Genomic DNA, 227168 nt, shown 5'->3' on the forward strand with positions numbered 1-227168 from the left:
TTTGACCGGTTATCGCCGTCGGCTGTCCCAGAGGCCTCTTGCGTCCCTAGAATCCGCGCTCATGTCCAGCGCAGGCCAGTACGACAGCGGAGCGCACGACGCGCCACAGGGAGCACCGCCGAACGTGTACGTCCCGGCGCCGCCCCCTGCCCCGGCATACGAACACTACGCCGACCCCGCGGCCGCCCACGGCTGGCAGAACGCCTACGACGAGACCCGGCCGCTCCCCGCGGTCGGGGCCGAGCCGCCCCACCCGCCCCTGGACGCCGCCGCGGCCGTCGACCCCTACGGCCCGCCGGTCGCCCCGGCAGGCGTGGATCTTCCGTACGCCCCGGAAGCCGCCGCTCCCGCCGTGGCGGCCGGTGGTGTCCCGGCCGGGCCGCCCGCGGGAGTCGGCTCCCGCAGTGCCCGGCGGGCCGCGGAGCGCAAACGGGGCGGCCGGCGCCGTGTGGTGATGGCGGGCGGCGCGCTGGCCGTCGCGTCCGCCGCGGCGCTGCTGGGCGCCTTCTCCTTCTCCGGCTCACCCTCCGACGGCACGCAGGGCCGCCAGGACCAGGACCCCGTCCCGTCCGCGCCGGACACCACCGCGGACGACACGGCCTCGCCGGCCTCGTCGGAGCCGCCCACCTCGGCCTCCCAGCCCCCGGACCCCGCTTCCACCGCCCCGGTCACCTCCCCGACGCCGAGCACCCGCCCCACCACGCAGACCCCCCGGGCGACGACACCCCCACCGCAGTCCGCCACCCCGACACCCACGTCCTCCGAGTCCACGCCCCCGACCCCGACCCCGACGTCCACCTGGCCCACCAAACCCGGCCACGGCCCGGGCGGCCCCAAACACCCCCGATAACAACGAACATGCGGTTCCCCAGCACCCCGGGGAACCGCACCCCCCTCAGGGGCGCGGGGAACTGCGCGCCCAGCCCCCGCGGCCTCGCACCCGGCACGACCACAGCCGTCCCGGGCTGCCCCACCAAGCCCGCCGGGCCGCGCAACGGCAACTGCACCTTCCCCAGGGGCGCGGGGAACTGCGCGCCCAGCCCCCCACCGTCCCGCACCCGGCACAACACAGAACCCACCCCCTCCCCACCCGCCCCCCGCCCAGCCCCGCAGGGAGCCGCACAGGGAAACCCCTACGCCTCGCCCCCGCACCTTGTTCCCCCCACACCCCGACGATGACAATGCGCATGACAATTGAGCGGGCGGCCGGAGCAACTCCGGTCGCCCCCGTCGTAAGAGGGGACCCCACATGCGCAAGCCTCTCGTCGCCGCGGCGTTCGCGCTGGCCGTCACCGGCGCCGGCGTCGCACCCGCGGTCGCCGCTCCCGAGCGGAGCGCGCCCACGACCACGCCCACCCTGAAGGCCGTCGACTTCGCCGGCACCGTCGCGCTCAGCAACTGCTCCGGGTCCGTCGTCCGCTTCCCCGCCTCCACGGACAGCGACCCCGCCCTCGTGCTCACCAACGGCCACTGCCTGGAGACCGGTTTCCCGGCGCCCGGCGAGGTCGTCGTCGACCAGCCCTCCTCGCGCTCCTTCACGCTGCTGAACTCCTCCGGCCGGGGCGTCGGCACCCTGCGGGCCGGCAAGGTCGCGTACTCCACGATGACCGACACGGACGTGACGATCTATCAGCTCACGCGCACCTACGCGCAGATCAAGAGCACCTACGGCATCAACGCGCTCACCGTCCAGGACACCCACCCGGTCGCCGGCACCGCCATCAAGGTCGTCTCCGGCTACTGGAAGCGCATCTACTCCTGCAACATCGACGGCTTCGTGTACCGGCTCAAGGAGGGCGACTGGACCTGGAAGGACTCGGTCCGGTACACCTCCGCCTGCAACACCATCGGCGGCACCTCCGGTTCGCCCGTGATCGACAACGCCACCGGCAAGGTCGTCGCCGTCAACAACACCGGCAACGAGGACGGCCAGCGCTGCACGGAGAACAACCCGTGCGAGGTCGACCAGAACGGCAACGTCACCGTCCGCCAGGGCATCAACTACGCCCAGGAGACCTACCAGATCCCCGCCTGCTTCGGCATCGGCAACAAGCTGGACCTCGGCCGCAGCGGCTGCGTCCTGCCCAAGCCGTAGCCGCCGGGGGCGGGCGGTGCGCGCTCAGCGGCCCGGGCCGCGCACCGCCCGCCCCGCCAGCACGTCCGTGCGCCGCCCGTCCTCGATCACGAACCGCCCGTCGACCAGCACGTACGGGATGCCCGTCGGCAGCCGGCGCGGCTCCTCGTACGTCGAGCCCGCCGCCACCGTGGCCGGGTCGAACAGGACCAGGTCGGCCCGGTAGCCCTCGCGGACCAGGCCCCGGTCCGGCAGGCGCAGCCGGGCCGCCGGCCGGCCGGTGAGGTGCGCGACGCACTCCTCCAGCGACAGCACCCCCAACTCACGTACGTAGTGGCCGAGGTAGTGCGGGAAGGTGCCGTACGCCCGCGGATGCGGCTTGGCGCCCTGGAGGATGCCGTCCGAGCCGCCGGTGTGCACGCGGTGCCGCATGATCGCCCGCACGTTCTCCTCGTGCCCGACGTGCTGCAGGATCGTCGTCCCGAGCCGGTCGCCCGTCAGCAGCCGCCGCGCCACCGTCCACGGCTCCTCGCCGCGCCGCGCGGCCGACGCGAGGACGGTGTGGCCGACGTACTCCGTGAGCGAGGGATCGCTCACGCCCGAGATCTCGACGGTCTCCCACTCCACCGGCACGCCGTGGCAGCCGTCGGAGCCCTCCACCTCCAGATGGCGGCGGATGCGCTCGGCGGTGTCGTCGTCCGCGAGCCGCTTCAGCAGGGCCTGCGGGCCGCCCTCGCCCGCCCAGCTCGGCAGCAGGGCGGCCAGCGTGGTCGAGCCGGGCGTGTACGGATAGGTGTCCAGCGTGATGTCCGCGCCCGCGGCCAGCGCGTCGTCCAGCAGCGCCAGCAGCTCGGCCGCGCGCCCCTTGTTCACGGCGAAGTTCATGGTGGCGTGCGCCAGATGCAGGGCGCAGCCCGCCTCACGGGTGAGCTCCACCATCTCCGCGTACGCCTGGAGGGCGCCCGCGCCGTAGGAGCGGTGGTGCGGGCAGTAGTAGCCGCCGTAGCGCGCCACCACCCGGCACAGCTCGGTCAGTTCGGCGTCCGGCGCGTACATGCCGGGCGTGTACGTCAGCCCCGAGGACAGGCCGACCGCGCCCTGCTCCATGCCCTCGGCGACCAGCTGCCGCATCCGTTCCAGCTCCGCGGGCGTGGCCTCCCGGTCCTCCCAGCCGACGGCCAGCGCCCGCACGGTCCCCTGCGGGATCAGGTAGGCCGCGTTGACGGCGATGCCGCGGTCGAGGCGGTCCAGGTACTCGCCGACCGAGCGCCAGTCGAAGTCGATGTCGTCGCCGGGGCCGTTCCAGCCGGCGATGGCCCGGCGGACCTCGTCCAGGGTGCGGTCGTCGACCGGCGCGTACGACAGCCCGTCCTGGCCCAGCACCTCCAGCGTCACGCCCTGCGCGGCCTTGGCGCTGTGGTCGGGGTCGCGCAGCAGGGCCAGGTCGCTGTGGGCGTGCATGTCGATGAACCCGGGGGACAGGACCAGGCCCTCGGCGTCCAGCTCGCGCATGGCCTGCGGGCGCTGGCAGCCGGCCGCGGCCGCCTCCTTGACGACGGACACGATCCGTCCGTCGTCGATCACCACGTCGGCGCGGTAGGAGTCGGCGCCGGAGCCGTCGACGACGTCCGCGTCCCGGATGACGAGGTCTTCCACGCCGGCCTCCTAGAAGAACGTACGGATGTAGTCGACGACCGTGCCGTCCGCCTCGGCCACCGGGATCAGCGGCCACTTGTCGAACGACGTGCACGGGTGCGACAGGCCCAGGCCCACCCAGTCGCCCACCTCCAGCTCCGCCCCGGGGGCGGTGCGCAGCCAGGCGTGCTGGTCGGACAGTCCGGTCACCTCGATCCCGGCCGCCTCACGTTCGGCGCCGTCCCGGCGTACCACCTGCGCCACCGGCAGGTCCAGGTCGTAGGCCGCGTCCCGCTTGCCCGCGTTGAGGAACGCCTGCCCGTCCGTGGGCCGCGAGACGACCTGCGCCCACAGCCGGAACGCCGGCTCCAGCGCGCCCTCCTCGGGTACCCGGTTGAACGGGGTGAGACGGCGGTAGTGGCCGTCGTCGTGGCTGACGTACGCCCCGGAGCGCAGCAGCTTCAGCACTGGCGCGGACAGGCCGGGGATCTCCGCGAAGACCTCGGCGACCGCGTCGAACCAGGCGCTGCCGCCCGCGCTGACGACGATCTCGTCCAGCCCGGCGAACCGTCCCGCCTCGTCGAAGCCGGCGGCCAGCGCCACCAGTCGCCGCAGCCACGCCGTCACCCGCTCGTGGGTCGCCTGCGGCACCTCGCCCTCGTACCCGGCGACGCCGACCAGCCGCAGGCTCGCGGCGGCCGCCACCGCGTCGGCGACGGCGGCGCACTCGGCCTCTGTGCGCACGCCGGTGCGCGCCCCGTCCCCGGCGGCCAGTTCCACGACGACGTCCAGGGGGCGCGCGGCGCCCGCGAGCGCCGCGTCCATCAGCTCGACGCCGCGCACCGAGTCGACGTAGCAGATCACCCGGAAGCCGGGGTCGGCGTCCTGCTCGGCGGCGATCCAGCGCAGGGCGGCCGGGTCGACGAGCTCGTTGGCGAGGAACACCTGCTGGACGCCGAAGGCCCGGGCGACCCTCACCTGGTGCGGCACGGCGAGCGTGATGCCCCACGCGCCGTGCTCGATCTGCCGCTGGAAGAGCTGCGGGGCCATGGAGGTCTTGCCGTGCGGCGCGAAGGCGAGGCCGTGCCGGGCGGCGTACGTCTCCATCAGCCGCAGGTTGTGCTCCAGGCGCTCGGCGGACAGCGCGAGCACGGGCGTGGCGAAGCCGCCGTCGAAGAGGTTGCGGCGCTGGGCGGCGAGCTCCGCGACGGTGAGGCCGTCCGCGTCCGGCGGGAGGCCCTTGAAGCGGTGGTCGACGCGTTCGTCGGCCAGGCGGGCGAGGGCGTCACTGCCCATGGAAGCCTCCCTGATCAGGTGCGTTGCACTTATTGCAACGCTCGTTGCGTATGTCGCTTACCGCTGTCTAACATCTCGGCCAACGCGGGGTCAACGACGGCCGACCCCCTCACCGAGGAGCTACGACGATCGTGACCGCCACCGGACCCGGCCATGCCCCCGACGCCGAGGTCGTCGACGTCGCCACGCTCGGCGAGTCCATGGTCACGTTCCTTCCCACCCGGCCCGGCCGCCTCGCCGACGTCCCGTCCTTCGACCGGGCGATCGGCGGCGCCGAGTCCAACGTCGCCTGCATGCTCGCCGCCGCGGGGCACTCCGTGCGGTGGATCAGCCGGGTGGGCGCGGACGGCTTCGGCGACCACCTGGTCGAGGCCGTCGGCGCGTACGGCGTCGACGTCACCTCCGTGCGCCGCGACCCGGCCCGCCCGACCGGCGTGTACTTCCGCACCGCCGGGGAGCGCGGCACGGACGCGCACGAGGTGGCGTACTACCGCGCCGGGTCGGCGGCCTCCGCGATGTCCGCCGCCACGGTCGACCTGGCGGCGGCCCGCGCGTGCCGCGTCCTGCACCTGTCGGGGATCACGGCGGCCCTGTCGGACGACTGCCGGGACCTCCTGCGCGAGCTGACGCAGCCCGGTGCCGAGCGGCCCCTGATCTCCTTCGACGTCAACCACCGGCCGGGGCTGTGGTCCGCGTCCACCGGCCCCTCCGTGCTGCTGGAGCTGGCCCGCAGGGCGGACATCGTGTTCGTGGGGGAGGACGAGGCGGAAGCGGCCTGGGGCGTCACGGGCGGCCCGGAGGCGATCCGCTCGCTGCTGCCGCAGCCGCCGACGCTGGTGGTGAAGCAGGGGGAGCGGGGCGCGACGGCCTTCTCGGCCCGCACCCCGGTCGCCTTCGTGCCGGCCCTGCGCGTGCACGCCATGGCCACCACCGGCGCCGGCGACGCCTTCGCCGCCGGCTTCCTGCACGCCACCCTCCGGAACCTGCCGGTGCGCGACCGCCTGCGCCACGGCCACCTCTGGGCCGCCGCCGCCCTCACCACCCCCGGCGACCTCACGGCGCCCCCCGCCCGCGCACACGCCGACCGGCTCGTCGCCGTCGACGAGCGGACATGGGGGACACTTCGACTCGGCCCCGGCTGGACACAGGCCGGAGCGGCCGAAGAGGAGGTACCCACCCCATGAGCCAGACCGTCGACCGCGCGCTGAGCATCCTGCCGCTGCTCGCCGAGGGCCCCGCCGACCTCGGCCAGGTCGCCGACCGCCTCGGCGTCCACAAGTCCACGGCCCTGCGCCTGCTGCGCACCCTGCACGAGCACGGCCTGGTCTACCGCCAGAACGACCAGCGCTACCGGCTCGGCGCCCGCCTCTTCGCCCTCGCCCAGGAGGCGATGGAGAACCTCGACATCCGCGAGATCGCCCATCCCCACCTGACGCGCCTCAACGAGGCGTGCGGCCACACCGTCCACCTCGCCGTGTACGAGGAGGGCGAGGTCCTCTACATCGACAAGGTGGACAGCCGCTACCCGGTGCGCATGTACTCGCGGATCGGCAAGCCCGTCGCCATCACGGTCGCCGCCGTCGCCAAGCTGCTCCTCGCCGACCTGCCCGAACACGAGCGCCGCGCGGTCGCGGAGAAGCTCGAATACCCCCTGTACACGGCCCGTTCGACGCCGAACGCCGACGCCTTCCTCAAGGAACTGGCCAAGGTGCGCGAACAGGGCTGGGCCACCGACCTCGGTGGCCACGAGGAGTCCATCAACTGCGTCGCCGCACCCGTCCGCGGCGCCGACGGCCGGGTGGTCGCCGCGATGTCGGTGTCCGCGCCGAACGTCGTCGTCACCGCCGAGGAACTCCTCACCCTGCTCCCGCTGGTCCGCCGTACCGCGGACGCGATCAGCGGCGAGTACTCCGGCAGAACCCCCGTGTCCCACCCCGACAAGGACCCCGCATGACCGACAAGATCGCGCTGACCCCCAAGACCCACACCACCCCGCCCGCGAAGTTCTCGCACGGCGTGAAGAAGGGCAACATCCTCCAGGTCGCCGGGCAGGTCGGCTTCCTCCCCGCCGAGGAGGGCAAGGCCCCCACGCCGGCCGGCCCCACCCTGCGCGAGCAGACCCTGCAGACCCTCGCCAACGTCAAGGCGATCCTCGAAGAGGGCGGCGCGACCTGGGACGACGTGATGATGATCCGCGTCTACCTCACCGACGTCGACCACTTCGCCGAGATGAACGAGATCTACAACGCCTACTTCGAGGAGCAGGGCCTCACCCAGCCGCCCGCCGCGCGCACCACGGTGTACGTCGGCCTGCCCGCCGGGCTGCTCATCGAGATCGACGCGCTGGCCGTCCTCGGCTGATCCGCTGACGCCCCCTCACCTTCCGTACGCACGCTCACGGTCCGGCGCCCCGACGGGCGCCGCGCCGCGATGCCCCCTGCCCGAAAACAGCATGCCCTTACCCCGCCCCCCGCCCCGTTCCCGCAGAGGACCCCCGTATGTCCCTCTCTCTCGCCGCCTCCGCCCCCGCCGACGCGCCACCCCACACCGGCGGCCTGCTCCTCCTCGTCGGCGGCACGACCGGACTGCTCACGGTCGCCGCCCTCGGCATCGTCCTGCTGCTCTTCCTGATCATCAAGGTCCGACTGCAGCCGTTCGTCGCGCTGCTCGCCGTCTCCATAGCCGTCGGCCTGCTGGCCGGACTGTCCGTCACCGAACTCTTCGGCACCGTCCAGCGCTCCGACGCGGTCTCCACCATCGAGACCGGCATGGGCGGCATCCTCGGCCACGTCGCGATCATCATCGGCCTGGGCACCATGCTCGGCGCGGTGCTGGAGGTCAGCGGCGGCGCCGAAGTGCTCGCCTCCCGCCTGCTGGGCCTGTTCGGCGAACGCCGCGCCCCGCTCGCCATGGGACTGACCGGCCTGATCTTCGGCATCCCCGTCTTCTTCGACGTCGGCATCTTCGTCCTCGCGCCGCTCGTCTACGCCGCCGCCAAACTCCCCCAAGAACCTCCGACAAACTCCGGTTCAGGGGGCACCCCCACCGGCAAGTCGATCCTGCTCTACTGCCTGCCGCTGCTGGCCGGCCTGTCGATGACGCACGCCTTCCTGCCGCCGCATCCCGGACCGGTGGCCGCCGCCGGCCTGCTCCACGTCGACCTCGGCTGGGTCATCCTCATGGGCATCGTCTGCGGCATCCCCGCCGTCCTCGCCGCGTGGGCGTACGCCGCCTGGATCGGCCACCGCCTCTTCGTCCCCGTGCCGCAGGACATGGCCGAGGCGGCCGACGAGGCCAAGGCGGCCGTGCTCGCCGACCAGCGCCGGCAGGGCGTCGCACCGCGCGAGGAACCCGTCCCGCTCGGCACGGTCCTCGGCATCATCGGTACGCCGCTGGTGCTGATCCTCGCCGCCACGTTCTCCTCGATCGCCCTCGACCCCTCCACCGGCCGCTCGGTGATCGAGTTCTTCGGCCACCCCTTCGTCGCCCTGACGATCGCCCTGCTCCTCGCGTACTACCTGCTCGGCGTGCGCCGCGGCTGGTCCCGCAAGTCCCTGGAGACCGTCTCCACGGCGTCCCTGAAGCCGGTCGGCAACATCCTGCTCGTCGTCGGCGCCGGCGGTGTCTTCGGTGCCGTCCTCAAGGCCAGCGGGGTCGCCCAGGCCCTGTCGGACACCTTCCACGACCTGGGCCTGCCGGTGCTCGTCCTGTCGTACCTGATCTCGCTGGTGCTGCGCGTCGCCCAGGGCTCGGCGACCGTCGCGATCGTCACCACCGCGGGCATCGTCGCCCCGCTGCTGTCCGCCGGCCACCACAGCCAGGCGTTCGTCGCCCTCGTCATCATGGCGATCTCCGCCGGCTCCATCTTCGCCTCGCACGTCAACGACGGCGGCTTCTGGATGGTCGCCAAGTACTTCGGCATCAGCGAACGGGACACCCTGAAGTCCTGGACGGTCCTGGAGTCGGTGCTGTCCCTGGCCGGCTTCGCGGTGGCGGCGGTGTTGAGCATCTTCGTGTAACGATGCAGGGGCTGGCTGTGTGCGCCACAGGAACGTCGACCATACTGCCCGCTGTGGAGCAGCGCATGAGTTCGAGCAGCCAGCCCCTGAAGGCAGAGCCCGTGACGGGCGCCGGGTTCGACCCGGCCCACGTCCCCGGGATCACCCCTCCTGTCTCCGGCCCGGCGCCCGCCGCCGAGCCGGACCCCACGGAGGAGGAGACGCGGGCCGAGGAGACCTCCGACACCGCCGAGACGGCCGAGGCCTCCGAGGCCTTGGACGCGGAGGAGGCGGCCCCCGCCGAGGCGGCCGAACCGCCCGCCGACGGGCCGGTGTTCGAGGCCGCCGACCGGCGCGCGCGGATCGTCGCCGACCACGCGGGCGTACGGCTCTCCCTCGACGACCAGGCCTGCGAGTTCCGCTGGGACGAGATCGGCGCGGTGGAGACGGAGACGGCCCGCTTCGGCAAGCGGTTCACGATCACCGTGCACACGCCGGACCGCCGCTGGTACCCGATCGAGATCGACGCCCCCTCCCGCTCCGACTTCGCCCGGTGGGAAGCGGAACTCGACGCGGTGCTCGACGCGTACTTCGAGGACGGCGACGAGAGCAAGGACAGCGCGCAGGCCGGCGAAGAAGCGGAGTGATCCCGGGCGCGGTTGAGCACATCGGGTGGAGATCGCCGCAGGCCCTCTTGTCCCGGTGTGCTCTTTGCGCTTTCTTGACTCCATGGCGGACACCACGGGACACACCACCGACGCACAGGCACCGGACCCCCCGCTCCGCAAGGCGAGTTGGCGCCACATCGGCCCCGGCATCGTGGTCGCCGCCACCGGTGTCGGGGCCGGCGACCTGGTGGCCACGCTGATCGCGGGCAGCAACTTCGGCTACACCCTGCTGTGGGCGGCGGTCGTCGGCTGCCTGGTCAAGATCTCCCTCGCCGAGGCGGCCGGCCGCTGGCACCTGGCCACCGGCCGCACCCTCTTCGACGGCTGGGCCGGCCTCGGCAGCTGGACCAGCTGGTTCTTCGGCGTCTACGCCGTCGTCTGGGGCTTCGTGTACGGCGCCGCGGCGATGTCGTCCAGCGGGCTGCCGCTGCAGGCGCTGTTCCCCCATGTGATGGACCTCAAGTGGTGGGGCGTGGCCTGCGGCCTGGCCGGCCTCGTCTTCGTCTGGTTCAACAAGTACGCCGTCTTCGAGAAGGTCATGACGGTGCTGGTCGGCGTCATGTTCGTGGTGACGGTGTACCTGGCGATCCGGGTCACCCCCCACCTGGGGGACGCGCTCGCCGGACTCGTCCCGGTCCTGCCCGACGAGAAGGACTCCGTCCTCAACACCCTCGGCCTGATCGGCGGCGTGGGCGGCACCATCACCCTGTCCGCGTACGGCTACTGGGTCAACGCCAAGGGCTGGACCGACACCGGCTGGATGAAGGTGATGCGGCTGGACAACCGCGTCGCCTACGCCACCACCGGCATCTTCGTCGTCGCGATGCTCTTCGTCGGCGCCGAGCTGCTGCACTCGGCGAACGTGGCCATCGCCAGCGGCGACAAGGGCCTGGTCCAGCTCGGCGGCATCCTGGAGGAGGAGTACGGCACGGCCACCGCCAAGTTCTTCCTGATCGGCTTCTTCGCCACCTCCTTCACCTCCCTCATCGGCGTCTGGCACGGCGTCAGCCTGATGTTCGCCGACTTCGTGGCCCGGCTGCGCGGCGGCCGGACCCGGGCGACGGGCGAGGAGGTCGCCTCCGGTGCGCGCGAACGCTCGTGGCCCTTCCGCGCCTACCTGCTGTGGCTGACGTTCCCGCCCGTCGTCCTGCTCTTCCAGGGCCAGCCCTTCCGCCTGATCATCCTCTACGGCGTGCTGGGCGCGGCGTTCATGCCGTTCCTGGCGCTGACGCTGATCTGGCTGCTGAACTCCTCCCGCACGCCCCGCCACTGGCGCAACGGCCTGCTGAGCAACGCGATGCTCGTGGTGGCGGGGCTGCTGTTCCTCGTCCTGTGCGTGAAGCAGGTCTGGGACCAGCCGTGGTCGGAATTCTTCTAGGGGTGTCTCGTCGATCACGCCGCGAGGTGCGGTGCCAGGCGTCGCGAGCCCGGCGTGATCGACGAGGCACCCCCTGGTCCCGTCCCGGCTTTCGGGTCAGCCGCGCCAGCGGGGGCTGAGGGCGATCTGGCGGAGCTGCGCGACGGACAGGGCCGGGGTGGCGCGGGTGGCGGCGTCGTGCTGCGTGGCGGAGTTGAAGGCGCTGATCACGACGCGGAAACCGTCGGGACGCATCGTGTCGACGGTCCACATGACGACGCCCTCGCCGCCCTTCTCCCCGGGCCCCTGGCGCACGGCCACCCGCGTGCCGTCGGGCAGCGTCTCGTCGTCGTCGCCGAAGAGGTCGCCGCGGATGTCGTCGGAGCCGGGCTGCACGTTGACCTGCACCAGACTGCGGCCCTTGCCGTCGTCGACGACGGCGTAGGCGAAGTCGGAGTCGTCCCCGCTCTTGTCGACGACCTTCAGCTGCCTGGGCAGCAGCGCGAGCAGATTGCTGCGGGCGTGCAGGTCCGCGCCGGGCGGCTCGGGGTCGGGGGAGTCCGCGCGCGGATCGCGCGGCATGGCGTCGATCAGCGTGCGCCACTCCTTCGCCGAGGCGAGCCGCGTCAGCCCGGCCGGGTCGAGCGGCGGCCGGGACCGGCTGACGGGGGCGTCCTTCTCGCTCGCGGCGTTCCACTCGCTCACCGAGACGTGGTGCCCGGTGGGGGAGACCAGCTCGGCGGTCCAGCGCTTGGTGTCCACGCGCCGGTCCGGATACTCGTACCCCTGCAGGATCGTGAGCACCGACCCGTCGGCGAGCCGGCTGTTCGTGCAGGCGTCGTAGGGGATGTACACCCGGTCCGGGCACTGCACGGCCTGCCGCGCGTCCAGCCCGCCGGGCTGCACACGGTTGATGCTGACGGAGACCGCGGCGGCGCCCTTGCCGTCGTCGTACACGACGGTGGCGTACGGGTGGACCGGCCGGTCCCCCTCCGTGCCGCGCCCCTGCTGCCCGCTGAACTTCCCCTCCGGCATGAGCCGTTGCAGGGTGTCGATCATCTGCTGCCCGGTCACGCCGGGGGCGGCGGTGCTGCGGCCCGGGTGCGGCTGCGCGGCGACGGAGGACTGCTGCGGCGCGGCCGGCGAGGAGCCGTGCCCCCACGGCACCAGCAGGGCCCCGCCCACCCCGGCGAGCGCGACGCCGGTGATGCCGCCGGCGACGGCCGCGCGGCGCCGCAGCCGCAACCGGCGGCCCCGCAGCGCACCGGCGGCGGCGAGCGCGCCCCGGTCGGTCTCGAAGGTGCCGCCGGCCTGGTGCAGGGCGGTGGACAGCCGGTCCTCGAAGGGGTCGCCGTGCGGATCGCTGTGAGGATCGCTGTGCGGGTCGATAGGCATGGCGGAACCACCGTTTCGGTCAGGTCGAAAAAGGTCGGGTCGGCCCGTCGGGGTCAGGGCCGGGCGTAGGCGGCGAGGTCCTCGCCGAGCAGCTCCCGCAGCCGGGCCAGCGCCCGCGTGCAGCGGGTCCGCACGGCCGCCGAACTGGCGTTGAGCACGTCGGCGGTCTCCTGGACGGACCGGTCCTCCCAGTAGCGCAGGACGACGACGGCCCGGTCCTTGGCGGGCAGCCGCGCGAGCGCGTCGAGCAGCGTCAGCCGCAGCGGCGTGTCCCCGGCGGCGTACGGCACCTCGGGCAGCTCGGCCGTCGCCCGCTCCCCGCTGCTGCGGCGCCGCTGATGGGCGAGGAAAGCGCGGGTCAGCACGGTCTGCGCGTACGCGGCCGGGTTGTCGGCGCGGCTGACGCGCCCCCACCGCACGTAGATCCGCCCGAGCGCCTCCTGCACCAGGTCCTCCGCGAGGTGCGTGTCCCCGGCGGTGAGCAGACACGCCGCCCGGTACAGATGCCCGGCCCGCACCGCCGCGAACTCCGCGTACTCCTCAGCGCGGGCCTGTCTCATCTGCTCCCCCTGCGACGTGCCGTACGGTGCCTACACCTCACCGATGCGCTGACCCCCGGGAAATGTTTCACACGAATCCCCAAGTCTCCTCCAAGCTGGGCACCGCTGTGCCGTCCGTACACTTGCGGCCCGTGATCGCGAACACGAGGATGAATGCGAGGATGTCCGCCCACCTCGGTGCGGGCGGAATCCGTGTCCGCGAGGAGGATGTGCCGGAACCGTTTCGGCTCATCGTGCACGAGGGATGGACCGTCGACGGCGATGCTCACCTCCTCACCGCACTGCGCTCGGGTTATCACGGGACCGTTCGGTCGGAATGGCGTGATGTGATCCCTTACGAGGCCGCCGTGAACGGTCGCGGCATGATGGACTACGACCTCCCCGAGGCGGGGCGGGAGCGGCTCGACGCCCTGCTGTGACGCTCACTCGGCTATGCGTGCATCGCCTTGCGGGCCGTCTCGGAAGAACAGAAATGGCCGGTGCTCGGGTACGTGTCCTTGTCCGAGGGAGGGCTCGAGGGCGGTCTGCTCACGGCGCACGTCACCTTCTGCTCCGAGCGGCCGGATCTCCCCCGGTACGTGGATGATGTGAACGCATACAGCCAAGAAGCGCTGTGGGAGATCTCCCAGCAGGACGTGGAGCTTCTGCTCGAGGCGTGAATGCGCCGTCGCCTGGGCTCATGGCTCTGTGCGTCGCTGTACTGCCGGGGAGTGAGCCGGGGGCACCCCGCTCGGATCCAGTGGGTCCGGCAGGGGCACCCCCGGGCAGTGTTCACCGCTTACGGCAGGGCGTGGACGTGGGCTCCCACCGACGTCGACCACGCGTTGCCCGCCGTCGCGTCCCAGTTCGTGGACCAGGTCATCGCGCCGCGCAGGTCGGGGTAGGTCTTCGACGGCTTGAACGTGCCGCAGTCGGTGAGTTTCGTCAGGCAGTCCAGGGCGGCGTTGACGACGCTCGGGGCGACGTAGCCGCCGCCGGCCGCGCGGGTGGACGCCGGGAGGCCGAGGCCGACCTGGGAGGGGGCGAGGCCGTTCTGCAGCTGGATGCAGGCGAGGGCGGTGAGGAAGTCGACCGTGCCCTGGCTGTAGACCTTGCCGTCGCAGCCCAGCATGGAACCGCTGTTGTAGTACTGCATGTTGACGACCGTGAGGATGTCCTTCACGTTCAGCGCCGTCTGGAAGTAGCCGGCGGACGGCGACTGCATGTCGATCGTCTGCGGGGCCATCGTCAGGATCAGGGAGGGGCCCGCCTTCGCCGCGAGGGCCCGCAGCGCCTGCGTCATGTACGTCGCGTTCAGGCCGTTCTCCAGGTCGATGTCGACGCCGTCGAAGCCGTACGTCTGCATCAGGGCGTAGACCGAGTTGGCGAAGTTCGTCGCGGAGGCCGAGTCGTTGATCGAGACGGTGCCGTTCTGGCCGCCCACCGAGACGATGACCTTCTTGCCGGCCGCCTGCTTGGCCCGGATGTCCGCCTTGAACTGGTCCACGGTGTAGCCGCCGAGGCCCGCCGAGTCCAGCGTGAAGCTCACCGCGCCGGGCGTGGTCGTCGCGTCCGCGAAGGCGACCGCGATGATGTCGTACGCCGACGGCACGTCCGACAGCTTCTGGACCGTCGCGCCGTTGTTGAAGTTCTGCCAGTAGCCGGTCACCGCGTGCTTGGGCAGGCCGATTCCGCCGCCCCCGCCGCCCGTCGCGGCCGTCGTCGCGGTGACCGCCGCCGAACGGGCCGACTCGCCCGCCGCGTTGGACGCCGTCACCTGGAAGGAGTACGCCGTCGACGCGGCCAGCCCGCTCACGGTGGCCGACGTGCCCGTCACCGTCGCGGCCTTCGCGCCGTCCCGGTAGACCGTGTACGCCGTCGCGCCCGACACCCCGTTCCAGGACAGGGAGACGGAGGAGGACGTCGTGCCCGTCACCGCGAGGCCCGCCGGGGCGGCCGGGACGGTCGGGGCCGGGTCGGTGCCTCCGCCGCCGTCGGGGCCGTACACCTGCACGTCGTCGGCGTAGTACGCGGCCTGGCCGTACCAGCCGTTGAGGTAGAGCGTCACGGACGTGGTGGCCGAGCCCGTGGTGAAGCTCGTCGTGAGCTGCTTCCACGTCGGGCTGTCCGGCGTCCAGGTGGAGACGTCGGTCGTGCCGGTGCCGGTGACGCCCAGGTAGGCGTAGCCGCCCTGCACCCACGCGCTCAGGCTGTAGGTGGAGTTGGGCTTGACGGCGACGGTCTGGGCGCACCGGGCGTTGTCCTGCCCGGCGGGCGTCGCCTTCAGCGCGGCCGCGCCGCCGTGCACGGGGGAGCCCACCGTCGTCCCGCTGTTCGCGGAGCAGGTCCAGTTGGCCAGGCCGGACTCGAAGCCGGCGTTCCTGACGTTGTTGACGTCCGCTGCGGACGCCTGGCCCGTGCCCACGAAGGTGAGGGCGAGGGCGGCGGTGACGGCGGCGGACCAGAGCCGCGCCGATCGGATGTGTGGGGACATGACAACAAGTTGGTCCAGACCAATTGAGGTGTCAAGGGTCCGGGCGTGAAGAGGTCCAGACCAAATCGGGGGTGAGTGCGGCTTCACCCCCTCGCCGCCCGAACGAACGCGCAACCTGCCCCGGTTTGGCGTGACTTGTGCGACAGCAGTTCCCTTCCGGCTGCACAAACGCTGTTCTCCGGCCACAGACGCGTGGATACAGTGCTCACGTAGTCACGCAGTGAAGTCACGCCGGTGCACTCACGTGACCGGTGGGACCGGCCGGTGTGAAGCGGGGACGTGAGGGGGGAGCTGCACGTGCCAACTGCCGTCGCCGTGACCAGTGCCGACCTGGCGCTGCCGGCGCAGGACGAGCGGACCCTGCCCGCCGTCGTCCTGCCGGACCTCGACCGGCAGCCGCTGGAGCAGGCCGTGCTCAGCCTGCACACCCTGGTCGAGCAGCACGGCCATGTCGTCGTCGTGTACTCGCGGGGCGCGCCCGCCGCCGTCGAGCGCCGGCTGCACACCGTGCGCTCCCTGCTGGAGAGCGACCGCATCGCCCTGTTCCGCCCCGACCTGCCGCCGCTCGCCGTCGCCGTCCTCGCCCGCCAGCTGCGCCAGCTCGCCTCCTGCGACCTCGGCCCCGGCGTCCTCGCCTCGGCCGGCCGGCTGCTCACCCACTACCTGCACGCCGGCGCCCTGCTCGGCTCCGTCGCCCGCCTCGACCGCGTCCCCGTCGACCTCAAGGCGCACGCCCGCTCCTGGCTGCCGGGCAGCCAGTTCGCCGTTCTCGCGCACCCCGAACCGCAGCTGGTGCGGCTCGGACCCGGCGCCGCCCTGAAGGGGCCGGAGTTCGCGACCCGGCTGGTGCACGCCAGGGGCCAGCTCACCTCCGACTGGGTCACCGCCGGCCTCGCCCCCGCCTGGAACGTCCAGGGCGTGCACGAGGCCCCGCTGCCCGCCGAGTCCGCCACCTGGTGGGGCACCGGCAAGGTCGTCGAGTTCTGCTCCCACCTCTCCGACCTCTCGGTGCTGTACCAGCTCGTCGCCTCCGTCCGGCAAAGCCCCTGCCACTGGTGCGGCATCCAGGTCATCGGCGACCGCTGCGTCTTCTGCTCCGCCGCCCCGCCGCCCGCCCACGACCTCCCGGTTCCCGCGGGCTGAGCCCGTGCGACCGCCCCGCCGACCCCCCTCGCCCACCATCCGATGAGGTTGCACGGTTCATGAACTCCCGTCAGCGCCGCGGCGTCATCCTCCTGCTCCTGTCGGTCCTGTGCGCGCTCGGCGCGTTCGCCGGCGTGCTGTCCGTCGTCGACGACGTGAAGTCGAAGGTCGGACCGGAGGTCACCGCGTACGAGGTCAAGAGCGACGTGGCGCCCTACACCGCGCTCAGTCCCGGCCAGTTCACACAGGTGCGGATGCCTAAACGGTGGCTGTCGGACACCGCGGTCACCGACCTGTCCGCCCTGCGCGGCAAGATCGCCGTGACCACGCTGCGGGCGGGCTCCCTGCTGCAGCGCGACATGATCGTCGACCAGCCGGCCCTGCGCCCCGGACAGCAGGAGGTCGCCATCATGATCGACGCGGCCACCGGGGTCGCCGGCCAGATCACCCCCGGCGCGTCCGTCAACGTCTACGCCACCTTCGAGGGACAGAAGGCCGGCGACCCCGACCAGTCCCGGGTCATCGTCACCGGCGCCCGGGTCCTCAACGTCGGCAAGCTCACCCCGCTGGAGCCCGACGACGACCGGCGCACCCGTACCACCGAGGCCGTCCCCATCACCTTCGCGCTCTCCGCGCTCGACGCCCAGCGCATCACGTACGCCGAGTCGTTCGCCAAGCGGGTCCGCCTCGCCCTCGTCGCACCCGGCGGCGACGGCGGCGTGCCGGCGCAGGAGAGGACCTACGAACTCGCCAAGGACAAGTGAGAGGCCCGCATGCCCACGAGGATCCTTGCCGCGGTCGGCGACGCCGACGCCGTCCGGTCCCTGACGACCCTGCTCAGCCAGCTGCCCGACGCCGAACCCGCCGCCCCGGTCGTCGACTCCACCCAGCTCGTGGACACCCTCGCCCGCCTCGCCGCCGAGTCCGTCGACGAACTGCCCGAAGTCGTCGTCGTCCACGAACGCATCGGGCCCGTGCCCGCGCTGGAGCTGATCCGCGAGGTCGCCCTGCGCTTCCCGTCGGTCGGCGTCATCCTCGTCACCACCGACGCGAGCCCCGTCCTCTTCTCCGCCGCCATGGACGCCGGCGCCCGCGGCCTGCTCGCCCTCCCGCTGTCGTACGAGGAACTCGCCCACCGCGTCCAGGCCGTCGCCCAGTGGTCCACCGGCGTACGGCGCCACCTCGGGCACGGCGGCGACGTGTTCACCGGCTCCGGCGGCACCGTCGTCACCGTCAGCGGCGCCAAGGGCGGCGTCGGCACCACCGTCACCGCGGTCCACCTCGCCCTCGCCGCGCAGGCCGCCGGGCGCGCCACCGCCCTCGTCGACCTCGACCTGCAGACCGGCGACATCGCCTCCTACCTCGACGTGCAGTTCCGCCGCTCGGTCGTCGACCTCGCCGCCATCACCGACATCACCCCGCGCGTCCTCGCCGACGCCGTCTTCACCCACGACACCGGACTCGCCCTGCTGCTCGCCCCCGCCGAGGGCGAACGCGCCGAGGACGTCACCGACCGCGCCGCCCGCCACCTCGTCAGCGCCCTGCGCTCCCGCTACGACGTGGTCGTCGTCGACTGCGGCGCCCAGCTCTCCGGCGCCGGCGCGACCGCCGTGGAGATGGCCGACACCGCCCTGCTCGTCACCACCCCGGACGTGGTCGCCGTACGCGGCGCCAAACGGGCCGTCCGCCTGTGGGACCGGCTGCAGATCCGCAAGGCCGAGGAGACCACCGTCGTCGTCAACCGGCACACGCGCGGTACGGAGATCCAGCCCTCCCTCATCCAGAGGATCACCGGCACCGCCCTCGCGAACACCGCGATCCCCGCGCACTTCAAGGAACTCCAGGCCGTCGTCGACGCGGGCCGGCTGCACGAGCTGGACCACAAGTCGGCCGTCAAACAGGCCCTGTGGACCCTCGCCGGCGAGCTCGGCCTGGCGCGCACCTCCGAGGGCGGCCACCGGGCGAGCGGACGCGGCACCCTCGTGCTGCGGCGCAGGAGGGAGGGCGGGTGAGGCGGCGCACGACGGACGGGGGCCAGGTCACCGTCGAGTTCCTCGGCATGACCCCGTTGATCCTCGTCACGCTGGTGGTGCTGTGGCAGTGCGTCCTCGTCGGCTACACCTTCAGCCTCGCCGGGAACGCCGCCGACGAGGCGGTGCGGGCGGGAACCGCCGCCGACCCGGGCGCCCGCGGCGCGGCCTGCCGACAGGCGGGCACCGCCCGGCTGTCCGGTGCCTGGCAGGGCGACGCGACCGTCACCTGCACGACCGCCGGCGGCTATGTGACGGCCAAGGTCGCCCTCAAGGTCCCCGTCCTCTTCCCCGGCGCGATCGGCTTCCCGTTCACGGTCCACGGCTCGGCGGGCGCGGTGGAGGAGGCGAGGGACTGATGCGGTACGACGCAGACGGCGGCGCCGGGAACGCGGTGGCGGGCGGTGCCCGGGACCACGGCGCCCGGCAGACCCCGGGGTTCCGGGACCACCGGCCCCGGCGGGCCCCGGGTGTCCGGGGCCCCCGGCCTTCGCGGGTCCCGGGTGTCCGGGGCCCCCGGTTCCGAAGTGGCCCCGGCATCCACGGTCATTGGACCCGAAGTGCCCCGGGTGTACGGGGTCATTGGCCCCGACGGGCCCCGGGTGTACGGGGTCATTGGCCCCGACGGGCCCCGGGTGTACGGGGTCATTGGCCCCGACGGGCCCTGGCCGCCCTCGCCGAGGCCGTCGCCGGCCGGCTCACGCCCGCCGTCCACCGCTTCCCGCCGGCCGACCGGCGTCATCGGCCCTCGCGGGCCCCGGGTGTCCGGGGGCCCCAGTCCCGAAGCGGCCCCCGGACCGGCCGCCGCCTCGGCCGCGACCGCGGCCAGGTGGCCCTCGAATACCTCGGCTTCCTGCCGGTGCTCCTCCTCGTCGCGCTCGCGGGGATCCAGCTCGGCCTGGTCGCCTACACCGCCCAGCAGGCCGGCACCGCCGCGCGGGCCGGAGCGCGCAGCGCCTCCCTGGACGACGACTACCAGGCCGCCTGCGTCGGCGCCGTCAGCGGCGGCCTCGCCGGCGGCACGACGTGCAGCAGCGCCGACCTGGGCGAGCAGGTCCAGGTCACCGCCACCGTGCACATCCCCTCCCTGGTCCCCGGCTGGGACTTCGGCGAGGCCACCCGCACCGCGACCATGCCGCTCGACCACCGACCGAGGAGCACCTGAGATGAGCCTGCGGGCACGCATCGGCTCCCCCGAGGAGCACCGCAGCCGCGGAGAGGACGGCCACCTGGTCGCCTCCTACCGCGCCAAGCTGCTGGAGGAGATCGACCTCGCGGAGATGGGCGCACTGGCCGCCGCCGAACGCCGGGCCCGCCTGGAGCGCGTCCTCGGCCACATCATCAGCCGTGAGGGTCCCGTGCTGTCCACGGTCGAACGCTCCCAGCTGATCCGCCGCGTGGTCGACGAAGCCCTCGGCCTCGGCATCCTCGAACCCCTCCTCGAAGACGCCTCCATCACCGAGATCATGGTCAACGGCCCCGACGCGATCTTCGTCGAACGGGCCGGCCGCGTCGAACAGCTCCCGCTGCGCTTCGCCAGCGCCGAGCAGCTGATGCAGACCATCGAACGGATCGTCTCGACCGTCAACCGCCGCGTCGACGAGTCCAACCCGATGGTCGACGCCCGCCTCCCCTCCGGCGAACGCGTCAACGTCATCATCCCGCCGCTCGCCCTGACCGGCCCCACGCTCACCATCCGCCGCTTCCCGCGCTCCTTCACCCTGCACGAGCTGGTCGGCTTCGGCTCCCTCGACGACCACATGGTGTTCCTGCTGGCCGGCCTGGTGCAGGCCCGCTTCAACATCATCGTCTCCGGCGCCACCGGCACCGGGAAGACCACCCTCCTCAACGCGCTGTCCGGGCTGATCCCGGAGCACGAACGCATCATCACCATCGAGGACTCCGCCGAACTCCAGCTCCAGCAGTCCCACGTCATCCGGCTGGAGTCCCGCCCGCCCAACGTCGAGGGCAAGGGCCGCATCACCATCCGCGACCTGGTCCGCAACTCGCTGCGCATGCGGCCCGACCGCATCGTCGTCGGCGAGGTCCGCGGCGGCGAGTCCCTCGACATGCTCCAGGCGATGTCCACCGGCCACGACGGCTCCCTGGCCACCGTGCACGCCAACAGCGCCGAGGACGCCCTCACCCGGCTGCAGACCCTCGCCTCCATGTCCGACGTGGAGATCCCCTTCGTCGCCCTGCACGACCAGATCAACAGCGCCGTCGACGTCATCGTCCAGCTCACCCGCTTCCCCGACGGCGCCCGCCGCATCACCGAGATCGCCCTGCTCGACAGCCACGGCGGCGAGCCGTACCGCCTGGCCACGGTCGCCCGCTTCCAGGCGCAGCCGATGACCGGGGACGGCCGCGTGTACGGCACCTTCCAGTACTTCCCGCTGCCCCGCCGCACCGCCGACCGCCTCTACATGGCCGGCCAGCCCATCCCGCAGGCGTACGGCGTCGCGCACAGCGACGACCAACTGGCCACCCGAGAGGCGAGGTAGGACGCCATGACCCTGCACACGTTGATCACCCTCACCACCGGCGTCACCCTGCTGACCTGCGTCCTCGCCGTCACTGGCGTCCACCTCTACGCCCGCGGCCGGGCCCAGCGCGCCGCGCTCGTCGACCGCCTGACCCTCACCGGGCCCGCCCCCGCCGGCGGCCGCACCCGCCACTTCCGCGGCCTGGACCGCCGCCTGCGCCGCACGAGGCTCGGCCGCAGGCTGGAACTGCGTCTGGCGGCCACCGGCCTGGACGTGACCCCGGGCGAGTTCTTCGCGGCGATGCTGGCGACCGTCGCCGGGCTGTGGCTGCTCGGCCAGGCGACGCTCGCGCCCTTCTTCGGGCCGATCGCCGGGCTGCTCGGCGTGTGGGCGGCCCTGCAGTTCCTCACCTGGCAACGCCAGAAACGCATCGAGCGGTTCATCAACCAGCTCCCCGAGCTCGCCCGCATCCTGGCCAACGCCACCCAGGCCGGCCTCGCCCTGCGCACCGCGATCGGCATGGCGGCCGAGGAACTGGAGGCGCCCGCCGGTGAGGAACTGGGCAAGGTCGCCGACCAGTTGGCGGTGGGCGTGTCCCTGGACGACGCCCTGGAGGAACTCGCGGCCCGCCTGCCCTCCCGCGAACTCGTCGTGCTCGTCACCACCCTCGTCCTGTCCAACCGGGCGGGCGGCCAAGTGGTCGGCGCGCTGCGCAACCTCACCGAGACGCTGGAGGAACGCAAGGAGACCCGGCGCGAGATCCGCACCCAGCTCTCCCAGGTCAACATGACGTCGTACGCCGTCCCGGTGATGGGCATCGGCTCCCTCTTCCTGATGAACGGCGTCAAGGACGGCGCCCTGGACCGCATGACCGGCTCACCGGTCGGGCAGGCCTGCGTGATCATCGCGTTCGCGCTGTACGCGATCGGCTTCGTCCTCATCCGCCGTATGTCCCGGATCGACGTCTGAGAAGGAGGCGACGGCATGGCACTCGCACTGGCCCTGCTGACGGCGCTGAGCGTGGCGGGTGTCTTCACCGGCATCCGCATGTACCGCTCGGAGGCGAAACTCCCCGGCGACCTCGCCCTCGCCCTCGAGGTCGGCTCGACCCGCACCGGCGCGGTCGACTCCCTCATCGACCGCATGGGCATGCGGTACGCCCCCGCCGTCCTGCGCCTGATGGGCCCCCGGCTGGTCGCCCGCTACCGCCGCAAGATCGACCTCGCCGGCAACCCCGGCGGCCTCACCCTCGACCGCTACGCCGCCCGCAGAGCGGTCTACGGCGCGCTGGGCGCCACCGGCTTCCTGGTCTTCCTGCTGCGCGGCCAGTACCTGATCGCCCTCCTCCTGCTCGCCTTCGGCGCCTTCTGGACCGAGGTCGGCATCTGGGCGGCGATCCGCGTCCGCAAGGACGTCATCGAGCGCACGCTGCCCGACTTCCTCGACGTCCTCGCCGTCGTCGTCAGCGCCGGCCTCGGCTTCCGCCAGGCCCTGGACCGCGTCGCCTCCCGCTACGAGGGTCCCTGGGCCGACGAGATCCGCATCACCCTGCGCCAGATGGACCTCGGCATGAGCCGCCGCGAGGCCTTCGCGGAGCTGCGGCGCCGCAACGACTCCGAGCAGGTCGCCATGTTCGTCACGGCCCTGCAGCAGGGCGAGGAACTCGGCGCGCCGATCGTCGACACGCTGGTCTCCCTCGCGAAGGACATGCGCCGCACGGACGCCCAGAACGCCCGCCGCAAGGCGGCCCGCGCGGTGCCCCGCGCCACGCTCATGATCACGACGTTCATGGTCCCGGCGACGATGCTGCTGCTCGGAGCGGGCCTGCTGCTGGGCTCGGGCACGGACTTCGGCTCGATCACGGGGGAGTAGAGGGGAGGGGTGAACGGATGGCACTGACGGAGCGGACGGGTGTGCGCGGCGGGAGAGCCGTGGTGAACGGCGGTGAAGCCGCCGACGGCGAGAAGGCCCCACCGGGGCCACCCGCACCCGACGACGAAAGCCGCACGAGTGGTGCCGGTGGGAACCCGGACGCGGCCGAAGGCCGCGCACCCACGACGAAACCCGCACCCACGACGAAACCCGCACCCGCACCGGAGCCCACCCCCGTCCCCGCCCCCGCCCCGGAACGCAACGCCCTGCAGGCCCTGTGCCGCCAGGTCTTCGGCTTCCGCCTGGCCATGATCGCTCTCGCCGCCCCCGCCGCCCTCCTCAACGCCGCCCCCGGCTGGGGCACCCGCCTGGTCGGCGCGGCCGTCGTGGTCACCTTCATGGCGTCCTACGCCCTCTTCCGCGACTGGGAGCGCTTCGGCCCCCTCCTGCTGCGCCACCCCACCCTCCTCGCCGTGGACACCCTCTTCGGCTCGCTCCTGCTGATCTCCGCCGGCCCCGACACCACGCTCGCGTACGTCAGCGTGTGCACCCCCCTGCTCGCCGGGATCGTCTACAGCTGGCGGGGAGCGGCCTGCTTCGCCAGCCTCCAGTCCCTGATCCTGCTCCTGGTCCACGCGACGGCCCGCGACCTGCACGCCAATCCGGCCGAGGCGCTGCTCCTGCCGGGCCTGTGCGTGGTGACGGGCGCCCTCGGCTCCACCCTGCGCAACCTCCTGCTCCGTTTCGGCGCCGCGACGCAGGCCCTCGCGGAGGCCCGGTCCCGGCTGGCGGCACGCGAGGCGGCCGACGCGGAACGCGCCCACCTGGCCCGGGAGATGCACGACTCGGTGGCCAAGACCCTGCACGGCGTGGCGCTCGCGGCGGACGGCCTCGCGGTCTCGGCCAGCCGCCCGCGCACGGACCCGGCGGTCGTCGGACGCCAGGCGGAACTGATCGCCCGAGCCGCCCGCCGCGCCGCGACGGAGGCCCGCGCCCTCCTGACGGACCTGCGCCGGGAACAAGCGGGTGACCTGGACTTCCTCGGAGAACTGGCGTCCAGGACGCAGGACTTCACCACCCGCACCGGCATCCCCGCCGACTACAGCGCCCCTCCCGCGGCCGTCCCCCTCGACCCCGCAGCCACTCACCAGCTCCTGAAGATCGCCGAAGAAGCCCTGGAGAACGCCCACCGCCACGCGGACCCCACCCGGATCGAGGTCCGGGCGGCCCTGCACGACGACCACCTGCGCATGACGATCCAGGACGACGGCCGCGGCCTGCCCCCCGGCACGGCCCTGGAGCACCTCCGCACCGGCGGCCACTTCGGCCTTCTGGGCATGGCCGAACGCGCCACGTCCATCGGCGCGCGCTTCCACATCGGCCACGGCGACCGGGCGCGCGGCACGCTGATCAGCGTCGAACTCCCCGTGGACCGGCCCCGGGAGGCTGCCCGATGACCCTCCGCGTCCTGATCGCGGACGACAATCCGGTGGTCCGCGCCGGCCTCGCGGCACTGCTGTCCGGCCACGACGACATCACGGTCGTCGCGGAGGCCTCCGACGGCCGCGCAGCCCAGGAGGCGGCCGAACGGGACCGCCCCGACGTCGTCCTCCTGGACGTCCACATGCCCGGCGTCGACGGCCTGGCGGCCCTGCCCCACCTGACCCCGCTCGCACCGGTCCTCATGCTCACCTACAGCGGCGAACCCGAGACCACGCTGGAGGCGCTGCGCAGGGGGGCGGCCGGCTACCTGGTCCACGGCGAGTTCACGGTGGACCAACTCCTGGCCGCGGTGAGGGACGCGAGCCGGGGCCGCCCGCATGTGTCTCCGACGGCGACGGAGGCATTGCTGGGCCACCTGAGGGGCACCGGCGAAAGTGCGACTGCACACGACAGCGAGCCCAACATGACGCAAAATGAAGGGCCTTCTCCTCGTGCTGCTTCACAACTGCAACGCAATGTGGGACAGTCGACCCCGTTGGGTGCTCACCTCAGCGCGAGGGAAGCGGAGATCATGGACCTCATCGCCACCGGCCTGACGAACCAGCAGATCGCCGCGGCCTGCTTCATCAGCGAGAAGACGGTCAAGAACCACATCAACCGCATCTTCGCCAAGCTGCACAGCACCAGCCGCGCGGAGGCGACGGCCAAGTGGCTGGGCACGGCCCCCCGGGAGCGGCGATGAACGCCTGGGCCCGCATTTGGGCCCACGGACCCTCGCAGAACCACAGCGCGGCGCCTTACCGTTCCCGCGCCGACAGAGGGGAGCACCATGAGCAACTGGATCACCCGCATCGCCCACGACGACAAGGGGCAGACAGCGGTGGAGTATCTGGGCATCATCGCGGTCGTGGTCGCCATCGTGTTGGCGATCACGGGCACGGACATCGGCAACACCATCTACACCGCCATCACGGACAAGATCAACGAGGTCATCGGCGGCTGATGCCCCGCCGTGAGTACGGCGACGCAGGGCAGGCCTTTCCTGTCTACCTCACGGTGATAGGGGGCCTGCTCCTGCTTGCGTTCGCTTACTTCGCGGTCGGACAGGCGGGGGCCAACAGGAACGGCGCCCAGACCGCGGCCGACGCGGCGGCGCTCGCCGCGGCCCAGGACACACGCGACCAACTGGCCGGCCAGTGGGTGAAGGACGTGCTGGATCCGGCCAAGTGGCAGGACGTCTTCGACGGAGTGGTGCCGGTCGACGCGTCGTGCCCGAAGGCGGACCAACTCGCCGCCGCGAACGACGCCCACGTCGAGCAGTGCGCGCCGACCGGACCCCTGGGCTACGAAGTGAAGGTGAAGTCCGACAAGCCGGTCGGCGACTCCATCGTCCCGGGCACGGAGAACCAGTACGCGACGGCGTCCGCCAAGGCGGTGATCGAACCGCTCTGCACGTTCGACACCGCCGCGGCAGGCAAAGACGTCCTGCCACGGCTCACGTGCAAGGACCGCGACTGGGACATCGACCCCAAGGATCCGGTGGACCTCCCGGAGCCACGGGATCTCTTCGACGTCCACCTGGCCGACTGAGCAGCGAACGACGAGTCGATAAGGAAGCAGAGCGATGAGCTTGCGCAGGGGGATGACCGCACTGGCTGTGGCGGTCGGTCTGGCTGTCGGCGTGGCTGCGTGTGGTGGGGGAGGCGATGACGACACCAAGCCGAAGACGTCGGCGTCTGCCTCCAAGGGGGGTGACTCCAAGCCAACCGCCCAGGAGGGCCAGTCGGACGCCCCGATGGCCGAGATGAAGGGGCCGAACGGGCTGCTGCTCCAAGTCACCTCTGCCCAGCGCGATCCGGGGGGCTTCGTCACAGTCAACGGCAATCTGAAGAACGATGGAGCACAGCGGGTGACCGTCCCCGCCGGTGTGCGAGGTGACGAGACGGAGATCGTGCGGCACGGCATGTCCCTGGGGGGTGCAACCCTCGTGGACAGCAAGGAGAAGAAGCGCTACTACGTGCTGCGTGACACGGACGGACGACCCCTGACCACCACCGGCTTCTCCTCGCTCAAGCCGGGTGAGTCGCTCTCCTTCTTCATTCAGTTCCCCGCTCCGCCGGACGGCACCACGGAAGTGACCTTCCAGCTTCCGATGTTCGCCAGCGCCGCGATCCAGATCTCCGGATGAGGCCCGCCCCATGACCCTCACCCGAGCCCTCACCCTCACCGCCGCCGTCCTGCTCCTCACCCCCACGGCCGCCTACGCCGACGACGGCCCCAGCGTGCCGCCCGGTACCGAGGCCACCGCGAGCGCGCCGGTGAAGGTCGACCCGGGCGACCCCGATCTCAAGCTCCCCGAGGGCGCGACGCTGGCCGCGCCGAAGGTGCTGGACATCAAGTCCGTCGTGGAGGACCAGTCGGGCGACGAGCGCCGTGAGGACACCAACGCGGACGTGAAGTTCGCGCTGCAGGCCGAGGTGCTGTTCGGCAAGGACAGCGCGAAGCTGAGCCCGGACGCGAGGGCGCGGATCGCCGCGATCGCGCAGGAGATCAAGAAGCAGAACGCGACCCGCATCCGTGTCTTCGGCTTCACGGACAACCTCGGCTCGGCCGCCCACGGCGACGTGCTGTCGCGGCAGCGGGCCAACGCCGTGCAGGACGCGCTGGACGACGACCTGAACGACCCGAACGTCACCTTCGAGGTCCGCGGATACGGCGAGGAGTACCCGATCGCCTCGAACGCCACGGAGGAGGGCCGCCGCAAGAACCGCCGGGTCGAGGTCAGTTTCCCGCGCTCGGAAAGCTGACCCGCACCCCCGCGCGCAGCCCCCACCGGGCCATGGCTCCGGCCTCGGCCTCCAGCACGTGCCGGGCCCGCAGCCGGGGCCGGCCGAGCTGGCCCGGGGGCATGGTGCGTACGGCGAGGACCCGCAGGTGCCGGTCGAGGTAGGCGACGTCGATCGGCATGCGCATCCGGAAGGTGTGCACGCTGCTGGCGGGGGACAGCAGCATGGCTCCGTCCAGCGAGTCCCGCCCCAACAGCCCGCGCGTCCGCGCCCGGTAGGAGGCGGCGATCTCCAACGGCACGGTCACCGCTCCCTCCCCCTCCCCGACGACCAGCACCCCTCGCCCATCACGCCATCTCCCCATGCCCCCACCCTCCCACCGTGGACGCACCGAGGGTCAACCGAGCGGCACGCCGAAGTGAGGCACCAGGCCGCCCGTAAAGCAGTTGTGGGTGTGGGGTGGGCGGGATAGGAAGCTGGCATGAGTGGACTCGGTGTTGTTTTCAGGCCTCAGCTTCCTCCGGAGCGGTTGCGTGCCGTGGCTCAGGTCGCCGATGCGGCGGGGCTGGAGGAGTTGTGGTTGTGGGAGGACTGCTTCCTGGAGGGCGGCGTGTCCACGGCCGCCGCCGCGCTGGCGTGGACCGAGCGGGTGCGGGTCGGGATCGGGCTGCTGCCCGTGCCGCTGCGCAACGTCGCCGTCACGGCCATGGAGGCGGCCACGCTGGAGCGGATGTTCCCCGGCCGCGCGATCCTCACCGTCGGGCACGGGGTGCAGGACTGGATGGGGCAGGTCGGGGCGCGCGCCGAGTCGCCGATGACGCTGCTGCGCGAGTACCTGCTCGCCCTGCGCGCCCTGCTGCGGGGTGAGCGGCTCAGCACCGAGGGCCGGTACGTGCGGCTCGACGACGTCGCACTCGACTGGCCGCCGGCCTCGCCGATGCCGGTGCTCGCCGGTGTCACCGGGCCCCGCTCCCTGCGGCTGTCCGGTGAGGCCGCCGACGGCACGCTGCTGACCATCGTCAACTCCGCCGACGGCGTGCGGCGGGCGCGGGGGATCGTCGACGAGGGGCGGGAGGCGGCCGGACGGCTCGGCGATCCGCACCGGGTCGTCGTCTACCTGCTCACCGTCACCGGGCCCGACGCAGAGGCCCGGCTGCGCGCCGAACTCGCCGCCGAGGGCCTCACCGACGTCCCCGGCGTCGGTGTCGCCGGGGACGCCGAGACCGTCGCCAAGGCCGTGCGGGAGTTCCACGCGGCCGGCGCCGACACCGTCGTACTGCAGCCGACCGGGGACGAGCCCGATCCGGAGGGGTTCGTGCGGTTCGCCGCGCGGGAGGTGCGGCCGCTCCTCGCGTAGGGTCCGTCAGCGCGCCGGGACAGCTGGGCCCGTCAGGGCCCGGAGGCACCTGCCGGCGGCCTCATCCTCTCGGGTGGTCGCCCGTCGCCCCGTCCAGCAGCTCGCGCATGATGTCCATGTGGCCCGCGTGCCGGGCCGTCTCCTCGACCATGTGGACCAGCACCCAGCGCAGCGACACCTCGCGGTCCGGGTGCCACGACGGGCGGCCCACCGCGTCCAGCGGGAGCTCGGTGAGCGTGCGGTCGGCGGCGGCGCGGGCGCGCCCGTAGAACGCGGCGATGCTCTCCGCCGTCTCGTCCTCGGACGCGTGCATGTCCTCGTCCGTGTACGGGTCGAACCAGAGCGGCTCCCGCTCACGGCCGAACGTCTCCACGAACCAGCCGTACTCCACCGAGGCCAGGTGCTTCACCAGCCCGAGCAGGTTCGTGCCGGAGGGGGTCATGGGGCGGCGCAGCCGCTCCTCGTCCAGGCCCTGCAGCTTCCACAGCACCGCGTCCCGGTGCCGGTCCAGGCTCGCCCGCAGCGTGTCCTTCTCGTCCGCCCGGTACTGCTGCCCGTCGCCGTCGCTCATGCCGATCCCCCTGCCGCTTCGATGTGGTCCTGCACCACGCCGCCGAAACTAACAGGCGCCACTGACAACGCCCTGCGATGATCGTCGCCATGCCCGCACAGCCCGGCCACCGCAGCTTCGAGGAACTCGTCGCCGAGGGCGCCTCCGCCCCCACCGAGGGGTGGGACTTCTCCTGGTTCGAGGGGCGGGCCACCGAGCAGCGGCCGTCGTGGGGGTACGCCACGGCGATGGCCGGACGGCTCGGGTCGGCCGCCGCCGCCCTGGACGTGCAGACCGGGGGAGGGGAGGTGCTCGACTTCGCCCTCGGCCGCGCGGCCGCCCCACCCGCCCTCGTCGTCGCCACCGAGGGCTGGGCCCCGAACGTCGCCAAGGCCACCGCGTTGCTGCACCCGCGCGGGGTCGCCGTCGTCGCCTCGCCCGAGGACGCGCCGCTGCCGTTCGCCGACGCGGCGTTCGACCTGGTGGTGAGCCGGCATCCGGTGCGGCCGCAGTGGGCGGAGATCGCGCGCGTGCTGGAGCCCGGCGGCACCTACTTCGCCCAGCACGTGGGCCCGAGCAGCGTCTTCGAGCTCGTCGAGTTCTTCCTGGGACCGCAGTCGGAGCAGACGCGACGCGCCCGTCACCCGGACCGGGAGCGTGCCGACGCCGAGGCCGCCGGGCTGGAGATCGTGGACCTCAGGTCGGAGCGGCTGCGGATGGAGTTCCACGACATCGGGGCCGTGGTGCACTTCCTGCGCAAGGTGGTCTGGATGGTCCCCGGTTTCACCGTGGAGGCGTACGAACCGCGGCTGCGCGCCTTGCACGAGCGCATCGAGGCGGAGGGGCCGTTCGTCGCGCACAGCAGCCGGCATCTCGTCGACGCGCGCAAGCCCCGTCACTGAGGTCACGGCAGTCACACCGTTTCCACAGCCACACGGTTTCCACATTGTTATCGCTGTCTGCTCGCGTTCACCCGGCTGCCTCGCATAGGTTCAGACCAAGGTGATTCGCGTGAGCAAAGCTGCGCGGGCGGTACCGCGCAGTGGAGGGGGCTGCGCGGTACCGCCGCCGTCAAGGAGCGTCGGTGGCGGGTAGCCCATCGGGGGGACGGCCGCCGACAGGTTCCCCGCACCTTTCCCTGCGCCCATCACGCCGCCGACCACGGCTTCTTCCGTCAGCACCGCGTCGCCGGGCGATTTCGGAGCGTAGTTGTGGCACGCCGATGCACACACCTGCCCTTACGAAGGGTTATGGTGGAAACCCCCCCTCGGGCCGGTCCGTCTCCCCCCCACGGACCGGCCCGTTTTCTTTTCCCCCGCCGTCCGGCTGTCGCTACAGTCCGCCCATGTCGAACGGTCACCCGATACCGCCCGGCCCCTACGGCCCGCCCACCCCCTCCGGCACGCCGAGCGGCGCCCCCGGCCAGAGCGAGGCCTACGGCCACCCCGCCGAGCCGAGCGCGTACGGCCACCCCGCCGAGCCCGGTGCGTACGCCCAGCCCGGCGCCTACGGCCACCCCACCCACCCCGGCGCCTACGCCCACCCCGCCCCGCCGGCCGCGCCCTACCCCCAGCCGCACCCGCCCTACGCGCCCTACGGTGCGACGCCGCCGTACGCGATGCCCACCGCCGTCCGTGCCGCGCAGGTGGTGATCTTCGTGATGACGGGGCTCGCCGTGCTGCTCACCTTCGTCGTCGCCGCCACGGTCGGCGCAAGGCCCGCCGGTGAGTTCTTCGGGGCGTATCTCATGACGATCCCGCTGTTCGTCCTCGCGTTCCTGTACGGCAGCGCCGGCAACGCGGTCCGCGTGACGTCCGTCGTGCTGGCCTCCGTACAGATCGTCATCGCCCTTGGCGCCACGGCCAATCGCACCCCCGGCGGCATCCTCCCGCTCGCCGGCGCCATCGCCGTCGTCTCCCTGCTCGGCAACGGCAGCGCGGGCCGGTGGTTCCGCCGCCCCCGCGGGGTCCCGGCGCCCCCGCGGCCGCCGTACGCCTGACACCCGAACACGGTCCACCCGGCCGGCGGGGGTAGGCTTCGCCACCGGGGACCGCCATACGGACAGGTGCCGCGCCCGGCCGGAGCCCGGCGCGCCTGTCCGTTCCGCACCGGAGGGGCTGACAATCACGTGAACCTGCGCGACAAGCTGCGCGGCCTTCTCGTCGGGCTGTACGCGCGGCGGGTGGAAGGCCACCTGGACCACGCTCAGGTGCCCAAGCACATCGGCGTCATCATGGACGGCAACCGGCGCTGGGCGAAGGCCGCGGGCTCCACCACCGCGCAGGGCCACCAGGCCGGGGCGGACAAGATCGAGGAGTTCCTCGGCTGGTGCAGCGAGACCGACGTCGAGGTCGTCACCCTGTGGCTGCTGTCCACGGACAACCTCACCCGCCCGGAGGACGAGCTCCGTCCGCTGCTCGGCATCATCGAGGGCGTCGTGCGCACCCTCGCCGCCGACGGCCGCTGGCGCGTGCACCACGTGGGCACCCCGGACATCCTGCCGGCCGGCATGCAGCGCACGCTGAAGGAGGCCGAGGAGGCCACCGCGCACGTCGACGGGATACTGGTCAACGTCGCCATCGGCTACGGCGGCCGCCAGGAGATCGCCGACGCCGTGCGCTCCATGCTGTTCGACGCCCACGAGCGGGGCGTGGCGATGGACGACCTCGCCGAGCAGGTCGACGTCGACATGATCGGCCGCCACCTGTACACCAGCGACCAGCCCGACCCCGACCTCGTCATCCGCACCAGCGGCGAGCAGCGGCTGTCCGGTTTCATGCTGTGGCAGACCGCGCACTCCGAGTACTACTTCTGCGAGGTCTTCTGGCCGGCCTTCCGCAAGGTCGACTTCCTGCGCGCGCTGCGCGACTACGCGGCCCGTCACCGCCGTTACGGCGGCTGACGCGGCGACACCCCCTCACGGCCCCCCTGGGCCGCCCCGTGTACGTCTCGCGCGGAAGTAACACGGAGTTCACCGCCGCGCCGCCCTGCCCTGTGGCATGGCGGCGCATTTTCGAGGGCATAAGGCAAGCAGGTCGACACCCGAACCACGGGCGTCGGATCTCAGCGGACGGCACGGGGCCGTCCGCCCGGGAGGCCCTTTGCACCAGCCCCACCGTGCGGTGACGGCACGGAAGCAGCCGCGGAGGGCCGGTTTTCGGCCCGCCGTACACGGGGGCCGGCCGCCGGCCGTGATGTGTCCACCCTCCCGGACCGGCTTCCACCTCGTCGCTCCCCGACCTCATCCGAGGGGGTACGTCCTTCCGTGGTGACCAGCACAAAGCGCCCCAAGCCAGACCGGCGCACCTACGTTCTCGACACCAGCGTCCTGCTGGCCGACCCGAACGCCCTGACCCGCTTCGACGAGCACGAGGTCGTGCTCCCCATCGTCGTGGTGACGGAGCTGGAGGCCAAGCGGCACCATCCCGAACTCGGCTACTTCGCCCGGCAGGCGCTGCGCCTGCTCGACGACTACCGGGTGCGGTACGGCCGTCTCGATGCCCCCATCCCGACCGGGGAGCTCGGCGGGACCGTGCGGGTCGAGCTCAACCACTCGGACCCCAGCGTGCTGCCCACCGGCTACCGGCTGGGGGACAACGACTCGCGCATCCTCGCGGTCGCACGCAACCTGCAGGCCGAGGGGCTCGACGTCACCGTCGTCTCGAAGGACCTCCCGCTGAGGATCAAGGCGTCCTCGGTGGGCCTGCTCGCCGAGGAGTACCGCGCCGAGCTGGCCATCACGGAGAACTCCGGCTGGACGGGGATGAGCGAACTCACCCTGCCGGCGGAGCAGGTGGACATCCTCTTCGAGGAAGGCCATCTGTACGTCCCGCAGGCGGCCGAACTGCCCGTGCACACGGGGCTGACCATCCACTCCGAGCGGGGCAAGGCCCTCGGCCGCGTCACCCCGGAGGGCAACGTCCGGCTGGTGCGCGGCGACCGGGAGGCGTTCGGCATCAAGGGCCGCAGCGCCGAGCAGCGCATCGCGCTGGACCTGCTGCTCGATCCGGACGTCGGGATCGTGTCGATGGGCGGCCGGGCCGGCACCGGCAAGTCGGCGCTCGCGCTGTGTGCCGGCCTGGAGGCGGTCCTGGAGCGCCGCCAGCACCAGAAGGTGATGGTCTTCCGCCCGCTGTACGCGGTCGGCGGCCAGGAGCTGGGCTATCTGCCCGGCACCGAGGCGGAGAAGATGAGCCCGTGGGCCCAGGCCGTCTTCGACACCCTCTCGGCGGTCACCTCGCGCGAGGTCATCGAGGAGGTCACCGCGCGCGGCATGCTGGAGGTCCTGCCGCTCACCCACATCCGCGGCCGTTCGCTGCACGACGCCTTCGTCATCGTCGACGAGGCGCAGTCGCTGGAACGGAACGTCCTGCTGACCGTGTTGTCCCGGATCGGGGCCAATTCCCGGGTGGTTCTCACCCATGACGTGGCACAGCGGGACAATCTGCGGGTCGGGCGCTACGACGGTGTGGTGGCCGTCGTGGAGAAGCTGAAGGGGCACCCGCTCTTCGCCCATGTGACGCTGAACCGGTCCGAGAGGTCCCAGATCGCTGCGCTTGTGACCGAAATGCTCGAAGAGAGCAGTATCTGAGAAGGACGGGAGTTTCCGGGGTTCTGACCCACCGTCGGCGCCGTTCCGCAAAGGCCGAGAGCCTAGCGGGGCGGCGCCGCCGCGTGTGCGCGTTCGATGAAATCCCCAGGGGCAAACGGGATGTGAGCTTTCACACGCAACTCGGAATTGCGGTGCGGCGTCGGGTTACGGCAGAGTCTCACTCCTGTCAGGCCCCGCATACGACACATCTGTACCCCCAGCGGTACGGCACCACAGTTCAACTCCATAGCAGCCGTCGTATGCCGCCCGAGCACCACGCGGCGCTCCCGTGCCGGGAGTTGCCCACCGGGCCCGCGCCTCCCGTGACCCCGCAGTTGGGGAGGCCAGTGCCAGGGGCACGATTGCGTCCGCCAGGGTCACCGAAGCGGGCGATGCTGGAAGGAAACCGTGTGAGCCGGATTTCGGTCCGGGGATTCGCAGTGGCCTCCGCCACCGCGGTCACCGCTGTCGGAAGCGTCGTCGGCGTTGCCTCGGGCAGCACCGCGCAGCCGAACGACGCCGAGGCGACGGCAGCCGACGTCACGCTCCTCGCGGACATCCCCGCGGGACAGCAGGCGCAGGTGCAGACCGCGTCCCTGGCGCAGCAGGCCGACGCGCAGGCCATCGCCGCCGACGCGAGCGCCAAGAAGACCGCCGAGGAAGCGGCCCGCAAGGCGGCCGCCGAGACCGCGATCGCGAAGAAGGAGGCCGCCGAGAAGGCGGCGAAGGAAGCCAAGGAGCGCGAGGAGGCCGAGAAGGCCGCCAGCCGCAGCGCCCGCGACGCCTCCAGCTTCCCCATTCAGGGCTCGTACACCGTCGCGCAGATCCAGGCGATGGCGCGTCAGATGGTCGGATCCGGCCAGTTCCAGTGCTTCAGCAACATCGTGGACCACGAGTCCAGCTGGAACTACCGGGCCGTCAACGCCTCCTCCGGTGCCTACGGCCTCTTCCAGGCCCTGCCCGGCTCCAAGATGTCGTCCGTCGGCGCCGACTGGCAGACGAACCCGGCCACGCAGATCAAGTGGGGCCTCAACTACATGAACAGCCGGTACGGCAGCCCGTGCGACGCCTGGTCGTTCTGGCAGGCCAACCACTGGTACTAGGGCCTCCGCGGGAGGACGGCCGACTCGCTTCGTCGCGGTCGTTCCCCGGCTGCGGGCCGTCGCCGGCCGGTCGCGCAGTTCCCCGCGCCCCTTACGGGGGCGCTGCCCCCGGGCCCCCGCTCAACCTCGCGCAGCCCCTCCCCGTCCTAGGGGGAGGGGCTTTCGCCCTGTACGGTCGTACGCGACGACTCCGGGGGGAGTGGTGGGCAGAGACGGGGGAAGAGGACGGATCATGTCGCGAGTGCCAGGGTGGCTCGGTCGGCTCGGCGCCGGACTGACCGGGATAAGCGAGCGGCTCGACGAGCGCCGCGCCGAGTTCGAGCGCGAACAGGCCGAGCAGGAAGCCGTCGCGCCGCCCGACCACGTGCCGCCGCCCCCCGACTACGCACCCGCCGTCCCGGCCCGCCCCGACCCCGCGCAGGCCGTCCCCTGGGGCGTCCGCGTCGCCGCCGAGGCCGGCTGGCGGCTGCTGGTGCTCGCGGGCACGCTCTGGGTGCTGATGCGGGTCATCAGCGCCGTCCAGCTCGTCGTCCTCGCCTTCGTCACCGCCCTGCTCATCACCGCGCTGCTCCAGCCGACGGTGGCGCGGCTGACCCGCATGGGCGTGCCGCGCGGCCTGGCCACGGCGATGACGGCGATCCTCGGCTTCGTCATCATGGGGCTGATCGGCTGGTTCGTGACCTGGCAGGTCATGGAGAACATCGACAACCTCTCCAGCCAGATCCAGGACGGCATCGACGAGTTGCGCAAGTGGCTGCTCAACAGCCCCTTCCACGTCACCGACAAGCAGATCAACCAGATCGCCAAGAACCTGCGCGAGGCGATCGGCGCCAACACCGACCAGATCACCTCGGCCGGACTGGAGGGCGTCCAGGTCGTCGTGGAGGCCCTCACCGGCATCCTGCTGACCGTCTTCTCGACGCTGTTCCTGCTCTACGACGGCCGCCGCATCTGGGAGTGGACGTTGAAGCTCGTCCCGGCCGCCGCCCGCCCCGGCGTGGCCGGTGCCGGCCCGCGCGCCTGGCGCACGCTGACCGCGTACGTGCGGGGCACGGTGATCGTCGCCCTCATCGACGCCATCTTCATCGGTCTCGGCATCTACTTCCTCAATGTGCCGATGGCCGTGCCGCTCGCGGTGTTCATCTTCCTGTTCGCGTTCATACCGCTGGTCGGTGCCGTCGTCTCCGGCGCGCTCGCGGTCGTCGTGGCGCTCGTCACCCAGGGCGTGTTCACCGCCGTGATGACGCTCGTCGTCGTGCTGGCCGTGCAGCAGATCGAGGGGCACATCCTGCAGCCGTTCATCCTCGGGCGGGCCGTGCGGGTGCATCCGCTGGCGGTGGTGCTGTCGGTGGCGGCCGGCGGGATGGTGGCCGGGATCGGCGGCGCGGTGGTGGCCGTGCCGCTCGTGGCGGTGACCAACACGGTCGCGGGATATCTGCGGTCCTACTCGCGGGGCGTGCTGCCGCGCGGCGTGGGACAGCCGGCCCGGCCGCCGGCCGTGGACGCGGTGGACGGCGTCGACCGCGCCGAGGGCGCGTCCGTGGGGGCGGCGCCCTCCGAGGACGGGCACGGCAACGCGGAAGGCCCCGCCCACCAGCAGTGAGCGGGGCCCCTCGGGCGTACGGTCGCCTTACTCGGCGGCGAGCACGGCCTCCGCCTCCAGGGTGACGCCGACGGCCTGGACGACCGAGGCGATCTTGAAGGCTTCCTGGATGGTCTCGCGCTCGACACCGGCCTTGCGCAGGACCTGCTCGTGCGAGTCCAGGCACATGCCGCAGCCGTTGATCGCGGAGACCGCGAAGGACCACAGCTCGAAGTCGGTCTTGTCGACGCCGGGGTTGCCGATGACGTTCATCCGCAGGCCCGCGCGCAGGGTGCCGTACTCGTGGTCCGACAGCAGGTGGCGGGTGCGGTAGAAGACGTTGTTCATCGCCATGACGGCGGCGGCGGCCTTCGCGGCCTCGTAGGCCTCCGGCTTGAGGTTCGCCTTCGCCTCCGGCTCCAGCTCACGCAGCACGATCGGGGAGCGCGAGGCGATGGCGGTCGCCAGCACCGTGCCCCACAGCTGCTGCGCGGGCAGGTCGGAGTTGCCGATGACCGAGCCCAGGTTGAGCTTCAGGTCCTTGGCGTAGTCCGGGACGCGGGACTTCAGGGAGTCGAGGGACATGCCTCACTCACCAGCCAGCAGCTTGACCGGGTCCAGGGTCTCGTCGCCCTTGCTCCAGTTGCACGGGCACAGCTCGTCCGTCTGCAGGGCGTCCAGGACCCGCAGGACCTCCTTCGGGTTCCGGCCGACGGAGCCCGCGGTCACCATGGTGAACTGGATCTCGTTGTTCGGGTCGACGATGAAGACGGCGCGCTGGGCGAAGCCGTCCTCGCCCTCGATGCCGAGGTCCCGCATGAGCTCGTGCTTGGAGTCGGCCATCATCGGGAACGGAAGGTCGGTCAGGTCCGGGTGGTCCTTGCGCCAGGCGTGGTGGACGAACTCGGAGTCACCGGAGAAGCCGAGGATCTGGGCGTCGCGGTCGGCGAACTCCTCGTTCAGCTTGCCGAACGCGGCGATCTCGGTCGGGCACACGAAGGTGAAGTCCTTGGGCCACGCGAAGACGACCTTCCACTTGCCCTCGTAGGTCTTGTGGTCGATCGTCTCGAACTCCTTGCCCTTCTCCAGCGAGACGCAGGCGGTCAGTTCGAACTCGGGGAACTTGTCACCGACAGTGAGCACACGCTCTCCTTGCAGCGAAGAAACACCCCTTTTGGGGGTGTTTCCCATGGGTTGGACGTAGTTGATGTTGGCACACCGTGCATTGATTACGGAAATAGCTACACTCGGTCAGGTTGATCGGAGGGAGCTATCAGTGAGCGTGGCCAGCGTGACCGCAGCAGCCGGCAGCAAGCGGAAACAGCCCAGCTTGGCGCAGCTGCGGGCATTCGCGGCGGTCGCCGAGCACCTGCACTTCCGGGACGCCGCCGCGGCGATCGGCATGAGCCAGCCGGCCCTCTCGGGCGCCGTGTCCGCGCTGGAGGAGACACTCGGTGTCACCCTCCTCGAGCGTACGACGCGCAAGGTACTGCTCTCGCCGGCGGGGGAACGCCTCGCGGTGCGCGCCAAGGCCGTACTGGACGAGGTCGGGGCGCTGATGGAGGAGGCCGAGGCGGTGCGGGCGCCGTTCACCGGGGTGCTGCGGCTCGGGGTGATCCCCACGGTCGCGCCGTATCTGCTGCCGACGGTGCTGCGGCTGGTGCACGAGCGCTACCCCGACCTGGACCTGCAGGTGCACGAGGAGCAGACGGCCTCCCTCGTGGAGGGACTCCACTCGGGGCGGCTGGACCTGCTGTTGCTGGCCGTGCCGCTCGGCGTGCCGGGGGTCGTCGAACTGCCGCTGTTCGACGAGGACTTCGTGCTGGTCACGCCCATGGACCATCCGCTCGGGGGCCGGGAGGGGATACCGCGGGAAGCGCTGAAGGAGCTCAACCTGCTCCTGCTGGACGAGGGGCACTGCCTGCGGGACCAGGCGCTCGACATCTGCCGCGAGGCGGGACGGGAGGACGCGCCGGTGACGACGACCGCGGCGGGGCTGTCCACGCTGGTGCAGCTGGTCGCGGGCGGCCTGGGGTGCACGCTGCTGCCGCGTACGGCACTGAAGCTGGAGACGGCGCGCAGCAGTCAGCTGCTCACCGGGTACTTCGCCTCGCCGGCGCCCACACGGAGGGTCGCGCTGGCCATGCGGGCGGGGGCGGCTCGCTCGGCGGAGTACGAGGAGCTGGCGGAGGCGTTGCGGGGGGCGCTGCGGGGGTTGCCGGTGCGGGTGGTTTCCGGCGAGGAGTAGTTCTTCGGCGGCGGGTGGAGCGGGGGCGGGGCGGTGAGTGTTCCGCCCCGCCCCCTGCTCGCCGTGGGCGGCTACTCCGTGCGCAGGCCCTCCGGGCGCATCAGCCTGAGCAGGGGTGGCAGGCTCAGGGCCGTCACCGCGAGGACGATCGCCGCGCCGATGCCCGTCATGGACAGCACGCTGGACCAGTCCACGGTGACCGGGGTCGCCGTCATGCGCAGGAGGACCGCGCCGAGGGTCATGCCGACCGCCGTGGCCAGCAGGAGGCCCAGCGCGATGGGGATCGCCGTCTGCCACAGGACCGAGAGGCCGAGGGTACGGCGGCGGGTGCCGAACGCGACCAGGGCGGACAGCAGTTTGCGGCGCTCGCGCAGCTGCTCCAGCTGGGAGACCAGCAGGCTCGCCCCGATCAGGCCGAGGACACAGGTCGCGCCGACGAAGAGGCCCGTGCGGATGGCGGCGAACTTCGGTGTCTGGCGGGTCGACGTCCACTGCATCGCGTCGGCCAGGGGGTCGATGCGGGCCGAGGCGGTGCGGGCGTACTCCACGGCGTCCGGCACCGCGGGATCGAAGGTGAGGAAGAACTGCCCGGTCAGGGCCGGTGCCGCCGGCGGGGGCACGGCGCCCCAGGTGAGGAGGAAGCCGGAGCGCTTGATGCCGTTCGGGTCCTTGATCGCGTCGGCCTGCTTCAGCCCCGCCGGGACGTGCCAGGGGATCTCCCGGCCCCGTGAGTCGCCGTAGGAGGGGTCGATGTACAGCAGTTGGCCCGGACGGGCGAGCTTGGCGGTCGTCCCCTCGTCGTACTCGCCGCCGCGCAGGGCGAAGATGTCGCCGTCGCGGCAGGACGGCAGGGCGGCCACCTCGCGCAGGGCAGCGCAGTCGCCGACCATCATCTCGCTGCCGAGGTCCGGATCCTTGCGGGCGGCGCCGAGGCTCACCTGGGACAGCGCGGTCACCCGGCGTACGCCCTCGGTGCGGCGGAACGTCGCGGTCGCGCCCGCGACATCGCTGCCGGAGTGGACCGTCACCTGCATGTCGGCCCGGCTCACGTCCTTGCCGGTGCTGCGGGTGTAGTCGTCCTCGACGCCCGCGAACAGCATCTGCAGCGCGATCGCCCCGGCTACCGCCACGGCGATGCCGTTGACCATGCGGGCCGCGGTGCCGCTGCTCAACTGCAGACGCCGGACGGCCAGTTGCCAGGCGACACCGCCCGCGCCGAGCCGGCCCACGACCGTCTCCACGACCCACGGCAGCAGCGAGGTCACGCCGACGAGGAGCAGCAGGACACCACCGGTGACCAGGTACTGGTTGAAGTCGCCGTGGTCGCGGCCCTGGCCCAGCATCGGGTACAGCATCCCCAGGCCGGCCAGCGGCAGCAGCAGCCGCCACCACAGCCGGCGGCGGGCGGGCTTCGCCGTGCGCACCACGCCCAGGGGTTCGATGACCACTCCGCGCAGCGCGAACAGCGTGACCAGCACGGCGGCCGCGGGCACCGCCACGGCGACCAGCAGGGCGAGCAGCGGGGAGGGGTTGAGGGAGCTGGGGAAGACGCTGATGTCCAGGATGTCGAAGGTCCCGGCCAGTTGGCGGCCGAGCACGAAGAAGACGCTGCCCAGCACCAGCCCGAGCAGGGCGCCGCCGAGCGCCTCGCCGGCCGCGATGCGCCGGGTCATGCGGCTGTCGGAGCCGACCAGCCGCAGGGCCGCCAGCCGCCGGTCGCGCTGCTCGCCGCCGAACCGTACGGCCGCGGCGATGAACACGGCGACCGGCATCAGCAGGACGACGAAGATGACGAGGACCAGCAGGAGCAGGACGGGGTCCATCCGCTCCGGGGAGGCGTTCGGGTTGCCGAAGTGCTCGAGGCGGACCACGCGGCCGCCGTCGACGCGGGACGCGAGCCCGTCGGCGCCGCGGTAGAGGACGAGTTCGGCCGGGCCGAGCAGCCCGCTCTCGCCGATCGTGCCCACGATCCGTTCCGGCAGCCGTTCGCGCAGCAGCCTGCCCTCGTCGGAGGTGAGCAGCTTCTTCAGGGCGGGGGAGACCACCATCTCGCCCTTGGCCGGGAACGCGTCCACGCCGGGCGGCAGCGGCGCGTGCGGCCCCTCGGGCTGCAGCGCCCGCCCCAGGATGTCCTTGTCGCGGAAGGTGGTGCCGGCGTCGGCGACCAGCAGGGAGTGGTCCGACGCGCTGCGCACGCTTGTCCCGACGAACAGGCTGGAGCGCGCCTCGCTGCGTTCGTGCCGTACGGACAGCGCGCTCGGGATCGCGGTGGTGAGCAGCAGCAGCGCCACGCCCAGGCCGACGCCCACGGCGGTCAGCAGGGCCCGGATCCATCCCTCGCGTCCGCCGCTGAAGGCGAAGCGCACCCCCATGGCCAGGTCCCTGGCCCACTGCCGGAGGTTCATACGATGCGCTCCATGTCGCGGGACCTGCCGTCGCGTACGACGACCTCGCGGTCGGAGTAGGCGGCCACCCGGGCCTCGTGGGTGACGAGGACGACGGCGGCGTTGGCGGAACGCGCGGCGTCCGTCAGCAGCTCCATGACGCGCTCGCCGTTGAGGGAGTCCAGGGCGCCGGTGGGTTCGTCGGCGAAGACGACACGCGGGTCGGTGACCAGCGCACGGGCGACGGCGACGCGCTGCCCCTGCCCGCCGGACACCTCGCCGGGCCGCTTCTTCCTCAGGTCGTCGACCTCCAGGCGCTCCATCCACCCCAGGGCGGCCCGCTCGGCCTCCTTGCGGGAGGCGCCGTTGAGCCGCATGGGCAGGGCGACGTTCTCCACGCAGGTCAACTCGGGTACGAGCTGCCCGAACTGGAAGACGAACCCGAACTCGCTCCTCCTCAGGGCGCTGCGCTCGCTGTCGCTCATCGCCGACAGCTCGCGGCCGGCGTAGGTGATCGTGCCCTCGTCGGGGGTGACGATCCCGGCGAGGCAGTGCAGCAGCGTCGACTTGCCCGAGCCGGAGGGGCCCATGACGGCGACGACCTCGCCGGGGTGGATGGAGAAGGAGGCGCCGTCGAGGGCGACGGTGGGTCCGTAGACCTTGCGCAGGCCGTCGGCGGCGAGCAGGGAACCGGCGGGGGCGTTCACGGGGCCACCACCGCCTCGCGCAGCTTGTCCAGCCGGGCGGCGGTCAGCTCCAGCCAGCGCAGGTCGGCCTCCAGGTGGAACAGGGCGTGGTCGCAGATCAGCTGGTCCGCGAGGTCGCCCTTGCGCTTGCGGTCGGTGAGGATGCGCATGCTGCGCAGGTGCTCGGAGCGCTGCGTGTCGAGGATGTCGGCGGCGTCGCGGTGGGTGAGCAGCGCGAGGACGACCTTGGTGTACAGCGTCGACTGCAGGTACGGCTCGGGCTTCTCCGGCGTCGCCAGCCACCGTGCCACGTCGGTGATGCCGGCCTCGGTGATGGCGTACCGCTTGCGCTCGGGGCCGCCGCCGGCCTCGATGCCGTCGACTTCGACGAGACCGTTCTTCAGCAGGCGGGACATCGTCGAGTAGACCTGGCCGTAGTGCAGCGGCCGGTCGTGACCGAACTTCTCGTCGAAGGCGCGCTTGAGGTCGTAGCCGTGGCGCGGCCCTGACTCCAGGAGGCCCAGAAGGGTGTGACCGATGGACATGGGGCGACTCTACACACGGTGTATACGCCGCGTGTATACACGCCGTGTGCAGCCCCTGCCCCTGCGTACGCCCCCGCAGGTGAGAGCGCATTGTCACGGTTCAGCAACAGGGCGCGGTGCGGTGTGCGTGGGCGCGGTGCCCTTGGGTGCGCTGTGCCCGGCGTTGCGGTGACCGCCGTGGGGTGCGCGGCCCGGCGGTGCGGGGTGCCGCTGCGCCCACCCGTGCCGCCCCAGCGGCACGACTGCCCGCAGCTGCGTGAGGCGGCGGCCGCAGCCCTCACCGGACCCGCGCGGGCAAGCCGGAGGCATTCAGGGGCGCGGGGAACTGCGCGAGCAACCACGACGAGAGCCGCACCCGGCAACGATCCGCACCCACCCGCGCAGCCGCCGCAGGCACGCCGCCTACTCCGCCCCGCCCCCACCCCGCGGTCGCCCCCGGCGGGGCAGCGGGCCCGTGTCGCGGGGCAGGCGTCCCGCCTCCGACAGTGCCTTCCGCAGCAGGAACTCGATCTGCGCGTTCGCCGAGCGCAGTTCGTCCGACGCCCAGCGCGCCAGCGCGTCGTACACCGACGGGTCCAGCCGCAGCAGCACCTGCTTGCGCTGCTGCGACCGCCGCCGCGCCGGCGTACCCGGATCCGGGGAGGAAGAGGACGAGGACGAGGACGTCACTGGTAGAGCGTCCCGGTGTTCAGCACCGGCTGCGGCGCCCGGTCCCCGCACAGCACCACCATCAGGTTCGACACCATCGCCGCCTTCCGCTCCTCGTCCAGCTCCACGATGTCCCGCTCCGCGATCCGCGCGAGCGCCGCCTCCACCATGCCGACCGCCCCGTCGACGATCTCGCGCCGCGCCGCGACGACCGCGCCGGCCTGCTGCCGCTGGAGCATCGCGGAGGCGATCTCCGGAGCGTACGCGAGATGCGTGAACCGGGACTCGATGATCTGCACCCCGGCCGCCTCCACGCGCGCGTGCAGCTCGGCGGCCAGCTTCTCCGTGATCTCCTCGGCGTTGCCGCGCAGCGACAGCCCGCTCTCGTCGTGGGCGTCGTAGGGGTACTCGATGGCGATGTGCCGCACGGCCGCCTCGGTCTGCGTGGCGACGAACTCCAGGTAGTTGTCGACCTCGAACGTCGCCTGCGCGGTGTCCTTCACCTTCCACACCACGACCGCCGCCAGCTCGATCGGGTTGCCGTAGGCGTCGTTGACCTTCAGCACGGCCGTCTCGTGGTTGCGCACCCGCGTCGATATCTTCTCGCGCGAGGTGAAGGGGTTCACCCAGCGCAGCCCGTCCTCGCGGATGGTGCCCCGGTAGCGCCCGAAGAGCTGCACCACCCGCGCCTCGCCCGGCGCCACCATGTTCAGCCCGCACAGGGACAGGAAGGCGGACAGGCCGATCAGCACGCCGAGGGCGATCAGGGCGGCCTTGGCGGCGACGGCGGTGACCACCGCCCCACCCGCGATCGCGCCGGCCGCGACGAGCAGGCCCGCGAGCCCGAGCAGCAGCGCGAGCCCGCCCCCGATGCTGTGCGCGGCGAACTCCCGCACCTGAGGCGCGGGCATTTCGGGCGTATCGATGGATTCCGTGGTCATGGACATGAGTCCCCCGTTCTCAATAGTAAGCTTCGGTCTAGCTAAGTGATATCACTTTTACCCGAGGGGGCAACCTTCAACCGCCCCTGAACGTCGGTTCCCTCGGCAGGGGTGCTCATTGTCACGTCCGTAAAAGACAGGATCGGACGCTCTTTGTCATAACCGGCGGTGTTAGCTTTCTGAGCTGACCTGAGCCCTGGCACAGCTGTGTCCGCCGGGACCCGGGCGCCTGCCGAGACGCACGAGAACGAGACCCACGAGCACGAAGCGGAGCGAGGAAGCACCCCATGGGACGAGCGGAAGACAGACGAGCGCGGCAGCGCGGTGGCCGCCGCGCGGCGCCGAAGCGCCGCCGTTCGTCGCGGGCCGGCGGCCGGAGCGGCATACGCCGGCTGTTCACCTGGAAGAAGATCCTCGGCACGATCCTCGGTCTCTTCCTGCTCGGCATCGGCGCCTTCGTCGTGCTCTACATGATGATCGACATCCCCGAGGGGAACGCCGACGCCAAGAAGCAGAGCAACGTCTACAAGTACGACGACGGCTCGATCATGACCCGCGACGGCGACGTCAACCGTGAGGTCGTGGACCTCGCGCACGTCCCGAAGCCGGTGCAGCGCACCTTCGTCGCCGCCGAGAACAAGACCTTCTACAAGGACTCCGGCGTCGACCTGAAGGGCACCGCGCGCGGCGTCCTCAACACGCTCCTCGGCAAGGGCGCGCAGGGCGGCTCGACGATCACCCAGCAGTACGTCAAGAACTACTACCTGACCCAGGAACAGACCGTCAGCCGCAAGCTGAAGGAAATGGTCATCTCGCTGAAGCTGGACCGCGAGAAGACCAAGGACTACATCCTGGCCGGGTACATCAACACCAGCTACTACGGCCGCAACGCCTACGGCATCCAGGCCGCCGCGCAGGCCTACTACGGCGTCGACGCCGACCAGCTGACCGTCGAGCAGGGCGCCTACCTCGCCGCGCTGCTGCAGGCGCCGAGCCAGTACGACTGGGCCGTCGCCACCGAGACCGGCAAGCACCTGGTGCAGCAGCGCTGGAACTACGTGCTGGACAACATGGTCGAGGAGCACTGGCTGGACGCGTCCCAGCGCCGGGCCATGAAGTTCCCGATCCCCAAGCCCCCGAAGCCCTCGCCCGGTCTCAGCGGCCAGAAGGGCTACCTGGTGGCGGCCGCCGACAAGCAGCTGGAGAAGCAGCTCGTCGCCCAGGGCACCGCCTCCAACATGAAGGAGGCCGAGGACCTCGTCGGCCGCGGCGGCTGGACCATCACGCTCAACATCAACAAGAAGAAGCAGGCGGCGCTGGAGAACTCCGTCAAGGAGCAGCTCACCAGCAAGCTGAAGCCCAAGACCCGGTCGGTCGACGGCGACGTCCAGGCCGGCGCGGTCTCCGTCGACCCCAAGACGGGCGCGGTCGTGGCGATGTACGGCGGCGTGGACTACTACAAGCACTACACGAACAACGCCACCCGCACCGACTACCAGCCCGCCTCGACCTTCAAGCCGGTCATCCTGGCGGCCGCGCTCGACGAGGGCGCGACCACGCAGAAGGGGCAGGCGATCGGCGCCGACACCCTGTACGACGGCACGAGCAAGCGGCCCGTCGTGGACCACGGCACCGCGGTCGGGTTCGCCCCGGAGAACGAGGACGACCAGGACTACGGGCCGATCACCGTGCAGAACGCGATGAACCAGTCCGTGAACTCGGTCTTCGCGCAGATGGGTGTCGACGTCGGCATGCAGAAGGTGATGGAGGTCGCCGGCAAGCTCGGCATGGATACCAAGGACCTGCCGGCGGTGCCCGCGCAGACCCTCGGCTCCATGGGCGCGAGCCCGCTGCAGATGGCCGGCGTGTACGCCACCCTCGACAACCACGGCAAGAAGGTCACCCCGACCCTGCTGAAGAAGGTCGAGTCCAGCAGCGTCCCGGTGAACCTGCCCGACCCGGTCGGCGACCAGGTCATCAGCCGCAACGCCGCCGACTCGGTCACCTCGGTCCTCACCGGTGTGATCGACGACGGTACGGCCAAGACGTCCGTGCGGGACAACCCGCTGCGCAACGGGCAGAAGGTGGCGGGCAAGACCGGTACCTCCGACGACAACAAGTCGGCGTGGTTCACCGGTTACACCCCGGACCTGGTCACCTCGGTGGGCCTGTTCGGCGAGTCCGTGGCGGAGAACGGCAAGCACGTCTCCATGCACGGCGCCACCGGTCTCAAGCGCATCAACGGCGGCAAGTACCCGGCGATGATCTGGGCCGACTTCACGTTCGGCGTGCAGACGAAGGTGAGCGACTTCGACCTGGAGACCGACCAGGGCGCCGCAGTCGAGCCGTCCGTGACGGCCACCCCGTCCCAGTCGCCGACGAGCGAGGCACCCTCGCAGACGCCGACGACCGAGCCGCCGTCCCAGACGCCGACCACGCAGCCGCCGTCCAAGACGCCGACCACGCAGCCGCCGTCGCAGACGCCGACGTCCGAACCGCCGACCGAGTCGCCGTCCGGATCGCCGAGCGGCCGGCCGGAGAACCCGATCTTCGGCGGGACCGGCAACGGCACCGGCAACTCGGCGCAGTGACAAGCGGCCGATGACATTCGGCCGATGACATTCGGCCGGTGACATTCGGCCGGTGACATGAGGAAGGGCGCCCGGTGGCCTACCGGGCGCCCTTCGTCGTCGTGACGGCGTACGGCTCAGGGATGCAGCGGTTCAGCGGTTCAGCTCGAACCAGACCACCTTGCCGGTGCTGAGCCGGGTCGCGCCCCAGCGCCGGGCCAGCCGGTTGACCAGGTACAGCCCGCGCCCGCCCTCGTCCGTGGCGCGCGCCTGCCGCAACCGGGGCAGCTGGGGCACGTCGTCGCCGACCTCGCAGCGCAGCACGTCCGTGCGCAGCAGCCGCAGCGTGACCGGGCGGGAGGCGTAGCGCACGGCGTTCGTGACGACCTCGCTGACCAGCAGCTGCACCGAGTCGATGTGGTCCTCCAGGCCCCAGCGCTCCAGCTGGCGGCGGGCCAGCCGGCGGGCCTTGCCGGGCGCCGCGTCCTCCGGCTCCAGGAACCAGTACGCGACGTCGCTCGGCGCGATCCCGTCGAAGCGGGCGGCGAGCAGCGCGATGTCGTCGTCCCGGTCGCCGGGGCCGAGCATGTCCAGCACCTCGTCGCACAGGGCTTCCAGGGGCGGCGGATGGTCGGGCCCGGTCAGCCGCGCGGTCGCGGCGAGCTTCTCGCGCAGCTGCTCTATGCCGGTCCACACGTCCCGCAGCCGGGATTCCACCAGCCCGTCGGTGTACAGCAGCAGGGTGCCGCCGGCGGGCGCGTCCAGCTCGACGGCCTCGAAGTCCACGCCGCCGACGCCGATCGGGGCGCCCGCGGGCACCCGCAGCACCTCCGCCTCGCCGCCCAGGTGCAGCAGGACGGGTGGCGGGTGACCGGCGTTGGCGATGGTGATGCGGTGCGAGACCGGATCGTAGACGGCGTACAGGCAGGTCGCCATGCGGTCGGTGCCGAGGCGCTGGGCCTGCTCGTCGAGGTGGTGCAGCACCTCCTGCGGGGGCAGGTCGAGCCCGGCCAGGGTCTGCGCGGTGGTGCGCAGCTGGCCCATGATGGCGGCGCTGGTCATGGAGTGGCCCATGACGTCGCCGACGACGAGGGCGACCCGGCTGCCGGGCAGCGGGATCGCGTCGTACCAGTCGCCGCCCACCCGCGCGGTCTCGGCGGCCGGCAGATAGCGGGAGGCCAGCCGGACGCCGGTGGGGCGGGGCAGGGTCTCCGGGAGCATGGTGCGCTGCAGCTCGTCGGCGATGTACGCCTCCCGGCCGTACAGCACCGCCTTGTCGATGCCGAGCGCGCTGTGCGTGGCGAGCTGCGCCGCGACCAGCAGGTCGTCCGCCTCGAACGCGATCCGGTCGGGCCGGCGCAGGAACACCGCCGCGCCGATGACCCGCCGCCGCCCGCGCAGGGGCGCGAGGATCGCCCGCTGCCCGCTGGGAACGACCATCTCGCCGCCGGGGCCGAGGAGTTCGGGCAGCGCGGCCCGCGCGGCGGGCGCGTCGGCGAACACCGGGCGCACCCCGCGCAGCACCTCGGCGAGCGCCCCGCCGGGCCGTACCTCGCACAGTTCGGCCGTCACCGACGCCAGGTCCGCCAGCTCCCAGGGCTCCGGCCCCTGCGCCGGCGCGAGGGGCGCGAAACCGCCCTCGGTGTCCCGGTCCTCCGGGATCCGGTCGGTCCGGCGCAGCCGCAGCAGGACGGGCCCCGAGGGCCGTTCGTCACCGACCGGCAGCGGGTCGCGCAGGTAGACCAGGATGGCGTCGCTGAACGTGGGCACGGTGGCCCGGCACAGCCCCATCACGATCTCGTCCAGGTCCAGGCCGCGCGCGATGCGCCGGGTCGCCGCGCCGACGAACCGCAGCCGGTCGCCGTCGCGGCGCATCGGCGTCGGCCGGCCCGGCGTGGGCACCTGCCCGACGCGGCGGTCCGGTCCGCCGGCCGCGCCCGGCTCGCCGCCCTGCCGGGGCGGTATCGCCTCCGGCGCCGGGCGCGGCCGCAGCGCGTCGGGTTCGGCGGGCGCCACCGGCTGGGCGTGCTCCGGGCCGGTGCCGGCCGGGTCCGCGCCGTCCGTGCCGCAGGGCGTGGTGGTGCCCGGCGTGTCCCCGGAGCGGGCCTGCGCGCTCTGCAGCGGTAAAGCCCCCGCGCCGGGCGCACGCGCCGGTGCGGAGGTACGCAGGAGCGCCCCGCGGCCGTCCGTGGGGTCGACGCCCGGCTGGGGGCGATCGTAGGAGGTCGGGTGCTCCGTCACGCGTGTCGAATCCATCCGTCCGGGGCTGCGCGCCGGGCACGCAGTTCCGCCCGCCGACATGCCGATACCCGCAATACGTGTCCCAGGAACGGAATTCCGGCGGCGCCCTGGTACCCCTCGCTCACGTTCTGCCCGCCCCTCGGTGACGTCCGGTCAGACTCCGTGCGCGCACCTGCCGTTGCTCCCGCGCGCCCTTGCGGAGGACGATCCTACGTTTCCTGCCCGGGGGCGCATCAAGGGTCTCATGAGGACACATGCGCGGGCGTACGATCCCAGTCGTCCGGCAGCGCCGGAACCGGCCAGGCGGGATCGGGCCGCCAGTGCTGCCAGCCGTCCGAGAACGGCGGCCCCCAGGCGCGGATCGCCTCGACGGCCTCCAGACCGGCCGCCCGGACGCGTCCGGCGAGGGAGGCGTCGACCAGGCCGTCCCGCTGGGCCTGCGCGAACTCGTCCTCGTCGCGCCACTGCCAGGTGCCGTCCGGCTGCACCTCGATGTCCAGGAAGTGGTCGGTGGAGTCCACCCCGCCCGCCCAACGGGCCAGCGGCTCCTCCAGGTTGACGTAGAAGTTCTTGAACCGCCAGCCCGGCTCCCAGAACAGCCACACCGACCACGGCTCGCCCGGCCGGGCCAGCTTCAGCACGCCCGTGCCGAACCAGCGGTCGCGCTGCACCGCCCGCGGCTTGGTGTACCGGGTCGCGAGCGGCTCGCGGTGCACGGGCGTGCCGTCGGCGAGGACCGGCTTGACGCACTCGGTGCCCGGCGCCATCCACGCGGCCAGCAGCTCCTCGTCGTCGCGGACGACGGTGACGGGCCGCGCGATGTGGAAGCCGTCGCCGGCGTTCTCCCGGTACCGCCACAGGATCTGCTCCCCGGGCGTCCAGAAGCCCGCCGCAGCACCGCCGTCCGTGTCCGCCCGTCGCATCACATCACCGTCTGCCATATACAGATACTAGGTGTCACAGGCATACGACGCTGCGGTGCGCGTCACGGTTGCCGGCGCCGCGCGGTGGTGCCGCCGGTGCGGGCGCGCCGCACGGGGTCACGGGCGGGTCATCCGCAGCACGTCGAGGGCCTCGTCGAGTTGCTCCTCGGTGAGGTCCCCGCGCTCCACATAGCCGCTCTCCAGGACGACCTGACGGATCGTCTTGCGCTCCGCCAGCGCCTTCTTGGCGACCTTGGCGGCCTCCTCGTAGCCGATGTACTTGTTCAGCGGCGTCACCACCGACGGCGAGGACTCCGCGTACTCGCGGGCCCGTTCGCGGTGCGCGACGATCCCGTCGACGGTGCGGTCGGCGAGCAGCCGGGAGACGTTGGCGAGCAGCCGGATCGACTCCAGCACGTTCTTGGCGATGACCGGCAGCATCACGTTGAGTTCGAAGTTGCCGGCCGCGCCCGCGGTGGCGACCGTCGCGTCGTTGCCGACGACCTGCGCCGCGACCATCAGCACGGCCTCGGGAATGACCGGGTTGACCTTCCCCGGCATGATCGACGAGCCGGGCTGCAGATCGGGCAGGGAGATCTCGGCGAGACCGGTGCGCGGGCCGGAGGACATCCAGCGCAGATCGTTGGCGATCTTCGTCAGGCCGACCGCGATGGTGCGCAACTGGCCGCTGGTCTCGACGATGCCGTCCCGCGCGCCCTGCGCCTCGAAGTGGTCGCGCGCCTCCGTCAGCGGCAGCCCGGTGGCGCGGGCGACCTCCTCGATGACGGCGGCGGAGAAGCCGGGCGGGGTGTTGATGCCGGTGCCCACCGCGGTGCCGCCGAGGGGGAGTTCGGCGAGCCGGGGCAGGGAGGCGTTGAGCCGCTCGATGCCGTGGCGCACCTGGGCCGCGTAGCCGCCGAACTCCTGGCCGAGGGTGACGGGAGTGGCGTCCATCAGGTGCGTGCGCCCCGACTTCACCACGTCCGCGAACTCCTCCGCCTTGCGTTCCAGGGCCGTGGCGAGGTGGTCCAGGGCGGGGATCAGGTCGCGGGTGACGGCCGCGGTGGCGGCGATGTGGATCGACGACGGGAAGACGTCGTTGGACGACTGGGACGCGTTCACGTGGTCGTTGGGGTGCACGTCGCGGCCGAGCCGCTCGCTCGCGAGGGTCGCGATGACCTCGTTGGTGTTCATGTTGGACGAGGTCCCCGAGCCGGTCTGGAAGACGTCGACGGGGAAGTGCTCGTCCCACTTGCCGTCCGCGACCTCCTGCGCCGCCTCCTGGACGGCCTCCGCGACGTCCTTGTCCAGCACGCCGAGCCGCGCGTTCACCTTGGCCGCGGCGCCCTTGATCCGCGCCAGCGCCTCGATGTGGGCGCGCTCGATGCGCTGCCCGGAGACGGGGAAGTTCTCCACGGCCCGCTGCGTCTGCGCCCGCCACTTGGCGTGCGCGGGGACGCGGACCTCCCCCATGGAGTCGTGCTCGATGCGGTATTCGCCGCTGCCGGTTCCGGTCGTCGTCATCGTCGTACCTCCACGAAGATCAGCACGGTGTGCGGAAGACCTATTCCCGGTACCGGGTGCCCAGGGCCGGCCTCGGTCGCCCGATCTCCTCGTGGGGGTTTCGCCGGGGGCGGGAAGCCGTCCGCCGGGGTCACCACGCGGTGACGGCCGGTGCGTCCGGTGCGCGATGGCGCCAGCGGGCGTCGAGGCGGGTGAGGCGGTCCCTGGTGGCGATGCCGTACAGGGACGCGACCTTGCCGTCCCGGACGTCCAGCACCACGATGCCCACGACCCGGTCGTCGACCACGGCGAGGACGGACGGGGAGCCGTTGACCGGCGCGACGTGCAGCGCGGGGGAGCCGCCGGCCAGCCGGCGCTTCGCGGGCGTCGGCGTGAGACCGGCCCGCACGAGGGAGGCGATGCGCTCGGGCGTGGTGTACCGCAGCAGCCGTTTCGCGAGCCCGTAGCCGTCCGAGACGGCGGTCGCGTCGGCGGTGAGCATCGCCACGAGCCGTTCCGTGCGCCCCGACGCGGCCGCGGCGAGGAACTCCTCCACGACCCGCCGCGCGGAGGCCGGGTCCACCTCGCCGCCGCCGCGGCGCCCGGCGGCGATCCGGCGCCGGGCCCGGTGGACGTGCTGCTGGCTCGCGGACTCGGAGATGTCGAGGATCGCGGCGATCTCCGCGTGGCGGTAGGAGAACGCCTCGCGCAGGACGTAGGCGGCCCGCTCGACCGGTGCGAGGCGTTCCATGAGGGTCAGCACGGCCAGGGACACCGTCTCGCGCTGCTCGACGGTGTCGGCGGGCCCGAGCATCGGGTCGCCCTCCAGGAGCGGTTCCGGCAGCCGGTCCCCGGCGGCGCGCTCGTGCCGGGCCTGCGCCGAGCGGAGCCGGTCGAGGCAGAGGTTGGTGACGACCTTGGTCAGCCACGCCTCCGGTGCCGCGATGTGGTCCGGGTCCGCGGCCTGCCAGCGCAGGAATGTGTCCTGCACGGCGTCCTCCGCGTCGGCGGCCGAGCCGAGCAGTCGGTACGCCAGCGAGGCCAGCCGGTTGCGGCCGGCCTCGAACCGTTCGAGGGCTGCGGTGTCCATGGGCGCCGAGCCTAGGCGGCGACCCGCACCGTGGCCGGGCCGGGCGCGCCGGTCAGGCGGCGCCTGCGCTTGGGCATGCCGAACGTCGGGTGGGCGATGCTCCACCGGGACCCCCGGAGCACGCCCGCCTTGAGCCGTGCGGCACCGCGGCCGCCGAGGTACCAGCTCTTCGCCCGGGCGTCCCCGTCCACCTGCTGGAAGATCGCGTCGCGCTGCCCGAGGCTGATGGTGTTGCCGTAGTACGGCAGCCCGACGGTCGGGACGTCCCTGCCCGTCAGACGCGCGACGATCGCGGCCGTCGCCTGCGTGGCCGTGGCGCCGGCCGAGGCGCAGGACATCGGCAGCGGCCGGCCGTTGTCGCCGAGGGCGTGGGCGCAGTCGCCGATGGCGTAGACGTCCGGGTGGGAGAGCGAGCGCATGGTGCGGTCGACGGCGATCTGCCCGGTCTCGGCGACCCGGAGACCGGCCGCTGCCGCGAGGGGGTGGACGGCGAACCCGGCCGACCACACGGTCACGTCGGCCGGGAGGGACCTGCCGTCGGCGGCGATCGCCCGGCCCGGCTCGACGGCGTCGACGCGGGTGTGCTCGTGCACGGTGACGCCGAGCCGGTCGAAGCACTCACGCAGGTGACGGCGCGCCTTCGGGGAGAGCCAGGCGCCGGGCTCCCCGCGGGCGGCGAGCGCCACCGAGAGGTCCGGCCGGGACTCGGCGAACTCGGCGGCGGTCTCGATGCCGGTCAGCCCCTCGCCGACGACCAGCACGGAGCCGCCCGCATCCAGCCGCGCCAGCCGCTCGCGCAGCCGCAGCGCCGAGGTCCGGCCGGTCACGTCGAAGGCGTGCTCGGCCGCGCCGGGGACGCCGCGGTGGTCCACGGAGCTGCCGAGCGCGTAGAGGAGCGTGTCGTACGCGAGCTCGCCGTCGCCGTCCTCGCCGCTCACGGTCACGGACCGGCGCTCGGGGTCGACGCCGGTGACGCGCGCGAGGTGCAGCCGCACGCCGGTGCCCGCGAACACGTCGGCGAGGCGGGAGGCCGTGACGTCGTGGCCGGCGGCGAGCTGGTGGAGCCGCATCCGCTCGACGAAGTCGGGCACGGCGTTGACGACGGTGATGTCGGCGTCGGCGGGGGAGAGCCGGCGGGCCAGGTTTCCGGCGGCGAAGGCCCCGGCGTATCCGGCGCCGAGTACCACGATGCGGTGCTTCATGGCGATGCTCCTGTCTCGTTCGCGTGCCTTCTGAACGAGACGGCCCGCCGATCCCTGACAGGAGCCGCATGTGACGCCGGTCACCTGTCTGGGGGCTCCGCCGGCTGTCGTGACGGCCGAGGCCTCCGGCGGGACGCGGCGGGGGCGATCCGCCCCCGCCGCACCACCGGCCCTACGCCAGGCCGGGGCCGCGCACCGGGATCGACGTGAACGTCGGCGCCGGGGCCGGGTCCTGGAAGAAGTCGTTGCCCTTGTCGTCCACGACGATGAACGCCGGGAAGTCCTCGACCTCGATCTTCCAGACCGCCTCCATGCCCAGCTCCTCGTACTCCAGGACCTCGACCTTCTTGATGCAGTCCTGGGCGAGGCGGGCGGCCGGGCCGCCGATGGAGCCGAGGTAGAAGCCGCCGTGCGCGGCGCACGCGTCGGTGACCTGCTTGGACCGGTTGCCCTTGGCGAGCATCACCTTGGAGCCGCCCGCCGCCTGGAACTGCTCGACGTAGGAGTCCATCCGGCCGGCCGTCGTCGGGCCGAAGGAACCGGAGGCGTACCCCTCGGGCGTCTTCGCCGGGCCCGCGTAGTACACCGGGTGGTCCTTCAGGTACTGCGGCATCTCCTCGCCCGCGTCCAGCCGCTCCTTGATCTTGGCGTGCGCGATGTCACGGGCCACGACCAGCGGGCCGGTCAGCGAGAGACGGGTCTTGACCGGGTACTTGGTCAGCTCCGCGAGGATCGTGTCCATCGGCTGGTTGAGGTCGATCTTGACCACGTCCGAGGACTCGTCGAGGTGCTCGTCCGTCGTCTCCGGCAGGAACCGCGCCGGGTCGGTCTCCAGCTGCTCCAGGAAGACGCCCTCGGCGGTGATCTTCGCGACGGCCTGGCGGTCGGCCGAGCAGGAGACGGCGATGGCGACCGGGCAGGACGCGCCGTGCCGGGGCAGCCGGATCACCCGCACGTCGTGGCAGAAGTACTTGCCGCCGAACTGCGCGCCGATGCCGATCTTCTGGGTCAGCTCGAAGACCTTCTCCTCCAGGTCCTTGTCACGGAAGCCGTGGCCCAGCTCCGAGCCCTCCGCCGGGATCTCGTCCAGGTAGTGCGCGGAGGCGTACTTCGCGGTCTTCAGCGCGTACTCCGCGCTGGTGCCGCCGACGACGATCGCCAGGTGGTACGGCGGGCAGGCGGCCGTACCGAGCGAACGGATCTTCTCCTCCAGGAACTTCATCATGGAGGCCTCGTTCAGGACGGCCTTCGTCTCCTGGTAGAGGAAGGACTTGTTGGCGGAGCCGCCGCCCTTCGCCATGAACAGGAACTTGTAGGCGCCGCCGTCCGTGGCGTACAGCTCGATCTGGGCCGGCAGGTTGGAGCCGGTGTTCTTCTCCTCCCACATGGTGAGCGGAGCCATCTGCGAGTAGCGCAGGTTGAGCTTGGTGTAGGCGTCGTAGATGCCGTGGGAGAGGTGCTTCTCGTCCTCGCCGGACGTGAGCACGTTCTGGCCGCGCTTGCCCATGACGATCGCCGTGCCGGTGTCCTGGCACATGGGCAGCACGCCGGCCGCCGCGATGTTCGCGTTCTTCAGCAGGTCGAGCGCGACGAACTTGTCGTTGCCGGACGCCTCCGGGTCGTCGATGATCCGGCGCAGCTGGGCGAGGTGGGCGGGGCGCAGATAGTGCTGGATGTCGTGGATGGCCTCGGCGGCCAGCGTGCGCAGCGCCTCCGGCTCCACCTTGAGGAACGTCCGCCCGTCGGGCCCCTCGACCGTGGAGACACCCTCGGAGGTCACCAACCGGTACGGGGTGGTGTCCTCGCCCTGGGGGAGCAGATCGGTGTACGCGAACTCAGGCATCTCAGCCCATTCCTCACTCTGACGGACGGCGGCCCGCCGACGCTGGCGGGCCTCACCAGCCTAGAACCTGCCACCGACACGGAACCTGTGAGGTAAGGCTCAGTTCGGCGCCCGGGGCGTACGGACCGCTTCACGCTCACGGGGGCTATCGCGATCTATCGTGTTTCGCTATGCTGCTGCCGTGGACCTTCAGAAGCAGGTGGACCCCCAGCAGCAGGCCGTCCCGGTCACCGGGCTGCGTGCCTCCGACGCCGACCGTGACCGCATCGCCGACATCCTGCGCGAGGCCCTCGCCGAAGGGCGGCTCACCGCCGACGAGCACGCCGAGCGCGTCGAGGGGGCGCTCGCCGCGAAGACGGTCGGGGAGCTGGAGGTCCTCGTCCGCGACCTGCCCGCGGGCCGCCGTCCGGCCGCTCCCGCCCACGCCGTGGCGCCGCAGCGGCCCGCCCCGGGAGCCATCCCGGCCGACCCCGACGACAACGTGGTGGCGGTCTTCAGCAGCGCCTCCCGCCGGGGCCGCTGGCGCGCCGGCCGCCGGATCCACGCCTACGCGGTCTTCGGCAGCGTGGAGATCGACCTCAGCGAGGCGCTGTTCGAGTACCAGCAGGTCGTCATCAAGGCCGTCTCGGTCTTCGGCAACATCGAGGTGCGCGTCCCGGAGAACGTCTCGCTGCGCGGCACCGGCGGCGGCGTGCTGGGCAACTTCGAGGTGGACACCCTCGACTCCACCGAACCCGATGCACCGGTCGTCTACGTCGACGGCTGGGCCGTCCTCGGCAACATCGAGGCGCGGCCGAAGCGCGGCAAGATCGTCGCGGACATCCTCGACAAGGTGCACCGCAAGGTCGACCGGAGCATGCGCAGGCATCTCGGCCACTGACGGGGGCGACGACGGGTGACGGGGGCGCACCGCGTGCCACTCGCGCCCCGGGCGGGTGGGAACTCAGTGCATAGGCGCGCGTACAGCGGGTAGGGCTTGCTGCATCGTCTCTCGCTCGCGAAGCCGTCGTCAGGAGAAGACCGTGCTGCAACCGCCGCATTCGTCCCTGCAGGTCGCTGCCGTTCCGGCCCAGCGGGTGCCAGAGCGAGACAGGGACCAAGACGCTCCGTGGCACACCGAGGCGGTGTGCCGGCGGGACGAGGCCGGACTGTTCTTCGCCCCCTCCAAGGAACCCACCGCGGCACGGCTCTCCCGCGAGGAGGCCGCCAAGCGGGTCTGCGCCCGCTGCCCGGTCATGGTCGAGTGCCGCGAGCACGCCCTGCTGCAGCCGGAGCCGTACGGCGTCTGGGGCGGCCTGACCGCCGCGGAACGCCGCGTGGTCCTGGCCCGGCGCCGCCGCCGAGAGGTGGAGCTGAAGAAGACGGCGAACGCGACCGGCCGCATAGCGGCAGCGGGCTGACCCCTCACCGACGCCAAGAGGCGCCCCCTCCGCACAGGGGGCGCCTCTCGGGTGCCGCGGCCGCGGCGGGCGTCAGGCCTTCCGGGGCGTCACTTCGCCCGGTCGAAGTCGATCGCGCTGTACGCCCGCAGTTTGCGCAGGCGGTGCTCGGAGTCGATCTTGCGGACCGTGCCCGACTTCGAGCGCATCACGATCGACTCGGTCAGCGCCGTCTCCGAGCGGTAGCGCACGCCCCGCAGCAGCTCACCGTCGGTGATGCCGGTCGCGACGAAGAAGACGTTCTCGCCGGAGACCAGGTCGTCCGTGGTCAGCACCCGGTCGAGGTCGTGCCCGGCGTCGATCGCCCGCTGCCGCTCCTCGTCGTCCTTGGGCCACAGCTTGCCCTGGATGGTGCCGCCCAGGCACTTCACGGCACAGGCCGAGATGATGCCCTCGGGCGTGCCGCCGATGCCGAGCAGCAGGTCGACGCCGGTGCCCTCGCGCAGCGCGTAGACGGAGCCGGCCACGTCGCCGTCGGAGATCAGCTTGATGCGGGCGCCCGCCTCCCGGACCTCCTTGATCAGGCCCTCGTGGCGCGGCCGGTCGAGGATGACGACGGTGACGTCCTCGGGAGTGGACCGCTTGGCCTTGGCGATCCGGCGGATGTTGACCGCGACCGGCGCGTCGATGTCGACGAAGTCGGCGGCCTCCGGGCCGGTGACCAGCTTGTCCATGTAGAAGACGGCGGACGGGTCGAACATGGCGCCGCGCTCGGCGGCCGCCAGCACGGCGATCGCGTTGGGCATGCCCTTGGCGGTCAGCGTGGTGCCGTCGATCGGGTCGACGGCGATGTCGACCTCGGGCCCGGTGCCGTCGCCGACGCGCTCGCCGTTGAAGAGCATCGGCGCCTCGTCCTTCTCCCCCTCGCCGATGACGACGACGCCGTTCATCGACACGGTGGAGACGAGGGTCCGCATGGCGCGCACGGCCGCGCCGTCGGCGCCGTTCTTGTCGCCGCGCCCGACCCAGCGGCCCGCGGCCATCGCCGCGGCTTCGGTCACCCGGACGAGTTCCAGGGCGAGGTTGCGGTCGGGAGCCTCGGACGGAACGTCCAGCTCGGACGGCAAGTGATGATGCTCGGTCATCGGAGCGCACCTTTCTGATACGACGACGGCCGGATGAGGGTGTTCGACCCGACTCTATCGTCAGTCCGACAAAATGAGCAGGGGACCCCACGGATGAGCGGGCCGGACACCTGCGACGATAGGGGGCGTGGCAGGTTCGAACGGCAAGCAGAAGACGGCCCGGGACATGGTTCTCTCCCTGGCCCTGATCGGTATCGCGGCGTTGGTCGTCTACTTCCTCGCCATTCCGCACGACGATCACGCCCCCGAGCTCAAGCGGGTGGACTACCGCGTCGAGCTGGCGACGGCACGCCGTGCGGCCTCGTACCCGGTGGCCGCCCCCGAGGGCCTGCCGGACACCTGGAAGGCGACCTCGGTGCGCTTCCGGGGCGACCAGTCCGACGCCTGGCACCTCGGCTTCTCCACCCCGGACGGGCAGTACGTGACCATCGAGCAGTCCACGCAGAAGCGCTCGGCGTTCATCGAGGAGGCGAGCCAGGGCGCGACGGCGACCGACGTCACCCAGGACATCGCCGGCCGCAAGTGGACCCGCTACTCCGGCGGCCGCTACGACGCGCTGGTGCTGCAGGACACCACCGGCGGTTCGACCACCGTGGTGGCCGGCACGGCGTCGTTCGCGCGGCTGACCGAGATGGCGAAGGCGCTGAAGCTGGCCTGATCCCGCGAGGCGGGTCCCCCGGCGCGGAGAGGCGGGTCACCCGGCTCAGGGAGGCGGGTCCCAGGCGGGACCCCGGCTCAGGGAGGTGGCCCCAGTCGGGGCACCCCCGGCGCAGAGACGTGGGCACCCGGGCAGGTCCCCCGCATACGAAAGAGGCCCCCAGCGGTGCTGGGGGCCTCTTCGTGTCGAACGACGGTGATCAGACGGTGGTCACGACCTCGTCGTAGGCCAGGCGCGGGGCGCGCGGGTAGGAGGCGCCCTCGGCCGGCTTGCCGATGTTGACGACCATCAGCGGGGTGTGGTCGTCGTCCAGGAACTCCTTGCGCACACCCTCGGCGTCGAAGCCGGTCATCGGGCCGGCGGCCAGGCCGGCGGCGCGGATGCCGACGATGAAGTACGCGGCCTGCAGCGCGGCGTTGAGCAGCGCGGAGCTCTCACGCACCGGGCGCTCGGCGAAGAAGGCGTCCTTGGCCTGCGGGAACGCCGGGAACAGGGTCGGCAGCTCCTCGTGGAACTCGTTGTCCGCGGAGAGGATCGCCACCAGCGGGGCGGAGGCGGTCTTGGCCTGGTTGCCCTCGGCCATGTGCTGCACCAGGCGCTCGCGGGCCTCGGGGGAGCGGACCAGGGTGACGCGCAGCGGGGTCTGGTTGAAGGCGGTCGGACCGTACTTGACCAGGTCGTAGATCGCCTGCAGCTGCTCGTCGGTCACCGGCTCGTCGGTGAAGGCGTTCGCGGTGCGGGCCTCGCGGAAGAGCAGGTCCTGGGCAGCGGGGTCAAGAACGAGAGACATGCGTGAACTTTCTCTGGGGGTGCGTCCGGATCCGGTGTCGCCGGATCGTCTGACGTCCATGACGGTACGCCAGAGAAGGTTCAACGTTCAACTACAACGGCCCGAGGGTGAGCGTCCTCACACTCCCGGGCGCCTACTCCCCGGCCTGCGCCTCGGCCTCCTCCTCTTCGGCCAGCGCCGCGTCCAGCCGCGCCCGCGCGCCCTCCAGCCAGCGCCGGCACACCTGCGCCAGCTCCTCCCCGCGCTCCCACAGGGCGAGGGACTCCTCCAGCGTCGTCCCGCCGGCCTCCAGCCGCCGGACCACCTCGATCAGCTCGTCCCGCGCCTGCTCGTACCCGAGCGCCTCATCCACCTTGCTGGTCATCCACCCAACCTAAACGTCGACTCGGACAGTGAACTCACCCTCGGCCACCCGCGCCCGCAGCGGCTCCTCGGCCGCCACCTCGCCGGGATCGCGCACCACGTGCCCGTCGGCCTTCTGCAGCACCGCGTAGCCGCGCCGCAGCGTCGCCGCCGGGGACAGCGCCACCACGCGTGCGTGCGTGTGCGTCAGCTCGGAGTCCGCGCGGTCCAGCAGATGCCCCAGGCACCGCCGCGACCGCTCCACCAGCGACTCCACCTGGTCGGCCCGCTCGTCCACCATCCGGTGCGGATCCTGTATCACCGGCCGGGCCAGGGCGTGCGCGAGCCCGCGCTCCTCCCGCTCGACGAACGCCTCCACGCACCGCCGGGCGCGGCCCCGCAGCATCCGCACCCGCTCCAGCTCCTCGCCGACGTCCGGCACGACCTTCTTCGCCGCGTCCGTCGGCGTGGAGGCCCGCAGGTCCGCGACATGGTCCAGCAGCGGATTGTCCGGCTCGTGCCCGATCGCCGACACCACCGGGGTCCGGCACGCCGCCACCGCCCGCACCAGCTGCTCGTCGGAGAACGGCAGCAGGTCCTCCACGCTGCCCCCGCCGCGCGCGACGATGATCACGTCGACCTCGTCCAGCGCGTCCAGCTCCTTGACGGCCTGCACCACCTGCGGCACCGCGTGCACGCCCTGCACGGCGACGTTGCGCACCTCGAAGCGCACATGCGGCCAGCGGTGCCGGGCGTTCTCCAGCACGTCCCGCTCCGCCGCCGAGGCCCGGCCGCACACCAGCCCGATCAGCTGCGGCAGGAACGGCAGCGGCTTCTTGCGCTCCGGCGCGAACAGGCCCTCGGCCGCCAGCGTCTTCTTCAGCTGCTCCAGACGCGCCAGCAGCTCGCCGACGCCGACCGGCCGGATCTCGGCGGCCCGCAGCGAGAGCTGGCCGCGCGGGGCGTACCACTCGGGCTTGGCGTGCACGAGGACGCGCGCGCCCTCGCCCACGATGTCGGCGACCGCGTCGAACACCTGCCGGTAGCAGGTCACGCTCACGGAGATGTCGTACGACGGGTCGCGCAGCGTCAGGAACACGACGCCGGCGCCCGGGCGGCGCGAGAGCTGCGTGATCTGCCCCTCGACCCACACCGCGCCGAGACGGTCGATCCAGCCGCCGATCAGCCGGGACACCTCGCCGACGGGGAGCGGGGTCTGCGGGGACGTGGAGAGAGCCATGCGACCGAGCGTAACGGCCGGGTACGACATGCCGGTGGTGCGCTGGGGCTGTGGGCGGGCGCCGCAGGGGGTTCGGTGGTGTGCCGGGTGCGGGGTCGTGGGGGCTGGTCGCGCAGTTCCCCGCGCCCCTCTCGGGTGGCAGTCGTCCTCAGGCGTTCCGCCACGGAGTTCCCCGCGCCCCCTGGCGGGGTGGCAGTGGTGCTGGAGCCTTCGGGCGCCGGTTCGGTCACGGGACGGGGCGCGGGCGGCCTCGTTGGAGCGTCAGGACCAGCAGGCCGATCGCCAGCCATACCGCGCCCACCACCTGTGCCGTGCCCGACGCCTCCACGATCACCGCGATCGTGATCGCCGCCCCCACGACCGGGATCAGCACGTGCCGCCACCAGCTCCGCTCGCCCGGGCGCCGCCCGAAGTACCCCACCACGCTCGCGTGCAGCAGCGTGAACGCCGTCAGGGCGCCGATGTCGACCACCGAGACGAGCTTGTCCAGGCCGTCGTCCCGGCGCGCCGCCCAGCCCGCGGCGACCAGCGTGATCACCGCGGCGCACAGCAGAGCGACCCGCGGTACGCCGCCGTCCGTTCGCGACAGCGCCCGCGGCAGCCGCCGGTCCCGGCCCATCGCGAACAGCAGCCGCCCCGCCGCCGCCTGCCCGGCCAGCGCCGCGAACGCCGCCCCGATCGCCTTGCTCGCGGCCACCAGATCGTGCAGCCACGTGCCGACGGAGGCGTCCACCGCGTCGTAGAAGGCCGACCCCTGCTTGGCCGGGTCGGCGGCCAGCCGCGCCGACGACACCGGCTCCAGCAGGGCCACCAGATAGGTCTGCGCGACGAAAAGCACACCCGCCAGCGCCAGGCAGAACAGCAGCGCACGCGCCACCTTCCGCGACCCGCCGGTGGTCTCCTCCGCGAACGTGGCGATCGCGTCGAAGCCCAGATACGACAGCACCGCCACGGACACCGCCCCGACGACCGCCGACAGCGCGAACGCGCCCTGCGTGCCGTCCCCGGTCAGCGGCGACAGCACGTCCCGCTGGGCGCCGTCGCGCGCGAGGACCACGCTCGCCGCGATCAGGAACACCACCAGCACGACGATCTCCATCGCCAGCACCAGGAAGCCGGCGAGCGCGGCGGTCCGCACGCCCCACAGGTTCAGCAGCGTCGTCAGGACCACCGCCAGCGCCGTCCACACCCAGCGCGAGACCTCGGGGACCAGGGAGTTCATCGCGATCCCGGAGAAGAGGTAGGCCACCGCCGGGATGAGGACGTAGTCCAGCATCACCATCCACCCGGCGACGAACCCGGCGCCGTCGCCGAGCCCCACGCGCGCGTACGCGAACACCGAGCCCGCCTGCGGGACGACCCGCACCATCTGGGCGTAGGAGAACGCGGTGAACGCCATGGCGACCGTGGCCACCACGTACACCAGGGCGACCGCGCCGTGCGACTTGGCGTCCAGCGTGCCGAACACGCCGACGGGCGCCATCGGGGCGATGAAGAGCAGCCCGTAGACCACCAGGTCACGGAAGCCGAGGCTGCGCCGCAGCCGGTCGGGGGCGTCGGACGAGGGCGACGTCGTCTCCGTGTCGGACATGGCACCCAGGTTCCCCCGGACCCGCACCCCACGCGATCTCTGGGCGGCCGAACGCACCCTTACGATGGGACGCATGACTGCTTCGCCTGGCCGCCGTGTCCTGCTCGCCGCCCCCCGGGGCTACTGCGCGGGTGTGGACCGCGCCGTGATCGCCGTCGAGAAGGCCCTGGAGCAGTACGGGGCTCCTGTCTACGTCCGGCACGAGATCGTCCACAACAAGTACGTCGTGCAGACCCTGGAGAAGAAGGGCGCGATCTTCGTCGAGCGGACGGAGGAGGTGCCGCCGGGCAACATCGTGATGTTCTCGGCGCACGGCGTCGCCCCGACCGTCCACGAGGAGGCCCGGCAGGGCCGGCTCGCCACCATCGACGCCACCTGCCCGCTGGTCACCAAGGTCCACAAGGAAGCCGTCCGCTTCGCCAACGAGGACTACGACATCCTGCTGATCGGCCACGAGGGCCACGAGGAGGTCATCGGCACCTCCGGCGAGGCCCCCGACCACATCCAGCTCGTCGACGGCCCCGGCGACGTCGACAAGGTGGAGGTCCGCGACCCGTCGAAGGTCGTGTGGCTGTCCCAGACCACCCTCTCCGTGGACGAGACCATGGAGACCGTCGACGCGCTGAAGACGAAGTTCCCCGGGCTGGTCTCCCCGCCCAGCGACGACATCTGCTACGCCACGCAGAACCGCCAGCAGGCCGTGAAGCAGATGGGCGCCGAGGCCGACCTCGTCATCGTCGTCGGCTCCCGCAACTCCTCCAACTCCAAGCGGCTCGTCGAGGTCGCCAAGCTGGCCGGCGCCCGCGCCGCCTACCTGGTCGACTTCGCCGACGAGATCGACGAGGCCTGGCTGGACGGGGTGGACACGGTCGGCGTCACCTCCGGCGCGTCGGTGCCCGAGGTGCTGGTCGAGCAGGTGCTGGCGTGGCTCGCCGAGCGCGGCTTCGAAGACGTGGAGATCGTCAAGGCGGCGGAGGAGTCCATCACCTTCTCGCTGCCCAAGGAGCTGCGCCGCGACCTGCGCGAGGAGGCGGCCGCGCTGGTCGCCGAGCGCGGCGGGTCCGGCACGGCCGAGGAGTGAGCGTCCGGGCTGGCGAAGCCTGACGGTGCCTTGCGAAGAGCCTTAGGGGCCCTGCGAAGCCCCGGGGTCCCGCTCTCGCGCAGTCCGAGGGGCCCGGCCGTGGCGTGACTGTCAGTGCTCCGTCGTAACGTGGGGCCATGCAGATCTTCGGCGTGGACATCGGCGGATCCGGGATCAAGGGCGCCCCTGTCGATCTGGACAGGGGCGACCTCGCGCAGGAGCGCTTCAAGGTCCTCACCCCGCACCCGGCGACCCCGGACGGCGTGGCCGACGGCGTGCAGCAGGTCGTCGAGCACTTCGGCTGGCGCGGCCCGGTCGGCCTCACCTTCCCCGGCGTGGTCACCGGCGGCGCCATGGTGCGTACGGCGGCCAACGTCGACCCCGGCTGGATCGACACCGACGCGCGCGCCCTGTTCGCCGAACGCCTCGGCGGGCTGCCGGTGACCGTGGTCAACGACGCGGACGCGGCGGGCGTCGCCGAGATGCGCTTCGGCGCGGGCAAGGACCGGCGGGGCACGGTCATTTTGCTGACGTTCGGCACGGGCATCGGCAGCGCGGTGTTCGTCGACGGCACGCTGGTGGCCAACACCGAGCTCGGCCACCTGGAGCTGAACGGCCACGACGCGGAGAAGCGCGCGTCCAGCAAGGCCAAGGACGACCACGACCTGTCCTGGGAGCAGTGGGCACACCGGGTGCAGAAGTACCTCGCGCACGTGGAGATGCTGTTCTCGCCGGAGCTGTTCATCATCGGCGGCGGGGTCAGCCGCAAGTCCCACAAGTTCCTGCACCTGATCGAGGGCATCAGGGCCGACATCGTCCCCGCCCAGCTCCAGAACAACGCGGGCATCGTCGGCGCGGCGATGCGCGCGGCGGCCCGAGCGTAAGCCTCCGGCGGCCGGCCGTTCGTAGCCGCGGGCCGGGCCCTCCGGGCCGGGCCCCGGCTTCGGGACCCGCGGCGCCGGCTTCGGGACCTGCGGTCCTTGCTTGGGGGTCCGCCGCCTTGCTTCCGGGCCTGCGGTCGCGGCTTGCGGACCTGCGGTCCCGGCTGGGGGCCTGCGACCTTGCCTCCGGGCCTCCGGGCCCCCGGGCCTGCGGTCCCGGCTTCGGGATCTGCCGACCTGCCCCCGGCTTTCGGACCTGGGCCCTGCTTCCGGACCCGCGGCCCTCCCTCCGGACGTGCCGCCCTGCTTCCGGATCTGCGGCCCCGCTCCCCGGACCTGGGGCTCACGGCCCGGCGCTGTGGGACCGGCCTCGTGGCCTCCCCGTCGGCCCCGTAAGCCCCCATGGGCCGGCTTCCGGGCCCGGGGCCCGGTGCGGGCCGGTGTCTAGGCCCGCCCCCGGTCCCGGGTCTGGCGGCGGCGGTGGTGGGTCAGGGCCAGGTGGCGGGTGGTGGCGATGACGCCGGCGAGCAGGGTGCCCGCGTAGAGCCAGCCCGCTTCCGTCGCCAGGGCGGTGACCAGGTTCATCAGGCGGCCGCCGAGCCCCTCGCTGCCGTCGGCCAGGGGCACCAGGCCCGCGGCGAAGGCGATCGGCACGACCACGGGCGCCGTCAGCAGGTCCCCCTTGCGCACCCACACCGCGGTGAGCACGCACACCGGCAGGAACAGCACGCCGTACACCGTCGGCGAGCCCCCGAACAGCGCCCGCAGGGCCAGCCCCAGCACGATCATCACCGCGCCGCAGAACAGCCCGCTGCCCAGCCCGGTGAGCCGCGGGTTCGGCAGCCGGCCGCCGGGCCGTGCCGCCGGGGGAGCGGGCCGCCGTACCGTGACCGCGCGGCGCTGACCGGCGGCCGCGGCCGGGTCGCCGTCGGCCCGGCGCGCCCCGGCCGGTACGCCGCCGCGCCCCCGGGGTGGGGCCGGCTGTCCGCCGTCCGCGCCGGGCCTGCCGCGCCGTGCCTGCGGCGGCAGCGGGGAGGGCGTGCGGCGTCGCGGTGCGTGCTGCGAGGGGCGCGTCCTGGGCTGCTCCATTGGACCAACTTAGGTCGTTTTATGTGCCCGATCGGGTGTCGGACACGCCATTCGGCCCAGCTTGGCCAACCGTTCGAGACAAGGACCGGCCCCCGGCGCGCGCCCCTCGCGGGACGACAACCGGGACGGCGCCCGCCCCCCTGATCACCCCGCAGGACGACCACGGGGGCCCGGACGCGTACCCCGTAGACTGGTGGATCGGCCCCGCCCGGGACCCGCCGCCCTCCACCCTCACGTAACGGGAAGTCGCAACGTGTCGCTCACGATCGGAATCGTCGGTCTGCCCAATGTCGGCAAGTCGACCCTGTTCAACGCCCTGACCAAGAACGACGTGCTGGCGGCCAACTACCCGTTCGCCACGATCGAGCCCAACGTCGGCGTGGTCGGCGTCCCCGACCCGCGCCTGGCGAAACTGGCCGAGATCTTCTCCTCCGAGCGCGTCCTCCCGGCGACCGTGGACTTCGTCGACATCGCCGGCATCGTGCGCGGCGCGTCCGAGGGCGAGGGCCTGGGCAACAAGTTCCTCGCGAACATCCGCGAGTCCGACGCGATCTGCCAGGTCATCCGCGCCTTCAAGGACGAGAACGTCGTCCACGTCGACGGCAAGGTCTCGCCGAAGGACGACATCGAGACGATCAACACCGAGCTGATCCTCGCCGACCTGCAGACCATCGAGAAGGTCCTCCCGCGCCTCCAGAAGGAGTCCCGGATCAAGAAGGACGTCGCGCCGAAGGTCAAGGCCGTCGAGGAGGCCAAGGAGATCCTGGAGAAGGGCGACACCCTCTTCGCCCACGGCATCGTCCAGGGCACCGAGCGCAACGAGCTCCTGCACGACCTGCACCTGCTCACCACCAAGCCGTTCCTGTACGTCTTCAACGTCGACGAGGACGAGCTGGTCGACGAGGAGTTCAAGAACGAGCAGCGCGCCCTCGTCGCCCCGGCCGAGGCGATCTTCCTCAACGCCAAGCTGGAGGCCGACCTCGCCGAGCTCGACGAGGACGAGGCCATGGAGCTGCTGGAGTCCGTCGGCCAGCATGAGCCGGGCCTGGCCACCCTCGCCCGCGTCGGCTTCGACACCCTCGGCCTGCAGACCTACCTGACGGCCGGCCCCAAGGAGTCCCGCGCCTGGACGATCAAGAAGGGCGCCACCGCCCCCGAGGCCGCCGGCGTGATCCACACCGACTTCCAGAAGGGCTTCATCAAGGCCGAGGTCATCTCCTTCGACGACCTGGTCGCGGCCGGCTCGGTCGCCGAGGCCCGCGCCAAGGGCAAGGCCCGCATGGAGGGCAAGGACTACGTCATGCAGGACGGCGACGTGGTCGAGTTCCGCTTCAACGTCTGACCGGACCGCGCCACGTCCGACCGGCCCGCGCCACGTCCGACCGGCCCGCGGCACGTCCGACCGGCCCGCCGGTTCATGCCGTCCGGCCGAACCGCCGGCTTCCCGGGGACCGGGCTCGATCGAGCCCGGTCCCTTCGGTTGTGCCGGTGTCCGAGGTGTGCGGCACCATGCCCTCAGTGGGTGAGTGGGAGGGGCGGGGCCGGATGGGGCGTGGGGAACGGGAGATCGTCGGCCGGGGGGTGCGGCTCGCCGAGGCCGCCGACCGGGTCGGCGAGGATCTGGAGCGGGCCGTCGGCGCCGTACGGGAAGCGCTGCGGCCGTTGCACGACGGGCTGGCCGAGCGGGAGCTCGCGAACATCCCGGTGGCCCGGCTGCGGGACGTCACGGAGGGGCGCCTGCGGCTCGGGGAGCTGGAGCGGGGAGGGTTCCGCAGCGTCCGGGACGTGCTGGACGCGGGGACGTACAGGCTGCGGCAGACCCCGGGCGTCGGACAGCGCACAGCGGAACAGGCGGTCGCCGCGGCCCGGCAGATCGCCGATGCCGTACGGGAGACCGTCGCCGTACGGATCGACGTGGACCGTCCCGAGCCGGCCACCACCGCGCTGGTCGCCGCCCTGTACGTCCTGGTGGAGGTCGGGCCGCAGGCGCGGCGCGCGGCCGACGCGGGCCGGGAGCTGGCCGCGCGGCTGAGGCCCCTGCTGGAGCGGGCCGGACCCGCCGCCGCCCGGTGGCGCATGCTGTTCGCGGGGCGCGCCGGGCGGCAGGGGGCGCTCGCGGCGGTCGCCGAGCTGCGGCAGCTGATCGAGGAGGCCGAACAGGCCGGCCTGTCGGGGGAGTTCGCGCAGGCCTCCGCCGACCTGCTGCGCCGCCCCGACAGCGACCTCGCCGCCTGGGTCGACTTCGAGGTCCGCTCCGCCGAGTACTACAGCCTGCTCGCCGAGGTCTCCGGCCGCGGCCCCGACACCGCCGCCGTCGAGGGCCATCTGCCCGACGAGGTGGCCGCGCGGGTGCGCGAGCAGCGGCTGGACGACACGCACTGCCGGGTCGCGCTGCGCGGCTACCAGGCCTTCGGCGCCCGGTTCGCGCTCGCCCAGCGCCGGGTGCTGCTCGGCGACGAGATGGGACTCGGCAAGACCGTGCAGGCCGTCGCCGCGCTCGCCCATCTCGCCGCGCAGGGGGAGAGCCACTTCCTGGTGGTGTGCCCGGCCAGCGTCCTGATCAACTGGACCCGGGAGATCGAGGCCCGCTCCACGCTGCGCGCCCTGCCGCTGCACGGTCCCGACCGGCAGGAGGCGTTCGCCGACTGGAAGGGGCGCGGCGGGGTCGGCGTCACCACCTTCGACGCCCTGCGGGGATTCCCCGCCCCCGGCGGCGGCGAGATCGGTCTGCTCGTCGTCGACGAGGCGCACTACGTGAAGAACCCGCTCACCCGGCGGGCGGAGGCGGTCACCGCGTGGGCCGAGCGCTGCGAGCGGGTGCTGTTCCTGACGGGCACGCCCATGGAGAACCGGGTCGCGGAGTTCCGCAACCTGGTGCGCATCCTGCGGCCCGACTTCGCCGACAAGGTCGACGAGCAGGACTCCGTCGCCGGATCGACGGCGTTCCGCCGGGCCGTCGCCCCCGTCTACCTGCGCCGCAACCAGCAGGACGTGCTCGCCGAACTGCCCGTGCTGCAGCACACCGACGAGTGGGAGGAGCTGAGCCGCTCCGACGAGGAGGCGTACCGGGACGCCGTACGGGCGGGGAACTTCATGGCGATGCGCCGCGCCGCGTACGCGCGCCCCCAGGACTCCGCGAAGCTGCAGCGGTTGCGCGAACTCGTCGCCGAGGCCGCCGAGAACGGGCTGAAGGCCGTCGTCTTCTCCGCGTTCCGGGACGTGCTCGGCGTGGTGGAGGACGCGCTGGGGGGAAGGGCCGTCTTCGGGCCGGTCACCGGGAGCGTGCCGCCCGCGCGGCGCCAGCAGATCGTCGACGACTTCTCCGCCGCGCCCGGCCACGCGGTGCTGCTCGCGCAGATCGAGGCCGGCGGGGTCGGGCTCAACATGCAGGCGGCGTCCGTGGTGATCCTGTGCGAGCCGCAGATCAAACCGACGATCGAGCACCAGGCCGTGGCCCGCGCGCACCGCATGGGCCAGGTCCGCCCGGTCCAGGTGCACCGGCTGCTGGCCACGGGCGGGGTGGACGAGCGCATGGTGCGGATGCTGGAGAACAAGACCCGGCTGTTCGACGCCTACGCCCGGCGCAGCGCGGTCGCCGAGTCCACGCCGGACGCGTTGGACGTCTCGGACGTGGCGCTGGCCCGCCGGATCGTGGAGGAGGAACAGGCCCGGCTGGGGGTCGCGACCGCGGACGCCGGGCGGATGAGCACCGCGGGCATCGACGCCGCGGGCATGGACTCCGCGCCCATGGACGCCGGGGGCATCGACGCCGCGCACAGGGACACCGAGGGGGCGGCTGCCGAGTGATCCGGCCGCCCGGCCGTACCGGCTGCCCCGGCGGGCGGTGGACCCACCCGGGCGGGCGGTGGACCCGCCCGGGCGGGCGCGGACAGGCCGTCCTCAGACCGTGCGTACGGCCACCACCGCCACCGTCGTGTAGCGCACGCCGACGGTGTCGCCCACCGCGGCGCCGACCTGCGTGAGCACCTCGGCCAGGCGGTCGGCGGGCAGCCGGGTCAGCGGGCCGAAGGTGGGCAGCTGGTCCAGCCACTCCTGCCGGGAGTACGTCCGCTCCCAGTCGTGGCGCCACTCCTCGGGCGCGCCGAAACCGCCCGCTGCCGCGAGCCCGTCGGTCACCCGGCCGAGCACACCCCGGTACGCCTCCCCGGTCGGACGGGCCAGGGCGGCACCGACGTCGAAGGGAAGGTCGGGCAGCACGCGCCGGCAGGCCGCCGCCAGCGCCTTCGCGACCTCCGGCGGCAGTTGGGGGACGTTCCAGAACGGGGCGAACAGGCCGCCCGGCCGCAGCACCTGTGCCGCCCGGGCCGCCCCGGCGGTCGCGTCCACCCAGTGCCAGGCCTGACCGGCGACGACGGCGTCGAAGAGCCGCCCGCCCGGCTCCCACTCCTCGAACCGCGCGACCTCGACGGCGAGTCCGCTCCGCCGCGCGAGCTCCGCCATACGGCCGTCCGGCTCGACGCCGAGCACCCGGCACCCGGCGGCCCGGAACTGCCGCGCGGCGATGCCGGTCCCGCACCCGACGTCCAGCACGTCCTCGCCGGGAGTGGCATCGACGATCCGCCGCACCAGCGCGTCGGGGTAGTCCGGCCGCGCCCGGTCGTAGCGCACCGCATCACCCCCGAACGACTCGGCCATCCCCCGCACTTCCTCGGGCTCGGGCACACGCGTCCCACCGGGGGAGCGGACACCGGGGTGGCGACCCCCGCCCTCGGCGACCCCGGAGGCGCCGCCGGGCTCGGACGTACGGCCGGCTCCGCCGGGCTCGGGCGTGCCGTCGGCCGCAGCAGGCCCTCGGCCACGGCCGGCTCCGCCGGCTGACTCTTCCTCACGCGGAAACGGTAAAGTGGGCATGTGCCCACTATGGGTGGGCGCTTGCCCACTCGTCAACGGTGAAGGAGGGCCCGTGGCCCCGACCGGTGTCGCCCTGCGGGACGTGCGTGCCCAGCTCTTCGCGGCCGCCGAGCGCGTGCTGCTGCGGGACGGGCCGAGCGCGCTGACCAGCCGGGCCGTCACCACCGAGGCCGGCTGCGCCAAGGGCGTACTGCACCGGCACTTCGCGGACTTCGACGCCTTCCTCGCCGAGCTGATCCAGGACCGGGTCGCCCGGGTCACCCGCCTCGGCGAGAGCCTGCGCGCCGCCGCCGGCACCGGCACGGTCGCCGGGCACCTCACCGGCGCGCTCGGCGACCTGTTCGACCCGGTCGCCGTCGCGGTCGTCGCGCTCATCACCTCCCGCGACGGCCTGCGCGCCCGGCTGCGCGCGGCCGGGTCGACCGGCGTGCCCCTGCTAGCCGAGGCCACGGCGGCCGTCGCCGCCTACCTCGCCGCCGAACGCGGCCTCGGCCGCCTCGCCCCGGACGCCGACCCGGACGTCCTCGCGCCCACCCTCGTCGGCGCCGCCCACCTGCTCTTCGCCGACCGCGAGAGCGGGCCGCCGGACGCGGAGGCGGTGCGCCGGGTCGTCGTCACGGTTCTTCGTCCCACCGGTGAGGCGACGGGTCCGTGACCCAGCCCGCCGCCAGCACCAGCCGGGTGTGCCGGTGCACGGCGAGGAAGCCGAAGGGGCGGTCGAAGCGGGCCTGAACGCGGGTCGTCAGCCAGCGGAGCCGGGGCATGCCGGCCCCGGCGGCCCCGATCGCGGTCACCGCGGCGGCCTCGAACCCGTGCGCCCCGAAGCGGGCCGTCGCCGCCTGGCGGGCCGACTGGACGGCCAGTCGACGGGTGCCGGAGATCCCGGGGAAGGGACTCCGCGTGGTGTCGCTCGCGGCCGTGAGCCCGAAGAGGCGGGACCGGTGCAGCAGGTCGTGCTCCGCCCTGATGCCGAACGCCACCGTCAGCACCTCCAGCGCCGGCGGATCCGGCGTCGCGGACCGCTCGCGCACCACGGTCAGCCCCGGACCGGCCGATCCGAACGGCAGGCACGGTCCCGGGGTGACGGGATGGCGGCCCGCGAGGGCGCCGACGCCCGCCTCCAGGACCTGACCCGGCGTCATCTCCGGTTCCCCCAGCACGAGGTGGACGTCCAGGGCGTTGTCCCCGAGCACCTTCAGCTCGGTGACGAAGCCGTGCGGGGTGTCCGCCACGCCGACCCGGTCCAGCAGGGACGACCGCCGCCACAGACCCTGCAGCTCGCGCCCGCCCCAGGGGCCGTCCTCGAACTCCACCGGATGCTCCCGGAACGGCACCAGCCACCGCGTCCGCAGCGCCAGCGCGGTCGCCAGCACCAGGTCCGTGTCCTCGGTGAGACCGACCGGCATCCGCTCGATCAGCCCGCCCGTCGCCTTCGCCGCCCAGGCGTCCAGCGCGGCCCGGTCGGCCTCGGGGTCCCCGGTGAGCGCGCCGTGCGCCTCGGCCGGCAGCCCCGCCCGCCACGCCTCGGACAGCTCCAGCCTGCGCGTGGTCCACAGGCCGAGCGCCGCGTCCAGGCCGCGCATCGCCCCCATGGCCGCCAGCAACTCCCGTGCGGCACCGGCCGCTTCCCCCGCGGGCACGCCCAGCGCCTCGGCCAGTTCCGCCCGGGCCGCGCCGTCCGCGCCGTCGGCGAGGAAGGCCAGCAGCGGCCACAGTCCCGCGGACGAGAACACCGTGCCTCCGTCCGCCGCCCCCGCCCAACGGGCCGTCAGTTCGTTGACCGCCCGGATCGTCGCCTTTGTGACCGGCATTCCGCCCCCGCCCGACTCGCCCTTACGATGCGCCCAGTCGTACGCCACCGCATGTCGGTGGCGCATGCGAATATCCGAGGCGCACCCGACCCGCCGCGGCCACCGCCGACCGCACCGTCGGGGAGCACTCCCGACCGCACCGTCCGACAGCAGGAGCACGGCACCCGTGTCCATACCGCCGCCCCCGGGCCCCCAGCAGCCTCCGTCCGCGCCGGGGCCGTACCAGGCACCCCCGCCGCAGGGGCCGTATCCGCCGCCCGGCGCGTACCCGCCGCCGTACCAGACCTGGGGCCAGGGCTACAGCCCGTACAACAGGCCGGCGCCGGTCAACGGCGTGGCCATCGCCGCGCTCGTCCTCGGCGCGCTGTGCTTCCTGCCGGCCCTCGGGCTGGTGCTGGGCGTCGTCGCGCTGGTGCAGATCCGCAAGCGGGGCGAGCGCGGCAAGGGCATGGCGATCGGCGGCATCGTGCTGTCGACGCTCGGTCTCGCCCTGTGGGTGCTGGCCCTCGCCACCGGCGGCGCCTCGGACTTCTGGCAGGGCGTCAAGGAGGGCGCCCGGGGCGACGTCGCCTTCTCGCTCGACAAGGGCCAGTGCTTCAACGAGCCCGGCGCGCTCGGCGGGATCACCTACGACGTCGACGAGGTGCCCTGCGAGGGCGTGCACGACGGCGAGGTGTTCGGCACGTTCGAGATGGCGGGCGTCTCCCGCTACCCCGGCGACAGCGCCGTCGACGCCGCGGCGAACAGCCGGTGCTACACGCTCGCCGACGCCTACACCATGGACCGCTGGGCGCTGCCCGACGACGTCGACATCTACTACTTCACGCCCAGCAGGGACAGCTGGGCGGCCGGCGACCGGGAGATCGCCTGCGTCTTCGGCAACATGGACGAGGACGGCACCCTGACCGGCTCGCTGCGCGCCGACGAGACCACGCTGAACGCCGACCAGCTCGCCTTCGTGCGGGCGGACGCGGGCGTCGAGACCGTCATCGACCAGGAGCCGGAGGACCTCGCCGAGGACGACCTCGCCGGCAACAAGGCCTGGGCCGGCCACATGGACATCGCGCTGGGATGGCAGATCCAGGCGCTGGGCAAGCACACCTGGCCGGCCGGCGTGACCGGTCCGATGAACACCTACCTCAAGGACCTGGAGAACGCCCGCAAGGAGTGGGCCAAGGCGGCCGCCGCCCGCGACGCCACCGCCTTCGAGCAGCACTACTACGAGGCGTACCAGGTCGACGAGGGCGCCTCCACCGTCGCCGTGCGCCGGGCGCTGCGGCTGGCGGCGACGCCGCCCTCGCCCGGGTACGGCGACTCCGGCGGCTCGGGCGACTCCGGCGACTCCGGCGGCTCGGGCGGCTCCGGCGGCTCGGGCGACCAGGGGTCGACCGAGGTGTGATCGCCGGCGGAGCGGGGAGAAAGTGCCTGGGTGGCGCCCCGCTCCGCCCGTGTCATCACTTCGAGTGAATCTCTGGCCTTTGCTTGCAGGGCACAACCTACGGTTGCCACGCTGTTGCTGTCTGTACAAGCTGATGGGAGCGGCCAGTGACTTTCGGTGAGCAGCCGGCGTACCTGCGCGTCGCGGGTGATCTCCGCAAGAAGATCGTCGACGGCCTGCTGCCACCGCACACCCGGCTGCCCTCACAGGCCCGCATCCGCGAGGAGTACGGCGTCTCCGACACCGTCGCGCTCGAGGCGCGCAAGGTGCTGATGGCCGAGGGCCTGGTCGAGGGCCGCTCGGGGTCGGGGACGTATGTGCGCGAGCAGCCGGTGCCGCGCCGGATCGCCCGCTCCGGTTTCCGCCCCCAGAGCGGGGCCACGCCGTTCCGGCAGGAGCAGGCCGACGCCGAGGCGCGCGGCACCTGGGAGTCCAGCAGCGAGCAGACGGAGGCGAGCCGCGCCGTCGCCCGGCGGCTGGGCATCGAGCCCGGGGACCGGGTGATGCGCACGCGCTATCTCTTCCGGGAGTCCGGGGAGCCGATGATGCTCTCCACCTCCTGGGAGCCGCTCGCCGTGACCGGGCGCACGCCCGTGATGCTGCCCGAGGAGGGGCCGCTCGGCGGGATGGGGGTGGTGGAGCGGATGCGCGCCATCGACGTCATCGTGGACAACGTCACCGAGGAGGTCGGCGCCCGGCCCGGCCTCGCCGAGGAACTGCAGGCGCTCGGCGGGGTGCCCGGTCATGTCGTCCTCGTCGTCCAGCGCACCTACTACGCCTCCGGCCGCCCGGTGGAGACGGCCGACGTGGTCATCCCCGCCGACCGCTATCGGGTCGCGTACCACCTGCCGGTGAGGTAGCGCACGGGCGTGCGGCGCGGGCGGGACGGCGCACACGCGTGCGGACTGCGCCCCGGGCGGACCGTCGGCGTCCGGGGCGGCCGGGTGGGTGTGCGCCGTAGCGTTTCGGTCGTCTTCGCAGGTCGTCCGCCGTGTCTTCACCGGCGCCCGGCAACGCGCCGAGCGGGCGCGTCGTGCCGCGCGCACGGCGCATTCGCCCCCGTGCGCCCCTTCCGTACTGGCCGGTTGCGTACCTCTTCGTGAAAAGCCGTATTCGGTGCGTGAAGGTTGGGCGTAGGCTCGGGCATATGCGGATTGCGGTTTCCTCGGCGGGCGGGGCTCGGTTCGCGCCGCGGTCGGAACGCGGACGGAGCGGGGCGGGAAGGAGCGGTGGGGCGCGATGAACGAGAGCACGGTGTCCCTGCCCTGGCTCGTCATACGGCAGGACGACAACGGCAACCGCTACCGCGTGGGCAGGTACGCCACCCGGGCGGAGGCCCAGAAGATCGCCGACAGCCTCGACGCCCGCGGTCACAAGCAGCTCTACTGGGTCGAGCGGATCGGCCAGCACACCGCCGACGGCACCCGCAACTGACCCCCGCCGCCCTCCCGTAGGCTCCGGCGCATGACGGAACGGATCGTGGTGGTCGGGGCGGCCCTGCTCGACGGCGGACGGCTGCTCGCCGCGCGGCGCAGCGCGCCCCCGGAGCTGGCCGGCCGCTGGGAACTGCCCGGCGGCAAGGTGGAGAAGGGCGAGACGCCCGAGGCGGCGCTGGTCCGCGAACTGCGCGAGGAACTGGGCGTCACCGCGGAGCCGCTCGCGCGCGTCCCCGGGGAGTGGCCCCTTCGGGACCCCTACGTGTTGCAGGTGTGGACCGCCCGCCTCCTCCCCGGCTCTCCGTCCCCCCGGCCCCTGCAGGACCACGACGCCCTGCGCTGGCTCACCTCCGAGAACCTGTGGCAGGTCGACTGGCTCGACCAGGACGTCCCAGCGGTACGAGCGGTGGCGACGGCCGCCGATCCGGGCGCGGCCTGAGCGGGCGATGCGGTCGGGCGCGGAGCGTCTCGTGTGGTGGCGGTCGGTGATATTCCGGGCCGCGCGCTCCTTTTGAGCGCCCCGTACGCCGTTTGTGCCACTGTGCGCCCGGGTCGGGGGTACCCGGGGCTTGATATCGGGTATGTGCCCATTAACCCCACGAAACCGGACAGGGTGGGAGACCCGCTGGCCTGGGAAGTGATCGGCGTGATCGACACCGAAGGCGACTGCGCCGAGTGGACGTTTCCCGCTGAGCCGGGCGCCGTGCGTGCCGCCCGCTCCGTGGTACGGGCCCGGCTGCACGCCTGGGGCCTGGACAGCCTCGCCGACACCACGTGTCTGCTGGTCAGCGAGCTGGTGACCAACGCGCTGCGGCACGCCACCGGCCCGATCGGCGTCCGCCTGGTGCGGCCGCCCGGCCGCGACGGGCACGGCGTGCTGCGGGTGGAGGTCTCCGACCCGCTGCCCGACCCGCCGCGCGAACGCACCCCCCACCTGGAGGACGAGAGCGGCCGCGGCCTGCAACTCGTCGCATCGGCCTCCCGTCGGTGGGGCACCCGGCCCGCGGGCGGCGACACGACGGGCGGCGGGACCGGCGGCAAGACCGTCTGGTTCGAACTGTCGTTGCCCGGCTGAGCGAGCGCCCCCGGCGCCCTGCGCGCGCCCCGCCCGAGTCAATGTCGCACTGCGTGATTCGACGACGTGTCGCCTGGTTAGAAGACTGGAAGTGTTCTCGCAGGACGGACCAAAAAAGACCTGGACCGTGCTGTGATCGTGAACACCGTGTCGTGCGGCGCCGTAGTGCTGGATACTGCGGGCAGCCGCTGCCGGTGACCGGTGCCGGACGCGGTGAGCTGGAGGGGACGGTTCGCGTGAGCGAGATACCAGCGAAGGCCACGGAGTCCGAGGACCCGTCGGAGGGCGCGAGGGCCACAGCCGCGGGCGCGCTCGCCTCCGATCCGGAGCGGACCGGTGACACGCTGTGGCAGAGCAGCCCGCCCGGCTCGATCTACGACTACATCAAGGTGGCGTCCTTCTCCATCGGCCCCGACGGGCTCGTCGACCAGTGGAGCCTGCGCGCCGAGCAGATCTTCGGCATCCCCGCCGAGCGCGCCGTCGGCATGGACCCCATCGAGGCGTTCGTCGACCCCGACCTGCGCGACCAGGGCCAGCGCAAGATGGCCGAGATCCTCGACGGACGCGAGTGGACCGGTGTGGTCCCCTTCCGGATGCCCGACACCGAGGACGGCGGCCGCGGCACGGACGGCCTCGCCGAGGTGTACGTCATGCCGACGCGCACCAAGGAGGGCGAGAAGGCCGCCGTCTGCATCGTCGTGGACGTGCGGACCCTGCGCAGCATCGAGACCGACCTCGCCGCCTCGCAGGCCATTTTCGGCCAGTCTCCGTTCGGTTTCCTGCTGATCGACACCGAGCTGAAGGTGCGCCGCGCCAATCAGCGCTTCGCGTCCATCTTCGGCGGCACCCCCGACGACCACCGCGGCAAGGGGGTGTACGACTATCTGCCCCGCCCCGAGGCCGAGCGGGTCTCGGCGACGCTGCGCCGGGTGCTGAAGACCGGTGACTCCATCACGGACATGCACGTCACCGGCTATGTGCCCGGCTCCGACGAACGCCGCCACTGGTCGATCAACCTCTACCGGGTGCACAGCGGTTCCGGCCGCCCCATCGGCATCGCCTGGCTCGGCACCGACATCACCGCCCGCCGCGCCGCCGCCCGCGAGGCCGCCGCGGCACGGCGCAACCTGGCCCTGCTCAACGAGGCCGGCGCCCGCATCGGCAACTCCCTCGACCTGGAGACCACGGCACGCGAACTCCTCGACGTCGTCGTCCCCGGCTTCTGCGACCTGGCCACCGTCGACCTCTACCAGGGGCTGCTGGCCGGCGACGAGACCCCGCCCGGACTCGCCGACGGCAGTGCGGAGATGCGCCGCGTCGCCTACGCCAGCGCCGTCGCCGACACGCCCTTCCGCGGCGGCTCCGACGAGCCGGTCGAGGTCGGCGCCGTCCACCACTACCCGTTCAACTCGCCCTGCGCCGACGCCCTGCGCACCGCGCGGCCGCAGCGCGTGCCGGGTGAGGAGGGCAGCCTGGTGCAGTCCATGCTCGCCGTGCCGATGGTCGCCCACGACACCGTCGTGGGACTTGCGCTGTTCGGCCGGGCCAAGGGCAGCGAGCCGTTCGGGGACCGGGACCGGGATCTCGCCGTCGAACTGGCGGCGCGGGCGGCGGTCTGCATCGACAACGCCCGCCTGTACCGGCGCGAGCACGAGCGGGCGCTGATACTGCAACGGTCCCTGCTGCCGCCCGGCGACCCGGTGGCCTCCGGCCTGGACATCGCCTGCCGCTACCTGCCCGGCAACGCCTCCACCGGGCGGCCCAGCGAGGTCGGCGGCGACTGGTTCGACGTCATCGAACTGCCCGGCCACCGCACGGCACTGGTGGTCGGCGACGTGATGGGCCGCGGGCTGCGCGCGGCCGTCGCGATGGGCGAACTGCGCACCGCCGTGCGCACCCTGGCCCTGCTCGACCTCGAACCCGCCGAAGTGCTCTCCGCGCTGGACGAGATCGCCCGCGGCCTCGGCACGCCCGGCGGCGTGCAGCAGGCGACCCGGGCGGCGCGCCGGCCCCGCGAGGCCGACCTGTCCGAGGTGTACCTCGCGACCTGCGTCTACGCCGTCTACGACTCCGTCACCCGCCGCTGCACCTTCGCCAACGCCGGCCATCTCCCGCCGGTGCTGGTCGAACCCGGCGAGTCCGCGCTGATGCTCGACGTGCCGCCCGGCATGCCGCTCGGCGTCGGCGGGGAGCCGTTCGAGGAGGTCGAGGTCGAGCTGCCCGAGGGCGCGCTGCTCGCGCTGTACACGGACGGCCTCGTGGAGTCCCGCGACCACCCCCTGGACGACGGGCTGCAGGCGTTCGTCGGCGCGCTCACCGACCCCTCGCGTCCCCTGGAGGACGTCTGCGACCAGGTCCTCAACACCCTCGACACCCATCACGGCGAGGACGACATCGCCCTGCTGATGGCCCGCGTGCAGGGGCTGCCGTCCGAGTCCGTCGGCGACTGGACGCTGCCGCGCGAGCCGCGCAGCGTGGGCCGGGCCCGCGAGTACGCGCGCGCCCAGCTGCTCAGCTGGGACCTGGAGCCGCTGGTCGACACCACCGAGCTGCTGGTGAGCGAGCTGGTCACCAACGCGCTGAGATACGGCGAGGGGGAGATCCGGCTGCGCCTGCTGCTGGACCGCACGCTGGTGTGCGAGGTCTGGGACTCGGGCCTGGTCCAGCCGCGCCGCCGCCGCGCCCGCGACACCGACGAGGGCGGCCGGGGCCTGCAACTGGTCGGCCTGCTCTCCGCGTCCTGGGGCTCCCGCCGCACGCCCCGCGGCAAGACGGTCTGGTTCGAACTGGCCCTCCCCGACGGCGACTCGGGCCCCACGGACCCGGCGGAGGCCCTGCTGAGCCTGTTCTGACCCCCCCCGCGTCCGAAGGGCGTCCCGCGCCGGACCGTTCGCCTGTGACGCGTCGGTTCGTGCGGTCAGGGCGCCGGCTCGTCGTGGCGGCGGCGGGTCGCCGGGCCGCCCCAGGCCAAGGGAGCCGGGTCCGGGGGCGGGCCGTGCAGACGGGCGTCCTGTTCGGCCAGCGCGCGGGACTCCGTCGCCAGGGAGTCGGCACGTACCAGGTCGGGCAGCGTGCCCGAGGCGAGCGCCCGCGTCGCGGCGGCCAGGCGGGTACGGGCCTCGGCGCCCACCACGTCGCGGTGCGTGCCGAGGAAGCCGTCCGCCGCGGCCACCGCGCTTCCCGCGGCGAGCCGGGCGGCCGCCGGCAGCACGCCCGCCCGCCCCGTCGCCACCGGCGCCAGCGCCCGCACGATCCGCCGCAGCTCCTCCAGCGGGTCGTACGGGCGGCCACCGGTCAGCTCGCCGCGTACGGAGGTCAGGACCGCGTCCGCGTGCAGGATGCGGGAGCGCAGCTCACCGGGCGGGATGTCCGCGGGGCTGGTCCGCCGGGCCGCCGCGAGTTCCGCCTCCGCGCCGGTGAGGGCCGCCGGGAGCATCGCGCCGGCCGCGTCCAGCTCCCGGGCCAGCCGTTCGACGGCGGTGGCGAAGACCTCCGCGTGGGCGACGGCCGTCTCCCCGGACCGCAGCCGTGCGACCGCCCGGCCGCCCTCGCCGCGGTCGGCGGCCTGCCGGGCCTCGTTGAGCCGGGAGGTGGCCGTCACCAGGCGGTCCTTGGCCGTCTCGACGTAGCCCGTGACCGGTTCCAGCGCGCTGTGCGCATACCGGTCGCCCAGGCCGGCGAGCGTGGCCTGCGCCTGGCCCGTACGGGCGGCCAGCGCCCGGAAGCGGGCCTCGGCGACGGAGGCGGCCTCGCTCAACGCGGAGTGCAGGGAGCGCAGTTCGTCGAAGGCCGCCGCCTGCGCGTCCAGGACACGGCCCGCCTCCGCGCAGCGGCCGGCGATCCCGGCCAGCGTGTGCCGCCGCGCCCGTTCCTCTTCCTGGGGCAGGCCCTCGTCGTAGCGCTGCCGCAGGGCGAACGCCGCCGCCAGCTCGCTCTCCGCCTCGCGCAGCGCCCGGCTGAAGGGCTCGACGCGCCGCTCGTCGTACAGCTGACGGGCGAAGCCCAGTTCCTCCCGGCTGGTGCGGACGCAGTCGTCGGCCTCCACCAGCGCCGCCTGCGCCTGCCGGTCGAGTTCGGCGGGGGTCGGCGTGTAGGGCCGGGCCGGGAGTTCGCCGGGCGGGGGTCCGGTGCCGGTCGCGGGTGGCGTACGGCCGGGCGGCGCCGTACGGCCTGGGGGCGGCGTACGGCTCGGGGGTGCCGGGGCCGTGCGGGAGCGGGTCCGCCGGGTGTGCCGGACCACGGCGTAACCGGCGAGCAGTCCGGCCGCCGCCACGGCCGCGATCGGCAGGACCAGGTTGGTGGGGGACGTCTCGTCCTGCTGCGGCGCGGCCCGGCTCGCGGCCGGCGCGGAGCGGGCGAGCGCAACCGGCGGCTCACCGGCCGTCGTCATCCCCGGCAACAGCAGCCACACCACTCCCGTGGTGGCGCCCAGCAGCGCGTGCGCCACCCGCACGGATATGTGCGATGTGGCGCGCCGCGGCCGGCCCCGGGGAGAGGATGACGTCACGTTTCGGAGCGTATGGCCCGGTATGCGGGGTCGCGAGCCGGGCGCGTCCGGGTGGGGCGGACGGACGAGGGAGGGCACGGGGATGGAATCCATGCGGCGTACGGAGCAACCGGGGGCCATACCCGGCGAGCGCGCCGAGCCGGAAGCGGAGGCTCCACCCGCCGAGCCCGCCGAGCCCGCCGAGCCCGCCGAGCCCGCCGAGCCCGCCGAGCGGAGTGAGCGGGGTGACCCGGAGCCGGCCGCGTCCCCGCCCCGCTCCCGCCGGCGCCGGTTCCGCCTGGCCCGTCGTCTCGCCCTCGCCCTCGCGCTGCTCCTGCTGCTGCCGCTGCTCGGCACGCAGATCGCCCTGCGCGTGAACTACACCGGCGACCCGGCCGACGGCGCCCGCACCCGCGACCGGGACGCCCTGTGGCTCGGGCACGCGTGGATCGACGGCCGCAAGAAGGACGCCGACGTGAGCGCCCTGGCCCGTCGCCTGGCCGGCACCGGCGTCCGCGACCTGTACGTGCACGCCGGCCCCCTGGAGCACGACGGCACGCTGCCCGCCTCCGCGTACCCGAGGGCGGGGTGGCTGGTGGCGGCCGTGCACCGGGAGCTGCCCGGGGTGCGGGTGCAGGCCTGGCTGGGGGACGTGCTGGCCACGGAGGAGCCGGACGGGCTGCGGCTGGAGCGCGCGGCGACCCGCGCGGCGGTCGTCACCTCCACCCGCGCGGTCCTCGACGCCGGGTTCGACGGCGCCCACTTCGACCTGGAGCCGCTGCACTCCGGCGACCGGGACTACCTCGGGCTGCTCGACGCCCTGCACCGCGAGACGGCGGCGCGCGGTGCGGTGCTGTCCGTCGCCGTCCACCAGATCGACCCGCTGCCGGGCCTGCACTCCGTCTTCGGCGCCCTCACCGGGCACCCCAAGTGGTGGTCGCAGGAGTATTTCGGCCAGGTCGCGCGCCGCGTCGACCAGATCGCCGTCATGTCGTACGACACGATGCAGCAGTGGGAGAGCACCTACGGCGGTTACGTCGCCCAGCAGACCGCCCTCGCGCTGGAGATCACCCCGCGCGGCACCGACCTGCTGATGGGCCTGCCCTTCTACCACGAGAACCGCTTCGGCCACCGCGGCGCGGCGGAAACGGTCCCGTCAGCCGTACGAGGCGTCCGCCTGGGCCTGACGCGCACGGACGCAGACCGCGCGCACTTCGGCGTCGCGCTGTACGTGGACTTCGCGGCGACGGAGGCCGACTGGGCGGCGTACCGTACCGGCTGGGTTCGCTGAACCGAAGGGGTGGGAGATGCGTTACTCGACCGCGCTGGGGCTGCTGGCCGCCGGGGTACTCGCCGCGGGCGGTGTGGCGGCGTTGACGAGGGGCTGGGTGGTGCCCTGGCTGCGCCGCAGCGTCGTCCGGCCGGCGCTGTGGGGCGCCGGGGCGCTGGTGTTCGCCGCCGGCATGGCGACGGGCCTGTCGACGCAGTTCTACGACGTCTCACTGGGGCTGGGCGAGGCCCTGAGGGCGCTCACGGTGGCGCAGATCAGCATCGGCGGTCTGCTCCAGCACCGCGCCCAGCGCCCCGGCCGCGCTAAGGAGTCCGCCGTCTGATCCTCGACCCCAGCCACACCAGTGGGTCGTACTTGCGGTCCACGGCTCGTTCCTTCAGGGGGATCAGGGCGTTGTCCGTGATCCTGATGCCCTCGGGGCAGACCTCCGTGCAGCACTTGGTGATGTTGCAGTAGCCGAGGCCGTGGTCGTCCTGGGCCGTGCGGGCGCGGTCCAGGCCGGTCTCGGCGGCCGCGTCGAGCGGGTGCATGTCGAGTTCGGCGATCCGCATCAGGAAGCGCGGGCCCGCGAACGCCGGCTTGTTCTCCTCGTGGTCGCGCACGACGTGGCAGGTGTCCTGGCACAGGAAGCACTCGATGCACTTGCGGAACTCCTGCGAGCGGTCCACGTCCTCCTGCATCATCCGGTACTCACCGGGACCGAGGCCGGGCGGCGGGACGAACGCCGGGACCTCGCGCGCCTTGGCGTAGTTGAAGCCGACGTCCGTCACCAGGTCCCGGATCACCGGGAACGTGCGCAGGGGCGTGACCGTGACCGTCTCCGCGCGGTCGAACACCGACATCCGGGTCATGCACATCAGCCGGGGCCGGCCGTTGATCTCCGCCGAGCACGAACCGCACTTGCCCGCCTTGCAGTTCCAGCGCACCGCGAGATCGGGCACCTGCGTGGCCTGCAGGCGGTGGATGATGTCGAGGACGACCTCGCCCTCGTTGACCTCGACGGTGAAGTCCTCCAGGTCCCCGCCGTCCGCGTCCCCCCGCCAGACCTTGAACCGTGCCTGGTAGCCGCTCATTCGTACAGCTCCTCTTCGGCGAGGTACTTGACCAGCTCCTCCTTCTCGAACAGGGCGAGCAGGTCGGGGCGGATGGGCTCGGTGGTCTCGCGGGTCAGGGAGATCTGGCCGCGGGCGGGATCCGTCGCCGCGAGGCCGCCGGTGGGGTCGGTGAGCCGGCACAGCAGGTTCACCCGCCGCCAGGTGCGGTCCATGGAGGGGAAGTCCTCCCGGGTGTGGCCGCCGCGCGACTCGGTGCGCTCCAGCGCCGACCGGGCCACGCACTCGCTGACCAGCAGCATGTTCCGCAGGTCCAGCGCGAGGTGCCAGCCCGGGTTGAACTGCCGGTGCCCCTCCACCCCGGCCCGCCGGGCCCGCATCCGCAGCTCGCCCAGCTTGCGCAACGCCTGCTCCATCTCCGCCTCGCGCCGGATGATGCCGACCAGGTCGTTCATGGCCTGCTGGAGTTCCTGGTGCAGGGTGTAGGGGTTCTCCGGCGGCCCGTCCTCGCCCTCCGTCTCCGCGGAGAACGGCCGCAGCGCCTCCGCGGCCGCCGTGTTGACCTGGGCCTCGTCGACCGACGGGCGCGCGGGGGCGGCCGCCTGCGCGTACTCGGCCGCGTGCCAGCCCGCCCGGCGGCCGAACACCAGCAGGTCGGACAGCGAGTTGCCGCCCAGCCGGTTCGAGCCGTGCATGCCGCCGGCGACCTCACCGGCCGCGAACAGCCCCGGCACCCCGCGCGCGGCGGCCGTGTCGGAGTCGACGGCGACGCCGCCCATCACGTAGTGGCAGGTCGGCCCGACCTCCATCGCCTCGGCGGTGATGTCGACGTCGGCCAGCTCCTTGAACTGGTGGTACATCGACGGCAGCCGCCGCTTGACGACCTCGGCCGGCATCCGCGTGGAGACGTCCAGGAAGACCCCGCCGTGCGGGGAGCCGCGGCCCGCCTTCACCTCGGAGTTGATGGCGCGGGCGACCTCGTCGCGGGGGAGGAGCTCCGGGGGACGCCGGTTGTGGTCCGGGTCGTCGTACCAGCGGTCGGCCTCCTCCTCGGTCTCGGCGTACTTCTCCTTGAAGACGTCCGGGATGTACTCGAACATGAACCGGTCGCCCTCGGCGTTCCTGAGGACCCCGCCGTCGCCGCGCACCGACTCGGTGACGAGCAGGCCCTTCACCGACGGCGGCCAGATCATGCCGGTCGGGTGGAACTGCACGAACTCCATGTTCAGCAGCGGCGCCCCGGCGAGCAGCGCGAGGGCGTGCCCGTCGCCGGTGTACTCCCACGAGTTCGACGTGACCTTGAACGACTTGCCGATGCCGCCGGTCGCGATCACCACGGCCGGCGCCTCCAGCACGAAGAACCGGCCGGTCTCGCGTGCGTAGCCGAAGACACCCGAGACCCGGTCGCCGTCCTTGAGGACCCTGGTGACCGTGCACTCCTGGAAGACCTTCAGCCGTGCCTCGTAGTCCCCGGTCTCCCGGTGGTCCTCCTGCTGGAGCGCGACGATCTTCTGCTGGAGCGTGCGGATCAGCTCCAGCCCGGTGCGGTCGCCGACGTGCGCGAGGCGCGGGTACTCGTGGCCGCCGAAGTTGCGCTGGGAGATCCGGCCGTCCTTCGTCCGGTCGAACAGCGCGCCCCAGGTCTCCAGCTCCCACACCCGGTCCGGGGCCTCCCTGGCGTGCAGCTCGGCCATCCGCCACTGGTTGAGGAACTTCCCGCCGCGCATCGTGTCGCGGAAGTGGACCTGCCAGGTGTCGTGCTCGTTGGCGTTGGCCATGGCCGCCGCGATGCCGCCCTCGGCCATCACGGTGTGCGCCTTGCCGAACAGCGACTTGCAGATCACCGCCGTACGGGCGCCCCGCTCGCGCGCCTCGATCGCGGCCCGCAGCCCGGCGCCGCCGGCCCCCACCACGACGACGTCCCACTCCTGCCGGTCGACCACGGACATCAGTCAGTCCTCACTTGACTCACTTGACTCACTCGACTCACTAGAAGAAGCGCGGATCGTCGAAGACGCCGGACGCGACGAGGTACACGTAGAAGTCGGCGAGCGCCACGCTCAGCAGGGACGCCCACGCCAGCTGCATGTGCCGGGCGTTGAGCCGGCCCACGAACCGCCACATCCCGTAGCGCACGGGATGCCTGGAGAAGTGCTTCAGCTTGCCGCCGACGATGTGCCGGCAGGAGTGGCAGGACAGGGTGTACGCCCAGATCAGCACGATGTTCGCGAGGAAGACCAGGGTGCCCAGGCCCATGTGTCCCCAGCGGTGGTGCGCGTCGCGGAAGGCGAGCACCGTGTCGTACGTCAGCACGCCCGCCACCAGCAGCGCCGCGTAGAAGAAGTAGCGGTGGACGTTCTGCAGGATCAGCGGGAAGCGGGTCTCCCCGGTGTACCTCGCGTGCGGCTCGGGCACCGCGCAGGCCGGCGGGGACGCCCAGAAGCCCCGGTAGTACGCCTTGCGGTAGTAGTAGCAGGTCAGGCGGAAGCCCAGCGGGAAGATCAGGATGATGATCGCCGGGGAGATGCCCCACCAGGCGCCGAAGACGTCCGCGTTGGGTCCGCCGTGCATGGTGCGGCAGTTCTCCGCCAGGCACGGCGAGTAGAACGGGGAGACGTACGGCGCCGCGTAGTAGTCGGCGTTCGCGAAGGCCCGCCAGGTCGAGTACACGACGAAGGCGAGCAGCCCGGCCGCGGTGGCGGCCGGGGCCAGCCACCAGCGGTCGGTGCGCAGGTGCGGGGCGGCGATGGCGGCGCGGGCCGCCGACCGGACGCCGCCCCTCGGACGGGGTTCCGTACCCGTGGCCACGTGGGGCTCCCGTCGGTTCAGGGGGCGTGCCGGTCGTGGGCGCCCAGACCCTCGTCGTCGGTGTCCGTCCACAGGGACCCGTCGTAGGGGGTGTCCGGGATGGTGACCACCTCCGGCCGTCCGGCCTGGTGGGGTGCGATGGCCGAGCGCAGCAGCGAGACGCTCTCGCGCAGATGGTCGGCGTCCGTACGGACCCGGCGCATCTCCAGGCTGCTGCCGCCGCTGCCGAGCTGTTTCTCCAGGCGGCCCAGCGACCGGTACAGGTCGTCGAGATGGCGCTGGACTGTCGTGAGTTCGTCGTGCACGGACATGACTTGCCCTCACTTCCGCGGGTCCTTGAGGCCCTGGGCGGCAACGCTCATGCGCCTGCGAGTGTTGCGCGTCACACCTTGCCCTGGGAAGGGATGTGCGCCGATTGGCGGAGGCGCGCGGGTGCAGGGACAAAGGGTTTGCGCCGGACGGGTGGCCTTGCGGTACGTGACCGCCGTGTCGCTCGCTGTCGCCGGAACCTTTCCTCTTCAGTGGCTGCATCGAATCTGCATACGTGTGATCAGCTCCATATACCGCCAAACGTGATCATAACGCCCGCGGCTTTCCGGAGGTACTCCAGAGATGTCCCACGACGTCGTCGGACCGCGCGCGGTCATGCGCTCGGTCACCTTCCTCACCGCGGGCGCGCTCGCGGTGACCGTGCTCACCGGCTGCAGCTCCGAGGACAAGGCCGGCAAACCCCTCGCCGCGCAGGACATCGCCCGGGCCTCCCGGGCCTCGATCGCCGACGGCGGCACCCTGCGCTGGGCCGTGGACGCCGTCCCGGAGACCCTGAACACCTTCCAGTCCGACGCCGACGCCACGACCACGCGGATCGCGCAGGCCGTGCTGCCGTCGATGTACCGGATGGACGCGCAGGGGCGGCCGCAGCGCAACGCCGACTTCCTGGAGTCCGCGAAGGTCGTGGAGACCGAGCCCAAGCAGGTCGTGCTGTACAAGCTGAACCAGCAGGCCGTGTGGAGCGACGGCCGGGAGATCGGCGCCGCCGACTTCGCCGCGCAGTGGCGCGCCCTGTCCGGCAAGGACTCCGCCTACTGGACCGCCCGCAACGCCGGCTACGACCGCATCGAGAAGATCGAGCGCGGGGCGAACGACCTGGAGGTCAAGGTCACCTTCGCCAAGCCGTACGCCGACTGGCAGTCGCTGTTCTCGCCGCTGTACCCCAAGGACGTCATGGGCACGCCGGACGCGTTCAACGACGGGGCGCGCGGCAAGCTCAAGGTCAGCGCCGGGCCGTTCAAGGTGCAGACGGTCGACCGCAAGGAGAAGGACGTCGTCCTCACCCGCAACCCGCGCTGGTGGGGCCACCCGGCCAAGCTGAACGAGATCGTCCTGGCGGCGGTCCCGCGCGACCAGCGGGCCCAGGCCCTGGCCTCCGGCAGCGTCGACCTCGCCGAGATCGACCCGGCCGACGCCCAGCGCGTCACCGGATCCGCCGGCGGCGCGGCCGGACCGCTGCAGGGCCCCGGCGGCCGTACGGCGGTCAAGGCGCTGCGCACCTGGGAGGCCCGGCACGGCTCCGACGCCGAGCCCGGCGACGAGGAACTGAAGGCCTGGGAGAAGCTGACCAAGGCGGTCGCCAAGGAACAGAAGGAGAAGGAGGAGCTGCGCGGCTTCGAGGTGCGCAAGTCCTTCGAGCCCGCCTACACGCAGCTCGCCCTCAACGGCTCCGAGGGGCCGCTGGCGGACGAGCGGGTGCGGCGGGCCGTGGCCCGGGCGCTGGACCGCAAGCAGCTGGCCACGCTGGTGCTCAAGCCGCTCGGGCTGCCGGCGGTGCCGGTGGGCAGCCACCTCGCGCTGTCCGGGCAGCCGGCCTACGCCGACAACAGCGACGCGCTCGGCGGCCAGGACACCGCGGAGGCGCAGGCGCTGCTCGCGGACGCCGGGTGGGTGCCGGGCGGTCCGCTGCAGGAGCCGAAGAAGGCGGAGAAGGCGGCAGGGGCGGCCGGGGAGAAGCAGGGCGGCGCGGAGGACAAGCCCGGCCGCAAGAAGGCCGATGAGGAGTCGGCGGGCGGCGACGACGGGACCTACATCGTCGGCCAGGACGACAAGGCGGGCCGGCAGGCCGGGCACGGGGAGGACGGCGGGCACCACCTCGCGCAGGACGGCCGGCAGTACGCCGAGCGGCAGCTGCGGCAGGGCGGGATGCCCGGGGCGTACGCGCCGAAGGGGACCGCGGCGCCCGCGGGCACGGGAGCGCGGGTGCTGGCCAAGGACGGCAAGCCGCTGACCCTGCGGTTCGTGCTGCCCTCGGGGCCGGGGTCGCAGCCGCTGCGGCAGGTGGCGGACCGGATCTCCTCGATGCTGGCGAAGGTCGGCATCCGCACGGACGTCACCAAGGTGCCGGACGACAGCTACTTCAAGGACCACATCGCCTCCGGCCAGTACGACCTCGCGCTGTACTCCTGGCCGTCCTCCGCCTTCCCCGCGACGGACGCCCGGCCGATCTACGCCAAGCCGGTGCCGGCCGCCGACGGGTCGCTGGTCGTGCAGCAGAACTACACGCGGGTCGGCACCGACCAGGTCGACCAGCTCTTCGACCAGGCGCTCGCCACGCTCGACCAGGACGAGGAGCGGGACCTGATCCGCAAGGCGGACTCCCGCATCTGGGCCGCCGCAGGATCGATTCCTCTCTACCAGCGCCCGCAGCTGGTGGCCGCCCGCAAAACCCTCGCCAACGCGGGTGCCTTCGGCTTCCAGACCCCGGTGTACGAGGACATGGGCTACCTGAAAAAGGGCGCGAAGCCTTCGGCGACGCCGACGTCGTAGGCCTGCGGCGACGCGAAGGGCGGGGCCCGCCGGCGCCGGGGCTCCGTCCGGCCCCGGGGGGTGTTTTCCCACCCACCACCCGTTCGGCCGGGCAGAAGATGCCGCCCGGGGCTCCGCCCCGGACCCCGGGGCGTTTCCCACCCACCCACCCGTTCCTCTTGGGCAAGAGGCCACGCCACGGGGCTCCGCCCCGGACCCCGAGCACGCGCCGGTCGGGGTCCGGGGCGGAGCCCCGTGACGGCACCTTCCGTCCGACCGAGACGGGCGGGCGGGTGGGCCACCCCCCTGGGGTCCGGGGCGGAGCCCCGGGCGGTGCCTTCTGTCCAACCGATCGGGTGGGTGGGTGGGAAAACACCCACCGGGGTCCGGGGCGGAGCCCCGGGGCGGCACCTTCTGTCCAACCGATCGGGCGGGCGGGCGGGAAAACACCCACCGGGGTCCGGGGCGGAGCCCCGGGTGGTGACTTCCGACGCAAGGGAGAGGAAACTCCCGGGGTCGCGGGGCGGAGCCCGGGGCGCGGCGGCCCCGGTGCGAGCAGGGGAAACGCGGTTCCGGGGGGTGGGGCCCCGGCCCGCAGGTCAGCGGCCCCGCGCCAGACGCCGGAGGCTCTCCCGCGGAGCGACCCGTACCATGGGGTGAGGCCGTGGCGTGTTCTGCCCGGCAGGGCCCGGGCAGGGCCGTCCTCACACTCCGGGAGATCGCCGCAATATGGCCACGCGCCACGACATCCGCAACGTCGCCATCGTCGCCCACGTCGACCACGGCAAGACCACCATCGTCGACGCGATGCTGAAGCAGGCCGGCGCGTTCGCCGCGCACCAGCTCGACCAGGTCGACGACCGCATGATGGACTCCAACGACCTGGAGCGTGAGAAGGGCATCACGATCCTCGCCAAGAACACGGCGGTGAAGTATCACCCCAAGGACGGCGGGGAGCCCATCACCATCAACATCATCGACACCCCCGGCCACGCCGACTTCGGTGGCGAGGTCGAGCGCGGTCTGTCGATGGTCGACGGCGTCGTGCTGCTGGTCGACGCCTCGGAGGGCCCGCTCCCGCAGACCCGCTTCGTGCTGCGCAAGGCCCTGCAGGCCCGCCTCCCCGTCATCCTGTGCATCAACAAGACGGACCGCCCCGACGCCCGTATCGACGAGGTCGTCAACGAGACCTACGACCTCTTCCTCGACCTGGACGCCGACGAGGAGCAGATCGAGTTCCCGATCGTCTACGCCTGCGGCCGTGACGGCATCGCCTCGCTGACCAAGCCGGACAACGGCACGGTCCCGGCGGACTCCACCAACCTGGAGCCGTTCTTCTCCACGATCCTGGAGCACATCCCGGCCCCGACGTACGAGGAGGACGCGCCGCTGCAGGCCCACGTCACCAACCTCGACGCCGACAACTTCCTCGGCCGTATCGCGCTGCTCCGCGTCGAGCAGGGCGAGCTGCGCAAGGGCCAGACGGTCGCCTGGATCAAGCGTGACGGCACCATCAGCAACGTCCGCATCTCCGAGCTGATGATGACCGAGGCGCTCACCCGCAAGCCCGCCGAGAAGGCCGGCCCGGGTGACATCTGCGCCGTCGCCGGCATCCCGGAGATCATGATCGGTGAGACGCTGGCCGACCCGGAGAACCCGATCGCGCTGCCGCTGATCACGGTCGACGAGCCCGCGATCTCCATGGTCATCGGCACGAACACCTCCCCGCTGGTCGGCCGCGGCGGCACCGGCAAGGGCGCCGACGCGAAGGCGGCCGTCAAGGACCGCAAGGTCACCGCCCGCCAGGTCAAGGACCGTCTGGACCGCGAGCTGATCGGTAACGTCTCGCTGCGCGTCCTCGACACCGAGCGCCCGGACGCCTGGGAGGTCCAGGGCCGCGGTGAGCTCGCGCTCGCCATCCTGGTCGAGACCATGCGCCGCGAGGGCTACGAGCTGACGGTGGGCAAGCCGAAGGTCGTCACCAAGGAGATCGACGGCAAGACGTACGAGCCCGTCGAGCGCATGACGATCGACGTGCCGGAGGAGCACATGGGCGCCGTGACGCAGCTCATGGGTGTCCGCAAGGGCCGGATGGACAACATGTCCAACCACGGCTCCGGCTGGGTCCGCATGGAGTTCGTGGTGCCCTCCCGTGGCCTGATCGGCTTCCGCACCGAGTTCCTGACCCAGACCCGCGGCACGGGTATCGGCCACTCCATCCACGAGGGCTTCGAGCCGTGGTTCGGCCCGCTGACGACCCGTAACAACGGCTCGCTGGTCGCCGACCGCGCCGGTTCGGTCACCGCGTTCGCGATGACCAACCTCCAGGAGCGCGGCGTCCTCTTCGTCGAGCCCGGCACCGAGGTGTACGAGGGCATGATCGTCGGCGAGAACTCCCGCGCCGACGACATGGACGTCAACATCACCAAGGAGAAGAAGCTCACCAACATGCGGTCCTCGACGGCCGACGTGGCCGAGTCGATCGTGCCGCCGCGCAAGCTGTCGCTGGAGCAGTCCCTGGAGTTCTGCCGCGACGACGAGTGCGTCGAGGTGACCCCGGAGGCCGTCCGCATCCGCAAGGTGAACCTGGACGCGCGTGAGCGCGCCCGCGCCGCGAGCCGCGCCAAGCACGGCTGACGCACCGCCAGAAAGAGCCGGTCCTCCGCCTGTCGGGCGGGGGACCGGCTCTTTTGTGTCGTCGTCCGCATACCGTGCGTGGCGGGGAAAAACGGAGAGGGTAGGGAAAACCCTGCATCCTGGGCCGTAAGCCGCACAGGGTGGCTGATTCGCACTAGTCTGCTGGACGGGTGGGCGTGATCTGCCGCACGCTCAAGTGGCCCTCGGGTCCGCTCCGTTCGGGCGCTCCGCTTTCCCTTCCGGGCAGCACGGAGTCCCCCTGCATGGCGGCAACATTAGCCGCAAGTGCTTTTCCCCACTCCTGTGTCCGGAATACGGACAGTGATCACCGATAGATGTGTAACAAGTCCGTTTCGCAGCGATCTATCTGCAAACTGTTTGTCCGGATTTTGGAAGAAGTAGGCAGCAGGTGTGATCGAACCGAGACCTCAGGGGTGTGGTTCGGCTGGCGGCCCATGGCAGATAGTTAGGCGCGTAGAGCTCGGATCTCGGGTCACGCCTGCTGCGGCGCCGACTCAGCGAGCGGGGGGACACCTCACCATCTGCGCCGTCGATGACGGTGGTGTGACGCGTGCCCCCCTATGCGGTGAACCAAAGGACTCATAAGGAGGAACCCATGCGCGGTGCGAAGAGCGCCAAGTGGGTCGCGATAGCCGCGGTTGTGGCGCTGGGCGCGACCGCCTGTGGTGGTGGCAGCGACAAGGGCGACAGCAAGGCCGCGATCGACCCGAACGGCAAGTTCTCGGTCGAGGTGGGCGAGCCGCAGAACCCGCTGCAGCCGGCCAACACCATGGAGTCCAACGGCAGCATCGTCATCAAGTCGCTGTTCTCCGGGCTCGTCGACTACGACAGCAACGGCAAGATCGTCATGGTCAACGCCCAGTCGATCGACACCACGGACAGCAAGACCTTCACGGTCAAGCTGAAGCCGGGCTGGACCTTCCACGACGGCACCCCGGTCACCGCCACGTCGTACGTCAAGGCGTGGAACTGGGCCGCGAACCCGGCCAACAAGCAGACCAACAGCGCGTGGTTCGCCGACATCCAGGGCTACTCCGACGTCGCTCCGGAGAGCGGCAAGGCCAAGGCCACCGAGATGTCCGGCCTGAAGGTCGTCGACGACAACACCTTCACCATCACGCTGGCCAAGCCGATCCCGTACTTCGTGTACAAGCTCGGCTACGAGGTCTTCGACCCGCTGCCCGAGTCCTTCTACAAGGACCCGAAGGCCGCCGGCGAGCACCCGATCGGCAACGGTCCCTACAAGTTCGTCAAGTGGGACCACAAGAAGCAGATCGAGGTCGCCAAGTACGACGGCTACAAGGGTCCGAACGCCGCCAAGAACGGCGGTGTGATCTTCAAGAACTACGCCAAGCTCGAGACCGCCTACCAGGACCTGAAGTCCGGCAACCTCGACGTGATGCGCCAGGTCGCCCCGCGTGACCTGCCGGTGTACAAGGCCGACCTCGGCGACCGCGCCGTGGACCAGGCGTACTCCGCCATCCAGTCGATCGCCGTGGCGTACTACACGCCGCAGTGGAAGAACATCGACCCGCGGGTCCTGCAGGGCCTGTCGATGGCGATCGACCGGGACACCATCACCAAGACGGTGCTCCAGGGCACCCGTGAGCCGGCCACCGGCTGGGTCGCCAAGGGCGTCCTCGGCTACACGCCGAACGCTGCGGGCGACATCACCAAGTACGACCCGGCCAAGGCCAAGGAGCTCATCAAGGCCGGCGGCGGCGTCCCGGGCAACAAGATCTCCATCCAGTTCAACGCGGACGGCGGTCACAAGGAGTGGGTGGAGGCCGTCTGCGGCTCCATCACCAAGGCGACCGGCGTGGCCTGCACCGGCGACTCCAAGCCGGACTTCCAGGCGGACACCAACGCGCGTGACGCCCACCAGGTCAAGTCGCTGTACCGCTCCGGCTGGGTGCTCGACTACCCGTTCATCTCCAACTTCATCCGCGACCTGTTCGGCTCCAAGGCCGACGGCAACCAGGGCGGCTTCAAGAGCAAGGAAGTCGACGACCTGATCGCCAAGGCGGACGCGGCGAAGACGCTGGAGGAGTCGGAGAAGCTGTACCAGCAGATCGAGAAGGACCTGCCCAAGTACATGCCGAGCATCCCGCTCTGGTACTACAAGGTCAACGCGGGCTACTCGGAGAAGGTCTCCGGCGTCAAGTACGCCCAGGACGGTGACCCGATCCTGACCGGCGTTCAGGTCAAGAAGTAACCGCTGGCGAACAGCGTTGCCGTGCCGCACCCGGCGGGGTGCGGCACGGCGTCGGCCGAAACAGGCCGGGGGGCCCTTTTCACCGCACACGTACGGACAACAGCTCGGGGGAGCGTCCGTGTGCGATGGAAAGGGCCTGCCGCTGTGACTGACATGGAGGCACCATGGGGCGCTATGTCGCACGACGACTGCTCCAGATGATCCCGGTCTTCATCGGGACAACCCTGCTGATTTTCCTGATGGTCTACGCCCTGCCCGGCGATCCCGTGCGGGGGCTCTTCGGTGACAAGGGCACGAGCCCGGCGGTCCTTCGGGCGCTGCGGCACGAGTACGGCCTCGACAAGCCCGTTCTGGTCCAGTACTGGGACTACATGAAGGGCATCATCCTGCACTTCGACTTCGGCAACCAGATCGCCAGCGGGCGTCCGGTCACCGAAATCCTGGGCGAGGCCTTCCCGGTGACGCTGCGCCTGTCCGCCCTGGCCTTCGTCATCGAGGCGATCCTCGGCGTCGTGCTCGGTGTCGTCTCCGGCATGCGGGCCGGCAAGTGGGCCGACACCATCATCCTTTTCGTGACGCTGCTGCTGATCTCGGTCCCGGTCTTCGTCCTGGGCTACATCCTCCAGACGGTGTTCGCCTTCCAGCTGGGCTGGCTGGAACCCGCGGTCAACGACGACACGAACCTCAACCAGCTGCTGCTGCCGGCCATCGTGCTCGCCAGCGCCTCGCTGGCCTACGTGGCCCGGCTGACCCGTACCTCGATCGCGGAGAACCTGCGCGCCGACTACATGCGCACCGCCGTCGCCAAGGGTCTGCCCCGTCGCCGTATCGTCGGTGTGCACCTGATGCGCAACTCGCTGATCCCGGTCGTCACCTTCCTCGGCACCGACCTCGGTGCCCTGATGGGCGGCGCCGTCGTGACCGAGAGCATCTTCAACATCCACGGCGTCGGCGGCACCATCGCCGACTCGATCACCCGCCGTGAGGGCACCACGCTGGTCGGCCTGGTCACCATCCTCGTCCTCGTGTACCTCGTCACCAGCCTGATCGTCGACCTGCTGTACGCGGTTCTGGACCCGAGGATCCGTTATGCCTGAGCTGACCACCAAGACCGCGGACGAGCCCGTCGTCGCCACCGCCGCCGGCGGTTCCCCCGCGATCAAGCCCGAGAAGACCCGCAGCCTGTGGGGCGACGCCTGGCGGGACCTGCGCACCAACTGGGTGTTCATCGTCTCCGCGGTGCTCATCCTGCTGCTGCTGGTGATGGCGGCCTGGCCGAGCCTGTTCACGGGCGCCGACCCGAACAACAAGGACCTGGCGGCGCACTACCTCCAGCACCCGCACTACGGCAAGGTCTTCGCCGAGGACTGGCTGGGCTACGACGCCCAGGGCCGCAGCGTGTACGCCCGTGCCATCTACGGCACCCGCGCCTCGCTGCTCGTCGGTGCGGGCACCACGCTGGTCGTCACCGTCTTCGGTGGTCTGGTGGGCATGCTCGCCGGCTACTTCGGCGGCTGGCTGGACGCCGTGCTCTCCCGCATCACGGACATGTTCTTCGGCATCCCGTTCCTGCTCGGCGCGATGGTGATGCTCAACTCCTTCACGGAGCGCAACATCCCCGTCGTCATCATGGCCCTGGCCTTCCTCGGCTGGACCCAGACGGCGCGTGTCATGCGTGGTTCGGTGATCACCGTCAAGGCCACGGACTACGTCCAGGCGGCCAAGGCGCTCGGTGCCTCCACCAGCCGGATCCTGTTCCGCCACGTGCTGCCCAACGCGGTGGCCCCGGTGATCGTCGTCGCCACCATCTCGCTCGGTGTCTACATCGGCGCCGAGGCCACGCTGTCGTTCCTGGGCCTGGGCCTGAACGGCGTCTCGTGGGGCAACGACATCTCCGACGGCGGCAACCAGATCCGCGTCGCGCAGTACATCATGCTGTACCCGTCGATCATGCTCAGCATCACGGTGCTGGCGTTCATCATGCTCGGTGAGGCCGTCCGCAACGCCCTCGATCCGAAGTCGCGCTGAGGGAGGCGTACGTGACCATCATCGAAGACACCACTTCCGTGCCCTCGCCGCGTGGCGAGGGCGGCGACGGCGGTCCGCTGCTCGAAGTGCGCGACCTGCACGTCGAGTTCCACACCCGCGAGGGCGTGGTCAAGGCCGTCAACGGCGTCAACTACAGCGTCTCCGCGGGCGAGACCCTCGCCGTGCTCGGCGAGTCCGGCTCCGGCAAGTCGGTGACCGCGCAGGCCATCATGGGCATCCTGGACATGCCGCCGGCGCAGATCCCCCAGGGCGAGATCCTCTTCCGCGGCCAGGACATGCTGAAGATGTCCGCCGAGGACCGCCGCCAGATCCGCGGCCGCCGGATCGCGATGATCTTCCAGGACGCGCTGTCCTCGCTGAACCCGGTGCTGACCGTCGGCTACCAGCTCGGTGAGATGTTCCGCATCCACCAGGGCGTGTCCAAGAAGGACGCCAAGGCCAAGGCCATCGAGCTGATGGACAAGGTCAAGATCCCGGCCGCGGCGGCCCGCGTCAACGACTACCCGCACCAGTTCTCCGGCGGTATGCGCCAGCGCATCATGATCGCCATGGCGCTGGCGCTGGAGCCGGACCTGATCATCGCCGACGAGCCGACCACGGCCCTCGACGTGACGGTCCAGGCGCAGGTCATGGACCTGCTCGCGGAGCTGCAGCGCGAGTACAACATGGGCCTGATCCTCATCACCCACGACCTCGGCGTCGTCGCCGACGTCGCGGACAAGATCGCGGTGATGTACGCGGGCCGGATCGTGGAGCGCGCCCCGGTCCACGAGCTGTACAAGCGCCCCGCGCACCCGTACACGCGGGGTCTGCTGGACTCCATCCCGCGCCTGGACCAGAAGGGCCAGGAGCTCTACGCGATCAAGGGTCTGCCGCCCAACCTGCTGCGGATCCCGACCGGCTGCGCCTTCAACCCGCGCTGCCCCAAGGCGCAGGACATCTGCCGCGAGCAGGTCCCGCCGCTGGCGCCGGTCACCGAGCAGGACGGCACGGACCTGCCGGGCCGCGCCTCGGCCTGCCACTTCTGGAAGGAGACGCTCCATGGCTGAGCTCAGCAAGAACGACGAGCAGCCCGACGCCACGCCGAACGTCTCCGAGGTGGACGTCGTCGACGCCCACTCCGAGGAGGAGGCGGTCGCCGCGATCGAGGCCCCGGTCTCGCGCGGTGAGCCGATCCTCCAGGTGCGCAACCTGAAGAAGCACTTCCCGCTGACCCAGGGCATCCTGTTCAAGAAGCAGATCGGCGCGGTCAAGGCCGTCGACGGGGTCTCCTTCGACCTGTACCAGGGCGAGACCCTCGGCATCGTGGGCGAGTCCGGCTGCGGCAAGTCCACGGTCGCCAAGCTCCTGATGAACCTGGAGCGCGCCACCGCGGGCGAGATCTTCTACAAGGGCCAGGACATCACCAAGCTGTCCGGGCGCGCGATGAAGGCGGTCCGCCGCAACATCCAGATGGTGTTCCAGGACCCGTACACCTCGCTCAACCCGCGTATGACGGTCGGCGACATCATCGGCGAGCCCTTCGACATCCACCCCGAGGTGGCCCCGAAGGGCGACCGGCGCCGCAAGGTGCAGGAGCTGCTGGACGTCGTCGGTCTGAACCCGGAGTACATCAACCGCTACCCGCACCAGTTCTCCGGCGGTCAGCGCCAGCGCATCGGCATCGCCCGCGGCCTCGCGCTCAACCCCGAGATCATCATCTGCGACGAGCCGGTCTCCGCGCTGGACGTGTCCGTCCAGGCGCAGGTCGTCAACCTGATGGAGCGTCTGCAGGACGAGTTCAACCTGTCCTACATCTTCATCGCGCACGACCTGTCGATCGTCCGGCACATCTCGGACCGCGTGGGCGTGATGTACCTCGGCAAGATCGCCGAGATCGGCACGGACGAGCAGATCTACGACCACCCGACGCACCCCTACACCCAGGCGCTGCTGTCGGCGGTCCCGGTCCCGGACCCGGACGCGCGCGACCACCGCGAGCGCATCATCCTCACCGGTGACGTGCCCTCGCCGGCGAACCCGCCGTCCGGCTGCCGCTTCCGTACGCGGTGCTGGAAGGCGCAGGACAAGTGCGCGCAGGAGGTGCCGGTCCTGGCGATCCCGGAGCGGTTCAAGGGCGAGAACACGCCTGCGGCGCACGAGTCGGCTTGCCACTTCGCCGAGGAGAAGGACGTCGTCCACGCGGTGTGACCGCCGTCGGCTGAGCCGTTGTTCCCGGTGCCCCCTGTTCGCGGGCGCCGGGAACTTCGGTTTTCGGGTGTGGGTGTGGGTGCGGGTGCGTTGTGGCCGGCCACGCCCGCGCGGCGGCAGCCGCACATCGACGTAGCCCCGCGCCCCTCAATACGCCGGCTGCGCTCCCGTCCGTGACAAGTGGCAGGCTGACTGTGCCTCTGTACCTGGGGTCAGGATCCCTGGGTCTGTTGTGCGGCAGGCTTCCGCCACGCCGGCTCGCTCCGCCTCGCCGGATGCCAGGGCCGGGCATCTGGCGTGGAAGCGGCAGCCGGACGGGATGCGGGACGGGTCCGGCGGTTCGCCGGTGAGGATCTGCGGGGTGCCCGGGGCCTCGGGGAGGACCGACAGGAGGGCCTGGGTGTAGGGGTGACGGGGGGACGTCAGGACCTCCTCGACCGTGCCCGTCTCCACGATGCGGCCCAGGTACATCACCGCCACCCGGTCGGCGATGTTCCAGGCCAGGCCCAGGTCGTGGGTGACCACCAGGGCGGCCAGGCCCAGTTCCGTGCGCAGGCGCAGCAGCAGGGCCAGGATCTCGCCGCGGACCGAGGCGTCCAGGGACGCCACCGGCTCGTCGGCGACCAGCAGCTTCGGTTCCAGGACCAGTGCGCCGGCGATGACGACCCGTTGCCGCTGGCCGCCGGAGAGCTCGTGCGGGTAGCGCAGGAAGAAGCGTTCCGGCGGGCGCAGGCCCGCGCGGGACAGGGCGTCGGCGACCGCCGCGCGTTCGTCGCCGGCGTGGCCGTGGATGCGCAGGCCCTCGGCCACCGCGTCGTACACCGTGTGCCGGGGGTTGAGGGAGCCGCTGGGGTCCTGCAGGACGAGCTGGACCCGGCGGCGGTAGGCGCGCAGGGCGCGGCCGGAGTAGTCCAGCGGGCGTCCGTCGTGGGTGATCCGGCCCGCGGTGGGCTTCACCAGGCCCAGCAGCGCGCGGGCCAGGGTCGACTTGCCGCAGCCGGACTCGCCGACGAGGGCGACGATCTCGCCGGGGCGGATGTCGAGCTCGACCCCGTCGACCGCGCGGGCGGGGCCGGCCCCCTGCCGGCCGGGGAAGGTGACGTGCAGGCCCTGGGCGCTGAGCAGCGGGGGCGTGGTCATGGGGTGCTCCTCGCGTTCTCGGACGGCAGGCCGCCGCCGTCCGCGTCCGGTACGCCGGTGACGTGCACGCAGGCCGCGCGGCGGCCGTCTCCGGCGTCCCGCAGGGGCTGGTCGTCGGCCGCGCACACCGGCAGCGCCACCGGGCAGCGCGCGTGGAAGGCGCAGCCGGCGGGGAGGGCGGACGGGTCCGGCGGGTCGCCGGGCAGGCCGGCCGGCGCGAACCGGGACGCCGGGTCGCCGATGCGCGGGAACGCCGCCGACAGGGCCCGCGCGTACGGGTGCCGGGCGTTCTCGTACACCTCGGACGCGGGGCCCTCCTCGACGACCCGTCCGGCGTACATCACGGCCAGCCGGTCGCAGGTGTCGGCCAGGACGGCGAGGTCGTGGCTGATCATGATCAGGCCGAGGTCCTGGTCGGCGACCAGCGACTCGATCAGGCGCAGGATCTGTGCCTGGATCATCACGTCCAGCGCGGTCGTCGGCTCGTCCGCGACGATCAGGCGGGGTGAGCAGGCCAGCGCCATGGCGATCATCACGCGCTGGCGCTGGCCGCCGGACAGTTCGTGCGGGAAGGCCGAGGCGCGGGCCGCGGGCAGACCCACCTGTTCCAGCAGCTCGCCGGCCCGGGTGCGGGCGGCGGCGGCCGTCGCCCGGCCGTGCAGCACGAGGGGCTCGGCGATCTGGTCGCCGACGCGGTGCACCGGGTTCAGCGAGTGCATGGCGCCCTGGAAGACGATCGACGCCCCGGCCCAGCGCACCGCCCGCAGCCGGCCCCAGCGCATGCCGAGCACGTCCTCGCCGTCCAGCAGGACCTGGCCGGCGGTCCGCGTCCCGGCCGGCAGCAGCCGCAGCAGGGCCAGCGCCAGCGTGGACTTGCCGCAGCCCGACTCGCCCGCGACGCCGAGCTTCTGCCCGGCCTCCAGCGTCAGGTCCACGCCCCGTACGGCGGACACTCCGCCCGGGTAGGTGACGGACAGGTCCCGTACCTGAAGCAGTGTCACCGGGTCACCCCCAGCCTGGGATTGAGGACGGCCTCGACTGCCCGCCCGCACAGCGTGAACGCCAGGGCCACGCCCGCGATCGCGATGCCGGGCGGCACGAGGTACCACCAGTCGCCGGAGCTGACGGCGCCCGCCTCCCGCGCCTCCTGCAGCATGCCGCCCCAGGACACCACGGTCGGGTCGCCGAGCCCGAGGAAGGCGAGCGTGGCCTCGGCGAGGATGGAGGAGGAGATCATCAGGGTGGTCTGCGCCAGCACCAGCGGCATCACGTTCGGCAGCACGTGCCGGGTCATGATGTGCCCGTGCCCGCCGCCGAGCGCCTTGGCGCGTTCGATGTACGGCCGTGACTCCACGGCGAGGGTCTGCGCCCGCACCAGCCGTGCGGTCGTCGGCCAGGTGGTCACGCCGATCGCCAGCACGACCGTGCCGAGCGAGCGGGACATGACCGTGGCCAGCGCGATGGCCAGCACCAGCGTCGGCATGACCAGGAACCAGTCGGTGATCCGCATCAGCACGGTCGCGTACGCGCCCTTGAAGTGCCCGGCGGTGATGCCGACGACCGCGCCGATCGTCACCGACAGCACCGCCGCGAGCAGGCCCACCAGCAGGGAGACCCGGGAGCCCCAGACCAGCAGGCCCAGCAGGTCGCGGCCGAAGCGGTCGGTGCCCAGCCAGAACTCCCCGCTCGGGCTCTGCAGCGGCCGCCCCGGGGCGCCGGTCACGCTCGCCACGTCGGAGCCGACCGTCCACGGCGCGGTCAGCGCGAGCAGGGCGAGCAGCACGAGCGCCACCAGCCCCGCGAGGCCCGCCCGGTGGGTGCGGTACTGCGCCCAGAACCGGGCGGCGGCGCGGCGGCGGCGCTGCCAGGCCAGGCCCGCCACGGTGGGGGTCGCGGTCGTGCTCATGCCCGCCCCACCCTCGGGTCGAGCAGGGGATAGACGAGGTCGGCCAGGGTGTTCATGAGGATCACCGCCGCGGCGAAGAAGAGGAACAGGCCCTGCACCAGCGGCAGGTCGGGCACGCTGAGCGCCTGGTAGAACAGTCCGCCCAGGCCGGGCCAGGAGAAGACGGTCTCGACGAGGATCACCCCGGCGACGGTCCGGCCGAGGTTGATGAAGACGAGGGTGACGGTCGGCAACAGTGCGTTGGGCACCGCGTGCCGGCGCCGCACCAGGTCGTCGCGCAGCCCCTTGGCGCGGGCGGTCGTCAGGTAGTCGCTGCCCATCTCGTCCAGCAGCGCCGAGCGGGTCACCAGCAGGGTCTGGCCGTACTCGACGGCGACCAGGGTGAGCACCGGCAGGATCAGATGGTGGGCGACGTCGAGGACGTAGGCGAAGCCCTCCTTGCCGCCGGACTCCATGCCGCCGGTCGGGAAGAGCCCGGGGAGCGGGCCGACGCCGACCGACAGCACGATGATGAGCAGCAGGCCCAGCCAGAACGACGGCACCGAGTACAGGGTGAGCGCCAGGCCGGTGTGCACGCGGTCGGAGAGGCTGCCGCGCCGCCAGGCCGCGCGGGTGCCGAGGAAGACGCCGAGCAGGGTGTAGACCACGAACCCGGTGCCGGTGAGGAGCAGGGTGTTCGGCAGCGCCTCGGTGATCTTGTCGAGGACGGGGGTGCGGAACTGGTAGGAGGTGCCGAGGTCGCCGGTGAGCGCCTTGCCGCAGTAGTCGGTGAACTGCTGCCACAGCGGCAGGTCGAGCCCGAACTCGCGCCGGTAGGCGGCCAGTTGTTCCGCCGAGACGGGGCGGCCGCCGGTCATCGTGCGCACCGGGTCGCCGGGGATCAGCCGGAACAGGAAGAAGCCGGTGACGAGCACGGCCAGCAGGGAGACGGCGGCGCCGCCCAGCTTGCCGGCCCCGTAGCGCAGGTACGGGACCGGCGACGGGCGGCGCCGGGTGCGCTCGCCGGCGGTGGCGAGGGTGGTGGCGGTCATGGGCTACTCGCGGTCCTCGGCGGTGGAGCGGCGGCGCAGGGCGAGGAAGCCGGCCGCGCCCGCGAGGACGACGACGCCCGCGACGATGCCGATGACCACGCCGGTGGAGCTGCCCGAGTCCGAGGAGCCGTCGGAGGCGGCGGGGGTCGCCGACCACCAGCTCCAGTAGCCGTCCTGGCCGTAGATGTTGCCCGCCGCCTTCGGCATCGTCTCGATCGAGGCGATCTGGTCGGTGCGGTAGGCCTCCAGCGCGTTGGGGTACGCCATGACGTTCATGTACCCGGTGTCGTACAGCCGCGACTCCATCTGCTGCACCAGGTCCGCCCGCTTGGCGGGGTCGTACTCGGCGAGCTGGCGGGCGTACAGGTCGTCGAACTGCTTGTCGCAGATGAAGTTGTCCGTCGCGCCGGTCTTCTTCGGATCGGACGGCAGGGCCGCGCAGGTGTGGATGGACAGCACGAAGTCCGGGTCCGGGTTGACCGACCAGCCGTCGAAGGCGAGGTCGTAGGTGCCGGCGAGCCAGGGGTCGCTGACGTTGTCCAGGCAGTCCAGGCGCACGCCGATGCCGAGCTTGCCCCACCACTCCTTCAGGTACTGGCCGACGGCCTTGTCGTTGGGGTCGGTGGCGTGGCACAGCAGCCGGTAGGTGAGCGGCTTGCCGTCCTTGCCGACGCGCTGCCCGGAGCCGTTCTTCCGGTAGCCGGCCTGGTCGAGGAGCGCTGCGGCCTTCGCCGGGTCGTAGGCCAGTTCCTGAGCCCCGGAGGGCCTGAAGAAGTAGGTGGAGAAGCGGGGCGGGATGTAGCCGGCGCCCTCGACGGCATGGCCCTGGAAGACCCGGTCGACGAGGGTCTTGCGGTCGACGGCGAGGAACAGCGCCTGCCGCACCCGCTGGTCCAGCAGCGAGGGGTGGCCGTCGCCGAAGCGGGTGCCGTCCTTGGCGCGGGCGCCGGGGTTGACGGCGAGGGCGTAGAAGCGGCGGCCGGGCGCGTCGTTGACCTTGATGTTCTGCTGGTTCTTCAGGGCGGCGGCCTGGGCGGGGGTGAGGTTGCCGACGAAGGACACCTCGCCCTTCTGCAGGGCGGCGACGGCGGCGTCACCGTCCTTGTAGTACTTGAAGACCAGCTCGTCGAACTTGGGGGCGCCGCGCCAGAACTTCTGGTTGGCCTTGAGCCGGACGTAGCTGTCGGCCTTGTAGTCGGTGAGGACGTACGGCCCGTCGCCGACGACGGGGAACGTCTTGTCGTTGTTGAACTTGGAGAAGTCGCCGACCTTCTCCCAGACGTGCTTGGGCACGATCGGCACGTCCAGCGCGGTCATGGTTGCCTGCGGCTTCTTCAGCTCGATGACCAGCTGGGTGGGGCTCGGGGCGGTCACCTTGCGGAAGTTGGTGACGAAGCTGCCGTTGGCGGTGGCGGCGGACTCGTCCGTCATCATCTTGGTGAAGGTCCAGGCCGCGTCCTCGGCGGTGACCTTCTGCCCGTCGGACCAGGTGGCGTCGGAGCGGATGGTGTAGGTCCAGGTCAGCTTGTCGGCCGACGGCTGCCACCGGGTGGCCAGGCCCGGGATCGCGTGCGCGTCGCCGGGGTCGTAGTCGGTGAGGTACTCGTACATCAGCCGGTTGATGCTCGTGGAGACCAGGCGGGTCGCCAGGAACGGGCTGAGCGAGTCGACGCTCTGCGCGACCGCGACGGTGAGCACCTTCGGGCCGCCGTCCGCCGCCGCTGCCTGGGCGGGCGCGGGGGCGAGCGGGGTGGCGAGGGCGGCGGTCAGGGCCAGCGCGGCGGTCCCGGCCGCGACGGCGAGGCGGGTGGTGGGGCGCGCTCTTACCGGTCCGTGCTGATCGTGTGACTTCATGGAACGTGACCTCGCGTCGTCGCTCGTTCGAAAGACGGCTGTGCCCGAACGGTGCTGCTCGCTCTGCTCGGCTGTGCGGTGTCGTGGCTGGATCACTCGGGTGCGGTGGTGGCCGCCGGTGGCCGGCCGTGCGGGGACGGCCCGCCCTCGGTGGCTGATCACTCGGGACGGCTGTGTCTATCAGTGGCTGTCTGCGCGCGTCAACGGTCCGTCAAACCCCTTGCTGCCTGCGAAAACAGGGGTGGGAAAGCCTCCGGCGCACCCCATTGGTCCAGTCCACTGAAGCGCCCCAGGTGACGCCCTGACGGTTCCTCGGGCGAACTCCCGGCAAACGCCCGGCGACCCGGCCGGACACCGCCGTCGTGGTCCCGGACGCCGTCGCCATGCCGCCGGATGGGGGAGCGGTGACCCGGACGGATGGCGTGAATGTGAGGTATGTGGCATTCAGCCGGATAGTGGCCGTAACGATCAGCGTCCCGGCGCCGGCGGCACCGCGCCGCCCGGCGGGGGCGCAGGGACGGGAGGCACTCCATGCGCGGAGCCACGCACGCCACCTGGGCCGCCTGCGCGGCGGCGGTAGTCCTCGCGGCGACGGCCTGCGGGGGCGGGGGAGACAGCGGCAGCGGCGGTGGCAACGGCGGCGGCGTCCTCAGCGCGTCCTGGGGCGACCCGCAGAACCCGCTGGAGCCCGCCAACACCAACGAGGTGCAGGGCGGCAAGGTCCTCGACATGATCTTCCGCGGCCTGAAGCGGTACAACCCGCAGAACGGCAAGGCGGAGGACATGCTCGCCCAGTCGATCCAGACCACCGACTCCCAGAACTTCACGATCACCATCAAGCCCGGCTGGACCTTCTCCAACGGCGAGAAGGTCACCGCGAAGTCCTTCGTGGACGCCTGGAACTACGGCGCGAGCCTGAAGAACAATCAGAAGAACGCCTACTTCTTCGGCTACATCGAGGGCTACGACAAGGTCCACCCGGACACCGGCACCCAGACCGCCACCACCCTGTCCGGACTGAAGGTCGTCAACGACCAGACCTTCACCGTCAAGCTCAGCCAGAAGTTCTCCACGTTCCCCGACACCCTCGGCTACCCGGCCTTCGCCCCGCTGCCGCAGGCGTTCTTCACCGACCACGCCGGCTGGATCAAGAAGCCCGTCGGCAACGGCCCGTACACCGTGCAGTCCTACGCCAAGGGCTCCCAGATGTCCCTGCGCGCCTGGGACGCCTACCCGGGCAGCGACAAGGCGCAGAACGGCGGTGTGGACCTGAAGGTCTACACCGACAACAACACCGCCTACACCGACCTGATCGCCGGCAACCTCGACCTGGTCGACGACGTCCCGGCCGCCCAGCTGAAGAACGTCAAGAGCGACCTCAATGGCCGCTACCTCAACACCCCCGCCGGCATCATCCAGACCCTCGCCTTCCCCTTCTACGACCCGGCCTGGAACAAGCCGAACTCCGACAAGGTCCGCAAGGGCCTGTCCATGGCCATCAACCGGCAGCAGATCACCGACACGATCTTCCAGAAGACCCGCACCCCCGCCACCGACTGGACCTCCCCGGTCCTCGGCACGGCCGGCGGCTACCAGTCGGGCCTGTGCGGGCAGTACTGCCAGTACGACGCGGCCCAGGCCAAGAAGCTCGTCCAGGAGGGCGGCGGCCTGCCCGGCGGCCAGGTGAAGATCGCCTACAACGCCGACACCGGCTCGCACAAGCAGTGGGTCGACGCGGTGTGCAACTCCATCAACAACGCGCTCGGCAACACCAAGGCGTGCGTCGGCAACCCGGTCGGCACCTTCGCCGACTTCCGCAACCAGATCACCCAGAAGAAGATGAGCGGCCCCTTCCGCGCCGGCTGGCAGATGGACTACCCGCTCATCCAGAACTTCCTGCAGCCGCTGTACTACACCAACGCCTCCTCCAACGACGGCCACTGGTCGAACAAGCAGTTCGACTCCCTCGTCAACCAGGCCAACGCCGAGTCCGACACCGCCAAGGCCGTCGGCCTCTTCCAGCAGGCCGAAGGGGTCGTGCGGGACAACATGGCGGCGATCCCGCTGTGGTACCAGAACGGCAGCGCCGGCTGGTCCGACCGCCTCTCCAACGTGAAGCTCAACCCCTTCAGCGTGCCGGTCTACAACGAGATCAAGGTGGGCTGAGCCGCGATGGGACGCTATGTCGTCCGGCGACTGCTCCAGATGATCCCGGTGTTCATCGGGGCGACGCTGCTGATCTTCCTGATGGTGAACGTGATGGGCGACCCCATCGCGGGCCTGTGCGGCGAGCGGCAGTGCGACCCGGCCACCGCCGCCCAGCTGGAGAAGGAGTTCGGCCTCGACAAGCCGGTGTGGCAGCAGTACCTGACCTACATGGGGAACGTCTTCACCGGCGACTTCGGTACGGCGTTCAACGGCCAGAAGGTCACCGAGCTGATGGGCTCGGCGTTCCCGGTCACCATCCGGCTGACCATCGTGGCGATCCTCTTCGAGATCGTCATCGGCATCACCCTCGGTGTCGTCACCGGGCTGCGCCGCGGCCGGCCCGTCGACACCGGGGTGCTGCTGAGCACCCTCGTGGTGATCTCCGTGCCCACCTTCGTCACCGGCCTGCTGCTGCAACTGCTGCTCGGCGTGAAATGGGGCTGGGTCAGCCCCTCGGTGTCACCGGAGGCCCCCTTCGACGAGCTGATCCTGCCCGGCCTGGTGCTGGCCTCGGTGTCCCTCGCCTACGTCACCCGGCTCACCCGCACCTCCATCGCGGAGAACCGCCGCTCCGACTACGTGCGCACCGCCGTCGCCAAGGGCCTGCCCCGGCGCCGGGTCGTCGTCCGGCACCTGCTGCGCAACTCCCTCATCCCCGTCGTCACCTTCATCGGCGCCGACATCGGCGCCCTGATGGGCGGCGCGATCGTCACCGAGCGCATCTTCAACATCCACGGCGTCGGCTACCAGCTCTACCAGGGCATCCTGCGGCAGAACACCCAGACCGTGGTGGGCTTCGTGACCGTCCTCGTCCTGGTCTTCCTGATCGCCAACCTCATCGTCGACCTGCTCTACGCCGTACTCGACCCGAGGATCCGCTATGCCTGACCAGCCGTACGAGCCCGAGGGCGCCATCGCCGGCACCGGCATGGGCGGCGCCATGGACCTCGGGGCCAGCGAGGCCACCACGCTGGAACGCACCCCGGGCGGCCCCGAGGGCACCGGCCCGCAGGCCAAGCCCCGCAGCCTGTGGTCCGACGCCTGGCGCGACCTGCGCCGCAACCCGGTGTTCCTGATCTCCGCCGTCGTCATCCTCTTCCTGGTCTTCATCTCCCTGTGGCCGTCGGCCATCGCCTCCGGCTCCCCCCTCACCTGCGACCTGTCCAAGGCCCAGCAGGGCTCCTCCCCGGGACACCCCTTCGGCTACGACGGCCAGGGCTGCGACGTGTACACCCGCACCGTGTACGGCGCCCGGACGTCGGTGACGGTCGGTGTGTGCGCCACGCTCGGCGTCGCACTGCTCGGCAGCGTGCTCGGCGGGCTCGCCGGGTACTTCGGCAGCGGCTGGGACGGGTTCCTGTCCCGGATCACCGACATCTTCTTCGCCATCCCCGTCGTCCTCGGCGGCCTGGTGCTGCTGTCGGTGGTCACCAGCAACACGGTCTGGCCGGTCGTCGGCTTCATCGTGCTGCTCGGCTGGCCGCAGATCTCCCGCATCGCCCGCGGCTCGGTCATCACCGCCAAGCACAACGACTACGTGCAGGCCGCCCGCGCCCTCGGCGCCTCCAGCTCCCGCATCCTGCTGCGGCACATCGCGCCCAACGCGGTCGCCCCGGTCATCGTCGTCGCGACCATCGCGCTCGGCACGTACATCGCCCTGGAGGCCACCTTGTCCTTCCTCGGCGTCGGACTGAAACCGCCCAGCGTGTCCTGGGGCATCGACATCTCCGCCGCCGCGCCCTACATCCGCAACGCCCCGCACGCCCTGCTGTGGCCCTCGGGCGCCCTCGCGGTCACGGTTCTGGCCTTCATCATGCTCGGCGACGCGGTCCGCGACGCCCTCGACCCGAAGCTGAGGTGAATGGCCGTGCTGCTCGAAGTGCGCGACCTGCACGTGGAGTTCGCCACACGGGACGGGGTCGCCAAGGCCGTCAACGGGGTCACCTACCGGGTGGACGCGGGGGAGACCCTCGCCGTGCTCGGCGAGTCCGGCTCCGGCAAGTCGGTGACCGCGCAGGCCGTCATGGGCATCCTCGACATGCCGCCGGGCCGGATCACCGGCGGCGAGATCCTCTTCCAGGGCAAGGACCTGCTGAAGCTCAAGGAGGACGAACGGCGCAGGATCCGCGGCGCCGGGATGGCGATGATCTTCCAGGACGCCCTGTCGTCGCTGAACCCGGTGATGACCGTCGGCGACCAGCTCGGCGAGATGTTCGTCGTCCACCGGGGCATGTCCCGCAAGGACGCCCGCGCCCGGGCCGTCGAGCTGATGGAACGGGTGCGCATCCCGGCCGCCCGGGAGCGGGTGCGCCAGTATCCGCACCAGTTCTCCGGCGGCATGCGCCAGCGCATCATGATCGCCATGGCGCTGGCCCTGGAACCGGCGCTCATCATCGCCGACGAGCCGACCACCGCCCTCGACGTCACCGTCCAGGCCCAGGTCATGGACCTGCTCGCGGAACTCCAGCGCGAGTACCACATGGGCCTGATCCTCATCACCCACGACCTCGGCGTGGTCGCCGACGTCGCGGACCGCATCGCGGTGATGTACGCCGGCCGGATCGTGGAGTCGGCGCCGGTGCACGACATCTACAAGGCGCCGGCCCACCCCTACACCCGCGGCCTGCTGGACTCCATCCCGCGGCTGGACCACAAGGGCCGCGAGCTGTACGCCATCAAGGGCCTGCCGCCCAACCTCATGAACATCCCGCCCGGCTGCGCCTTCCACCCGCGCTGCCCGATGGCCCGCGACGTGTGCCGCACGGACGTGCCGCCGCTGTACGAGGTGTCCGAACAGCGGGGCAGCGCCTGCCACTTCTGGAGGGAGTGCCTGCATGGCTGAGCCGATCCTCGAGGTGAGCGGGCTGGTCAAGCACTACCCGCTCACCCAGGGCATCCTGTTCAAGAGGCAGGTCGGCGCGGTGAAGGCCGTCGACGGCGTCGACTTCACCCTCGCCCGGGGCGAGACCCTCGGCATCGTCGGCGAGTCCGGCTGCGGCAAGTCCACGGTCGCCAAGATGCTGGTCAACCTGGAGCGGCCGACGGCGGGCTCCATCCGCTACAAGGGCGAGGACGTCACCAAGCTGTCCGGCCGGGCCCTGAAGGCGGTCCGCCGCAACATCCAGATGGTCTTCCAGGACCCCTACACCTCGCTCAACCCGCGCATGACGGTCGGCGACATCATCGGCGAGCCGTACGAGATCCACCCGGAGGTCGCGCCCAAGGGCGACCGGCGCCGCAGGGTGCAGGAGCTGCTGGACGTCGTCGGGCTGAACCCGGAGTACATCAACCGCTATCCGCACCAGTTCTCCGGCGGCCAGCGCCAGCGCATCGGCATCGCCCGCGGCCTCGCGCTGCGCCCGGAGGTGATCGTCGCCGACGAGCCGGTCTCCGCGCTGGACGTCTCGGTGCAGGCCCAGGTCATCAACCTGATGGACCGTCTGCAGAGCGAGTTCGACCTGTCCTACGTCTTCATCGCGCACGACTTGTCGATCGTCCGGCACATCTCGGACCGGGTCGGCGTGATGTACCTGGGCCGGATCGTGGAGATCGGCACCGACACCGAGATCTACGACCACCCCACGCACCCCTACACCCAGGCGCTGCTCTCCGCGGTCCCGGTCCCCGACCCCGAGGCCCGCGAGCACCGTGAGCGGATCATCCTCGCCGGGGACGTCCCCTCGCCGACGAACATCCCCTCCGGCTGCCGTTTCCGCACCCGCTGCTTCAAGGCCCGCGACCGATGCGCCCAGGAGGTGCCCCTGCTGGTGGTGCCGCCCCAGCTCCCCGCGGGCCCCGCCGCCCACCCGTCGGCCTGCCACTTCGCCGAGCAGAAACTCGTGGTCCCGGCGGAGGACCGGCCCGGCCGGCCGCCCTCGGTGCCGACCGAGGTGCGCCCGCCGCAGCAGGGCAACGGGCCGGGGTGACATGGCTGCACCCCGGCCCGTTCACGGCACCCGCACGGCCGTACGCTGATCAGTCTCCCGCGTCCGTATCTCGGTGCCGCGTCGCCCGAGTTGCCGGATTGTTAACGCGGTTCGCGGACCTTTGGGCGGCTATGCGAGGGCCCGGCGCAGGAAGTCCACCTGGAGCAGCAGCAGGTTCTCCGCGACCTGTTCCTGCGGGGTCATGTGGGTCACCCCGGACAGGGGCAGGACCTCGTGCGGGCGGCCCGCGGCCAGCAGCGCCGAGGACAGGCGCAGCGAGTGGGCGACCACGACGTTGTCGTCGGCGAGGCCGTGGATCACCATCAGCGGGCGGTGCGGCTCGGCGGGGGAGACCAGGCCGGCGTCGTCCACCAGGGAGTTGTGGGCGTACGTCGCCGGGTCCGCGTGCGGGTCGCCGAGGTAGCGCTCGGTGTAGTGGGTGTCGTACAGCCGCCAGTCGGTGACCGGGGCGCCCGCGATGCCGGCGTGGAAGACGTCCGGGCGGCGCAGCACGGCGAGGGCGGCGAGGTAACCGCCGTAGGACCAGCCGCGGACGGCGACCCGGGAGAGGTCCAGCGGGTAGCGCCGCGCGAGGTCCTGGAGCGCCTCGATCTGGTCGTCCAGGGTGAGGGTGAAGTCGCGGTGGACGGCCTTCTCCCAGGCCGGTGAGCGGCCCGGCGTGCCGCGCCCGTCGGCGACGACGACCGCGAAGCCCTGGTCGGCGAACCACTGCGAGGTCAGATGGGCGTTGTGCGCGGCCGCGACCCGCTGACCGTGCGGGCCACCATAGGGGTCGAGGAGCACCGGCAGGGGGGTGTCACCGGGGTAGTCCGTTGGCATAAGCACGGCGCACGGGATCCGTCGTGCGCCCCCCTCGGTGAGCGTCACGCGCGGGGACAAACCGGGATCTTCCGCATACGACGCGATCGTCGCCGTCTCCTTGCCGTCCCGCAGCACCCGCACCCGCGCACCCGGCCGCTCCAGCGTCGCCGACACCAGCACGGTCACGCCCCCGGCCCGCACCGCCGAGTGCACGCCGGGCTCCTGGGAGACGCGCTCCACACCGAGCTCGTTCACCCGGTACACGTGCACCTCGCCCGTCTCCGGCGCCTGGGCCTCCTCGCCCGCCGACGCCGCGACCAGCACGTCCTCGGCCGTCACGTCCAGCACCGCCCGCACATGCAACTGCGGCCCGGTCAGCGGCCGTTCACCGACCGCGAGGACCCGCGCCCCGCCCTCGTCCGCGATGCGGACCAGCTGTCCGGAGGGCGACCAGCACGGCACCCCGGCGAAAAGTTCCAGCCAAATCGGGTCCTCGTCCGCGTGCACCATCCGGGTGGCGCCGGTGTCCGGGTCGACCGCCAGGTACAGCTGGCTGCGCTGATCGCGCGCCTGCACCAGCAGCAGCGGCGCACCCGCCGCTGACCAGTGCACTCGCGCCAGATACGGGTAGCGCGCACGATCCCAGGAGACCTCCGTGCGCACCCCGTCGAGACCGATCACGAACAGCCGCACCTCGGCGTTCGCGGTCCCCGCCGCCGGATAGCCGACATGATGTGGCTCACGTTCCGGATGCGCGGGGTCGGCGATCCACCAGCGGCCCACCGGCGTGTCGTCCACGCGCGCCACCAGCAGCCGGTCCGACAGCGGCGACCACCAGAAACCGCGGCTGCGCGCCATCTCCTCGGCGGCCACGAACTCCGCCAGCCCCCACGTCACCCCCTCGGACTCCGGCTCCGCCAGCGCCCGGTCCCCCTCGCCCTCCGCGCCGACCACCCGCAGGGCGCCCTGCGCGACGTAGGCGACGTGCCGGCCGTCGGGGGAGGGCCGCGGGTCGATCACCGGCCCCGGAACGCGCAGTTCACGCGCCGTGCCGGCCCGCAGCTCGGCGGTGAAGAGCCGCCCCGACAAGGTGAAGGAGGCCAGTTCCACGGTCCCGTCGGTGGCGTAGCCGACGACGCCGGCACCGCCCTCCCGGCTGCGTTCGCGGCGCGCCCGCTCCTCGGGCGACAGATTCTCCGAGGCCCCGCCGAGCAGGGCGTACGGGTCGGCCGCCACGCGCTCGGTGCCGTCGGCCGGATCGAGGACCCGCAGCGCGCCCGCGCGGTCCGTGCCCGAGGCCGACCGCAGGAACACGACACGGGAACCGTCCGGCGCGACCGTGAACGCACGCGGCGCGCCGAGAGTGAATCGCTGGGTGCGGGCATGCCGCCGGGGGAAGGAGTCAGGCTCGCTCGTCATGCCCCGACCATATTGGCCATGAGCCCCCTTGTGCGCCCGTGCGCCGAGCGATGCGCGAGTACGTAAAGCTATGATCACTAACGCTGCGTGGGTATGAACCTGTCGGCGATTGCATGGATTTACAAGGTGCCCTGCTCTGTTTGGAGGTGAACCGCCGTGGCACTCTCGATTTCGGCGGTGGTGCTGCTGGCGATCATCGTCTTCCTGCTGGTCAAGAAGTCGGGACTCAAAGCGGGGCACGCGATCGTCTGCATGCTCCTCGGCTTCTATCTCGCGTCGTCCACGGTCGCGCCGACCATCAGCGACCTGACCTCGAACATCGCGGGAATGATCGGCAGCATCAAGTTCTGAGCACCGCGGTCCCGGACCCCCGGCCGCGTCCCCTTTAGGGTGGGCTCATGACCGCACTGCCCACCCGACGTCTGCTCCTGGTGCACGCGCACCCGGACGACGAGTCGATCAACAACGGCGCCACCATGGCCAAGTACGCCGCCGAGGGTGCCCGGGTCACGCTCGTGACCTGCACCCTCGGGGAGCGCGGCGAGGTCATCCCGCCCGCGCTGCGGCACCTGGCCGGCGCCGCGCTCGGGCAGCACCGGCTGGGCGAGCTGGCCGCCGCGATGCGCGCCCTCGGCGTCGACGACCACCGCCTGCTCGGCGGCGCCGGACGCTACGCCGACTCCGGGATGATGGGCCTGTCCGACAACGACGACCCCGGCTGCTTCTGGCAGGCCGACGTCGACGAGGCCGCCGGACACCTCGTCCAGGTCATCCTGGAGGTACGCCCCCAGGTCCTCGTCACCTACGACGACCACGGCGGCTACGGCCACCCCGACCACATCCAGGCGCACCGCGTCGCCATGCGCGCCGCCGAACTCGCCGCCGACGCCGGCTGGCGCATCCCCAGGATCTACTGGAACCGGGTGCCGCGCACGGTCGCCGACGAGGCCTTCGCCCGCCTCCAGCAGGAGCTGCCCGACCTGCCCTTCACCAAGACGGCCACGGTCGACGACGTACCCGGTGTCGTCGCCGACGAGCGGGTGACCGCCGCCGTCGACGGCAGCGCGTACGGTGCCGCCAAGGCCGCCGCGATGGCCGCGCACGCCACCCAGATCGAGGTCGCCCCCGGCCGGCCGTACTTCGTGCTCTCCAACGAGCTGGCGCAGCCGCTGTTCACCACCGAGTACTACGAGTTGGTGCAGGGGGAGCCCGCGGACGCCCGCGAGAGCGACCTGTTCGCCGGTCTCGCCCTCGAGGAGGCGTGATGGAGCAGCGCGGTTCCCTGCTCGCGCAGCCCCTGCGGCCGCCGTCCGCCAAGCGGGTCGCCGGCTACCTGGGCCTGTTCGTGCTCGGCGCGGTCGTCGCCGTCGCCGGGGCGCTGGTGCAGGGCGGCTGGTTCCCGGGCGGACTGCTGCTGGCGCTGGCCGGCGCGGCCGGGCTCTTCCTCGGCGGGGCCCGCGCGGCGCGCAGCCGGGGCGGCGCGGTCGCACCCGTCGCCGGCTGGATGGTCACCGTCATCTTCCTCACGGCCAACCGGCCCGAGGGGGACTTCCTCTTCAGCGCCGGCGGCGGCTCGTATCTCTTCCTGCTCGGCGGCATGGCCGTGGCTGTGATCTGCGCCACCATCGGTGTGGGGCGGCAACCGGGCGCGGACTCCGCCCGACTTGGCAAGTGACGTACCACTTCGCCACGGCGCGCTCGTGGGAGTTGGGTGTGGGTTTCCCCAGCGGTCGTGGGATACGGGTCAGAAGTGGCCAGTATGGTGGTGCGCGCCGCCGAGCCCCCCTCAAGCTCTTCGGAGCCGGGGGGACCCCCAGCGAAGGACGATGACGCGGGCGGCGGAGCCAACCGGGAGAACCTGCCTTGAGTCGTGAAACTGACACTCCGTCCTCCGGGCCCAAGGGGCGCGGCGGAGCCGCCTACCCCTCGGGGACTCCGCCGTACGGAACCCCGACGGCTTCCGGCGACGGTACGGACGCGCGCCGTGCGGGCACGCAGCCGGAGGAGAAGAAGACCGAGACGACGCTGACGACCCGGATCCGGATCAACATCCCCGGATCCCGGCCGATTCCGCCCGTCGTCGTGCGCAAGCCCGTCGGTGACGGCGACGCCGCCGAGACCGAGGGCGCCGAGCCGGTCTCCGGCGGTGCCGCCGCGTCCGCCCCCGCCGCCGAGGCGCCCGCCGAGAGCGCGCCGCAGACGGAGGAGAGGCCGACCAGCGACTGGTTCGCCCCCCGCAAGTCCGCGGCGCCCAAGGGCGGCCAGGCCGCGGCGGCCGGCAACGGGGCGAACGGGAGCGGCGGTTCGGGCGCTTCCGGCGTTCCGGGCACTTCGGGTGGTTCCGCCGCCGGTGCGTCCGGTGTCCCCGGCGCTTCCGGCGCTTCCGGCGCTCCGGGTGCGAACGGCGCGCAGGGCGCCGCCCGCCCCGGCTCCGGACGGCCCGGCGGCGTGGTCGGCTCGATGAGCGTGCCGGGCGGCTCCCGGCCCGGCGGCGCGAACGGCTCCGGCCGCCCCGGCGCGAACGGCTCCAGCCGCCCCGGCGGCACCAACGGCTCCGGTCTGCCCGGCGCCACCGGCGGCCCGGTCGCGCCCGGCCACGGCGGCGGCACCGGCTCCTTCGACGTCACCGAGGCGCTCGCCGCGGGCCCGCTCGGCGGCTCGGCGCGGTCCTCCGACGCCGACGCGCCCACCCGCGACGACCTGCCGTACTTCTCCGAGCCCGGCGACGACCGCCACGACTTCGACACCCCGGGCGGCCCCGCCGGCCCCGGAGCACCCGGCGGCCCCGGCGGTCCGGGTCGTCCCGGCGGCCCGGGCGGCAGCACCGGCTTCGACGGCCCGAACGGCCCCGGCGCGCCCGGCGGCCGCGGCCCGCAGGGTCCCTCCGGCCCGACCGGCGGCCCGGTCACCGGCGACGGCCCCGTGCTGCCGCCGGTCCCCGGCGCGGCCGGCCCCGGCCCCGGCGGCACCCCGCCCGGCGTGCCCGGCACCTGGGCGCCCGGCACCACCCCCGGCGCGGGCCTGAGCGACGACACCGCGATCCTCACCCCGCAGAAGCCCGCCCCCGAACCGCCCGGCGGCGGCTACGGCGGGCACGGCCACGACAACGTCTCCGGGCACACCGTCACCAGCGGCATCCCCGTGGTGCCGCCCGGCGACCGCGGCACCGGCCCGTTCGGCGCGGGCCCCGACGGCCCGGCCGCGCACACCCCGCCCAAGCTGCCCGAGCCGGTCGCGCAGAACGTGCCCGCGTCCCGCCCGCCGAAGAAGAAGGGCCGCCGCAAGCTCCCGCTGCTCCTCGGCGGCGTGGTCGTCCTGGCCGCCGGTGTCTACGGCGCCGGGCTGCTCATGAACCACTCCGACGTGCCCAAGGGCACCACCGTGCTCGGCGTCGACATCGGCGGCGGCACCCGCGACGAGGCCGTCAAGAAGCTCGACGCGGTGCTCGGCGGCCGGGTGAACCAGCCGCTGAAGCTGTCCGTCGACGGCTCCACGGTCGCCCTCAAGCCCGACCAGGCCGGCCTGCACTTCGACGAGGACGCCACGGTCGCCGCCGCCGCGCGCAGCGACTACAACCCGGTCTCCGTCATCGGCTCGCTCTTCGGGCAGCAGCGCCCGGTCGACCCGGTCATGCCCGTCGACGAGGAGAAGCTCCAGGCGGCGCTGCAGAACGCCGCGGGCGGCTCCGGCGCGATGACCGACGGCACCATCCGCTTCGAGTCCGGCAAGGCCGTCGCCGTCTACGGCAAGCCCGGCAAGGGCATCGACGTCGACCGCTCCAAGCAGGCCGTGGAGCAGGCGTACCGCACCCAGGTGGAGACCGGCGCGGCCACGCCCGTGCGGGTGCCCACCACCAACCGGCAGCCCACGGTGTCCAACGCCGAGGTCGACCGGATGATGAAGGAGTTCGCCGAGCCGGCGATGTCCGCCAAGGTCACCGTCATGACCGACGCGGCGCACAAGGTCGCCTTCAGCCCGCAGAAGTCCCTGTGGAAGTTCCTGCGGGTCAAGGCCGTGGGCGGCAAGCTCGTCGACTCCTACGACGAGGCCGCGCTGAAGGAGCTGTACGGCAAGACCTTCGACGGCGTGCTGATCGCCCGGGCCAACGGCCAGAAGACCCCGGTCACCGTCCAGGACGTCTACGGCGCCCTGCGGCTGGCGCTGAAGAGCACCTCGAACCGGGTCGCGGTCATCGAGACCGACCCGAGCTGACGGCCAACGACGGGGGGCGCACGGCACACCGCCGGGCGCCCCCTTCGTCGTGGACCGGCGGGCACGCGGTCGTGGACCCCGCGCCACGCGGTCTTGGGTGCCGGGCTCCGCGGTCGTACGTGCCGGGCCACCGCGCGCCCGTCATCCGCCGCGCATGACATCTGTCATCCGGCACCGTGGACGGCCGACACTGCCGGACGCACCGCCCGGGCGGCGACGATGAGTCCATGACCACGACAGCGACGGCCACCGGGACACCGGTGGTGGGTTTCGACCAGGTGAGCAAGGCCTACGGGGACGTGCGGGCGGTGGACGGGCTGTCGCTCGCGCTGCACCCGGGCGAGACCGTGGCCCTGCTCGGCCCCAACGGCGCCGGCAAGTCGACCACGCTCGACCTGCTGCTCGGCCTCAAGCACCCCGACTCCGGCACGGTCCGCGTCTTCGGCACCGGCCCGCGCGAGGCCATCGTCGCCGGGAAGGTCGGCGCGATGCTGCAGAGCGGCGGCCTGATGGACGAGGTCACCGTCGCCGAACTGGTGCGGCTCGCCTGCTCCCTGCACCCGCGGCCCTACCGGGTCACCGACGTGCTCACCCGCGCGGGCGTCGCGAACATCGCCGACCGCAAGGTCAACAAGCTCTCCGGCGGCCAGGCCCAGCGCGTGCGCTTCGCCCTCGCCACCGCCGGCGACAGCGATCTGATCGTCCTGGACGAGCCGACCACCGGCATGGACGTCACCACCCGGCAGGCGTTCTGGGCCACCATGCGCGACCAGGCCGACCAGGGCCGCACCGTCCTGTTCGCCACCCACTACCTGGAGGAGGCCGACGCCATCGCCGACCGGGTGCTCGTCCTGCACCGCGGCCGGCTGCTGGCCGACGGCACCGCCGCCGAGATCAAGGCCAAGGCGGGCGCGCGCCGCATCTCCTTCGACCTGGACGGCGCGATCGACGAGGCCGCCCTGCGCGCGCTGCCCTTCCTGACGGCGGTCGACGTCTCCGGCTCCACCGTGCGCATCCAGTCCACCGACGCCGACGCCACCGTGCACGCCCTGTACGGGCTCGGCCTCTACCCCCGCAACCTCGAAGTCGCCGGGCTCGGCCTCGAGCAGGCCTTCGTCGCCATCACCGCCGCCGAGGAGGCGAAGACCCAGTGAACACGCTCGCTTCACGAGGCCTGATCCAGCTGGAGCTGACCCGCGCCCTGCGCAACCGCAAGTTCCTGTTCTTCTCGGTGCTCTATCCCTCGCTGCTCTTCCTGATCATCGCGGGCAACGCCGACGCCACCACCAAGATCGACGGCAGCGGGCTGACCGTCCCGACGTACATGATGGTCTCCATGGCGTCCTTCGGCGCCCTGACGGCCGTGCTCATGGGCAACAGCGAGCGCATCGCCAAGGAGCGCGAGAGCGGCTGGGTACGGCAGCTGCGGCTGACCGCGCTGCCCGGACACGGCTACGTCCTCGCCAAGACGGCGAGCGCGGCCGTGGTGAGCCTGCCGTCGATCGTCATCGTGTTCGTGGTCGCGGCGGTCGTGAAGGACGTACGCCTGGACGCCTGGCAGTGGCTCGCGCTGACCGGCGCCATCTGGGCCGGCAGCCTGTGCTTCGCCGCGCTCGGGGTCGCCATCGGCTACCTGGCCAGCGGTGACGCGGTCCGCCCCATCACGATGATCACCTACTTCGGCCTGTCCATGCTGGGCGGCCTGTGGATGCCGTCCACGACGTTCCCGCAGTGGTTGCAGAACATCGCCGAATGGCTGCCCACGCACGCGTACGCTGCCCTGGGGCGCTCCATCGAACAAAGTCACGCCCCGCAGGCCCAGGACATCGCCGTCCTCGCCGTCTACTTCGTCCTCTTCGCGGGCGGAGCGGCGTGGCTGTACCGGAAGGACACGCTGAAGGCGTGAGTGCCATGACGGAAGACCGTGTCGTCGTCGAGGCCGATCAGGAGACCGCGGTACGCGTGGGGTGGCCGCCCCGCAACCGGCGCGAGGTGCTGGTCAAGGTGCTGTGGATCGGCGTCTGGCTGGTGTTCATGGCCTCGCCGGTCGACGACCTGCTCAACGGCCACCACACCGCCGCCGCCACCGCCGCCGGCTCGGTGGGGCTGGCCGCCTTCATCGCGGTGTACCTGACACTGGTCTTCCGCAACATGGGCCGGCCGTTCTCCGCGCCCCTGGTGGTCAGCCTGATCGGTGTCCTCGCCGCCCTCGCCCCGCTGCTGGCCTACACGCTCGGCAGCGCCTGGCTGGGCCTGTTCGTCTACCTGTCGGTCGCGTGCGGGGCGACCCTGCCGCTGCGGGTGGCGTACTGGGCGATCCCCGCCGCGTCGGCGGTCATGTACCTGGTCGGCCTGCACTCCGACGAGAAGGAGGCGCGCGGGCTGCTGGTGCTGACCCTGCTCATCGGGTTCGCGATGTCCGGCGTCGGCCAACTCGTGCGCACCACGATCGAGTTGCGCAAGGCCCGGGCCACCGTCGCCCAGCTCGCCGCCAACGAGGAGCGGCTGCGGCTTGCCCGCGACCTGCACGACCTGCTCGGCCACTCGCTGTCCCTGATCACGCTCAAGAGCGAGCTGGCCGGCCGGATGCTGCCCGACCACCCCGACAAGGCCGCCCAGCAGGTCGCCGACATCGAACAGGTCAGCCGCCAGGCCCTGGTGGACGTGCGCGAGGCCGTCACCGGCTACCGCCGCCCCCGGCTGGCCGCCGAGATCGCCGGCGCCCAGGTCGCGCTGACCGCGGCCGGTGTCACCGCCGAACTGCCCGCCGAGCCCGACCTCACCGGCGTGCCCGAGGAGAGCGAGGCCGCCCTCGCCTGGGCGCTGCGCGAGGCGATCACCAACGTCGTACGGCACAGCGGCGCCCGGCGCTGCCTGGTCGAGCTGGCCCGGCACCAGACCCTCGACGGCCCCGTCCTCCAGCTCACCGTCGAGGACAACGGGACCGGCGGCTCCGGCGCGGCTGCGGGCAACGGCATCACCGGTCTGACGGAGCGTCTTCACAAGGCGGGCGGCACCCTGGAAGCGGGCAGGGTGCGGCAGGGCTTCCGGCTCGTCGCCCGCGTACCGGCCGGTACCCACCCGGCCGTAGGATCCGGGGCATGAGCCCCATGATCAAGGTGCTGCTGGCGGAGGACCAGTCGATGGTCCGCGAGGCGCTGGCCGCGCTGCTCGGCCTGGAGGAGGACATCGAGGTCGTCGCCCAGGTCGCCCGCGGCGACGAGGTCGTCCCGGCCGCCCGCGCGCACGACCTGGACGTGGCCCTGCTCGACATCGAGATGCCCGGCATGACCGGCATCGAGGCGGCGGCCGCGCTGCACCGAGAGTTCCCGGCGCTCAAGCTGGTCGTCCTGACGACCTTCGGCCGCCCCGGCTACCTGCGCAGCGCGATGGAGGCCGGGGCCGACGCGTTCCTGGTCAAGGACGCGCCGGCCGCGCAACTCGCCGAGGCGGTGCGCAAGGTGCTGGCCGGCGAGCGGGTCATCGACCCGACGCTGGCCGCGGCCGCGCTCGCCGAGGGCGCCAACCCGCTGACCGACCGCGAGCGCGAGGTGCTGCGCGCCGCGGCCGACGGCTCCACCAACGCCGAACTCGCCGCCGCGCTGCACCTGTCGCAGGGCACGGTCCGCAACTACCTGTCGACGGCCATTCAGAAACTGGCGGTGCGCAACCGGGCGGAGGCGGTGCGGATCGCCCGGGAGAAGGGCTGGCTGTAGCGGGGCGGCGGACACGGCGGGCGAGGGGTGACGGCCGGGCCGTGGCGGGTGGCCGGCCGTGGGGTGAGGGCCGGGCCGCGCGGCGCGCCGACGGTCGTGAGGTGAAGGCCGGGTGAAGGCCGAGCGGAGCGCTGCCGGGGGTGAGGTGCCCCCGGCTTCGGGGACGTGTGACGGGGCGTCCCGCGGGAAGACGATCACGCGTGGATAATGGCCGAATCCGGACCATTGCCTGAATCGTCCCCCGAGTGGTGTTTGCGGTGATCTGATGCGTAACGGCTCTGCCCCGCCGCCCGACCGGAACCGTCCCGTCCCCGGCCGGGGCGGCCACCCGGCCACGGACCGCATGCTGCGGATCCTGCTCCGGCGGCGCAAGCAGGCCCTCAGCCCGGCCGACGTGACCGTCACCGACCGCCCCGCCGTCCGCCGTGCCGTCTCGGCGGCCGCGATGGGCAACATGATGGAGTGGTTCGACTTCGGCGTGTACGCCTACGTCGCCCCGGTCCTCGGCAAGGTCTTCTTCCCCTCCAGCTCACCCGGCGTCCAGGTGGTGTCGACGTTCGCCACCTTCGCGGCCGCGTTCGTCGTCCGCCCGCTCGGCGGCATCGTCTTCGGCCCGCTGGGCGACCGCATCGGCCGCCAGCGCGTGCTCGCCGCCACGATGGTGATGATGGCGATCAGCACGTTCGCGGTCGGCTTCCTGCCGTCCTACGCGGCCGTCGGCTTCGTGGCCCCGCTGCTCCTGCTGATCTGCCGCCTGGTCCAGGGCTTCTCCACGGGCGGCGAGTACGCGGGCGCGACCACCTACATCGCCGAGTACGCCCCCGACAAGCGGCGCGGCTTCCTCGGCAGCTGGCTCGACTTCGGCACCTTCGTCGGATACGCCCTCGGCTCCGCCCTGGTCACCGGCCTCACCGCGGCCCTCGGCACGGGCGGCATGGAGGACTACGGCTGGCGCATCCCGTTCCTGGTCGCCGGGCCGATCGGCGTGATCGGCCTGTACGTACGGCTGAAGCTGGAGGAGACGCCCGCGTTCCAGCGCGAGGCGGAGATGGCGCGCGAGCAGGCCGCGGCACGGCAGGCCGCCGGCGAGGAGGACCCGGTGGAGGAGGCCCGCCAGTCCGGCCGCGGCCGCCTGAGGGACATCTTCGTCCACCACTGGCAGGCGGTCCTGATCTGCATGGGCCTGGTCCTGCTGTACAACGTCACCAACTACATGGTGACGTCCTACCTGCCCACCTACATGACGTCGACTCTCGGCCAGGACGAGAACACCGCGCAGCTGCTGGTGCTGTGCACGATGGTGGTCGTGGCGCTGACCATCACCACGGTCGGCCGCTCGACGGACCGCTGGGGCCGCCGCCCGGTCTTCATGGCGGGCAGCGTGGCCCTGATCGCCCTGTCGATCCCGGCGTTCCTGCTGATCCGCCAGGGCGGCATCCTGTCTCCCGCGATCGGCTGCCTGATCCTCGGCCTGCTCCTGGTCTGCTTCGCGGGCACCTCGGCCGCCACCCTCCCGGCCCTCTTCCCCACCCGCATCCGCTACGGCGCCCTGTCGATCGCCTTCAACGTCTCGGTCTCCCTCTTCGGCGGCACGACCCCCCTGTTCACCTCGGCCCTGGTGACGGGCCTGGACGACGAGATGATCCCGGCGTACTACCTGATGGGCGCGGGCGTCATCGGCCTGCTGTCGTCCCTGGTCCTGTACGAGACGGCCGGCCGCCCCCTGCGCGGCTCGGGCCCCATGGTCGAAACCCCGGAACAGGCCCGCCGCCTGGTCGCCGAAAGCCGCACGGAAGCGGGCCGCCGCGCCCGCGACATCTGGGTACGCATCAGGAGGCGCCCCCACTAGCCTCCGGCGACTGAAACGGCAGCCCGGCCGAGGTACGCACCGATCCGGAAACGTGCGAGCTGACGGGGTTTCAGTTCAGCAGTGCCCGGGCTGCCCTGGCCTCGCCGCGGACCTGTTCCGCCGCGGTCTCGTCCACCGGTGCCAGTACCTCCGCGTACGCGTCCAGTTCCGCCGCGCCCTCCTTGAACTTGCCGCGGCGGACCAGGATCTGGGCGCGTTCGTGGCGGAGGCGGGCCGGGTGGGAGGGGAGGAGGAGGGACAGGTCCACCGCCCACAGCGCGACGTCCGTGCGTTCCGGGCGGGCCGCCGCCCAGGCGCGGATGTTGTTCAGGATGCGCAGGACCACGTTCAGGGAGTCGGCCGGGGTCAGGTAGGACGGGTCCAGCGGGGCGCCCGTCGCGGTGACCACCAGGAGTTCCGCGTCGGGGCCCGCAAGGACCCGGCCGTGGGCGAAGGGGTCGGCGAGGACCTGGTCCGACTCGGGGCCGAAGCCGACCACGAAGTGGCCCGGCAGCGCCACGCCGTACACGGGCGCCCCGGCCCGGCGCGCGACCTCCATCCACACCACCGACAGCAGGATCGGCAGCCCCCGGCGCCGGCGCAGCACCTCGTGCAGCAGCGAGGATTCCAGGAGGCGGTAGTCGGCGGGCGTGCCGTGGAAGTCCAGGCGTTCGCCGAGCACCCGGTGCAGGGCCCGCGCCCACTCGGCGGGGCCCCCGGGGCGGAACGGGAGCTGCCCGGCCAGCCGGTCCAGTTCCACCTGCGCCGCGTCGATCCCGGCGTCGTCCAGCGAGCCGTCCGCCACCGCGCCGATCAGCAGGCACAGCGCCGACAGGTCCGGGCGTTCGGCGCGGGCCTCCTCGGCGAAGCGGCGGTGCAGCTCGGCCATGCGGTCCGGCGGCGGGGGGAACGGGGGACGGAGGGACGGGGGCCGCATCACGCCCTCCCGCTCCCCGGCCCCGGCCCCGCCCCCGGCTCCGGATCCGGCTCGGGCTCGCGGTAGTGGTGGTACGTGTGGTGCGCCGCGAAGCCCATCCCGGCGTACAGCTCCCGCGCCGCCGGGTTGTCCGTCTCCACCTGGAGCCAGGCGGCCGAGGCGCCCTCCTCCAGCGCCCGCCCGGCCAGCGCGGCCATCACGGCCCTCGCCAGGCCCTGGCGGCGCCGCGCCGGGTCGACCTCGACGGCGGCGAAACCGGCCCACCGGCCGTCCACCACGCACCGGCCGATCGCCGCCGGAGGCTCCCCCTCCGCGCCGGGCACCGTCGCGAACCACACCGACGGACCGCCGTGCAGCACCGTCAGCGCCGCCTCGCTCACCCCCTTGCGCCGGTAGCGGCCCAGCCACGCCTCGTCGGCCCGGCGGGACAGCTCCACCCCGCCCGGCTCGACGAGGTCGGCGACCGGCGCGAGCCCCCCGATCCACAGCTCGGCGCTCACCTCCCGCACCCAGCCGCGCCGCTCCAGCTCCGCGCACAGCAGCTCCTGCGTGCCCTCGGCGCCGGTCGCGGTCTGCACGTACGCGGGCAGGCCCCGCTCGCCGTACCAGTGCCGTACGGCGGCCAGCGCCTCGTCCAGCGGCAGGCCCGGGTCACCGAGCGGCAGGACGGAGTTGGCGCGCCGGGTGAACCCGGCGGCGGCCCGCAGCTCCCACTCACCGAGCCGCTCGCTCTCCAGCGGCCGCCACGCGCGCGTGGTCACGTGCGCCAGCTCCTCGTAGGAGGCGGCCGGACCACGGCGACGCGCCGGAGCGGCCGGCACGACTTTCCCGGCGACCAGCGAGGATTCCGGAATCCGGACAGCCTCCCCGTTCTTCCGTGTGATCAGCAGCACACCGTCGTCCCATGATGTGAGAACACCCACCGTGTCGGTGAATTTCTCCCCGGCCGCACCAGTGTCGTTCAAGCAGCGCACCGAGACCCGTTTGCCCACGTCAGCAGCGGTGATACGGACCTCGAGGCGCCCGACGGCGGAGATTTCCACAGGTCAGTTCACCCCTCCTGTTCGGATCATGCCCAGGAACGGAGATACTAGGGGCGGGCATCGACGACGCCGCGCTCCCGCGCGCCAGGCGGCGGAGCCTGTGGGAGGCCCGCCAGCGCCCTATCGAGGAGGAACGACAGCGTGACCTACGTCATCGCGCAGCCTTGTGTCGACGTCAAGGACAAGGCGTGCATCGAGGAGTGCCCGGTCGACTGCATCTACGAGGGCCAGCGGTCCTTGTACATCCACCCGGACGAATGCGTCGACTGCGGTGCCTGTGAGCCGGTCTGCCCGGTCGAGGCGATCTTCTACGAGGACGACACTCCGGAGGAGTGGAAGGACTACTACAAGGCGAACGTCGAGTTCTTCGACGAGCTCGGCTCCCCGGGCGGTGCGAGCAAGCTGGGGCTGATCGAGCGCGACCACCCCTTCATCGCCGCGCTCCCGCCGCAGAACGGCTGACGCTCCGGCCGTGCACCGGCCGGCACCGGCCTCCGTGGGACGGCCGGCACCGGCCGCCGCGAACGGCCGACGCCGGCTGCGAAGGGCCGACGCCGGCTGCGACGGCCGACGGCCGACGCCCGCCGCGAACGGCTGACGCCGGCCGCCTCTGAAGCGCCGCCTCGGTCCCGTACGGCCCGATCACCGTCGTGATCGCCGTACGGGACCGAGGCGTTTGCCGAACCGAAGAAAGCGAGCTAGACCCGTGTCCGCAGTCTCGGCACTCTCCGGCCGACTCCCCACCTTCCCCTGGGACAAGCTGGAGCCCTACAAGAAGACGGCCGCGGCCCACCCGGACGGCATCGTCGACCTCTCCGTCGGCACGCCGGTCGACCCGGTGCCCGAGCTGATCCAGAAGGCCCTGATCGACGCGGCCGACTCGCCGGGCTATCCGACGGTGTGGGGCACGCCGGCGCTGCGCGACGCGATCACCGGCTGGGTCGAGCGGCGCCTGGGCGCCCGCGGGGTCACCCACCGGCACGTGCTGCCCGTCGTCGGCTCCAAGGAGCTCGTCGCCTGGCTGCCGACCCAGCTGGGCCTCGGCCCCGGCGACCGGGTCGCCTATCCGCGCCTGGCCTACCCGACGTACGAGGTCGGTGCCCGTCTGGCCCGCGCCGCCTACGAGGTCTACGACGACCCGACCGAGCTGGACCCCACCGGGCTGAAGCTGCTCTGGCTGAACTCGCCGTCCAACCCGACCGGCAAGGTGCTGGCCAAGGACGAGCTGACCCGGATCGTGGCCTGGGCCCGCGAGCACGGCGTGCTGGTCTTCTCCGACGAGTGCTACCTGGAGCTGGGCTGGGAGGCCGACCCGGTCTCCGTCCTCCACCCGGACGTCAACGGCGGCTCCTACGACGGCATCGTCGCCGTCCACTCCCTCTCCAAGCGCTCCAACCTGGCCGGCTACCGCGCCGCGTTCCTGGCCGGCGACCCGGCCGTCCTCGGCCCGCTGCTGGAGATCCGCAAGCACGGCGGCATGATGACGTCGGCGCCGACCCAGGCGGCGGTGGTCGCGGCCCTCGGCGACGACGAGCACGTACGCGTGCAGCGCGAGCGCTACGCCGCCCGCCGCCAGGCCCTGCGCGCCGCGCTGGAGGGGCACGGCTTCCGCATCGAGCACAGCGAGGCCAGCCTCTACCTGTGGGCCACCCGCGACGAGTCCTGCTGGGACACGGTCGCCCGCCTCGCCGACCTGGGCATCCTCGTCGCCCCGGGCGACTTCTACGGCACCGCGGGCGAGAAGTTCGTCCGCGTGGCCTTCACGGCGACGGACGAGCGCGTCGCCGCGGCGGTGTCCCGCCTGTCCTGAGCACACGGCGACGGGGCCCGGGAGAGATCCCGGGCCCCGTCGCCGTACGGCCCCGCCGATCCGGCCGAGCCGTATCGGCCGGTCGAGCCGTATCGGCCGGTCAAGCCGTACGAGCCGGCCGAGCGACCGCGGTGGACCGTCAGCCGCCCAGCGGCAGCCCGCCCACCGGCAGGGACGGCGCGCCCTTGGTGAGGGAGTCCGTCGGCAGGCCGCCCTGCGTGGCCGTCTTCGCCGTGTCGCCGAGCAGGCCGCCCGCGGACCCGGCGGCCTCACCGGCGGCCTTCTGCGCCACCGGCGCCACCTTCTTCACCGCGCTGCCACCGGTCTTGCCCGCGGTCGGCACCGCCTGCTGGACCGCCTTGCCACCGGTCTCGCCCGCGGCGGCGGTGGAGTGCTGCAGCGCGCTGTCGGTCTGGCCCGCGACGCTCGTGGCGTCCAGGGCGGTCAGCCCGCCCAGGTTCGGGGTGGCGGGCAGGGAGGGGGCTGCGCTGGCGGAGCCGGCCGCACCGACCCCGGCGGCCGCTCCCGCAGCGACGAGCAGCGCGGCACGGGCGATCCGGCGGGTCAGGGGGAGGGACATGATGCTCCTTAGACGGGGAGAGAACGGTGGAACGCTGAACTGTGCGTCCGGGCCCGGGAGTTGGCCGACCGACTGGCTGTTGATCGTTCGGGCTCGGACGCAGTGACTACCGCTCGAAGCCCGCGAAGGTTGCGGATCGGCAACGTAAAGAGTTGGCAATGCGTCGCATTATCGGCTGCGGATAAAAACGGGCAAAGAGCACCCGGCGGGAAAGGCCGCTGAATCCTTCCGCCTCTGTGTTTCCAAGGGATTTCGGCCCTGCGGGGGTGACGGCACGAAAACCTGCGCACCGCATCCGCGCCACCCCCGCCGGCTAACCCCTGCGGGTGAACGCCCGCACTACTGCGCAGTGACGATCCGGACCGCGGTGTCGGTACCGGTGCCGCCTACGCGCCAGGTGCTGTCGGTGTTCCCGGCGCTCCACTCGCGCCCGGCGTACGACACGTGCCGGATACGCAGCGCGGAGGCGTTGGCCACCGCCCAGTGCGCCAGCTGCCAGCCGCGCTCGCGCACGGCGCGCCGGTCGCCGGCGGCGGGCACCGGCACGGTCACCGTCCGTCCGTCGGCCTCCGCGCTCACGGACGGTGCCGGCGCCGGGCGGCCCTTGCCGCCGACCTCCGCGCCGGTCTCCTGGAACGCGCCGCGCCCGAAGTCCCGCACCAGCGCGGCCCGTACCGCGTCGGGACCGGCCGCGGCGTCCGCGCCCGGGCGGCCCGCGCAGGTCAGCGTGGCCGCGGACTGCCCGGTCAGCGCGGCGGCGAGCAGCTCCGCGTCCTGCTCGTGCTTGGCGTACGCCTCCGGGTAGCCGCTGCGCTGCACGCGCTGCGCGGCGACGGTGAGCGGCAGCTCGGTGTAGTCGCGCACCTTCACCAGGTGCTCGTAGAAGATGCCCGCCGCGTACGACGGGTCCATGACCTGCTGCTCGGTGCCCCAGCCCTGCGAGGGCCGCTGCTGGAACAGGCCGAGCGAGTCGCGGTCGCCGTGGTCGAGGTTGCGCAGCCCGGACTCCTGCAGCGCGGTGGCGAGGGCGATGGTCACGGCCCGTTCGGGCAGGTCCCGGTTGGTGCCGACGGCCGCGATCGTCGCCGCGTTCACCGCCTGCTCCGGGGTGAACTCGTACGTCGCTCCGTCGTCCTGGCCCGAGACCACCTTGCAGCCCGGGACGCCGGTGCCTCCGGTGACGTACTGCACCACGAGGTAGGCGGCGACCGCACACAGCACCACGAGGGCCGCGCCGACACGCAAGAGACGGCTGCGACGCTTGGGGAAGGTGGGGGACGGCTCTGGCACGCCGTACAACCTACTGGAGGCCGCTGTGGGGTTCACCGGGGGTTCGCGCTCCGCGGACCCGCGCGAACGGCGCCGGCGCACCCGCCCGGGATAGGGTCGGAGCCATGGCCGACACCCCGCTTGACCTCACGCTGGACGCCGCGGCACTGACCGCGCAGCTCGTCGACTTCCCCTCCGAGAGCGGTACGGAGAAGCCGCTCGCGGACGCCATCGAGAGCGCGCTGCGCGCCCTGCCGCACCTGACGGTGGACCGCCTCGGCAACAACGTGGTGGCACGCACGAACCTGGGCCGCGCCGAGCGCGTGATCCTCGCCGGCCACATCGACACCGTGCCGATCGCCGACAACGTCCCCTCCCGGCTGGACGAGGACGGCGTGCTGTGGGGCTGCGGCACCTGCGACATGAAGGCGGGCGTCGCCGTGCAGCTGCGCATCGCCGCCACCGTGCCGGCCCCCAACCGCGACCTGACCTTCGTCTTCTACGACAACGAGGAGGTCGCCGCCGAGCTCAACGGGCTCAAGCACATCTCCGAGGCCCACCCCGAGTGGCTGGAGGGCGACTTCGCGGTGCTGCTGGAGCCGTCCGACGGCGAGGTCGAGGGCGGCTGCCAGGGCACGCTGCGGGTGCTGCTGAAGACTAGCGGCGAGCGCGCGCACTCCGCGCGCAGCTGGATGGGGTCCAACGCCATCCACGCCGCGGCCCCGATCCTCGCCCGGCTGGCCGCCTACGAGCCGCGCCGGCCGGTGATCGACGGGCTGGAGTACCACGAGGGTCTGAACGCGGTGGCGATCTCCGGCGGCGTCGCGGGCAATGTGATCCCCGATGCCTGCGTGGTGACGGTCAACTTCCGTTACGCCCCGGACCGCAGCGAGGAGGAGGCGGTCGCCTACGTCCGCGAGGTCTTCGCGGACTGCGGGGTGGAGGAGTTCGTGATCGACGACCACAGCGGCGGCGCGCTGCCCGGCCTGTCCCACCCGGCCGCCCGGGCGTTCATCGACGCCGTCGGCGGCACCCCGAAGCCCAAGTTCGGCTGGACCGACGTCGCCCGCTTCAGCGCGCTGGGCGTCCCGGCGGTCAACTACGGCCCCGGCAACCCGATCCTGGCGCACAAGCGGGACGAGCGGGTGGAGACGGCGAAGATCGTCGCGGGGGAGGAGCGCCTGAGGTCCTGGCTGACGGCGTGACCCGTTCGGCCGCGCGGGCGTGTTTACGACGCAGCGCGGCGGACATATTCAGGTCCCTCAGACGTAACCCGCGTAGATCTACGCTGAGGTGCACGGACCGCACGACGGAGGGAGCGCACATGCCGACCGGGAACCCTGAGGGGAAGAAGATCCCGCCGGACGAGAAGCGGCTCGGACCGGTCCTCCAGCGGCGGGACCAGGTGCAGGCCAGTACGACCGACCAGCGGCTGCTGGACGAGCGCGCCCCCTCCGACTGGGTGCACACCGACCCCTGGCGCGTGCTGCGCATCCAGTCGGAGTTCATCGAGGGCTTCGGCACACTGGCCGAACTCCCGCCCGCGATCAGTGTCTTCGGCTCGGCCCGCACGCCGGCCGGCTCCCCGGAGTACGAGGCGGGCGTCCAGCTCGGACGCGGGCTGGTGGAGGCCGGCTGGGCGGTGATCACGGGCGGCGGCCCAGGGGCGATGGAGGCGGCCAACAAGGGTGCCTGCGAGGCCGGCGGCACCTCGGTGGGCCTCGGCATCGAGCTGCCCTTCGAGCAGGGCCTGAACCCGTACGTCGACATCGGCCTCAACTTCCGCTACTTCTTCGTGCGGAAGATGATGTTCGTCAAGTACGCGCAGGGCTTCGTGGTCCTGCCGGGCGGCCTCGGCACGCTCGACGAACTCTTCGAGGCCCTCACCCTGGTCCAAACCCAGAAGGTCACCCGCTTCCCGATCGTCCTCTTCGGCACGGAGTACTGGGGCGGCCTGGTCGACTGGCTGAAGAACACCCTGGTGGCGCAGGGCAAGGCGTCCCCGGCGGACCTGCTGCTGTTCCACGTCACGGACGACGTGGAGGAGGCGGTGGCCCTGGTGTCGAAGGAGGCCGGTCGGTAGGAGCGGCCGTAGTCGGAGGCCGAGGCCTGTCACCCGCAGAGCGCGCAGCGCGAGCACAGGGCGACATCCACCGCAGCCGCCCGTGACGTGACGTGCTGCTATGCCAGGCCGCGGCGGGCCACCGCCGGCGCGCGGTGGCCCGCGATCGACGCCACCATGTCCAGGATCTGCCGGGTCTCCGCGACCTCGTGGACGCGGTAGACCTGCGCCCCCAGCCACGCCGACACCGCGGTCGTCGCGAGCGTGCCCAGCAGCCGCTCCTTCACGGGCTTGTCCAGCGTCTCGCCCACGAAGTCCTTGTTGGACAGCGACACCAGCACCGGCCAGCCCGTCGCCACCATCTCGTCCAGCCGGCGCGTCGCCTCCAGGCTGTGCCGGGTGTTCTTGCCGAAGTCGTGCCCGGGGTCGATCAGGATCGACTCCCGCGGCACCCCGAGCGCCGCCGCCCGCTCGGCGAGCCCCACGGTCACCTTCAGGATGTCGGCCATGACGTCCTCGTACGCCACCCGGTGCGGCCGGGTGCGCGGCTCGACGCCGCCCGCGTGCGTGCACACCAGCCCCACGCCGTGGCGCGCGGCGACCTCCGCGAGGCCCGGGTCGACCCCGCCCCACGCGTCGTTCAGCAGATCCGCCCCGGCCTCGCACACCGCCTCGCCGACGTCGGCGCGCCAGGTGTCCACGCTGATCACCACGTCCGGGAAGCGCCGCCGCACCTCCGCCACGAAGCCGACCGTGCGCCGCGCCTCCTCCTCGGCGGTGACCTCCTCGCCCGGCCCGGCCTTCACCCCGCCGATGTCGATGATCGCCGCGCCCTCGGCCACCGCCTGCTCCACGCGCGCGAGGGCCGGCTCGTCCCGGAAGGTGGCTCCCTGGTCGTAGAAGGAGTCCGGGGTCCGGTTCACGATCGCCATGATCACCGGTTCGTGCGTGCCGAATTCACGCCTGCCCAGCCTGAGCATCCCCTGTGACCTCTCCTCGTACGTCCTGGGTTCTTCCTGGTCTTGCGCCGCCTGTGACCCTAACTGTCAGCGTCGCATGGCACGATCGGACCCTGACCCCCGCGAGACCGTCGGGGCGTCGGCACGAAGCACTGAAGAGACCGAGCGTGGGGTTGCGGCGATGGTTATGTTCCTGTTCCTGGTCATCGCGCTCGCCGTCGTGGTCGCCGCGGTGACACTCGCCGTGGTGGGCGGCGGCGAGGGCACCGGGCCGCTGCCGGAGGCGGCCCCGGAGCGGCTGCACGACCCGCTGCCGCCGGACCGCCCCGTCACCCGCGCCGACATCGACGGCCTGCGCTTCCCGCTCGCCGCCCGCGGCTACCGCATGGCCGACGTCGACGACGCCCTCAACCGTGTCGCCGCCGAACTCGCCGAACGCGACTCCCGGATCGCCGACCTGGAGTCGGCGCTGGCGGGCGCCCGCGCCGCCGCCCACCAGGTGTCCATGGACAAGTCCGAGCAGCAGGAGGGACAGCAGTGAGCGACGGCTCGGCGCTGACCGGCCCGGACGGCGCCCTGCGCTGCCCGTGGGCCCTGTCCACGCCCGACTACGTGACGTACCACGACGAGGAGTGGGGCCGCCCGGTCCACGGCGACGACGCCCTCTTCGAAAGACTCGCCCTGGAGGCCTTCCAGTCCGGCCTGTCCTGGATCACCATCCTGCGCCGCCGCCCCGGATTCCGGGCCGCCTTCGCCGGCTTCGAGATCGCCAAGGTCGCCGCCTTCGACGAGGGCGACCGCGAACGGCTGCTCGCCGACCCGGGCATCATCCGCAACCGCGCCAAGATCGACGCCACGCTCGCCAACGCGCGCGTGCTCGCCGCGTGGGCGCCCGGCGAGCTGGACGACCTCATCTGGTCCCACGCCCCCGCCCCGGACGCCCGCGCGGCGCCCCGGACGATCGCCGACGTCCCCGCCGTCACGCCCGAGTCGACCGCCCTGTCCAAGGCCCTGAAACAGCGCGGCCTGCGCTTCGTCGGCCCCACCACGGCGTACGCCCTGATGCAGGCCTGCGGCCTGGTCGACGACCACCTGGCGGACTGCGTCGCCCGCAACCGGTCCTGACCCGGGCACGCACGCGCGACGCCGTCGTGGGCCCGCCGCGCAGCGTCAGCGGCCGAGGTACTTCGGCTTCTCCTTGTTGACGAACGCCTGTACCGCGATCGCGTGGTCCTCGGACCGGCCGGCCCGCGTCTGCAGCTCGTCCTCCTTCTGAAGCGTCTCGGCGAGGGAGTGCGTCAGACCGTAGGCCACGGACTCCTTCAGCGCCGCGTACGCCACCGTCGGCCCCTCGGCGAGGGCGCGGGCCACCTTCTCCGCCTCGGCGCGCAGCTCGGCGGCCGGCACCAGCCGGTTGGCGATGCCCAGCTCGTACGCCTCCTGCGCGGTGATGCTGCGCGGGAACAGCAGCAGGTCGGCGGCGCGGCCCGGGCCCACGACGCGCGGCAGGGTCCAGGAGACGCCCGAGTCGGCGGTCAGGGCCACGCCCGCGAAGGACGTGGTGAAGGAGGCCGTCTCGGCGACGATCCGGTAGTCCGCGCACAGGGCGAAGCCGAAGCCCGCGCCGGCCGCGACCCCGTTCACCGCGGCCACCACCGGCTTCGGGGCACCGGCCAGCGCCCGCACGATCGGGTTGTAGTGCTCCTTGACGGTGCTCATCGTCTGCCCCGAGCCGGTCTCCCGGTCGGCGGCCAGCAGCCCGATGTGCTCCTTGAGGTCCTGGCCCACGCAGAACGCCCGGTCCCCGGCCGCGGTGAGCAGGATCGCCCGTACGGCGGTGTCGGCGGCCGCGGACTCCGCCGCCTCGCGGAGGGCCACCTTCGTCGCGATGTTCAGCGCGTTCATCGCCTCCGGGCGGTTCAGCGTGATCGTCGCGAGCCCGTCGCTCACCTCGTAGAGCACGGTGTCGGCCATGGCGCATCCCTCCGGTGTCGGGGCACGGCGTACCGCTCGGTACGCCGACGTACGAAGGACAGCATGGCGGAGATCACCGGCGGCGGCCCGGGCCGGACGTGTGACCTGCGTCAAACACCCGCACGTACGGCGCGCGCCGGCGCCGTCCGCGCGGTCGGGCAGTATCGCAGCCACATCGCCGAATTGAGTGGTTTTGCTCGCGCGCGTTGCCCAAGCGATGCGGACTGATGTTGGTCATCGGGTCCTGAGATGCGGGATAATGGCTTGGAAGCAATGTGTTCGATGCCGGTGTCGCGTGTCCTGGGCTCTTCCGGGCGACGGGCGTGCGTGCCCTTCACGGGCCGTCGGCTTTGACGATGAGCTGGTTTCAGGAAGGGGAACGAGCATGGCGGCCATGAAGCCGCGGACGGGCGACGGCCCGCTCGAGGTGACCAAGGAGGGGCGGGGCATCGTCATGCGCGTTCCGCTCGAAGGCGGCGGTCGGCTCGTCGTCGAGCTGACCCCGGACGAGGCCGACGCCCTCGGCGACGCCCTCAAGAAGGTCGTCGGCTGACGCGTAAAGCGACCCTCATCTTTCAGCCGCCCCGGCGCCCTTTCGGGTGCCGGGGCGGCTGTTTGCGCAGGTCAGGTACGTGCGTGCCGGTGGCCGGCGGTATCGCGCCGGTCATTCACCGCTTGACCGCGCACAGCAGGCCGTCGCCGACCGGCAGCAGGGACGGCACCAGATCCTGGCTCTCGCGCACCGCGCGCAGCAGCTCCCGGATCCGTATCACCTCCGTCGGCTGCGGGCCCGAGTCGACCGTGCGGCCGCTGGCGAAGGCGCCCTCGAACACCACCAGGCCCCCGGGACGCAGCAGGCGCAACGATTCAGCGAGGTAGTCCAGCACCTCCAGCCGGTCGCCGTCGCAGAAGACGAGGTCGTAGCCGGCGTCCGCGAGCCGCGGCAGCACGTCGAGCGCCGGGCCGGGGATGAAGCGGGCCCGGTTGCTGGCGAAGCCGGCCGCGCGGAACGCCTGCCGCGCGAACTGCTGGAGCTCGGGCTCGGGGTCGACCGTGGTCAGCACGCCGTCGGGGCGCATGCCGTGCAGCAGATGGATGCCGGAGACGCCGCAGCCGGTGCCGATCTCCGCGACCGCCTTGGCGTCCACGGTGGCGGCGAGCAACCGCAGGGCCGCACCCGTGCCGGGCGACACCGAGCGCAGCCCCGCTTCACGAGCCCGTTCCCGGGCCCAGAGCAGCGCGTCGTCCTCGGCGACATAGGCGTCGGCGAACGCCCAGTCCGTCTGCCGGTTGCCGGTAATGACCCTCTCCTGTCCCCATGGTTGCCTCGGCGTGACTGTATCCGTTGGGGCCGGGAACCCGCAGATGGGACCGGGCGTTTAGAGGGGTGGGAGACGCGACGGGGGGACACGGTTGGATCACGATGCGGCACGGACCGCCGAGCAAGTGCTGACGCAGCCGCATGAGCCGTATCAGCCCAGATCAAATTCTCGTAAAACCGCTTATCCGGTCCTAACGGGCGAGGTGGCTATGGTAGGGGCTCCACTGGACACCACCAGAGCTGACAGGGGAGGTGCGGCCGCGCCTGCGGATCGTGGAGGAGCGCTGCGGCGCTTCCTCGGATCGGCGGGCAGGCCGAAATCCGTGACCGACACTGCTGACACCAGCCACGCCGCCGGCTTTGCCGCAGGCCGAGCCCAGACCGCGACCTTCTCCACCGACGCGGACGGCCCGGCGTGGACTCCGCCCACCTGGGAGGAGATCGTCAGCACCCACAGCGGCCGCGTCTACCGCCTCGCCTACCGCCTCACCGGCAACCAGCACGACGCCGAGGACCTCACCCAGGAGGTCTTCGTCCGCGTCTTCCGCTCGCTGTCGACGTACTCCCCGGGCACCTTCGAGGGCTGGCTGCACCGCATCACCACCAACCTCTTCCTGGACATGGTGCGCCGCAAGCAGCGCATCCGCTTCGACGCCCTCGGCGAGGACGCGGCCGAGCGGCTGGCCAGCAAGGAGCCCACCCCGCAGCAGGTCTTCAACGACGCCCACTTCGACGCCGACATCCAGCAGGCGCTGGACACGCTCGCGCCGGAGTTCCGCGCCGCGGTCGTCCTGTGCGACATCGAGGGGCTGTCCTACGAGGAGATCGCCGCGACCCTCGGCGTCAAGCTCGGCACGGTCCGCTCGCGCATCCACCGCGGCCGCTCGCAGCTGCGCAAGGCGCTCGCCCACCGCTCGCCCGACGCCCGGGAGCGCCGCTCCCTGGTGGCCCGCGTGCCCGTGCTGGGGGGAGGGGGCGCGACCGCGTGAGTGGATCACGTCCCAACCCGGCAGAGCAGCACCTGGGAGACCGACTCTCCGCCCTGGTGGACGGAGAGCTCGGTCACGAGACGCGTGAGCGCGTCCTGGCGCACGTGGCGACCTGCCCGAAGTGCAAGGCGGAGGTCGACGCCCAGCGCCGCCTGAAGAACGTCTTCGCCGAGGTGGCCCCGCCACCCCCCTCCGAGAGCTTCCTGGCCCGTCTGCAGGGGCTGCCCGGAGGAGGTGACCTGGACGGCGGCGGCTCGCCGTTCGGCGGGGGAGGACTCGGCGGATTCCCCTCGGGGCTGTCCGGACGCCCCGCCGCGCCCGGGCTCTTCGGTGTGAAGCGGGGCGGCGGCACGCCCTTCGACTTCGACTACGCGCCGGGCCGCGCCCCCGGGCACGGCCACGCGGCGGCGGTGCCGGTACCGGCCGAGTCCGGCTTCCGGATCCACCCCGTCAGCCGGGGCGAGAGCGCCCCCTCCCGCGGACTGCGGTTCGCGTTCGTCGCCGCCGGGGCGGTCTCGCTGGCCGCGATCGCGCTGGGCGGCGTCACCACCGGCACCCCCGCCGACCCGGACACCCGCGCCGGCTCCGGCAGCAACAGCAACGTCACCCCGGCCCGCCCCGCCGGCACGGGCGCGGCCACGGCACCGGAGAGCCAGCGCCGCCGCGGCACGGCACCGCTGCTCACGCAGAGCGGCCAGGCCGCCGCGGGCACCCCGGTCGTCGCCCCGACGACGCTGTCCGCGCCGCTGGTGCCGGGCCTGCCGACGCCGGGCACGATCCAGGACGTCGCCCGCACACTGACCACACCCGTGATGGCCGGTGCGGCCGCGATGTCTCCACTGATACGCCCGCTGAGCGTGACCGCACCCATCGCGCTGTCGGCGCCGGTCCCCTCGGTGACGGCACCGGGCGTGCTGTCCCTGGTGGCACCCGGCGGCTCGGCGTCTCCTTCCCCCACGTCCTCCCCCTGAGCAGCGGGGCGGCGAACCTGGTTGAATCCAGGTGAGCCGCGCCCTCGGCATGCCCGCCGGGCGCGGATTTCGACGATCCGCGGCCGCCGCCGACGAGCCGTGCCGCGGCCACCCGTGGGGAGAGCATGAACGAGGGGAAGCCCACGCAGGGTCCGTCCGCGCAGCGGGACGACCGGACCGACGGCACGGAGGAGAACACCGCAGCCGCCGACGCCCACGCCGTCCCGGCGGCCGACGGTCAGGGCACCGGGCTCCACGATCCCGAGGCGGACTTCGAACTGGCCCGGCCCGGCGCCCGGCACACCGGCGCGGGGGAGGCCCCGGCCGACGGCGACTACGAGCTGAGCGGTCCGGCGCGGGCGGGCGAGGACAGGCCCGGGGCCGGTGGCGTTCAGTCAGCGGCGGGCGAGGACGGGCCCGGGGCTGGTGGCGTTCAGTCAGCGGCGGGTGAGGACGGGCCCGGGGCTGGTGGCGTTCAGTCAGCGGCGGGCGAGGAGGGGCCCGGGGCTGCCGCGGTGCAGGGGGCGGCGGCCGCCGTTCCCGCCGAGCGGCCCAGGCCGCTGCACGATCCCGACCCCTACAACACCCCGCCCTACGGCGAGCCCGGCCCCTGGGCGCCGGCCCCGCCGGTCCAGCACCCGGCGGCGACTCCGTCGCACGGGACGCTGACCGCGCCCGCGACGGCCCCGGCGGCGGCCCCGCAGACATCGCCGGCCCCGCCTACGGCGGTCCCGCAGCCGCCGACGGCTCCGCCTACGCCGGCTCCGCAGCCACCGACGGCTCCGCACGCGATGCCGGCCCCGCAGCCTCCCGTACCGCCGCACGCCCCGGCAACGGGTGGCCCCGCGCCGACGACGGCCCCGGTTGCGCCGGTGGCCCCCGCGTCGACGGCGGAGCCGGTTGCGCCGGTGGCCCCCGCGCCGATGGCGGCCCCCGTCGCGCCCGGCGCCCCCACGCCGATGGCGGCCCCCGCCGCGCCCGGTACCCCCGCGCCGACGGCGGCCCCCGTCGCTCCCGTCGCCCCCGCGCCGACGGCGGCCCCCGTCCCCCCGGCCACCCCCGCGCCGCCGTCCACGACGGTCGCCGTACCGCCCCCGCCTGCCTCCGGCACTCCCGCCACTCCCGGCGCGCCCGCTGCCCCCGCCGCGCCCCCGGCGTCCCCCGCCAGCCCCGCGGCCACCGCGGAGCCCCTGAGCCCCACCCCCGACGCCACGGGCCCCGCCGACCAAGCCCCCTCGTCGGCCGCGCCTGCCGCGCCCGCCGACCCCTGGCACCGCTACGACCCCTGGGCCGCCCCCGCCAGCCCGGCACCGGCCCCCGGTCAAGGGCCGTTGCAGCAGACCGGGGCCGCCGTCGACACCGTGCAGCGGCGGCGGCGCCGGCAGCGGCGGGGCGCCGTCGTGTTCGTCGTCGCGCTCGCGCTGGTGTCCGGCGCCATTGGCGGCGTCGTCGGCGCCTACCTGGAGCGCAACGGCGGGCTGGGCACGTCCGTGGAACTGCCGCAGGCCGGGGACGAGCCGGCCGGCCGGGCGCCCGACAGCGTGGCCGGGATCGCCGCGCGGGCCCTGCCCAGCGTCGTCACCCTGCATGTGACCGGCACCGAGGAGTCCGGCACCGGCACCGGCTTCGTCCTCGACACCCGCGGGCACATCCTCACCAACAACCACGTGGTGGAGCCGGCCGGCACCGGCGGCGAGATAACCGTCGCGTTCAACGGCGGCGAGACCGCCAAGGCCAAGGTCGTCGGCCGGGACAGCGGCTACGACCTCGCCGTCGTCCAGGTCACCGGCGTCAAGGGCCTCAGGCCCCTGCCGCTCGGCAACTCCGACAACGTCCGCGTCGGCGACCCCGTCGTAGCGATCGGAGCCCCCTTCGACCTGGCCGGCACCGTCACCTCCGGCATCATCAGCGCCAAGGAGCGGCCCATCACCGCGGGCGGGGAGAAGGGCGACGGCAGCGACGTGTCGTACGTCGACGCGCTGCAGACGGACGCGCCGATCAACCCCGGCAACTCCGGCGGCCCGCTGCTGGACGGACGGGGCCAGGTCGTCGGCATCAACTCCGCCATCCGCTCCGCCGACAGCGCCGGCGGCGGCGACCCCGAGGCGGGCGGCCAGGCCGGTTCCATCGGCCTCGGCTTCGCCATCCCGATCAACCAGGGCAAGCGCGTCGCCGAGGAGCTGATCAACACCGGCCACGCCACCCATCCGGTCATCGGCATCACCCTCGACATGGACTTCACCGGCGACGGCGCCCGCGTCGGCGCGCAGGGCAACGACGGCGGGCCCTCCGTGACCCCGGGCGGCCCCGGCGCGAAGGCCGGGATCAAGCCCGGTGACGTGATCACCGCGGTCGACGGCCAGCGCGTCCACTCGGGCGAGGAACTGATCGTGAAGACCCGCGCGCACCGCCCCGGCGACAGCCTGGAGCTGACCGTGGAGCGCGGCGGGCAGGTCCGAAAGGTTTCGCTGGTCCTGGGCTCGGCGGGCGGAGACTGACGCCCGGCCGTGCGACTGACGTAAACCTCACCCCGGGACGGTACCGGTCGGACAGGTCGGACAGGTACCGTGGACCCGGCCGAGGACATCGCGAGGAGCTACAGGTGTTCAATGACATAGGACCACTCGAGCTGGTGACCATCATCGTGCTCGCTGTGCTCGTCTTCGGTCCGGACAAGCTCCCCAAGGTCATCCAGGACGTCATGCGCACGATCCGGAAGATCCGCGAGTTCTCGGAGAGCGCCAAGCAGGACATCCGGCAGGAACTGGGCCCGGAGTTCAAGGACTTCGAGTTCGAGGACCTCAACCCCAAGACGTTCATCCGCAAGCAGCTGGAGAACGAGGACCTGGGGCTGAAGGAGATCCGCAACGGCTTCGACCTGAAGAAGGAGATGGCCGAGGTCACGGACGCGGTGCACAGCCGCGACTCCGACCTCTCCGCCGCCAACGGCTCCCCGGCCGCCGCCTCCGGCCGGGTCGACATGACCAAGAAGCCCGAGGACGACGGCAAGGACGACCGCCCGCCGTTCGACTACGACGCCACCTGATCTCCACCCCGCCCGGCCTGCGCCCCCGCACGGCGCGGCCCGCGTCCGGCACGGCCTGAACGCGCCGCCCGCGCGACCCACGCGCCGGGCGGTTTCCCGGCTGCCCGCGGCGGGATGGATATGCTGCCGAGTTGTTGTGCGGATCGGACGAGTACGCCCGAAGGGGGGCGGGCCGTTCCGGTCCGACGAGAGCGAGGAGGCGTCCGGGTAATGGAGACGACGAGTCGGGCAGTCGCACAGGCGCCGGCCGGGGAGGGCGGACAACAGGTCCCCTCCGCGCGGCGCACGGTCGACGGCTACCTGCGCGCGCCCTTCCCGTGGTACGGCCTCGACGAGGCGTTCACCGGGCCGCGCTGGCTGATGCAGGTCGGGACGGCGGCCGACGGGGCCGTCGAGCACGGGTCGATCGGGCACGGTGACGAGCCGTCCGTGCGCGGGGAGACCGGCGCGGCCGGGGAACCGCGCGAGAAGTTCGCGGTGGTGGTCACCGTCGCCGCGCACCCCTCCCGGCGCAGCGCCGACGGCACCGGGCTACTGGAGGCGACCTCCGTCTCCTCGGCGGCCTGGCTGGCCGGCGTCGGGCTGCTGTCGTTCACCTGGCCCGGCCAGATGGACCACAGCCTGCGCGACGATTGGCTGGAGCAGCAGACGGAGACGGCCTGGGTGCTGGCCGACGACCTGGAGGGCCCCGACTGGTCGACGCTCTCCCTGCCGGTGGACGGCGTGCCGACGCCCTTCCACTACCGGGAGTCCGAGTTCGGCTGGGTGCTCGCCGGCTCCACCGAGCAGGGCGTGCACGTGGGCGCGTACGGCCGCGGCATGAGCGCGTACGGCCTGGGCTTCGCCGTGATCAAGGACATCGGCAGCTACGCCTGACCCCAGGGTGCGCACGGACACGCGCGTGCCCGCCCTGTACGGCCCGGGACGCGCGCGCGAGCGCCCCACCGGCGTCCCCCGCAGGACGCCGCGCCGGTCGTCCGGCATGGTGGACATGTGATCGTGCTGGCCGCCTGCTTCGCCGTCCTGGGGGCGGCGAGCAACGCCGTGGGGACGGCCTTCCAGCGCAAGGCCGCCTCGACCGTCCCCAGCGGCGGCGGGCTGCGCCTGCTGCTGGCGCTGGCCCGCCGGCCGGCCTGGATCATCGGCATCTGCGGGGTGCTGCTGTCGGCCACCTGTCAGGCGCTCGCGCTGCTGAACGGGCCGATGGCGCTGGTGCAGCCCCTGTTCATCCTGGAGCTGCCGTTCGCCCTGCTGATCGCGGCGCGGCTGATGCACCGCGGGATGCCGTCCGCGGGCTGGTGGGCGGTGGCGGCGGTGGTCGCGGGGCTGGCGATGATCCTGGCGTCCGCGGCGCCCTCCGGCGGCGGCAACGAGGCGCCGATGACGCGCTGGGTGCCGGTGCTGGTGCTGTGCCTGGGGACGATGGGCGCGGCGGTGGTCGCCGCCCGGCCGGGCCGGCCGCCCCTGTTCCGTGCGGCGGCGCTCGCGGCGGCCGCCGCCATCGGCAACGCCCTCACCGCGGCCCTGCTGAAGACCGCGAGCGACAGTTTCGCCGAGGGCGGCCTGCCGGTCTTCCTGAGCACCTGGCAGACGTACGGCTTCGCGCTGGTCGGAGCGGCCGCGCTGCTGCTGCTGGAGAACTCCCTGCAGGCCGGTTCGCTGGCCGCGTCGCAGCCCGCGCTGACGATCGGGGACGCGACGGTCAGCCTGATCCTCGGCATCACGCTGTTCGAGGAGCACATCCGCACCGGTTGGTGGCTGCTGCCCGAGGCGCTCGGCCTCGGGTGCATCGTCTGGGGCGTCCTCGGGCTGACCCGGGTGGTGCCGAACGTGCCACCGGCGTCCGTGGGCGACGACGCGCGGCCGTCGCCCACCTGAACGCCGGGAAGGGACCTCAGAACGTCGGAAGGGGGATGTCAGAACTTGTTGCGCGGCGTGATCCCCAGCGACAGGCCGGACAGGCCGCGCTGGCGACCGCCGAGCTTGCCCGCGATGGCGCGCAGGGCCGAGCCCGCCGGGGAGTCCGGGTCGGACAGCACGACCGGCTTGCCCTCGTCGCCGCCCTCGCGCAGCCGCACGTCGATCGGGATGGAGCCGAGGACGGGGACGTTCGTGCCCGTGGTGCGGGTGAGGCCGTCGGCGACCAGCTGGCCGCCGCCCGTGCCGAAGACGTCGACCATCTCGCCGCAGTGCGGGCAGGGCAGGCCGGACATGTTCTCGACCACGCCGACGATCTTCTGGTGGGTCTGCACGGCGATGGAGCCCGCGCGCTCGGCGACCTCGGCGGCGGCCTGCTGCGGGGTGGTGACGACCAGGATCTCGGCGTTCGGGATCAGCTGGGCCACGGAGATCGCGATGTCGCCGGTGCCGGGCGGCAGGTCCAGCAGCAGGACGTCGAGGTCGCCCCAGTAGACGTCGGCGAGGAACTGCTGCAGCGCGCGGTGCAGCATCGGGCCGCGCCACACGACCGGCGCGTTGCCCGGGGTGAACATGCCGATGGAGATGACCTTCACGCCGTTCGCGGACGGCGGCATGATCATGTTCTCGACCTGGGTGGGACGGCCGTCCGCGCCCAGCATGCGCGGCACGCTGTGGCCGTAGATGTCGGCGTCGACGACACCGACCTTCAGGCCGTCGGCCGCCATGGCCGCCGCGAGGTTCACGGTCACCGAGGACTTGCCGACGCCGCCCTTGCCGGAGGCGACCGCGTAGACGCGGGTGAGGTTGCCGGGCTTGGCGAACGGCACCTCGCGCTCGGTCTGGCCGCCGCGCAGCGCCGCCGCCAGCTCCTTGCGCTGCTCGTCGCTCATCACGTCGAGCGTGACGTCGACGCGCGTGACGCCCTCGACGCGGGAGACCGCGTCGGTGACGCGCTGCGTGATGGTGTCGCGCATCGGGCAGCCGGACACCGTCAGGTACACGGTGACCGCGACCGCGCCGTCGGCGCCGATCTCCACCGATTTGACCATCCCGAGCTCGGTGATGGGCCGGTTGATCTCCGGGTCGTTCACCGTCGCCAGCGCTTCGCGCACCGCGTCTTCCGTAACCATAGGACGATGGTACGGCGCGGTAGCCACCCTCCGGGACGGGCGTCAGCGGTCGTCTACGTCACGTCCGGGCGACCGTTCTGCCGGGAATACCACCGCCTCCGGCGGGTGGCCGTTCTGCAGGTGCTCCAGCTCCTTGATCAGGTCCTGCAGTTCGGAGCGGATCCAGTCGCGGGTGGCGACCTCCCCGAGGCCCATCCGCAGCGCGGCGACCTCCCGGGTCAGGTACTCGGTGTCGGCGATGGACCGCTCGTTCTGCTTGCGGTCCTGCTCCAGGTTGACCCGGTCGCGGTCGTCCTGCCGGTTCTGCGCGAGCAGGATCAGCGGGGCCGCGTAGGAGGCCTGCAGGGACAGCATCAGCGTCAGGAAGATGAACGGGTAGCGGTCGAAGCGCAGGTGGTAGGGGGCGGCCACGTTCCACACCACCCACAGGATGATGACGACCGTCATCCAGACGATGAACCGTCCGGTGCCCAGGAACCGGGCGATCCGTTCCGACAGCCGGCCGAAGGCCTCCGGGTCCCATTCGGGCAGGATGCGCCGCCGCGGCGGGCGCGGCTGGTCGAGCCGGGCGCGCGGGCGGCTGGTCGCGGTCGCCCCGGCGGGCATGCGGTCGCGGGTGGTGTCGCGGTCAGGTGCCATGCGTGTTCGCCCCCTCTCCCAGGTGGAACTCGGTCTCCCGCCAGTCCTCGGGCAGCATGTGGTCCAGTACGTCGTCGACGGTGACGGCGCCGAGCAGCGCCCCCGACTCGTCGACGACGGGCGCGGCGACCATGTCGTACGTGGCGAAGAACCCGGCGACGACGGGCAGCGCCGCGTCCGGGTCCAGCGGTTGCAGGTCCTGGTCGACCAGCGAGCTGACCAGGGTGTACGGCGGGTCGCGCAGCAGCCGCTGGAAGTGGACGGTGCCCAGGTACTTGCCGGTGGGCGTCTCGTCCGGCGGCCGGCACACGTACACCTGCGCGGCGAGCGACGGCGACAGGTCGGGGTTGCGCACCCGGGCGAGCGCGTCGGCGACGGTCGCGTCCGGGCGCAGCACGATCGGTTCGGTGGTCATCAGACCGCCGGCGGTGTGCTCCTCGTACGCCATCAGCCGGCGCATGTCGGCGGCGTCGGCGGGCGCCATCAGGCTCAGCAGCCGTTCCTTGTCCGCCTCGGGCAGTTCGGAGAGCAGGTCGGCGGCGTCGTCGGGGTCCATGGCCTCCAGGACGTCGGCGGCGCGCTCCTCGGCCAGCTTGCCGAGGATCTCGATCTGGTCGTCCTCCGGCAGCTCCTCCAGCACGTCGGCGAGCCGGTCGTCGTCGAGGGCGGCGGCGACCTCGGAGCGGCGCTTGGGGGAGAGGTGGTGCAGCACGTTGGCGAGGTCGGCGGGGCGCAGCTGCTCGAACGTGGCGAGCAGGTTCTCGGCGCCCTGGCCGTGCTCCTCCAGCGAGAAGCCGGTGACCTGGGACCACTCGACGGTGAGCGACTCGCCCTTGGCCCGCCGGAAGGCGCTGCCCTTCCTGCCCTTGCGGACGAAGACGCGGTCGATCTCCCAGTCGCGGCGGGCCGGCAGCTGCTGCACCGACAGGTCGAGGACGGTGACCTCCTCGCCGGTCTCGACGAGGGTGACGCGCCGGTCCAGCAGCTCGCCGAAGACGAGCCGCTCGGTGGGCCGCTGCTCGAAACGGCGCACGTTGAGCACGCCGGTGGTGATGACCTGGCCGGACTCGATACTGGTGACCCGGGTCATGGGCAGGAAGATGCGGCGCCGGGTGGCCAGCTCGACGACCAGCCCGAGCAGCCGCGGCGGACGGCGTCCGACGCGGAGCATGACGACCAGATCGCGTACGCGCCCCACCTGGTCGCCGGTCGGGTCGAAGACCGCGACGGCGGCGAGATGCGAGACGAAGATCCGGGGGGCGCCCCCTGCCATGACCGGGGCCTCCTTTGCGCGGGTGTGGTGGCTGAACGACGTGGTGCGGTTTTCGTAAGTCTTTTCCCAATTGCCCGCTGAGTCGGGCTTCAGGCTAGCCCGTCCTGTTCCGCTACGTCCCGGCGGACGGTCCGGACGGACTGGCTCCGTTCGGTGGCCCCGGCCCCGGTACGCTGCGGTACGCCGCTGTGGACCCCATCGGAAAGGCGCCTGCTCCGTGACTGCGACTGCCCTGGGCCTCACCCGCCGGACCGCGCTCGCCGGCGCGCTCGCCGCGCTGGCCGTGACGGGGCTCGCGGGCTGCTCGGACGATCCGGACGCGGGCACCAACGGCGTCGGCAAGCTGCCGCCCGAACAGATCCAGAGCCGCACCCAGCAGGCCGCCGACTCCGTCGACGCCGTGCACCTGGCGGGCACCGTGGTGGCGGGCGGCCACACGTACAAGCTGGACATGCGCCTGAAGGGGGACGGCGGCACCGGCTCGGTCACCTCCGAGGCGGGCACCTTCCAGCTGCTGCGCGTCGGCAAGCAGCTGTTCCTCAAGGCCGGCGCCGACTTCTGGGACCACGAGGACGCCAAGGGCGGCCCGAAGGTGGCGGACACCGCGGCCGCGGACAAGCTCGGCGGCAAGTACGTCAAGGTGCCCCAGGGCGACCCCGCGTACCAGCGCTTCAGCGGTTTCACGGACAAGGACGTCCTCCTCGACAGCGTGCTGACCCTGCACGGCGCGCTCGCGGCGGACGGCCACCACGAGCAGTCCGGCGTGCGCACCATCCGCATCACCGGCGGCAAGGGCTCCGGCGGCACCCTCGACGTCTCCCTGGAAGGCAAGCCGTATCCCCTCCGTCTGGTCCGCGCGGGCGGCGCGGGCACCCTGGTCTTCTCGGACTGGGGCAAGGACTTCGCCCTGGCCGAGCCGCCGAAGGGCGACACGGTCGACTACGGCAGGCAACTGCCCACGTCGTGACTCCGAACGCTGAGGCGGCAGCGCGCCCCGAAGGGGCGCGGGGCCGTGTCGACGTGCGGCTCCACCGCGTGGACGCGACCGGCCACGACGGTGGCGCCGCCGCGGAACGGCAGAACCCGGCACCCGGGCGGAACCCGGGACCCGCGCGGAGCGCTACCGCTTGCGTTTCTTGAACAGCAGCCGCGGCAGCCCCGCCGGGACCGGCTCCCTGGTCGTCGCGGGCGATCCCACCGGCACGGCGGCCAGCGACCCCTCGGGGACCGGCAGCACGTCACCGGACGGCTCCAGGCGGAGCACCCGGCACTCCCGCGCCCACCGCTCCACCATCGCCTCGCCGTCGGGCGCGTTCAGCCGCTTGCCCTTCAGCTCGGCGACGGCCGCCTCCCACGCCTCGGAGCCCGGCGCCAGCTCGACCACCTTCGCCGGCCAGGCGACCAGCCGGCCGCCCTTGTCCTTGCTGCGGACGGTCACCTCGGCGGTGGTGCCGTCGGTGAGCCCGGTCAGCGGCTGCTCGGCGCCGTCGCCGACCAGACACGCCGCCCCCTCGTGCCACACGTGCCACAGCGCACGCGCGGCCGGGGCGCCGGCGGCCTTGACCCAGATGAGACCGGACTTCTTCGTGGCCTCCTCGACGAGGGCCTCATCGAGCAGCTCGCTTGTCATGCGCCCAGCCTAACCAGCGTGCCCGCCGCGCCCCGCACGCCCGCCGCGCCCCGCACGCCCGTCACAGCCAGCCGTTGCGCTTCAGCGTGCGGTGGATGCCCAGGCAGATCACGCCCGTGATGGCCATGATCACCGGGTAGCCGTAGCGCCAGTGCAGCTCCGGCATGTACTGGAAGTTCATCCCGTACACCCCGCACACCATCGTCGGTACGGCGATGATCGCGGCCCACGAGGTGATCTTGCGCATGTCCTCGTTCTGCGCGACGGAGGCCTGCGCGAGGTTGGCCTGCAGGATGGAGTTCAGCAGCTCGTCGAAGCCGACGACCTGCTCCTGGACGCGGGCGAGGTGGTCGGCGACGTCCCGGAAGTACTTCTGGATGTCGGGGTCGATCAGCCGCATCGGCCGCTCGCTGAGCAGCTGCATGGGCCGCAGCAGCGGGGAGACCGCCCGCTTGAACTCCAGGATCTCGCGCTTGAGTTGGTAGATCCGGCCGGCGTCCGTGCCGCGCGGAGTGCCCTTGCGGCCCGGCGAGAAGACGTCCGTCTCGACCGCGTCGATGTCGTCCTGGAGGGCGTCGGCGACCGCGATGTAGCCGTCCACCACGTGGTCGGCGATGGCGTGCAGCACCGCCGAGGGGCCCTTGGCGAGCAGCTCCGGGTCGTCCTGGAGGCGGTGGCGCAGCGCGCGCAGACTGCCCTGCCCGCCGTGCCGGACGGTGATGACGAAGTCCCGGCCGGTGAAGCACATCACCTCGCCGGTCTCCACGACCTCGCTGTTGGCGGTGAGTTCGTCGTGCTCGACGTAGTGGACCGTCTTGAAGACGGTGAACAGCGAGTCGTCGTACCGCTCCAGCTTGGGCCGCTGGTGCGCCTGGACGGCGTCCTCCACGGCCAGCGGGTGCAGCCCGAACTCGGTGGCGATCCCGGCGAATTCGTCCTCGGTGGGCTCGTGCAGGCCGATCCAGGCGAAGCCGCCGTCGCGCCGCACCTGCCGCATGGCCTCCTGCGGGGTGATCGGGCGGTCGCTGGGCAGGCGGGCGCCGTCGCGGTAGACGGCGCAGTCGACGACGGCCGACGGCCGGCCGGCGCGGGGGGAGGTGTCGTAGCCGGCGGTCCGGGGCAGGTCCTTGCGCAGGGAGACACGGGACGGGCGGACCACTGCGCGCAGGTCGCGGATCATCGACATGGCGGGCTCCTTCGCATCGGGCAGCGAAGACCCCGGTCACCCTCGGCGGGTGGAACTACCCGGAATGAGGACGTTCTGCTGGGAGTCTCCCCGAAATTCGGGCAGGGGAGAGGTTTGGCACGTCCACAAAGCGGGGAGCACCGCACCGTCGCGGTGGCGAACTTCGCTGCTGATTCAGATCAGACAGATCAGGCAAAACGAAACGAAGTGCTCTTCCGCGTGAAGATCACGAGCAGGAAAGGCGGCAGCAAGCCGGAATTCAGGGCAACCGCATCAGCGGCCGGAAGAGCGAGTGGTACTGCACGGTCGACTTCGATCCATGTCAGCCCCACCTCCTCCGGTCGGTCCCTCGTAAGGGAGTTCCTTCGGCGTCGGGCTCGAAAGGCGCCGCTGCTGCGTGCTGCCCGACCGGCCAAGAGTATCAGCCGACCGGTGTGTCAAGGCGCCGCTTTGCCCGCTACTGACGAGTTCTATGCTCGCGGCATGGCAGATGTTCTTCCTCTCGTCGAGGCCCGCTTGCGCACCACGCTGGGCGAGCCGGACGCGCGCGCGGCGGTCACCTTCCTCGGCACGGACCGGATCGAGGTGCTGCGCTTCCACGAGGGGGACGTCGTGCGCTACGCCACCCTCGGCATGTCCGCGCAGCCGATGGCCGATCCGACCGCGATGCTCGCCGACCCCGTCAAGGGCCCGCGCGCCGAGCTGCTCCTGTCGGTGCGCGCCGGGGCCGCCGACACCGACAAGGTGCTCCGCCCGCTCGCGGTGCTGGCCGCTTCGCCGCAGGTCGAGGGCGTGGTCGTGGCCCCGGGCGCGTCGCTGGACGTCGGCGAGCCGCTGTGGCCGGGTGCCCCCTTCACCTCCGTGCTGGTGGCCGAGCCGGGCGGGCTGGTGGAGGACCTGGAGCTGGACGCGCCGCTGGACCCGGTCCGCTTCCTGCCGCTGTTGCCGATGACCCCGAACGAGGCCGCCTGGAAGCGCGTGCACGGCGCCCAGGCCCTCCAGGAGAAGTGGCTGACGCACGGAACGGATCTCCGGGATCCGTCCCGGAAGTCCGTTCCGCTTGAGTGACCGAGGGGACCGCGGGGACGTGACCGATGTCACCAACCCCGTGATTCCTCGCCTCAGTTGGCGAAGACGCCGACCCCGTCCTCCGTGGCGTGCTTCGGCTCCAGCTCCTCCGCGTCGTGGGTGAGCGCGTTCCGCCGGACGAGGACCACCAGCGCGCCGAGCACGGCGGTGACCGCGGCGACCACGAACGGGATGTGGAGGTCGGTCCACTCCTCGATCTTCGGCGCGAGGTAGGGCGCGGCCGCCGCCGCGAACCAGCGCACGAAGTTGTAGCCGGCGCTGGCCACCGGGCGCGGCGCGTCGGACACGCCGAGGGCCAGCTCGGTGTAGACGGTGTTGTTCACGCCGATGAAGGCGCCGGACAGGATCGTGCAGACGATCGCCGTGGTGTGGTCGCCGTAGCCGAGGACGGCCACGTCGGCCGCGAGCAGCACCAGCGAGCCGCCGAGCACCTTCAGCGAGCCGAAGCGCGCCTGCATCCGGGGCGCCACGACGACCGAGAACACCGCGAGCAGCACACCCCAGGCGAAGAAGACCGCGCCCGACTTGTACGGCGTCATGTTCAGCACGAACGGTGTGAAGGCCAGCACCGTGAAGAACGTGTAGTTGTAGAAGAAGGCCGAGATCGCGGCGGAGGCGAGGCCGCCGTGGCCGAGCGCCTTGAGCGGGTCCAGCAGCGAGGTCTTGCGGGCCGGCTTCGGCTGCTCCTTCAGGAACGCGGTGATGCACAGGAAGCCCACCGCCATCAGGAACGCGGTGCCGAAGAAGGGGTAGCGCCAGCTGGCGTCACCGAGCAGCGCGCCCAGCAGCGGGCCGCACGCCATGCCGAGGCCGAGCGCCGACTCGTACAGCAGGATCGCCGCCGCGCTGCCGCCGGCCGCCGCGCCGACGATCACCGCGAGCGCGGTGGAGACGAAGAGGGCGTTGCCCAGACCCCAGCCCGCGCGGAACCCGACCAGTTCGCCGACCGAGCCCGAGGTGCCGGCGAGGCCGGCGAAGACCACCACGAGCGCGAGGCCGGCCAGCAGCGTCTTGCGGCCGCCGATGCGGCTGGAGACGAATCCGGTGACCAGCATGGCGATCGCGGTGATCAGGAAGTACGAGGTGAACAGCAGCGACACCTGGCTCGGCGTGGCCTGGAGGCCCTGGGCGATGGACGGCAGGATCGGGTCGACGAGTCCGATGCCCATGAAGGCGACGACGGACGCGCCCGCGGTCGCCCAGACCGCCTTGGGCTGTCGCAGGATGCCGCCGGCTCCCGCGTCGAAGGGGTCCATGTCTTCTCCAATCCCGGCGTGTGCCCGACGAAGAGATGGTTGCAATATGCACATAGTAAGTTAGGTGTGCTAAATAATGCAAGATACACCTTGTTTTCCCTGGTGAGAACGGGCCCGGACGGGTGATCGTCCTTGACGTGGGGCGGCCGGGGTAGGACCGTGGGGCCCTATGAGGGGCGAACCCAGTTGCCCGAAGTGTGGTGGCCGGGTCAGGGCTCCCGGTCTCTTCGCCGATTCCTGGCAGTGCGACGTGCACGGGACGGTGTATCCGCTGCAGCCCGTGATCCCGCCCAGCGTCGAGGCCCTCAACGCCGTGGTGCGCCGCACCCAGGTCCCGGTGTGGATGCCGTGGCCGCTGCCGGTGGGCTGGCTGTTCACGGGCGTGACCTGCGCCGGCGACGACCGCAGCGGCGGCCGCGCGGCGGCGGTGGCCTGTACGGGTCCCGGGCCGCTCGGCGGCATGGGCGAGCTGATCCTGGTCGCCGAGGAACTCGGTGTCGGGCTCGGTGCGCGCTATGCCGGGATCGACGGGCCCGACCCCGGGCCGTACATGAACGTGGAGAAGCCCGCCGAGGTCAAGGTCCTGGCCGCCGGGCGGCCGACGCCGCTGTGGCATGTGACCGGAGCGCCCGCCGACCGCGCCGTCTTCGCCGGCGAGGCGCTCGGGCTGTGGCTGTGGGCCGTGGTGTGGCCCGAGCAGTCGGGGCTGCTGATGTACGACGAGCTGGTGCTGGCGGATCTGCGGGAGGCGGGGGCGGAGGTGGAACTGGTGCCCTGTGGGGCGTTGTCGCCGCGCTTGCTCAAGCCGTAGGGCTGCGCCTGCTGTGGGGATGGGTCTCTGCTCGTCGGCGGGTGCGGGCTTTCGGTGGTTGCTCGCGCAGTTCCCCGCGCCCCTTGAGCGGGGTGGTGTAAGGGGTGTTCTCCTGTGCGGGGGTGACAGGGGCCCTTGAAAATCCGGTTATCCTTGGGTGTCCCCTTCTTGACCGTCGTCGCCTGGAGTCTGTGTCGTGCGTATCGATCTGCACTGCCACTCCACCGCGTCCGACGGTACGGACACCCCGGCCGAGCTGGTGCGCAACGCCGCCGCGGCCGGGCTGGACGTCGTCGCGCTGACCGATCACGACACCACCCGCGGGTACGGCGAGGCGATCGCCGCGCTGCCCGAGGGGCTCACCCTGGTCACCGGCGCCGAGCTGTCCTGTCGTATCGACGGCGTCTCCATGCATCTGCTGGCCTACCTCTTCGACCCCGAGGAGCCGGCCCTGCTCGCCGAGCGTGAGCTGGTGCGGGACGACCGGGTGCCGCGCGCCCGCGGCATGGTCGCCAAGCTGAACGCGCTGGGCGTGCCCGTCACCTGGGAACAGGTGGCGCGGATCGCCGGTGACGGCAGCGTCGGGCGGCCGCACGTGGCGACCGCGCTGGTCGAGCTGGGTGTCGTGCCCACCGTGAGCGACGCCTTCACCGCCGACTGGCTCGCCGACGGCGGCCGGGCCTACGTCGAGAAGCACGAGACCGACCCCTTCGAGGCCATTCGGCTGGTCAAGGGCGCGGGCGGGGTCACCGTCTTCGCGCACCCGGCCGCGAGCAAGCGGGGCCGGACCGTCCCGGAGTCCGCGATCGCCGCCATGGCCGAAGCCGGGCTGGACGGCATCGAGGTCGACCACATGGACCACGACGAGGAGACCCGGGACCGGCTGCGCGGCCTGGCGAAGGACCTCGGCCTGCTGGTCACCGGCTCGTCCGACTACCACGGCAGCCGCAAGACGGTCGAGCTCGGCGCGTACACGACCGACCCCGAGGTCTACGGGGAGATCACGCGGCGCGCGACCGGCGCGTTCCCGGTACCGGGCGCCGGCGGGGCCTGAGGCATCTCCTCACGCCCCCTCTCTTTCTCACTTCTCCCAAGGCTTGCACCACACTCATGTTCGACGTCGCTGTCTTCGGCTCTCTCTTTCTGACCCTTTTTGTCATCATGGATCCCCCCGGGATCACCCCGATCTTCATCGCGCTGACCGGCGGCCGTCCCGCGCGGGTGCAGAAGCGCATGGCGTTCCAGGCCGTGTGCGTGGCCGGCGGAGTGATCACCGTCTTCGGGCTGCTCGGCCACCAGATCCTGAACTACCTGCACGTCTCCGTGCCCGCGCTGATGATCGCGGGCGGTCTGCTCCTGCTGCTCATCGCGCTCGACCTGCTCACCGGCAAGACGGACGAGCCCAAGCAGACCAAGGACGTCAACGTCGCCCTGGTGCCGCTGGGCATGCCGCTGCTGGCCGGGCCGGGTGCGATCGTCTCCGTGATCCTGGCCGTGCAGAAGGCCGGCAGCGTCTCCGCGCAGGTGTCCGTGTGGAGCGCGATCCTCGCGATCCATGTCGTGCTGTGGCTGGTGATGCGGTACTCGCTGCTGATCATCAAGGTCATCAAGGACGGCGGGGTGGTCCTGGTGACGCGGCTCGCCGGCATGATGCTCTCCGCGATCGCCGTCCAGCAGATCATCAACGGGGTCACGCAGGTCATCCGGGGCGGCTGACCGGCCCGTACACGCGGCAGGGCCCCGCGCGGCGAACGTGCCGTGCGGGGCCCTGAAGCTTCTTGTGGGGGAGCCGCCCTGTTATGAGGCCGTGGTGTCGGCCGGGCGGATCCACAGGCGCTGCCCTATGGCGGCGGCCTGCTGAACGATCCGGTTGACGGAGGCGGCGTCCACGACAGTCGTGTCCACGGGCGTACCGTCGACGTCGTCGAGTCGCATGATTTCGAAGCGCATGGTGGCTTCCCCCTTCGTCTGGTCATCCTCCTGAGGAGAACTGCTGAGAGAGTGGAGCGTCTGGGCGTCGGTGCCCGCGTTCCGTACGTCGTAGTCAACCCGCTGCGTGTTACGAACATTCCCTACGCTAAAGAAATTTTTCGAACGACTAATTACTGACGAGTAAGACGTCGGGTGCGGAACCGAACGGGACCGGTTGTGCCCGTTGCGTGACCAACGGGACAATGGAGACGATGAACGACGACCTGGCGGCCCTGGCCGCCCGCATCGACCGCACGAACGAGCTGCTGCAGCGCATGCTCGCCGAGGTGGCCAAGACGCCCTCCACCCACGCGATCTTCGTCGACGCGGGCTACCTCTACGCGGCCGCGGGACGCCTGGTCGCCGGCACCGAGGACCGCCGCGCCTTCGACCTCGACGCCGAGGGCCTCATCGACGCACTCATCGACCGCGCCCGCAACGTCTTCGCCGACAGCCGCCTGCTGCGCGTCTACTGGTACGACGGCGCCCGCCGCCGCATCCACACCGCCGAACAGCAGTCCATCGCCGAACTCCCCGACGTCAAGGTGCGGCTGGGCAACCTCAACGCCAACAACCAGCAGAAGGGCGTCGACTCCCTGATCCGCACCGACCTGGAGTCCCTCGCCCGGCACCGCGCCATCAGCGACGCGGCCCTGCTCGGCGGCGACGAGGACCTGGTGTCGGCGGTCGAGGCCGCCCAGGGCTACGGCGCCCGGGTGCATCTGTGGGGCATCGAGGCACCCGAGGGCCGCAACCAGGCCGAACCCCTGCTGTGGGAGGTCGACAGCCAGCGCACCCTCGACCTCGACTTCTTCAAGCCGTACGTCTCCCGGCGCACCCCCGCGACCTACGAGGGCGCGCAGGCCGCACGGCCCACCCGGGAGGACGTCCGTTTCGTCGGCGCGCAGATCGCCGCCAAGTGGCTCTCCGCGCGGGGCCGCGAGTCCCTGGTGGAGCTGCTGCCGGGCCACCCCTACCTGCCCGGCTCGGTCGACCAGGACCTGCTCGTCGAGGCCGAGCGCCTGCTGCAGTACTCCCTGCGCGGCCAGGCCGACCTGCGGCGCGCCCTGCGCGACGGCTTCTGGGAGCACCTGCAGACGCAGTACTGAACGGGCGCCGGGGACCTTCGCGGCAGGCGCTAGCCCTCGGCGTCGGTCACCGTGTCCCAGAAGTCGGCCAGGGCCTCGGCGGTCGCGGCCGGCTGATCGGCGTTGGGGGAGTGCTCGGCGCCCTCGACCACCGTACGGCGCGCCCGCAGGCGTACGGCCATGTCGTCCAGCAGCGGCAGCGGCCAGGTGTCGTCGCGGGCGCCGGACAGGACGTGGAACGGCAGCGGGACCTCGGCCAGTTCGGCCACCCGGTCCGGCTCGGCGCACAACTGGCGTCCCGTGGCGAGCAGTTGCGCGGGGCGCGTGTTCAGCCAGCGTTGCCGCAGCTGCTCCGGACTCACCGGACCGCGCGCCGGGCCGCCGACCTCCTCCGGCGGGCCCATCGTCTGCATGACGTCCCACACCTGGGCCATCGTCATCACCGCGAGCGCGTCCCGCAGCAGCTTCACCCGCTGCTCCTGCGAGACGGAGATCTGCGCCGGGCCCGAGGACATCAGGGTGAACGAGCGGAACGGCGTGTGGTCGAGCAGTACGGCGGCGCGGCACAGCTGGCCGCCGAGCGAGTGGCCGAGCAGGTGCACGCGCTCGCCGAGGGCCGCGGCCTGCGCCAGCACGTCCCGCGCCAACTCGCTCTGCTGGTACGGCGACTCGTCGTCCCGCGGCCCCTCGGACTCGTTCTGGCCCCGCCCGTCCACGGCGACCGTGCGGTACCCGCGCTCGGCGAGCGGGGCGTGCAGCAGCGCGAAGTCCTCCTTGCTGCCGGTGTAACCGGGCACGAGCAGCGCGGTGCCCCGCGGGGCGACACCGGGCGCGACGGGCATGTCGACGACGGCGAACTCACCGCGGGCGGTGGCCAACCGCCCGGCACGGGCGCCTGCCGGCGGGGTGAACGGGGAGGAGTCGGGGTGGGTCACGAGGCGAGGATATGCGGCCGGGGGGCGGCTCGTTCGTCCGCGGGTGGGTGGCGGGCTGGTCGCGCAGTTCCCCGCGCCCCTGGGGGGGTGCAGTCCCACCGGCCGAGAGTCGGCGTTCATGCGTGCCGCCGGGCGGTTCGTTCGTCTGCGGGTGGGTGGCTGGCTGGTCGCGCAGTTCCCCGCGCCCCTGAGGGGGTTGCAGTCCCGGCTGTTCCGTAGCTGCGGGCAGTCGTGCCGCTGGGGCGGCACGGGTGGGCGCTGGGGGTACCCCCTGCACGTAGTGCTTGGGGGAGGCACCCCGCAAGCGCCGGGTTGCGCAGCCTACGGCGGTCACCGGAAACGCCGGCGGCCCGGCCCACACGCAGGTGTGGACCGGGCCGCCGGGGGGTGGATCAGCTGTCCGCGGGCTCGGCCGCAGCCGTCTTCCGGGTGCGCCGCACCGTCTTCGGCTTCGCCTCGGCCTCGGCTTCCGCCGACCCGGCAGCCGCCGTCTTCCGCGTACGCCGCACCGTCTTCGGCTTCGCCTCGGCCTCCGGCTCACCCGTGGTCTGCGCCGGGATCTCCGCCGTGGCCGCCGCGGTCTTGCGGGTGCGCCGCGCCTTCGGTTTGGCCTCCGCCTCCGCGTCCGTGCCCTCCGCCGTGTCGACGGCGGCCTCCGCGGCCTTGGCGGCCGCGGTCTTGCGCGTACGACGCGGCTTGGCCTCCGTCTCCGCGTCCGCCGGGGCGGCAGCCGCCGCCTTGCGGGTGCGGCGCGGCTTGACCTCGGCGGTCTCCTCGGCCGTGTCGACGGCCGCCTCCGCCGGAGCGGTGGCCGCGGTCTTGCGCGTGCGGCGCGTCTTCGGCTTGGCCTCGACGGCCTCGGCCGTGTCGACGGCCGTCTCGGCGGCGGCCGTGGCCTTGCGGGTGCGGCGCGCCTTCGGCTTGGCCTCGGCCTCCGGCTCGGCCGTGGCCTGCGCCGGGATCCCGGCGGTCGCCTCGGCGGTCGCGGTCGCGGTGGTGGCCTCGGCGGCCGGGGCCGCCTCCGCCGCCTTGCTCGCCGCGGTCTTGCGCGTACGGCGGGCCTTCGGCTTCGCCTCCGTGCCCTCGGCGGTCTCGACGGCGGCCTCCGCCGGAGCGGTGGCCGCGGTCTTGCGCGTACGGCGCGTCTTCGGCTTGGCCTCGACGGCTTCCACGGCCTCGGCCGTGTCCACGGCCGCCTCGGCGGCGGTCTCCGCCGTGGCCGTCGCCGTCGCCTTGCGGGTCCGGCGGCGCGGCGCGGCGGCCTGGGTCTCGGCCGGCTCCTCGGCGACGGGGGCGGCCGGAGCCGCGGGCTCGGTCACCGGAGCGACCTCGGCCTCCACCGCGGCCGCCTCCGCCGACTTGCGCGTCCGGCGGCGGCGCGGCTTCGCCGGCGCCTCCGGCGTGTCGAGGGCCGTCTCCACGGCCGTACCCTCCGACGCCTTCACGGCGGCGGCCGTACGGTCGCTGTCCGCCTCCGCGGCGGCCGTGTCCGGCGTCGTCACCGTGGCGGCGTTCTCCACCGGCGCGGCGGAGGAACCACCGCGGGTGCGGCGACGGCGGCGCAGGACGCGCGGTCCGCTCTCGGTGCCCTCGGCGGTCGCGGTGGCCTCGGCGGCCGGAGCCGTCTGCTCGGCGCCCGCCTCCAGCGGGGCCCCGCCGCGCGTGCGGCGACGACGGCGCGGCGAACGGTCGCGGTCGCGGTCCCGGTCGTGGTCCCGCTCACGGTCGGCGGAGCGGCCCTCGTCGCGGCGGCCGCCCCGGCCACCGCGCCCGCGGCCACCCCGGCCGCCCGGCTCGCCCAGGTCCTCCAGCTGCTCGGCGTCCAGGCCGGCGCGGGTGCGCTCGGAGCGCGGCAGGACACCCTTCGTGCCCTCGGGGATGCCGAGGTCGGAGAACAGGTGCGGGGAGCTCGAGTACGTCTCCACCGGGTCGTTGAAGTCCAGCTCCAGCGCCTTGTTGATCAGCTGCCAGCGCGGGATGTCGTCCCAGTCGACGAACGTGATCGCCGTACCCTTGGCGCCCGCGCGACCCGTACGGCCGACCCGGTGCAGGTACGTCTTCTCGTCCTCGGGGGACTGGTAGTTGATGACGTGCGTGACGCCCTCGACGTCGATGCCGCGCGCGGCGACGTCGGTGCAGACCAGGACGTCGACCTTGCCGTTGCGGAAGGCGCGCAGCGCCTGCTCGCGGGCGCCCTGGCCGAGGTCGCCGTGGACCGCGCCGGCCGCGAAGCCGCGGCGCTGGAGCTGCTCGGCGATGTCGGCGGCGGTGCGCTTGGTGCGGCAGAAGATCATCGCCAGCCCGCGGCCCTCGGCCTGCAGGATGCGGGCGACCATCTCCGGCTTGTCGAGGGAGTGGGCGCGGTAGACGAACTGCTTGATGTTCGCGACCGTCACGCCCTCGTCGTCCGGCGCGGTGGCGCGGATGTGGACGGGCTGCGACATGTAGCGGCGGGCGAGACCGATGACCGCGCCCGGCATGGTGGCCGAGAACAGCATGGTCTGCCGCTTCGCCGGCAGCAGGTCGATGATCTTCTCGACGTCGGGCAGGAAGCCCAGGTCGAGCATCTCGTCGGCCTCGTCGAGGACGAGGGACTTGATGTGCTTCAGGTTCAGCTTCTTCTGGCCCGCCAGGTCGAGCAGGCGGCCCGGGGTGCCGACGACCACGTCGACGCCCTTCTTCAGGGCCTCGACCTGCGGCTCGTAGGCGCGGCCGCCGTAGATCGCCGTCACCCGGACGTTGCGCACCTTGCCGGCGGTCAGCAGGTCGTTGGTGACCTGGGTGCACAGCTCGCGCGTGGGGACCACGATGAGCGCCTGGGGAGCGTCGGTGAGCGCCTCCGCGGGGGCCCGGCCGGCCTCGACGTCGGCGGGGACGACCACGCGCTCGAGGAGCGGGAGGCCGAAACCGAGGGTCTTGCCCGTGCCGGTCTTGGCCTGGCCGATGACGTCCGTGCCGGAGAGGGCGACGGGGAGGGTCATCTCCTGGATGGGGAAGGGGGTGATGATGCCGACGGCCTCCAGGGCCTCGGCGGTCTCGGGGAGGATCCCGAGCTCTCGGAACGTCGTAGTCAGGGTGCTGCCTCTTCTGTGTGCGCGGTGCGAGGCGAGCGCGGGGGTCGTGTCGGACCGTGCCGGGGACGTCGGCCGCCTTACGGAGAGCCGTACAGGCAAGCCGTAGAGCACGGGACCTCTGCCGACGCTCGAGCGCTCGTACCGCTGAGGGTGTCCCCCTCCGGGGCCGTACACGTGCTGCCGTACGGTCGGGGAGGGCTGGCGGGTCGGAGCCGATCGGGCCACCGACCGGGCATCCTCATACGTGCGGCCCGTCGAGACACTACGTCGGAACACGACCGAGTATTCGGCAGGCGCATTACCACCATACCCCGGATCGCCGCACACGCGATGGCCGATTCGGTCACGTTGTGGTCGTCACACTGTCGCGGCCGCTGCCCCCGTCGCCCCGCACGCGCGTGGCCGGTCGTCGCCGCCACTGTGGTGACCAGGGCTTCCGTCGTGCGGCGAGCGGGCTATTGTGCGCTGCATGACGAGCTCTGACAAGCCTGACCACGCCTCCGAAGGACCCACCGGGGTCGCCGCCCAGGACTGGGCGACGGCATCCGCCGAACCGCAGTACCGGGCCGCCGTCGTGGACCTGCTCGGCGCGCTCGCCTACGGCGAGCTGGCGGCGTTCGAGCGGCTGGCGGAGGACGCCAAGCTCGCGCCCACGCTGGCGGACAAGGCGGAGCTGGCGAAGATGGCGTCGGCCGAGTTCCACCACTTCGAGCGGCTGCGCGACCGGCTCACCGAGATCGGTGAGGACCCGGCGCAGGCCATGGAGCCGTTCGTCGCCGCGCTCGACGGCTTCCACCGGCAGACCGCGCCCTCCGACTGGCTGGAGGGCCTGGTCAAGGCGTACGTCGGCGACTCGATCGCCAGCGACTTCTACCGCGAGGTCGCCGCGCGCCTGGACGCCGACACGCGCTCGCTGGTGCTGGCCGTACTGGACGACACCGGGCACGCCGGGTTCGCCGTGGAGCGGGTGCGCGCCGCGATCGACGCCGACCCGCGCGTCGGCGGGCGGCTCGCGCTGTGGGCGCGGCGGCTGATGGGCGAGGCGCTCTCGCAGTCCCAGCGGGTGGTCGCCGACCGGGACGCGCTGTCCACGATGCTGGTGGGCGGGGTCGCGGACGGGTTCGACCTCGCGGAGGTCGGCAGGATGTTCTCGCGGATCACCGAGGCGCACACGAAGCGGATGGCTGCGTTGGGCCTCGCGGCCTGAGCAGCGGGTGTGCTGCCGCCTGACGGCCGGGTGCGCTGTGGTCTGACGGCCGGGTGCGCTGCGTCGGGGTGGTTGCGGGGGATTGTGCGGCTGCGGGTCGGTTGTGGCTGGTCGCGCAGTTCCCCGCGCCCCTGTTGGCTCGGCTTCGCCTTCGCCTTCGCCCCGCTCGGCTTACGCCGTCGCTGATCGGCGCAGGCGGCCCGCGGGGCGCAGGAGCAGGGAGAGGGACGCGGCCGAGACGATGGCCGCGCCGATCAGGCTGGGCAGGACGCTGTCGGTGCCCAGGGCGCTGTGGGTGACGAAGTCGCCGAAGAGGGCGCCGGCCACGCCTGTCGCGAGGACCAGTGCGCGGGCGGGCAGCCGGTGGGACAGGCGGTGCAGCGCGGCCCAGGCCAGGACCAGACCGAGCACTGCCGAGCCGAGCGCTTCGAAGATCATCGCGGGTCCCTCCCAGACGACCGGACACTGCATCACAGGCGATACCCACCCGGTACCAAGGTCGTAGCCCGTCATACCCGTGACCTGCGGAATCCAATCATCGGCTGTGAGGCGGCTGTGCGCAGCCGGTGAAGGCCCGGTGAGCGGGAACGCCGGAGGGGGCCGGCGGTTCCGCACCGCCGGCCCCCTCCGAATGCGCGCCGCGCCCTACAGCGCGCCGAAGCCCACCTTGCGCGGGGCCGGCTCGCCGATCTCGACGTAGGCGAGGCGGTCGGCCGGGACCAGGATCTTGCGGCCGTGCTCGTCCTTGAGGCTCAGCAACTGCGACTTTCCGGCCAGCGCCTCGGCCACCGCCTGCTCGACCTCCTCGGCGCTCTGACCGCTCTCCAGAACGATCTCGCGGGGCGCGTACTGCACGCCGATCTTGACCTCCACGGCTATGTCCCTCCGACGGTCAGTGAAGTGCGCGAACCTTCCGCGCCGTACCCAGCACACATTAGCCCGGTGAGGGGACCCGCACGCTCCGCGCCGGGCACGCCAACAGCGAACAGCCGGCGGGAACAAAGTCCCGCCGGCCGTCGTGGTCCCCGCTCGGGGTGTCAGTGGTGCTGCTCGGTGCCGTGCAGCGGGAAGCCGGCGATGCCGCGCCAGGCCAGCGAGGTCAGCAGCTGCACCGCCTGGTCGCGAGGCACGCTGCGGTCGCTGTGCAGCCAGGACCGGGCCACCACCTGGGCCAGCCCGCCCAGGCCGGACGCCAGCAGCATCGACTCCGCCCGGGAGAGGCCGGTGTCCTCGGCGATGACGTCGCAGATCGCCTCCGCGCACTCGTTCGTGACCTTGTCGACGCGCTCGCGCACCGCGGGCTCGTTCGTCAGGTCCGACTCGAAGACCAGGCGGAACGCGCCGCCGTCGTCCTCGACGTAGGCGAAGTAGGCGTCCATGGTCGCCCGCACGCGCTGCTTGTTGTCGGTCGTCGACGCGAGCGCGCCGCGCACGGCCTGGATCAGGGACTCGCAGTGCTGGTCCAGCAGTGCGAGATAGAGGTCGAGCTTGCCCGGGAAGTGCTGGTACAGCACCGGCTTGCTGACGCCGGCGCGCTCGGCGATGTCGTCCATCGCGGCGGCGTGGTAGCCCTGCGCCACGAAGACTTCCTGGGCGGCGCCCAGCAGCTGGTTCCGTCGGGCACGGCGCGGCAGGCGCGTGCCCCGCGGGCGTGCCGCCTCTGTCTGCTCGATGGCTGTCACGCCGCCTCCCAAAATCGTCCACATGCGGTGTGCGCCGCGCCGCCATCGTACTTTTCGGTAACCCGGGTGTGCGCGGTGCGAACGCAGAATTTCACGGACCGGACGGTGGCGAAAGTCGGGGAAAAGGTTTCAAACCGGCGCCGAGCGGGCAAAAAACGGCCTCTCTCCAGCTCGGCGCGGGCCCGAGATCAGCGGTAGTCGTCCTCGTCGAGGGAGACGACGCGTGCCTGCTCCAGCAGGTCCGCCTCGTTCGCCCGGCCGGGATCGACACCGGTCAGCGGGTCGTCGCGGTCGGGGGCGACCGGTGCGTGCTGTTCGGCGGCATCGGCGTCGGGCGCCTCGACGTCGAACTCCGGAGCACCCTCTTCCTCGGTCTCCTCGAACGTCTCGGGGTCGGTGGGGTCAACGGCCATCGGACGGGCTCCCTTCCTACGAACGTCCCTGGGAGAAGCAGGGGTCACACCCGGGTGCCCTCTCCCAGAGCGTAGGAGACACCGGATGCGGACGCCATGCCATCGTGCCGCCCGTACGGCGGACGGCGGGGCCGCACACGCGTGCGGCGCGACGGACGACAGCCCCGTACGCGCGCGTGGTGCGCGACGGGTGACGGTGCGGGTGCCCGTTGGGTTCCAGGCGACTCCTGTGACGCCGAACACGGCCGAACACGTGAGCCAGTACGTGATCGTCTCGTAACATTGCCGCATGTCTTCGACCGAGCTGCCCGCCGTGCCGCCCACCGATCTGGCCCCGAAGGCGGCGCCCGTCAGGGTCGCGGAGGGCGAGCGGCTGAGGTCGGTCGGACTGCCCGGCATCACCCTCACGGTGCGTTCCCGGACGCCCGCACGCGACGGACTGCCGCCCGCGCTGTACGTCCACGGGCTCGCCGGTTCCTCGCAGAACTGGTCCTCCCTCATGGCCGGGCTCGACGGCGCCGTGGACAGCGAGGCCCTCGACCTGCCGGGCTTCGGCGACTCGCCGCCGCCGGACGACGGCGACTACTCCGTCACCGGGCACGCGCGTGCGGTGATCCGCTACCTCGACGCGTCCGGGCGCGGACCCGTGCACCTGTTCGGCAACTCCCTCGGCGGCGCCGTGTCCACGCGCGTCGCCGCGCTGCGCCCCGACCTGGTTCGCACGCTCACCCTCGTCTCACCCGCGCTGCCGGAGCTGCGCATCCAGCGCTCCGCCGTGCCGACGGCGCTCATCGGCGTGCCCGGCGTGGCCGCGCTGTTCACCCGGCTGACCCGCGACTGGACGGCCGAGCAGCGCGTCCGCGGCTCCATGGCCCTGTGTTACGGCGACCCCTCGCGCGTGTCGCCGGAGGCCTTCCGGTACGCCGTGGAGGAACTGGAGCGGCGCATGGAGCTGCCGTACTTCTGGGACGCGATGGCACGCTCCGCGCGCGGCATCGTCGACGCCTACACGCTGGGCGGCCAGCACGGGCTGTGGCGCCAGGCCACCCGGGTCCTCGCACCCACCCTCCTCGTCTACGGCGGGCGCGACCGGCTCGTCGGCTACCGCATGGCCCAGAAGGCGGCGCGCGCCTTCCCCGACGCACGGTTGCTGACGCTGCCCGAGGCCGGGCACGTCGCGATGATGGAGTACCCGCAGGCCGTGGCCGCCGCCTTCCGCGACCTGCTCACGGACGTGGAGGGACGGCCGGGGGCGGCCTCCCGGTCCGGGGCGGCGGGGGCCACGGCCACGGCCGCGTACTCTTCCAGGTCCGAGAACGAGTCCGAGTCCGCATCCGAGTCCGCGAACCAGGGGAGCTGAGGCGCGAGGTGGGACGCCACAGCAGGCGGGGGCCCGCGCCGAAGAAGGCGCCCGGCGAGACCACACAGACCACCGGGGGGACGGGGGCGGGAACGGGGCGTGAGGCGGGAGCGGGGCGCGAGTCCGCGCCGGCGCCCCTGCCGCATCCGGGTCCGGCACCCCGGCCGGCGCCTTTCGCCCAGCAGAACCCGATGCCGACGACTCCCCGCATGCCGGGAGCTCCCCAGAGGCCGGCGGCTCCCCAGACGCCGGGACCGCGGGCGGGGGACGGGGGACCGGGGCGCGCGACGCCGCCAGGGCGCGGGCGCGCTGTGCCGCCGGGGAACGACACGCCACGGCTCCCGGACGGGACGCCGGCTCATGGCGTGCCGCGCATGTCTGACGGGACGCCGGCACGCGGTGTGCCACGGCTGGCGGACGGGACGCCCGCCTACGGCGTTCCGCGTCTGCCCGACGGCACTCCGGCGCGGGGTGTGCCGCGGATGGCAGACGGCACCCCCGCGCACGGTGTTCCGCGTCTGCCCGACGGGACCTCCGCGCACGGTGTGCCGCGGATGTCGGACGGCACCCCTGCGCGAGGTGTCCCGCGCCTCCCCGACGGCACGCCCGCGCGCGGCGTCCCCCGGGTCCGCGGCGGGCATCCCGAGCAGCGGGAACCCGGCGGTGGCTGGGGCGAGTGGGGTGGAGCCGGAGGTGCCGCCCCGGCGCGTGGCCCGGGACCGCAGAGCGTCGGCGTACCGATACCGCGGCAGCGCCGCGCGCCGCACCGCGGGCCCCGGCAGGACTACCTCGACGCGTTCGAGGGTCTCGGCGGCGACGGCCCCGACGCCCGTGACGACCTCTTCACCCCGCCGGGGAACGCCCCCGGCCGCTCCACCGGCCTGTCCGCTGACCCGGCCGCCGACCCGCGCGCCGGCACGCTCACCGGGGCGGCCGCCCCGCCCGGTGCCGGACCGCAGGACACCGGCCCCGCCGCCGACGACCTGCCCGCCCGCCCCAGGGGCGGCAAGGGCCGTACGTTCACCGGCATCGCGGCCGCTGCCGTGACCACCGTGCTCGCGATCATCGTGGCCGGTCAGGTCGCCGACGGCCACGACGGCGGGGTGCGCGCGCAGACGGGCACCGATCAGGCGCGCGACGTCCGCGACCCCGCCTCGCGCGGCGAGGGCCGGCCGAGCCCGTCCACGTCGGCGGCCCCTTTGACGTACGCCCAGAAGATGGCGCAGACGTACCCGCTCAGCGCCACGCTGAAGGGCCCGGGGACCTTCGACGCGGTGCCCGGTGCCGACAAGGCGCCCGGGAAGGGGCAGAAGTACACCTACCGGGTGGACATCGAGCAGGGTCTCGGCCTCGACGGCGCGCTGTTCGCGGAGGCCGTGCAGCAGACGCTCAACGACCCGCGCAGCTGGGCCCACGGCGGCGCCCGCACCTTCGAGCGCGTCTCCTCCGGCAAGCCCGACTTCGTCATCACGCTCGCCAGCCCCGGCACCACCGCCGCCTGGTGCGCGAAGTCCGGCCTGGACACCACGGAGGACAACGTCTCCTGCGACTCGGCCGCCACCGAGCGCGTGATGATCAACGCCTACCGGTGGGCGCAGGGCTCCCCGACCTACGGCAACCAGATCTACGCCTACCGGCAGATGCTGATCAACCACGAGGTGGGCCACCGTCTCGGCCACGGCCACGTCACCTGCGACAAGGACGGCCAACTGGCGCCGGTCATGCAGCAGCAGACCAAGTTCCTGGACCACGACGGCATCCACTGCCGCCCCAACCCGTGGCCCTACCCCGGCCGCTGACCCGCGCGGCGGACCTGCCGCACCCCTGACAGGTCCGCCGACTCTCCTGGGCCAGTCTGCCGGCCCCCGCGGCCGTTCTACCGGATCCGGCGGCCGGTCCCGCGGGCCCCGCGGCGCGTCCGCGGGGGCGTGACGCGTGACGTTTCGCAACCGCGCGATCTCTTAGCGCGACCGAACGCGACCCGCACGGGAAAGTTACGACCGTTCACCCCTTTTGGTGGTGCGACGGACAACCGTCCATCGCGCCACCGCCTTGTCCGCATACGTTCGTCCCGCTGCGAGCCGCCGGGCCAACGGCGGCTCCCCACACGGGAGATCGGGGGTGTACGCGTGCGCATCGGACTGATTACGGAGGGTGGCTACCCGTTTCTGAGCAGTGACGCCGGGCCGTGGTGCGACCGGCTCGTGCGCGGGCTCGGGCAGCACGAGTTCGAGGTCTACGCGCTCAGCCGCAGCCGGCACCAGGAGGACGAGGGCTGGGTCCCGCTGCCGCCGCAGGTCAGCCGGGTGCGTACGGCGCCGCTGTGGACGGCCGAGGACGACGGGGTGGTGTACGGGCGGCGCGCGCGCCGGCGGTTCGCCGAGTGCTACGGCGAGCTCCTGGCCGCGATCTGCGCCGACCCGTCCGCCGACCCCGCGCGGAGCGCGCAGCCCTCCGGGACCGGTCACGCCTCTCAGGCGGACCGTTTCAGCAACGCGCTGTACGCCCTCGCCGACCTCGCCCGCGACGAAGGCGGACTGGTCGGCGCGCTCCGCTCGGAGGGGGCGGTACGCGCCCTCGAACGCGCCTGTCGTGCGCCCGGCGCGCTGCGCACCGCCCGCGAGGCCCGGGTGCCGGACCTGCTCACCGTCACCGCCCACCTGGAGAGCGCCCTGCGCCCCCTCTCGCTCGACTGGTACGACGACGCGGGGCTCGGCTCGGCCGACCTGTGCCACGCTGCCTCCGGTGGCACCGCCGCCCTGCCCGGCCTGCTCGCCGGCCACTTCTTCGGCGTACCCCTGCTCGTGACCGAGTACGGCGTCCGGCTGCGCAGCCACTACCTCGCACACGGCACCGACGCGGCCGCCGCCCCCGCCGTACGCGCCCTGCTCGCCGCCTTCCACGGCCGGCTCGCCACCGAGGTCTACCGCCGGGCCGCGTGCGTGACGCCCGGCAACGCGCACGCCCGCCGCTGGCAGGAACGCTGCGGCGCCGACCGGGAGAAGCTGCGCACGGTGTACCCGGGCATGGACGCGAGCCGTTTCGCCGAGGTCGGCGAGGCACCGGACGCCGCGGACCCGGACACGCTCGTGTGGGTCGGCCGTGTCGAACCGGCCAAGGACCTGGTGTCGCTGCTGCACGCCTTCGCCGAGGTCCGCAAGGAGGAGCCGGGCGCGCGCCTGCGCATCGTGGGCCCCGCGGCCGGCGCCGAGGGCGAGGCGTACCTCGGCCACTGCCGGGCGCTGGCCGCCCAGCTCTTCCCGGACGAGGCCGACGGGCTGCACGCCGTGGGCGACAACCCCGTCTCCTTCGAGGAGATCGGCGGTCCGGAGCTGCCCACCCTCGCGGACGCCTACGCCGCCGGTGCGGTCGTCGTGCTGTCCAGCGTCGTCGAGGGCTTCCCCATCGGCCTGGTCGAGGCCATGTTCTGCGGCCGGGCCACCGTCTCCACCGACGTCGGCGCGGTCGTGGAGGTCATCGGCGGCACCGGGCTCGTCGTACCGCCGCGCAATCCGCGGGCGCTCGCGGAGGCGTGCGTGGCGTTGCTGCGCGACCCCGAGCGCCGTGCGCGCCTCGGTGCCGCCGCACGCGCGCGTGCGCTCGAACTGTTCACCGTCGAGCAGAACGTCGCGGCATTTCACGGCATTTACCTGGAGATCGTCTCCCGCTGCCCGGTCACCCGCGAGGTCCTCGACGACACCGGCGAGCCGCTGCCGTTCGGCGTTCCGGCCGAGGCGCATGTGCCCGGCAACTGGACCGACTCCGGCGCGCGCGTGGTGGCCCGCGGCGGCCCCGGCTGGGCGGCGGCCGAACCGGTCCAGGCGACGAGCCGTACCGGCACCGCACCGGTCCCGGCGGCGGAGGGAGCGCGATGAGCGCGATGAGCGCGACGGGAGACTTCGACCGCCCGGGGACACCCGGCAACCCGGGAGCCTGGGACGCGCGCTCGGCCCAGCTGCTGGATGTGGAGCTGGACGAGAGCATGGACGCGGACGTCGACCAGGGCGTGGACGCGGACGCCGACGAGGCCGTGGCCGGTGGCGAGGTGCCGACGCGGCGTGACACGCACGCCGAGCGGTCCACGCATGAGCGGTCCGCATCCGAGCGGTACACGTCCGAGCTGTTCACGCCCGAGCTGTTCACGCCCGAGCGGTCCGCATCCGAGCGGTCCGCATCCGAGCGGTTCACGTCCGAGCGGTTCACGTCCGAGCGGTTCACGTCTGAGCGGTCCGCGCCGGAGCCGTCGGCACCCGATTCCTCCGTGGCGGGCGCAGGGGCGAGGGCGGAGACCGAACAGGGCGGCCGCGGCCGCCCGGCACCCACCGCCACCGCCGCCCCGGCCCGCACCGCTCCCGCCACCCCGTCCTCCGCCGACCGCAGGCCGCCCACCCCCCGCCGCGGCGCCGTCGACCCCGTGAAGGCGCTGATGCACCGGCACCGGGAGCTGTGCGAGCGGGCCGTCGACCCGTTGGAGATCGCGGCCGGTCTGGAGGCGCACGGCGTCACCGACCGCACCGCCGCCCGCTTCCGCCACCGGGACGTCTTCTCCCTCGCGGAGGAGATGTACGCGCGCGTGCCCCGCTCCGGCGACCAGCCCGCCTCGGCTCCGCCCTCCGCCGCGGCTCCGGAGCGGGCGCGTCCGGCCTGGCTGCTGCTCTCGCTGCTGCCCGGCACCCTGGGCGCCGCGACCGTGGCCGGCCTGCGGCTCACCGACGGCCGCGCACGTCTGTTCGTCACCGTGGCCGGTGTGCTCGCGGTGGCCGCCGCGCTCCGGGCCGTCCTGCGCCGGGGGCCGCTGAGCCGGCCGTACCGCACGGGCAGGGGCGCCCGCCCCGCCGGCACCCGGGGCGGGACCTGGTGGCTCCTCGCCTACGCCGGCCTCGGCGACGCCCTGCTCACGGCGGCCCTCACCGGAGGCCCGGACGGCCTGCCCGACGGCACCGCGGTCGGCGCGTGGCGGTTCGCCGCCGCCCCCGTGCTGGCGCTGGCCCTCTCCTGCGCCCCCGCCGCCTGGTGCGCCCACCTCCTCTCCGCCGGCGCGCGCCGCAAACTCGCCGCCAGCCGCGGCCTGGAGGAGTTCGCCACCGCCGTACGACCGCTGCTGCTGGGTGTCTTCGCCCTGTTCCTGGCCGCGCTCACGGGCCTGCTCGCCCTGTGCGCGGTGGCCCTGGACGAACCCGCCGGCGCTGCGCAAACGCTCACCCTCGGCGCCCTCCTCCTGCTCGCCCGCCTGCTGACCACGCACGGCGCGACGCGCGCCCCCGGGCTCGTGCTCCGCGCCACGGCCGTGGGCGAGGCCGCCGTCCTCGCCGCGGTCTTCACCGCCCGGCTGCCCGGCTGCGGCTTCCTCGCCACGCCCGTCGACCTCCTCGTCGACGCCCTCGGCCCCGGCAGCGTCCCCGCCCTGCTGTGCGGGGCGTCGGCCCTGACCCTGCTGATCCACGCGACCCGCACCCTCACCCGGGCCTCGGCCCACGCGCGAGCGGACCACCCCCGGTGAGCCGCCGGCAGCCCACCCCCCACCGGGCCGCACGCCATCGCAACACCCCTGAAGGAGAACACCAGATGATCACCTCCCGACCCGAGACCTCGGCCACGGGAGCCGCCCGATGAGGGTCCTGCTGATCGGAGCCAACGGTTTCCTCGGCCGGTTCGTCGCCGACCGCCTGATCGCCGACCCGGCCGTCCAGCTCACCGCGCTCGGCCGCGGCGACGACGCCGACGTCCGCTTCGACCTCGCCAGCGGCAGCCCCGGCGCGCTCACCCGCTTCCTTGACGCGGTCCACCCCCAGGTCGTCGTCAACTGCGCCGGCGCCACCCGCGGCGGCGCCCGCGAACTGACCCGGCACAACACCGTCGCCGTGGCCACCGTCTGCGAGGCGCTGCGGCGCAGCGGCTGCGGCGCCCGCCTGGTGCAGATCGGCTGCGGCGCCGAGTACGGCCCCAGCCAGCCCGGGTCCTCCACCGCCGAGGACGCCGTGCCGCGCCCCGGCGGCCCGTACGGCGTCAGCAAGCTCGCCGCCACCGAGCTGGTGCTCGGCTCCGGCCTGGACGCCGTGGTGCTGCGGGTGTTCTCGCCCGCCGGGCCCGGCACCCCGGCAGGCTCCCCGCTCGGCCGGCTCGCCGAGGCCATGCGGCGCGCCATGCAGTCCGGCGACGGCGAGCTGAAGCTGGGCGGGCTCGGGGCGCAGCGGGACTTCATCGACGTCCGTGACGTGGCGCGCGCCGTGCACGCGGCCTCGCTGTCGGCCGCGCAGGGCGTGATCAACATCGGCTCGGGCCGTGCCGTACGGCTGCGCGACGCCGCCGCGATCCTGGCCCGGGTCGCCGGATACGGCGGCGCCCTGCACGAACTCGACGGCCCGCCCGGCCCGCTGCGCGCCGCCATCGGCCACCCGCGCGCCGACTCCGACCACGCCGCCCCGATCGCGTACCCCTACCCCGACGGCTGCGGCAGCTGGCAGCAGGCCGACGTGCGCACCGCACGCGACCGGCTGGGCTGGCGGCCCCGGATCAACCTCGAAGAGTCCCTCGCCGACATCTGGATGGAGGCGGCATGCCGCATCTGACCAGCACGACCACGGGCACGGCCGGCACGCTCCTGGGCACCGGCCTCGGCATCCCGGGCCTCGCCCACCCCCTCGTCGCGCCGGCCGAGTGGGGCGAGCTCACCCGGCCCGGCACACCGCTGCACTGGGTCGTCCTCGACGTCGCCGACGGCCCCGGCACCCGACCCGACCCGCACTGCCTGGAGGCGACCGGACGGCTCCGCAACGCGGGCGTCCGCGTCCTGGGTCGGCTGGACGCCGAGCACGCCGCCGCCGGTGTGGTCGGCGACGCCGAGCGCTATGCGCACTGGTACCAGGTCGACGGCTTCCTGCTGGACCACTGCCCCGTCGACCGCGCCGACCTGCCGGCCGTGCGCCGCACGGTCTCCGCGCTGCGCGCACGGTGTGAGGATGCCCACATCGTCCTCGGCCACGGCACCCACCCACACCCCGGCTACGCCGAGACCGCCGACCAGCTGGTCACCTTCAACGGCGCCTGGGGCGACTACCGCTGGTCGCAGGCCGCCGAGTGGACCGCGGACTACCCGCCGGAGCGCTTCTGCCACTTCGTGCACGGCGTGCCCCGCCCCCACCTGGAGGAAGCGCTGCGCATCGCGCGCTGGCACGGCGCGGCCACGATCTGGTTCACCGACCGCGTGGCCGGCGGCGGCCGCCGCGGGACGGACCGGGGAGACCGGGGAGTGGACCGGGGAGCGGACCCCTGGTCGACGATGCCCGGGTTCTGGGACGAAATCGTCTCGCGTATCGGAACAGGTGTCTCGGAATGAAAAAGGCCATGGCACTGTTACGGGGAGAACAACCGTAGTGATTGACCGACCAACGGAGTCCCCGTGTCGCTGCCACCCCTGGTCGAGCCAGCCTCTGAGCTCACCGTAGACGAGGTCCGCAGGTACTCCCGCCACCTGATCATCCCCGACGTGGGGATGGACGGGCAGAAGCGGCTGAAGAACGCCAAGGTGCTCTGTGTGGGCGCCGGCGGCCTGGGCTCGCCGGCGCTGATGTACCTGGCCGCCGCGGGCGTCGGCACGCTCGGCATCGTGGAGTTCGACGAGGTCGACGAGTCGAACCTGCAGCGCCAGATCATCCACAGCCAGTCCGACATCGGCCGTTCCAAGGCGGAGTCCGCGCGGGACACCGTCAAGGGCATCAACCCGTACGTGAACGTGGTCCTTCACGAGGAGCGGCTCGAGGCCGACAACGTGATGGACATCTTCAGCCAGTACGACCTGATCATCGACGGCACGGACAACTTCGCGACCCGTTACCTGGTCAACGACGCGTGCGTGCTGCTGAACAAGCCGTACGTCTGGGGCTCGATCTACCGCTTCGACGGCCAGGCGTCCGTCTTCTGGTCCGAGCACGGCCCCTGCTACCGCTGCCTCTACCCGGAGCCCCCGCCCCCCGGCATGGTTCCCTCCTGCGCCGAGGGCGGCGTCCTGGGCGTGTTGTGCGCGTCCATCGGCTCCATCCAGGTCAACGAGGCCATCAAGCTCCTCGCGGGCATCGGCGAGCCGCTGGTCGGCCGCCTGATGATCTACGACGCCCTGGAGATGACCTACCGCCAGGTCAAGGTCCGCAAGGACCCCAACTGCGCGGTCTGCGGCGAGAACCCGACCGTCACCGAGCTCATCGACTACGAGGCCTTCTGCGGCGTCGTCTCCGAGGAGGCCCAGGCGGCGGCCGCCGACTCCACGATCACTCCCAAGCAGCTCAAGGAGTGGATCGACGACGGCGAGAACATCGAGATCATCGACGTCCGCGAGCCGAACGAGTACGAGATCGTCTCCATCCCCGGCGCCCGTCTGATCCCGAAGAACGAGTTCCTCATGGGCACCGCCCTGGAGGGCCTCCCGCAGGACAAGAAGATCGTCTTGCACTGCAAGACGGGTGTCCGCAGTGCGGAAGTCCTCGCGGTCCTCAAGTCCGCCGGCTTCGCCGACGCGGTCCACGTAGGCGGCGGCGTCATCGGCTGGGTCAACCAGATCGAACCCCACAAGCCGGTCTACTGATCCCGGCTCTCGCCCACCCGCGAGGCTGACGAAGCCCACGGCCCCGACCTTGTCGGATGCCGTGGGCTTCTGTCGTTGCCGGACGGCGCGGGGTCCTGTCCGGCCGGCAACGACAGCGCGGAGAGGGCTGACCGCCGGTTGTGCCGTCAGCTGGATGCGTGTCGCGCGGGGGAGATCGCGTCTCGGGTGGCGGCCCAGGAGGCGAGCAGGCGCAGGCCTTCTTCGGAGGGGGAGCCGGGTTCGGCGGTGTAGACGGTGAGGGTGAGGCCGGGTTCGGCTGCCATGTCCAGGCCTTCGTAGGCGAGGGTGAGGTCGCCGACCGCGTGGTGGTGGAAGCGTTTGGTGCCGGTGCCGTGGTGGCGCACGTTGTGGGCGCCCCAGCGGGTGCGGAAGTCGTCGCTGCGGGTGGAGAGTTCGCCGACGAGGTCGTGGAGATCCTTGTCGTGGGGGTCGCGGCCGGCCTCGGTGCGCAGGATGGCGACGGCGATGTCGGCGGCCTGGTCCCAGTCGGGGTAGAAGCGGCGGGAGGCGGGGTCGAGGAACTGGAAGCGGGCCAGGTTGGCCTGGTTGCCGGCCGTGGCGTAGACGTCGTCGTAGAAGGCGCGAGCGAGCTGGTTGGTAGCCAGGAGGTCCATGCGGCCGTTGCGGACGAAGGCCGGGCCGGCGGTGACGGCGTCCAGGACCCACTGCAGGCTCCGGTGTGCGGTCCAGGTCCGGGCGGTGCGGCGACGAGGCCGGGTGAGTGCGTCGGAGCCGTCCGCGGCCTGCGCCAGGTTGAGCAGGTGGGCGCGTTCGGCGTCGTCGAGCTGGAGGGCGCGGGCGACGGCCTCGAGTACGGCAGGGGAGACGCCGGCGAGGTTCCCGCGCTCGAGCTTGGCGTAGTACTCCACGCTCACATCGGCCAGGGCGGCGACCTCGCTGCGGCGCAGGCCCGGCACGCGCCGGCGGTTCCCGGCGGGCAGGCCGGCCCGCTCGGGGGTGATCTTCGCTCGCCGCGAGGTGAGGAACTCGCGGACCTCTGCTCGGTTGTCCACCCTTTCGACGGTACGTCCCGCCCGTGTCCACAGGGATGTACTGCCAGTACACCCCTCGATGGTGTCTCGCTACGGGTGCGAGGAGCGGGTTACCTGGATGACGTGGTGCTTTCCGCCCGGTCGTCACGACGGGAGCTTGCATCCGGCCCTGCACTCGGCGACGGCCCCGGCATCCGGGATCGCACGCCTCGGCGAACAAAGGAACCTCTCCCATGCGCGGAGCAATGATCCACGCCCCCGGCGACGTCCGCTTCGAGACCGTGGACGACGCGAAGATCCTCAAACCGACGGACGCGGTCATCCGTACGGCCGTGACCTGCGTGTGCGGCTCGGACCTGTGGCCCTACCGCGGTGCCGAGCCGATCGGCGACCCGCACCCGATGGGCCACGAGTACGTCGGCTTCGTGGAGGAGGTCGGCTCCGCGGTCACCTCGGTGAAGCCGGGCCAGTTCGTCGTCGGCTCCTTCGCCACCTCGGACAACACCTGCGCGAACTGCCAGAACGGCTTCCAGTCGAACTGCCTGCACCGCGAGTTCATGTCCACCTGCCAGGCCGAATACGTCCGCATCCCCAACGCCCAGGGAACCCTGGTCGCCACCGACGAGATCCCGGACGAGGAGTTCTGGCCCGGTCTGCTGGCCGTGTCCGACGTCATGGGCACCGGCTGGTGGGCTGCCGACGCCGCCGAGGTGAAGCCCGGCGCGACCGCCGTGGTCGTCGGCGACGGGGCGGTCGGCCTGTGCGGTGTGATCGCGGCCAAGGAGATGGGCGCGGAGCGGATCATCGCCATGTCGCGGCACGAGACGCGGCAGAAACTCGCCCGGGAGTTCGGCGCCACCGACATCGTCACCGAGCGCGGTGAGGAGGGTGTCGCGAGGATCAAGGAGCTGACGAACGGGATCGGCCCCGACTCCGTCCTGGAGTGCGTCGGCACCCCCGAGGCCATGAGCCAGGCCCTGCACTCGGCCCGGCCCGGTGGCAACGTCGGCTTTGTCGGCGTCCCCCACGAGGTCGCGATCGACGGGCAGGAGCTGTTCTTCTCCCACGTCGGCCTGCGCGGCGGCCCCGCCCCCGTACGCCGCTACCTGCCCGACCTCATCGACCGGGTCCTGACCGGCGCGATCGACCCGGGCAAGGTCTTCGACCTCACGCTGCCCCTTGAGCAGGTCGCCGAGGGCTACCGGGCCATGGACGAGCGCCGCGCCATCAAGACCCTCCTCAAGCCCTGACCCGCCGCTCTCACCCCCGCCACCCGTACAAGGAACTTCATGCAGATCACCCGTAGCTCGATCGACACCGTCAAGGGCCCGGCCGACTGGTTCACCGGCGACGTCTACATCGACGCCGTAGCCGCCGCGCCCGAGCCGTCCCGGGTCACCGCGTCGCTGGTGCACTTCATGCCCGGCGCCCGCACCCACTGGCACCGCCACCCGCTCGGCCAGACCGTCTTCGTCACCGAGGGCGTCGGCCTGTGCCAGCGCCGCGGCGGACCGGTGGAGGTCATCCGCCCCGGCGACCGCGTCCTGTTCGAGGCCGGCGAGGAGCACTGGCACGGCGCCGCCCCGAACCGGCTGATGGTGCACGTGGCCATCAACGAGGGCGACGCCGACCACGCCGTCGTCCACTGGCTGACCCCCGTCACCGACGAGGAGTACGCAGCCGCCCCGGCCACCGACTGAAACCCGACGCCGCGCCCCAGCGCGTGCGCGGCCCGGCAGCTCAAAGGAAACCCCGTGAACCCCACCTACGACTTCACCGGCCAGGTCGCCTTCGTCACCGGCGCCAGCTCCGGCATGGGCCTGGCCGCCGCCCGCGCCTTCGCCACCTCCGGCGCCGCCGTTGCCCTTGCCGACGTCGACGAGACCGCGGTGCACGCGGCGGCCAAGGACCTCACCGAGGCCGGGCACCAGGCCCTCGCCCTGGTCTGCGACGTCGCCGACGAGGACCAGGTCGCCGCCGCCGTCGACCGCACGGTGGCCAGGTTCGGCCGTCTCGACATGGCCTACAACAACGCCGGCATCCAGATCCCGCCCGCCGACGCCGCCGACGAAGGCGCAGACCAGTTCGACCGCGTCCACGCCATCAACCTGCGAGGCGTCTGGGCGTCCATGAAGCACGAACTGCGGCACATGCGCGAGCAGGGCAGCGGCGCCATCGTCAACTGCTCCTCCCTCGGCGGCCTTGTCGGCCTCCCCGGCCGTGCTTCCTACCACTGCTCCAAGCACGGCGTGATCGGCCTGACCACCAGCGCCGCCCTCGAATACGCCCCGCGCGGCATCCGCGTCAACGCCATCTGCCCCGGCACCATCGACACCCCCATGGTCAGTGACATGATCGCCAAGGGGGAACTCGACCGTGCCGAAGCCGAAGCAAACCAGCCCATCAACCGGCTCGGCACCGCTGAGGAAATCGCCCAGGCCGTCCTGTGGCTGTGCAGCCCCGGCGCCGGCTTCGTCACCGGCGTCGCGCTCCCCGTCGACGGCGGCTACACCGCCCAGTAGGAGTATCGGGCGTCCGCGCACGCCCCAGGAACGTGCCGGACGGACTGGCTGAGCCACCCCGCTGTCAGCGCCTGCGGCTAGCGTGCGTTCGCCATGGACGGCAGCGCTCTGGGGAGGGGCTTTGGGAGCCAAGACGGGACTGCTGGTGTACTCCGACGGTGCCGCGCCGGAGCTGCTGCGGCAGGTGGGCGCGGCGGACCGGGACCGGACGACCGCCCTGATGCGGCGGCTCTACCCGGGCTGGGAGATCGAGGAGTGTGCGGGCTCGGATCTCTGGGACGGCGTCTACCCCCCGAAGGGAACGGCGTATGCGGCCAGCTGGCCGGGCGTGGACGTCGTCGGCGATCAGAGGGTGATGATCGACGCCCCCTCCCAGCTCCCGGAACACCTCGTCGCCGCGAGCGCCGGCCGGCGGCTCGTCCTGCATGCGATGCACAGCGTCGTCGACTGGCTGGCGTTCGCCGTCTGGGAGGACGGGCGCCTCGTCCGCTCCCTGAGCCTGTCCCCGGACAGCGGCGTCATCGAGAACATCGGCGATCCGCTCCCCTTCGAACTGCCCTACTGGGCCGGAGACCGCCCGGCCGACGTCGTCCCCTGGCCGGGGGAGGAGGAAGAGCCCTACGCCCTCCCGTTCCACCCCTTGGACCTGGGCGAGGACGCGCTGCGCGCTCTCTGCGGCTTCATCCAGGAAGGCCGTCCACACCCCGATGACGTCGACGCGGAGGCCATCGCGCTGTACGGATTCCACGTACGAGACCCCCACGCCCCCGGCCCCGCCGAACAGGAAGCCGCGCTACGGAGGGCAGTTGCCGCCGTGCCACCCCCGCGCGTGTACACACTGGCCCCGGACGGCACGTTGATCGAACGCGGTGGTCTGTGACTCAGCCCATGGCCCCGACGGATCCCGGCCGCCGTGACCGGGACGATCAGGAGCAGACCGTGTTCCCGGCAGGTGGGGTGCCCTTCAGGAGGTATGTGTTCACCTTCGTGTCCACGCAGGTGCTGCCGCTGCCGTAGGCTCCGTGGCCCTCGCCCTTCCAGGTGAGGAGGACGCCCACGTTCCGGCCGAGGGTGTCGGCCATGTGGCGGGCTCCCTCGTAGGGGGTGGCCGGGTCGCCCGTGTTGCCGACGACGAGGATCGGGGGCGCGCCCGGGGCGCTCACCTGCGGGGTGTCGTACTGGCCCGGTACCGGCCAGTCGTGGCACCAGCCGGCCGTGTCCCAGCCGAGGAAGGGGCCGAAGACCGGCGAGATGCGGGTGAAGGCGGCCAGGCGCTGCTTCGTCTGCTGCGGCGTCGGGCGCTGCTTCTCGTCGAGGCACGATATGAGCCGCTGGGAGTGGGACGAGGTGCCGTAGTGGCCGGAGTCGTCGCGTTCGTTGTAGCCGTCGGCGAGGGCCAGCAGTGCGGTGCCGTCGCCCCTTTCGGCGGCGCTGAGGGCGCCGGTCAGGCTGGGCCAGCTCTGCTTGCTGTACAGCGGCAGGACGATGCCGGTCACCGCGAGGTTCTGCGTGAGCTTGCGCCCGGAGGAGGTCGGCAGGGGCTGGGCGTCCAGCCGGCGCAGCAGGCCGGCGATACGGACGGTGCCCTGTGCCGGGTCCTGGCCGGTGGACTTCAGGTAGTCGTCCAGCGCCCGCTGGAAACCGCGGGTCTGGTTCTCGGCGTGGCCGATCGTGTCGGCGGTGGGGTCGACCACCGCGTCCAGCACCAGCCGGCCCACGTTCCGCGGGAACAGGTGGGCGTAGACGCCGCCGAGCTCGGTGCCGTAGGAGATGCCGAAGTAGTGCATCTTCGTGTCGCCGAGGACCTGGCGCATGAGGTCCATGTCGCGCGCGGTGTCGGTCGTGGACACGTGGGCCATCAGTTCCCCGGCGGCCTTCTGGCAGCCCTTGCCGAAGGCGGCGGCGTCCGCCAGGAACGCCTGCTCCTCCTCGGGTGTGTCCGGCGTCGCGTCGATCGCCTCGGCGGCCTGGATCTCCCGGTCGTCGCGGCAGCGCACGCCTTCGCTCGCGGCCACCCCGCGCGGGTCCCAGCTGACCAGGTCGTAGCGCTCGCGGAGTGCGGAGACCAGCGGCGCGTACGACGGCATGCCGGCCACGCCGGAGCCGCCCGGGCCGCCGAAGTTGAACAGCAGCGAGCCGATGCGGTCGCCGCCCGTCGCCCGGGCCCGGATCAGGGCCAGGCCGATCGTCCGGCCGGTGGGACGGGACCAGTCCAGCGGCACCTTCAGCGTGGCGCACTGCCACTCCCCGCCCGGCGCCGGCGAGTCGGCGGTGGCCTTGCAGCGGCCCCAGTCGAGCTTCTGCGCGGTGAGGGAGGCGGGGAGCCCCGTCGCTGTATCCGGGGCGGTGGCCGGCGGACGCGGACTGCCCGGGCGGGCGTCGGACGCGTCGTCCGATGACGACGAGCCTCCACCGCAGCCGGACATCAGCAGTGCGGCAGCGGCTGCGAGCGCTGCCCACCGGATCGAACGTGCCATGACCCTCACCCCCCTCGTGCACCGCCCGCACCGGACGGCGAACGGCTGTCCGGCCATCGTAGGGGGATCGGGCCGCGCCTGTCGGGGCCTGTGGATAACTCTCTGACCTGGGGGTTCGCCGGGCGGCTCCAGGGGTCAGGAGCAGACGGTCCCGGCCGGCGGGACCTTTCCCTCCAGTAGATAGCCGTTCACCGCGGACTGCACGCACTTGTTCTTGCTGTCGTACGCCCCGTGGCCCTGACCTTTGTACGTCAGCTCGACCCCGACGCCCTTGCCGAGGGCGTCCACCATCTTCCGGGCGCCCTCGTACGGCGTGGCCGGGTCCCCGGTGTTCCCGACGACGAGGATCGGCGCCGCACCGGGCGCGCTGACGTCGGGATGGTCGGCGGCGCCGGGCACGGCCCAGTCGGTGCAGCTGACCATGCCCCAGGCCAGGAAGTCCCCGAACAGCGGCGAGGCGGCCCGGAACTCGGGCAGCTTGCCCTGCACGTAGGCGGCGTCGTACCGCGGCTTGTCGTCGGCGCAGTTGATGGCGATGTTCGCGGCGGTGATGTTGCTGTACTCGCCGTTCTCGTTGCGCCCGTTCATCGAGTCGGACAGGGCCATGAGGATCCGGCCGTTGCCGCTGTAGGCCTCCTGCAGCCCCTCGGTGAGGTACTCCCAGAAGTCCTTGGAGTACAGGGCCTGCGCGATGCCGTTGGTCGCGGCGGTCTGCGTCAGCTGGCGCGGGAAGATGCCCGGGATCGGCTTGCGGTCGAGGTCGTGCAGCAGCGCGGCGATACGGTTCTCCACCTCCTGCGGGGTGGCGCCGATCGGGCACTCCTCGACCTTGGAGGTGCAGTCCTTGGCGAAGTTGTCCAGGGCGAGCTGGAAGCCCTTGGCCTGGCCGAGCGCGCCCTGCTCGGCGTTCTGCGTCGGGTCGACGACCGCGTCGAACACGGCCCGCCCGACGTGCCGGGGGAACAGGTGGGCGTAGACGCCGCCGAGTTCGGTGCCGTAGGAGATGCCGAAGTAGTACAGCTTGTCGTCGCCGAGGACCTGGCGCATCAGGTCCATGTCGCGGGCCGCGTCGGTGGTGCGCACATGCGGCAGGACCCGCCCGGAGTGGTCCTCGCAGGCCGCGTTGAAGTCACGCGTGTTGGTGAGGTACGTGGTGCGCTCGGCGGTGTCGTCGGGCGTGGCGTCCTGCTGGAAGTAGGCGTCCAGCTGCTGGTCGTTCTCGCACTTCACGGGTGCGCTGCGGCCCACCCCGCGCGGGTCGAAGCTGACCAGGTCGAAGCGGGTGCGCAGGGCGGCGTAGTCCTGGCCGAAGGCGGGCAGCGTGGTGACGCCGGAGCCGCCTGGGCCGCCGAAGTTGAAGATGAGCGAGCCGATGCGCCGGTCGGCCGGGCCGCTGGTTCTGGCCCGGATCAGCGCGATGCCGATCGTGTCGCCCTTGGGTTTGGACCAGTCCAGGGGCGCCTTCATGGTGGCGCACTGCCACTGGCCGCCGTTGGGCAGCGGCGAGGGCGCGTTGCCGCCCCCCTCGGCCTGCGAGGGGGCGGGGCAGTCCTTCCAGCTGAGCTTCTGATCCGTCAGGTCCTCGTCCTTGGAATCACTGCAGGCAGCGAGGGCCGCCGACAGCAGCAGAGCGGTGACGGTCAGGGCGGCGGCGCGCAGCCGGGAGGGGTTGGGCATGATCCCATCCTGCGGCGCCGCCCGCCCGCGCGCGCGGGGCGCGGGCCCGTTGGGGGGACGGGCGCCCGTCGGACAACAGCGGCCGTCCGAGCGATCGCGGCCGTCCGAGCGATCGCGGCCGTCCGAGCGATCGCGGCCGTCCTACAGCGCTCCCTTGCGGGTGAGGTGGTTGAACGCCAGCCAGCCCGGCAGTACCGGAAGCCACAGCGTGAGCAGCCGGTACAGCAGCACCGCGGGCGCGGCGACCTCCTTGGGCAGTCCGACGGCGATCAGACCGAGCGTCAGCGACGCCTCGACGGCACCGACGCCGCCCGGGGTGGGGGCGGCCGAGCCGAGCGCGTTGCCGGCGAGGAAGACGACGGCGACGCTGGCGAGGCTCAGCGAGACCGAGCCGTCGCCGAAGGCGCGGATGGAGGCGTCCAGGCACATCACGAAGCAGGCGGTGAGCAGCAGCATGCCGCCGATGCCGGTGACCAGCTTCTGCGGCCGCTGCAGCACGTCCAGCATGCGCGGGATGACGCCCGCGAACAGCGACCGCACGCGCGTGACGATGAACTTCCGCAGGAACGGTACCGACGTCACCACGAGGACGAGCACCGCGACGGTCAGCAGGCCGGCGATGACCGTGCGGGACGGCGACAGCGACGGGGTCTTCTCGGTGCCCGTCAAATAGCCGAACGACAGCAGCATCAGGATGTGCGCGCCGAGCCCGAACAGCTGCGAGGCGCCCACGCTGGCCACCGCGAGGCCGGGTCGCACCCCCGCGCGCTGCAGGAAGCGGGTGTTCAGCGCGACCCCACCCACCGCCGCGGGCGCCACGATCTTCACGAAGGACCCGGCGACCTGCGCCGCCACCGTCCGCGGGAAGGGCACCCGCTCGGGCACGAAGCCCAGCAGGCTCATCGCGGCGGCGACATAGCTCAGCGCCGAGAAGAGCACCGCGGCGGCCACCCAGCCCCACTGCGCGTTCGCCACCAGCGGCCCGAACTCGATGTGGGTGAGCTGGGTGAGCAGGAAGTACGCGCCGATGGCGCCGGCGATGAAGCTGATCAGCGTGCGCGGCCGCACCCGCTCCAGGCGGGCCGGCTCGACCGGTGCCTGCGGCCTGATCAGCAGCACCTGGTGCCGGATCTGGCTGAGCAGGTCCTCTTCGCGCGCCTCCTCGCGGGCTTCCTCCAGCGCCTCGTCGACGGCCCGCTTCTCGGCCCGCGCCTGCGCCCGTACGGCCTTCTTGTCGGCCTTGTCCGGCTCCGCGGCGCCCTCTTCGTGGGCCTCCGCGCGGATCTCCTTGGCGTGCCGGGCGGCCTCCAGGACCGCCTCGCGCTCGCGCTGGGCACGCTCGCGTGCCAGCTTGCGCAGCGTCGCGCGCGTGGAGCGCGTCAGCGCGATGGGCTGGAGCATCGGAAGGCAGTCGGCCACGGCGTCGGGGCCGAGGACGCTCACCGCGGAGGCCACCGCACGCTCGGCGCCCACCCGCAGGCCGAGCGTGGTGACCAGCTGGGCGATGTCCATGCGCAGCAGCAGATCACCGGCCGCGATCTCGCCGCCGCGCAGGTCGGTGAGGATCACCCTGCCGGAACGATCCACCAGAATCGCGTCACCGGCCAGCCTGCGGTGCGCGATGCGCCGCGACTGCAGGGCGCGCACCTGGTGCCAGGCGTTGCGCAGCAGCTCGTCGGTGATCTCCTCGTCCGCCAGCGAGTCCAGGCTGCGTCCGCCGGTGTGCTCGTAGACGAGCATGACGGCGTCGGGTCCGAGCTCGGAGGTGGCGATCAGCTTGGGCGCGTTGGCGCCGGCGGCGATCGCCGCGTAGGCGAGCAGCGCCTCCTGCTCCAGGGCCTGGCGCAGCGACTGCAGGCTGCTGCGGGTGGCGAAGCCGCGCAGCGTCAGGTTGCGCCAGGCGCGGTAGAAGAAGCCCTGGGCCTGCTGCTCGCGGTCGACGACCGTGACGTCCAGCGGCGGGCCGTCCTCCAGGGTGACGAAGTAGCGCCTGCCCCGGTCGCCCATCTCGGCGGTCTCCGGGATCTCCTCGCGGGCGGCGCTGACCGGGCGGAAGCCGACGGTCCGCAGACCGGCCATGAGGGTGCGTCCGGTGGGGCGCACATTGGGCGAGCCCACCGCGTACAGCGTGCCGTAGGCCACGGTCCAGCCGATGAGCACGGTCAGGATGATCGAGAACGGCGTGGTGTAGCCGGTGACCAGCATCGAGAAGGCGTCGAGGAGCAGCACGATCCACAGCACGGCCCGCCAGCGCGGCCTGCGGGACATGCCGACGGCGGTCATGTACGCGATGACCGGGGCGAGGTAGCCGTGCACCGGGTCGGTCAGCGCGTGGATGTCGCCGGGGGAGGGCTGGGTGAGCGCCTCCTGGATGGAGTGGGGGGCGGCCTTGGCGACCCACAGATCGGTGGCGAGCGTCACGCCGTGCGCGAGGACGGCCGCGAGGACGCCGTCGGCGATGCGCAGCCCGTCGCGTTTGATCAGCCGCTCGATCGCGAAGGCGACGGGGACCAGCAGGATCGCGATGCTGGACGCCAGGCCGGCGATCTTGATGAGCAGGTCGGGCGCCTGCCCGGTGCCCTTGTTGATGTCCTGTTCGAGACCGGAGGTGGTGCCGTGCGCGAAGGCGGCGATCGCCAGCAGGACGATGATCGCCAGCACACCCACCAGCAGCCGCATCAGGTCGGAAGGGCGGTGCACGCGCGCGGGGAGCAGCGGCTCGTCGCCCTCCACCTCGTCGATGTGGGTCACCTCACGCTCCTCGTCGAAGCCGCGTGAGGCGTTCGTGTCCTTCGAGCGCTGCTCGGACGCGCCGCCCTGCCGAGGCCGGTCGCCGCCAGGACGGTCGTCCCGGGAAGGCCGGTCGCCGGCGGGCAGATCGCCCGGGGAAGGCCGGTCGCCGTCCGGCAGGTCGCTCTCGGGAGGCCCGTCGCCGCCGGACCGGCCGCTAGAGGACGGCCGGTCGCCGTCGGACCCGTCGCCCTGGGGCGGCTGGGGCGGCTTGTCGCGGTCGGGCCGGCCGCCTTGGTCGCTCGCGGCCTGGCTGGGCTGGTCCTCCGCCGTTTGGCCGGACTGGTCGCTCGTGCCGTCGGTGCCCGGGCGCGACGCAGCGTCAGAGGTGCCCTCCGCGTCTCCGGGGTGCACACCCTGCTGCTTCATCGTCTCTTCTTGATCTCGTATCACCGGTCACCGCCCGCACGATGGTGGCATGCCCCACCGACACCCGGGGGCATCAGGGTCACCTGCGGGGGCGCACAGTCTGCCCGAAGCGCCGTCCCGGGGCGAGGCTCACGCACCGTCGGGAACCGGTCACTGTGTCGGTGGTGTGGTGCAGGATGGGGCGAATGAGCGAGCAGAGCCGCCCGGCCGACGCCGGCGCGTTCCCGGAGGACGACGACGCGCTCCCCGAGTACGCCGAGCGCGTCCTCGAGGTCGCCGAGCTGATCCCGCCGGGGCGCGTCATGACGTACGGGGACGTCGCCGAATGGCTGGAGGAGGGCGGCCCGCGCCAGGTCGGCCGGGTGATGTCCCTGTACGGCGGTGCCGTCCCGTGGTGGCGGGTCGTACGGGCCGACGGCGTGCTGCTGCCGGGGCACGAGCAGCGCGCGCTCGCGCACTACCGGGCGGAGGGCACCCCGCTGAAGCAGGCGAGCCGGGCCGCGCACGGCCATCTGCCGCGCCTCGACATGAAACGCGCGCGGTGGGACGGCGGCGGACGCGCTGACGCTCACACCTGACAGCTTCCGCCATGCGGCACGCCGCCGTGTGACCTGTGACCCGTAAGGGTGAAGGAGGGCACCACCGTGGCATGACGTACGTTCGAGAGTGGAGGGACAGGCGTGGCCCGAGCGCCCGGCGGGAAGGACCGGAAGTCCTCCTTCCGCCCTGTTGCCCGGCGTAGCGTCGGCCGCACCCGTCTCCCGTACCCCCCGGCCACCGCCGCCCACGCGCGCGGGGCCGCGCACCCAGCACTCCCACCAGGACCGGCGAACCACGTGAGCTCCTCTTCCTCCACCAAGCGCCTGCCGCACCCCCGGGTACGGCAGGGGAGCCGTGGCGCCTACCGACTGCTGCGTACCCCGCCGCACCGTCCGGACCCCCCTCGTCTGGACGCCGCCCAGCGTGCCGTGGTTGACCACGACCGCGGCCCGCTTCTCGTCCTGGCGGGCCCCGGCACCGGCAAGACCACCACCCTCGTGGAGTCCGTGGCCGCCCGCATCGCCCGCGGAGGTGACCCCGCGCGCGTGCTCGTGCTGACGTTCAGCCGCAAGGCGGCCGTCGAACTGCGCGACCGCATGGCGCTGCGCATGGGCGCCGGCCGCGCGCCCCAGGCGACCACCTTCCACTCCTTCTGTTACGCCCTCGTCCGCGCCCACCAGGACACCGACCTGTTCGTGGAACCGCTGCGGCTGCTGTCCGGCCCCGAGCAGGACGTCACCGTCCGCGAGCTGCTGGCCGGGCAGGTCGACCTGGAGCGGCTCGGCCTCGCGCACGTGCGCTGGCCCGACGAACTGCGTGCCTGCCTGACCACGCGCGGCTTCGCCGACGAGGTGCGCGCCGTCCTCGCCCGCAGCCGCGAACTCGGGCTCGGCCCCGACGCCCTGGACGCCTTCGCCCGCCGCATCGGCCGCCCCGACTGGCGGGCCGCCGCCGCGTTCCTCGCCGAGTACCTCGACGTCCTCGACCTGCAGGGCGTCCTCGACTACGCCGAACTGGTCCACCGCGCGGTGCTCCTCGCGCGCCGCCCCGAGGTCGCCGAGCGGCTGGCCGCCCAGTACGACGCCGTGTACGTCGACGAGTACCAGGACACCGACCCGGCCCAGGTACGGCTGCTGCACGCGCTCGCCGGCGGCGGCCGGACCCTCGTGGCCTTCGGCGACCCCGACCAGTCGATCTACGCCTTCCGCGGCGCCGACCTGAACGGCATCCTCGACTTCCCCCACGACTTCCCGCGCGCGGACGGGCGCCCCGCCCCCGTCGCCGTACTGCGCACCTCACGCCGCTCCGGCGCCGCCCTGCTCGCCGCGACCCGCCTGATCACCCAGCGCATGCCGCTGACCCGGCTGCCCGCCGAGAAGGTGCGCGCCCACCGCGAGCTGACCCCGGTGCGCGACGGGGGCCGCGTCGAGGTGTACACGTACCCGACGCCCGGCACGGAACTGGACAACATCGCCGACATCCTGCGCCGCGCCCATCTGGAGGACGGCGTGCCCTGGCGCGACATGGCCGTCCTCGTGCGTGCGGGCGCCCGCACCATCCCGGCGGTCCGCCGCGCCCTGACCGCCGCCGGCGTCCCGCTCGACATCGACGGCGACGACCTGCCGCTGCGCCACGAACCGGCGGTCGCGCCGCTGCTGACGGCACTGCGCGCGGTGGCCACGGCGGAGGCGGGCGGGACGCCCGGCGACGGGCACGGGGAGGCCGACTCGCACGCGGAGTCCGGCCCGCGCGCGGAGTCCGACGCTCCGGTCGGGTCCGAGGCTCAGGTGGAGTCCGAGGCTCAGCCCAAGGCCGGTCAGGCCGAGCCCGATGCCCCGGCCGAAGCCGACGCTCCAGCCGAAGCCGAAGCCGAAGCCGAAGCCGAAGCCGACGCTCCGGCCGATGCCGAGGCCGACGCCCCGGCCGAAACCGACACCCCACCCCCCTGCTGGCTGGACACCGAGACCGCCCTCACCCTGCTCTCCTCCCCGCTCGCCGGGATGGACGCCGCTGATCTGCGCCGTCTGGGCCGCGCGCTGCGCGAGGAGGAGCGCGCCGCCGGCAACCCGCTGCCGCCTCCCTCCGACGAGCTGCTCGCGCGCGCCCTGGCCGAGCCGGAGCGCCTCGCCGTGCACGACCCGACCTACGCGCGTGGCGCCCAGCGCCTCGGCGCGCTGCTGCGCACGGCACGCGAGCGCCTGGCCGGCGGCGGAACGGCCGAGGAGGCGCTGTGGGACCTGTGGGAGGGCACGCCGTGGCCCGGGCGCCTGGAGCGGGCCGCCCGGCGTGGCGGCGCGGCCGGACGCAACGCCGACCGTGACCTGGACGCGGTGTGCGCGCTGTTCGCGACCGCGGCCCGCGCGGAGGAGCGCACCGGCGGGCGCGGCGCGCTGAACTTCCTGGAGCAGATCGAGGCCGAGGACATCGCCGCCGACACGCTCACCCGGCGGGCCGTGCGCACGGACGCCGTACGGCTGATGACCGCGCACCGCTCCAAGGGCCTGGAGTGGCGCCTGGTCGTCGTCGCGGGGGTCCAGGAGGGGCTGTGGCCCGACCTGCGCCGGCGTGGCTCCCTGCTGGAGGCCGACCGCATCGGCCGTGACGGGCTGGCCCAGCCGCTCACCCCGGGCGCGCTGCTCGCGGAGGAGCGCCGCCTGTTCTACGTCGCCGCCACGCGCGCGAGGGAACGGCTCGTCGTCACCGCCGTGAAGGCCCCCGCGGACGACGGCGACCAGCCCTCCCGCTTCCTCACCGAACTCGGCGTCGAGCCCAGGGACGTCACGGGCCGTCCGCGCCGCCCCCTGTCGGTCGCCGCCCTGGTGGCCGAGTTGCGCGCCACCACCGTCGACCCGCGTGCCTCCGACGCCCTGCGGAAGGCGGCCGCGCAGCGTCTCGCGCGCCTCGCCGCGCTCGCCGACGAGGACGGCCGCCCCTTGGTGCCGTCCGCGCACCCCTACCGCTGGTGGGGCATGTGGGACCCCACCGAGTCCAAGGTGCCGCTGCGCGACCGTGACCAGCCCGTCGTGCTGTCCGGCAGCGCCCTGGACCAGCTCGCCAACACGTGCGCCCTGCAGTGGTTCCTGGGCCGCGAGGTCAAGGCCGACGCCCCCGCGACCGCCGCCCAGGGCTTCGGTAACGTCGTCCACGTCCTCGCCGACGAGGTCGCCTCCGGCCACACTCCCGCCGACCTCGCCGTGCTGATGGAGCGGCTGGAGACGGTGTGGAACGCGCTCGCCTTCGACGCGCCGTGGAAGTCGCAGCAGGAGAAGGACAACGCGCGCGTGGCGCTCGAACGCTTCCTGAAGTGGCACGTCATGGACCGCGGCGGCCGCACCCCGGTGGCCAGTGAGCACGACTTCGACGTCACCCTGCGGGCGGGCGAGTACGAGGTGCGCGTCCGCGGCCAGATGGACCGCGTCGAGGCCGACGGGGACGGCCGGGCCTACGTCGTCGACTTCAAGACCGGCAAGCAGGCGCCCAGCTCCGCCGAGGTGGCCCGGCATCCGCAGCTCGCCGTCTACCAGCTCGCCGTCCGCGAGGGCGCCGTCGACGACGTCTTCGACGGGGTGCGGCCCGAGCCGGGCGGCGCGGAGCTGGTCCAGCTGCGGCAGGGCGCCGCGAAGCGCGACGGCGGCGAGACGCTGCCCAAGGTGCAGGCGCAGGAGCCCCTGGAGGGGGAGTGGGTGGGCGAGCTGCTGGCCACGGCGGCCGGCAAGGTGCTCGACGAACGGTTCACGCCGACCGCCGGCCAGCACTGCACGCACTGCGCCTTCCGCGCGTCCTGCAGCGCACGGCCGGAGGGGCGCCACGTCGTGGAGTGACCCGGCGGCGGGAATCGCCAGGGGCCGGCGTGACCGACTCCACCTCACGGGTTGACCTGCGCTTCTTCCGTCCCGGAGGGTGACGCGGGCCTCCGCTGTCAGTGCCCGCGGCTAGCCTCTTGCGATGTGTCCGCACGTATCACCGACCCCGAGCAGCTCAAGGAGCTCCTCGGCATCCCGTTCACCCCGGAGCAGACGGCCTGCATCATCGCGCCGCCCGCCCCGCAGGTGATCGTGGCCGGCGCCGGGTCCGGCAAGACCACGGTGATGGCGGCGCGCGTGGTCTGGCTGGTCGGCACCGGCCAGGTCGCACCCGAGCAGGTCCTCGGCCTGACCTTCACCAACAAGGCCGCCGGCGAACTCGCCGAACGCGTCCGCAAGGCCCTGATCAAGGCCGGTGTCACCGACCCCGACGTCATCGACCCGGACAACCCGCCCGGCGAGCCGGTGATCTCCACCTACCACGCCTTCGCCGGCCGCCTGCTGACCGACCACGGCCTGCGCATCGGCCTGGAGCCCTCCTCCCGGCTGCTCGCCGACGCCAGCCGCTACCAGCTCGCCGCGCGTGTGCTGCGCGAGGCGCCCGGCCCCTACCCGGCGCTCACCCGCTCCTTCCCCGACCTGGTCAGCGACCTGCTCGCGCTCGACGCCGAGCTCGCCGAACACCTCGTACGCCCCGAGGCGCTGCGCGCCCACGACGCCGAACTGCTGCTCACCCTGCAGGGCGCCAAGCTGTCCAACGCCGACCTGCGCAAGGTCCCCGAGACCGCCGCCGCCCGGCGGGCGCTGACCGAGCTGGTCCTGCGCTACCGCACCGCCAAGCGCGACCGCGACCTGCTCGACTTCGGCGACCAGATCGCCCTCGCCGCGCAACTCGCGCAACTGCCCGAGGTGGGCCGTCTGCTGCGCGAGGAGTTCCGCGTGGTGCTCCTCGACGAATATCAGGACACCTCCGTCGCCCAGCGCGTGCTGCTGGCCGGCCTCTTCGGCGGCGGTACCGGCCACCCGGTCACCGCCGTCGGCGACCCCTGCCAGGCCATCTACGGCTGGCGCGGTGCCTCCGTCGCCAACCTCGACGACTTCCCCGAGCACTTCGCCCGCGCCGACGGCCGCCCCGCCACGCGGCAGGCCCTCAGCGAGAACCGCCGCAGCGGCGGCCGCCTCCTGGACCTAGCCAACGGCCTAGCGGAGCCCCTGCGCGCGATGCACGCGGGCGTGGAGGCGCTGCGCCCCGCCCCGGGCGCGGAACGCGACGGCATGGTCCGCTGCGCCCTGCTGCGCACCCACGCCGAGGAGATCGACTGGATCGCCGGCTCGATCGCCCACCTCGTGCACACCGGCACCCCGCCCGGGGAGATCGCCGTCCTGTGCCGCACGGCCAACGACTTCGCCGAGATCCAGGGCGCCCTCGTCGCCCGTGACGTCCCCGTCGAGGTCGTCGGCCTGTCCGGGCTGCTGCACCTGCCCGAGGTCGCCGACCTGGTCGCCGTCTGCGAGGTGCTCCAGGATCCCGGCGCCAACGCCGCGCTGGTACGGCTGCTCACCGGCCCGCGCTGGCGCATCGGCCCCCGCGACCTCGCCCTGCTGGGCCGTCGCGCCCGGCTGCTGGTGGCGCACACGCGAGTGGACGACGGCGACGACCCGGACCGCCGTCTCGCCGAGGCCGTCGAGGGGGTGGACCCGTCGGAGGTGATATCGCTCGCGGACGCCCTGGACACCTTCCTCGAGACGCCCCTGGACGGTCAGGACGACGGGCTGCCGTTCTCGCCGGACGCGCGCGTGCGCTTCGCCCGCCTCGCCGCCGAACTGCGCGACCTGCGCCGCTCCCTGGCCGACCCGCTCATGGACGTCCTGCACCGGGTCCTCGCCGTCACCGGCCTGGAGGTGGAACTGTCGGCGTCCCCGCACGCGCTGGCCGCCCGCCGCCGCGAGACGCTGTCCAACTTCCTCGACGTCGCCGCGTCCTTCGCCGCGAACGACGGCGAGGCCACCCTGCTGGCCTTCCTCGCCTTCCTGCGCACCGCCGCCCAGTACGAGAAGGGCCTCGACAACGCCCTGCCCGGCGGCGAGAACACCGTCAAGGTGCTGACCGCGCACAAGTCCAAGGGCCTGGAGTGGGACGTCGTCGCCGTCCCCGGCCTGGTCACCGGTACCTTCCCCAGCGGCCAGGGCCGCGAGAAGTGGACCGCGCAGGCCAAGGTGCTGCCGCACGCCCTGCGCGGCGACGCCGACACCCTGCCCGACGTCGAGGCGTGGGACCCGCGCGGCATGAAGGCCTTCCACGAGGCCATGAAGGACCACCAGCACACCGAGGAACTCCGCCTCGGCTACGTCACCTTCACCCGCCCCCGCTCCCTGCTGCTCGGTTCCGGCCACTGGTGGGGCCCCAGCCAGAAGAAACCGCGCGGCCCGTCCGACTTCCTCCTCGCGCTGTACGAGCACTGCGCCGCCGGGTACGGCGAGATCGAGGCGTGGGCCGACGAGCCGGAGGAGGGCGAGGAGAACCCGGCGCTCCAGCAGGCCGGGGCCGAGCAGGCATGGCCGCTGCCGTTGGACGAGGCCGCCCTGGCCCGCCGCCGGGCCGCCGCCGAGACGGTCCTCGCCCACCTCGACGCCCTCGCCGCCGGCGACGCGACGGCGACGCACGACCCGGACACGTACGACGACCCGGACTGGCCACCGCCCCCCGAGGACGACGAGCCGCCCTTCGACCAGGCTCCCATCGACGAGCCGCCGTTCGACGAGCCGCCCCTGGACGAGCCCGACCCCTTCGCGGAGGACGCGGACTGGGACGACACGTGGCCGGCCGAACGGCCGACGGTGCCCCACCAGGCCGCGGCTTCCGAGCCCCCGGCCCCCGAGCCCCCGGCCCCCGAGCCCCCGGTCACGGCCCCGCAGCCGCAGCCCTCCCCGCCCCGCGCGGACCGGCCCGAGCCCCTCACGCCCGAGGAGGCCCGCGTCGTCGCCTCCTGGGACCGGGACCTCGACGCGCTCACCGGCGAGCTGCTGCGCGCCCGCGACGCCGTCACCGACGTACCCCTGCCGGCGTCGCTCACCGCCTCGCAGCTGCTGCGCCTCGCCGCCGACCCCGACGGCTTCGCGCAGGAGCTCGCCCGCCCCATGCCGCGTCCGCCGCAGCCGGCCGCCCGCCGGGGCACGCGCTTCCACGCGTGGGTGGAGACCCGCTTCGAGGCGCTGAAGCTGCCCCTGCTGGAGCCGGACGAGCTGCCCGGAAGCGACGCCGAGATCGCCGACGAACACGACCTCGAAGCCCTCAAGGAGGCCTTCGAACGCACCGAGTACGCGCACCGCACGCCCTACCGCGTGGAGGAGCCCTTCCAGCTGTCCCTCGCCGGGCGCGTGATCCGCGGCCGGATCGACGCCGTCTACAAGGACGGCGACGGGGAGGACGCGACGTACGAGATCGTCGACTGGAAGACCAACCGCCGCCGCGACGCCGATCCGCTGCAGCTCGCCGTCTACCGGCTGGCCTGGGCCGAGCGGCAGGGCGTCCCTGTGGAATCCGTCACAGCGGCGTTCCTCTATGTGCGCACCGGGCAGGTCGTCCGGCCCGGCGACCTGCCGGACCGGGCCGCCCTGGAGAGGCTGCTGACCTCGGAAGGGGCCGTGGAGGCCGAGCCCGGTGTGTGACGAACCGCCCAGCCTGGATGTCACTGAGTGCCGATAGGCTCGACACCATGAGCCAGACCCCGGACAGCGCCGTCCGCCAGTACATCGAGCAGCACCGCGCCGCCTTCCTCGACGACCTCGCCGCATGGCTGCGCATCCCCTCCGTGTCGGCCCAGCCCGACCACGCCCCCGATGTACGCCGCAGCGCCGACTGGCTCGCCGCCAAGCTGACCGAGACCGGCTTCCCGACCGCCGAGATCTGGCCGACCGCGGGCGCGCCCGCCGTCTTCGCCGAGTGGCCCTCGGACGACCCGCAGGCCCCCACCGTCCTGGTCTACGGCCACCACGACGTGCAGCCCGCCGCCCGCGAGGACGGCTGGGACAGCGAGCCGTTCGAGCCGGTGGTGCGCGACGGCCGCCTCTACGCGCGCGGGGCCGCCGACGACAAGGGCCAGGTCTTCTTCCACACCCTCGGGGTGCGCGCCCACCTCGCCGCGACCGGCCGCACCGCCCCGGCCGTCCACCTCAAGATGCTGATCGAGGGCGAGGAGGAGTCCGGTTCCCCGCATTTCCGCGCGCTCGTCGAGGAGCGGGCCGACCGGCTCGCCGCCGACGCCGTGATCGTCTCCGACACCGGCATGTGGGCCGAGGACACCCCCACCGTGTGCACGGGCATGCGCGGCCTCGCCGAGTGCGAGATCCGGCTGTACGGCCCCGGCCAGGACATCCACTCCGGCTCCTTCGGCGGCGCGGTGCCCAACCCGGCCACCGCCGCGGCCCGCCTGGTCGCGGCGCTGCACGACGAGCACGCGCGCGTGGCGATCCCCGGCTTCTACGACGGTGTCGTCGAGCTGACCGACCGCGAGCGCGAGCTGTTCGCCGAGCTGCCCTTCGACGAGCAGCGCTGGCTCGCCACCGCCAAGTCCTCCGCCACCCACGGCGAGGCCGGCTACTCCACGCTGGAGCGCATCTGGGCCCGTCCCACCGCCGAGGTCAACGGCATCGGCGGCGGCTACCAGGGCCCCGGCAGCAAGACGATCATCCCGTCCTCGGCGATGGTGAAGCTCTCCTTCCGGATGGTCGCGGGCCAGGACCCGGCGCACATCGAGAAGGTGGTCCGCGCCTGGGCCGCCGACCAGGTGCCCGCCGGGATCCGCCACGAGATCACCTTCGGCGCCGCCACGCGCCCCTGCCTGACCCCGCTGGACCACCCGGCGCTGCAGTCCGTCGTGCGCGCCATGAGCCGCGCCTTCGAGCAGCCCGTCCGCTTCACCCGCGAGGGCGGCTCCGGACCGGCCGCCGACCTGCAGGAGGTCCTGGGCGCCCCCGTGCTCTTCCTCGGCATCTCCGTCCCCTCCGACGGCTGGCACGCCCCGAACGAGAAGGTCGAGCTCGATCTGCTCCTCAAGGGCGTCGAGACCAGCGCGTACCTCTGGGGTGACCTCGCGGCCGGCGGGCGTGATACGCCCTGACCCCGGTGCACCCGACCGCGCGCCCCGCCGCCGGAGGCACACTGTAAGCACCGCCCGCCGAGCCCGCCCGGACCCGGTCGCCGCCTGCCGTACGAACCGCTGAACCGCCCGCCGACCCAAACCGTTCCACCGGGGGAGTTGGAAGCACCCGTGACCACCTGGACCGACCGCACCGCCGACCGACCCATCTCACTGACCGCGCCCAGCGGCATCGACCGGGCCGCCCACCACCGGCTCGACGAGGCCTGGCTCGCGGCGGCGTGGAGCCACCCCTCGACCCGCTGCTTCGTGGTCTCCGGCGGCCAGGTCCTCATCGACGAGACGCCCGACGGCCGCACCGAACTGGTGATGACGCCCTCCTTCGAGGCCCCGCTCACCGAGGCGCACCGCTACTTCCTCGGCATCGACGAGGACGGCGTCAGCTACTTCGCGCTGCAGAAGGACGCGCTGCCCGGCCGCATCGACCAGTCCGCGCGCCCGGCGGGCCTGCGCGAGGCCGGGCTGCTGCTCTCCCCGCGCGACGCGGGCCTGATGGTGCACGCCGTCGGCCTGGAGAACTGGCAGCGCACCCACCGCTTCTGCTCCCGCTGCGGCGAGCGCACGGTCATCGCCGCCGCCGGGCACATCCGGCGCTGCCCCGCCTGCGGCGCCGAGCACTACCCGCGCACCGACCCGGCCGTGATCATGGCGGTCACCGACGAGGAGGACCGCATCCTGCTCGGCCGCCAGGTGCACTGGCCCGAGGGCCGCTTCTCGACCCTGGCCGGCTTCGTCGAGCCGGGCGAGTCCATCGAGCAGGCCGTGCGCCGCGAGGTGCACGAGGAGGTCGGCGTCAGCGTCGGCCAGGTCGAGTACGTCGCCAGCCAGCCCTGGCCGTTCCCGTCCAGCCTGATGCTCGGCTTCATGGCACGCGCCACGTCGACCGCCATCGACGTCGACGGCGACGAGATCCACGAGGCCCGCTGGTTCTCCCGCGACGAACTCACCGCCGCCTTCGAGGCGGGCGAGGTCATGCCGCCGTACGGCATCTCCATCGCCGCCCGCCTGATCGAGCTGTGGTACGGCAAGCCGCTGCCGACGCGCAGCGTCTGAGGCCGTACGGCACGACAAAGGGGTGGCCGTCCCGCACCGGGACGGCCACCCCTTCGCTCTGAGCGCTCACGCGCGCTCGGGAACCCTCACGCGCCGATCTTCTGCTTCACCTGGGCCAGCGACGGGTTCGTCAGCGTCGAGCCGTCGGGGAAGAGCACGGTCGGAACCGTCTGGTTTCCGCCATTGGCCTTCTCGACGAAGGCCGCGGACTCCGGGTCCTGCTCGATGTTGATCTCGGTGTACGCGATGCCCTCGCGGTCCAGCTGGCTCTTCAGCCGGCGGCAGTAACCGCACCAGGTGGTGCTGTACATCGTCACAGTGCCCAGCATGTCTTCGCGCTCCTTCAGCGGCTCGGGGATCACGCTCGCTAGGGGGAGAACGTACTTGAAACCGCCACCATTCCCGCCGCCCCCGACGGCCCGAGGGTGACCCCGGTCGCATCGACGAGGGTGACCCCGGTCGCATTGATACGACTGCGGCCCCCTGCCTGTGGACAACCGCCGCACCCGCCTCCCGCGGCCTGGCAGCATGGTCGTGTGACAGCAGCAACGCACTCCTCCCTCTTCCCGCAGGTACCGGACTCCCCGGACGCGGTGCTCGAAGGGCTCGACCCCGAGCAGCGCGAGGTGGCGACCGCCCTGCACGGACCGGTGTGCGTCCTGGCCGGTGCCGGTACGGGCAAGACCCGGGCGATCACCCACCGCATCGCCTACGGGGTCCGCGCCGGCATCCTGCAGCCCTCCAGCGTGCTCGCCGTCACCTTCACCAACCGCGCGGCGGGAGAGATGCGCGGCCGGCTCCGCCAGCTCGGCGCCCAGGGCGTCCAGGCCCGCACCTTCCACTCCGCCGCGCTGCGGCAGCTGCAGTACTTCTGGCCGAAAGCCATCGGCGGCCAGATGCCCCGGCTCGTCGACCGCAAGATCCAGCTCGTCGCCGACGCGGCCGCCGCCTGCCGCATCCGCCTCGACCGGGGCGAGCTGCGGGACGCCACCGCCGAGATCGAGTGGTCCAAGGTCACCCAGACCGTCCCCGCCGACTACCCGCCCGCCGCCGCCAAGGCCGGCCGGGAAACCCCGCGCGACCCCGCCGAGATCGCCCAGCTGTACGCCGCCTACGAGGACATCAAGCGGCAGCGCGCCGTCATCGACTTCGAGGACGTCCTGCTGCTGACCGTCGCCGTCCTGCAGGACCGGCAGGACATCGCCGAGCAGGTCCGCGCCCAGTACCAGCACTTCGTCGTCGACGAGTACCAGGACGTCAGCCCGCTGCAGCAGCGCCTGCTGGAGCTGTGGCTCGGCGACCGGGACGACCTGTGCGTTGTCGGGGACGCCAGCCAGACCATCTACTCCTTCACCGGAGCCACCCCCGACCACCTGCTCGACTTCCGGCTGCGGCACCCCGGCGCCACCGTCGTGAAGCTGGTGCGCGACTACCGCTCCACCCCGCAGGTCGTCCACCTCGCCAACGGGCTGCTCGCCCAGGCCCGCGGCCGGGCCGCCGACCACCGCCTGGAGCTGGTCTCCCAGCGGCCGGCGGGCCCCGAACCGGTCTTCACCGAGTACGGCGACGAGCCCGCCGAGGCCGAGGGCTGCGCCCGCCGCATCCGCGAGCTGCTGGAGGCGGGCGTGCCGGCCGGCGAGATAGCGGTCCTGTTCCGCACCAACGCCCAGTCCGAGACCTACGAGCAGGCCCTCGCCGACGCCGGCGTGCCCTACCAGCTGCGCGGCGCCGAGCGGTTCTTCGACCGGCCCGAGGTGCGCAAGGCGGGCATGGCGCTGCGCGGCGCCGCCCGCTTCGGGGGCAACGACTCCGCCCTCGACGAGGCCGTCGACCTGCCCTCCCAGGTGCGGGCCGTGCTCTCCGGCGAGGGCTGGACGCCTCAGCCCCCGGCCGGCTCCGGCGCGGTCCGCGAGCGCTGGGAGTCGCTGGCCGCCCTGGTGCACCTCGCCCAGGACTTCGCCGCGGCCCGGCCCGGCGCCACCCTCGCCGACCTGGTCGCCGAGCTCGACGAGCGGGCGCAGGCCCAGCACGCCCCGACCGTGCAGGGCGTCACGCTGGCCTCCCTGCACTCCGCCAAGGGCCTGGAGTGGGACGCCGTGTTCCTGGTCGGCGTCGCCGAGGGCATGATGCCGATCACCTACGCGCGCACCGACGAGCAGATCGAGGAGGAGCGCCGCCTGCTCTACGTCGGGGTCACCCGCGCCCGGGAGCGACTGCACGTGTCGTGGGCGCTCTCCCGCTCACCGGGAGGCCGGCCCAATCGCCGCCCCAGCCGGTTCCTGGACGGGCTGCGCCCCGGTTCGTCGGGCGCCGCCGGCCGCGCGGGCGCGGGCGGCACCGGCGGCGTGGAGCGCGGCTTCGGCGGGGGCGGCCGTACCCGGGCGGAGCCCGTGGCCCGGCGCAGAGTGCGCACCCCGGCCCGCTGCCGGGTGTGCGGGCGCACGCTCACCGACGCCGGCGAGATGAAACTGATGCGCTGCGAGGACTGCCCCTCCGACATGGACGAGGGTTTGTACGAGCGGCTGCGGGAATGGCGCGCTGAGCAGGCCCGGCTCAGCGGCCAGCCGGCCTACTGCGTCTTCACCGATCGCACCCTGATGGCGATCGCCGAGAACGTGCCCGACGACGAGCGGGAACTGTCCCGCATCCCCGGCGTGGGCGCCCGCAAGCTGGGCCGCTACGGGGCCGATGTGCTGGCCATCTGCGCAGGCCGTGACCCGCAGGAAGAGGGGGCGACGGACGAGATCGGCGACTGATGCCAACTCGTCGAAAAAATAGTTTGCGCATGCCCCAGCAATCCCCATAGGTTCTTACGCACGGGGACAGCGGCCTTCTCGAAGGCCCTGATTCCGTGTTGTACTTGCATACCCGAAGACCGGTTCACACACCGGTCCATGAGACGCCGAGAGGAGGCGAGTCCAGTGATCAGCATCAACGCCCACTACACCAGCACCACGGCCAAAATGACCGATCTCTCGGCCGTCTCCCTGTGCATGCTCGGCGCCTCGAACCAGGGCACCGGTCTGTCCGGCATTCGTGCCGTCCGTCCGGCGTCCTCCGTCGCCCCCGCGGGTCTTCCTGTCCGCGAGCGCGATGAGCGACCGACCAAGGCACTGGAAGCGGCAGTAGTGGCACAGGCGCAGGCCTATGCCTTTACGGCGACCGGTGCCGGTATCCGGAAGCAGACGACGCACCACCACCTGATGTGGGCCTTCCGTGGGCCTGAACCCTGGAGTGATCCAGCCTGATCTTCGATCAGGCCGGCGCCTTCAGGGCCGCGGAACCCCATCCGGGATCCGCGGCCCTTCTGTTTTCCCCGAACGGGGACGGCAGAGCGAAGGGGCCTCGGGACAAGAAAAGAACCCGGTACCAGCCGCCACCCGGCCAACAGGCCGGAAACGACCAGACGAGGAAGACGAACCGTGCAACTCGAAGCGCACGCCCCGTCCGTACCGCCTTCCGACACGATCCCCAAGCCCGGCCCCACGGAGGACTCCTTGACCCCGCTCACCGCGCTCACCGCGCTCGACGACGCCATCGAGAACCTCGGCGTACCCGTCCCGTGCCGCTCCTACGACCCGGAGGTCTTCTTCGCCGAGTCGCCCGCGGACGTGGAGTACGCCAAGTCCCTCTGCCGCACCTGCCCGCTGATCGAGGCCTGCCTCGCCGGTGCCAAGGAGCGGCGTGAGCCCTGGGGCGTCTGGGGTGGCGAGCTGTTCGTCCAGGGTGTCGTCGTCGCCCGGAAGCGGCCGCGTGGCCGCCCGCGCAAGAACCCGGTCTCGGCATGAACACCGCAGGAACGATCGACCGCCCCCTCACGCACGACCCCGCAAAGCAGGCCCCGATGAAGCCGTCCACCAGCGAGCCCACCGGCTCCGTGATCGAAGACGTCACCACCACCGGCGCGACCGACTCGCGTCAGAACAGGACCCGAGAGATGCAACTCATCCCAGAAGCCCTGGCACGTGCGCATATGCACGAGCGGCTGCAGGAGGCCGAGCGGGACCGCCTGGCCGTGCGCCTGGCGGCCGCCCGCCGGATGCAGCGCCGGGCGGAGCGCGCCTCGCTGCGTGCCCGCCGCGCGCTCGCCATGGCGGTGATGCAGTGACCCGGTGATGCCGGGTCACCACCGTCGCCCGCCGGCGGCACTCCTGACCGCGGCGGCCTTCCTGCCGGAAGGCCGCCTCCTCGCGGGGCCGGTCCGTCCACACGGACCGGCCCCGCGGGCGTTGTGCCGGGCGATCGCCGGGCCGCGGAGTTATCGTCACCGGATGACGAGCCTTCCCGGCAGCGGTGACAGGGGCGAGGGGGCCGGCTCCCGGGCGGAGCCCCGGCCGCCCGTATGCGCCCGCTGCGGCACCACGGCCACCGAACAGCAGCCCACCACCTGGACCTTCTCCGTCGAGAACGGCGTCGGCCGCTACTTCTGCGACGTCTGCTCCCGGGAGAACCTGCGCGCCATCGAGGGACGCCTGGACTCCTCCTGGTGGTGACGGGCCCCGCCCGGCCGTGACCGCGGCGCGCCCGTAGGGGGCGTCTCGGCGATCACGCTGTGCCCGCCCGCTATGCCTGTGCCGCCGTCTCCCCGTCCGCGGGGTCCTCCGGCACGAACCCCGGCAGCCACTCCTCCAGCTCGTCGCGCATCCGGACCGTCGCCCCGAGCTGGCACAGCACACCGATGGTGCTCAGCGTCACCCGGTGGATCAGCAGATAGGCCGGCGGCAGGTTGAGCCGCTTGCCCAGCTGGTAGGCGGGGGAGCGGGGATCGGCCACCCGGGCGGCCTGGCTGCGCATCCAGCCACGGGTGAAGGTGAACTCCTCGACCCGGGCCGGCTCGATGATCGGCAGCAGGTAGTCCAGGACCGCGTCCGGGTCCAGGTCGATCGACTCCTTGACGAAGCCCTCCGCGCACAGCAGCTCGTAGACCGCCTCGGCCTCGCCGTCCAGCGTCATCCGCAGGGAGTCGCCGATCGGGGTCGGCAGCCCGCCCGGCAGCCGGTCGACCGTGCCGAAGTCCAGCACGCCCAGGCGCCAGTCGTCCTCGCCGCCGGGACCACCCGGCAGCAGACGGAAGTTGCCCGGGTGCGGGTCGGCGTGCAGCAGGCCGGTGCGGGCCGGACCGGAGAACAGGAAGCGGGTCAGCAGCTGCCCGGCGCGGTCCCGTTGCTCCGGGGTGCCGTCGGCGATCACCTCGGACATCGGGATGCCGTCCATCCACTCGGTGACCAGGACCTGGTCGCTCTGGTGGACGACCGCCGGGACGACCACGTCCGGGTCGCCGGCGAACTCCTCCGCGTGCGCCTGCTGGGCCTGCGCCTCCAGGCCGTAGTCCAGCTCCTCCGACACCCGGTCCTTCAGCTCCGCGATCAGCGGCTTGATGTCCATGCCGGGGATGAGCGGGCCCAGCAGCTTGGCGAACCGGCTGAGCTGGTTGAGGTCGGACAGCAGGGCCTCGCCGGCGCCCGGGTACTGCACCTTGACCGCGACCTCCCGGCCGTCGTGCCACACCCCGCGGTGGACCTGGCCGATCGAGGCGGCCGCGGCCGGCTTGTCCTCGAACTCCTCGAAGAGGTCGCGCCAGTCCTCGCCCAGCCGCTCGCGCAGCACGGTGTGCACCGTGCGGGTCGGCATCGGCGGCGCCGCGTCCTGCAGCTTGGTCAGCGCCGCGCGGTACGGTCCGGCGATCTCCTCGGGCAGCGCCGACTCGAAGACGGACAGTGCCTGCCCGAACTTCATCGCGCCGCCCTTGAGCTCGCCGAGCACCTTGAACAGCTGCTCCGCGGTGCGCTGCTGCAGCTCACGACCGACGATCTCCGCGGACTCGCCCACGATCCGCTTGCCCAGCCCCCAGGTCGCCCGGCCCGCGAAGCCGAGCGGGAGCGCGGCGAGCTTGGCGGTCCGGGTGACCGCCTTCCGAGGAAGATCAGACATGCGCCCTCCAAGTCCCAGCCGGCCGCGCCGCGCGTGCCTGACGGCGTACCCGAGTAGACGACCGTTGCACAGCCATTGTCTCGTGCGCTTCCCCGTCCTCCACGGCGCGTTCCCCATCGGCTTTCGTCGAGCTTCTTGGCGCGGCCCCACAGGTGCACTCCGGATGCGGCCACACCGGTCGCGCGTGCCACTGCAGTCCCGGCAGCGACACCTGCCACCGAGTGTCGGCCGCGGCGGTGGAGCGCCGGTCGAGGAAGGCGAGCGCGTGGGCCGCGGTGAGCCCGGCGACGGTGGTGGCCAGGGCGACGTCACAGGGCGGCGCGGGGCGCCGGCGTCCGGACCGCCACTGGGCGATCATCCGGGGCCAGGCCGGGTCCCGGTCGGTTCGGGAGAGGTCCAGGCAGCCGGCGCAGGCACTCTCCCCGGGCAGGACGAGCGGGCCGACGACACCGGTCGCCTCCACCACGCCCGCGTACAGATGAGGGGTGCCGGACGCGACGAGGGCGTCCGCCGAGGCGGGGGCCGGCGCGTGCACGGCGACGTCGTCGCGCGGGGCGATGATCACCAGCGAGAGTCCCGGTTCGCCGTCCTCCCGCAGGCGGCCGGGGGAGCGGCGCGGCGGCCGGTCGGGCGCGGCGCGGCGCGCGGCGCGGCGGGCGGCCTCGTCCCGGCGTTCGCCGACCGCCTCCGGCGGCAGACCACCGGGGGCCACGTCCCACGGCTCGACCGGGCCGGTGTCGCGGACGTCGACCTCGCCGACGCCGGCCGCGGACAGCAACGCGGCCACGGCCGCGCCCACCCGCCCGGCTCCGCGGACCTGCACCCGCAAGGCGCGGCGCGCGGCCAGCAGCCGGATCGCCTCGCCCGGCTCGGACGTCGTCAGCGACAGCGACTGAAGGTCCGGCCGGAGCCGGTCGAGGACGTCTTTTCTGGCGCGCAGCGCGTCCGCGGCCTCCCCGCCGCCGCGCGCGTCGTCGAGCAGACCGGCCTGCGCCAGCCGCTCCACCAGCCGGTCGACATGGCCGTCGGGCAGGTCCATGCGGGGCGCCAGCTCACGCAGCAGGGGCAGTCCGCGGGTGCCGTCGAGCAGGTCGAGGAAGCTGCCCGTCGCCGTGTCCACCGGGCCGAGCGTCATCGCGTGCGCCGGTGTCATCCCGAACTGCACGGTGTTCAGATCGCGCCAGCCGCGCCGCAGCGCGGGTTTCACCACTGGATGCATGACAGGCCCCCGTAGCCCGAGAAGGTCGACTGGTGCAGGGAGCGAAACGCCCGTGAGGTCACGGATCGCCCCCGTACGCCGGCGGGGCGGGGGCGTGGGGGCGTCCTCACCCCGCCGACGCATGCCAGCATGCCGGGCCGTGCCACCCGGCGCCGACGGTTGTCCACAGGCCACGGGATTCGTCGTACTTGTCGTACATCTCAGTCGTACTAATCCGGCGCTCGGTGGGGCGTGGCGACAGATGCGTTCCCGAGCCGGGACTTCCGCCGTGGGCAGCGGGTAACGTCGGGGCGTGTCCGCCGACCCCCTGCAGCGCGCAGCAGCGCCCCAGCGCAGTACGACGAGCCCGTCGGCCGGCGGCCCGGGGACGAGCGCGATCGAGGTGCGCAGAAGCAGTCGCCGGCGCCGGACGGTCTCCGCCTACCGCGAGGGCGACCGCACCATCGTGCTCATCCCCGCCCGCATGTCCGAGGCGGAGGAGCGGCGCTGGGTGAACGTCATGCTCGACAAACTGGCCGCCCAGGAGAGCAAGCGCAGACTGGGCGACACCGAGCTGGCCGAGCGCGCCGAGCGGCTGTCGGCGCAGTACTTCGACGGCCGCGCCCGCCCCACCTCCGTGCGCTGGGTGACCAACCAGAACACCCGCTGGGGCTCCTGCACCCCGGCCGAGGGCAGCATCCGCCTGTCGCACCGGCTGCAGGGCATGCCCGAGTACGTCGTCGACTACGTCCTGCTGCACGAACTCGCCCATCTGCTGGTGCCCGGTCACGGCCCCCGCTTCTGGCGGCTGCTGGAGGCCTACCCGCGCACCGAGCGGGCCCGCGGCTACCTGGAGGGCGTCGTCGCGGCCGACCGGCTGCCGCACGTGCCCGGCGCGCGCGGAGAGTGAGCGCGCCGGTCGTCTGCGCAGCAGCCCGGTCGTCGTTGTGTAGCGGGTCTGTACCGGCTTCCGCCGATGTCCGGGTTTGCCGTTAGCCTGGCGCGACGCACTCGTATTCGGGATGGGGGACGGTCGTAACGCATGCCCAGGGAATTCCAACGCGGCCACAAGGCCAGGATCAGTGACCTCACCGCGGGCACGGATCTGTACGTCGGCGTGCAGATCTCCGGCCCCGGCCTGAGCTTCGACATCAGCTGCTTCGGTCTCGACGCCGGTGAACGGCTCTCCGACGACCGGTACTTCGTCTTCTTCAACCAGCCGAAGTCCCCGGAGGAGGCCATCCAGCTGCTGGGCCCGCAGGCGGGCGACACGGAGTCCTTCCGCGTCACGCTCGACCGCATCCCCCCGCACATCCACAAGCTGTCCTTCACCGCGACCCTCGACGGCGCCGGACAGATGGCGCAGATCGGCCCGGGCCACCTGCGCATCGTCGCCGGCGGCGAGGAGGTGGCCCGCTACGCCTTCAGCGGCGCGGAGTTCTCCACCGAGCGGGCCGTGATGCTCGGCGACATCTACCTGAAGGACGTGTGGCGCTTCGCCGCCGTCGGCCAGGGCTTCGACGGCGGTCTGGAGGCGCTGCTGAAGAACTTCGGCGGCGAGGTGCTCGACGAGGAGCCCGCCGCTGCCCCGCAGCAGCCGCAGACCGGCGCCGCCCCCGGCTTCGCGCCCCCCGCCCAGACCTCCGCGCCGCCTGCGTTCGGCGCCCCGTCGGGACCCGCCGCGACCCCGGCCCCCGCGCCCGCGCCGCAGCCCGCAGCGCAAGGCTTCGCGCCCCCGCCGGGCGCCACGCCGCCCCCGGCCCCGGCGCCCGCGCCGTCCGTGCACGCGCAGCCCACGCTCATCGCGCCGATGACGCCGCCGAGCGGCACGCAGACGCCCCCTCCGCCGCCCCCGCCGGCCCCCTACCCGGGCCCGAACGTCCCGCACGGCCCGCACCCCGGGCAGCCCGCGATGCCGCCGCCGCCCGGCTACGGCCAGCCGCAGGCACCGCACGCCCCCGCCCCGCCGCCCGGCTACGGCCAGCAGCCGCCCGCGCCCCCCGGCTACGGCCAGCAGCCGTCGTACGGTCAGATCCCGGGCCAGCAGCAGGGATACGGCGTCCCGCAGGGCACTCCTCAGGGCCCCGGTGTGACCGCCGCGCTCCAGCAGTTCAAGGAGACGCCGGCCGGTCAGCGCTGGACGCAGCAGAACAAGAAGCTGGTCCGCGTCGACCTCGGCATCGGCGGCCAGCCCGTGCTCGCCCGGCAGGGCAGCATGGTGCTGTACCAGGGCAAGGTGGACTTCAGCTACAAGGGCGCCGGGTTCGCCGGGCGGATCGTCGGCAACGCCACCGGCCAGGAGATGCAGCTGATGCGCTGCACCGGCCAGGGCCAGGTGTTCCTCGCCGAGAACTCCACCCATCTGCACCCCATCGAGCTCCAGGGTGACGCGATCTGCGTCTCCGCCGAGAACGTCCTCGCCTTCGACGAGAGCCTGCAGTACGAGGTGCGCCGCATCGAGGGCCACGGCATCCCCGGCGGGGCGCTGTTCACGATGCAGTTCCAGGGCACCGGCACCCTCGTCGTCAAGACGCACGGCGTGCCCGTCGTCCTGCCCGTCACGCCCACCACGTTCGCCGACTGCAACGCCGTCGTGGCCTGGTCGGCGGCCTCCCAGGTCGTCGTCTCCAGCCAGGTGCGCATGCGCCGCAACGCCTACCCGGGCGACACCGGCGAGAGCGTGAACCTCCAGTTCCGGGGCGCGCCCGGCAACTTCATCGTCGTCCAGCCGTACGAGGTCTAAGGGGAGCCCGTCATGAACCAGCCGCTCGCGGGCTTCGCTCCCGCACCCGTCACCGCCCGCATGGAGAACCACGGCGACCACATGCTGAAGGTCGCCCTGCAGTCCGGGCACGACCTCCTCGCGCGCGTGGGCTCGATGGTCGCCTACGAGGGTTTCATCCAGTACGAGCCCAACCCGCCGGCCGTGCGGCAGATCGCCCGGGACTGGATCACCGGCGAGGGCGCCCCGCTGATGAAGTGCTCCGGCGACGGCCTGCTCTACCTCGCCGACTACGGCGCGAACGTCGTCGTCATCCAGCTCAACGGCGACGGCATCTCCGTCAACGCCACCAACCTGCTCGCCTTCGACGCCCATCTGACGTGGGGCGTCGAGCGGGTCAAGGGGCTGGCGAAGTTCGCCGGGCAGGGCCTGTGGAACACGAAGATCTCCGGGCAGGGCTGGGTCGCGCTCACCTCCCGGGGCAAGCCCATCGTCGTCGACTGCGGCGGCGGCGAGGACGAGACCTACGTCGACCCGGACGCGCTGGTCGCCTGGTCGCCGAACCTGAAGGTGAAGGGCAAGCGCAGCTTCAAGGCGCAGTCGCTCATCGGCCGCGGCAGCGGCGAGGCCTACCAGATGGCCTTCTCCGGCCAGGGCATCGTCGTCGTCCAGCCCAGCGAGGACAGCACCGACCGTCTCCGGTTCCGGGGCTGAGGGGGAGCCAGAAAGCCATGCAGAGCCCGCTTTTCGTCCACAACGACCTGCAGACCGCCGAGCGCTGGAGCCTGCAGAACAAGCAGATGCTGCGCGTCACCCTGGAGGGCCACGACGACATCCTGGCCCGGAAGGGCTCGATGGTCGCCTATCAGGGGCTCGTCGAGTTCGACGCCGAGTACCGCAGCAACAGCCAGGCACGCGCGCACGCGTACACCGGCGAGGGCCTGGACCTGATGCGCTGCCACGGGCAGGGCACGGTGTACTTCGCCAACCTCGCCCAGCACATCCACGTCATGGACGTGGAGCAGGACGGGCTGACCGTCGACAGCTCCTACGTCCTCGCCATGGACTCCTCGCTGCACCACGAGGTCATCGCCGTCGACAGCCTCTACGGCATCTCCGGCTCGGGGAAGTACCAGCTCAACATCACCGGGCGCGGCAAGGTCGCCCTGATGACGTCCGGGGCGCCGCTGCTGATGCAGGTCACCCCCGACAAGTACGTCAACTGCGACGCCGACGCCATCGTCGCCTGGTCCACCGGGCTGCGGGTGCAGATGCAGGCGCAGACGCACTCCTCGGGCGTGTGGCGGCGGCGCGGCTCCACCGGTGAGGGCTGGGAGCTCAGCTTCATGGGCACCGGGTTCGCGCTGGTGCAGCCCAGCGAGCTGCTGCCGCCGCAGAACGCCCAGATCGGGCAGGGCCTGGCCGCGCAGTTCGGCATGGGCCAGCACGGGGCGCGGGGGCAGAACCAGGGCAACGTCTGGAGCTGACCGCAGCCGAGCAGACGCGAGGGGCGACCGTCCATGACGGTCGCCCCTCGCACACGTCCGGGCTCAGAGCCTGGCGCGGGTCGCCTCCAGGAGGCGTACGACCGATTCGTCGGCCACGTCAGCGACCTCGTCGTAGGCGTACCAGCGCAGGTCCAGGGACTCGTCGCTGATCTGCTGCACGGATCCCGGCGGGGCCAGGACCGCGTACTGCACGTCGAGGTGCCAGTGGCACGGTGGCGGGATCGGGTGCCGGTCCAGGCGCACCGGGCCGCCCGGCAGCAGCGTCAGGCCGGCGATGCCGGACTCCTCGCCCGCCTCGCGCAGGGCAGCGGCCGCCAGGGTGGCGTCCTGCGGCTCGCAGTGGCCGCCCATCTGCAGCCACATGCGCAGCTTGCGGTGCAGGGTCAGCAGCACCCGCCCGTGATCCGGGTCGATCACCAGCGCGCTCGCCGTGAGGTGGCCGGCCTCGCAGGCCTTCCACATGCCGTCCGGGTGGGCGGCGAGATGGTCCAGGTAGACCTGGCGCAGCTCTTCCTGGCCCTCGTACCCCTTCAGGACGAGGACCGCGTCGTCGTACAGGCTCACTCGGTGTCGTCGCCGCCCTCGGGCTTGCCGTCCTCGGCGCCGTCGTCCTTCTTGCGCAGGTCGGGGCCCTGGCCGCCGGCCGCCTCGCCGAGCATCTTGTCGAGCTCGGAGAAGTCGATCTGCTCGCGGTGCACGAAGCCGTCCGGGTCGTCCAGGTCGGTGGCCGTGGGCAGCATGTCCGGGTGGTGCCACAGGGCATCCCGGCCGTCCACCCCGCGCGCGTCCGTGAGCGAGGCCCACAGGCGCGAGGCGTCCCGCAGCCGGCGCGGACGCAGCTCCAGGCCGATCAGCGTGGCGAACGTCTGCTCGGCCGGGCCACCCGAGGCGCGGCGGCGGCGCAGCGTCTCGCGCAGCGCGTCGGCGGACGCCAGACGCGGCTTGGCGGCCGCGTGGACCACCGCGTCCACCCAGCCCTCCACGAGCGCCAGAGCGGTCTCCAGGCGGGCCAGGGCGGCCTTCTGCTCGGGGGTGTCCTCCGGCTGGAACATGCCCTGCTGGAGTGCCTGCTGCAGCTCCTCGGGGTTCTGCGGGTCGAACTGGCCGACCACGTCCTCCAGCTTGGCCGTGTCCACCTTGATCCCGCGCGCGTAGCCCTCGACCGCGCCGAACAGGTGCGAGCGCAGCCACGGCACGTGCGCGAAGAGGCGCTGGTGGGCGGCCTCGCGCAGGGCGAGGTACAGCCGCACCTCCTCCTGCGGGACGCTCAGGTCCTTGCCGAAGGCCTCCACGTTCAGCGGCAGCAGGGCCGCCTTGCCGGCCGGGCCCAGCGGCAGGCCGACGTCACTGGAGCCGACGACCTCGCCGGCGAGGACGCCGACGGCCTGCCCGATCTGCGTGCCGAACATGGCGCCGCCCATGGAACGCATCATGCCGATCAGCGGGCCGGCCATGGCCTGCATCTCCTCCGGCAGGATGTCGCCCATGGCGCCGCCGACCCGCTCGGCGACCGGGTCGACGAGCTCCTTCCACGCGGGCAGGGTCGCCTCGACCCACTCCGCGCGGCTCCACGCGACGGCGGAGGCGGAGCCGGACGGCAGCGACGTCGCGTCGTCCAGCCACAGGTCCGCCAGGCGGACGGCCTCCTCCACGGCCCGGCGCTCGGCGGGGCCGACGCTGGCGTCCTTGGAGCCGTCCGGGGTGCCCTGGGAGACCGTCTGGCGGGCGATCTGCTTGGCCATGTCCCAGTTCACCGGGCCGCCCTCGTAGGAGAGCATCTGGCCCAGCTGCTGGAACGCGGCGCCCAGGTCGGTGGGGTTCAGTGAACCGAACATGGCAGCGAGCGGATTGTCCGCGCCGCCTCCCAGGCCTCCGGCACCGGGCAGCCCGAAACCGAAGGGGTTGGACGGTCCCTGACCACCACCGCTCTGCTGGTCCTTCTTCTTGCCCTCGTCGCCGTCTTCCGGCTCCTCCGGCGGAAGGCCGAATCCGAATGGGGTGTCACTCACGGGATTCCTCGGCTGGTAAGGCCGCCGGTTCTCTCCCCGACGGCACGACTGCCCGACAACACCACCCAGCGTAGACACCGCGAGCCGTTCGGGCCTCGGTGCTTCGCCCAGTGAACGCCTGCGGCAGGATGGATGCCACCTGGTACGTACGCGTCATTTGCGCTCGTATGAAGACAACCGCTGGAGACGCCCGGTGAGTTCCCCAGATCCGCAGGTTCGCGCAGCGCGAAACCACTCAACCACATCCGCCGCGCGCGGGCCCGTCGTCGCGGTCACCGGTGCCGCGTCCGGCGTCGGCGCGCTGCTGACCGAGCGGCTCGCCGCCTCGGAGGAGATCAAGCAGGTCATCGCCATCGACGAGCGGCGCGGCGAGTGCGAGGCCGCGCACTGGCACATCCTGGACGTCCGGGATCCCGCCATCGCCGACAAGCTGCGCGGCGCCGACGTCGTCGTCCATCTGGCCCTCGACCTCGACCTCGGCTCCGACGCCGCCGCCCGGACGGCGTACAACGTCCGGGGAACCCAGACCGTGCTGACCGCCGCGGCGGCCGCCGGGGTGCACCGGGTGGTGCTGTGCACCTCCGCGATGGTCTACGGGGCGCTGCCGGACAACGAGCTGCCCCTGTCGGAGGACGCCGAGCTGCGGGCGACGGCGGAGGCCACGGGGGTCGGGGACCTGCTGGAGATCGAACGGCTCGCCCGGCGCGCTCCGCGGGCGCATCCGGGGCTGAACGTCACCGTGGTCCGTCCCGCGGTGCTGGTCGGCGGTACGGACACCGCGCTGACCAGGTACTTCGAGTCGCCGCGGCTGCTGGTGGTGGCCGGGTCGCGGCCCGCCTGGCAGTTCTGCCACGTCGAGGACCTGTGCAGCGCGCTGGAGTACGCCGTGCTGGAGAAGGTCGACGGGGAGCTGGCCGTCGGCTGCGACGGGTGGCTGGAGCAGGAGGAGGTCGAGGAGCTCAGCGGGATCCGGCGGATGGAGCTGCCGTCGGCGGTCGCGCTCGGCGCGGCGGCGCGGCTGCACCGGATCGGGCTCACGCCGTCGCCGGCGGGGGACCTGGCCTACACGATGTACCCGTGGGTGGTCAGCGGGAGCCGGCTGCACGACGCCGGGTGGCGGCCCCGGTGGACGAACGAGGAGGTGCTGGCCGAGCTGCTGGAGGAGGTGGCCGGGCGGCACACGGTGGCCGGGCGGCGGCTGGGGCGCAAGGACGCGACGGCGGCGGGGGCGGCGGGGGCGACGGTCGCTCTGCTGGGTGCGGCGGCTGTCGTGCGGCGGGCCCGGAAGGCGCGGCGGCGGGTGTGACGGGTTCTTGTGCCCGGCGTTGAGGTGCCGCCGTGGGGTGCGTGCCCTGCGTTTCCCTGCGCCCGGTGTTTCGGTGAACGCCGGGGGGTGCGCGGCCCGGCGCTTGCGGGGTGCCGCTGCGCCCACCCGTGCCGCCCCAGCGGCACGATTGCCCGCAGCTACGTGGGGGAGCCCCGCCTCCCGGCTCCGCCACCCCAGCGGTACGACTGCCCCCAGCTGCGTGGGGTGGGCGCCGGGGCGGTGTGGGCTACGTACGTAGCTACAAGGCGTTGTCCGTGGGGGCCTGGTGAAACGTCTATTTCGGTTGGGAGTGGGGTGGGGCACGATGGGGGTATGGCACCCATGTACGACCATCCCGGTGAGCAGGCTGCGGCGGATCCCATCAAGTTGATCGGCGTGCGGGAGACCGCGCTGTCCGTGGACGAGGTCTTCCGGGCCGTCGGGGACGACGCCTCGGGCGGGACCGCCCTGTTCGTGGGGACCGTGCGCAACCACGACGGGGGCGCCGACGTCGACGCGCTCGGGTACTCCTGCCACCCCTCCGCGGAGGCGGAGGTGCGGCGGATCGCGGAGAAGGTCTGCGCCGAGTACCCCGTGCGGGCGCTGGCCGCCGTCCACCGGGTGGGGGATCTGAGCGTCGGCGATCTCGCCGTCGTCGTCGCCGTGTCCTGCCCGCACCGCGGCGAGGCCTTCGACGCCTGCCGGAAGCTGATCGACGACCTCAAGCACGAGGTGCCGATCTGGAAGCACCAGAGGTTCTCGGACGGCACGGAGGAGTGGGTCGGGGCCTGCTGAACCGGCCGCAAGGGCGAATTCCGGTTGCGTAACCACCCCCCTGGCGTGAGCGTTGTCACGGCAGACGGTTAATCTGCTGATCAGTCAGTAGCGGTCGCTCAGTCGGGGTCGGGAGGTCGCCATGGGGGCGCTCGTCTGGTTGCTGATTCCGCTCGTGGCTGCGGTCGCAGCCGGCTTGTGGGGCAGTTGGGCGAACCGGACCCGCAAGGTCCGCAGCGACGGCCCCGAGCTGGACGGCTATGCCCGCTTCCGCGAGGCGATGGAGAAGTCGCACTCCGGTACGTGAGGCGGCCGCGGCATGGGCGCGGGGCGGCCCTGACGGTGCTCCGACAGGCGCGTCCCGTACTGTCGTGCCATGCCACGCCGCACCGCGACGATGCTCGCCTCCACTCTGATGCTGATCGCACTCCTGTGCGCCGGAGTGCTCATCAACGTGCCGTACTCGGAGATGTCCCCGGGCCCGACCGTGAACACGCTCGGTGACCACGACGGTGAGCCGGTGCTGCAGATCTCCGGGCGCAAGACGTACCCCACGGACGGTCACCTGAACATGACCACCGTGCGCGTCACCAGCGCCGACTACCGGATGAACCTGGTGGAGGCGGTCTACGGCTGGCTGGCGCACGACAACAAGGTCGTGCCGCACGACACGCTCTACCCGGACGGCAAGACGGAGGAGCAGTCCACCCAGGAGAACGCCGAGGAGTTCTCCCAGTCGCAGGAGAGCGCCAAGGTCGCCGCGCTGAAGGAGCTGCACATCCCGGTGCAGTCCTGGGTGATCGTCTCCACGGTCGTCAAGGGCTCCCCGGCGGAGGGCCGGCTGCACGCCGGTGACGTGATCAAGGCCGTCGACGGTACGGCCGTCAAGCAGCCCGGCGACGTCGCCAAGCTGGTGACCAAGCACAAGCCCGGGCAGAACGTCGTCTTCACGATCGTGCCCGCCAAGGAGCAGGCGGCCGCCGAGAAGGAGCACCGGACGGCGAGCGTGACCAAGAACGTCACGATCACCACCGCGTCCTCCGACGACGCCGGCCGCAAGCGGGCCATCGTCGGGATCTCGGCCGGCACCGACCACACGTTCCCGTTCACGATCGACATCAAGCTCGCCGACGTGGGCGGCCCGAGCGCCGGCCTGATGTTCGCGCTCGGCATCTATGACAAGCTCACCCCGGGCGCCCTGACCGGCGGCAAGTTCGTCGCGGGCACCGGGACCATCGACGACGACGGCAAGGTCGGCCCGATCGGCGGCATCGAGATGAAGACCGTCGGCGCGCGCGACAAGGGCGCCCAGTACTTCCTCACGCCCGCCGACAACTGCGCGGCGGCCGCCAAGGACACCCCCGACGGCCTCACCCTGGTCAAGGTGAAGACCATCGGCGACGCCCTGGCCGCCCTGGACGACATCCGCGGCGGCCGCACGGCCGACCTGCCGAAGTGCACCAAGTAGCGGGAGCTACTCCTCGAACGTCGCCGCCAGCGCGTCGGCCAGGCCCGGCACCAGGTCCGGGCCGGTGAGGACCTCCGTCGGGGAGTCCTTCTCCCGCAGCCGCAGCGCCGACTCGCGGGAGCCGTCGCGCAGCACGGCCACCGTCATCCGGACCTCCTGGCGCTCGGGGTGCTCGGCGACCCACTGCGCCAGCTTCTCCCCGTCCAGGCCCTGCGGGACCTGGGCCTCGGCGGACGGCGGCAGCATCAGGCGCTCCACGGTGAGCGCGCAGCCGGCCACCGCCTCGGGCCAGGCGATCGTGGCCAGGAACTCGTCGAGCGGCCGGTCCGTTCCAATCTCGTCCTGCTCGATCGGGGTGAGGCCGGTGGACGCGTCCTCCCCGAGACCGAGCTGGTCGGCGAGCGCGGGTTCCTGAGCTCGCAGCTGCGCGGTGTCGACGAGGGCGAAAAGGCGGGCGGGCTGGTCCCAGCCCAGGCCGGAGGCGTACTCGTCGATCTCGAGCACGGCCCGGGTGAGGGGGTTCGCCGCCATGGGAGTGTTGGACATGGTCACAATCCTGCCTCGTTCCCGGCCGAAATCGGGAACCGAGTAAACCGTGAGTAAGTTGCATAGGTGTGGGCCCGCGATCACGGGGGGCCACGGAGGGCCGGCGAACACGCGGGCCTGACGAGACGACAGCGAACTTCGAGGTGCGCACCTTGGCTTTCCAGATGCCGGACCGCGGCGGAGGCCCCACGGGGCCGCGGATCAGAGTGGGACGCCCGTCCCGGCGTATCCGGACCCTGCTCGCGACGCTGGGCGTCCTTGCCGTACTCGGCATGGCGTTCACCATGTTCGCGGGCTTCTGGACGGACTGGCTGTGGTACCGGTCGGTGAAGTACTCCTCGGTCTTCACCACCACCCTGTGGACCAAGATCGGCCTGTTCTTCGTCTTCGGCCTGCTGATGGCCGTCGCGGTCGGCCTCAACATCTGGCTGGCCCACCGGCTGCGCCCGCCGCTGAGCGCGATGTCGATGGAGCAGCAGAGCCTCGACCGCTACCGGATGGGCATCGCGCCGTACAAGAAGTGGCTGCTGCTCGGGATCGCGGCCCTGGTCGGCCTGATCGCGGGCGCCTCGGCCGCCGGCCAGTGGCGCACCTGGCTGATGTGGGTCAACGGCGTGCCCTTCCACCAGAAGGACCCGCAGTTCCACCTCGACGTCTCCTTCTACGCCTTCGACCTGCCCTGGTACCGCTTCCTGCTGGGCTTCGGCTTCGCCGCCACGATCCTGTCGGTGATCGCCGCCGCGCTCACCCACTACCTGTACGGCGGGCTGCGCGTCACCAGCCCCGGGGCGCGCGCCACGGCCGCCGCGACCGGGCATCTGTCGGTGCTGCTCGGCATCTTCGTCACGCTGAAGGCGGTCGCCTACTGGCTCGACCGCTACGGACTGGCGGTGAAGTCCAGCGACTTCAAGGCGACCGACAACTGGACCGGTCTGCGCTACGTCGACGCCAACGCGTATCTCCCGGCGAAGACGATCCTGTTCTGCATCGCCGTCATCTGCGCGCTGCTGTTCTTCGCGACCCTGTGGCGGCGCACCTGGCAGCTGCCGGTGATCGGCTTCGGCCTGATGGTGCTCTCCGCGATCCTCATCGGCGGGCTCTACCCGGCGATCGTGCAGAAGTTCCAGGTCCAGCCCAACGAGCAGGCCAAGGAAGCCCCGTACGTCCAGAAGAACCTCAAGGCGACGCGCGAGGCGTACGGCATCGACGACACCGAGGTCAGCGAGTACTCGGGCACCAGCACCACCAAGGACAAGACGAAGCTGCGCGACGACGCCGAGAACGTCGCCGGCATCCGGCTGATGGACCCCAACGTCGTCGGCCCGACGTTCCAGCAGCTCCAGCAGGTGCGCAACTACTACGGCTTCCCGTCCAACCTGGCCGTCGACCGGTACAAGACCAAGGACGGCAAGATCCAGGACACCGTCATCGGTCTGCGTGAGCTGAACCTCAACGGTGTGCCCAAGCACAACTGGATCAACGACCACTTCCGCTACACCCACGGCTTCGGCGTGGTCGCGGCCAAGGGCACCGAGGCCGACTCCGAGGGCCGCCCGGTCTTCACCGAGTACGACCTGCCGTCCAAGGGCGACCTCGGCGCCTACCAGCAGCGGGTGTACTACGGCGAGAAGACCACCACGTACTCCATCGTCGGCGGTCCCCAGGAGGAGATCGACTACTCCGACGACAGTGGTGAGAAGACCACCCGCTACACGGGCAAGAGCGGGGTGAACCTCGCCAATCCGCTCAACCGGGCCGCGTACGCGGTGTCGTTCGGCGAGCCGCAGATCCTGTACTCCGGCGCGATCGGCGAGGGCTCGCGGATCCTGTACAACCGCACGCCCAAGGAGCGCGTCGAGGCGGTGGCCCCGTGGCTGACGATCGACGGCGTGACCTACCCGGCGGTGGTCGACGGCCGGATCCAGTGGATCGTCGACGCGTACACCACGACCAACGGCTACCCGTACGCCTCGCGCACCACCCTGGGTGACACGACGACCGACTCGCTGACGGCCGCCAACAACCAGCGCGTGGTGGCCCAGCAGAACCAGGTCAACTACATCCGCAACTCGGTGAAGGCGACCGTCGACGCCTACACCGGTGAGGTCAAGCTCTACCAGTGGGACACCAAGGACCCCGTCCTGAAGACGTGGATGAAGGCGTTCCCGGGCACGGTCCAGCCCAAGAGCGACATCTCCGCCTCGCTGATGGAGCATCTGCGCTACCCGCAGGACCTGTTCAAGGTGCAGCGCGAGCTGCTCACCCGCTACCACGTCGAGGACGCGCAGACCTTCCTCAGCGGCAGCGAGGTGTGGCAGATCCCGGACGACCCGACGAACAAGTCGGGCGACCCGGTGCCGCCGTACTACCTGAGCATGAAGCTGCCGGGGGAGAAGTCCCAGGCGTTCTCGCTGACGACGACGATGACGCCGAACGGCCGGGACAACCTCAGCGCGTTCATGTCCGTCAACGCCGAACCGCAGTCCGGGGACTACGGCAGGATCAGCATTCTGAAACTGCCCACCGGCAAGACGATCGACGGTCCGAAACGGGTGCAGAGCCAGTTCAACTCCGAACCGTCCATCGCCGAGTCGATCAGCCTGCTGCAACGCGGCGACTCCAAGGTGGAGTACGGCAATCTGCTGACCGTCCCACTGGACGGCGGACTGCTCTACGTGGAGCCGGTCTACGTCCGCGGTGGTGACCTCAAGTACCCGCTGCTCCGCAAGGTTCTGGTCACCTACGGCGGCAGCACGGCCTTCGAGAACACCCTGGACGAGGCCCTGAACAAGGTCTTCGGAGCCAACGGTTCCACGGAGCCGCCGGACCAGGGCACCGGCACCACCAAGCCGCCGGCGACCGGCAACCCGACGGTGCAGCAGGCCCTGGACGACGCGCAGAAGGCGTTCGACGCCGGTCAGGAAGCCCTGAAGAAGGGCGACTGGCAGGCGTACGGCCAGGCACAGAAGGACCTGGAGGCCGCCCTGAAGCGGGCCGAGGACGCCCAGGCCAAGGCCGGCCAGGGCGCCCAGGGGACCCAGGGCGGCGGCGGGGCCGGGGCCGGTCCGAGCGCGACTCCGAAGCCCGGGGCGACCGCCGGTGCGACGACCCCCAAGCCGACGGCCTCGCCGAGCGGCTGATCATGACCGCCCCGCGCCGTGGTACGGTTGTCCCACAACGGCGCGGGGTGGAGCAGCTCGGTAGCTCGCTGGGCTCATAACCCAGAGGTCGCAGGTTCAAATCCTGTCCCCGCTACTGAAGTCGACGACTGAGTCGTACGACGGCGAAGGCCCGGATCCTCACAGGGATCCGGGCCTTCGTGTGTGCGAACGCATGTGCCGACGGGTGGGACCGCCGTGCCGCCGTGGGGAGTTGGTCGAACTGTGTTTGACTTGTCTCTCTGTGGGCATGTCGACAAAACGCTGAAGTGACCTCACGGACTGCGGTATACCGGGTGTACCCAGGTTGCAGGTGGTGCGACGATGGACGTTATGGGGGACAAGGCAACTCTGTTCGAGACAGGGCGATTTGTTCAGCCTTCGGGTGATGACGACGAGAGCGAGGCCGCTGAGGAACTGCGTCAGCGACTCGCCGCCGAGGCCGGCGACGTCGAGGCGATGAGCGTCCTCGGGGCCATGCTGCTGCGCCGCGGCGATCTCGACGGAGCCGAACCCCATCTGCGTGCCGCCACCGCGGCGGGCGACCGTGCCGCCGCGAACAACCTGGGCGTCCTGCTGCACCAGCGCGGATACGCCGACGAGGCCGCCGGATGGTGGCGGATCGCGGCCGTCGCCGGTTCCGCCGCCGCCGCGCACGCGCTCGGCCGGCACCACCGTGAGCGCGGCGACGAGCCGGCCGCCGAGTACTGGCTGCGCCAGTCCGCCGAGCAGGGGCACGTCCTCGGCGCCTACGCACTCGCCGACCTGCTGGAACACCGGGCGGACGCCGAGGCCGAGCGCTGGATGCGGGCGGCGGCCGAGCGCGGGCACCGGGAGGCCGCGTACCGGCTCGCGCGGGCGCTCGACGCGCGCGGCACGCGGGAGTCCGGCGGTGACAACGGTGTCGAACAGATGGCCGAGGCCGAGCAGTGGTACCGGCAGGCCGCCGCGCGCGGGCACCGCAGGGCCGCGCTGCACCTCGGGGCGATCCTGGAGAAGCGCGGCGAGCTCAAGGAGGCCGGCCGCTGGTATCTGACCTCCGCCAAGGACGGCGAGCCGCGGGCCGCGTGCGCGCTCGGCTTCCTGCTGCGGGACGCCGGCGACTCCGACAGTGCCGCCGCGTGGTGGCTGAAGGCCGCGCAGGAGGGCGACGGCAACGCCGCGAACGCGCTGGGTGCGCTGCACGCCGAGCGCGGGGAGACGCAGACCGCCGAGCGGTGGTACCGGGCGGCGATGGACGCCGGGGACGTCAACGGCGCGTACAACCTCGGGCTGCTCTGCGCCGAGCAGGGGCGGACCGCGCAGGCCGAGCAGTGGTACCGGCGCGCGGCCTACGCCGGGCACCGGGAGGCGGCGAACGCGCTGGCGATCCTCCTGCTGCGCGGCGGGGACGAGACCGGGGCCGAGCCGTGGTTCTCCAAGGCGGCGGAGGCCGGGAGCGTGGACGCCGCGTTCAACCTGGGCATCCTGTACGCCGGGCGGGGCGAGGAGGAGGCCGCGCTGCGGTGGTACGAGCGGGCGGCGGCCGCCGGGCACACCGAGGCGGCGCTCCAGGTCGGGATCGCGCGCCTGAAGGAGGGCGACGAGCAGGAGGCCGAGCGGCACCTGCGGTGCGCGGCGGGGGGCGGCAGCGCGGAGGCGGCGTACCGCCTGGCGACCGTGCTGGACGCGCGCCGGCCGCCGGCGCCGACGCATGAACTGGGCGAGTCGCTGCAGTCACTGCACGAGAAGACCGAGTGCGAGGAGTGGTACGAGCGGGCGGCCTCCCAGGGGCACCGGCGGGCGCAGGTGCGGGTGGGGATGCTGGCCGCGGCGCGGGGCGACGTCGTCGAGGCGGCGCGGTGGTACCGGGAGGCGGCCGAGGCCGGGTCACGGAACGGGGCGTTCAATCTGGGGCTGCTGCTGGCGCGGGAGGGGAGCGAGCCGGAGGCGGCGATGTGGTGGACGCGGGCCGCTGACGCGGGGCATGGGCGGGCGGCGTTGCGGCTGGCCCTGGTCTACGCGCGTCGGGGGGAGCTGGTGGAGTCGCAGCGGTGGGCTGATCGGGCGGTGGAGCTGGGGCCGGCGGAGGTTGCGGAGCGGGCTGCGCGGCTGCGGGACGCTCTGCGGGAGGAACTCTCGGCGTGAGCTTGTGACGCCGGGGTGGTGAACGCGGTGGGGGAGCGTGCTCTGCCTTTCCTCGCGCCCGGTGTTTCGGTGACCGCCGTGGGGTGCGCTGCCCCGGGGTGCCTGTCGCCCGGCGTTGTGGTGGCCGCCGTGGGGGTGCGCTGCCCGGCGCTTGCGGGGTGCCGCTGCGCCCACCCGTGCCGCCCCAGCGGCACGACTGCCCGCAGCTGCGTGGGGTGGGTGCCGTCGTTGCGCTGCTCGTGCTCCGTTGTGAGGCGTTGCGTTACGGCGTCGGGAAGGGATTTGCTTCTCGTGGTTGTCTTGACGTAGTGTTCCATTCATCGACGCGGGGTGGAGCAGCTCGGTAGCTCGCTGGGCTCATAACCCAGAGGTCGCAGGTTCAAATCCTGTCCCCGCTACTGAAGGCCGAGGGCCGGAAACCGGAAGGTTTCCGGCCCTCGGTGTTTTCCGCGCCTGGCAGAGCGCTCACGCCGCCGGCGCATAAGGAAAACCCCGGTACGGCGGGCGTACCGGGGTGGGGTGTGCAGTCGTTACGCGGTGGTGCAGTTCGGGCACAGGCCGCGGTAGGTGACCTCGACGTCCGAGACCGTGAAGCCGAAGCGCTCGGTGTCGGGGAGGTCGGCCAGCGGGTTGCCCGTGGGGTGCACGTCCTTGATCGCGCCGCAGTTGGCACAGACCAGGTGGTGGTGCGGCCGGTGCGCGTTCGGGTCGTACCGCTTGGCGCGCTTGTCGGTGCTGACCTCGAGCACCTCGCCCAGGGAGACCAGTTCGCCGAGCGTGTTGTACACGGTCGCCCGGGAGATCTCCGGCAGCTTGGCGACGGCCCTGGCGTGCACCTCGTCGGCCGTGAGGTGCACGTGCTCGCCGTCCAGGACCTCGGCCACGACACGCCGCTGCGCGGTCATCCGCCATCCGCGTCCGCGCAGCCGTTCCAGAAGGTCGCTCATGCGGTCCAGCGTAACAGCAAGGGGACCAGGTTCCGAATAGGTGTGAAGTTGGAGCTTCACTTGACTTGGACTTAGTCCAATGTAGGATCGGAAACGGCTTTGGCCATGGGACAGGAATAGACAGCAGTGATGCAGGAGGCGCGCGTGACCACGGGACCGCTCACGACGGAGGCCGGTGCTCCGGTAGCCGACAACAACAACAGCGAGACCGCGGGCGTCGGCGGCCCGGTGCTCGTCCAGGACCAGCTGCTCCTCGAGAAGCTGGCCCACTTCAACCGTGAGCGCATCCCGGAGCGTGTCGTGCACGCCCGCGGCGCCGGTGCCTACGGCACCTTCACGGTGACCGCCGATGTCACGCGGTACACGCGCGCCAAGTTCCTCTCCGAGGTCGGCAAGGAGACCGAGGTCTTCCTGCGCTTCTCGACGGTGGCCGGCAACCTCGGCGCGGCGGACGCGGTCCGTGACCCGCGTGGTTTCGCGCTGAAGTTCTACACCGAGGAGGGCAACTACGACCTCGTCGGCAACAACACCCCGGTGTTCTTCATCCGGGACGCGATCAAGTTCCCGGACTTCATCCACACCCAGAAGCGCGACCCGTACACGGGCTCCACGGAGGCCGACAACGTCTGGGACTTCTGGAGCCTGAGCCCGGAGAGCACCCACCAGGTGACCTGGCTCTTCGGTGACCGCGGCATCCCCGCCTCCTACCGCCACATGGACGGCTTCGGCTCGCACACCTTCCAGTGGAACAACGAGGCCGGCGAGGTCTTCTGGGTCAAGTACCACTTCAAGACCGACCAGGGGATCAAGAACCTCACCGCCGAGGAGGCCGAGGTCCTCGCGGGCAAGGACCCCGACTCCCACCAGCGCGACCTGCGTGAGGCGATCGAGCGCGGCGAGTTCCCGAGCTGGACGGTCTCCGTCCAGATCATGCCGGCGGCGGAGGCGGCGACGTACCGCTTCAACCCGTTCGACCTGACCAAGGTGTGGCCGCACGGCGACTACCCGCTGATCGAGATCGGCAAGCTGGAGCTCAACCGCAACCCGCGCAACATCTTCGCCGAGGTCGAGCAGTCGATCTTCTCGCCCGCCCACTTCGTGCCGGGCATCGGCCCCTCGCCCGACAAGATGCTCCAGGGCCGCCTCTTCGCGTACGGCGACGCGCACCGCTACCGCGTCGGCATCAACGCCGACCACCTGCCGGTGAACCGCCCGCACGCCACCGAGGCGCGCACCAACTCCCGCGACGGCTACCTGTACGACGGCCGTCACGGCGGGGCCAAGAACTACGAGCCGAACAGCTTCGGCGGCCCCGAGCAGACCGGGCGCCCGCTGTGGCAGCCGTTCGACTCCTTCACCGGCGGCACGGGCAACCACCCGACGCCGCGGCACGCCGAGGACAACGACTTCGTGCAGGCCGGCAACCTCTACCGGCTGATGAGCGAGGACGAGAAGGAGCGTCTGGTCGGCAACCTGTCCGGCGCCCTCGCGCAGGTCTCGCGCCAGGACATCGTCGACCGCGCGATCGACAACTTCCGGCAGGCCGACGCCGACTTCGGCAAGCGGCTGGAGTTCGCGGTGCAGGCGCTGCGCGGCTGACCGGCTCACTCGTGCACGGCCGACGGGCCGGGTCCCTTCGCGGGGCCCGGCCCGCCGCCGTGCTCACGTCGCTGTGCTCACGGGCGTGCTCACGTCGCCGTGCTCACGCGGGGACGTTCTCGCGGGCGGGGGCCCAGCACCGGATGATGTCGCGGACCGAGACGATGCCGGCGGGCTCGCCGCGGTCGAGGACGATCAGGTGCCGGAAGCCGCCGTGCGCCATGGCGCGGGCCGCCTCTTCCAGGGTCCAGGACGGGGCCGCGAACACGACGTCGGTCGTGGTGTGGGCGTGGACCTGCTCGGTGTCCGGGCTCTGGCCCAGGCCGACCGAGTTGAGGATGTCGCGTTCGGTGAGGATGCCGATGCCGCCGGCGTCGGGGTCGTAGACCACCGCCGCGCCCACGCGGCGGGCGGACATCAGGGCTGCGGCCTGGCGGAGAGTGTGTTGCGGGCCGATGGTGAGAACCACCGTGGTCATGGCGTCGCGGACGAGCATGTGGTGAGCCACCTCCTCGAGTGCCCCCGCCGGCCTCGGCACTTTGTTCTCGGTTTCACAAATTCACAAGCGGGGGAACTCTCAGAGTGGCAGGTAAAGCAGAGGTCAACAAGAGGGCGCGTGCGGCCCGGTGGGGGCGTGCACGCTCACCTCGGCTTTCTCAGTAGCGCCCGTTGAGATACCCCAGCAACTCGTCGTGCAGCAGGCCGTTGGACGCCGCGGCGTTGCCGCTGTGCGGGCCCGGACGGCCGTCGAGGCCGGTGAACGTGCCGCCGGCCTCCGTCACGACGATCGCGTTGGCGGCCATGTCCCACAACGACAGCTCCGGCTCGGCGCAGATGTCGACCGCGCCCTCCGCGACCAGCATGTACGGCCAGAAGTCGCCGTACGCGCGCGTGCGCCACACCGACCGCGTCAGGTCCAGGAAGCCGTCCAGCCGGCCCCGCTCCTCCCAGCCCGAGAGCGAGGAGTACGCGAAGGAGGCGTCCGTGAGCTTGGAGACGCGGGAGACGTGCAGACGGCTCGCCGTCGACAGACTGCGGCCGGTGTAGGCGCCGTGGCCCTTCGCCGCCCACCAGCGGCGGCCGAGCGCGGGGGCGGAGACGACACCGACGACCGGCTGGTAGCCGCCCTCCCCGGCCTCCATCAGGGAGATGAGGGTGGCCCAGACGGGCACGCCGCGGACGTAGTTCTTGGTGCCGTCGATCGGGTCGATCACCCAGCGGCGCGGGCCGGTGCCCTCGACGCCGTACTCCTCGCCGAGGACCGCGTCGCGCGGACGGGAGCGCGAGAGATGGCCGCGGATGATCTCCTCCGCGGCCTTGTCCGCTTCGCTGACCGGAGTCATGTCCGGCTTCGTCTCGACCTTCAGGTCGAGGGCCTTGAAGCGGTCCATGGTGGTGGCGTCGGCCGCGTCGGCGAGGACGTGGGCGAAGCGGAGATCGTCGAGGTAGTCCGGCATGTGAGGAACGGTAGTCGTCCGGGCGGGGGCGGGACCACCGGGGTCCGGGTGCTGGTCGTGCCCCTCGCGTGCGGTGCATCTCGTGCATACCGGTCCGCACCCTTGACAGTGCATACAAGCCCGTCAAACCTGGGCGCAGAGTCGGTGCCCTTGGGAGGCGATGATGCCTGCTGCTCGGGAAACCCTGCTGGATGCCGCTTACGCGGCGGTGGCACGACGGCCGTGGCCGGCGGTGCGGATGGTGGACGTGGCCGCCGCGGCGGGAGTGTCCCGGCAGACGCTGTACAACGAGTTCGGCAGCAAGGACGGGCTCGCCCGGGCGCTGGTCCGAAGGGAGGCGGACGCCTATCTCGCCGGCGTCGAGCGGGCGCTCGCCGGACACGGCGACCCCGCCGAGCGGCTGACCGCGGCCGCGGAGTGGACGGCGTCGGCGGCCGGTGACAACGCACTGCTGCGCGCCCTGCTCACCGGGTGCTGGAACGAGCGGCTGCCCGCGCCGCCGCTGAGGGCCGTGGCGTCCACGTCGTCCGTGCCGGCGCAGCGCCGGGCCGACGGGCCGCTGCCCTCACCCGGCGACTTCGTGGCGCAGGTGCGTGACCGGGCCGTGGCCGCGCTGTCCGGCACCACCCTGGCCGGGACCGGCAAGGCGGACGCCGGCCTGGCCCGCGTCTGCGAACTCGTCGTGCGGGTGGCGGTGTCCTGCATAGCCGCCCCGCCCGGCGAGGGCGGCGTCGCCGAGCTGGTGCACGGTGTGCTGCCCCACCAGGCGGCGTAGACGGGCGACGGCCCCGGACCGCACGGCACGGGCGGCCGGGGCTCAGCGAGGAGGAGCGCGAGGAGTTCACCGCGCCGGGATCCGCGGGCGGGAGCGGGACAGCCGCAGGCCGATCAGTGCGCGGGACGGGACAGCCGCAGGCCGATCAGTGCGCGGGACGGGACAGCCGTAGGCAGATCAGTGCGCGGAACGGGACAGCCGCAGGCGGATCAGTGCGCGGAACCGGACAGCTGGAGGCCGATGACGCCGATGATGACGAAGCTGATCGAGACGATCTTCAGGGTGGACACCAGGTCACCGAGGAAGACCATGCCGTAGATCGCGGTGCCGGCCGCGCCGATGCCGGTCCAGACCGCGTAGGCGGGGCCCACGTCGAGCTTCTTGAGCGACAGCGTCAGCAGGCCGAAGCTGCCGAGCGCGAAGCAGGCGAACGCGATCGTCGGCCAGAGCCGGGTGAACCCGTGCGAGAGCTTCAGGCACACGGCGAAACCGGTCTCCAGAATCCCGGCCACTATGACCAGCAGCCACGCCATGTGCTGTCCTCCCGTTGATCCGGATCTCCGGCTCGGTGCGATTATGCACTTACCGAACCCGAGCCCCGGCAAACAACGCGGACCCGAGCGGCGCGGACCCGTACGACTCGAACCCGTACGACTCGGACCCGTACGACTCGCCAAGGGGCGGCGCGCAGCCGCGTGGCGGCGGCTCAGTCGCCTTCGGTGCGCTCCCTCGTCGACAGCAGCCGGCGCAGCGAGTACAGCCGGGCCGGATCGGCGTGGCCCTCGGCGACCCACGCGTCCAGCGCGCAGTCCGGCTCGTCGTGGCTGCACGCGCGCGGGCAGCCCTCCGTGCCCGGTTCGAGGTCGGGGAAGGCGTGGATCACCCGGGACGGGTCGATGTGCGCCAGGCCGAAGGACCGCACGCCCGGGGTGTCGATCACCCAGCCGTCCTCGCCGTCCAGCGGCAGGGCCAGCGCGGAGGTGGTGGTGTGCCGGCCGCGGCCCGTCACCGCGTTGACGTGGCCCGTCAGCCGCCGCCGTTCCTCCGGCACCAGCGCGTTGACCAGCGTCGTCTTGCCGACGCCGGAGTGGCCGACGAACGCGGTGATCCGCCCCTCCAGCTGCGCGCGCACCCGGTCCGCCGCGTCGCCGTTCTCCAGCTCCTCCCGGCTGGTGACGACGTAGGGGATGTCCAGGTCGCCGTAGAGCTCCAGGAGCTTGTCCGGCGGGGCGAGGTCCGACTTGGTCAGCACCAGCAGCGGTTCCAGGCCGCCGTCGAACGCCGCGACCAGGCAGCGGTCGATCAGACGCGGGCGCGGCTCCGGGTCGGCGAGGGCGGTGACGATGGCCAGTTGGTCGGCGTTGGCGACGACCACCCGCTCGTAGGGATCGTCGTCGTCGGCCGTGCGGCGCAGCACCGAGGTGCGCTCCTCGATGCGCACGATCCGGGCGAGCGTGTCCTTCTTGCCGGTCAGGTCGCCGACGATCGCCACCCGGTCACCGACCACCGCCGCCTTGCGGCCCAGCTCCCGCGCCTTCATCGCCATGACCGTGCGGCCGTCGACGAGGCAGGTCAGCCGCCCCCGGTCGACGGTGAGGACCATGCCCTCGGCGGCGTCCTCGTGCTTGGGCCGGATGCTGGAGCGCGGCCGGCTGCCCCGGCGTCCGGGGCGGGTGCGGATGTCGTCCTCGTCGGTGTGCTTGCCGTAGCGGCGCATGGCGGAACCCCTATGCCCCGAGCATCCCGGTCCACAGTTCGGGGAATTCGGGCATGGTCTTCGCCGTCGTCGCCACGTTCTCGATCTCCACGCCGTCCACGGCCAGGCCGATGATCGCGCCGGCCGTCGCCATGCGGTGGTCCTCGTAGGTGTGGAAGACACCGCCGTGCAGCTTGCGCGGGCGGATGTGGAGGCCGTCGGCGGTCTCGGTGACGTCGCCGCCGAGCTCGTTGATCTCCTTGGTCAGCGCGGCCAGCCGGTCCGTCTCGTGCAGCCGCAGATGCGCCACCCCGCGCAGGGTGGACGGCGAGTCGGCGAGCGCGGCGACCGCGGCGATGCCCGGGGTCAGCTCGCCCACCTCGCCGAGGTCGACGTCGATGCCGTGCACGCTGCCGGAACCGGTGAAGACCAGGCCGTAGTCGGTCAGCTCGCAGGAGCCACCCATCTCGGTGAAGATCTCCCGCAGCCGGTCACCCGGCTGGGTGGTGTGCACCGGCCAGTCCGGGATGACGACCCGGCCGCCGGTCACCAGCGCCGCCGCGAGGAACGGCTGCGCGTTGGACAGGTCCGGCTCGACGGTCAGGTCCCGGCCGAGCAGCGCGCCCGGGGTCACCCGCCACACGTTGGGCTCGCCGCCCGACTCGGGGGTGTCCACCTGGGCGCCGACCGCGCGCAGCATGTCGACGGTCATCTGGATGTGCGGCAGGGACGGCAGGCTGGCGCCGGTGTGCCGGACCTCCACGCCCTGGTTGAACCGCGGCCCCGACAGCAGCAGCGCGGAGACGAACTGCGAGGACGACGACGCGTCGATCTCCACCGGGCCGCCGTCCAGCGCGCCCCCGCCGTGCACGGTCATCGGCAGCGCACCGCGGCCGTCGTCGTCGATCCGGGCGCCGAGCACGCGCAGCGCGTCGATGACACCGTGCAGGGGACGCTCGTACGAGCGCGGGTCGCCGTCGAAACGGATCGGGCCGTCGGCGAGCGCGGCCACCGGCGGCAGGAACCGCATCACCGTGCCGGCGTTGCCGACGTCGACCGTGGCCGGGCCGCGCAGGCCGGTCGGCAACACCCGCCAGGCCTCGCCGGTGCCGTCCGGGCCGACGCCCTCCTCGATCTCGACGCCCATCGCCCGCAGGGCCCCGGCCATCAGCAGGGTGTCGCGGGAGCGCAGCGGGCGGCGCAGCCAGCCCGGCTCGGAGGCGAGGGCGGCGAGCACGAGAGCGCGGTTGGTGACCGACTTGGACCCGGGCACGTGGACCGTCGCGTCGACGGCTCCGCTCGCGTGCGGGGCGGGCCAGAGGGCGGTGTGTGCGGGGTTCGGGGCCATGGGGCCACTTTATAAGGCCCCGGGATACGGGTCGCCGCGAGCGCCCACCGACGAGGACACCCACGAGACGCCCCGGCCGGCGCTCCGGGACCCGGCCGCGGAGCGGGTCCGCGGCCCCGCGCCACCGGCCGGCGGGCGGTACGGCGGCTCTTCACCGGCGGTACGGCGGCCCGCCGGCCTCCCCGGCCTCACCGGCCCCGCCGTCACGAACCGGCAGGCGGTACGGCGGCCCGCCCGGCTCGGCAGCCGCCCAGCCCGGGGACGTCCAGCCCGGTGAGGCCCTGGCCCGGCGGCGGCCCGGCGGCTTCCGGCGGTCCGGCCGCGACCCGGCCGGCGGCGATCCGGCGGCCCGGCGCCGCCTCGTCACCGGCTCCCGCCGCCCGGCCGCCGTACGGCGCCGGCCGTCACACGTCCTGGCTACGGCCTGTCGGGAGCCCGGCCGTCACACCTGCGGGCGGCACCCCTTCGCCCCGCCGTGGTCGTACCGGCGAAGCCCGGCCGAGCCCGGCCGCCGCGCCGCCCGCAGGCGGTTCTGCGACGACCCGCTCGCGGCTCGGCGCCGACCGGCCGCCCTCACAGCCCCAGCAGCCACCGCCCCCCGCCCATCAGGGAGCACAGCGACACCGCGTGGAACAGGAACAGCCACAGGGCCGCGGGGGCGTGGGTCAGGCGGGCGAGCTGGTCCGCGTCGGAGTCGCCGGCGCCGCCCCGGGAGCGCTTCGCCTGCAGCTCGAAGGCCGGGCGTACGCCGCCCAGCAGCAGGAACCACACCACCGCGTACGCGAACGCGGCCTGCACCTGGGGTCCGGTGAGCCAGGAGACGAGCACGAAGGTGCCGCCCGTGAGGAGGACCGTCAGCGCGCCGTAGGCGTTGCGGATCATCACCAGCATCGCCACCAGCAGGGCCGTCGCGACCCACAGCAGCAGCGTGATCCGGCCGGCCGCGAGCAGGGCCGCGCCGCCGAGGCCGAGCAGCGGGGGAGCGGTGTAGCCGGCGGCCGCGGTGAGGATCATGCCGAGCCCGTACGGCTTGCCGCGGCTCACGGTGAGCCCGCTGGTGTCGGAGTGCAGCCGGATGCCGGTCAGCTGCCGGCCGGTGAGCAGCGCGACCAGGCCGTGACCGCCCTCGTGGGCGATGGTGATGGCGTTGCGGGCTATGCGCCACAGCGTGTGCGGGACGACCACGGCCAGTGCCGCGACCATGGTCGCCAGCACCACCCACAGGTCCGGATCGGACTGGGTACCGATGAGCCGGTCCCAGAGGTCGGGCAGCGCGGTCGCGGCGAGGCTGTCCATGTGTGGAAGTGGCTCCTCTGCTGGTGGGGAGTCTGGCAGGGTGGCACGTATGTGCGGACGGTATGCATCGAGTCGTAGGCCCGAGGATCTCGCAGGCATCTTCGAGGTCGAGAAGTGGGAGCCCGAGGAGACCCTGGAGCCCGACTACAACGTGGCCCCGACCAAAGAGGTCTACGCCGTCCTGGACCGCCCCCTCAAAGACGTGCCGGACCCGCGTCCGGTTCGGCAGCTGCGCAAGCTGCGGTGGGGGCTCGTGCCGTCCTGGGCGAAGACGCCCGAGGGCGGCGCCCGCATGATCAACGCGCGCGCCGAGACGGTGCACGAGAAGCCCGCCTACCGCCGCGCCTTCACTTCCCGGCGCTGCATCCTGCCCGCCGACGGCTACTACGAGTGGGTCACCGGCAAGGAGGAGCGCGAGCTGGAGGTCGAGGGCAGGAAGAAGCGGCCGCGCAAGCAGCCGTACTTCGTGCTGCCGGCCGACGGATCGGTGTTCGCGATGGCCGGCCTGTACGAGTTCTGGCGGGACGGCACCCTGCCGGACGACCACCCGCAGGCCTGGTGGGTGACCTGCTCGGTGATCACCACGGAGGCCGAGACGTCGCCGCTGGCCGTCGCCCCCGCCGAGGGCCCGCACGCGCTGGCCGACATCCACCCGCGGATGCCGCTGATGCTCACCCCGGACCGCTGGGACGCCTGGCTGGACCCGGCCCGCACCGACCCCGACGACCTGCGCGAGCTGCTCGCGCCGCCGCCCGCCGGCCTGATGCGCGCCTACCCCGTCTCCACGGCCGTGAGCAATGTCCGCAACAACGGCCCGGAGCTGCTCAAGGAGCTTCAGGGCCCGGAAGAGGGCACACTCTTCTAGCGTGATCGAGATTGTCGAGACCGAGGCCGGAACCGCACGCATCACCTGGCACCGGGCGGAGGAACCCCGGCTGGTCCTCGCCCTGAGCCATGGCGCCGGCGGCGGCGTCGAGGCCCGCGACCTGCAGGCCCTCGCCCGGGTCCTGCCCGGGCACGGCGTCACCGTGGCCCTCGTCGAGCAGCCCTGGCGGGTGGCCGGCAAGAAGGTCGCGCCCGCGCCGAAGACGCTGGACACCGGCTGGCGCGGCATCTGGCCGGCGCTGGCCGGGATGGAACTGCCGGTGATCTCCGGCGGCCGCAGCGCCGGCGCCCGCGTCGCCTGCCGTACGGCGTCCGAGCTGGGCGCGCACGCGGTGCTCGCGCTGAGCTTCCCGCTGCACCCGCCGGGCAGACCGGAGAAGTCCCGGGCCGAGGAGCTGCTGGGCGCCGGGGTGCCCACGCTCGTCGTCCAGGGCGGCAACGATCCCTTCGGGAGGCCGCAGGAGTTCCCGGACGGGTCGTACGACCTGGTCGAGGTGGCGGACGCCGATCACGGCTTCGCCGTGCCCAAGCGGGCGGCGATCACCCAGGAGCAGGCACTGGAGACCGTCACCGCCGGTGTCGTGCGGTGGGTCGGGTCACTGGCCTGAAAGGGCCGGGAATGACGGGCGGACGGTCGCTGTTGAGGCGGACAGAAGTGCTGGGGAATCAGCACCGACGTCGTGGGAGAGGAAGTCCGCCGCATGGGTTCGACCACATGCCCGAGCCGTCAGCTGCGCGCCGACCTGGACTGGACGGTGCTGCACGCGGCCAAGACCGCTCCTATTCGAGCGGCGGCAGGCACGGGTCGTCGTCTATCCTCCGATTCGGGTGGGACCGGTTTCGGCCGCCCGACGTCGCTTGAGGAGGTGGGTCCGGTTCCCGGTACCGACGCAGGGACCGACAACGGCCAGACGGGGGTGCCCGAGGGCCAGGGCGCCGGCGCGGACGCGAGCACGGAGTCGACCGCGGAGCGCAGCGCGCGCTTCGAGCGGGACGCGCTCGAATTCCTGGACCAGATGTACTCGGCCGCCCTGCGCATGACGCGCAACCCGGCCGACGCCGAGGACCTGGTGCAGGAGACGTACGCCAAGGCGTACGCGTCCTTCCACCAGTTCCGCGAGGGCACCAACCTCAAGGCGTGGCTGTACCGGATCCTGACCAACACCTTCATCAACTCCTACCGCAAGAAGCAGCGCGAGCCCCAGCGCTCCGCGGCGGAGGAGATCGAGGACTGGCAGCTCGCGCGCGCCGAGTCGCACATGTCCACGGGTCTGCGCTCCGCGGAGTCGCAGGCGCTGGACCACCTCCCCGACTCGGACGTGAAGGAAGCGCTGCAGGCGATCCCCGAGGAGTTCCGCATCGCCGTCTACCTCGCCGACGTAGAGGGCTTTGCCTACAAGGAGATCGCGGACATCATGGGGACACCCATCGGTACGGTGATGTCCCGGCTGCACCGGGGCCGCCGTCAACTGCGCGGAATGCTCGAGGACTACGCCCGTGAGCGCGGGCTGGTCCCGGCCGGCGCCGGAGAGTCGAACGAAGCGAAAGGCTCGGGCTCATGAGCTGCGGAGAGCCGCACGAGACGGACTGCAGTGAGGTCCTGGACCATCTGTACGAGTTCCTCGACAGTGAGATGCCGGACGTCGATCGCGACAAGTTCAAGCAGCACTTCAAGGAGTGCTCGCCGTGCCTGGAGAAGTACGGCCTGGAGCAGGCCGTGAAGAAGCTGGTCAAGCGGTGCTGCGGGCATGACGACGTGCCCACCGACCTGCGCGCCAAGGTCCTCGGGCGGCTGGACCTGATCCGTTCCGGACAGGCGGTCCCCGAGCACGACGTCACCGCTGCGCCGCAGGAGTCCTGACTCCCCGCTGTCACCCGAACGTGCTAATCCGCGGGTCATCCGCCCGCGGAGCCCCCTGACGCCGCCCTAGGCTCCGAACCCTGGAGGCGGCGCGGGCCGGGGGAGGGGCGTTCATGGAGGCGGTTCCGGTACGGGCACGCGTCTGTGTGGCCGTCGCCGTCGCCGGTGCCGTGCTCTGCCTGCTCCCCCTGCCGTCCGTGCGGACGTCCTGGTGGGCGCTCGCCCTGCTCGCCGCGCTCTACGCCGCGGGCGAGCGGGTCGCGCGCCCCCGCTTCGCCGGAACGTTCTACCCCGTCCTGCTCGCCGGGGCCTTTCTGCTGCCGGCGCCCGCCGCGGCGCTGGTGGCGCTGCCCGGCGCCCTGCTCGCCCCGGTCGAGCAGCGGCCCGTGCTGCTGCGCCGGCTCTGGCGTGCCTCCCAGCTCGCGCTCGGCGTGTGGGCGGCGGCCCGGGTGCACACCGCGTTCGGTGGCCGGGACGCGGTCGCCGCGTCCGACTTCCCGTACGTGCTCGGACCGGCCGGTGCCGCCGTGCTCACCTTCTGCCTGGTCCTTGTGGTCCTCGACGGGGGCATCCGCGCCTGCGCCGACCGGGTCCCCGCGCGCCGTGCCTGGCGCGGGCTGTTCCTGCGCTCCCTCGGCCCGCTCGCGGTGCACGGGCTCGCCGGGCTGATGATGGCCGTGCTGTGGCGCAGCCGTTACGGTCCCGTCGCCGCGCTCCTCGTGCTGCTGCCGATGTGCGTCTCCTGGTGGGTCTTCGCCCAGTACCACCGGCAGCGCGCCGCCCACCAGGCCACGATCCGCGCGCTGGTGCAGGCCGTGGACATCAAGGACGGCTACACACGCGGCCACAGCGAGCGGGTCGGCCAGGCATCCATGATGATCGCCCGCGAACTGGGCATGGACGACGAGCGCGTGGAGGTGCTGCGCTTCGCCGGGATCCTGCACGACGTGGGCAAACTCGGCGTCCCCACCCGGCTGCTGCGCAAGGACGGCCCGCTCACGCCCGAGGAGCGGCGGGTGATCGAACTGCATCCCGAGTACGGCCACGACATCGTGCGCGGCATCTCCTTCCTCGGCGAGGCCCGTTCGGCCGTCCTGCACCACCACGAACGCATCGACGGCAGCGGCTACCCGTACGGTCTGCGCGGCGGTCAGATCCCCGAGCCCGCCCGGGTGGTCGCGGTCGCCGACGCCTTCGACGCGATGACGTCCACGCGCAGTTACAGCAGGGCGCGGCCGGTGCCGGCGGCGCTGGCGGAGCTGGAGCGGT

Annotated in this window: 205 protein-coding genes and 2 tRNA genes (1 of these 207 running past the window's edge); 131 read left to right on the forward strand and 76 right to left on the reverse strand. The window is 72.6% G+C overall.

The annotated features are described in order from the left end of the window. Window positions 1-61: 61 nt before the first annotated feature. Both ACF1AL_RS24095 and ACF1AL_RS24100 read left to right on the forward strand, forming a co-directional pair. On the forward strand, window positions 62-850 hold the full coding sequence (locus ACF1AL_RS24095; RefSeq protein WP_391780072.1) for a hypothetical protein: 789 nt from the start codon (window positions 62-64) through the stop codon (window positions 848-850). A 399-nt stretch (window positions 851-1249) separates the two neighbouring features. Next, window positions 1250-2095 (forward strand): serine protease, encoded by an 846-nt coding sequence (locus tag ACF1AL_RS24100; protein WP_391657326.1) that lies wholly within the window; start codon window positions 1250-1252, stop codon window positions 2093-2095. 24 nt (window positions 2096-2119) lie between these two features. On the opposite strand, the gene ACF1AL_RS24105 is transcribed toward ACF1AL_RS24100, so the two are convergent. Next, the gene (locus ACF1AL_RS24105; protein ID WP_391827322.1) at window positions 2120-3730 is read right to left on the reverse strand and encodes an amidohydrolase family protein; all 1611 of its coding nucleotides are present in this window, start codon (window positions 3728-3730) and stop codon (window positions 2120-2122) included. Between the two features lie 9 nt (window positions 3731-3739). Beyond that, window positions 3740-5005, reverse strand: a complete 1266-nt coding sequence (locus ACF1AL_RS24110; protein WP_391827324.1) for an amino acid deaminase — start codon at window positions 5003-5005, stop codon at window positions 3740-3742. Window positions 5006-5136: 131 nt separating this feature from the next. On the opposite strand from ACF1AL_RS24110, the gene ACF1AL_RS24115 reads away from it, so the two are divergent. The 6 genes from ACF1AL_RS24115 to ACF1AL_RS24140 all read left to right on the forward strand — a co-directional run bounded on the left by ACF1AL_RS24115 (window position 5137) and on the right by ACF1AL_RS24140 (window position 11049). Next, window positions 5137-6189 (forward strand): sugar kinase, encoded by a 1053-nt coding sequence (locus tag ACF1AL_RS24115; protein WP_391827326.1) that lies wholly within the window; start codon window positions 5137-5139, stop codon window positions 6187-6189. Further along, the gene (locus ACF1AL_RS24120; RefSeq protein WP_391657322.1) at window positions 6186-6959 is read left to right on the forward strand and encodes an IclR family transcriptional regulator; all 774 of its coding nucleotides are present in this window, start codon (window positions 6186-6188) and stop codon (window positions 6957-6959) included. The genes ACF1AL_RS24115 and ACF1AL_RS24120 overlap by 4 nt, the downstream gene beginning before the upstream one ends. Further along, window positions 6956-7366 (forward strand): RidA family protein, encoded by a 411-nt coding sequence (locus ACF1AL_RS24125; RefSeq protein ID WP_366840048.1) that lies wholly within the window; start codon window positions 6956-6958, stop codon window positions 7364-7366. The genes ACF1AL_RS24120 and ACF1AL_RS24125 overlap by 4 nt, the downstream gene beginning before the upstream one ends. Window positions 7367-7503: 137 nt before the next feature. Then, complete coding sequence (locus ACF1AL_RS24130; protein ID WP_391780077.1) at window positions 7504-9024, forward strand: GntP family permease; 1521 nt, start codon at window positions 7504-7506, stop codon at window positions 9022-9024. A gap of 53 nt (window positions 9025-9077) precedes the next feature. After that, a complete protein-coding gene (locus tag ACF1AL_RS24135) occupies window positions 9078-9650 on the forward strand; it encodes a hypothetical protein (protein ID WP_391827328.1) in 573 nt (190 codons plus the stop codon). Between the two features lie 82 nt (window positions 9651-9732). Then, window positions 9733-11049, forward strand: a complete 1317-nt coding sequence (locus tag ACF1AL_RS24140; RefSeq protein WP_391827330.1) for an Nramp family divalent metal transporter — start codon at window positions 9733-9735, stop codon at window positions 11047-11049. A gap of 96 nt (window positions 11050-11145) precedes the next feature. Here the strand turns inward: ACF1AL_RS24140 and ACF1AL_RS24145 are convergent, their stop codons facing one another. Both ACF1AL_RS24145 and ACF1AL_RS24150 read right to left on the reverse strand, forming a co-directional pair. Beyond that, complete coding sequence (locus ACF1AL_RS24145; RefSeq protein WP_391827332.1) at window positions 11146-12423, reverse strand: hypothetical protein; 1278 nt, start codon at window positions 12421-12423, stop codon at window positions 11146-11148. Window positions 12424-12476: 53 nt separating this feature from the next. Next, window positions 12477-12983, reverse strand: a complete 507-nt coding sequence (locus ACF1AL_RS24150; RefSeq protein ID WP_366840053.1) for a SigE family RNA polymerase sigma factor — start codon at window positions 12981-12983, stop codon at window positions 12477-12479. 131 nt (window positions 12984-13114) lie between these two features. On the opposite strand from ACF1AL_RS24150, the gene ACF1AL_RS24155 reads away from it, so the two are divergent. Beyond that, on the forward strand, window positions 13115-13402 hold the full coding sequence (locus ACF1AL_RS24155; protein ID WP_391827334.1) for a hypothetical protein: 288 nt from the start codon (window positions 13115-13117) through the stop codon (window positions 13400-13402). A gap of 78 nt (window positions 13403-13480) precedes the next feature. Next, the gene (locus ACF1AL_RS24160; protein ID WP_391827336.1) at window positions 13481-13642 is read left to right on the forward strand and encodes a hypothetical protein; all 162 of its coding nucleotides are present in this window, start codon (window positions 13481-13483) and stop codon (window positions 13640-13642) included. 119 nt (window positions 13643-13761) lie between these two features. Here ACF1AL_RS24160 and ACF1AL_RS24165 read toward each other — a convergent pair whose 3' ends face one another. Continuing rightward, on the reverse strand, window positions 13762-15456 hold the full coding sequence (locus tag ACF1AL_RS24165; RefSeq protein ID WP_391827338.1) for a chitinase: 1695 nt from the start codon (window positions 15454-15456) through the stop codon (window positions 13762-13764). Between the two features lie 297 nt (window positions 15457-15753). Between ACF1AL_RS24165 and ACF1AL_RS24170 the strand changes: the two genes are divergently transcribed. From ACF1AL_RS24170 to ACF1AL_RS24235, 14 genes are all read left to right on the forward strand, one after another. Further along, window positions 15754-16599, forward strand: coding sequence for a hypothetical protein (locus ACF1AL_RS24170; RefSeq protein ID WP_391827340.1), 846 nt, complete (start codon window positions 15754-15756; stop codon window positions 16597-16599). Between the two features lie 59 nt (window positions 16600-16658). Continuing rightward, a complete protein-coding gene (gene cpaB / locus ACF1AL_RS24175; RefSeq protein ID WP_366840057.1) occupies window positions 16659-17363 on the forward strand; it encodes a Flp pilus assembly protein CpaB in 705 nt (234 codons plus the stop codon). Between the two features lie 9 nt (window positions 17364-17372). Then, window positions 17373-18611 (forward strand): CpaE family protein, encoded by a 1239-nt coding sequence (locus ACF1AL_RS24180; RefSeq protein ID WP_384208813.1) that lies wholly within the window; start codon window positions 17373-17375, stop codon window positions 18609-18611. Window positions 18612-18658: 47 nt separating this feature from the next. Beyond that, a complete protein-coding gene (locus ACF1AL_RS24185; protein ID WP_366840085.1) occupies window positions 18659-18988 on the forward strand; it encodes a pilus assembly protein in 330 nt (109 codons plus the stop codon). A gap of 470 nt (window positions 18989-19458) precedes the next feature. After that, window positions 19459-19794 (forward strand): TadE/TadG family type IV pilus assembly protein, encoded by a 336-nt coding sequence (locus ACF1AL_RS24190; protein ID WP_391662367.1) that lies wholly within the window; start codon window positions 19459-19461, stop codon window positions 19792-19794. Between the two features lies 1 nt (window position 19795). Then, window positions 19796-21133: a CpaF family protein gene (locus ACF1AL_RS24195; RefSeq protein ID WP_366840059.1), complete on the forward strand. Its 1338-nt coding sequence runs from the start codon at window positions 19796-19798 to the stop codon at window positions 21131-21133. A 6-nt stretch (window positions 21134-21139) separates the two neighbouring features. Beyond that, window positions 21140-22084 carry a type II secretion system F family protein gene (locus ACF1AL_RS24200; RefSeq protein ID WP_391827342.1) on the forward strand — a complete coding sequence of 315 codons (945 nt, stop codon included), beginning with the start codon at window positions 21140-21142 and terminating at the stop codon, window positions 22082-22084. A 15-nt stretch (window positions 22085-22099) separates the two neighbouring features. After that, window positions 22100-22987, forward strand: a complete 888-nt coding sequence (locus ACF1AL_RS24205) for a DUF5936 domain-containing protein (RefSeq protein ID WP_366840061.1) — start codon at window positions 22100-22102, stop codon at window positions 22985-22987. A 17-nt stretch (window positions 22988-23004) separates the two neighbouring features. Continuing rightward, a complete protein-coding gene (locus ACF1AL_RS24210; protein ID WP_391827344.1) occupies window positions 23005-24444 on the forward strand; it encodes a histidine kinase in 1440 nt (479 codons plus the stop codon). Next, window positions 24441-25172 carry a response regulator gene (locus tag ACF1AL_RS24215; protein ID WP_391827346.1) on the forward strand — a complete coding sequence of 244 codons (732 nt, stop codon included), beginning with the start codon at window positions 24441-24443 and terminating at the stop codon, window positions 25170-25172. The genes ACF1AL_RS24210 and ACF1AL_RS24215 overlap by 4 nt, the downstream gene beginning before the upstream one ends. Before the next feature lie 87 nt (window positions 25173-25259). Next, window positions 25260-25433: a Flp family type IVb pilin gene (locus ACF1AL_RS24220; protein ID WP_386584374.1), complete on the forward strand. Its 174-nt coding sequence runs from the start codon at window positions 25260-25262 to the stop codon at window positions 25431-25433. Then, complete coding sequence (locus ACF1AL_RS24225; RefSeq protein ID WP_391827348.1) at window positions 25433-26020, forward strand: pilus assembly protein TadG-related protein; 588 nt, start codon at window positions 25433-25435, stop codon at window positions 26018-26020. The genes ACF1AL_RS24220 and ACF1AL_RS24225 overlap by 1 nt, the downstream gene beginning before the upstream one ends. Before the next feature lie 34 nt (window positions 26021-26054). Then, window positions 26055-26618: a hypothetical protein gene (locus ACF1AL_RS24230; RefSeq protein ID WP_391827350.1), complete on the forward strand. Its 564-nt coding sequence runs from the start codon at window positions 26055-26057 to the stop codon at window positions 26616-26618. A gap of 10 nt (window positions 26619-26628) precedes the next feature. After that, complete coding sequence (locus tag ACF1AL_RS24235; RefSeq protein WP_384208837.1) at window positions 26629-27237, forward strand: OmpA family protein; 609 nt, start codon at window positions 26629-26631, stop codon at window positions 27235-27237. Here ACF1AL_RS24235 and ACF1AL_RS24240 read toward each other — a convergent pair. Further along, window positions 27212-27580: a DUF192 domain-containing protein gene (locus ACF1AL_RS24240; RefSeq protein ID WP_391827352.1), complete on the reverse strand. Its 369-nt coding sequence runs from the start codon at window positions 27578-27580 to the stop codon at window positions 27212-27214. The two genes, ACF1AL_RS24235 and ACF1AL_RS24240, sit on opposite strands and share 26 nt — an antisense overlap. 117 nt (window positions 27581-27697) lie before the next feature. Here ACF1AL_RS24240 and ACF1AL_RS24245 point away from each other — a divergent pair, with 117 nt between their 5' ends. Continuing rightward, on the forward strand, window positions 27698-28573 hold the full coding sequence (locus ACF1AL_RS24245) for an LLM class flavin-dependent oxidoreductase (RefSeq protein ID WP_391705320.1): 876 nt from the start codon (window positions 27698-27700) through the stop codon (window positions 28571-28573). Window positions 28574-28634: 61 nt separating this feature from the next. On the opposite strand, the gene ACF1AL_RS24250 is transcribed toward ACF1AL_RS24245, so the two are convergent. After that, entirely contained in the window at window positions 28635-29144 is a 510-nt protein-coding gene (locus tag ACF1AL_RS24250) for a DinB family protein (protein ID WP_386419559.1), read from the reverse strand. An 89-nt stretch (window positions 29145-29233) separates the two neighbouring features. On the opposite strand from ACF1AL_RS24250, the gene ACF1AL_RS24255 reads away from it, so the two are divergent. From ACF1AL_RS24255 to ACF1AL_RS24280, 6 genes are all read left to right on the forward strand, one after another. Further along, window positions 29234-30025 carry a methyltransferase domain-containing protein gene (locus ACF1AL_RS24255; RefSeq protein ID WP_391827354.1) on the forward strand — a complete coding sequence of 264 codons (792 nt, stop codon included), beginning with the start codon at window positions 29234-29236 and terminating at the stop codon, window positions 30023-30025. 443 nt (window positions 30026-30468) lie between these two features. After that, complete coding sequence (locus tag ACF1AL_RS24260) at window positions 30469-31122, forward strand: hypothetical protein (protein WP_391827356.1); 654 nt, start codon at window positions 30469-30471, stop codon at window positions 31120-31122. Between the two features lie 129 nt (window positions 31123-31251). After that, a complete protein-coding gene (locus ACF1AL_RS24265; RefSeq protein ID WP_366840073.1) occupies window positions 31252-32025 on the forward strand; it encodes an isoprenyl transferase in 774 nt (257 codons plus the stop codon). Window positions 32026-32388: 363 nt separating this feature from the next. After that, entirely contained in the window at window positions 32389-33714 is a 1326-nt protein-coding gene (locus ACF1AL_RS24270; RefSeq protein ID WP_384208856.1) for a PhoH family protein, read from the forward strand. Between the two features lie 410 nt (window positions 33715-34124). Next, window positions 34125-34817 carry a transglycosylase SLT domain-containing protein gene (locus tag ACF1AL_RS24275; RefSeq protein ID WP_366840075.1) on the forward strand — a complete coding sequence of 231 codons (693 nt, stop codon included), beginning with the start codon at window positions 34125-34127 and terminating at the stop codon, window positions 34815-34817. Window positions 34818-35049: 232 nt separating this feature from the next. After that, on the forward strand, window positions 35050-36420 hold the full coding sequence (locus ACF1AL_RS24280; RefSeq protein WP_391819416.1) for an AI-2E family transporter: 1371 nt from the start codon (window positions 35050-35052) through the stop codon (window positions 36418-36420). A gap of 27 nt (window positions 36421-36447) precedes the next feature. On the opposite strand, the gene ACF1AL_RS24285 is transcribed toward ACF1AL_RS24280, so the two are convergent. Beyond that, on the reverse strand, window positions 36448-36984 hold the full coding sequence (locus ACF1AL_RS24285; protein WP_366840077.1) for an alkyl hydroperoxide reductase: 537 nt from the start codon (window positions 36982-36984) through the stop codon (window positions 36448-36450). A gap of 3 nt (window positions 36985-36987) precedes the next feature. After that, window positions 36988-37542 carry a peroxiredoxin gene (locus ACF1AL_RS24290; protein ID WP_366840078.1) on the reverse strand — a complete coding sequence of 185 codons (555 nt, stop codon included), beginning with the start codon at window positions 37540-37542 and terminating at the stop codon, window positions 36988-36990. Window positions 37543-37690: 148 nt separating this feature from the next. Here ACF1AL_RS24290 and ACF1AL_RS24295 point away from each other — a divergent pair, with 148 nt between their 5' ends. Next, on the forward strand, window positions 37691-38647 hold the full coding sequence (locus tag ACF1AL_RS24295; RefSeq protein ID WP_391705327.1) for a LysR substrate-binding domain-containing protein: 957 nt from the start codon (window positions 37691-37693) through the stop codon (window positions 38645-38647). Between the two features lie 71 nt (window positions 38648-38718). Here ACF1AL_RS24295 and ACF1AL_RS24300 read toward each other — a convergent pair whose 3' ends face one another. The 5 genes from ACF1AL_RS24300 to ACF1AL_RS24320 form a co-directional block, all read right to left on the reverse strand. Beyond that, complete coding sequence (locus ACF1AL_RS24300; protein WP_391705330.1) at window positions 38719-41052, reverse strand: ABC transporter permease; 2334 nt, start codon at window positions 41050-41052, stop codon at window positions 38719-38721. Beyond that, window positions 41049-41738 carry an ABC transporter ATP-binding protein gene (locus ACF1AL_RS24305; RefSeq protein ID WP_366840081.1) on the reverse strand — a complete coding sequence of 230 codons (690 nt, stop codon included), beginning with the start codon at window positions 41736-41738 and terminating at the stop codon, window positions 41049-41051. The genes ACF1AL_RS24300 and ACF1AL_RS24305 overlap by 4 nt, the downstream gene beginning before the upstream one ends. Then, the gene (locus tag ACF1AL_RS24310; RefSeq protein WP_366840082.1) at window positions 41735-42262 is read right to left on the reverse strand and encodes a PadR family transcriptional regulator; all 528 of its coding nucleotides are present in this window, start codon (window positions 42260-42262) and stop codon (window positions 41735-41737) included. Before ACF1AL_RS24310 ends, ACF1AL_RS24305 begins: the two co-directional genes overlap by 4 nt. A 402-nt stretch (window positions 42263-42664) precedes the next feature. Then, window positions 42665-42931, reverse strand: coding sequence for a hypothetical protein (locus tag ACF1AL_RS24315; RefSeq protein WP_384214826.1), 267 nt, complete (start codon window positions 42929-42931; stop codon window positions 42665-42667). After that, entirely contained in the window at window positions 42928-43851 is a 924-nt protein-coding gene (locus ACF1AL_RS24320) for an SPFH domain-containing protein (RefSeq protein ID WP_391827358.1), read from the reverse strand. The genes ACF1AL_RS24315 and ACF1AL_RS24320 overlap by 4 nt, the downstream gene beginning before the upstream one ends. Before the next feature lie 287 nt (window positions 43852-44138). Between ACF1AL_RS24320 and ACF1AL_RS24325 the strand changes: the two genes are divergently transcribed. Then, a complete protein-coding gene (locus ACF1AL_RS24325) occupies window positions 44139-46442 on the forward strand; it encodes a transglycosylase domain-containing protein (RefSeq protein WP_386419562.1) in 2304 nt (767 codons plus the stop codon). A gap of 132 nt (window positions 46443-46574) precedes the next feature. Here the strand turns inward: ACF1AL_RS24325 and ACF1AL_RS24330 are convergent, their stop codons facing one another. The 6 genes from ACF1AL_RS24330 to ACF1AL_RS24355 all read right to left on the reverse strand — a co-directional run bounded on the left by ACF1AL_RS24330 (window position 46575) and on the right by ACF1AL_RS24355 (window position 55223). Continuing rightward, window positions 46575-48677 (reverse strand): SpoIIE family protein phosphatase, encoded by a 2103-nt coding sequence (locus tag ACF1AL_RS24330; RefSeq protein ID WP_391827360.1) that lies wholly within the window; start codon window positions 48675-48677, stop codon window positions 46575-46577. A gap of 227 nt (window positions 48678-48904) precedes the next feature. Then, on the reverse strand, window positions 48905-49603 hold the full coding sequence (locus ACF1AL_RS24335; RefSeq protein WP_366838499.1) for a DUF402 domain-containing protein: 699 nt from the start codon (window positions 49601-49603) through the stop codon (window positions 48905-48907). Window positions 49604-49702: 99 nt separating this feature from the next. Then, window positions 49703-51109 (reverse strand): class II fumarate hydratase, encoded by a 1407-nt coding sequence (locus ACF1AL_RS24340; RefSeq protein ID WP_391705335.1) that lies wholly within the window; start codon window positions 51107-51109, stop codon window positions 49703-49705. 130 nt (window positions 51110-51239) lie between these two features. Then, the gene (locus tag ACF1AL_RS24345) at window positions 51240-52178 is read right to left on the reverse strand and encodes a sigma-70 family RNA polymerase sigma factor (RefSeq protein WP_391827363.1); all 939 of its coding nucleotides are present in this window, start codon (window positions 52176-52178) and stop codon (window positions 51240-51242) included. Between the two features lie 11 nt (window positions 52179-52189). After that, window positions 52190-53380 carry an NAD(P)/FAD-dependent oxidoreductase gene (locus tag ACF1AL_RS24350; protein ID WP_391827365.1) on the reverse strand — a complete coding sequence of 397 codons (1191 nt, stop codon included), beginning with the start codon at window positions 53378-53380 and terminating at the stop codon, window positions 52190-52192. A 172-nt stretch (window positions 53381-53552) separates the two neighbouring features. Beyond that, the gene (locus tag ACF1AL_RS24355; RefSeq protein ID WP_391827367.1) at window positions 53553-55223 is read right to left on the reverse strand and encodes a fumarate hydratase; all 1671 of its coding nucleotides are present in this window, start codon (window positions 55221-55223) and stop codon (window positions 53553-53555) included. A gap of 181 nt (window positions 55224-55404) precedes the next feature. Between ACF1AL_RS24355 and ACF1AL_RS24360 the strand changes: the two genes are divergently transcribed. Further along, window positions 55405-56103: a DUF1707 domain-containing protein gene (locus ACF1AL_RS24360; protein WP_391657293.1), complete on the forward strand. Its 699-nt coding sequence runs from the start codon at window positions 55405-55407 to the stop codon at window positions 56101-56103. 142 nt (window positions 56104-56245) lie between these two features. Further along, window positions 56246-56623, forward strand: a complete 378-nt coding sequence (locus ACF1AL_RS24365) for a WhiB family transcriptional regulator (RefSeq protein ID WP_366838491.1) — start codon at window positions 56246-56248, stop codon at window positions 56621-56623. A gap of 89 nt (window positions 56624-56712) precedes the next feature. Here the strand turns inward: ACF1AL_RS24365 and glpX are convergent, their stop codons facing one another. After that, the gene (glpX, locus tag ACF1AL_RS24370) at window positions 56713-57747 is read right to left on the reverse strand and encodes a class II fructose-bisphosphatase (protein WP_366838490.1); all 1035 of its coding nucleotides are present in this window, start codon (window positions 57745-57747) and stop codon (window positions 56713-56715) included. 127 nt (window positions 57748-57874) lie between these two features. Here glpX and ACF1AL_RS24375 point away from each other — a divergent pair, with 127 nt between their 5' ends. Then, the gene (locus tag ACF1AL_RS24375; protein ID WP_366838489.1) at window positions 57875-58405 is read left to right on the forward strand and encodes a DUF4245 domain-containing protein; all 531 of its coding nucleotides are present in this window, start codon (window positions 57875-57877) and stop codon (window positions 58403-58405) included. A gap of 199 nt (window positions 58406-58604) precedes the next feature. Here the strand turns inward: ACF1AL_RS24375 and ACF1AL_RS24380 are convergent, their stop codons facing one another. From ACF1AL_RS24380 to ACF1AL_RS24395, 4 genes are all read right to left on the reverse strand, one after another. After that, window positions 58605-59195, reverse strand: a complete 591-nt coding sequence (locus ACF1AL_RS24380; protein WP_386584383.1) for a malonic semialdehyde reductase — start codon at window positions 59193-59195, stop codon at window positions 58605-58607. Window positions 59196-59328: 133 nt separating this feature from the next. Then, complete coding sequence (locus tag ACF1AL_RS24385) at window positions 59329-59559, reverse strand: exodeoxyribonuclease VII small subunit (RefSeq protein ID WP_366838487.1); 231 nt, start codon at window positions 59557-59559, stop codon at window positions 59329-59331. Between the two features lie 9 nt (window positions 59560-59568). After that, entirely contained in the window at window positions 59569-60777 is a 1209-nt protein-coding gene (gene xseA / locus ACF1AL_RS24390) for an exodeoxyribonuclease VII large subunit (protein WP_391705344.1), read from the reverse strand. 226 nt (window positions 60778-61003) lie between these two features. Beyond that, window positions 61004-62368, reverse strand: a complete 1365-nt coding sequence (locus tag ACF1AL_RS24395; protein WP_366838485.1) for an APC family permease — start codon at window positions 62366-62368, stop codon at window positions 61004-61006. 64 nt (window positions 62369-62432) lie between these two features. Here ACF1AL_RS24395 and ACF1AL_RS24400 point away from each other — a divergent pair, with 64 nt between their 5' ends. Together ACF1AL_RS24400 and ppgK are read left to right on the forward strand one after the other, a co-directional pair. Continuing rightward, the gene (locus ACF1AL_RS24400; protein ID WP_366838484.1) at window positions 62433-63449 is read left to right on the forward strand and encodes a 4-hydroxy-3-methylbut-2-enyl diphosphate reductase; all 1017 of its coding nucleotides are present in this window, start codon (window positions 62433-62435) and stop codon (window positions 63447-63449) included. A 137-nt stretch (window positions 63450-63586) separates the two neighbouring features. After that, complete coding sequence (gene ppgK, locus ACF1AL_RS24405) at window positions 63587-64333, forward strand: polyphosphate--glucose phosphotransferase (RefSeq protein WP_366838483.1); 747 nt, start codon at window positions 63587-63589, stop codon at window positions 64331-64333. Between the two features lie 441 nt (window positions 64334-64774). Here the strand turns inward: ppgK and ACF1AL_RS24410 are convergent, their stop codons facing one another. Beyond that, entirely contained in the window at window positions 64775-65419 is a 645-nt protein-coding gene (locus ACF1AL_RS24410) for a DUF6542 domain-containing protein (protein WP_391705350.1), read from the reverse strand. 253 nt (window positions 65420-65672) lie between these two features. Here ACF1AL_RS24410 and ychF point away from each other — a divergent pair, with 253 nt between their 5' ends. Both ychF and ACF1AL_RS24420 read left to right on the forward strand, forming a co-directional pair. Continuing rightward, a complete protein-coding gene (gene ychF / locus ACF1AL_RS24415) occupies window positions 65673-66761 on the forward strand; it encodes a redox-regulated ATPase YchF (protein ID WP_391657289.1) in 1089 nt (362 codons plus the stop codon). Between the two features lie 203 nt (window positions 66762-66964). Continuing rightward, on the forward strand, window positions 66965-69226 hold the full coding sequence (locus ACF1AL_RS24420) for a DEAD/DEAH box helicase (RefSeq protein ID WP_391827566.1): 2262 nt from the start codon (window positions 66965-66967) through the stop codon (window positions 69224-69226). A gap of 93 nt (window positions 69227-69319) precedes the next feature. On the opposite strand, the gene ACF1AL_RS24425 is transcribed toward ACF1AL_RS24420, so the two are convergent. After that, window positions 69320-70075: a class I SAM-dependent methyltransferase gene (locus ACF1AL_RS24425; RefSeq protein WP_391827370.1), complete on the reverse strand. Its 756-nt coding sequence runs from the start codon at window positions 70073-70075 to the stop codon at window positions 69320-69322. Between the two features lie 268 nt (window positions 70076-70343). Between ACF1AL_RS24425 and ACF1AL_RS24430 the strand changes: the two genes are divergently transcribed. Beyond that, on the forward strand, window positions 70344-70946 hold the full coding sequence (locus ACF1AL_RS24430) for a TetR/AcrR family transcriptional regulator (protein WP_391827372.1): 603 nt from the start codon (window positions 70344-70346) through the stop codon (window positions 70944-70946). Here ACF1AL_RS24430 and ACF1AL_RS24435 read toward each other — a convergent pair. Further along, on the reverse strand, window positions 70906-72102 hold the full coding sequence (locus ACF1AL_RS24435) for a serpin family protein (RefSeq protein ID WP_391827568.1): 1197 nt from the start codon (window positions 72100-72102) through the stop codon (window positions 70906-70908). The two genes, ACF1AL_RS24430 and ACF1AL_RS24435, sit on opposite strands and share 41 nt — an antisense overlap. A 166-nt stretch (window positions 72103-72268) precedes the next feature. On the opposite strand from ACF1AL_RS24435, the gene ACF1AL_RS24440 reads away from it, so the two are divergent. The 6 genes from ACF1AL_RS24440 (at window position 72269) to ACF1AL_RS24465 (ending at window position 78903) form a co-directional block, all read left to right on the forward strand. Then, window positions 72269-73501 (forward strand): DUF4190 domain-containing protein, encoded by a 1233-nt coding sequence (locus ACF1AL_RS24440; RefSeq protein WP_391827374.1) that lies wholly within the window; start codon window positions 72269-72271, stop codon window positions 73499-73501. 146 nt (window positions 73502-73647) lie between these two features. Beyond that, window positions 73648-74400: a GntR family transcriptional regulator gene (locus tag ACF1AL_RS24445; RefSeq protein ID WP_366838476.1), complete on the forward strand. Its 753-nt coding sequence runs from the start codon at window positions 73648-73650 to the stop codon at window positions 74398-74400. Window positions 74401-74779: 379 nt separating this feature from the next. Next, the gene (locus tag ACF1AL_RS24450) at window positions 74780-74974 is read left to right on the forward strand and encodes an SPOR domain-containing protein (RefSeq protein ID WP_366838475.1); all 195 of its coding nucleotides are present in this window, start codon (window positions 74780-74782) and stop codon (window positions 74972-74974) included. A 30-nt stretch (window positions 74975-75004) separates the two neighbouring features. Beyond that, window positions 75005-75415, forward strand: a complete 411-nt coding sequence (locus ACF1AL_RS24455; RefSeq protein WP_391705365.1) for a (deoxy)nucleoside triphosphate pyrophosphohydrolase — start codon at window positions 75005-75007, stop codon at window positions 75413-75415. Window positions 75416-75559: 144 nt separating this feature from the next. Continuing rightward, window positions 75560-76051, forward strand: coding sequence for an ATP-binding protein (locus ACF1AL_RS24460; RefSeq protein ID WP_391705368.1), 492 nt, complete (start codon window positions 75560-75562; stop codon window positions 76049-76051). A 236-nt stretch (window positions 76052-76287) separates the two neighbouring features. After that, on the forward strand, window positions 76288-78903 hold the full coding sequence (locus ACF1AL_RS24465; protein WP_391827376.1) for a SpoIIE family protein phosphatase: 2616 nt from the start codon (window positions 76288-76290) through the stop codon (window positions 78901-78903). 65 nt (window positions 78904-78968) lie between these two features. On the opposite strand, the gene ACF1AL_RS24470 is transcribed toward ACF1AL_RS24465, so the two are convergent. Beyond that, entirely contained in the window at window positions 78969-80558 is a 1590-nt protein-coding gene (locus ACF1AL_RS24470; protein ID WP_391827378.1) for a hypothetical protein, read from the reverse strand. Window positions 80559-80640: 82 nt separating this feature from the next. On the opposite strand from ACF1AL_RS24470, the gene ACF1AL_RS24475 reads away from it, so the two are divergent. Continuing rightward, window positions 80641-81828 carry a hypothetical protein gene (locus tag ACF1AL_RS24475; protein WP_391827380.1) on the forward strand — a complete coding sequence of 396 codons (1188 nt, stop codon included), beginning with the start codon at window positions 80641-80643 and terminating at the stop codon, window positions 81826-81828. 16 nt (window positions 81829-81844) lie between these two features. Further along, complete coding sequence (locus ACF1AL_RS24480) at window positions 81845-82150, forward strand: hypothetical protein (RefSeq protein ID WP_391827382.1); 306 nt, start codon at window positions 81845-81847, stop codon at window positions 82148-82150. Here ACF1AL_RS24480 and ACF1AL_RS24485 read toward each other — a convergent pair. From ACF1AL_RS24485 to ACF1AL_RS24500, 4 genes are read right to left on the reverse strand one after another with little or no spacing between them, the layout of a single operon-like run. After that, window positions 82131-82901, reverse strand: coding sequence for a succinate dehydrogenase/fumarate reductase iron-sulfur subunit (locus ACF1AL_RS24485; RefSeq protein WP_391827384.1), 771 nt, complete (start codon window positions 82899-82901; stop codon window positions 82131-82133). The two genes, ACF1AL_RS24480 and ACF1AL_RS24485, sit on opposite strands and share 20 nt — an antisense overlap. Beyond that, window positions 82898-84829, reverse strand: coding sequence for a fumarate reductase/succinate dehydrogenase flavoprotein subunit (locus ACF1AL_RS24490; protein WP_391819441.1), 1932 nt, complete (start codon window positions 84827-84829; stop codon window positions 82898-82900). Before ACF1AL_RS24490 ends, ACF1AL_RS24485 begins: the two co-directional genes overlap by 4 nt. Before the next feature lie 40 nt (window positions 84830-84869). After that, the gene (locus ACF1AL_RS24495; RefSeq protein WP_391819443.1) at window positions 84870-85688 is read right to left on the reverse strand and encodes a hypothetical protein; all 819 of its coding nucleotides are present in this window, start codon (window positions 85686-85688) and stop codon (window positions 84870-84872) included. Between the two features lie 17 nt (window positions 85689-85705). Further along, complete coding sequence (locus ACF1AL_RS24500; RefSeq protein ID WP_384211482.1) at window positions 85706-85999, reverse strand: hypothetical protein; 294 nt, start codon at window positions 85997-85999, stop codon at window positions 85706-85708. A gap of 301 nt (window positions 86000-86300) precedes the next feature. On the opposite strand from ACF1AL_RS24500, the gene ACF1AL_RS24505 reads away from it, so the two are divergent. The 7 genes from ACF1AL_RS24505 (at window position 86301) to ACF1AL_RS24535 (ending at window position 97599) form a co-directional block, all read left to right on the forward strand. Next, complete coding sequence (locus ACF1AL_RS24505; protein WP_391827386.1) at window positions 86301-88508, forward strand: ABC transporter family substrate-binding protein; 2208 nt, start codon at window positions 86301-86303, stop codon at window positions 88506-88508. Between the two features lie 708 nt (window positions 88509-89216). After that, a complete protein-coding gene (typA, locus tag ACF1AL_RS24510; RefSeq protein ID WP_366838463.1) occupies window positions 89217-91124 on the forward strand; it encodes a translational GTPase TypA in 1908 nt (635 codons plus the stop codon). A 616-nt stretch (window positions 91125-91740) separates the two neighbouring features. Then, a complete protein-coding gene (locus ACF1AL_RS24515; protein WP_391827388.1) occupies window positions 91741-93360 on the forward strand; it encodes an ABC transporter substrate-binding protein in 1620 nt (539 codons plus the stop codon). 164 nt (window positions 93361-93524) lie between these two features. Beyond that, entirely contained in the window at window positions 93525-94457 is a 933-nt protein-coding gene (locus ACF1AL_RS24520) for an ABC transporter permease (RefSeq protein WP_366838461.1), read from the forward strand. Continuing rightward, window positions 94450-95388, forward strand: coding sequence for an ABC transporter permease (locus ACF1AL_RS24525; protein WP_366838460.1), 939 nt, complete (start codon window positions 94450-94452; stop codon window positions 95386-95388). The genes ACF1AL_RS24520 and ACF1AL_RS24525 overlap by 8 nt, the downstream gene beginning before the upstream one ends. An 11-nt stretch (window positions 95389-95399) precedes the next feature. Further along, window positions 95400-96458, forward strand: coding sequence for an ABC transporter ATP-binding protein (locus ACF1AL_RS24530; RefSeq protein WP_384211492.1), 1059 nt, complete (start codon window positions 95400-95402; stop codon window positions 96456-96458). Then, window positions 96451-97599, forward strand: a complete 1149-nt coding sequence (locus ACF1AL_RS24535) for an ABC transporter ATP-binding protein (RefSeq protein ID WP_384211495.1) — start codon at window positions 96451-96453, stop codon at window positions 97597-97599. The genes ACF1AL_RS24530 and ACF1AL_RS24535 overlap by 8 nt, the downstream gene beginning before the upstream one ends. A gap of 147 nt (window positions 97600-97746) precedes the next feature. Here ACF1AL_RS24535 and ACF1AL_RS24540 read toward each other — a convergent pair whose 3' ends face one another. From ACF1AL_RS24540 to ACF1AL_RS24560, 5 genes are read right to left on the reverse strand one after another with little or no spacing between them, the layout of a single operon-like run. Beyond that, on the reverse strand, window positions 97747-98739 hold the full coding sequence (locus ACF1AL_RS24540) for an ABC transporter ATP-binding protein (protein WP_386915726.1): 993 nt from the start codon (window positions 98737-98739) through the stop codon (window positions 97747-97749). Then, window positions 98736-99740, reverse strand: a complete 1005-nt coding sequence (locus tag ACF1AL_RS24545) for an ABC transporter ATP-binding protein (protein WP_386418393.1) — start codon at window positions 99738-99740, stop codon at window positions 98736-98738. The genes ACF1AL_RS24540 and ACF1AL_RS24545 overlap by 4 nt, the downstream gene beginning before the upstream one ends. Next, complete coding sequence (locus ACF1AL_RS24550) at window positions 99737-100645, reverse strand: ABC transporter permease (protein WP_391827391.1); 909 nt, start codon at window positions 100643-100645, stop codon at window positions 99737-99739. The genes ACF1AL_RS24545 and ACF1AL_RS24550 overlap by 4 nt, the downstream gene beginning before the upstream one ends. After that, a complete protein-coding gene (locus ACF1AL_RS24555) occupies window positions 100642-101676 on the reverse strand; it encodes an ABC transporter permease (RefSeq protein WP_391657274.1) in 1035 nt (344 codons plus the stop codon). The genes ACF1AL_RS24550 and ACF1AL_RS24555 overlap by 4 nt, the downstream gene beginning before the upstream one ends. A gap of 3 nt (window positions 101677-101679) precedes the next feature. Next, window positions 101680-103530: an ABC transporter substrate-binding protein gene (locus ACF1AL_RS24560; protein ID WP_391703253.1), complete on the reverse strand. Its 1851-nt coding sequence runs from the start codon at window positions 103528-103530 to the stop codon at window positions 101680-101682. 531 nt (window positions 103531-104061) lie between these two features. Between ACF1AL_RS24560 and ACF1AL_RS24565 the strand changes: the two genes are divergently transcribed. The 5 genes from ACF1AL_RS24565 to ACF1AL_RS24585 are packed head-to-tail and all read left to right on the forward strand — an operon-like array spanning window position 104062 to window position 109664. Then, window positions 104062-105696: an ABC transporter substrate-binding protein gene (locus tag ACF1AL_RS24565; protein WP_366838452.1), complete on the forward strand. Its 1635-nt coding sequence runs from the start codon at window positions 104062-104064 to the stop codon at window positions 105694-105696. Between the two features lie 6 nt (window positions 105697-105702). Beyond that, window positions 105703-106626, forward strand: a complete 924-nt coding sequence (locus ACF1AL_RS24570) for an ABC transporter permease (protein WP_366838451.1) — start codon at window positions 105703-105705, stop codon at window positions 106624-106626. After that, window positions 106619-107599, forward strand: a complete 981-nt coding sequence (locus tag ACF1AL_RS24575) for an ABC transporter permease (RefSeq protein WP_366838450.1) — start codon at window positions 106619-106621, stop codon at window positions 107597-107599. Before ACF1AL_RS24570 ends, ACF1AL_RS24575 begins: the two co-directional genes overlap by 8 nt. A 6-nt stretch (window positions 107600-107605) precedes the next feature. Further along, a complete protein-coding gene (locus ACF1AL_RS24580) occupies window positions 107606-108580 on the forward strand; it encodes an ABC transporter ATP-binding protein (protein ID WP_386418401.1) in 975 nt (324 codons plus the stop codon). Continuing rightward, window positions 108573-109664: an ABC transporter ATP-binding protein gene (locus ACF1AL_RS24585; protein WP_391703256.1), complete on the forward strand. Its 1092-nt coding sequence runs from the start codon at window positions 108573-108575 to the stop codon at window positions 109662-109664. Before ACF1AL_RS24580 ends, ACF1AL_RS24585 begins: the two co-directional genes overlap by 8 nt. Window positions 109665-109793: 129 nt before the next feature. Here the strand turns inward: ACF1AL_RS24585 and ACF1AL_RS24590 are convergent, their stop codons facing one another. After that, window positions 109794-111905 carry a prolyl oligopeptidase family serine peptidase gene (locus ACF1AL_RS24590; protein WP_391827394.1) on the reverse strand — a complete coding sequence of 704 codons (2112 nt, stop codon included), beginning with the start codon at window positions 111903-111905 and terminating at the stop codon, window positions 109794-109796. Window positions 111906-112061: 156 nt separating this feature from the next. Here ACF1AL_RS24590 and ACF1AL_RS24595 point away from each other — a divergent pair, with 156 nt between their 5' ends. From ACF1AL_RS24595 to proP, 9 genes are all read left to right on the forward strand, one after another. Next, window positions 112062-112256, forward strand: a complete 195-nt coding sequence (locus ACF1AL_RS24595) for a hypothetical protein (protein ID WP_363262710.1) — start codon at window positions 112062-112064, stop codon at window positions 112254-112256. A 47-nt stretch (window positions 112257-112303) separates the two neighbouring features. Then, entirely contained in the window at window positions 112304-113170 is an 867-nt protein-coding gene (gene mshB, locus ACF1AL_RS24600; protein ID WP_391819452.1) for an N-acetyl-1-D-myo-inositol-2-amino-2-deoxy-alpha-D-glucopyranoside deacetylase, read from the forward strand. Continuing rightward, entirely contained in the window at window positions 113170-113580 is a 411-nt protein-coding gene (locus tag ACF1AL_RS24605; protein WP_384211522.1) for a DUF6113 family protein, read from the forward strand. The genes mshB and ACF1AL_RS24605 overlap by 1 nt, the downstream gene beginning before the upstream one ends. Window positions 113581-113768: 188 nt before the next feature. Next, window positions 113769-116117: a hypothetical protein gene (locus tag ACF1AL_RS24610; protein WP_391827396.1), complete on the forward strand. Its 2349-nt coding sequence runs from the start codon at window positions 113769-113771 to the stop codon at window positions 116115-116117. 227 nt (window positions 116118-116344) lie between these two features. Continuing rightward, entirely contained in the window at window positions 116345-117271 is a 927-nt protein-coding gene (locus ACF1AL_RS24615) for an ABC transporter ATP-binding protein (RefSeq protein ID WP_391657269.1), read from the forward strand. Continuing rightward, window positions 117268-118023, forward strand: a complete 756-nt coding sequence (locus tag ACF1AL_RS24620) for an ABC transporter permease (RefSeq protein ID WP_366838440.1) — start codon at window positions 117268-117270, stop codon at window positions 118021-118023. The genes ACF1AL_RS24615 and ACF1AL_RS24620 overlap by 4 nt, the downstream gene beginning before the upstream one ends. Window positions 118024-118028: 5 nt before the next feature. After that, window positions 118029-119222: a sensor histidine kinase gene (locus ACF1AL_RS24625; RefSeq protein ID WP_391827398.1), complete on the forward strand. Its 1194-nt coding sequence runs from the start codon at window positions 118029-118031 to the stop codon at window positions 119220-119222. Beyond that, window positions 119219-119833, forward strand: a complete 615-nt coding sequence (locus ACF1AL_RS24630; RefSeq protein WP_366838438.1) for a response regulator transcription factor — start codon at window positions 119219-119221, stop codon at window positions 119831-119833. The genes ACF1AL_RS24625 and ACF1AL_RS24630 overlap by 4 nt, the downstream gene beginning before the upstream one ends. 343 nt (window positions 119834-120176) lie before the next feature. After that, complete coding sequence (proP, locus tag ACF1AL_RS24635; protein ID WP_391827570.1) at window positions 120177-121682, forward strand: glycine betaine/L-proline transporter ProP; 1506 nt, start codon at window positions 120177-120179, stop codon at window positions 121680-121682. A gap of 70 nt (window positions 121683-121752) precedes the next feature. On the opposite strand, the gene ACF1AL_RS24640 is transcribed toward proP, so the two are convergent. Then, window positions 121753-122619 carry a tetratricopeptide repeat protein gene (locus ACF1AL_RS24640; RefSeq protein ID WP_391827400.1) on the reverse strand — a complete coding sequence of 289 codons (867 nt, stop codon included), beginning with the start codon at window positions 122617-122619 and terminating at the stop codon, window positions 121753-121755. Continuing rightward, entirely contained in the window at window positions 122619-123662 is a 1044-nt protein-coding gene (locus ACF1AL_RS24645; RefSeq protein WP_391827402.1) for a GNAT family N-acetyltransferase, read from the reverse strand. Before ACF1AL_RS24645 ends, ACF1AL_RS24640 begins: the two co-directional genes overlap by 1 nt. Window positions 123663-123803: 141 nt before the next feature. Between ACF1AL_RS24645 and fdxA the strand changes: the two genes are divergently transcribed. Both fdxA and ACF1AL_RS24655 read left to right on the forward strand, forming a co-directional pair. After that, complete coding sequence (fdxA, locus tag ACF1AL_RS24650) at window positions 123804-124124, forward strand: ferredoxin (protein WP_010474859.1); 321 nt, start codon at window positions 123804-123806, stop codon at window positions 124122-124124. Between the two features lie 244 nt (window positions 124125-124368). Beyond that, window positions 124369-125472 (forward strand): bifunctional succinyldiaminopimelate transaminase/glutamate-prephenate aminotransferase, encoded by a 1104-nt coding sequence (locus ACF1AL_RS24655; RefSeq protein ID WP_386584844.1) that lies wholly within the window; start codon window positions 124369-124371, stop codon window positions 125470-125472. 139 nt (window positions 125473-125611) lie between these two features. Here ACF1AL_RS24655 and ACF1AL_RS24660 read toward each other — a convergent pair whose 3' ends face one another. Together ACF1AL_RS24660 and ACF1AL_RS24665 are read right to left on the reverse strand one after the other, a co-directional pair. Beyond that, window positions 125612-126052, reverse strand: coding sequence for an ATP-binding protein (locus ACF1AL_RS24660; RefSeq protein ID WP_366838430.1), 441 nt, complete (start codon window positions 126050-126052; stop codon window positions 125612-125614). Window positions 126053-126391: 339 nt separating this feature from the next. Beyond that, entirely contained in the window at window positions 126392-127342 is a 951-nt protein-coding gene (locus ACF1AL_RS24665) for a heavy metal transporter (RefSeq protein ID WP_391827405.1), read from the reverse strand. Between the two features lie 104 nt (window positions 127343-127446). Here ACF1AL_RS24665 and dapE point away from each other — a divergent pair, with 104 nt between their 5' ends. Both dapE and ACF1AL_RS24675 read left to right on the forward strand, forming a co-directional pair. Next, the gene (gene dapE, locus ACF1AL_RS24670) at window positions 127447-128526 is read left to right on the forward strand and encodes a succinyl-diaminopimelate desuccinylase (protein WP_391827407.1); all 1080 of its coding nucleotides are present in this window, start codon (window positions 127447-127449) and stop codon (window positions 128524-128526) included. Between the two features lie 119 nt (window positions 128527-128645). Continuing rightward, entirely contained in the window at window positions 128646-129404 is a 759-nt protein-coding gene (locus ACF1AL_RS24675) for a TIGR00730 family Rossman fold protein (RefSeq protein WP_391657258.1), read from the forward strand. Between the two features lie 98 nt (window positions 129405-129502). On the opposite strand, the gene folP is transcribed toward ACF1AL_RS24675, so the two are convergent. Then, window positions 129503-130363 carry a dihydropteroate synthase gene (gene folP / locus ACF1AL_RS24680; protein ID WP_366838424.1) on the reverse strand — a complete coding sequence of 287 codons (861 nt, stop codon included), beginning with the start codon at window positions 130361-130363 and terminating at the stop codon, window positions 129503-129505. A gap of 166 nt (window positions 130364-130529) precedes the next feature. Here folP and ACF1AL_RS24685 point away from each other — a divergent pair, with 166 nt between their 5' ends. Together ACF1AL_RS24685 and ACF1AL_RS24690 are read left to right on the forward strand one after the other, a co-directional pair. After that, window positions 130530-130883 (forward strand): DivIVA domain-containing protein, encoded by a 354-nt coding sequence (locus tag ACF1AL_RS24685; RefSeq protein WP_366838508.1) that lies wholly within the window; start codon window positions 130530-130532, stop codon window positions 130881-130883. Further along, the gene (locus ACF1AL_RS24690) at window positions 130880-131467 is read left to right on the forward strand and encodes a DNA-3-methyladenine glycosylase I (protein ID WP_391780118.1); all 588 of its coding nucleotides are present in this window, start codon (window positions 130880-130882) and stop codon (window positions 131465-131467) included. Before ACF1AL_RS24685 ends, ACF1AL_RS24690 begins: the two co-directional genes overlap by 4 nt. Window positions 131468-131512: 45 nt before the next feature. Here the strand turns inward: ACF1AL_RS24690 and ACF1AL_RS24695 are convergent, their stop codons facing one another. Continuing rightward, a complete protein-coding gene (locus tag ACF1AL_RS24695; RefSeq protein ID WP_366838422.1) occupies window positions 131513-132316 on the reverse strand; it encodes an enoyl-CoA hydratase-related protein in 804 nt (267 codons plus the stop codon). Between the two features lie 63 nt (window positions 132317-132379). Between ACF1AL_RS24695 and ACF1AL_RS24700 the strand changes: the two genes are divergently transcribed. Further along, window positions 132380-132544, forward strand: a complete 165-nt coding sequence (locus tag ACF1AL_RS24700; RefSeq protein WP_366838421.1) for a hypothetical protein — start codon at window positions 132380-132382, stop codon at window positions 132542-132544. 157 nt (window positions 132545-132701) lie between these two features. Then, a complete protein-coding gene (locus tag ACF1AL_RS24705) occupies window positions 132702-132869 on the forward strand; it encodes a DUF3117 domain-containing protein (RefSeq protein WP_003966491.1) in 168 nt (55 codons plus the stop codon). A 115-nt stretch (window positions 132870-132984) separates the two neighbouring features. Here ACF1AL_RS24705 and ACF1AL_RS24710 read toward each other — a convergent pair whose 3' ends face one another. Further along, window positions 132985-133683 (reverse strand): O-methyltransferase, encoded by a 699-nt coding sequence (locus ACF1AL_RS24710; protein WP_366838507.1) that lies wholly within the window; start codon window positions 133681-133683, stop codon window positions 132985-132987. Between the two features lie 163 nt (window positions 133684-133846). Here ACF1AL_RS24710 and sigE point away from each other — a divergent pair, with 163 nt between their 5' ends. The 6 genes from sigE (at window position 133847) to ACF1AL_RS24740 (ending at window position 140521) form a co-directional block, all read left to right on the forward strand. Further along, on the forward strand, window positions 133847-134626 hold the full coding sequence (gene sigE, locus ACF1AL_RS24715; protein ID WP_366838419.1) for an RNA polymerase sigma factor SigE: 780 nt from the start codon (window positions 133847-133849) through the stop codon (window positions 134624-134626). Then, complete coding sequence (locus ACF1AL_RS24720; RefSeq protein WP_391703287.1) at window positions 134623-135597, forward strand: zf-HC2 domain-containing protein; 975 nt, start codon at window positions 134623-134625, stop codon at window positions 135595-135597. Before sigE ends, ACF1AL_RS24720 begins: the two co-directional genes overlap by 4 nt. Before the next feature lie 125 nt (window positions 135598-135722). Next, on the forward strand, window positions 135723-138095 hold the full coding sequence (locus ACF1AL_RS24725) for a S1C family serine protease (protein ID WP_391827409.1): 2373 nt from the start codon (window positions 135723-135725) through the stop codon (window positions 138093-138095). 104 nt (window positions 138096-138199) lie between these two features. Then, window positions 138200-138643 carry a sec-independent translocase gene (locus ACF1AL_RS24730; protein ID WP_366838416.1) on the forward strand — a complete coding sequence of 148 codons (444 nt, stop codon included), beginning with the start codon at window positions 138200-138202 and terminating at the stop codon, window positions 138641-138643. Window positions 138644-138853: 210 nt separating this feature from the next. After that, window positions 138854-139519: a hypothetical protein gene (locus ACF1AL_RS24735; RefSeq protein WP_366838415.1), complete on the forward strand. Its 666-nt coding sequence runs from the start codon at window positions 138854-138856 to the stop codon at window positions 139517-139519. Between the two features lie 117 nt (window positions 139520-139636). Beyond that, the gene (locus ACF1AL_RS24740; protein WP_391780121.1) at window positions 139637-140521 is read left to right on the forward strand and encodes a DMT family transporter; all 885 of its coding nucleotides are present in this window, start codon (window positions 139637-139639) and stop codon (window positions 140519-140521) included. Window positions 140522-140559: 38 nt separating this feature from the next. Here ACF1AL_RS24740 and ACF1AL_RS24745 read toward each other — a convergent pair whose 3' ends face one another. The 3 genes from ACF1AL_RS24745 to ACF1AL_RS24755 are packed head-to-tail and all read right to left on the reverse strand — an operon-like array spanning window position 140560 to window position 143605. After that, a complete protein-coding gene (locus ACF1AL_RS24745; protein WP_386418441.1) occupies window positions 140560-141693 on the reverse strand; it encodes an Mrp/NBP35 family ATP-binding protein in 1134 nt (377 codons plus the stop codon). 42 nt (window positions 141694-141735) lie between these two features. Continuing rightward, window positions 141736-142332 (reverse strand): DUF1003 domain-containing protein, encoded by a 597-nt coding sequence (locus tag ACF1AL_RS24750; protein ID WP_366838411.1) that lies wholly within the window; start codon window positions 142330-142332, stop codon window positions 141736-141738. Next, entirely contained in the window at window positions 142322-143605 is a 1284-nt protein-coding gene (locus ACF1AL_RS24755; RefSeq protein ID WP_366838409.1) for a magnesium transporter MgtE N-terminal domain-containing protein, read from the reverse strand. Before ACF1AL_RS24755 ends, ACF1AL_RS24750 begins: the two co-directional genes overlap by 11 nt. Window positions 143606-143822: 217 nt before the next feature. On the opposite strand from ACF1AL_RS24755, the gene ACF1AL_RS24760 reads away from it, so the two are divergent. Then, on the forward strand, window positions 143823-144572 hold the full coding sequence (locus ACF1AL_RS24760) for a hypothetical protein (RefSeq protein WP_366838408.1): 750 nt from the start codon (window positions 143823-143825) through the stop codon (window positions 144570-144572). A 153-nt stretch (window positions 144573-144725) separates the two neighbouring features. On the opposite strand, the gene ACF1AL_RS24765 is transcribed toward ACF1AL_RS24760, so the two are convergent. Together ACF1AL_RS24765 and ACF1AL_RS24770 are read right to left on the reverse strand one after the other, a co-directional pair. Further along, the gene (locus ACF1AL_RS24765) at window positions 144726-145235 is read right to left on the reverse strand and encodes a hypothetical protein (RefSeq protein ID WP_391819469.1); all 510 of its coding nucleotides are present in this window, start codon (window positions 145233-145235) and stop codon (window positions 144726-144728) included. 61 nt (window positions 145236-145296) lie between these two features. Continuing rightward, window positions 145297-146421, reverse strand: coding sequence for a magnesium and cobalt transport protein CorA (locus tag ACF1AL_RS24770; RefSeq protein WP_386584839.1), 1125 nt, complete (start codon window positions 146419-146421; stop codon window positions 145297-145299). A gap of 483 nt (window positions 146422-146904) precedes the next feature. Here ACF1AL_RS24770 and ACF1AL_RS24775 point away from each other — a divergent pair, with 483 nt between their 5' ends. After that, window positions 146905-147489, forward strand: coding sequence for a suppressor of fused domain protein (locus tag ACF1AL_RS24775; RefSeq protein WP_391819471.1), 585 nt, complete (start codon window positions 146905-146907; stop codon window positions 147487-147489). A 53-nt stretch (window positions 147490-147542) separates the two neighbouring features. Here ACF1AL_RS24775 and ACF1AL_RS24780 read toward each other — a convergent pair whose 3' ends face one another. Next, window positions 147543-148766 (reverse strand): MFS transporter, encoded by a 1224-nt coding sequence (locus ACF1AL_RS24780; protein ID WP_386915738.1) that lies wholly within the window; start codon window positions 148764-148766, stop codon window positions 147543-147545. A gap of 169 nt (window positions 148767-148935) precedes the next feature. Here ACF1AL_RS24780 and ACF1AL_RS24785 point away from each other — a divergent pair, with 169 nt between their 5' ends. The 3 genes from ACF1AL_RS24785 (at window position 148936) to ACF1AL_RS24795 (ending at window position 151293) form a co-directional block, all read left to right on the forward strand. After that, window positions 148936-149577 carry a DUF6758 family protein gene (locus ACF1AL_RS24785; RefSeq protein WP_366838403.1) on the forward strand — a complete coding sequence of 214 codons (642 nt, stop codon included), beginning with the start codon at window positions 148936-148938 and terminating at the stop codon, window positions 149575-149577. Window positions 149578-149773: 196 nt separating this feature from the next. Further along, entirely contained in the window at window positions 149774-150631 is an 858-nt protein-coding gene (locus tag ACF1AL_RS24790; RefSeq protein ID WP_366838402.1) for a PHP domain-containing protein, read from the forward strand. 56 nt (window positions 150632-150687) lie between these two features. After that, on the forward strand, window positions 150688-151293 hold the full coding sequence (locus ACF1AL_RS24795) for a MarC family protein (RefSeq protein WP_366838401.1): 606 nt from the start codon (window positions 150688-150690) through the stop codon (window positions 151291-151293). A gap of 81 nt (window positions 151294-151374) precedes the next feature. On the opposite strand, the gene ACF1AL_RS24800 is transcribed toward ACF1AL_RS24795, so the two are convergent. Then, entirely contained in the window at window positions 151375-151527 is a 153-nt protein-coding gene (locus tag ACF1AL_RS24800) for a hypothetical protein (RefSeq protein WP_155060754.1), read from the reverse strand. 224 nt (window positions 151528-151751) lie between these two features. Between ACF1AL_RS24800 and ACF1AL_RS24805 the strand changes: the two genes are divergently transcribed. Then, window positions 151752-152657, forward strand: a complete 906-nt coding sequence (locus ACF1AL_RS24805) for an NYN domain-containing protein (protein WP_391827411.1) — start codon at window positions 151752-151754, stop codon at window positions 152655-152657. 29 nt (window positions 152658-152686) lie between these two features. On the opposite strand, the gene ACF1AL_RS24810 is transcribed toward ACF1AL_RS24805, so the two are convergent. Continuing rightward, a complete protein-coding gene (locus ACF1AL_RS24810; protein ID WP_391827413.1) occupies window positions 152687-153571 on the reverse strand; it encodes an alpha/beta fold hydrolase in 885 nt (294 codons plus the stop codon). Between the two features lie 392 nt (window positions 153572-153963). Further along, the gene (locus tag ACF1AL_RS24815; protein ID WP_391827415.1) at window positions 153964-156552 is read right to left on the reverse strand and encodes a DEAD/DEAH box helicase; all 2589 of its coding nucleotides are present in this window, start codon (window positions 156550-156552) and stop codon (window positions 153964-153966) included. 562 nt (window positions 156553-157114) lie between these two features. Here ACF1AL_RS24815 and ACF1AL_RS24820 point away from each other — a divergent pair. After that, window positions 157115-157852: a ferritin-like fold-containing protein gene (locus ACF1AL_RS24820; RefSeq protein ID WP_366838398.1), complete on the forward strand. Its 738-nt coding sequence runs from the start codon at window positions 157115-157117 to the stop codon at window positions 157850-157852. 171 nt (window positions 157853-158023) lie between these two features. Here the strand turns inward: ACF1AL_RS24820 and ACF1AL_RS24825 are convergent, their stop codons facing one another. The 4 genes from ACF1AL_RS24825 to ACF1AL_RS24840 form a co-directional block, all read right to left on the reverse strand. Continuing rightward, window positions 158024-158290: a hypothetical protein gene (locus ACF1AL_RS24825; RefSeq protein ID WP_384211603.1), complete on the reverse strand. Its 267-nt coding sequence runs from the start codon at window positions 158288-158290 to the stop codon at window positions 158024-158026. Between the two features lie 207 nt (window positions 158291-158497). Continuing rightward, on the reverse strand, window positions 158498-158725 hold the full coding sequence (locus ACF1AL_RS24830; protein ID WP_366838396.1) for a DUF3107 domain-containing protein: 228 nt from the start codon (window positions 158723-158725) through the stop codon (window positions 158498-158500). A gap of 164 nt (window positions 158726-158889) precedes the next feature. After that, a complete protein-coding gene (locus tag ACF1AL_RS24835; protein WP_366838395.1) occupies window positions 158890-159534 on the reverse strand; it encodes a TetR/AcrR family transcriptional regulator in 645 nt (214 codons plus the stop codon). Window positions 159535-159722: 188 nt separating this feature from the next. Then, window positions 159723-159947 carry a hypothetical protein gene (locus ACF1AL_RS24840; protein ID WP_366838394.1) on the reverse strand — a complete coding sequence of 75 codons (225 nt, stop codon included), beginning with the start codon at window positions 159945-159947 and terminating at the stop codon, window positions 159723-159725. Window positions 159948-160236: 289 nt separating this feature from the next. On the opposite strand from ACF1AL_RS24840, the gene ACF1AL_RS24845 reads away from it, so the two are divergent. The 7 genes from ACF1AL_RS24845 (at window position 160237) to moeZ (ending at window position 169885) form a co-directional block, all read left to right on the forward strand. After that, entirely contained in the window at window positions 160237-161307 is a 1071-nt protein-coding gene (locus ACF1AL_RS24845; RefSeq protein WP_391827417.1) for an alpha/beta fold hydrolase, read from the forward strand. A gap of 8 nt (window positions 161308-161315) precedes the next feature. Next, a complete protein-coding gene (locus tag ACF1AL_RS24850; protein WP_391827419.1) occupies window positions 161316-163106 on the forward strand; it encodes a DUF3152 domain-containing protein in 1791 nt (596 codons plus the stop codon). 330 nt (window positions 163107-163436) lie between these two features. Next, entirely contained in the window at window positions 163437-165182 is a 1746-nt protein-coding gene (locus ACF1AL_RS24855; RefSeq protein ID WP_391827421.1) for a DUF3492 domain-containing protein, read from the forward strand. A 107-nt stretch (window positions 165183-165289) separates the two neighbouring features. After that, window positions 165290-166807, forward strand: coding sequence for a hypothetical protein (locus ACF1AL_RS24860; RefSeq protein ID WP_391827572.1), 1518 nt, complete (start codon window positions 165290-165292; stop codon window positions 166805-166807). Window positions 166808-166916: 109 nt separating this feature from the next. After that, window positions 166917-167876 (forward strand): NAD-dependent epimerase/dehydratase family protein, encoded by a 960-nt coding sequence (locus ACF1AL_RS24865; protein ID WP_391703314.1) that lies wholly within the window; start codon window positions 166917-166919, stop codon window positions 167874-167876. Beyond that, window positions 167864-168643, forward strand: a complete 780-nt coding sequence (locus ACF1AL_RS24870) for a phage tail protein (RefSeq protein ID WP_391780131.1) — start codon at window positions 167864-167866, stop codon at window positions 168641-168643. The genes ACF1AL_RS24865 and ACF1AL_RS24870 overlap by 13 nt, the downstream gene beginning before the upstream one ends. 63 nt (window positions 168644-168706) lie before the next feature. Next, on the forward strand, window positions 168707-169885 hold the full coding sequence (gene moeZ, locus ACF1AL_RS24875) for an adenylyltransferase/sulfurtransferase MoeZ (RefSeq protein WP_366838386.1): 1179 nt from the start codon (window positions 168707-168709) through the stop codon (window positions 169883-169885). A 146-nt stretch (window positions 169886-170031) separates the two neighbouring features. Here moeZ and ACF1AL_RS24880 read toward each other — a convergent pair whose 3' ends face one another. After that, entirely contained in the window at window positions 170032-170919 is an 888-nt protein-coding gene (locus ACF1AL_RS24880) for a helix-turn-helix transcriptional regulator (protein ID WP_391780132.1), read from the reverse strand. A gap of 212 nt (window positions 170920-171131) precedes the next feature. On the opposite strand from ACF1AL_RS24880, the gene ACF1AL_RS24885 reads away from it, so the two are divergent. From ACF1AL_RS24885 to ACF1AL_RS24900, 4 genes are all read left to right on the forward strand, one after another. Then, the gene (locus ACF1AL_RS24885; protein ID WP_391827423.1) at window positions 171132-172148 is read left to right on the forward strand and encodes a zinc-dependent alcohol dehydrogenase family protein; all 1017 of its coding nucleotides are present in this window, start codon (window positions 171132-171134) and stop codon (window positions 172146-172148) included. 39 nt (window positions 172149-172187) lie between these two features. Further along, entirely contained in the window at window positions 172188-172598 is a 411-nt protein-coding gene (locus tag ACF1AL_RS24890) for a cupin domain-containing protein (RefSeq protein ID WP_366838383.1), read from the forward strand. A gap of 54 nt (window positions 172599-172652) precedes the next feature. After that, window positions 172653-173420 carry an SDR family NAD(P)-dependent oxidoreductase gene (locus ACF1AL_RS24895; RefSeq protein ID WP_391827425.1) on the forward strand — a complete coding sequence of 256 codons (768 nt, stop codon included), beginning with the start codon at window positions 172653-172655 and terminating at the stop codon, window positions 173418-173420. 121 nt (window positions 173421-173541) lie between these two features. Continuing rightward, entirely contained in the window at window positions 173542-174300 is a 759-nt protein-coding gene (locus tag ACF1AL_RS24900) for a DUF6928 family protein (RefSeq protein ID WP_391827427.1), read from the forward strand. 46 nt (window positions 174301-174346) lie between these two features. Here the strand turns inward: ACF1AL_RS24900 and ACF1AL_RS24905 are convergent, their stop codons facing one another. The 3 genes from ACF1AL_RS24905 to ACF1AL_RS24915 all read right to left on the reverse strand — a co-directional run bounded on the left by ACF1AL_RS24905 (window position 174347) and on the right by ACF1AL_RS24915 (window position 180733). Further along, entirely contained in the window at window positions 174347-175897 is a 1551-nt protein-coding gene (locus tag ACF1AL_RS24905; protein ID WP_391827429.1) for an alpha/beta fold hydrolase, read from the reverse strand. Between the two features lie 135 nt (window positions 175898-176032). Beyond that, window positions 176033-177574 carry an alpha/beta hydrolase gene (locus ACF1AL_RS24910; RefSeq protein ID WP_391827431.1) on the reverse strand — a complete coding sequence of 514 codons (1542 nt, stop codon included), beginning with the start codon at window positions 177572-177574 and terminating at the stop codon, window positions 176033-176035. 141 nt (window positions 177575-177715) lie between these two features. After that, on the reverse strand, window positions 177716-180733 hold the full coding sequence (locus ACF1AL_RS24915) for a lysylphosphatidylglycerol synthase domain-containing protein (protein ID WP_391827433.1): 3018 nt from the start codon (window positions 180731-180733) through the stop codon (window positions 177716-177718). A gap of 185 nt (window positions 180734-180918) precedes the next feature. Here ACF1AL_RS24915 and ACF1AL_RS24920 point away from each other — a divergent pair, with 185 nt between their 5' ends. The 5 genes from ACF1AL_RS24920 (at window position 180919) to nudC (ending at window position 191288) form a co-directional block, all read left to right on the forward strand. Beyond that, a complete protein-coding gene (locus ACF1AL_RS24920) occupies window positions 180919-181311 on the forward strand; it encodes an MGMT family protein (protein WP_366838375.1) in 393 nt (130 codons plus the stop codon). 258 nt (window positions 181312-181569) lie between these two features. Next, the gene (locus tag ACF1AL_RS24925; protein ID WP_391827435.1) at window positions 181570-185094 is read left to right on the forward strand and encodes an ATP-dependent helicase; all 3525 of its coding nucleotides are present in this window, start codon (window positions 181570-181572) and stop codon (window positions 185092-185094) included. A gap of 126 nt (window positions 185095-185220) precedes the next feature. Then, entirely contained in the window at window positions 185221-188745 is a 3525-nt protein-coding gene (locus ACF1AL_RS24930) for a UvrD-helicase domain-containing protein (RefSeq protein ID WP_391827437.1), read from the forward strand. A gap of 47 nt (window positions 188746-188792) precedes the next feature. Next, window positions 188793-190196, forward strand: a complete 1404-nt coding sequence (locus tag ACF1AL_RS24935; protein WP_391827439.1) for a dipeptidase — start codon at window positions 188793-188795, stop codon at window positions 190194-190196. Between the two features lie 150 nt (window positions 190197-190346). Continuing rightward, the gene (nudC, locus tag ACF1AL_RS24940; RefSeq protein WP_384206497.1) at window positions 190347-191288 is read left to right on the forward strand and encodes an NAD(+) diphosphatase; all 942 of its coding nucleotides are present in this window, start codon (window positions 190347-190349) and stop codon (window positions 191286-191288) included. Window positions 191289-191374: 86 nt separating this feature from the next. Here nudC and ACF1AL_RS24945 read toward each other — a convergent pair whose 3' ends face one another. After that, on the reverse strand, window positions 191375-191617 hold the full coding sequence (locus tag ACF1AL_RS24945) for a mycoredoxin (protein ID WP_189942747.1): 243 nt from the start codon (window positions 191615-191617) through the stop codon (window positions 191375-191377). Window positions 191618-191824: 207 nt separating this feature from the next. Between ACF1AL_RS24945 and ACF1AL_RS24950 the strand changes: the two genes are divergently transcribed. The 5 genes from ACF1AL_RS24950 to ACF1AL_RS24970 all read left to right on the forward strand — a co-directional run bounded on the left by ACF1AL_RS24950 (window position 191825) and on the right by ACF1AL_RS24970 (window position 195781). Next, the gene (locus ACF1AL_RS24950; protein WP_391827441.1) at window positions 191825-194044 is read left to right on the forward strand and encodes an ATP-dependent DNA helicase UvrD2; all 2220 of its coding nucleotides are present in this window, start codon (window positions 191825-191827) and stop codon (window positions 194042-194044) included. Window positions 194045-194209: 165 nt separating this feature from the next. Next, the gene (locus tag ACF1AL_RS24955; RefSeq protein WP_366838366.1) at window positions 194210-194536 is read left to right on the forward strand and encodes a hypothetical protein; all 327 of its coding nucleotides are present in this window, start codon (window positions 194210-194212) and stop codon (window positions 194534-194536) included. 174 nt (window positions 194537-194710) lie between these two features. Next, window positions 194711-195076, forward strand: coding sequence for a WhiB family transcriptional regulator (locus tag ACF1AL_RS24960; protein WP_366838364.1), 366 nt, complete (start codon window positions 194711-194713; stop codon window positions 195074-195076). Next, window positions 195073-195396 carry a hypothetical protein gene (locus ACF1AL_RS24965; protein ID WP_366838362.1) on the forward strand — a complete coding sequence of 108 codons (324 nt, stop codon included), beginning with the start codon at window positions 195073-195075 and terminating at the stop codon, window positions 195394-195396. Before ACF1AL_RS24960 ends, ACF1AL_RS24965 begins: the two co-directional genes overlap by 4 nt. A gap of 163 nt (window positions 195397-195559) precedes the next feature. Continuing rightward, window positions 195560-195781 (forward strand): hypothetical protein, encoded by a 222-nt coding sequence (locus tag ACF1AL_RS24970; protein ID WP_384206503.1) that lies wholly within the window; start codon window positions 195560-195562, stop codon window positions 195779-195781. A 70-nt stretch (window positions 195782-195851) separates the two neighbouring features. On the opposite strand, the gene ACF1AL_RS24975 is transcribed toward ACF1AL_RS24970, so the two are convergent. Next, window positions 195852-197219 (reverse strand): AarF/ABC1/UbiB kinase family protein, encoded by a 1368-nt coding sequence (locus ACF1AL_RS24975; RefSeq protein WP_366838360.1) that lies wholly within the window; start codon window positions 197217-197219, stop codon window positions 195852-195854. After that, the gene (locus tag ACF1AL_RS24980) at window positions 197212-198438 is read right to left on the reverse strand and encodes a TOMM precursor leader peptide-binding protein (RefSeq protein WP_391703350.1); all 1227 of its coding nucleotides are present in this window, start codon (window positions 198436-198438) and stop codon (window positions 197212-197214) included. The genes ACF1AL_RS24975 and ACF1AL_RS24980 overlap by 8 nt, the downstream gene beginning before the upstream one ends. 292 nt (window positions 198439-198730) lie before the next feature. Between ACF1AL_RS24980 and ACF1AL_RS24985 the strand changes: the two genes are divergently transcribed. From ACF1AL_RS24985 to ACF1AL_RS25000, 4 genes are all read left to right on the forward strand, one after another. Next, window positions 198731-199327 (forward strand): M48 family metallopeptidase, encoded by a 597-nt coding sequence (locus ACF1AL_RS24985; protein WP_391703353.1) that lies wholly within the window; start codon window positions 198731-198733, stop codon window positions 199325-199327. Between the two features lie 132 nt (window positions 199328-199459). Beyond that, the gene (locus ACF1AL_RS24990; protein ID WP_391827443.1) at window positions 199460-201160 is read left to right on the forward strand and encodes a TerD family protein; all 1701 of its coding nucleotides are present in this window, start codon (window positions 199460-199462) and stop codon (window positions 201158-201160) included. Window positions 201161-201172: 12 nt separating this feature from the next. Then, complete coding sequence (locus tag ACF1AL_RS24995) at window positions 201173-201853, forward strand: AIM24 family protein (RefSeq protein ID WP_366838356.1); 681 nt, start codon at window positions 201173-201175, stop codon at window positions 201851-201853. A 17-nt stretch (window positions 201854-201870) separates the two neighbouring features. Further along, window positions 201871-202626, forward strand: a complete 756-nt coding sequence (locus ACF1AL_RS25000) for an AIM24 family protein (RefSeq protein ID WP_366838355.1) — start codon at window positions 201871-201873, stop codon at window positions 202624-202626. Window positions 202627-202689: 63 nt separating this feature from the next. On the opposite strand, the gene ACF1AL_RS25005 is transcribed toward ACF1AL_RS25000, so the two are convergent. After that, window positions 202690-203211 (reverse strand): NUDIX hydrolase, encoded by a 522-nt coding sequence (locus ACF1AL_RS25005; RefSeq protein WP_386418533.1) that lies wholly within the window; start codon window positions 203209-203211, stop codon window positions 202690-202692. Then, window positions 203208-204656: a zinc-dependent metalloprotease gene (locus tag ACF1AL_RS25010; RefSeq protein ID WP_384206516.1), complete on the reverse strand. Its 1449-nt coding sequence runs from the start codon at window positions 204654-204656 to the stop codon at window positions 203208-203210. The genes ACF1AL_RS25005 and ACF1AL_RS25010 overlap by 4 nt, the downstream gene beginning before the upstream one ends. 193 nt (window positions 204657-204849) lie before the next feature. Here ACF1AL_RS25010 and ACF1AL_RS25015 point away from each other — a divergent pair, with 193 nt between their 5' ends. From ACF1AL_RS25015 to ACF1AL_RS25030, 4 genes are all read left to right on the forward strand, one after another. Continuing rightward, window positions 204850-205962 carry an SDR family oxidoreductase gene (locus ACF1AL_RS25015; protein WP_366838352.1) on the forward strand — a complete coding sequence of 371 codons (1113 nt, stop codon included), beginning with the start codon at window positions 204850-204852 and terminating at the stop codon, window positions 205960-205962. Window positions 205963-206295: 333 nt separating this feature from the next. After that, window positions 206296-206757, forward strand: coding sequence for a molybdenum cofactor biosynthesis protein MoaE (locus ACF1AL_RS25020; protein WP_391827445.1), 462 nt, complete (start codon window positions 206296-206298; stop codon window positions 206755-206757). A 154-nt stretch (window positions 206758-206911) separates the two neighbouring features. Then, a complete protein-coding gene (locus tag ACF1AL_RS25025) occupies window positions 206912-207043 on the forward strand; it encodes a hypothetical protein (protein ID WP_361631373.1) in 132 nt (43 codons plus the stop codon). 69 nt (window positions 207044-207112) lie between these two features. Further along, window positions 207113-208204 (forward strand): PDZ domain-containing protein, encoded by a 1092-nt coding sequence (locus ACF1AL_RS25030; RefSeq protein WP_391780143.1) that lies wholly within the window; start codon window positions 207113-207115, stop codon window positions 208202-208204. A gap of 6 nt (window positions 208205-208210) precedes the next feature. Here ACF1AL_RS25030 and ACF1AL_RS25035 read toward each other — a convergent pair whose 3' ends face one another. Further along, window positions 208211-208750 carry a PPA1309 family protein gene (locus ACF1AL_RS25035; protein WP_366839385.1) on the reverse strand — a complete coding sequence of 180 codons (540 nt, stop codon included), beginning with the start codon at window positions 208748-208750 and terminating at the stop codon, window positions 208211-208213. A gap of 164 nt (window positions 208751-208914) precedes the next feature. Here ACF1AL_RS25035 and ACF1AL_RS25040 point away from each other — a divergent pair, with 164 nt between their 5' ends. The 4 genes from ACF1AL_RS25040 (at window position 208915) to ACF1AL_RS25055 (ending at window position 214433) form a co-directional block, all read left to right on the forward strand. Beyond that, the gene (locus ACF1AL_RS25040) at window positions 208915-211890 is read left to right on the forward strand and encodes a UPF0182 family protein (RefSeq protein ID WP_391827574.1); all 2976 of its coding nucleotides are present in this window, start codon (window positions 208915-208917) and stop codon (window positions 211888-211890) included. Window positions 211891-211931: 41 nt separating this feature from the next. Further along, window positions 211932-212005 (forward strand) — tRNA-Met (locus tag ACF1AL_RS25045). A 227-nt stretch (window positions 212006-212232) separates the two neighbouring features. Continuing rightward, window positions 212233-214035, forward strand: a complete 1803-nt coding sequence (locus ACF1AL_RS25050) for a tetratricopeptide repeat protein (protein WP_391827447.1) — start codon at window positions 212233-212235, stop codon at window positions 214033-214035. A 324-nt stretch (window positions 214036-214359) separates the two neighbouring features. Further along, window positions 214360-214433, forward strand: a tRNA-Met gene (locus tag ACF1AL_RS25055). Between the two features lie 132 nt (window positions 214434-214565). Here ACF1AL_RS25055 and ACF1AL_RS25060 read toward each other — a convergent pair. Beyond that, complete coding sequence (locus ACF1AL_RS25060) at window positions 214566-214982, reverse strand: Fur family transcriptional regulator (RefSeq protein WP_366839382.1); 417 nt, start codon at window positions 214980-214982, stop codon at window positions 214566-214568. A 144-nt stretch (window positions 214983-215126) separates the two neighbouring features. On the opposite strand from ACF1AL_RS25060, the gene ACF1AL_RS25065 reads away from it, so the two are divergent. Further along, on the forward strand, window positions 215127-216581 hold the full coding sequence (locus tag ACF1AL_RS25065; protein ID WP_391827449.1) for a catalase: 1455 nt from the start codon (window positions 215127-215129) through the stop codon (window positions 216579-216581). Window positions 216582-216684: 103 nt separating this feature from the next. Here the strand turns inward: ACF1AL_RS25065 and ACF1AL_RS25070 are convergent, their stop codons facing one another. Continuing rightward, entirely contained in the window at window positions 216685-217077 is a 393-nt protein-coding gene (locus ACF1AL_RS25070; protein ID WP_366839380.1) for a CBS domain-containing protein, read from the reverse strand. Between the two features lie 160 nt (window positions 217078-217237). Continuing rightward, window positions 217238-218038, reverse strand: coding sequence for a histidinol-phosphatase (hisN, locus tag ACF1AL_RS25075; protein ID WP_384206529.1), 801 nt, complete (start codon window positions 218036-218038; stop codon window positions 217238-217240). 160 nt (window positions 218039-218198) lie between these two features. Between hisN and ACF1AL_RS25080 the strand changes: the two genes are divergently transcribed. Continuing rightward, window positions 218199-218813, forward strand: a complete 615-nt coding sequence (locus ACF1AL_RS25080; protein ID WP_391827452.1) for a TetR/AcrR family transcriptional regulator — start codon at window positions 218199-218201, stop codon at window positions 218811-218813. Window positions 218814-219022: 209 nt separating this feature from the next. On the opposite strand, the gene ACF1AL_RS25085 is transcribed toward ACF1AL_RS25080, so the two are convergent. The 4 genes from ACF1AL_RS25085 to ACF1AL_RS25100 form a co-directional block, all read right to left on the reverse strand. Further along, entirely contained in the window at window positions 219023-219346 is a 324-nt protein-coding gene (locus ACF1AL_RS25085) for a multidrug efflux SMR transporter (RefSeq protein ID WP_366839377.1), read from the reverse strand. Window positions 219347-219519: 173 nt separating this feature from the next. Beyond that, on the reverse strand, window positions 219520-220530 hold the full coding sequence (rsgA, locus tag ACF1AL_RS25090) for a ribosome small subunit-dependent GTPase A (RefSeq protein WP_366839376.1): 1011 nt from the start codon (window positions 220528-220530) through the stop codon (window positions 219520-219522). A 10-nt stretch (window positions 220531-220540) separates the two neighbouring features. Then, window positions 220541-221857, reverse strand: a complete 1317-nt coding sequence (gene aroA / locus ACF1AL_RS25095; RefSeq protein WP_384206536.1) for a 3-phosphoshikimate 1-carboxyvinyltransferase — start codon at window positions 221855-221857, stop codon at window positions 220541-220543. Between the two features lie 573 nt (window positions 221858-222430). Beyond that, window positions 222431-223153, reverse strand: a complete 723-nt coding sequence (locus ACF1AL_RS25100) for a M50 family metallopeptidase (protein ID WP_391827454.1) — start codon at window positions 223151-223153, stop codon at window positions 222431-222433. A gap of 49 nt (window positions 223154-223202) precedes the next feature. Between ACF1AL_RS25100 and ACF1AL_RS25105 the strand changes: the two genes are divergently transcribed. From ACF1AL_RS25105 to ACF1AL_RS25125, 5 genes are all read left to right on the forward strand, one after another. Beyond that, window positions 223203-224018, forward strand: coding sequence for an SOS response-associated peptidase (locus ACF1AL_RS25105; RefSeq protein WP_391657220.1), 816 nt, complete (start codon window positions 223203-223205; stop codon window positions 224016-224018). 1 nt (window position 224019) lies between these two features. After that, complete coding sequence (locus ACF1AL_RS25110) at window positions 224020-224646, forward strand: alpha/beta family hydrolase (RefSeq protein WP_366839370.1); 627 nt, start codon at window positions 224020-224022, stop codon at window positions 224644-224646. Between the two features lie 258 nt (window positions 224647-224904). Continuing rightward, window positions 224905-225600 carry a sigma-70 family RNA polymerase sigma factor gene (locus tag ACF1AL_RS25115; RefSeq protein WP_366839368.1) on the forward strand — a complete coding sequence of 232 codons (696 nt, stop codon included), beginning with the start codon at window positions 224905-224907 and terminating at the stop codon, window positions 225598-225600. Next, complete coding sequence (gene rsrA, locus ACF1AL_RS25120; RefSeq protein WP_366839367.1) at window positions 225597-225899, forward strand: mycothiol system anti-sigma-R factor; 303 nt, start codon at window positions 225597-225599, stop codon at window positions 225897-225899. The genes ACF1AL_RS25115 and rsrA overlap by 4 nt, the downstream gene beginning before the upstream one ends. A gap of 113 nt (window positions 225900-226012) precedes the next feature. After that, window positions 226013-227168: the 5' portion of an HD-GYP domain-containing protein gene (locus tag ACF1AL_RS25125; protein WP_391703377.1), read on the forward strand. 158 nt of this gene lie beyond the right edge of the window; the window shows 1156 of its 1314 coding nt (coding positions 1-1156); its start codon is at window positions 226013-226015; its stop codon lies off the right edge, out of view.

Origin of the sequence: Streptomyces sp. NPDC014801 (assembly GCF_043082085.1) — a bacterium.
Lineage (GTDB): Bacteria > Actinomycetota > Actinomycetes > Streptomycetales > Streptomycetaceae > Streptomyces.

Bases quoted from the DNA above. Each gene is read 5' to 3' on its own strand.
- ACF1AL_RS24145 (WP_391827332.1), bottom strand. From the start codon at position 12,423: ATGCCTATCGACCCGCACAGCGATCCTCACAGCGATCCGCACGGCGAC.
- xseA (WP_391705344.1), bottom strand. From the start codon at position 60,777: ATGGCTCTCTCCACGTCCCCGCAGACCCCGCTCCCCGTCGGCGAGGTG.
- ACF1AL_RS24435 (WP_391827568.1), bottom strand. From the start codon at position 72,102: ATGCCGGTCACAAAGGCGACGATCCGGGCGGTCAACGAACTGACGGCC.
- ACF1AL_RS24675 (WP_391657258.1), top strand. From the start codon at position 128,646: ATGCCGACCGGGAACCCTGAGGGGAAGAAGATCCCGCCGGACGAGAAG.
- ACF1AL_RS24215 (WP_391827346.1), top strand. From the start codon at position 24,441: ATGACCCTCCGCGTCCTGATCGCGGACGACAATCCGGTGGTCCGCGCC.
- sigE (WP_366838419.1), top strand. From the start codon at position 133,847: ATGGTAGGGGCTCCACTGGACACCACCAGAGCTGACAGGGGAGGTGCG.
- ACF1AL_RS24965 (WP_366838362.1), top strand. From the start codon at position 195,073: ATGAACACCGCAGGAACGATCGACCGCCCCCTCACGCACGACCCCGCA.
- ACF1AL_RS24970 (WP_384206503.1), top strand. From the start codon at position 195,560: ATGACGAGCCTTCCCGGCAGCGGTGACAGGGGCGAGGGGGCCGGCTCC.
- ACF1AL_RS24140 (WP_391827330.1), top strand. From the start codon at position 9,733: ATGGCGGACACCACGGGACACACCACCGACGCACAGGCACCGGACCCC.
- ACF1AL_RS24770 (WP_386584839.1), bottom strand. From the start codon at position 146,421: ATGTCGATGATCCGCGACCTGCGCGCAGTGGTCCGCCCGTCCCGTGTC.
- ACF1AL_RS24180 (WP_384208813.1), top strand. From the start codon at position 17,373: ATGCCCACGAGGATCCTTGCCGCGGTCGGCGACGCCGACGCCGTCCGG.
- ACF1AL_RS25030 (WP_391780143.1), top strand. From the start codon at position 207,113: ATGCCACGCCGCACCGCGACGATGCTCGCCTCCACTCTGATGCTGATC.
- ACF1AL_RS25050 (WP_391827447.1), top strand. From the start codon at position 212,233: ATGGACGTTATGGGGGACAAGGCAACTCTGTTCGAGACAGGGCGATTT.
- ACF1AL_RS24755 (WP_366838409.1), bottom strand. From the start codon at position 143,605: ATGGCAGGGGGCGCCCCCCGGATCTTCGTCTCGCATCTCGCCGCCGTC.
- ACF1AL_RS24300 (WP_391705330.1), bottom strand. From the start codon at position 41,052: ATGAACCTCCGGCAGTGGGCCAGGGACCTGGCCATGGGGGTGCGCTTC.
- ACF1AL_RS24565 (WP_366838452.1), top strand. From the start codon at position 104,062: ATGCGCGGAGCCACGCACGCCACCTGGGCCGCCTGCGCGGCGGCGGTA.
- ACF1AL_RS24425 (WP_391827370.1), bottom strand. From the start codon at position 70,075: ATGGCCGAGTCGTTCGGGGGTGATGCGGTGCGCTACGACCGGGCGCGG.
- ACF1AL_RS24200 (WP_391827342.1), top strand. From the start codon at position 21,140: ATGACCCTGCACACGTTGATCACCCTCACCACCGGCGTCACCCTGCTG.
- ACF1AL_RS24870 (WP_391780131.1), top strand. From the start codon at position 167,864: ATGCCGCATCTGACCAGCACGACCACGGGCACGGCCGGCACGCTCCTG.
- dapE (WP_391827407.1), top strand. From the start codon at position 127,447: ATGGCCGACACCCCGCTTGACCTCACGCTGGACGCCGCGGCACTGACC.
- ACF1AL_RS24780 (WP_386915738.1), bottom strand. From the start codon at position 148,766: ATGGACCCCTTCGACGCGGGAGCCGGCGGCATCCTGCGACAGCCCAAG.
- ACF1AL_RS24120 (WP_391657322.1), top strand. From the start codon at position 6,186: ATGAGCCAGACCGTCGACCGCGCGCTGAGCATCCTGCCGCTGCTCGCC.
- ACF1AL_RS24490 (WP_391819441.1), bottom strand. From the start codon at position 84,829: ATGTCCGTGGTCGACCGGCAGGAGTGGGACGTCGTCGTGGTGGGGGCC.
- ACF1AL_RS25000 (WP_366838355.1), top strand. From the start codon at position 201,871: ATGCAGAGCCCGCTTTTCGTCCACAACGACCTGCAGACCGCCGAGCGC.
- ACF1AL_RS24640 (WP_391827400.1), bottom strand. From the start codon at position 122,619: ATGCGGCCCCCGTCCCTCCGTCCCCCGTTCCCCCCGCCGCCGGACCGC.
- ACF1AL_RS24355 (WP_391827367.1), bottom strand. From the start codon at position 55,223: ATGCCTGAGTTCGCGTACACCGATCTGCTCCCCCAGGGCGAGGACACC.
- folP (WP_366838424.1), bottom strand. From the start codon at position 130,363: ATGCTCAGGCTGGGCAGGCGTGAATTCGGCACGCACGAACCGGTGATC.
- ACF1AL_RS24975 (WP_366838360.1), bottom strand. From the start codon at position 197,219: ATGTCTGATCTTCCTCGGAAGGCGGTCACCCGGACCGCCAAGCTCGCC.
- ACF1AL_RS24475 (WP_391827380.1), top strand. From the start codon at position 80,641: ATGGAATCCATGCGGCGTACGGAGCAACCGGGGGCCATACCCGGCGAG.
- ACF1AL_RS24210 (WP_391827344.1), top strand. From the start codon at position 23,005: ATGGCACTGACGGAGCGGACGGGTGTGCGCGGCGGGAGAGCCGTGGTG.
- ACF1AL_RS24260 (WP_391827356.1), top strand. From the start codon at position 30,469: ATGTCGAACGGTCACCCGATACCGCCCGGCCCCTACGGCCCGCCCACC.
- ACF1AL_RS24630 (WP_366838438.1), top strand. From the start codon at position 119,219: ATGAGCCCCATGATCAAGGTGCTGCTGGCGGAGGACCAGTCGATGGTC.
- ACF1AL_RS24540 (WP_386915726.1), bottom strand. From the start codon at position 98,739: ATGACCACGCCCCCGCTGCTCAGCGCCCAGGGCCTGCACGTCACCTTC.
- ACF1AL_RS24345 (WP_391827363.1), bottom strand. From the start codon at position 52,178: ATGGACACCGCAGCCCTCGAACGGTTCGAGGCCGGCCGCAACCGGCTG.
- ACF1AL_RS24235 (WP_384208837.1), top strand. From the start codon at position 26,629: ATGACCCTCACCCGAGCCCTCACCCTCACCGCCGCCGTCCTGCTCCTC.
- mshB (WP_391819452.1), top strand. From the start codon at position 112,304: ATGACCGCACTGCCCACCCGACGTCTGCTCCTGGTGCACGCGCACCCG.
- ACF1AL_RS24560 (WP_391703253.1), bottom strand. From the start codon at position 103,530: ATGAAGTCACACGATCAGCACGGACCGGTAAGAGCGCGCCCCACCACC.
- ACF1AL_RS24685 (WP_366838508.1), top strand. From the start codon at position 130,530: ATGTTCCTGTTCCTGGTCATCGCGCTCGCCGTCGTGGTCGCCGCGGTG.
- proP (WP_391827570.1), top strand. From the start codon at position 120,177: ATGCTGCGGATCCTGCTCCGGCGGCGCAAGCAGGCCCTCAGCCCGGCC.
- ACF1AL_RS24840 (WP_366838394.1), bottom strand. From the start codon at position 159,947: ATGGCCGTTGACCCCACCGACCCCGAGACGTTCGAGGAGACCGAGGAA.
- hisN (WP_384206529.1), bottom strand. From the start codon at position 218,038: ATGCCGGACTACCTCGACGATCTCCGCTTCGCCCACGTCCTCGCCGAC.
- ACF1AL_RS24420 (WP_391827566.1), top strand. From the start codon at position 66,965: ATGGGGCGTGGGGAACGGGAGATCGTCGGCCGGGGGGTGCGGCTCGCC.
- ACF1AL_RS24150 (WP_366840053.1), bottom strand. From the start codon at position 12,983: ATGAGACAGGCCCGCGCTGAGGAGTACGCGGAGTTCGCGGCGGTGCGG.
- ACF1AL_RS25040 (WP_391827574.1), top strand. From the start codon at position 208,915: ATGCCGGACCGCGGCGGAGGCCCCACGGGGCCGCGGATCAGAGTGGGA.
- ACF1AL_RS24525 (WP_366838460.1), top strand. From the start codon at position 94,450: ATGCCTGAGCTGACCACCAAGACCGCGGACGAGCCCGTCGTCGCCACC.
- ACF1AL_RS25060 (WP_366839382.1), bottom strand. From the start codon at position 214,982: ATGAGCGACCTTCTGGAACGGCTGCGCGGACGCGGATGGCGGATGACC.
- ACF1AL_RS24820 (WP_366838398.1), top strand. From the start codon at position 157,115: ATGACGAGCTCTGACAAGCCTGACCACGCCTCCGAAGGACCCACCGGG.
- ACF1AL_RS24805 (WP_391827411.1), top strand. From the start codon at position 151,752: ATGGAGACGATGAACGACGACCTGGCGGCCCTGGCCGCCCGCATCGAC.
- ACF1AL_RS24945 (WP_189942747.1), bottom strand. From the start codon at position 191,617: ATGCTGGGCACTGTGACGATGTACAGCACCACCTGGTGCGGTTACTGC.
- ACF1AL_RS24865 (WP_391703314.1), top strand. From the start codon at position 166,917: ATGAGGGTCCTGCTGATCGGAGCCAACGGTTTCCTCGGCCGGTTCGTC.
- ACF1AL_RS24195 (WP_366840059.1), top strand. From the start codon at position 19,796: ATGAGCCTGCGGGCACGCATCGGCTCCCCCGAGGAGCACCGCAGCCGC.
- ACF1AL_RS24455 (WP_391705365.1), top strand. From the start codon at position 75,005: ATGACGGAACGGATCGTGGTGGTCGGGGCGGCCCTGCTCGACGGCGGA.
- ACF1AL_RS24220 (WP_386584374.1), top strand. From the start codon at position 25,260: ATGAGCAACTGGATCACCCGCATCGCCCACGACGACAAGGGGCAGACA.
- ACF1AL_RS24250 (WP_386419559.1), bottom strand. From the start codon at position 29,144: ATGAGCGACGGCGACGGGCAGCAGTACCGGGCGGACGAGAAGGACACG.
- ACF1AL_RS24520 (WP_366838461.1), top strand. From the start codon at position 93,525: ATGGGGCGCTATGTCGCACGACGACTGCTCCAGATGATCCCGGTCTTC.
- ACF1AL_RS24695 (WP_366838422.1), bottom strand. From the start codon at position 132,316: ATGGCCGACACCGTGCTCTACGAGGTGAGCGACGGGCTCGCGACGATC.
- ACF1AL_RS24225 (WP_391827348.1), top strand. From the start codon at position 25,433: ATGCCCCGCCGTGAGTACGGCGACGCAGGGCAGGCCTTTCCTGTCTAC.
- ACF1AL_RS24240 (WP_391827352.1), bottom strand. From the start codon at position 27,580: ATGGGGAGATGGCGTGATGGGCGAGGGGTGCTGGTCGTCGGGGAGGGG.
- ACF1AL_RS24590 (WP_391827394.1), bottom strand. From the start codon at position 111,905: ATGACGAGCGAGCCTGACTCCTTCCCCCGGCGGCATGCCCGCACCCAG.
- ACF1AL_RS24785 (WP_366838403.1), top strand. From the start codon at position 148,936: ATGAGGGGCGAACCCAGTTGCCCGAAGTGTGGTGGCCGGGTCAGGGCT.
- ACF1AL_RS25100 (WP_391827454.1), bottom strand. From the start codon at position 223,153: ATGGACAGCCTCGCCGCGACCGCGCTGCCCGACCTCTGGGACCGGCTC.
- ACF1AL_RS24915 (WP_391827433.1), bottom strand. From the start codon at position 180,733: ATGAAGCAGCAGGGTGTGCACCCCGGAGACGCGGAGGGCACCTCTGAC.
- ACF1AL_RS24380 (WP_386584383.1), bottom strand. From the start codon at position 59,195: ATGTCTCTCGTTCTTGACCCCGCTGCCCAGGACCTGCTCTTCCGCGAG.
- glpX (WP_366838490.1), bottom strand. From the start codon at position 57,747: ATGACCGAGCATCATCACTTGCCGTCCGAGCTGGACGTTCCGTCCGAG.
- cpaB (WP_366840057.1), top strand. From the start codon at position 16,659: ATGAACTCCCGTCAGCGCCGCGGCGTCATCCTCCTGCTCCTGTCGGTC.
- ACF1AL_RS24485 (WP_391827384.1), bottom strand. From the start codon at position 82,901: ATGAGCGGCTACCAGGCACGGTTCAAGGTCTGGCGGGGGGACGCGGAC.
- ACF1AL_RS24660 (WP_366838430.1), bottom strand. From the start codon at position 126,052: ATGTCCCTCCCCCTGACCCGCCGGATCGCCCGTGCCGCGCTGCTCGTC.
- ACF1AL_RS25070 (WP_366839380.1), bottom strand. From the start codon at position 217,077: ATGCTCGTCCGCGACGCCATGACCACGGTGGTTCTCACCATCGGCCCG.
- ACF1AL_RS24725 (WP_391827409.1), top strand. From the start codon at position 135,723: ATGAACGAGGGGAAGCCCACGCAGGGTCCGTCCGCGCAGCGGGACGAC.
- ACF1AL_RS24330 (WP_391827360.1), bottom strand. From the start codon at position 48,677: ATGGATTCGACACGCGTGACGGAGCACCCGACCTCCTACGATCGCCCC.
- ACF1AL_RS24765 (WP_391819469.1), bottom strand. From the start codon at position 145,235: ATGACAAGCGAGCTGCTCGATGAGGCCCTCGTCGAGGAGGCCACGAAG.
- ACF1AL_RS24705 (WP_003966491.1), top strand. From the start codon at position 132,702: ATGGCGGCCATGAAGCCGCGGACGGGCGACGGCCCGCTCGAGGTGACC.
- ACF1AL_RS24555 (WP_391657274.1), bottom strand. From the start codon at position 101,676: ATGACCGCCACCACCCTCGCCACCGCCGGCGAGCGCACCCGGCGCCGC.
- ACF1AL_RS24400 (WP_366838484.1), top strand. From the start codon at position 62,433: ATGGGACGCATGACTGCTTCGCCTGGCCGCCGTGTCCTGCTCGCCGCC.
- ACF1AL_RS24735 (WP_366838415.1), top strand. From the start codon at position 138,854: ATGGAGACGACGAGTCGGGCAGTCGCACAGGCGCCGGCCGGGGAGGGC.
- ACF1AL_RS24395 (WP_366838485.1), bottom strand. From the start codon at position 62,368: ATGTCCGACACGGAGACGACGTCGCCCTCGTCCGACGCCCCCGACCGG.
- ACF1AL_RS24280 (WP_391819416.1), top strand. From the start codon at position 35,050: ATGTCGCGAGTGCCAGGGTGGCTCGGTCGGCTCGGCGCCGGACTGACC.
- ACF1AL_RS24550 (WP_391827391.1), bottom strand. From the start codon at position 100,645: ATGAGCACGACCGCGACCCCCACCGTGGCGGGCCTGGCCTGGCAGCGC.
- ACF1AL_RS24285 (WP_366840077.1), bottom strand. From the start codon at position 36,984: ATGTCCCTCGACTCCCTGAAGTCCCGCGTCCCGGACTACGCCAAGGAC.
- ACF1AL_RS24775 (WP_391819471.1), top strand. From the start codon at position 146,905: ATGGCAGATGTTCTTCCTCTCGTCGAGGCCCGCTTGCGCACCACGCTG.
- ACF1AL_RS24310 (WP_366840082.1), bottom strand. From the start codon at position 42,262: ATGTCCATCGGTCACACCCTTCTGGGCCTCCTGGAGTCAGGGCCGCGC.
- aroA (WP_384206536.1), bottom strand. From the start codon at position 221,857: ATGGCCCCGAACCCCGCACACACCGCCCTCTGGCCCGCCCCGCACGCG.
- ACF1AL_RS24995 (WP_366838356.1), top strand. From the start codon at position 201,173: ATGAACCAGCCGCTCGCGGGCTTCGCTCCCGCACCCGTCACCGCCCGC.
- ACF1AL_RS24845 (WP_391827417.1), top strand. From the start codon at position 160,237: ATGTCTTCGACCGAGCTGCCCGCCGTGCCGCCCACCGATCTGGCCCCG.
- ACF1AL_RS24410 (WP_391705350.1), bottom strand. From the start codon at position 65,419: ATGGAGCAGCCCAGGACGCGCCCCTCGCAGCACGCACCGCGACGCCGC.
- ACF1AL_RS24905 (WP_391827429.1), bottom strand. From the start codon at position 175,897: ATGGCACGTTCGATCCGGTGGGCAGCGCTCGCAGCCGCTGCCGCACTG.
- ACF1AL_RS24245 (WP_391705320.1), top strand. From the start codon at position 27,698: ATGAGTGGACTCGGTGTTGTTTTCAGGCCTCAGCTTCCTCCGGAGCGG.
- ACF1AL_RS24575 (WP_366838450.1), top strand. From the start codon at position 106,619: ATGCCTGACCAGCCGTACGAGCCCGAGGGCGCCATCGCCGGCACCGGC.
- ACF1AL_RS24095 (WP_391780072.1), top strand. From the start codon at position 62: ATGTCCAGCGCAGGCCAGTACGACAGCGGAGCGCACGACGCGCCACAG.
- ACF1AL_RS25020 (WP_391827445.1), top strand. From the start codon at position 206,296: ATGGCACCCATGTACGACCATCCCGGTGAGCAGGCTGCGGCGGATCCC.
- ACF1AL_RS24385 (WP_366838487.1), bottom strand. From the start codon at position 59,559: ATGACCAGCAAGGTGGATGAGGCGCTCGGGTACGAGCAGGCGCGGGAC.
- ACF1AL_RS24625 (WP_391827398.1), top strand. From the start codon at position 118,029: ATGACGGAAGACCGTGTCGTCGTCGAGGCCGATCAGGAGACCGCGGTA.
- ACF1AL_RS24165 (WP_391827338.1), bottom strand. From the start codon at position 15,456: ATGTCCCCACACATCCGATCGGCGCGGCTCTGGTCCGCCGCCGTCACC.
- ACF1AL_RS24230 (WP_391827350.1), top strand. From the start codon at position 26,055: ATGAGCTTGCGCAGGGGGATGACCGCACTGGCTGTGGCGGTCGGTCTG.
- ACF1AL_RS24125 (WP_366840048.1), top strand. From the start codon at position 6,956: ATGACCGACAAGATCGCGCTGACCCCCAAGACCCACACCACCCCGCCC.
- ACF1AL_RS24605 (WP_384211522.1), top strand. From the start codon at position 113,170: ATGGAGCAGCGCGGTTCCCTGCTCGCGCAGCCCCTGCGGCCGCCGTCC.
- ACF1AL_RS24205 (WP_366840061.1), top strand. From the start codon at position 22,100: ATGGCACTCGCACTGGCCCTGCTGACGGCGCTGAGCGTGGCGGGTGTC.
- ACF1AL_RS24480 (WP_391827382.1), top strand. From the start codon at position 81,845: ATGCGTTACTCGACCGCGCTGGGGCTGCTGGCCGCCGGGGTACTCGCC.
- ACF1AL_RS24335 (WP_366838499.1), bottom strand. From the start codon at position 49,603: ATGGCAGACGGTGATGTGATGCGACGGGCGGACACGGACGGCGGTGCT.
- ACF1AL_RS24585 (WP_391703256.1), top strand. From the start codon at position 108,573: ATGGCTGAGCCGATCCTCGAGGTGAGCGGGCTGGTCAAGCACTACCCG.
- ACF1AL_RS24885 (WP_391827423.1), top strand. From the start codon at position 171,132: ATGCGCGGAGCAATGATCCACGCCCCCGGCGACGTCCGCTTCGAGACC.
- ACF1AL_RS24130 (WP_391780077.1), top strand. From the start codon at position 7,504: ATGTCCCTCTCTCTCGCCGCCTCCGCCCCCGCCGACGCGCCACCCCAC.
- ACF1AL_RS25080 (WP_391827452.1), top strand. From the start codon at position 218,199: ATGATGCCTGCTGCTCGGGAAACCCTGCTGGATGCCGCTTACGCGGCG.
- ACF1AL_RS24535 (WP_384211495.1), top strand. From the start codon at position 96,451: ATGGCTGAGCTCAGCAAGAACGACGAGCAGCCCGACGCCACGCCGAAC.
- ACF1AL_RS24325 (WP_386419562.1), top strand. From the start codon at position 44,139: ATGGGACGAGCGGAAGACAGACGAGCGCGGCAGCGCGGTGGCCGCCGC.
- ACF1AL_RS24935 (WP_391827439.1), top strand. From the start codon at position 188,793: ATGAGCCAGACCCCGGACAGCGCCGTCCGCCAGTACATCGAGCAGCAC.
- ACF1AL_RS24500 (WP_384211482.1), bottom strand. From the start codon at position 85,999: ATGTCCGTGCACGACGAACTCACGACAGTCCAGCGCCATCTCGACGAC.
- ppgK (WP_366838483.1), top strand. From the start codon at position 63,587: ATGCAGATCTTCGGCGTGGACATCGGCGGATCCGGGATCAAGGGCGCC.
- ACF1AL_RS24615 (WP_391657269.1), top strand. From the start codon at position 116,345: ATGACCACGACAGCGACGGCCACCGGGACACCGGTGGTGGGTTTCGAC.
- rsgA (WP_366839376.1), bottom strand. From the start codon at position 220,530: ATGCGCCGCTACGGCAAGCACACCGACGAGGACGACATCCGCACCCGC.
- ACF1AL_RS25085 (WP_366839377.1), bottom strand. From the start codon at position 219,346: ATGGCGTGGCTGCTGGTCATAGTGGCCGGGATTCTGGAGACCGGTTTC.
- ACF1AL_RS24350 (WP_391827365.1), bottom strand. From the start codon at position 53,380: ATGAAGCACCGCATCGTGGTACTCGGCGCCGGATACGCCGGGGCCTTC.
- ACF1AL_RS24505 (WP_391827386.1), top strand. From the start codon at position 86,301: ATGTCCCACGACGTCGTCGGACCGCGCGCGGTCATGCGCTCGGTCACC.
- rsrA (WP_366839367.1), top strand. From the start codon at position 225,597: ATGAGCTGCGGAGAGCCGCACGAGACGGACTGCAGTGAGGTCCTGGAC.
- ACF1AL_RS24100 (WP_391657326.1), top strand. From the start codon at position 1,250: ATGCGCAAGCCTCTCGTCGCCGCGGCGTTCGCGCTGGCCGTCACCGGC.
- ACF1AL_RS24340 (WP_391705335.1), bottom strand. From the start codon at position 51,109: ATGACGACGACCGGAACCGGCAGCGGCGAATACCGCATCGAGCACGAC.
- ACF1AL_RS24825 (WP_384211603.1), bottom strand. From the start codon at position 158,290: ATGATCTTCGAAGCGCTCGGCTCGGCAGTGCTCGGTCTGGTCCTGGCC.
- ACF1AL_RS24570 (WP_366838451.1), top strand. From the start codon at position 105,703: ATGGGACGCTATGTCGTCCGGCGACTGCTCCAGATGATCCCGGTGTTC.
- ACF1AL_RS24920 (WP_366838375.1), top strand. From the start codon at position 180,919: ATGAGCGAGCAGAGCCGCCCGGCCGACGCCGGCGCGTTCCCGGAGGAC.
- ACF1AL_RS24320 (WP_391827358.1), bottom strand. From the start codon at position 43,851: ATGACCACGGAATCCATCGATACGCCCGAAATGCCCGCGCCTCAGGTG.
- ACF1AL_RS24750 (WP_366838411.1), bottom strand. From the start codon at position 142,332: ATGGCACCTGACCGCGACACCACCCGCGACCGCATGCCCGCCGGGGCG.
- ACF1AL_RS24700 (WP_366838421.1), top strand. From the start codon at position 132,380: ATGGCGGAGATCACCGGCGGCGGCCCGGGCCGGACGTGTGACCTGCGT.
- ACF1AL_RS24450 (WP_366838475.1), top strand. From the start codon at position 74,780: ATGAACGAGAGCACGGTGTCCCTGCCCTGGCTCGTCATACGGCAGGAC.
- ACF1AL_RS24515 (WP_391827388.1), top strand. From the start codon at position 91,741: ATGCGCGGTGCGAAGAGCGCCAAGTGGGTCGCGATAGCCGCGGTTGTG.
- ACF1AL_RS24980 (WP_391703350.1), bottom strand. From the start codon at position 198,438: ATGCATCCAGTGGTGAAACCCGCGCTGCGGCGCGGCTGGCGCGATCTG.
- ACF1AL_RS25035 (WP_366839385.1), bottom strand. From the start codon at position 208,750: ATGTCCAACACTCCCATGGCGGCGAACCCCCTCACCCGGGCCGTGCTC.
- ACF1AL_RS24990 (WP_391827443.1), top strand. From the start codon at position 199,460: ATGCCCAGGGAATTCCAACGCGGCCACAAGGCCAGGATCAGTGACCTC.
- ACF1AL_RS24910 (WP_391827431.1), bottom strand. From the start codon at position 177,574: ATGCCCAACCCCTCCCGGCTGCGCGCCGCCGCCCTGACCGTCACCGCT.
- ACF1AL_RS24800 (WP_155060754.1), bottom strand. From the start codon at position 151,527: ATGCGCTTCGAAATCATGCGACTCGACGACGTCGACGGTACGCCCGTG.
- ACF1AL_RS24745 (WP_386418441.1), bottom strand. From the start codon at position 141,693: ATGGTTACGGAAGACGCGGTGCGCGAAGCGCTGGCGACGGTGAACGAC.
- ACF1AL_RS24890 (WP_366838383.1), top strand. From the start codon at position 172,188: ATGCAGATCACCCGTAGCTCGATCGACACCGTCAAGGGCCCGGCCGAC.
- ACF1AL_RS24795 (WP_366838401.1), top strand. From the start codon at position 150,688: ATGTTCGACGTCGCTGTCTTCGGCTCTCTCTTTCTGACCCTTTTTGTC.
- typA (WP_366838463.1), top strand. From the start codon at position 89,217: ATGGCCACGCGCCACGACATCCGCAACGTCGCCATCGTCGCCCACGTC.
- ACF1AL_RS24815 (WP_391827415.1), bottom strand. From the start codon at position 156,552: ATGACCCTCCCCGTCGCCCTCTCCGGCACGGACGTCATCGGCCAGGCC.
- ACF1AL_RS24110 (WP_391827324.1), bottom strand. From the start codon at position 5,005: ATGGGCAGTGACGCCCTCGCCCGCCTGGCCGACGAACGCGTCGACCAC.
- ACF1AL_RS24185 (WP_366840085.1), top strand. From the start codon at position 18,659: ATGACCCCGTTGATCCTCGTCACGCTGGTGGTGCTGTGGCAGTGCGTC.
- ACF1AL_RS24255 (WP_391827354.1), top strand. From the start codon at position 29,234: ATGCCCGCACAGCCCGGCCACCGCAGCTTCGAGGAACTCGTCGCCGAG.
- ACF1AL_RS25105 (WP_391657220.1), top strand. From the start codon at position 223,203: ATGTGCGGACGGTATGCATCGAGTCGTAGGCCCGAGGATCTCGCAGGC.
- ACF1AL_RS24860 (WP_391827572.1), top strand. From the start codon at position 165,290: ATGGACGCGGACGTCGACCAGGGCGTGGACGCGGACGCCGACGAGGCC.